The sequence below is a fragment of the Cryobacterium breve genome, from assembly GCF_027594785.1.
GTDB lineage: Bacteria > Actinomycetota > Actinomycetes > Actinomycetales > Microbacteriaceae > Cryobacterium > Cryobacterium breve_A.
The window spans coordinates 2,238,623-2,467,534 of sequence record NZ_CP075584.1 but is presented as its reverse complement, the minus strand read 5'-3'; the positions used below and the strand labels follow the sequence as shown (position 1 = coordinate 2,467,534).

Annotated in this window: 195 protein-coding genes, 3 tRNA genes and 45 pseudogenes (1 of these 243 running past the window's edge); 129 read left to right on the top strand and 114 right to left on the bottom strand. The window is 68.0% G+C overall.

Going from position 1 to position 228,912, the window contains the following annotated elements; genetic code table 11:
* Together KIV56_RS12145 and KIV56_RS12140 are read right to left on the bottom strand one after the other, a co-directional pair.
* Positions 1-16 carry the 5' end (the start) of a hypothetical protein gene (locus tag KIV56_RS12145; protein WP_281533636.1) on the bottom strand. The gene continues 227 nt to the left of window position 1, outside the view, so 16 of the gene's 243 nt are visible here — the first part of the coding sequence; its start codon is at positions 14-16; the stop codon falls past the left edge of the window.
* A gap of 280 nt (positions 17-296) precedes the next feature.
* The gene (locus KIV56_RS12140) at positions 297-938 is read right to left on the bottom strand and encodes a Helicase associated domain protein (protein ID WP_281533635.1); all 642 of its coding nucleotides are present in this window, start codon (positions 936-938) and stop codon (positions 297-299) included.
* A 364-nt stretch (positions 939-1,302) separates the two neighbouring features.
* On the opposite strand from KIV56_RS12140, the gene KIV56_RS12135 reads away from it, so the two are divergent.
* The 3 genes from KIV56_RS12135 (at position 1,303) to KIV56_RS12125 (ending at position 2,428) form a co-directional block, all read left to right on the top strand.
* Entirely contained in the window at positions 1,303-1,629 is a 327-nt protein-coding gene (locus KIV56_RS12135; RefSeq protein ID WP_281533634.1) for a hypothetical protein, read from the top strand.
* A 66-nt stretch (positions 1,630-1,695) separates the two neighbouring features.
* Positions 1,696-2,103, top strand: a complete 408-nt coding sequence (locus KIV56_RS12130; protein WP_281533633.1) for a hypothetical protein — start codon at positions 1,696-1,698, stop codon at positions 2,101-2,103.
* Positions 2,090-2,428, top strand: a complete 339-nt coding sequence (locus tag KIV56_RS12125; protein WP_281533632.1) for a hypothetical protein — start codon at positions 2,090-2,092, stop codon at positions 2,426-2,428. The genes KIV56_RS12130 and KIV56_RS12125 overlap by 14 nt, the downstream gene beginning before the upstream one ends.
* Positions 2,429-2,474: 46 nt before the next feature.
* Here KIV56_RS12125 and KIV56_RS12120 read toward each other — a convergent pair whose 3' ends face one another.
* Positions 2,475-2,927 carry a hypothetical protein gene (locus tag KIV56_RS12120; protein WP_281533631.1) on the bottom strand — a complete coding sequence of 151 codons (453 nt, stop codon included), beginning with the start codon at positions 2,925-2,927 and terminating at the stop codon, positions 2,475-2,477.
* A gap of 290 nt (positions 2,928-3,217) precedes the next feature.
* Here KIV56_RS12120 and KIV56_RS12115 point away from each other — a divergent pair, with 290 nt between their 5' ends.
* A complete protein-coding gene (locus KIV56_RS12115) occupies positions 3,218-3,976 on the top strand; it encodes a TnsA-like heteromeric transposase endonuclease subunit (protein WP_281533630.1) in 759 nt (252 codons plus the stop codon).
* On the opposite strand, the gene KIV56_RS12110 is transcribed toward KIV56_RS12115, so the two are convergent.
* Entirely contained in the window at positions 3,960-4,184 is a 225-nt protein-coding gene (locus KIV56_RS12110; protein WP_281533629.1) for a hypothetical protein, read from the bottom strand. The genes KIV56_RS12115 and KIV56_RS12110 overlap by 17 nt on opposite strands.
* Positions 4,185-4,227: 43 nt before the next feature.
* Between KIV56_RS12110 and KIV56_RS12105 the strand changes: the two genes are divergently transcribed.
* The 3 genes from KIV56_RS12105 (at position 4,228) to KIV56_RS12095 (ending at position 9,088) form a co-directional block, all read left to right on the top strand.
* Positions 4,228-6,018, top strand: a complete 1,791-nt coding sequence (locus KIV56_RS12105) for a Mu transposase C-terminal domain-containing protein (protein ID WP_281533628.1) — start codon at positions 4,228-4,230, stop codon at positions 6,016-6,018.
* Positions 6,018-7,106 (top strand): ATP-binding protein, encoded by a 1,089-nt coding sequence (locus KIV56_RS12100; RefSeq protein ID WP_281533627.1) that lies wholly within the window; start codon positions 6,018-6,020, stop codon positions 7,104-7,106. Before KIV56_RS12105 ends, KIV56_RS12100 begins: the two co-directional genes overlap by 1 nt.
* 62 nt (positions 7,107-7,168) lie before the next feature.
* Entirely contained in the window at positions 7,169-9,088 is a 1,920-nt protein-coding gene (locus KIV56_RS12095; protein ID WP_281533626.1) for a zinc-ribbon domain-containing protein, read from the top strand.
* Between the two features lie 801 nt (positions 9,089-9,889).
* Here the strand turns inward: KIV56_RS12095 and KIV56_RS12090 are convergent.
* Complete coding sequence (locus tag KIV56_RS12090) at positions 9,890-10,378, bottom strand: hypothetical protein (RefSeq protein ID WP_281533625.1); 489 nt, start codon at positions 10,376-10,378, stop codon at positions 9,890-9,892.
* A 192-nt stretch (positions 10,379-10,570) separates the two neighbouring features.
* Between KIV56_RS12090 and KIV56_RS12085 the strand changes: the two genes are divergently transcribed.
* Positions 10,571-11,332, top strand: coding sequence for a hypothetical protein (locus KIV56_RS12085; RefSeq protein ID WP_281533624.1), 762 nt, complete (start codon positions 10,571-10,573; stop codon positions 11,330-11,332).
* Between the two features lie 57 nt (positions 11,333-11,389).
* Here the strand turns inward: KIV56_RS12085 and eda are convergent, their stop codons facing one another.
* The 3 genes and pseudogenes from eda to edd all read right to left on the bottom strand — a co-directional run.
* Entirely contained in the window at positions 11,390-12,022 is a 633-nt protein-coding gene (gene eda / locus KIV56_RS12080) for a bifunctional 4-hydroxy-2-oxoglutarate aldolase/2-dehydro-3-deoxy-phosphogluconate aldolase (RefSeq protein WP_281533623.1), read from the bottom strand.
* A complete protein-coding gene (locus KIV56_RS20450) occupies positions 12,022-12,414 on the bottom strand; it encodes a dihydroxy-acid dehydratase (RefSeq protein WP_281533622.1) in 393 nt (130 codons plus the stop codon). Before KIV56_RS20450 ends, eda begins: the two co-directional genes overlap by 1 nt.
* Before the next feature lie 43 nt (positions 12,415-12,457).
* A pseudogene (edd, locus tag KIV56_RS12070) lies at positions 12,458-14,410 on the bottom strand (phosphogluconate dehydratase); the annotation flags it as partial.
* 426 nt (positions 14,411-14,836) lie between these two features.
* Between edd and KIV56_RS12060 the strand changes: the two are divergent.
* Both KIV56_RS12060 and KIV56_RS12055 read left to right on the top strand, forming a co-directional pair.
* Positions 14,837-15,541 (top strand): GNAT family N-acetyltransferase, encoded by a 705-nt coding sequence (locus KIV56_RS12060; RefSeq protein WP_281533621.1) that lies wholly within the window; start codon positions 14,837-14,839, stop codon positions 15,539-15,541.
* The gene (locus tag KIV56_RS12055) at positions 15,444-16,082 is read left to right on the top strand and encodes an SDR family oxidoreductase (RefSeq protein ID WP_281533620.1); all 639 of its coding nucleotides are present in this window, start codon (positions 15,444-15,446) and stop codon (positions 16,080-16,082) included. Before KIV56_RS12060 ends, KIV56_RS12055 begins: the two co-directional genes overlap by 98 nt.
* 118 nt (positions 16,083-16,200) lie before the next feature.
* Here KIV56_RS12055 and KIV56_RS12050 read toward each other — a convergent pair whose 3' ends face one another.
* The gene (locus KIV56_RS12050) at positions 16,201-17,064 is read right to left on the bottom strand and encodes a Sir2 family NAD-dependent protein deacetylase (RefSeq protein WP_281533619.1); all 864 of its coding nucleotides are present in this window, start codon (positions 17,062-17,064) and stop codon (positions 16,201-16,203) included.
* A 52-nt stretch (positions 17,065-17,116) separates the two neighbouring features.
* Positions 17,117-17,818: an SOS response-associated peptidase gene (locus KIV56_RS12045; RefSeq protein ID WP_281533618.1), complete on the bottom strand. Its 702-nt coding sequence runs from the start codon at positions 17,816-17,818 to the stop codon at positions 17,117-17,119.
* Between the two features lie 87 nt (positions 17,819-17,905).
* Between KIV56_RS12045 and KIV56_RS12040 the strand changes: the two genes are divergently transcribed.
* The 3 genes and pseudogenes from KIV56_RS12040 (at position 17,906) to KIV56_RS12030 (ending at position 19,297) form a co-directional block, all read left to right on the top strand.
* Complete coding sequence (locus KIV56_RS12040) at positions 17,906-18,499, top strand: sulfite oxidase-like oxidoreductase (protein ID WP_281533617.1); 594 nt, start codon at positions 17,906-17,908, stop codon at positions 18,497-18,499.
* Between the two features lie 107 nt (positions 18,500-18,606).
* Positions 18,607-18,987, top strand: a pseudogene (locus KIV56_RS12035) (FAD-binding oxidoreductase); the annotation flags it as partial.
* 91 nt (positions 18,988-19,078) lie between these two features.
* A complete protein-coding gene (locus KIV56_RS12030) occupies positions 19,079-19,297 on the top strand; it encodes a hypothetical protein (RefSeq protein ID WP_281536258.1) in 219 nt (72 codons plus the stop codon).
* Positions 19,298-19,408: 111 nt separating this feature from the next.
* Here KIV56_RS12030 and KIV56_RS12025 read toward each other — a convergent pair whose 3' ends face one another.
* From KIV56_RS12025 to KIV56_RS12005, 5 genes are all read right to left on the bottom strand, one after another.
* Entirely contained in the window at positions 19,409-20,251 is an 843-nt protein-coding gene (locus KIV56_RS12025; protein WP_281533616.1) for a fructose-bisphosphatase class II family protein, read from the bottom strand.
* A gap of 100 nt (positions 20,252-20,351) precedes the next feature.
* Positions 20,352-21,272 (bottom strand): NAD-dependent epimerase/dehydratase family protein, encoded by a 921-nt coding sequence (locus KIV56_RS12020; protein WP_281533615.1) that lies wholly within the window; start codon positions 21,270-21,272, stop codon positions 20,352-20,354.
* 55 nt (positions 21,273-21,327) lie between these two features.
* Entirely contained in the window at positions 21,328-21,777 is a 450-nt protein-coding gene (locus KIV56_RS19825) for a hypothetical protein (protein WP_348648389.1), read from the bottom strand.
* Positions 21,778-22,152: 375 nt separating this feature from the next.
* A complete protein-coding gene (locus KIV56_RS12010) occupies positions 22,153-23,226 on the bottom strand; it encodes an ABC transporter ATP-binding protein (protein ID WP_281533614.1) in 1,074 nt (357 codons plus the stop codon).
* On the bottom strand, positions 23,223-23,954 hold the full coding sequence (locus KIV56_RS12005) for a TetR family transcriptional regulator (protein ID WP_281536142.1): 732 nt from the start codon (positions 23,952-23,954) through the stop codon (positions 23,223-23,225). Before KIV56_RS12005 ends, KIV56_RS12010 begins: the two co-directional genes overlap by 4 nt.
* Between KIV56_RS12005 and KIV56_RS20445 the strand changes: the two are divergent.
* Positions 23,944-24,474, top strand: a pseudogene (locus KIV56_RS20445) (hypothetical protein); the annotation flags it as partial. The gene KIV56_RS12005 and the pseudogene KIV56_RS20445 sit on opposite strands and share 11 nt — an antisense overlap.
* A gap of 16 nt (positions 24,475-24,490) precedes the next feature.
* On the top strand, positions 24,491-24,940 hold the full coding sequence (locus KIV56_RS12000) for a hypothetical protein (RefSeq protein WP_281536141.1): 450 nt from the start codon (positions 24,491-24,493) through the stop codon (positions 24,938-24,940).
* 62 nt (positions 24,941-25,002) lie between these two features.
* Here the strand turns inward: KIV56_RS12000 and KIV56_RS11995 are convergent, their stop codons facing one another.
* Positions 25,003-26,463 (bottom strand): nitronate monooxygenase, encoded by a 1,461-nt coding sequence (locus tag KIV56_RS11995; protein WP_281533613.1) that lies wholly within the window; start codon positions 26,461-26,463, stop codon positions 25,003-25,005.
* Between the two features lie 287 nt (positions 26,464-26,750).
* On the opposite strand from KIV56_RS11995, the gene KIV56_RS11990 reads away from it, so the two are divergent.
* Complete coding sequence (locus KIV56_RS11990) at positions 26,751-27,017, top strand: GlsB/YeaQ/YmgE family stress response membrane protein (protein WP_134448476.1); 267 nt, start codon at positions 26,751-26,753, stop codon at positions 27,015-27,017.
* Positions 27,018-27,092: 75 nt separating this feature from the next.
* On the opposite strand, the gene KIV56_RS11985 is transcribed toward KIV56_RS11990, so the two are convergent.
* A complete protein-coding gene (locus KIV56_RS11985; protein ID WP_281533612.1) occupies positions 27,093-27,626 on the bottom strand; it encodes a DinB family protein in 534 nt (177 codons plus the stop codon).
* Positions 27,627-27,760: 134 nt separating this feature from the next.
* Here KIV56_RS11985 and KIV56_RS11980 point away from each other — a divergent pair, with 134 nt between their 5' ends.
* Together KIV56_RS11980 and KIV56_RS11975 are read left to right on the top strand one after the other, a co-directional pair.
* The gene (locus KIV56_RS11980) at positions 27,761-28,171 is read left to right on the top strand and encodes a DUF4383 domain-containing protein (protein ID WP_281533611.1); all 411 of its coding nucleotides are present in this window, start codon (positions 27,761-27,763) and stop codon (positions 28,169-28,171) included.
* Between the two features lie 56 nt (positions 28,172-28,227).
* Positions 28,228-28,809, top strand: coding sequence for a hypothetical protein (locus KIV56_RS11975; RefSeq protein ID WP_281533610.1), 582 nt, complete (start codon positions 28,228-28,230; stop codon positions 28,807-28,809).
* A 55-nt stretch (positions 28,810-28,864) separates the two neighbouring features.
* Here the strand turns inward: KIV56_RS11975 and KIV56_RS11970 are convergent.
* From KIV56_RS11970 to KIV56_RS11885, 18 genes and pseudogenes are all read right to left on the bottom strand, one after another.
* A pseudogene (locus KIV56_RS11970) lies at positions 28,865-30,158 on the bottom strand (ATP-dependent DNA helicase).
* Between the two features lie 295 nt (positions 30,159-30,453).
* Positions 30,454-30,675 (bottom strand): hypothetical protein, encoded by a 222-nt coding sequence (locus tag KIV56_RS11965; protein ID WP_281536257.1) that lies wholly within the window; start codon positions 30,673-30,675, stop codon positions 30,454-30,456.
* Positions 30,676-30,702: 27 nt separating this feature from the next.
* Complete coding sequence (locus KIV56_RS11960; protein WP_281536256.1) at positions 30,703-30,858, bottom strand: hypothetical protein; 156 nt, start codon at positions 30,856-30,858, stop codon at positions 30,703-30,705.
* 573 nt (positions 30,859-31,431) lie between these two features.
* Positions 31,432-33,425: pseudogene (locus KIV56_RS11955) on the bottom strand (cytochrome c oxidase assembly protein); the annotation flags it as partial.
* Between the two features lie 127 nt (positions 33,426-33,552).
* Complete coding sequence (locus tag KIV56_RS11950; protein ID WP_134534790.1) at positions 33,553-33,840, bottom strand: HU family DNA-binding protein; 288 nt, start codon at positions 33,838-33,840, stop codon at positions 33,553-33,555.
* 332 nt (positions 33,841-34,172) lie between these two features.
* Positions 34,173-34,479, bottom strand: a pseudogene (gene rpsN, locus KIV56_RS11945) (30S ribosomal protein S14).
* A gap of 3 nt (positions 34,480-34,482) precedes the next feature.
* Positions 34,483-34,650 carry a 50S ribosomal protein L33 gene (rpmG, locus tag KIV56_RS11940; RefSeq protein ID WP_092322741.1) on the bottom strand — a complete coding sequence of 56 codons (168 nt, stop codon included), beginning with the start codon at positions 34,648-34,650 and terminating at the stop codon, positions 34,483-34,485.
* Positions 34,650-34,886 (bottom strand): 50S ribosomal protein L28, encoded by a 237-nt coding sequence (gene rpmB / locus KIV56_RS11935; RefSeq protein WP_134448494.1) that lies wholly within the window; start codon positions 34,884-34,886, stop codon positions 34,650-34,652. Before rpmB ends, rpmG begins: the two co-directional genes overlap by 1 nt.
* A 175-nt stretch (positions 34,887-35,061) precedes the next feature.
* The gene (locus KIV56_RS11930) at positions 35,062-35,472 is read right to left on the bottom strand and encodes a Fur family transcriptional regulator (protein ID WP_281536140.1); all 411 of its coding nucleotides are present in this window, start codon (positions 35,470-35,472) and stop codon (positions 35,062-35,064) included.
* A 129-nt stretch (positions 35,473-35,601) separates the two neighbouring features.
* Positions 35,602-36,357: pseudogene (locus KIV56_RS11925) on the bottom strand (metal ABC transporter permease); the annotation flags it as partial.
* On the bottom strand, positions 36,357-37,238 hold the full coding sequence (locus KIV56_RS11920) for a metal ABC transporter permease (RefSeq protein WP_281533609.1): 882 nt from the start codon (positions 37,236-37,238) through the stop codon (positions 36,357-36,359). The gene KIV56_RS11920 and the pseudogene KIV56_RS11925, both read right to left, overlap by 1 nt.
* Entirely contained in the window at positions 37,239-38,030 is a 792-nt protein-coding gene (locus KIV56_RS11915) for a metal ABC transporter ATP-binding protein (RefSeq protein WP_281533608.1), read from the bottom strand. It lies immediately after the preceding gene.
* A gap of 4 nt (positions 38,031-38,034) precedes the next feature.
* On the bottom strand, positions 38,035-39,069 hold the full coding sequence (locus tag KIV56_RS11910; protein ID WP_281533607.1) for a metal ABC transporter substrate-binding protein: 1,035 nt from the start codon (positions 39,067-39,069) through the stop codon (positions 38,035-38,037).
* A gap of 151 nt (positions 39,070-39,220) precedes the next feature.
* Positions 39,221-39,979 (bottom strand): VIT1/CCC1 transporter family protein, encoded by a 759-nt coding sequence (locus tag KIV56_RS11905; protein WP_281533606.1) that lies wholly within the window; start codon positions 39,977-39,979, stop codon positions 39,221-39,223.
* A gap of 118 nt (positions 39,980-40,097) precedes the next feature.
* On the bottom strand, positions 40,098-41,507 hold the full coding sequence (locus KIV56_RS11900; protein WP_281533605.1) for a dihydrolipoamide acetyltransferase family protein: 1,410 nt from the start codon (positions 41,505-41,507) through the stop codon (positions 40,098-40,100).
* A 45-nt stretch (positions 41,508-41,552) separates the two neighbouring features.
* Positions 41,553-42,512 (bottom strand): alpha-ketoacid dehydrogenase subunit beta, encoded by a 960-nt coding sequence (locus KIV56_RS11895; protein ID WP_281536139.1) that lies wholly within the window; start codon positions 42,510-42,512, stop codon positions 41,553-41,555.
* Between the two features lie 98 nt (positions 42,513-42,610).
* Complete coding sequence (gene pdhA, locus KIV56_RS11890) at positions 42,611-43,738, bottom strand: pyruvate dehydrogenase (acetyl-transferring) E1 component subunit alpha (RefSeq protein ID WP_281533604.1); 1,128 nt, start codon at positions 43,736-43,738, stop codon at positions 42,611-42,613.
* Positions 43,739-43,742: 4 nt separating this feature from the next.
* On the bottom strand, positions 43,743-44,846 hold the full coding sequence (locus KIV56_RS11885) for a histidinol-phosphate transaminase (RefSeq protein ID WP_281533603.1): 1,104 nt from the start codon (positions 44,844-44,846) through the stop codon (positions 43,743-43,745).
* A gap of 103 nt (positions 44,847-44,949) precedes the next feature.
* On the opposite strand from KIV56_RS11885, the gene KIV56_RS11880 reads away from it, so the two are divergent.
* A complete protein-coding gene (locus KIV56_RS11880; protein ID WP_281533602.1) occupies positions 44,950-45,342 on the top strand; it encodes a phage holin family protein in 393 nt (130 codons plus the stop codon).
* 24 nt (positions 45,343-45,366) lie between these two features.
* Here KIV56_RS11880 and KIV56_RS11875 read toward each other — a convergent pair whose 3' ends face one another.
* Positions 45,367-47,148: a hypothetical protein gene (locus KIV56_RS11875; RefSeq protein WP_281533601.1), complete on the bottom strand. Its 1,782-nt coding sequence runs from the start codon at positions 47,146-47,148 to the stop codon at positions 45,367-45,369.
* 150 nt (positions 47,149-47,298) lie between these two features.
* Between KIV56_RS11875 and KIV56_RS11870 the strand changes: the two genes are divergently transcribed.
* Together KIV56_RS11870 and purB are read left to right on the top strand one after the other, a co-directional pair.
* Positions 47,299-47,826: a low molecular weight protein-tyrosine-phosphatase gene (locus KIV56_RS11870; RefSeq protein ID WP_281536138.1), complete on the top strand. Its 528-nt coding sequence runs from the start codon at positions 47,299-47,301 to the stop codon at positions 47,824-47,826.
* Between the two features lie 10 nt (positions 47,827-47,836).
* Positions 47,837-49,205: pseudogene (purB, locus tag KIV56_RS11865) on the top strand (adenylosuccinate lyase); the annotation flags it as partial.
* 93 nt (positions 49,206-49,298) lie between these two features.
* On the opposite strand, the gene KIV56_RS11860 reads toward purB, so the two are convergent.
* The 11 genes and pseudogenes from KIV56_RS11860 to KIV56_RS11810 form a co-directional block, all read right to left on the bottom strand.
* Complete coding sequence (locus tag KIV56_RS11860) at positions 49,299-49,559, bottom strand: hypothetical protein (protein WP_281533600.1); 261 nt, start codon at positions 49,557-49,559, stop codon at positions 49,299-49,301.
* Complete coding sequence (locus tag KIV56_RS11855; RefSeq protein WP_281533599.1) at positions 49,556-50,179, bottom strand: DUF308 domain-containing protein; 624 nt, start codon at positions 50,177-50,179, stop codon at positions 49,556-49,558. Before KIV56_RS11855 ends, KIV56_RS11860 begins: the two co-directional genes overlap by 4 nt.
* Positions 50,180-50,294: 115 nt before the next feature.
* Entirely contained in the window at positions 50,295-51,668 is a 1,374-nt protein-coding gene (locus KIV56_RS11850; RefSeq protein WP_281533598.1) for an NAD(P)(+) transhydrogenase (Re/Si-specific) subunit beta, read from the bottom strand.
* 25 nt (positions 51,669-51,693) lie between these two features.
* A pseudogene (locus KIV56_RS11845) lies at positions 51,694-51,975 on the bottom strand (NAD(P) transhydrogenase subunit alpha); the annotation flags it as partial.
* A pseudogene (locus tag KIV56_RS11840) lies at positions 51,975-53,139 on the bottom strand (Re/Si-specific NAD(P)(+) transhydrogenase subunit alpha). The pseudogenes KIV56_RS11840 and KIV56_RS11845, both read right to left, overlap by 1 nt.
* Before the next feature lie 118 nt (positions 53,140-53,257).
* Positions 53,258-54,650 (bottom strand): annotated as a pseudogene (gene dnaB, locus KIV56_RS11835) (replicative DNA helicase).
* A gap of 436 nt (positions 54,651-55,086) precedes the next feature.
* Complete coding sequence (rplI, locus tag KIV56_RS11830; RefSeq protein ID WP_281533597.1) at positions 55,087-55,536, bottom strand: 50S ribosomal protein L9; 450 nt, start codon at positions 55,534-55,536, stop codon at positions 55,087-55,089.
* Between the two features lie 8 nt (positions 55,537-55,544).
* Positions 55,545-55,809, bottom strand: a pseudogene (gene rpsR, locus KIV56_RS11825) (30S ribosomal protein S18).
* A 61-nt stretch (positions 55,810-55,870) separates the two neighbouring features.
* Positions 55,871-56,373, bottom strand: a pseudogene (locus KIV56_RS11820) (single-stranded DNA-binding protein).
* A 220-nt stretch (positions 56,374-56,593) separates the two neighbouring features.
* Positions 56,594-56,962: pseudogene (gene rpsF, locus KIV56_RS11815) on the bottom strand (30S ribosomal protein S6); the annotation flags it as partial.
* A 268-nt stretch (positions 56,963-57,230) separates the two neighbouring features.
* Entirely contained in the window at positions 57,231-58,664 is a 1,434-nt protein-coding gene (locus tag KIV56_RS11810) for a CCA tRNA nucleotidyltransferase (protein ID WP_281536137.1), read from the bottom strand.
* A 287-nt stretch (positions 58,665-58,951) separates the two neighbouring features.
* On the opposite strand from KIV56_RS11810, the pseudogene KIV56_RS11805 reads away from it, so the two are divergent.
* The 7 genes and pseudogenes from KIV56_RS11805 to KIV56_RS11775 form a co-directional block, all read left to right on the top strand.
* A pseudogene (locus KIV56_RS11805) lies at positions 58,952-59,671 on the top strand (DUF6049 family protein); the annotation flags it as partial.
* Positions 59,672-59,897: 226 nt separating this feature from the next.
* The gene (locus tag KIV56_RS11800) at positions 59,898-61,097 is read left to right on the top strand and encodes a DUF6049 family protein (protein WP_281533596.1); all 1,200 of its coding nucleotides are present in this window, start codon (positions 59,898-59,900) and stop codon (positions 61,095-61,097) included.
* On the top strand, positions 61,090-62,709 hold the full coding sequence (gene murJ, locus KIV56_RS11795) for a murein biosynthesis integral membrane protein MurJ (protein WP_281533595.1): 1,620 nt from the start codon (positions 61,090-61,092) through the stop codon (positions 62,707-62,709). Before KIV56_RS11800 ends, murJ begins: the two co-directional genes overlap by 8 nt.
* Positions 62,710-62,871: 162 nt before the next feature.
* Positions 62,872-63,846, top strand: coding sequence for a thioredoxin-disulfide reductase (gene trxB / locus KIV56_RS11790; RefSeq protein WP_281533594.1), 975 nt, complete (start codon positions 62,872-62,874; stop codon positions 63,844-63,846).
* A 9-nt stretch (positions 63,847-63,855) separates the two neighbouring features.
* Positions 63,856-64,179, top strand: coding sequence for a thioredoxin (gene trxA / locus KIV56_RS11785; RefSeq protein ID WP_134448545.1), 324 nt, complete (start codon positions 63,856-63,858; stop codon positions 64,177-64,179).
* 136 nt (positions 64,180-64,315) lie between these two features.
* Positions 64,316-65,637, top strand: a pseudogene (locus tag KIV56_RS11780) (PLP-dependent aminotransferase family protein).
* A 42-nt stretch (positions 65,638-65,679) separates the two neighbouring features.
* Complete coding sequence (locus tag KIV56_RS11775) at positions 65,680-66,639, top strand: D-alanine--D-alanine ligase family protein (protein WP_281533593.1); 960 nt, start codon at positions 65,680-65,682, stop codon at positions 66,637-66,639.
* A gap of 496 nt (positions 66,640-67,135) precedes the next feature.
* On the opposite strand, the pseudogene KIV56_RS11770 reads toward KIV56_RS11775, so the two are convergent.
* The 8 genes and pseudogenes from KIV56_RS11770 to rpmH all read right to left on the bottom strand — a co-directional run bounded on the left by KIV56_RS11770 (position 67,136) and on the right by rpmH (position 72,321).
* Positions 67,136-68,216 (bottom strand): annotated as a pseudogene (locus KIV56_RS11770) (ParB/RepB/Spo0J family partition protein).
* Positions 68,216-69,156, bottom strand: a pseudogene (locus tag KIV56_RS11765) (ParA family protein). The pseudogenes KIV56_RS11770 and KIV56_RS11765 overlap by 1 nt, the downstream one beginning before the upstream one ends.
* An 86-nt stretch (positions 69,157-69,242) precedes the next feature.
* Positions 69,243-69,881, bottom strand: coding sequence for a 16S rRNA (guanine(527)-N(7))-methyltransferase RsmG (gene rsmG, locus KIV56_RS11760; RefSeq protein ID WP_281533592.1), 639 nt, complete (start codon positions 69,879-69,881; stop codon positions 69,243-69,245).
* Between the two features lie 6 nt (positions 69,882-69,887).
* A complete protein-coding gene (locus KIV56_RS11755) occupies positions 69,888-70,343 on the bottom strand; it encodes a protein jag (RefSeq protein WP_281536136.1) in 456 nt (151 codons plus the stop codon).
* A gap of 140 nt (positions 70,344-70,483) precedes the next feature.
* Positions 70,484-71,463, bottom strand: a pseudogene (gene yidC, locus KIV56_RS11750) (membrane protein insertase YidC).
* 8 nt (positions 71,464-71,471) lie between these two features.
* Complete coding sequence (yidD, locus tag KIV56_RS11745) at positions 71,472-71,783, bottom strand: membrane protein insertion efficiency factor YidD (RefSeq protein ID WP_134448656.1); 312 nt, start codon at positions 71,781-71,783, stop codon at positions 71,472-71,474.
* Entirely contained in the window at positions 71,780-72,175 is a 396-nt protein-coding gene (gene rnpA, locus KIV56_RS11740) for a ribonuclease P protein component (RefSeq protein ID WP_281533591.1), read from the bottom strand. The genes yidD and rnpA overlap by 4 nt, the downstream gene beginning before the upstream one ends.
* A gap of 8 nt (positions 72,176-72,183) precedes the next feature.
* Positions 72,184-72,321 (bottom strand): 50S ribosomal protein L34, encoded by a 138-nt coding sequence (gene rpmH / locus KIV56_RS11735; protein WP_010204566.1) that lies wholly within the window; start codon positions 72,319-72,321, stop codon positions 72,184-72,186.
* 487 nt (positions 72,322-72,808) lie between these two features.
* On the opposite strand from rpmH, the gene dnaA reads away from it, so the two are divergent.
* The 4 genes and pseudogenes from dnaA to KIV56_RS11715 all read left to right on the top strand — a co-directional run bounded on the left by dnaA (position 72,809) and on the right by KIV56_RS11715 (position 77,448).
* Positions 72,809-74,374, top strand: a complete 1,566-nt coding sequence (gene dnaA, locus KIV56_RS11730) for a chromosomal replication initiator protein DnaA (protein WP_281533590.1) — start codon at positions 72,809-72,811, stop codon at positions 74,372-74,374.
* 229 nt (positions 74,375-74,603) lie between these two features.
* Entirely contained in the window at positions 74,604-75,752 is a 1,149-nt protein-coding gene (gene dnaN / locus KIV56_RS11725; protein ID WP_281533589.1) for a DNA polymerase III subunit beta, read from the top strand.
* A gap of 8 nt (positions 75,753-75,760) precedes the next feature.
* Positions 75,761-76,967: pseudogene (gene recF, locus KIV56_RS11720) on the top strand (DNA replication/repair protein RecF).
* Positions 76,960-77,448, top strand: a complete 489-nt coding sequence (locus tag KIV56_RS11715) for a DUF721 domain-containing protein (RefSeq protein ID WP_281533588.1) — start codon at positions 76,960-76,962, stop codon at positions 77,446-77,448. The pseudogene recF and the gene KIV56_RS11715 overlap by 8 nt, the downstream one beginning before the upstream one ends.
* 125 nt (positions 77,449-77,573) lie before the next feature.
* Here KIV56_RS11715 and KIV56_RS11710 read toward each other — a convergent pair whose 3' ends face one another.
* Positions 77,574-77,840 (bottom strand): hypothetical protein, encoded by a 267-nt coding sequence (locus tag KIV56_RS11710; protein WP_281536255.1) that lies wholly within the window; start codon positions 77,838-77,840, stop codon positions 77,574-77,576.
* Between KIV56_RS11710 and KIV56_RS11705 the strand changes: the two are divergent.
* The 5 genes and pseudogenes from KIV56_RS11705 to KIV56_RS11685 all read left to right on the top strand — a co-directional run bounded on the left by KIV56_RS11705 (position 77,721) and on the right by KIV56_RS11685 (position 82,885).
* A pseudogene (locus KIV56_RS11705) lies at positions 77,721-79,549 on the top strand (DNA topoisomerase subunit B). The gene KIV56_RS11710 and the pseudogene KIV56_RS11705 sit on opposite strands and share 120 nt — an antisense overlap.
* 82 nt (positions 79,550-79,631) lie before the next feature.
* Positions 79,632-82,128: pseudogene (gene gyrA, locus KIV56_RS11700) on the top strand (DNA gyrase subunit A).
* Positions 82,121-82,531, top strand: coding sequence for a DUF3566 domain-containing protein (locus tag KIV56_RS11695; RefSeq protein WP_134448568.1), 411 nt, complete (start codon positions 82,121-82,123; stop codon positions 82,529-82,531). The pseudogene gyrA and the gene KIV56_RS11695 overlap by 8 nt, the downstream one beginning before the upstream one ends.
* Positions 82,532-82,665: 134 nt before the next feature.
* A tRNA-Ile gene (locus KIV56_RS11690) sits at positions 82,666-82,739 on the top strand.
* 73 nt (positions 82,740-82,812) lie between these two features.
* Positions 82,813-82,885 (top strand) — tRNA-Ala (locus tag KIV56_RS11685).
* An 87-nt stretch (positions 82,886-82,972) separates the two neighbouring features.
* On the opposite strand, the gene KIV56_RS11680 is transcribed toward KIV56_RS11685, so the two are convergent.
* Positions 82,973-83,500, bottom strand: a complete 528-nt coding sequence (locus KIV56_RS11680; RefSeq protein ID WP_281533587.1) for a hypothetical protein — start codon at positions 83,498-83,500, stop codon at positions 82,973-82,975.
* A 122-nt stretch (positions 83,501-83,622) separates the two neighbouring features.
* On the opposite strand from KIV56_RS11680, the gene KIV56_RS11675 reads away from it, so the two are divergent.
* Positions 83,623-84,162 carry a peptidylprolyl isomerase gene (locus KIV56_RS11675; protein WP_134448572.1) on the top strand — a complete coding sequence of 180 codons (540 nt, stop codon included), beginning with the start codon at positions 83,623-83,625 and terminating at the stop codon, positions 84,160-84,162.
* Between the two features lie 300 nt (positions 84,163-84,462).
* Entirely contained in the window at positions 84,463-85,014 is a 552-nt protein-coding gene (locus KIV56_RS11670) for a rhomboid family intramembrane serine protease (protein ID WP_348648387.1), read from the top strand.
* Positions 85,015-85,093: 79 nt separating this feature from the next.
* Here the strand turns inward: KIV56_RS11670 and KIV56_RS11665 are convergent, their stop codons facing one another.
* Positions 85,094-85,339 (bottom strand): cell division protein CrgA, encoded by a 246-nt coding sequence (locus KIV56_RS11665; protein ID WP_134448576.1) that lies wholly within the window; start codon positions 85,337-85,339, stop codon positions 85,094-85,096.
* Between the two features lie 80 nt (positions 85,340-85,419).
* Between KIV56_RS11665 and KIV56_RS11660 the strand changes: the two genes are divergently transcribed.
* The 4 genes and pseudogenes from KIV56_RS11660 to KIV56_RS11645 all read left to right on the top strand — a co-directional run bounded on the left by KIV56_RS11660 (position 85,420) and on the right by KIV56_RS11645 (position 87,061).
* The gene (locus KIV56_RS11660) at positions 85,420-86,031 is read left to right on the top strand and encodes a sortase domain-containing protein (protein WP_281533586.1); all 612 of its coding nucleotides are present in this window, start codon (positions 85,420-85,422) and stop codon (positions 86,029-86,031) included.
* Complete coding sequence (locus tag KIV56_RS11655; RefSeq protein ID WP_281533585.1) at positions 85,991-86,254, top strand: sortase domain-containing protein; 264 nt, start codon at positions 85,991-85,993, stop codon at positions 86,252-86,254. The genes KIV56_RS11660 and KIV56_RS11655 overlap by 41 nt, the downstream gene beginning before the upstream one ends.
* A gap of 9 nt (positions 86,255-86,263) precedes the next feature.
* Positions 86,264-86,425 carry a hypothetical protein gene (locus tag KIV56_RS11650; RefSeq protein ID WP_281533584.1) on the top strand — a complete coding sequence of 54 codons (162 nt, stop codon included), beginning with the start codon at positions 86,264-86,266 and terminating at the stop codon, positions 86,423-86,425.
* Positions 86,422-87,061: pseudogene (locus tag KIV56_RS11645) on the top strand (anthranilate synthase component II). Before KIV56_RS11650 ends, KIV56_RS11645 begins: the two are co-directional and overlap by 4 nt.
* A 135-nt stretch (positions 87,062-87,196) precedes the next feature.
* On the opposite strand, the gene KIV56_RS11640 reads toward KIV56_RS11645, so the two are convergent.
* The 8 genes and pseudogenes from KIV56_RS11640 to KIV56_RS11605 form a co-directional block, all read right to left on the bottom strand.
* Positions 87,197-88,879: an HNH endonuclease signature motif containing protein gene (locus KIV56_RS11640; protein ID WP_281533583.1), complete on the bottom strand. Its 1,683-nt coding sequence runs from the start codon at positions 88,877-88,879 to the stop codon at positions 87,197-87,199.
* Between the two features lie 161 nt (positions 88,880-89,040).
* Positions 89,041-90,768, bottom strand: coding sequence for a Stk1 family PASTA domain-containing Ser/Thr kinase (pknB, locus tag KIV56_RS11635; RefSeq protein ID WP_281533582.1), 1,728 nt, complete (start codon positions 90,766-90,768; stop codon positions 89,041-89,043).
* 79 nt (positions 90,769-90,847) lie between these two features.
* Positions 90,848-92,581: a serine/threonine-protein kinase gene (locus KIV56_RS11630; RefSeq protein WP_281533581.1), complete on the bottom strand. Its 1,734-nt coding sequence runs from the start codon at positions 92,579-92,581 to the stop codon at positions 90,848-90,850.
* A pseudogene (locus KIV56_RS11625) lies at positions 92,578-94,030 on the bottom strand (peptidoglycan D,D-transpeptidase FtsI family protein). Before KIV56_RS11625 ends, KIV56_RS11630 begins: the two are co-directional and overlap by 4 nt.
* Positions 94,027-95,430: an FtsW/RodA/SpoVE family cell cycle protein gene (locus tag KIV56_RS11620; RefSeq protein WP_281533580.1), complete on the bottom strand. Its 1,404-nt coding sequence runs from the start codon at positions 95,428-95,430 to the stop codon at positions 94,027-94,029. The pseudogene KIV56_RS11625 and the gene KIV56_RS11620 overlap by 4 nt, the downstream one beginning before the upstream one ends.
* Positions 95,423-96,652: a PP2C family protein-serine/threonine phosphatase gene (locus KIV56_RS11615; protein WP_281533579.1), complete on the bottom strand. Its 1,230-nt coding sequence runs from the start codon at positions 96,650-96,652 to the stop codon at positions 95,423-95,425. Before KIV56_RS11615 ends, KIV56_RS11620 begins: the two co-directional genes overlap by 8 nt.
* Before the next feature lie 4 nt (positions 96,653-96,656).
* A pseudogene (locus KIV56_RS11610) lies at positions 96,657-97,279 on the bottom strand (FHA domain-containing protein FhaB/FipA).
* Positions 97,276-98,041, bottom strand: a pseudogene (locus tag KIV56_RS11605) (FhaA domain-containing protein). Before KIV56_RS11605 ends, KIV56_RS11610 begins: the two co-directional pseudogenes overlap by 4 nt.
* 281 nt (positions 98,042-98,322) lie before the next feature.
* Between KIV56_RS11605 and KIV56_RS11600 the strand changes: the two are divergent.
* Positions 98,323-98,406: transfer RNA gene (locus tag KIV56_RS11600), tRNA-Leu, on the top strand.
* Between the two features lie 104 nt (positions 98,407-98,510).
* On the opposite strand, the gene KIV56_RS11595 is transcribed toward KIV56_RS11600, so the two are convergent.
* Positions 98,511-100,052, bottom strand: a complete 1,542-nt coding sequence (locus tag KIV56_RS11595; RefSeq protein WP_281533578.1) for a ferredoxin reductase family protein — start codon at positions 100,050-100,052, stop codon at positions 98,511-98,513.
* A gap of 262 nt (positions 100,053-100,314) precedes the next feature.
* Between KIV56_RS11595 and KIV56_RS20440 the strand changes: the two are divergent.
* Both KIV56_RS20440 and KIV56_RS11590 read left to right on the top strand, forming a co-directional pair.
* Positions 100,315-100,671 (top strand): annotated as a pseudogene (locus KIV56_RS20440) (DUF6611 family protein); the annotation flags it as partial.
* Positions 100,672-100,687: 16 nt separating this feature from the next.
* The gene (locus KIV56_RS11590; protein WP_281533577.1) at positions 100,688-100,918 is read left to right on the top strand and encodes a DUF6611 family protein; all 231 of its coding nucleotides are present in this window, start codon (positions 100,688-100,690) and stop codon (positions 100,916-100,918) included.
* A gap of 26 nt (positions 100,919-100,944) precedes the next feature.
* On the opposite strand, the gene KIV56_RS11585 is transcribed toward KIV56_RS11590, so the two are convergent.
* Both KIV56_RS11585 and KIV56_RS11580 read right to left on the bottom strand, forming a co-directional pair.
* On the bottom strand, positions 100,945-102,660 hold the full coding sequence (locus tag KIV56_RS11585; protein ID WP_281533576.1) for an ABC1 kinase family protein: 1,716 nt from the start codon (positions 102,658-102,660) through the stop codon (positions 100,945-100,947).
* Positions 102,661-102,697: 37 nt separating this feature from the next.
* The gene (locus KIV56_RS11580; RefSeq protein WP_281533575.1) at positions 102,698-103,267 is read right to left on the bottom strand and encodes a PadR family transcriptional regulator; all 570 of its coding nucleotides are present in this window, start codon (positions 103,265-103,267) and stop codon (positions 102,698-102,700) included.
* Between the two features lie 223 nt (positions 103,268-103,490).
* Between KIV56_RS11580 and KIV56_RS11575 the strand changes: the two genes are divergently transcribed.
* The 5 genes and pseudogenes from KIV56_RS11575 to KIV56_RS11555 all read left to right on the top strand — a co-directional run bounded on the left by KIV56_RS11575 (position 103,491) and on the right by KIV56_RS11555 (position 110,114).
* Positions 103,491-104,795, top strand: a complete 1,305-nt coding sequence (locus KIV56_RS11575) for an MFS transporter (RefSeq protein WP_281533574.1) — start codon at positions 103,491-103,493, stop codon at positions 104,793-104,795.
* Positions 104,792-105,568 carry a sugar phosphate isomerase/epimerase family protein gene (locus KIV56_RS11570; RefSeq protein ID WP_281533573.1) on the top strand — a complete coding sequence of 259 codons (777 nt, stop codon included), beginning with the start codon at positions 104,792-104,794 and terminating at the stop codon, positions 105,566-105,568. Before KIV56_RS11575 ends, KIV56_RS11570 begins: the two co-directional genes overlap by 4 nt.
* Positions 105,569-105,578: 10 nt before the next feature.
* Positions 105,579-106,556, top strand: a complete 978-nt coding sequence (locus KIV56_RS11565; RefSeq protein WP_281533572.1) for a sugar kinase — start codon at positions 105,579-105,581, stop codon at positions 106,554-106,556.
* Between the two features lie 18 nt (positions 106,557-106,574).
* Entirely contained in the window at positions 106,575-107,645 is a 1,071-nt protein-coding gene (locus KIV56_RS11560) for a D-2-hydroxyacid dehydrogenase (protein ID WP_281533571.1), read from the top strand.
* A 66-nt stretch (positions 107,646-107,711) separates the two neighbouring features.
* Positions 107,712-110,114, top strand: a pseudogene (locus KIV56_RS11555) (ATP-binding cassette domain-containing protein).
* A 68-nt stretch (positions 110,115-110,182) separates the two neighbouring features.
* On the opposite strand, the gene KIV56_RS11550 reads toward KIV56_RS11555, so the two are convergent.
* Positions 110,183-110,593: a nitroreductase/quinone reductase family protein gene (locus tag KIV56_RS11550; RefSeq protein WP_281533570.1), complete on the bottom strand. Its 411-nt coding sequence runs from the start codon at positions 110,591-110,593 to the stop codon at positions 110,183-110,185.
* A gap of 60 nt (positions 110,594-110,653) precedes the next feature.
* On the opposite strand from KIV56_RS11550, the gene KIV56_RS11545 reads away from it, so the two are divergent.
* Positions 110,654-111,679, top strand: coding sequence for an SDR family oxidoreductase (locus tag KIV56_RS11545; protein ID WP_281533569.1), 1,026 nt, complete (start codon positions 110,654-110,656; stop codon positions 111,677-111,679).
* Between the two features lie 23 nt (positions 111,680-111,702).
* Here the strand turns inward: KIV56_RS11545 and KIV56_RS11540 are convergent, their stop codons facing one another.
* Both KIV56_RS11540 and KIV56_RS11535 read right to left on the bottom strand, forming a co-directional pair.
* Positions 111,703-114,222 carry a glycoside hydrolase family 65 protein gene (locus KIV56_RS11540; protein WP_281533568.1) on the bottom strand — a complete coding sequence of 840 codons (2,520 nt, stop codon included), beginning with the start codon at positions 114,220-114,222 and terminating at the stop codon, positions 111,703-111,705.
* Positions 114,219-115,028 (bottom strand): HAD family hydrolase, encoded by an 810-nt coding sequence (locus KIV56_RS11535; RefSeq protein ID WP_281533567.1) that lies wholly within the window; start codon positions 115,026-115,028, stop codon positions 114,219-114,221. Before KIV56_RS11535 ends, KIV56_RS11540 begins: the two co-directional genes overlap by 4 nt.
* A gap of 257 nt (positions 115,029-115,285) precedes the next feature.
* Between KIV56_RS11535 and fucO the strand changes: the two genes are divergently transcribed.
* Positions 115,286-116,425 (top strand): lactaldehyde reductase, encoded by a 1,140-nt coding sequence (gene fucO, locus KIV56_RS11530; RefSeq protein ID WP_281533566.1) that lies wholly within the window; start codon positions 115,286-115,288, stop codon positions 116,423-116,425.
* A 150-nt stretch (positions 116,426-116,575) separates the two neighbouring features.
* On the opposite strand, the pseudogene KIV56_RS11525 reads toward fucO, so the two are convergent.
* The 3 genes and pseudogenes from KIV56_RS11525 to KIV56_RS11515 form a co-directional block, all read right to left on the bottom strand.
* Positions 116,576-118,037 (bottom strand): annotated as a pseudogene (locus KIV56_RS11525) (rhamnulokinase).
* A gap of 137 nt (positions 118,038-118,174) precedes the next feature.
* A complete protein-coding gene (rhaI, locus tag KIV56_RS11520) occupies positions 118,175-119,341 on the bottom strand; it encodes an L-rhamnose isomerase (RefSeq protein ID WP_281533565.1) in 1,167 nt (388 codons plus the stop codon).
* Positions 119,342-119,438: 97 nt separating this feature from the next.
* Positions 119,439-120,080 (bottom strand): class II aldolase/adducin family protein, encoded by a 642-nt coding sequence (locus KIV56_RS11515; RefSeq protein ID WP_281533564.1) that lies wholly within the window; start codon positions 120,078-120,080, stop codon positions 119,439-119,441.
* 317 nt (positions 120,081-120,397) lie between these two features.
* Between KIV56_RS11515 and KIV56_RS11510 the strand changes: the two genes are divergently transcribed.
* Positions 120,398-121,702 (top strand): MFS transporter, encoded by a 1,305-nt coding sequence (locus KIV56_RS11510; protein WP_281533563.1) that lies wholly within the window; start codon positions 120,398-120,400, stop codon positions 121,700-121,702.
* Positions 121,703-121,856: 154 nt separating this feature from the next.
* On the opposite strand, the gene KIV56_RS11505 is transcribed toward KIV56_RS11510, so the two are convergent.
* Positions 121,857-122,867, bottom strand: coding sequence for a LacI family DNA-binding transcriptional regulator (locus KIV56_RS11505; RefSeq protein WP_281533562.1), 1,011 nt, complete (start codon positions 122,865-122,867; stop codon positions 121,857-121,859).
* Positions 122,868-123,094: 227 nt separating this feature from the next.
* Between KIV56_RS11505 and KIV56_RS11500 the strand changes: the two are divergent.
* The 10 genes and pseudogenes from KIV56_RS11500 (at position 123,095) to KIV56_RS11455 (ending at position 134,918) form a co-directional block, all read left to right on the top strand.
* A pseudogene (locus tag KIV56_RS11500) lies at positions 123,095-124,637 on the top strand (sugar ABC transporter ATP-binding protein).
* Entirely contained in the window at positions 124,634-125,680 is a 1,047-nt protein-coding gene (locus KIV56_RS11495; protein ID WP_281533561.1) for an ABC transporter permease, read from the top strand. Before KIV56_RS11500 ends, KIV56_RS11495 begins: the two are co-directional and overlap by 4 nt.
* On the top strand, positions 125,673-126,827 hold the full coding sequence (locus tag KIV56_RS11490; RefSeq protein WP_281533560.1) for an ABC transporter permease: 1,155 nt from the start codon (positions 125,673-125,675) through the stop codon (positions 126,825-126,827). The genes KIV56_RS11495 and KIV56_RS11490 overlap by 8 nt, the downstream gene beginning before the upstream one ends.
* 154 nt (positions 126,828-126,981) lie before the next feature.
* Positions 126,982-127,821 (top strand): substrate-binding domain-containing protein, encoded by an 840-nt coding sequence (locus KIV56_RS11485; protein WP_348648385.1) that lies wholly within the window; start codon positions 126,982-126,984, stop codon positions 127,819-127,821.
* A 235-nt stretch (positions 127,822-128,056) separates the two neighbouring features.
* A complete protein-coding gene (locus KIV56_RS11480; protein WP_281533559.1) occupies positions 128,057-129,223 on the top strand; it encodes a hypothetical protein in 1,167 nt (388 codons plus the stop codon).
* Positions 129,213-129,512 (top strand): hypothetical protein, encoded by a 300-nt coding sequence (locus tag KIV56_RS11475; protein WP_281533558.1) that lies wholly within the window; start codon positions 129,213-129,215, stop codon positions 129,510-129,512. The genes KIV56_RS11480 and KIV56_RS11475 overlap by 11 nt, the downstream gene beginning before the upstream one ends.
* 180 nt (positions 129,513-129,692) lie before the next feature.
* Positions 129,693-129,983: an L-rhamnose mutarotase gene (locus KIV56_RS11470; protein WP_281533557.1), complete on the top strand. Its 291-nt coding sequence runs from the start codon at positions 129,693-129,695 to the stop codon at positions 129,981-129,983.
* Positions 129,980-131,147 (top strand): annotated as a pseudogene (rhaI, locus tag KIV56_RS11465) (L-rhamnose isomerase). Before KIV56_RS11470 ends, rhaI (KIV56_RS11465) begins: the two are co-directional and overlap by 4 nt.
* A gap of 94 nt (positions 131,148-131,241) precedes the next feature.
* Positions 131,242-133,283: pseudogene (locus KIV56_RS11460) on the top strand (bifunctional aldolase/short-chain dehydrogenase).
* A gap of 229 nt (positions 133,284-133,512) precedes the next feature.
* A pseudogene (locus KIV56_RS11455) lies at positions 133,513-134,918 on the top strand (rhamnulokinase).
* 149 nt (positions 134,919-135,067) lie between these two features.
* Here the strand turns inward: KIV56_RS11455 and KIV56_RS11450 are convergent.
* Complete coding sequence (locus tag KIV56_RS11450) at positions 135,068-135,904, bottom strand: undecaprenyl-diphosphate phosphatase (RefSeq protein ID WP_281533556.1); 837 nt, start codon at positions 135,902-135,904, stop codon at positions 135,068-135,070.
* Between the two features lie 185 nt (positions 135,905-136,089).
* Here KIV56_RS11450 and KIV56_RS11445 point away from each other — a divergent pair, with 185 nt between their 5' ends.
* From KIV56_RS11445 to KIV56_RS11375, 16 genes and pseudogenes are all read left to right on the top strand, one after another.
* Positions 136,090-136,803: a response regulator transcription factor gene (locus KIV56_RS11445; protein ID WP_281533555.1), complete on the top strand. Its 714-nt coding sequence runs from the start codon at positions 136,090-136,092 to the stop codon at positions 136,801-136,803.
* Positions 136,804-137,272: 469 nt separating this feature from the next.
* On the top strand, positions 137,273-137,992 hold the full coding sequence (locus KIV56_RS11440; protein ID WP_281533554.1) for a histidine kinase dimerization/phospho-acceptor domain-containing protein: 720 nt from the start codon (positions 137,273-137,275) through the stop codon (positions 137,990-137,992).
* Between the two features lie 87 nt (positions 137,993-138,079).
* Positions 138,080-138,265 carry a hypothetical protein gene (locus KIV56_RS11435; RefSeq protein ID WP_281533553.1) on the top strand — a complete coding sequence of 62 codons (186 nt, stop codon included), beginning with the start codon at positions 138,080-138,082 and terminating at the stop codon, positions 138,263-138,265.
* A gap of 312 nt (positions 138,266-138,577) precedes the next feature.
* Positions 138,578-140,521 (top strand): Ig-like domain-containing protein, encoded by a 1,944-nt coding sequence (locus tag KIV56_RS11430; protein WP_281533552.1) that lies wholly within the window; start codon positions 138,578-138,580, stop codon positions 140,519-140,521.
* The gene (locus tag KIV56_RS11425) at positions 140,518-140,946 is read left to right on the top strand and encodes a hypothetical protein (RefSeq protein WP_281533551.1); all 429 of its coding nucleotides are present in this window, start codon (positions 140,518-140,520) and stop codon (positions 140,944-140,946) included. Before KIV56_RS11430 ends, KIV56_RS11425 begins: the two co-directional genes overlap by 4 nt.
* 682 nt (positions 140,947-141,628) lie before the next feature.
* Complete coding sequence (locus tag KIV56_RS11420) at positions 141,629-141,904, top strand: hypothetical protein (protein WP_281533550.1); 276 nt, start codon at positions 141,629-141,631, stop codon at positions 141,902-141,904.
* Entirely contained in the window at positions 141,898-143,373 is a 1,476-nt protein-coding gene (locus KIV56_RS11415; protein ID WP_281533549.1) for an aldehyde dehydrogenase family protein, read from the top strand. Before KIV56_RS11420 ends, KIV56_RS11415 begins: the two co-directional genes overlap by 7 nt.
* A gap of 104 nt (positions 143,374-143,477) precedes the next feature.
* Complete coding sequence (locus tag KIV56_RS19820) at positions 143,478-144,494, top strand: AMP-binding protein (protein WP_348648384.1); 1,017 nt, start codon at positions 143,478-143,480, stop codon at positions 144,492-144,494.
* Complete coding sequence (locus KIV56_RS20435; protein WP_432432548.1) at positions 144,427-145,158, top strand: AMP-binding protein; 732 nt, start codon at positions 144,427-144,429, stop codon at positions 145,156-145,158. Before KIV56_RS19820 ends, KIV56_RS20435 begins: the two co-directional genes overlap by 68 nt.
* Before the next feature lie 31 nt (positions 145,159-145,189).
* Positions 145,190-146,293 (top strand): LolA family protein, encoded by a 1,104-nt coding sequence (locus KIV56_RS11405; protein WP_281533548.1) that lies wholly within the window; start codon positions 145,190-145,192, stop codon positions 146,291-146,293.
* A pseudogene (locus KIV56_RS11400) lies at positions 146,290-147,263 on the top strand (ABC transporter ATP-binding protein). The gene KIV56_RS11405 and the pseudogene KIV56_RS11400 overlap by 4 nt, the downstream one beginning before the upstream one ends.
* Before the next feature lie 16 nt (positions 147,264-147,279).
* On the top strand, positions 147,280-148,185 hold the full coding sequence (locus tag KIV56_RS11395) for an ABC transporter permease (protein WP_281533547.1): 906 nt from the start codon (positions 147,280-147,282) through the stop codon (positions 148,183-148,185).
* A complete protein-coding gene (locus tag KIV56_RS11390; RefSeq protein ID WP_281533546.1) occupies positions 148,182-148,841 on the top strand; it encodes a hypothetical protein in 660 nt (219 codons plus the stop codon). The genes KIV56_RS11395 and KIV56_RS11390 overlap by 4 nt, the downstream gene beginning before the upstream one ends.
* A 4-nt stretch (positions 148,842-148,845) precedes the next feature.
* Complete coding sequence (locus KIV56_RS11385; protein ID WP_281533545.1) at positions 148,846-149,286, top strand: DUF2269 family protein; 441 nt, start codon at positions 148,846-148,848, stop codon at positions 149,284-149,286.
* A gap of 672 nt (positions 149,287-149,958) precedes the next feature.
* Positions 149,959-150,777 (top strand): Ltp family lipoprotein, encoded by an 819-nt coding sequence (locus KIV56_RS11380; protein ID WP_281533544.1) that lies wholly within the window; start codon positions 149,959-149,961, stop codon positions 150,775-150,777.
* A 104-nt stretch (positions 150,778-150,881) separates the two neighbouring features.
* Complete coding sequence (locus KIV56_RS11375) at positions 150,882-151,043, top strand: hypothetical protein (protein ID WP_281533543.1); 162 nt, start codon at positions 150,882-150,884, stop codon at positions 151,041-151,043.
* A gap of 15 nt (positions 151,044-151,058) precedes the next feature.
* On the opposite strand, the gene KIV56_RS11370 is transcribed toward KIV56_RS11375, so the two are convergent.
* The 6 genes from KIV56_RS11370 to KIV56_RS11345 form a co-directional block, all read right to left on the bottom strand.
* Positions 151,059-152,201 (bottom strand): hypothetical protein, encoded by a 1,143-nt coding sequence (locus tag KIV56_RS11370; RefSeq protein WP_281533542.1) that lies wholly within the window; start codon positions 152,199-152,201, stop codon positions 151,059-151,061.
* 14 nt (positions 152,202-152,215) lie between these two features.
* Positions 152,216-152,890 (bottom strand): aminotransferase class V-fold PLP-dependent enzyme, encoded by a 675-nt coding sequence (locus KIV56_RS11365; protein WP_281536135.1) that lies wholly within the window; start codon positions 152,888-152,890, stop codon positions 152,216-152,218.
* Positions 152,775-153,494 (bottom strand): aminotransferase class V-fold PLP-dependent enzyme, encoded by a 720-nt coding sequence (locus KIV56_RS11360; protein ID WP_281533541.1) that lies wholly within the window; start codon positions 153,492-153,494, stop codon positions 152,775-152,777. Before KIV56_RS11360 ends, KIV56_RS11365 begins: the two co-directional genes overlap by 116 nt.
* 115 nt (positions 153,495-153,609) lie before the next feature.
* Entirely contained in the window at positions 153,610-154,185 is a 576-nt protein-coding gene (locus tag KIV56_RS11355; RefSeq protein ID WP_281533540.1) for a hypothetical protein, read from the bottom strand.
* A 184-nt stretch (positions 154,186-154,369) separates the two neighbouring features.
* On the bottom strand, positions 154,370-154,987 hold the full coding sequence (locus tag KIV56_RS11350; protein WP_281533539.1) for a gluconokinase: 618 nt from the start codon (positions 154,985-154,987) through the stop codon (positions 154,370-154,372).
* 1 nt (position 154,988) lies between these two features.
* A complete protein-coding gene (locus tag KIV56_RS11345) occupies positions 154,989-156,419 on the bottom strand; it encodes a GntP family permease (protein WP_281533538.1) in 1,431 nt (476 codons plus the stop codon).
* Positions 156,420-156,616: 197 nt separating this feature from the next.
* Between KIV56_RS11345 and KIV56_RS11340 the strand changes: the two genes are divergently transcribed.
* From KIV56_RS11340 to KIV56_RS20425, 3 genes and pseudogenes are all read left to right on the top strand, one after another.
* The gene (locus KIV56_RS11340; protein WP_281533537.1) at positions 156,617-157,351 is read left to right on the top strand and encodes a FadR/GntR family transcriptional regulator; all 735 of its coding nucleotides are present in this window, start codon (positions 156,617-156,619) and stop codon (positions 157,349-157,351) included.
* 137 nt (positions 157,352-157,488) lie between these two features.
* A pseudogene (locus tag KIV56_RS20430) lies at positions 157,489-158,613 on the top strand (DUF222 domain-containing protein); the annotation flags it as partial.
* Positions 158,614-159,011: 398 nt separating this feature from the next.
* The gene (locus KIV56_RS20425) at positions 159,012-159,272 is read left to right on the top strand and encodes an HNH endonuclease signature motif containing protein (protein WP_432432637.1); all 261 of its coding nucleotides are present in this window, start codon (positions 159,012-159,014) and stop codon (positions 159,270-159,272) included.
* Between the two features lie 220 nt (positions 159,273-159,492).
* Here KIV56_RS20425 and KIV56_RS11330 read toward each other — a convergent pair whose 3' ends face one another.
* Positions 159,493-160,785: an ATP-binding protein gene (locus KIV56_RS11330; RefSeq protein ID WP_281533535.1), complete on the bottom strand. Its 1,293-nt coding sequence runs from the start codon at positions 160,783-160,785 to the stop codon at positions 159,493-159,495.
* Between the two features lie 193 nt (positions 160,786-160,978).
* The gene (locus KIV56_RS11325) at positions 160,979-161,122 is read right to left on the bottom strand and encodes a hypothetical protein (RefSeq protein ID WP_281533534.1); all 144 of its coding nucleotides are present in this window, start codon (positions 161,120-161,122) and stop codon (positions 160,979-160,981) included.
* 25 nt (positions 161,123-161,147) lie between these two features.
* On the opposite strand from KIV56_RS11325, the gene KIV56_RS11320 reads away from it, so the two are divergent.
* Positions 161,148-161,378, top strand: a complete 231-nt coding sequence (locus tag KIV56_RS11320) for a hypothetical protein (RefSeq protein ID WP_281533533.1) — start codon at positions 161,148-161,150, stop codon at positions 161,376-161,378.
* 45 nt (positions 161,379-161,423) lie between these two features.
* On the opposite strand, the gene KIV56_RS11315 is transcribed toward KIV56_RS11320, so the two are convergent.
* On the bottom strand, positions 161,424-161,849 hold the full coding sequence (locus tag KIV56_RS11315) for a hypothetical protein (RefSeq protein WP_281533532.1): 426 nt from the start codon (positions 161,847-161,849) through the stop codon (positions 161,424-161,426).
* 251 nt (positions 161,850-162,100) lie between these two features.
* Between KIV56_RS11315 and KIV56_RS11310 the strand changes: the two genes are divergently transcribed.
* The 4 genes from KIV56_RS11310 to KIV56_RS11295 all read left to right on the top strand — a co-directional run bounded on the left by KIV56_RS11310 (position 162,101) and on the right by KIV56_RS11295 (position 165,381).
* Positions 162,101-162,226 carry a hypothetical protein gene (locus KIV56_RS11310; RefSeq protein WP_281533531.1) on the top strand — a complete coding sequence of 42 codons (126 nt, stop codon included), beginning with the start codon at positions 162,101-162,103 and terminating at the stop codon, positions 162,224-162,226.
* 7 nt (positions 162,227-162,233) lie between these two features.
* Positions 162,234-162,407, top strand: coding sequence for a hypothetical protein (locus tag KIV56_RS11305; protein ID WP_281533530.1), 174 nt, complete (start codon positions 162,234-162,236; stop codon positions 162,405-162,407).
* 120 nt (positions 162,408-162,527) lie between these two features.
* On the top strand, positions 162,528-163,046 hold the full coding sequence (locus KIV56_RS11300; RefSeq protein WP_281533529.1) for a hypothetical protein: 519 nt from the start codon (positions 162,528-162,530) through the stop codon (positions 163,044-163,046).
* Complete coding sequence (locus KIV56_RS11295; RefSeq protein WP_281533528.1) at positions 163,009-165,381, top strand: putative bifunctional diguanylate cyclase/phosphodiesterase; 2,373 nt, start codon at positions 163,009-163,011, stop codon at positions 165,379-165,381. The genes KIV56_RS11300 and KIV56_RS11295 overlap by 38 nt, the downstream gene beginning before the upstream one ends.
* On the opposite strand, the gene KIV56_RS11290 is transcribed toward KIV56_RS11295, so the two are convergent.
* Complete coding sequence (locus tag KIV56_RS11290; RefSeq protein ID WP_281533527.1) at positions 165,368-165,859, bottom strand: heme-degrading domain-containing protein; 492 nt, start codon at positions 165,857-165,859, stop codon at positions 165,368-165,370. The genes KIV56_RS11295 and KIV56_RS11290 overlap by 14 nt on opposite strands.
* Before the next feature lie 148 nt (positions 165,860-166,007).
* Between KIV56_RS11290 and KIV56_RS11285 the strand changes: the two genes are divergently transcribed.
* Positions 166,008-166,226 (top strand): three-helix bundle dimerization domain-containing protein, encoded by a 219-nt coding sequence (locus tag KIV56_RS11285; protein ID WP_281533526.1) that lies wholly within the window; start codon positions 166,008-166,010, stop codon positions 166,224-166,226.
* A 6-nt stretch (positions 166,227-166,232) separates the two neighbouring features.
* On the opposite strand, the gene KIV56_RS11280 is transcribed toward KIV56_RS11285, so the two are convergent.
* Positions 166,233-166,943, bottom strand: a complete 711-nt coding sequence (locus KIV56_RS11280; protein ID WP_281533525.1) for an IclR family transcriptional regulator — start codon at positions 166,941-166,943, stop codon at positions 166,233-166,235.
* Positions 166,940-167,821, bottom strand: a complete 882-nt coding sequence (locus KIV56_RS11275) for an APC family permease (protein WP_281536134.1) — start codon at positions 167,819-167,821, stop codon at positions 166,940-166,942. Before KIV56_RS11275 ends, KIV56_RS11280 begins: the two co-directional genes overlap by 4 nt.
* 74 nt (positions 167,822-167,895) lie before the next feature.
* Here KIV56_RS11275 and KIV56_RS11270 point away from each other — a divergent pair, with 74 nt between their 5' ends.
* From KIV56_RS11270 to KIV56_RS11250, 5 genes are all read left to right on the top strand, one after another.
* Entirely contained in the window at positions 167,896-168,066 is a 171-nt protein-coding gene (locus KIV56_RS11270; protein ID WP_281533524.1) for a hypothetical protein, read from the top strand.
* 138 nt (positions 168,067-168,204) lie between these two features.
* Complete coding sequence (locus tag KIV56_RS11265) at positions 168,205-168,579, top strand: hypothetical protein (RefSeq protein WP_281533523.1); 375 nt, start codon at positions 168,205-168,207, stop codon at positions 168,577-168,579.
* Positions 168,580-168,738: 159 nt separating this feature from the next.
* Positions 168,739-170,223 carry an APC family permease gene (locus tag KIV56_RS11260; RefSeq protein ID WP_281533522.1) on the top strand — a complete coding sequence of 495 codons (1,485 nt, stop codon included), beginning with the start codon at positions 168,739-168,741 and terminating at the stop codon, positions 170,221-170,223.
* 58 nt (positions 170,224-170,281) lie between these two features.
* Positions 170,282-172,339 carry a primary-amine oxidase gene (locus KIV56_RS11255; RefSeq protein WP_281533521.1) on the top strand — a complete coding sequence of 686 codons (2,058 nt, stop codon included), beginning with the start codon at positions 170,282-170,284 and terminating at the stop codon, positions 172,337-172,339.
* Between the two features lie 18 nt (positions 172,340-172,357).
* Positions 172,358-172,960: a hypothetical protein gene (locus tag KIV56_RS11250; RefSeq protein ID WP_281533520.1), complete on the top strand. Its 603-nt coding sequence runs from the start codon at positions 172,358-172,360 to the stop codon at positions 172,958-172,960.
* Between the two features lie 42 nt (positions 172,961-173,002).
* On the opposite strand, the gene KIV56_RS11245 is transcribed toward KIV56_RS11250, so the two are convergent.
* On the bottom strand, positions 173,003-173,530 hold the full coding sequence (locus KIV56_RS11245) for a universal stress protein (RefSeq protein WP_281533519.1): 528 nt from the start codon (positions 173,528-173,530) through the stop codon (positions 173,003-173,005).
* 121 nt (positions 173,531-173,651) lie between these two features.
* Here KIV56_RS11245 and KIV56_RS11240 point away from each other — a divergent pair, with 121 nt between their 5' ends.
* Positions 173,652-174,944 (top strand): bifunctional glycosyltransferase family 2/GtrA family protein, encoded by a 1,293-nt coding sequence (locus KIV56_RS11240; protein WP_281533518.1) that lies wholly within the window; start codon positions 173,652-173,654, stop codon positions 174,942-174,944.
* Positions 174,941-177,139, top strand: coding sequence for a glycosyltransferase family 39 protein (locus KIV56_RS11235; RefSeq protein ID WP_281533517.1), 2,199 nt, complete (start codon positions 174,941-174,943; stop codon positions 177,137-177,139). Before KIV56_RS11240 ends, KIV56_RS11235 begins: the two co-directional genes overlap by 4 nt.
* Positions 177,140-177,179: 40 nt before the next feature.
* Here the strand turns inward: KIV56_RS11235 and KIV56_RS11230 are convergent, their stop codons facing one another.
* The 4 genes from KIV56_RS11230 to KIV56_RS11215 all read right to left on the bottom strand — a co-directional run bounded on the left by KIV56_RS11230 (position 177,180) and on the right by KIV56_RS11215 (position 180,560).
* Positions 177,180-177,539 carry a hypothetical protein gene (locus tag KIV56_RS11230; protein WP_281533516.1) on the bottom strand — a complete coding sequence of 120 codons (360 nt, stop codon included), beginning with the start codon at positions 177,537-177,539 and terminating at the stop codon, positions 177,180-177,182.
* 203 nt (positions 177,540-177,742) lie between these two features.
* Positions 177,743-178,411 (bottom strand): HAD hydrolase-like protein, encoded by a 669-nt coding sequence (locus KIV56_RS11225; RefSeq protein ID WP_281533515.1) that lies wholly within the window; start codon positions 178,409-178,411, stop codon positions 177,743-177,745.
* A 144-nt stretch (positions 178,412-178,555) separates the two neighbouring features.
* A complete protein-coding gene (nucS, locus tag KIV56_RS11220; protein WP_281533514.1) occupies positions 178,556-179,251 on the bottom strand; it encodes an endonuclease NucS in 696 nt (231 codons plus the stop codon).
* 40 nt (positions 179,252-179,291) lie between these two features.
* A complete protein-coding gene (locus KIV56_RS11215) occupies positions 179,292-180,560 on the bottom strand; it encodes an MFS transporter (RefSeq protein ID WP_281533513.1) in 1,269 nt (422 codons plus the stop codon).
* A gap of 108 nt (positions 180,561-180,668) precedes the next feature.
* On the opposite strand from KIV56_RS11215, the gene KIV56_RS11210 reads away from it, so the two are divergent.
* The 13 genes and pseudogenes from KIV56_RS11210 to KIV56_RS11150 all read left to right on the top strand — a co-directional run bounded on the left by KIV56_RS11210 (position 180,669) and on the right by KIV56_RS11150 (position 190,925).
* Positions 180,669-181,475 (top strand): IclR family transcriptional regulator, encoded by an 807-nt coding sequence (locus KIV56_RS11210; protein ID WP_281533512.1) that lies wholly within the window; start codon positions 180,669-180,671, stop codon positions 181,473-181,475.
* Positions 181,476-181,614: 139 nt separating this feature from the next.
* Entirely contained in the window at positions 181,615-182,991 is a 1,377-nt protein-coding gene (locus KIV56_RS11205) for a cytochrome P450 (RefSeq protein ID WP_281533511.1), read from the top strand.
* A pseudogene (locus tag KIV56_RS19805) lies at positions 182,991-183,254 on the top strand (PEP/pyruvate-binding domain-containing protein); the annotation flags it as partial. The gene KIV56_RS11205 and the pseudogene KIV56_RS19805, both read left to right, overlap by 1 nt.
* 13 nt (positions 183,255-183,267) lie before the next feature.
* Positions 183,268-184,107, top strand: coding sequence for a PEP/pyruvate-binding domain-containing protein (locus tag KIV56_RS11195; RefSeq protein ID WP_348648566.1), 840 nt, complete (start codon positions 183,268-183,270; stop codon positions 184,105-184,107).
* Between the two features lie 82 nt (positions 184,108-184,189).
* Complete coding sequence (locus KIV56_RS11190; protein WP_281533510.1) at positions 184,190-185,437, top strand: hypothetical protein; 1,248 nt, start codon at positions 184,190-184,192, stop codon at positions 185,435-185,437.
* Positions 185,337-186,107: a PEP-utilizing enzyme gene (locus tag KIV56_RS11185; RefSeq protein WP_281533509.1), complete on the top strand. Its 771-nt coding sequence runs from the start codon at positions 185,337-185,339 to the stop codon at positions 186,105-186,107. The genes KIV56_RS11190 and KIV56_RS11185 overlap by 101 nt, the downstream gene beginning before the upstream one ends.
* Positions 186,100-186,918, top strand: a complete 819-nt coding sequence (locus KIV56_RS11180) for an SDR family NAD(P)-dependent oxidoreductase (protein WP_281533508.1) — start codon at positions 186,100-186,102, stop codon at positions 186,916-186,918. The genes KIV56_RS11185 and KIV56_RS11180 overlap by 8 nt, the downstream gene beginning before the upstream one ends.
* A 42-nt stretch (positions 186,919-186,960) precedes the next feature.
* The gene (locus tag KIV56_RS11175; protein ID WP_281533507.1) at positions 186,961-187,281 is read left to right on the top strand and encodes a 2Fe-2S iron-sulfur cluster-binding protein; all 321 of its coding nucleotides are present in this window, start codon (positions 186,961-186,963) and stop codon (positions 187,279-187,281) included.
* 5 nt (positions 187,282-187,286) lie between these two features.
* Positions 187,287-188,366: an NAD(P)/FAD-dependent oxidoreductase gene (locus tag KIV56_RS11170; protein ID WP_281533506.1), complete on the top strand. Its 1,080-nt coding sequence runs from the start codon at positions 187,287-187,289 to the stop codon at positions 188,364-188,366.
* On the top strand, positions 188,254-188,664 hold the full coding sequence (locus KIV56_RS11165; protein WP_281533505.1) for an oxidoreductase C-terminal domain-containing protein: 411 nt from the start codon (positions 188,254-188,256) through the stop codon (positions 188,662-188,664). The genes KIV56_RS11170 and KIV56_RS11165 overlap by 113 nt, the downstream gene beginning before the upstream one ends.
* A 46-nt stretch (positions 188,665-188,710) precedes the next feature.
* Positions 188,711-189,355: an HD domain-containing protein gene (locus tag KIV56_RS11160; protein ID WP_281533504.1), complete on the top strand. Its 645-nt coding sequence runs from the start codon at positions 188,711-188,713 to the stop codon at positions 189,353-189,355.
* Positions 189,355-189,930: an aldehyde dehydrogenase family protein gene (locus KIV56_RS11155; protein ID WP_281533503.1), complete on the top strand. Its 576-nt coding sequence runs from the start codon at positions 189,355-189,357 to the stop codon at positions 189,928-189,930. The genes KIV56_RS11160 and KIV56_RS11155 overlap by 1 nt, the downstream gene beginning before the upstream one ends.
* Positions 189,861-190,925 carry an aldehyde dehydrogenase family protein gene (locus KIV56_RS11150; RefSeq protein ID WP_281533502.1) on the top strand — a complete coding sequence of 355 codons (1,065 nt, stop codon included), beginning with the start codon at positions 189,861-189,863 and terminating at the stop codon, positions 190,923-190,925. The genes KIV56_RS11155 and KIV56_RS11150 overlap by 70 nt, the downstream gene beginning before the upstream one ends.
* 141 nt (positions 190,926-191,066) lie before the next feature.
* On the opposite strand, the pseudogene KIV56_RS11145 reads toward KIV56_RS11150, so the two are convergent.
* A pseudogene (locus KIV56_RS11145) lies at positions 191,067-192,507 on the bottom strand (MATE family efflux transporter).
* Between KIV56_RS11145 and KIV56_RS11140 the strand changes: the two are divergent.
* The 3 genes and pseudogenes from KIV56_RS11140 to KIV56_RS11130 all read left to right on the top strand — a co-directional run bounded on the left by KIV56_RS11140 (position 192,506) and on the right by KIV56_RS11130 (position 197,049).
* Positions 192,506-194,471, top strand: a pseudogene (locus KIV56_RS11140) (M13 family metallopeptidase). The pseudogenes KIV56_RS11145 and KIV56_RS11140 sit on opposite strands and share 2 nt — an antisense overlap.
* A gap of 192 nt (positions 194,472-194,663) precedes the next feature.
* Positions 194,664-195,491, top strand: a complete 828-nt coding sequence (locus tag KIV56_RS11135; protein WP_281533501.1) for a serine hydrolase — start codon at positions 194,664-194,666, stop codon at positions 195,489-195,491.
* A gap of 67 nt (positions 195,492-195,558) precedes the next feature.
* Positions 195,559-197,049, top strand: a complete 1,491-nt coding sequence (locus tag KIV56_RS11130; protein WP_281533500.1) for a purine-cytosine permease family protein — start codon at positions 195,559-195,561, stop codon at positions 197,047-197,049.
* A gap of 16 nt (positions 197,050-197,065) precedes the next feature.
* Here the strand turns inward: KIV56_RS11130 and KIV56_RS11125 are convergent, their stop codons facing one another.
* The 5 genes from KIV56_RS11125 to KIV56_RS11105 form a co-directional block, all read right to left on the bottom strand.
* On the bottom strand, positions 197,066-197,698 hold the full coding sequence (locus KIV56_RS11125) for a YdeI/OmpD-associated family protein (protein ID WP_281533499.1): 633 nt from the start codon (positions 197,696-197,698) through the stop codon (positions 197,066-197,068).
* A 43-nt stretch (positions 197,699-197,741) separates the two neighbouring features.
* Entirely contained in the window at positions 197,742-199,067 is a 1,326-nt protein-coding gene (locus KIV56_RS11120; protein ID WP_281533498.1) for an alpha/beta hydrolase-fold protein, read from the bottom strand.
* Positions 199,064-200,122 (bottom strand): alpha/beta hydrolase, encoded by a 1,059-nt coding sequence (locus tag KIV56_RS11115; RefSeq protein WP_281533497.1) that lies wholly within the window; start codon positions 200,120-200,122, stop codon positions 199,064-199,066. Before KIV56_RS11115 ends, KIV56_RS11120 begins: the two co-directional genes overlap by 4 nt.
* Before the next feature lie 122 nt (positions 200,123-200,244).
* Positions 200,245-200,535 (bottom strand): YbdD/YjiX family protein, encoded by a 291-nt coding sequence (locus tag KIV56_RS11110; protein ID WP_348648383.1) that lies wholly within the window; start codon positions 200,533-200,535, stop codon positions 200,245-200,247.
* Positions 200,532-202,841 carry a carbon starvation CstA family protein gene (locus KIV56_RS11105; protein ID WP_281533496.1) on the bottom strand — a complete coding sequence of 770 codons (2,310 nt, stop codon included), beginning with the start codon at positions 202,839-202,841 and terminating at the stop codon, positions 200,532-200,534. The genes KIV56_RS11110 and KIV56_RS11105 overlap by 4 nt, the downstream gene beginning before the upstream one ends.
* A 209-nt stretch (positions 202,842-203,050) precedes the next feature.
* Between KIV56_RS11105 and KIV56_RS11100 the strand changes: the two are divergent.
* A pseudogene (locus tag KIV56_RS11100) lies at positions 203,051-204,437 on the top strand (glycine--tRNA ligase).
* Positions 204,438-204,540: 103 nt separating this feature from the next.
* Here KIV56_RS11100 and KIV56_RS11095 read toward each other — a convergent pair.
* From KIV56_RS11095 to KIV56_RS11085, 3 genes are read right to left on the bottom strand one after another with little or no spacing between them, the layout of a single operon-like run.
* Positions 204,541-204,900, bottom strand: coding sequence for a hypothetical protein (locus tag KIV56_RS11095; protein ID WP_281536131.1), 360 nt, complete (start codon positions 204,898-204,900; stop codon positions 204,541-204,543).
* A gap of 7 nt (positions 204,901-204,907) precedes the next feature.
* On the bottom strand, positions 204,908-205,693 hold the full coding sequence (locus KIV56_RS11090) for a hypothetical protein (protein ID WP_281533495.1): 786 nt from the start codon (positions 205,691-205,693) through the stop codon (positions 204,908-204,910).
* Positions 205,651-205,893 carry a hypothetical protein gene (locus KIV56_RS11085; RefSeq protein ID WP_281533494.1) on the bottom strand — a complete coding sequence of 81 codons (243 nt, stop codon included), beginning with the start codon at positions 205,891-205,893 and terminating at the stop codon, positions 205,651-205,653. Before KIV56_RS11085 ends, KIV56_RS11090 begins: the two co-directional genes overlap by 43 nt.
* Positions 205,894-205,976: 83 nt before the next feature.
* Here KIV56_RS11085 and hemE point away from each other — a divergent pair, with 83 nt between their 5' ends.
* The 13 genes and pseudogenes from hemE to KIV56_RS11020 all read left to right on the top strand — a co-directional run bounded on the left by hemE (position 205,977) and on the right by KIV56_RS11020 (position 216,686).
* On the top strand, positions 205,977-207,167 hold the full coding sequence (gene hemE, locus KIV56_RS11080; protein WP_281533493.1) for a uroporphyrinogen decarboxylase: 1,191 nt from the start codon (positions 205,977-205,979) through the stop codon (positions 207,165-207,167).
* Between the two features lie 11 nt (positions 207,168-207,178).
* Positions 207,179-208,108: a protoporphyrinogen/coproporphyrinogen oxidase gene (locus KIV56_RS11075; RefSeq protein ID WP_281533492.1), complete on the top strand. Its 930-nt coding sequence runs from the start codon at positions 207,179-207,181 to the stop codon at positions 208,106-208,108.
* 191 nt (positions 208,109-208,299) lie between these two features.
* The gene (locus KIV56_RS11070) at positions 208,300-208,788 is read left to right on the top strand and encodes a hypothetical protein (RefSeq protein ID WP_281533491.1); all 489 of its coding nucleotides are present in this window, start codon (positions 208,300-208,302) and stop codon (positions 208,786-208,788) included.
* A gap of 95 nt (positions 208,789-208,883) precedes the next feature.
* Positions 208,884-209,297: a YtxH domain-containing protein gene (locus KIV56_RS11065; RefSeq protein ID WP_281533490.1), complete on the top strand. Its 414-nt coding sequence runs from the start codon at positions 208,884-208,886 to the stop codon at positions 209,295-209,297.
* Positions 209,294-209,752 (top strand): phage holin family protein, encoded by a 459-nt coding sequence (locus KIV56_RS11060; protein WP_281533489.1) that lies wholly within the window; start codon positions 209,294-209,296, stop codon positions 209,750-209,752. Before KIV56_RS11065 ends, KIV56_RS11060 begins: the two co-directional genes overlap by 4 nt.
* Complete coding sequence (locus tag KIV56_RS11055) at positions 209,742-210,035, top strand: DUF3618 domain-containing protein (RefSeq protein WP_281533488.1); 294 nt, start codon at positions 209,742-209,744, stop codon at positions 210,033-210,035. The genes KIV56_RS11060 and KIV56_RS11055 overlap by 11 nt, the downstream gene beginning before the upstream one ends.
* Positions 210,036-210,275: 240 nt before the next feature.
* Positions 210,276-210,881: a hydrogen peroxide-dependent heme synthase gene (gene hemQ / locus KIV56_RS11050; RefSeq protein WP_348648382.1), complete on the top strand. Its 606-nt coding sequence runs from the start codon at positions 210,276-210,278 to the stop codon at positions 210,879-210,881.
* The gene (locus KIV56_RS11045) at positions 210,881-211,999 is read left to right on the top strand and encodes a ferrochelatase (protein WP_281533487.1); all 1,119 of its coding nucleotides are present in this window, start codon (positions 210,881-210,883) and stop codon (positions 211,997-211,999) included. Before hemQ ends, KIV56_RS11045 begins: the two co-directional genes overlap by 1 nt.
* A pseudogene (gene hemC / locus KIV56_RS11040) lies at positions 211,996-212,950 on the top strand (hydroxymethylbilane synthase). Before KIV56_RS11045 ends, hemC begins: the two are co-directional and overlap by 4 nt.
* A 3-nt stretch (positions 212,951-212,953) precedes the next feature.
* Positions 212,954-213,745: a uroporphyrinogen-III synthase gene (locus KIV56_RS11035; RefSeq protein WP_281533486.1), complete on the top strand. Its 792-nt coding sequence runs from the start codon at positions 212,954-212,956 to the stop codon at positions 213,743-213,745.
* A 200-nt stretch (positions 213,746-213,945) separates the two neighbouring features.
* Entirely contained in the window at positions 213,946-214,932 is a 987-nt protein-coding gene (gene hemB / locus KIV56_RS11030) for a porphobilinogen synthase (RefSeq protein ID WP_281533485.1), read from the top strand.
* A pseudogene (gene hemL, locus KIV56_RS11025) lies at positions 214,932-216,263 on the top strand (glutamate-1-semialdehyde 2,1-aminomutase). The gene hemB and the pseudogene hemL overlap by 1 nt, the downstream one beginning before the upstream one ends.
* A 78-nt stretch (positions 216,264-216,341) precedes the next feature.
* On the top strand, positions 216,342-216,686 hold the full coding sequence (locus KIV56_RS11020; RefSeq protein WP_281533484.1) for a hypothetical protein: 345 nt from the start codon (positions 216,342-216,344) through the stop codon (positions 216,684-216,686).
* A gap of 61 nt (positions 216,687-216,747) precedes the next feature.
* On the opposite strand, the gene KIV56_RS11015 is transcribed toward KIV56_RS11020, so the two are convergent.
* The 8 genes and pseudogenes from KIV56_RS11015 to KIV56_RS10980 form a co-directional block, all read right to left on the bottom strand.
* Positions 216,748-217,626, bottom strand: coding sequence for a hypothetical protein (locus KIV56_RS11015; protein WP_281533483.1), 879 nt, complete (start codon positions 217,624-217,626; stop codon positions 216,748-216,750).
* Between the two features lie 135 nt (positions 217,627-217,761).
* Complete coding sequence (locus tag KIV56_RS11010) at positions 217,762-220,080, bottom strand: cell wall-binding repeat-containing protein (protein WP_281533482.1); 2,319 nt, start codon at positions 220,078-220,080, stop codon at positions 217,762-217,764.
* 77 nt (positions 220,081-220,157) lie between these two features.
* Positions 220,158-221,558: an SIS domain-containing protein gene (locus KIV56_RS11005; RefSeq protein WP_281533481.1), complete on the bottom strand. Its 1,401-nt coding sequence runs from the start codon at positions 221,556-221,558 to the stop codon at positions 220,158-220,160.
* A 55-nt stretch (positions 221,559-221,613) separates the two neighbouring features.
* Positions 221,614-221,943 (bottom strand): annotated as a pseudogene (locus tag KIV56_RS11000) (glutamine--fructose-6-phosphate transaminase (isomerizing)); the annotation flags it as partial.
* Positions 221,943-223,001 carry an NAD-dependent epimerase/dehydratase family protein gene (locus KIV56_RS10995; protein ID WP_281533480.1) on the bottom strand — a complete coding sequence of 353 codons (1,059 nt, stop codon included), beginning with the start codon at positions 222,999-223,001 and terminating at the stop codon, positions 221,943-221,945. The pseudogene KIV56_RS11000 and the gene KIV56_RS10995, both read right to left, overlap by 1 nt.
* Positions 223,002-223,084: 83 nt before the next feature.
* Entirely contained in the window at positions 223,085-223,483 is a 399-nt protein-coding gene (locus KIV56_RS10990; RefSeq protein ID WP_281533479.1) for a UDP binding domain-containing protein, read from the bottom strand.
* 94 nt (positions 223,484-223,577) lie between these two features.
* Positions 223,578-223,733 (bottom strand): annotated as a pseudogene (locus tag KIV56_RS19800) (nucleotide sugar dehydrogenase); the annotation flags it as partial.
* A gap of 343 nt (positions 223,734-224,076) precedes the next feature.
* Positions 224,077-224,448 (bottom strand): annotated as a pseudogene (locus KIV56_RS10980) (hypothetical protein); the annotation flags it as partial.
* 277 nt (positions 224,449-224,725) lie between these two features.
* Here KIV56_RS10980 and KIV56_RS10975 point away from each other — a divergent pair.
* The 3 genes and pseudogenes from KIV56_RS10975 to KIV56_RS10965 all read left to right on the top strand — a co-directional run bounded on the left by KIV56_RS10975 (position 224,726) and on the right by KIV56_RS10965 (position 226,068).
* On the top strand, positions 224,726-225,193 hold the full coding sequence (locus tag KIV56_RS10975; protein ID WP_281533478.1) for a glycosyltransferase: 468 nt from the start codon (positions 224,726-224,728) through the stop codon (positions 225,191-225,193).
* Positions 225,159-225,674: pseudogene (locus tag KIV56_RS10970) on the top strand (glycosyltransferase family 2 protein); the annotation flags it as partial. The gene KIV56_RS10975 and the pseudogene KIV56_RS10970, both read left to right, overlap by 35 nt.
* Positions 225,675-225,819: 145 nt before the next feature.
* Entirely contained in the window at positions 225,820-226,068 is a 249-nt protein-coding gene (locus tag KIV56_RS10965; RefSeq protein ID WP_281536254.1) for a hypothetical protein, read from the top strand.
* A gap of 56 nt (positions 226,069-226,124) precedes the next feature.
* Here KIV56_RS10965 and KIV56_RS10960 read toward each other — a convergent pair whose 3' ends face one another.
* The 3 genes from KIV56_RS10960 to KIV56_RS10950 are packed head-to-tail and all read right to left on the bottom strand — an operon-like array spanning position 226,125 to position 228,818.
* Complete coding sequence (locus tag KIV56_RS10960; protein WP_281533477.1) at positions 226,125-228,065, bottom strand: helix-turn-helix transcriptional regulator; 1,941 nt, start codon at positions 228,063-228,065, stop codon at positions 226,125-226,127.
* Positions 228,044-228,367, bottom strand: a complete 324-nt coding sequence (locus KIV56_RS10955; protein WP_281533476.1) for a hypothetical protein — start codon at positions 228,365-228,367, stop codon at positions 228,044-228,046. Before KIV56_RS10955 ends, KIV56_RS10960 begins: the two co-directional genes overlap by 22 nt.
* Positions 228,357-228,818: a hypothetical protein gene (locus KIV56_RS10950; RefSeq protein WP_281533475.1), complete on the bottom strand. Its 462-nt coding sequence runs from the start codon at positions 228,816-228,818 to the stop codon at positions 228,357-228,359. The genes KIV56_RS10955 and KIV56_RS10950 overlap by 11 nt, the downstream gene beginning before the upstream one ends.
* Positions 228,819-228,912: the final 94 nt, after the last annotated feature.

Here is a 228,912-nt window from a genome sequence, read left to right as displayed (position 1 = left end):
CATGGTCAGTCGCCATTGTTACCTCCTCTCGTTCCTTCGAATTCCCATATCCCTGAGCGCCGCGGGTCATCGCGCGGCCGATAAGAGGTCGGCGGATCTGCGGGCGTAGTCAGCCGCGCCATCTCTCGGACAGTGTTCCCGCAGTTGTGTGCATTGCCCACGCCTGCGAGCGCTTTGAATTCCTGCACGGACCCGCTTGGGGAGTGGACGCGGCCGTCGTGCCCGAGTTCGACTTAGAGCCGAGGCGGCGGAGGGGATCGCTGAAGGCCGACCCTGCCTACGGTCGGTATAGGTCCTCACTGGTGGTCGAGCTCGCGCCGGGTCTTGGTCACCCTGCGCGATGTCGGGGCTCCCCAACTCCAGAATTCGACGTCGTTCAGCAGGGCGGTCCGCGCCGGCGTGAGCCGTCCGTCGTGGTACGCCATCCGGTTCTTTGCCGCCCACCCGGCGAGCGCGCGTTCTGCGGGATCGGCGCTTCTCAGTTTCGGGGCGTCCCGGTGTGTCCGTGTGAATTGAACGTAGGCCGTGTAGCTCGTGTGCCAGGCGTCGTCGAGGGGTTTGAAGGAGAATCCCGGAATGCACTGGAGCCGGCGCACCTGGTAGGTGCAGAGGCGTCCGGCAGTGAACGCCCGGCGTTGATTTCTGACGCGGTTGACGAGGCTCTTCTCGTCGGCGCTGATGGCGCTGTTGGGGAGTCTGCGATTTTCTCGGGGCATGCGGGATTCTCGTGCGACGAAGGTGCTGAGCGCTTCTGTGTTTCGGATCCAGGCGATGACATCTCGACCAGGGTTGGTAGCGGCAGCGGCGCCCTCTGAGGCGCGTTGTGCGTTGTAGAAGATCAGGGACCGCGCCTGGTCGGCGGTGAGGGTCGCCCTGCTGCGGAGTTCGAGTTGAGCGTAGTCGGCGTGAAGAAGCTCAAGTCGGGTTGGTTCGGACATGGGGTGCCTTTCCGACCCGCACGCGTGTGTGGGTCGGATAGGGCATGCGCGGGAGGTTCTCGGCGGCGGGTCGGAAGGTGTATTCCGGCACGGGTCCGCTGTCGTTTCAGACCGGGCTACCGTCCCTGCACCGGCGATCGCACCGACCGCCGAGAGGGATCGGAGGAATGGAAATGCCTGACTCAGCAGGAAATTCGGCATGCGGTTTAGGCCTCGCGCCGAGCAGCCAGGAGAGTGCATCAGGGCCGACCGCGCACGATGCGGCATCCGACGTCGCATGCGACGTGCTGTCGCGCGCCCAGAGTCGATGTCCGGTTCCGGGGAGGGCTGCCGGCAATACGGGGCCAGGGCGGAGGGCAGCCGGATGCAGGCGATGAGCTCGTTGATGGCGGAAAGCGCCGGACGATTCGCGATTGAGACAGAGTCGGGGTCGACCTACTGGCTCGACTTGGACCGCGGCGTGATGCGCCGTTTGCCGACCGTCGACGATCCCGATCACGATCACGATCTGCGGCGTGACGGGTCAGAAGTGCCCATCCTGCGCATCGTGGCCTGCTCCGTTGGTCAGCGAATGCACCTCATCGTCGATCTCGGAGTCGCCGGCGTGGCCGCGACCTCGCGCCGCACGACCACCGTGATGGCGATCACACAGCTGGATCCGCAAATTCACAACGAAAGGAGCGTGCCATGAACGATGGACCAGGCCCGGAACCTGCTAGTCAGGGTTGGCCGGGGATTACCCGACTGACCACCGAGCATGGGTCTGTCATTCTCGTGGACTGGGAGGCTCAGCGGCTACAAGCGAACGCCCGGCGCCCTCGCACGGCATCTCTACGCCGACGGGCAATGGCTCCGCTTCACCGACATCGGCCCGGTCAAAATCGGGAGACGCAGCACATTCCTGTCGCCGAGCCAGATTGCCGGGAGCTACATCAGCTCCCCGATCATCACCATCGAACGGATGGCGCCAGTCCGAGAACTCAGCGCGACCGAAATCGAAACCCTTCGGTTCGTCGGCGACTCCATCAACGGCCGGATTCTGCCGGAGTCATCCGACGCACATGACCGGCATAAGCCTGAGATGAGTCGTGCCGAAAACGACATTAACCTCCGCCCAGACGACACAACCAACCCAATGGAAGGGAACACCCATGAGCACCACTGAATCCAGTACAGTCACCGAACTCCGGGGCGACGAAGGCGGTCTCTGGCAGGTCATCACCCGAGACTCCAGCCACTTCTTCGATCTGGACGCGGGCACCGTCACCCGCGTTCCCGGGGCGACTGCGCGCCCGACCGTGAACGACCAGTCCCGTCCGATCCGCACTATCGATACGTTGAAGGTCGGCGCCCGAGGCCGGTGGACGATGAGTACCGACGGCTGGGATGATGTGGTCGATTTCTTCTGGCACGTGTCTTCGGTCGTCTCCGAGATCCGACGCGTCGATCACATCCCTAGCCCGGAGGCCGGCGGTGCTGTGCCCGACTAGAGGCGGCCGGACGCAACCCGGCCCCAGCGGCCGGGCTGCGTCACGCCTACCCTCTGAAGACCGAGGCCACGTGCTCTTTGCGCTCTTTTTCCTTCTCTACACGCTGACGGATGCGTTCGCTCTCCTCCTCAGCCCAGTAGGCCGCCGCATCCACGGCCTCCTCGTGTTCCCGCACGGCGTCGGCGGCCGCCTGGACGATCGCTTTCTCCTTCGCATCCTGCGCCAGCACAACCGCTTCGGCCCGGGAGACCTCGCTGACCTCCCCCAGGATCAGATCCGCCATGGCGATATCGTCCAGTCGGAGAACCGTTTCACCCCGGAGAATCGTCAGCACCCGGTCGTACTTGATCCCAGACGCTGCGGCATACGCCTTCAGCGACTGAGGACCCGAGTTCTCAGCAGAACGAATCCGTGCCCGGATACGCATCGCATAGAGATGCTGAAGCTTCGCGGCCGCCAAGAAGACGTCCCGCTCCGACCGGGGCTCCTTCCACACCATCGCGGGGTCTTTACCGAACTGTTGGGGGTTCGTGGAAAAGTCACGCGGACAGTACCGAGGATTGGTCACCCGCTTAGCCTACGACGCCCGCAAACGACCAGTTTCCGAGCTTTTAGCTACTCGATGCTCGCAGATGGGCCTTTTTCGGCGCCTCCAGCGTCGCCGGAAAATAGAACCGTTAATGCATTCAGCATGAACAACACATGCGCACCACCAAAACCCACCGCCGGCACCCCTAGCGGGGCCGAAATGCCCTCGCCTGTGACTGGACCTCGACGGGAGTTGCGACCATGAAGCGAAGCAACTCCGGCCAGACCGGCCCCGGCGCCCTCACCACGACGACTCGACGAGACCTAGTTGTCTGGGTGGACCACGCACGCCGCCAGCATGTTGAAAATGCGACACCCGCGCTCGTGCACCGGAACATCGTCGAAGCCCGCCGCATCCGCACCGGCTACCAGTACAAGGCCCAACGGAACTACCACGGCCTTTACGCCTTCGGGCAGACCGGCCAGCACATCTGGTACGAGTCCCTGTTCGAGATGACGGCACTGATGGCCCTGGACTTCACAGCCGGCATCACCGCCATCGCGTCCCAACCGATGATGATGCAATTCGCCGACGGCACAGTGCACTACCCCGACCTATTCGCCATCCACACCGACGGGCGCCAGGTCGTCTACGACGTGCGCCCCGAGAAACTCATCAAACCGAAAACTCAAGCGCAGTTCGCTGAGACCAAACGCCTCTGCGACAAGGTCGGCTGGGCCTACGAACTCTTCACCAGAATCGACCCCCTGGTCAAAGCAAACATGGAATGGCTCATCGGGTACCGCCACCCCCGCTACCAGCCCAACGAGGCCACCCAAGCGCTGGTTCTCGCCGCCGCCGACCCAGGGGCCCGATTCCGTGACCTCGTCCACGTCGCCGACCGGGATTCTCCGGCACGCGGCGCCATGACGGTCTACAACCTCCTCTGGCATCACCTACTCACGTTCGACATGACCGCCCAGCTCACCACCTACACAACCATCACCAAGGGACACTGACATGACCTCCATCGACCTCAACTCCGAACTCGAATTCCACGACGGCAACTACCTCGTCGTCGGCTTCCACGGCAGCCTGCTGAAACTCCGGCACTGCTCCACCGGCGAATACACCATCACCCACATCGCCGATATCGCCGCCCGACTCATCGAACCCACCGTCCGCAGGCTCCTCCGACCCGCGGAACCTCGACTCACGTTCGGCCAAAGAGAACGAGGCTCTCGACCTCTACGGGTCGCACATCACCGAGATGGTCTCCGGGCTCCGCCCGAACGACCCCGACCAGCCGCCGCGTCCGGAGTACGACCCGGCCACCACAACCCTCAACCAGCGCATCGCCTCCAAGGTCGAGGAACTTCAGCGGATGGGCCTGCCCGCCTCCCGCGCGACGCTCATCAGAAAGCGCCGGGCCTACGAACGAGGCGGACTCGCCGCGCTCATCGACGGACGCAGCCTCCGAAAGGAATCCCCTTTGGACCGCGCCGACCGGCGGGTCATCGACACCCTCACCACCCTCATCGGCGCGGAAACCTACGACTCGACGGGCACCGGCCGCCGTCTCCAGGACCGGCTCAAGGCCGAACTCCTCATCGCCTACCCCGGGCAGGCCGTCACGGTACCGTCCGAGGCCACGCTCTACCGGTACGTCGGCTACCTGACGAAGGGCAAGTACACGACCGGGTCCGCGCAGACCCGGCGCACCGCCGCCAACACACCCAAGCGCCCCTTCGGAACCGCACGCCGGATGCGGCCCGGCCAGGAGGTACAGATTGACAGCTCACCGTGGGACGTGCTCGTTCGCGATGAGGACGGCAACATGACCCGTGCGGTGCTGACCATCATGATTGACGTCGCCACCCGCAGCATCATCGCCTCCTCCGTGCGCTCCACCGCGGCCAAAGGAGTCGACCACGCCTTCCTGCTCGCCCAGTGCCTCGTGCCCCGGCCGCTCCGCCCCGGCAACGAAGAACTCTGGCGGCTCACCGCCCGGCGGATGCCCTGGGCAGACCGCACCCCGGAAGAAAAACGCGCCCGGCTGGACCTAACCCGCCCGTTCATCTACCCGGACCGCATCATGATGGACAACGGCCGCGACTTCCGCAGCAAGGTCTTCGAGTCCGCCTGCCGCAAATTCAACGTTTCCCTGACGTACTCGGCCCCGCACACCCCAACGGACAAGGCCGTCGTCGAGCGCACGTTCCATTCCATCAAGACCCTGTTCGCCCAGGACCTCCCCGGCTACAAGGGCGGTTCCGTGGCCGAGCGCGGCGACCGCGTCGAAAAGGGTGCCCTGCTAGACGTGGTCGCTCTTGCGGAACGATTCGACGAGTGGGTCACCCGGGTGTGGCAGAACACGCCGCACGGCAGCCTTCGGGACCCGATGTACCCGACCGTGAAACTGACCCCGAACGAGATGTACAACGCCTCCTACGACCTCGCCGGTCGCCTCCCCCTGCCGCTTTCGGCCGAGGACTACATCGAATTGATGCCCGTCCAGTGGCGCACCATCCAACCGGCTGGAGTCCAGTTCAACAACCTGTACTACGACTGCATCGAACTGCAGCCGTTCCGCAACCAGCCCTCCAATCACCCGAAACACGACAACAAGTGGGAGGTGCACTCCAACCCCTACGACCCTCGCGCCATCTGGGTGCGCCACCCCGACGGGCACTGGATGGAGTGCGTGTGCCGGGACGAGTCCACCAACCGGCAGCCGTTCGCGGACGAAATCCTGCAAGACGCCGTCGCACTCGCTGTCATCCGAACCGGTGCCGACGCCGACGCCCTCAAGGCAGTGAGCGCCGACATCAAGAAGCGCGCCGCCGCCTCAGCCATCACCATCACCAACGCCGAAGCGCGTAAGGCCCGAGCACTCGAACTCGCCGCCATCGAGCAGACACCCTTCCCCGCTACGACCCCTCCAAGCGCACCAACCATCCCCAGCACCGAACCACTCGGCACCGACCAGGACGACGAGGACGACGACTATTCGACGGACATCGACTTTGAAACTCTGAGCGAAATGCGAGGGAAGAACTGATGATTACATTTGCCTCAGACGTCGAAGACGAACGCCCGCTGTCCACACTCGAGGGACTCACCCGTTACCTCAAGTCAGACTCCGAGGCGCCGGCGAAACTCACCATCGACCAGTACACCGCTCTGGACCGAGCCGTGCGCAATCGGTACGACACAGGACGGCTCGACTATTTGGCCGGCAACGTCATCGTCGTCACCCCTCAAGTGAAGGAAGTCCGCACCTTGGTCGAAAACATGGTGGGCAACAACCGGCGCCGACCCGAGGACAAGCGACCCGGCCTCATCCTCAGCGGTGGCGGGACCGCTGGCAAGACGAGCAGCACGCAGCTCGCTATGAGGCGGGTTTACGATGACTATGCCGCCCAAGTACCCAATATGGCCGAACGCGGGCGGCATCCTGTCGTCTACGTTGAAGTGCCGTTCGGTTCCAACGGCAAGTCATTCCTCACCGCCTTCACCAGGTTCTTCGGGATGACCGTGACCAACCGCGAGACCCAGAGCTCACTCATGGACCGCGTCTGCGAGGCTCTACACCGGGCGAAAACCGAACTCATCGTCGTGGATGAGTTGCAGAATTTGAATAACCAGAACCGCGGCAACGGTGAGTCCATCCAAGTGCTGCGTCAACTGCACAGCCAGGTGCTGGGTATTTTCGTCCTCGCGGGCGTCAATCTCGGAGAAAGCCCACTATTCGAGGGCCCCACAGGCCAGCAACTGGCCAGTCGAATGACATTCCTCGAGCTCCATTCCTTCAGCCGCGCCAACAAGCAGTCCAATTCCGAATGGCGGGGCCTCATCCGAGCTTTCGAGAAAGAAATGCCTCTACTCGCTCATACTGTCGGGAGCCTGACCGAGCACAGCGACGTCATCCACAGTCACACCGGCGGCTCCATCTCAACCTTGGCCAAGATCTTCTATTCCAGCACCAACGCACTCATTCACGCCGACAACCCACACGCCGAATCCATCAGCCTCAAGCTGCTTCTGGCGCAGCCACGCGACAAGACCGCGATGGAAGCCGGCACGGAAGAACCCACCCCAAAAGCCCCGCCAAGAACCACGACTAAAGCGAAGGGAGCCAAGCGATGAATTGCTACCCTGAACTGCATAGCCCTTACTGGAATCCCATCAAGGCCCAGCACAGGGAGGCGTTGGAGAGCTACAGCGGCCGCCTCCTGCTGGCCAACCAGGAAACACCCCAACACCGCCAACACCTCACCCGCCTCGCGCTCCTCGAAGCCCCCGAGTACTCTCCGGAAGCGTCATGGGCCCGGGTCGTCTGCGAGAAAGCCGCCCTTGACCCCGGTCATTTCGACCGCGCCCGAGACTTCGGACTTGAACACCCCGATGGCTCCTCCTGCCCTACCTGCACCGCCGGCCTCGGCGAGCGCTGGCTGTGCACAAACTGCAGTCACGGGGTCCTGGCACTCCAGTATCCACACCTCGACAACATCATCTGTCGCCATCATTCCAAGTGGGTGGGGCCAGGTAGTGAGCCGGGCGACCAGGTGCGTGTCGGCGACGAGACGCAGGTGGCGGAGTCTCAGTTCCAGCGGCTCCGGCGCCGAGGGGTCCTGGACACCCATTTCTATGTCACCCTTCGTGACGCGTTCCGCGTGGTCAACGACGCGTCTACTGACTCGCGCCCGAGCACGGCCCCAACCGATATCCGTGTCTTCCCGCTGATGATGGTCCTCGCGACAGCGCTCACCCGGGCAGATTTCCTGGTCCGCTTGTTCGACCCACGGCAGAGCTACGCGACCGCGTACTTGCTCCTTGACCAGCTGATCCGAGACAGCGTCGGCGAAGGATTCAACATCGTCACGCGGAGGCTCTGGCTCTACCTTCGTCCCACGTTCCTGACCGTCCGCGTGCACACCCTTGGACGAAAACCGTACCTCCCAGCATGGGCACACGATTTCCCCATCCCCGACAGTGTCATCAGGAACCTCCCGGCGCGGCTCGCTGCCGCAGAACCTTTCCGTGCATACCTCGACGTAACGGGCGACTACGTCCTGACCGCGGAAAACCGGAGCGCGGTCCTCATGCATCACCTCAACGCGCCTAAATACCCGGGGACGAAACGACGAGCCGAAGATGACTTCGAATCCATCTGTCGGAGCGGCCACCGCATCACACTCACCGTTTCCGGTTACGACAAATTCATGGGGCCACTGACCGACGGGTGCCGAGTCTGCAGCAATCACCTCGTCGAACCTGGGTTCAATGACCTGGAGACTCGCCATCCGAACGTCGCGAAGGAACTCCATCCCCAAGACAACAACGGCGCCCTCCCTTCCGAAATCCTTCCCAGTTCACCGGAGCCCTACATCTGGCGTTGCTCCCGAGCGGGCCACGTCTTCCAGACGAGCCCCTACAACCGGGTTCACCGAGACTCCGGCTGCCAGATCTGCATCAACCGTGAGTTTCGGCCCGGATACAACGACATTCGCACCCTTCGCCCTAACCTTGCGAAGGAATGGCACCCCACGCTCAACAAGCTCCGGCCAGAAGAGGTCTCCGTCGGCAGTCCCGAAAGCGCATGGTGGCAATGCCGGCTCGGCGACGAGTGGGAAGCCCTCATCGAGAGCCGCGTGCACGGTCACGGGTGCCCCACCTGCGCTGCTAGGAAGGTGCACAACGGTGCCAGCCTCGCCGCCGTCCGACCCGACATCGCCGCCGAGTGGGACCCCGACGGAAATGGCCTGCGGACACCAGACGACATTGCGGCGAACTCCTCCATCGCGTACTGGTGGCGCTGCCCCAAGAACCATTCCTACGAGCAGCGCGTCGATCGGCGCACGGCCGGTAGCGGATGCCCGTATTGCGCACGGCGAAAGCCACTTCCCGGCGAGACCGATGTCGCCTCCGAATACCCGTTCCTCATCTCCGACTGGGATGCAGCCAAGAACGCCGGCATCGACCTCGGACGGATTCTTCCCGGCACAGCAAAGTACTGGTGGAAGTGCTCCCACGGCCATGAGGAATTACAGTCCATCCCGCACCGCGTGAAATCCAAGGGATGCATTCGCTGCTCACCCGACCTTCGACATGGCACCAAGCCGCGTTGAAACAGAGAATCTAGCTCTGACCATGCTTTTTGCCGCTACTCTTTGTCCATAATGTTTCCTTCCTCGAGCACAACCACAGCAACAGACCCACTAGTCGTTGCCGTGGTGAGCGTCTCGCTCACGCTCTTGGTAGGTCTTGTCTCCGCTCTCGTTGCGAGGAAGGGCGAGCACGCGAAGTGGGTACGCGATCGACGATACGACGCATACGTTGCATTCATGATCGACATGGCGCTGCTCACTTCCTTGATCGGAACGGAGCCTGAAACTTGCGAACTATCTAAAATTCAAAGCTCAACTCGAGGTCCTCAACGAAAGGGCGTCCGCAGCGTTCGAAGCGGTGTCGTTACTTGGACCAAAACAGGTAAACGCAGCCGGTCAGAAGTGGATTTGGTCAGCAATCGCATACGCAGAAAGCAAAGCGGAATCCGACAAAGTCGCACTCTCAGCGGCGCGTTGGCAGTTCCTGATCGTTACTGGCAAGATCCTAAATTCGAAAAACGTCACTACATTACCGACGGAACGGCCCGTCGAAGCACCGAGTAGCGCCGTTACACCGGTGTCCTAGCAGCGCTCTACACACCCGAAGCGGGCGGCTCGCCTTTCCATTCCGTGCCCGTGCACACGTACTCCGCCGGTGCGCGAAGCCGTCTTTCTGAGGAGTCTTCTTCGGAGCTCTGGTCAAGGGAGGCCATCCCGCCGATCCCCTAGCCGCTAAACCCGTGGGCGCGAGCGAGAATGTCCGCGACATGTCCTAACCCACGGCGGCGGAGCTCAGGGATGTAGACATGCATTGGAGGCGTATTACTGCGGTAGTGAGCGCCAGAACCTGTGTAGAGGCCGCCACCCGGCGACGTTGAGAGGCCTCCACCGGCAGACGTCGAAAGGCCGCCACCTGACGAAGTCGAGAGCCCACCCCCGGACGACGTTGACAGCCCGCCACCTGAAGATGTCGACAAACCTCCGCCGGAGGATGTCGACATCCCGCCGCCCGAGGAGGTCGATAATCCTCCTCCAGAAGAAGTCGATGCGCCGCCACCGGGAGATGTCGAGAGTCCACCCTCGGACGATGTGGACAATCCGCCGCCCGACGAAGTTGATTTGTCGCGAGGCCAGCTGTTTCGGTTCATGTCCGAACAGTAGTCCTTCCCTGTCGGCCAGAGCTGAAACGGTCGAGTGCCGACAGCCATTCTCGGACTCGCGCCGATGTGACCCCAACCGGCGGGCGCGGCCTACTCTGTTACCAGCCAATGCGTGGCGCCCGGCGAAATCCATCCGAGACAGGATCACCATTTCTGCGAGAACCTCGGCCCCTCGAATCTGGAGACTACGGACATCTCCTGGGATCAAGTTGTCGGCGCTGGATCAACTAGAGCCCGAAGTCACATTTTGCGATGTCTCGCGGCTGTCGGTGCCGGGATGACTGTCGACTCCGGTATTCTCGACGCGGACTGAGGAGTACCCGTGACTGACCCCACTTTGCGAATGCCGGACACTGTTTTCCGGGCGGTGCTGGACCTGGGCGACCTGCCGTTGGAGCTTCCTGCGCTCCCGACCCGGTTCCGGGACCCGGTGCTGAATGCCGATTGGTTCGTGGACGACGAGGGCGAGGGCGACGAGGAAGAAGTGGCCGTGTTCTCCGTCGAGCTCGAGGGAGGACAGCTGCACCTGGAAACGACCGCGGGCGGTGTCGATCACCACTTCCACGGCGCGGACGGGGAAGAGACGGACAACAGCCCGTGGCCCAAGCGGGAAACCCGGGACCTCCTGGCGTGGGCCCTGGCGCTGGTCGAGCACACCCTCCCGCTTCTCGAAGACCTCACCGAGGATGCCGAAGAGGCGGCCGATTGGCACCACGAGGGGCTGCGGGTCTACGCCCGTGACTTTGGACCGGTGCCCTTGGAGATCGTCGACGTTGCCATCCCCGGTGAGCAGATGATGCTGCCGTGGCTGGGGTCCGGGCGCACGGACCATCTGCACGCGGACGACGAGGCGCACAGCCTTCTCCTCACGTGGAACCCGGACGACGCGGATCCCGAGACGCCGATTGTTCGGGCGTGGCTCGATGCGGGCGCGGGAGAACCGGTGTCCGAGGCGGTCGCCGGTGTCGACTGGGTCGCAGTCGGGCTTCCCGAGGCGGAGGTGCGCGCGTGGTTCGAGGCGTTCTACCTCAACCACGAGGTCCTCGGTGACCCCGCCGAGCTCATCATGCGTGCCGCGCTGAACCGGATCGCCGGTCTCGGCTAGGCCCGGCTGGGTCTGGGCAGCCACCTCGTGCCCACGACGCAGGCTCGGTACCCGGGGTCAGTGCCGCAGGCTTGCGGCCTGACGAGCCAGCCCTTCGATGCGTGTCCAGTCGCCGAGTTCAATCGCATCCAGCGGAGTGATCCACGTGCCGCCGATGCATCCCACGTTGGGCAGCGCGAGGTAGATGGGCGCGCTCGCGAGCGTGATCCCGCCGGTCGGACAGAACCGCGCTTCCGGCAGGGGCGACGCGAGTGAGCGCAGCACGGCGTGGCCGCCGGAAGCCTCGGCGGGAAAGAACTTCATCGCCGGGTGTCCGCGCTCGATCAACCGCAGGACCTCGGACGCGGTGGCAGCGCCCGGCAGGTAGGGCAGACCGGATGCGTCCATCGCGTCGAGCAGGGCATCGGTCGACCCGGGCGAGATCAGGAACTGGGCACCAGCCTCGGCCGCACGGCGCACGAGGACCGGGTTGTTGACCGTTCCGGCGCCGATGACGGCGTCGGGTACCTGGTCGGCGATGGCACTGATCGCACGAAGAGCGGCCGGGGTGCGCAGCGTCACCTCGATGACCGGCAGGCCGCCGGCGACGAGCGCCCGAGCCAGAGCCACCGCGCGGTCGGCATCCTCGATGACGACGACGGGGATCACGGGTGCGAGCTCGAGCAGTTGGGCGGCGTTCAGGGTGGACATCAGAGGACTCCTTCAGGTGTGTTGGTGATGACGCTGGCTCCACGGTCGGCCGGGCCGACCTGCCGGCGGAAGACCGAGAAGAGCTCCCGCCCGGTGCCGGACCAGCTGGCGTCGTCGAGCGCGGCACCGGTGATTTCGCGGGCGGCGAAGACGTCGTCGTCGTCGATGAGGACGTCAAGGGTGCCCGCCGTCGCGTCGAGGCGTACGAGGTCGCCATCGCGGATGCGGCCGATCGGGCCGCCCGCTGCTGCTTCCGGGGTGAGGTGGATGGCGGCCGGGATCTTTCCCGAGGCGCCGGACATCCGCCCGTCGGTGACCAGCGCGACCTGGTACCCGCGATCCTGCAGGATGCCGAGCGCCGGGGTGAGCTTGTGCAGGCTCCGGCATTCCATTTGCGGACGGGCCCTGGTATCGGATCACGGCCACGAGATCCCGGTCGAGCTCACCGGCTTCGAACGCAGCGAGGAAGACGTGCTGATCGTCGAACACCACCGCGGGCGCCTGGATGACGTGGTGTTCGGTCGCCACCGCGGCGACCTTGATGACGGCGCTTCCGAGATTGCCGTCCAGGATCCGGAGCCCGCCGTTCGGCGCGAAGGGCGCTGAGGCGGGCCGCAGCACGTCCGTGTCGAGGCTCTCGGTCGGTCCGGGGCGGTAGCTCAGGGCGGTGCCGTCGAGCACCGGCTCCCGGCGATAGGCATCAAGCCCTGCTCCGGCGACGGTGCGGACGTCGGGGTGCAGCAGGCCGGCGTCGAGCAGCTGGCCGATCAGGAACGCCGTGCCCCCCGCGGCGTGGAAGTGGTTGATGTCGGCAGGGCCGTTGGGATAGATGCGGACCAGCAGGGGAACGACCTCGGACAGGTCCGCGAAGTCCTGCCAGGTGAGCTGGATCCCCGCGGCGGCCGCGATGGCCGGGAGGTGCAGCGTGTGATTGGTCGACCCTCCCGTGGCCAGCAGGGCAACGACGCCATTGATGATCGACCGCTCGTCGACAACGCGTCCGATCGGGGTGTACTGGTCTTTCAGCTCGGTCAGCGCGACCACCTGGCTGGCCGCCGCCGCGGTGAGCGCCTCGCGCAGCGGAGAGTCGGGGCTCACGAAGCTCGCTCCGGGGAGATGCAGTCCCATGACTTCCATCAGCATCTGGTTGGAGTTCGCTGTTCCGTAGAAGGTGCAGGTGCCTGCGGAGTGGTACGACGCCGTCTCGGCCTCGAGCAATTGCTCGCGGTCGGCCAGTCCCTCGGCATAGAGCTGGCGGATGCGGCTCTTCTCCTTGTTCGGGATCCCGGAGCTCATCGGCCCGGTCGGCACCAGGATGGCAGGGAGGTGACCGAAGGCGAGGGCGCCGATGACCAGGCCTGGCACGATCTTGTCGCAGACGCCGAGGAGCAGAGCGCCGTCGAACAGGTCGTGGGCCAGCGCGATGCCGGTCGCCATGGCGATCAGGTCACGGCTGAACAGCGACAGCTGCATGCCGTCCCTGCCCTGGGTGATGCCGTCGCACATCGCCGGAACGCCGCCCGCGACCTGGGCGATGCCTCCGGCCTTCCGGACGGCATCTTTGAGGATCGCCGGGTAGGCGGCGAACGGCTGGTGGGCGGAGAGCACGTCGTTGTAGGAGGACACGATCCCGATGTTCGGCTTCACGAACCTGCGCAGCGCGGCCTTGTCTTGCTGGCCGGTGGCAGCGAACCCGTGAGCGAGGTTCGCGCACCCCAGGCGACCGCGGGTCGGTCCCTGCTCCGCGGCGGCATCGATCCGGGCGAGGTACCTCGCCCGGGTCTGCGCGCTGCGTTCGATGATGCGGCGCGTGACCGCTTCGACGACCGGGTGGATCACCGCGGTGGTGACCGGCATCTGAGCGGCGGAACGCCCTGGTTTGCCCGCACTGAGCGCTGACGAGCCGGCGGCCGGTCGCAGGCCGAGCATCGTGACGATCCTGGCGGCCTCCTCGGCGGGCGGCCTGGCCGCGTCGATGAGGATGCCGCGCTCATCGGGATCCAGAGGCTCCAGGGTGTCCAGCTGCGAATCGAGAAGACTGGCCGGCATGTAGTGGTCGAGGCGTGCGGACATCCGTGCGCCGAGCAGTTCCTTCGAGCCGACGAGGTGCACGAAGATCACGTTCTGCTCGCGCAGCACGTCCCGGTACTTCTTTTTCAGCGCCGAGCAGGTGATGATGCCGGGAACGTCGGCCGTGGTGTGCCCGAGGATCCACGACGATACGGTGTCGAGCCAGGGCCAGCGGTCGTCGTCGGTGAGCGGAGTGCCCGACGACATCTTGTTGACGTTCGCCTCGGGGTGCAGATCGTCGCCCTCGACGAAGTCCCACCCGAGCTGGCCGGCGAGGAGAGCGGCCACCGTCGACTTGCCCGACCCGGAGACACCCATCACGACTAGGACGGGCTGCCGACCGGGCGCGACAAGCGGGGGCCGAGGTTCGCTCCCGACGGGGGTTGGTGTGGAGGCGTCCATCACCACGGGTGCTGTGAATGAGTACATCGTCGTCCTCTCGCGAGGGCGCATCGGCGCGACCTCATTGTCAGGCCAGGTCACCGCGCCCGCCTTCTGCGGGTACAGCGATGTTGACGCTGAATTTCATTAATCAGATTAATCTGATTAATGAGATGTGCCGAGTGTCGCACGACGGCAGACGGGCGTCAAGTCGACGCGTCTGCCGCACCGACCCGGCGAGCGCGGCGCTCCCGTCGACCCGGCATGCTTGCCTGCTATCGTGCGGGGATGATGACTGAGGGCTTCACGATTCGCAACACGACGGCGGCAGACTGGCATGAGGTCAGGGAACTTCGGCTGGAGATGCTCCGCGACACGCCTCTCGGGTTCGGGGAGACCTTTGACGCCGCACTCGCGCACGACGAAGCCGAATGGGCCATGCGCGGAGCACGCGGCACCAACGAACATTCGATCGTCGTCGTGGCAATCACGCCCTCTGGACGCTGGGTCGGGACGATGGGCGGCTACATCCCCGACGAGGCGACCGGGCCGTTGCTCGTCGGCGTCTACGTGGCGCCCGACTACCGGGGCGGGGTGGCCGGCGTGACGGACGCCCTCCTGTCGCGGATCGAGGACTGGGCGCGCACGGAAACGGGTCGGCTCACGCTGCACGTCCACGAGCACAACGACCGCGCCCGCGTCGCCTACGAGCGCCGCGGCTTCGCGGCAACCGGCGTGACCGAGCCGTACGTCCTCGACCCGACGTCCCGGGAGCTCGAAATGATCAAGCAGGCTCACACCGGCATAGCGACAAGTTCAGCGTGTCGAGCACGAGCATTCCCGGTGAGAAGGTGGTCTCATGAGAATCGTCGTAGCGGGCGCGACCGGCACCGTCGGCCGGCACGTCGTCATCGCGGCCGAGCACCGTGGTCACGAGGTCGTTCCGCTCTCCCGGTCCACCGGACAGGACGTGACCACCGGCGTCGGACTCGACGCGGCGCTCGAGGGAGCGGATACCGTCATCGACGTCACGAGCGTCGCGCGCACCTCGGCGGCGGCATCCGTTGAATTCTTCGCGGCAGCCACCAGGTCGCTGCAGGGCGCCGAGGTGCGCCGGTCGGTCGGTCACCACATCGCGCTGTCGATCATCGGCATCGACGCCGTACCGGTCGGGTACTACGCAGGGAAGCTCGAGCAGGAACGGCTCGTGACTGCGGGGCCGGTGCCGTTCAGCATCCTGCGGGCCACCCAATTCCACGAGTTCGCGCGGCAGGTGCTCGGACGCGCGTCGTTCGGCCCGATCGCGCTGGTCCCGACCGGGCTGCTGCGTCCGATCGCCGCCGCCGACGTCGCGGAGGCGCTCGTGTCGATCGCCGAGGGGACCGAGCGCGGGCGTCACCGCGACCTGCGCGGACCGCGTGACGAAACCCTCCTCGACATGGTGCGCAAGGTCATCCGCGCGGAGGGGCGACGGCTGCCGGCGCTCGGGGTCTCGTTGCCCGGCGCGTACTGGCGGGGCGTGCGCTCCGGGGTGCTGCGCGGTACCGCGGACGCCGCCGAGGCCCCCACGACATTCGACGACTGGCTGGCGGGCGAGCGGTCCCGCTAGGCCGTCTCGGCGAGCGGGCGGATGCGTAACGTCGGAGATTCTCGCGACTCGCCGCATCCGCTGCCCGGGGTGACGGCGTGTCTCGAAAATCTCCGACGTTGCGTTTGTGGAGCGCCGGCTACTCGAGGAGGCCGCGGAGGCCGACGAGCACGGTGAGCTGGTGCTCGTAGATCGGGGCGTTCCCCGCGGACACGTCATCGCCGCGGCCGACGTGGAACGGGTTGATCCGCACGATCGGGAGGTCGTAACGGGAGTGCAGGTCCCAGGTCAGGTTGCGCAGGTTCATCACGGTGAGGCCGACCCCGATCTCGAGGATGACCGTGCTGCCGGGGTCCTCTGCGGCGAGGTGTTGCTGGTAGTCGAGGAAATCGTCCTCCTGGAGTTCGTTCGCCGCGTTGTTGAACCAGTAGTCGTCGAAGAAGAGCACGTTCGGCCGGGCCAGGCTCCCGCAGGCGGGACAGAAGGTGGTGGCGAGCCCCGGGTCGACGGTCGGGAAGACGCCGTGCGCCTCCGGTTCGGCCAGGCACTGGGAGCGATCATAGGCGCCGTGGATCTCGAGGAGCTTCTCGGCCGGAAAACCGTGGTCGGTGAACGCGGTGTCGACGTTGGAGGTGAGCACGAAGAAGTCCTTCGCCGCGGCATCCAGCCAGTCCTGGAGCACGAAGTACGGGTCGGCGGGACGGGCGGGCTTCTCCGATTCGCGCATGTCCCGCCAGGTCTCGCGGAAGAATGCTGCCTGCTGGTCTGGTTCCTCGAGCCAGAGCGGCGCGCAGGAGTGCTCGAGGTTGGTGTGGCCGTAGTGCGAGACGGTGTCGCCGTATGCCGCGTTGTCCCCGGTCCAGTAGACGGGCGTTCCGATGTCGGCGCTCATCCCTGCCCCGGCGATCACGATGACGCGGGTCGCTCGCTGGAGCAGTGCGCGGCTCGGGGCAAGCGGGGTGTGCAGAACGGATGCTGCCGGTTGGGCGGACGGGACGGGCACGGCGTATCTCCAGCTGCGGCCCGAGTCGACGGCCGCCCTTCCATTGTGCACTTCAGGACAGCGGCTGGATGAGCGCCGGGTCCTGTCGTTCGGCGTCGGGCACCCGCACGCTGTTCACCCGCCGGGACACCGGGTAGCTCTCGATGTGGGCCGCAACGGCGATGGAGGTCCGGTCGAGGAGGTCGAGAAGATGATTCGGGTCGGTGAGCTTTCCCGGCCTGAGCCATTCGTCCCACACATTCCGTTCGAGGAATGCGGGCATCCGGTCGTGGATCTCGCCGGACGCGTCGCGGGCCTCCCTCGTGATGATCGTCATGCTGTGGGACCACGAATCGTCGCTCTCCTTGCGCGCCGCGTAGAGCCCGGCCGCGGCGAGGACCCCGCCGCCGTGGATGAAGTGCGGCTGCTTGCCGTCTGGGAGGTCCTCCCACTCGTAGTAGCCCGTCATCGGGACGATGCACCGTCGGGAATCGAAGGCCGTGCGGAACATGCCGTTGGTGGCGACGGTCTCGAGGCGGGCGTTGATCGGCGCGGGGCGCTTGCCGCCGTTCGACCAGGCCGGCGTGAGCCCCCAGGACGCCGCGTCCACCTCGCGGGTGACAGTGCCGTCGTGTTCCCACTCGCGCACCACGGGAACCCGGTCGGTCGGCGCGATGTTGTACGAGGGCCGCCAGTCCCGGAAATCACCGCCGGTCGCGACGAACTCCTGGATCAGATCGTCGGTGTCCTTGTCCATCGCGAAGCGTCCGCACATGTGCACAGGGTAATCCGGCAGGTGCGTCCTGACAATCGCGCCGCTAGGCTGTGCGAATCCGGCAATCGCATCTCTGGAGGAGTCGCCATGGGTCTCTTTTCGCCCGGTTTCATGGGCCGTCGCCGCGAACCCGTCCCCGGCCTGCCGCCGGGCCAGCACCTCGTCACGGACTTCCCGGTGCTCTCGATCGGACCCACCCCGCGGGTGTCCGCCGAGGAGTGGCGCTTCAGCATCACGAGCGAGTCGGGGTTGATGACGACCTGGACCTGGGACGAGTTCCAGGCGCTGCCCCAGGAGGACGTGACCGTCGACATCCACTGTGTGACGAGCTGGTCGAAGTTCGGCACCGGATGGCGCGGCGTCTCCCTCGACACGCTGCTCGAGGGTGTCGACACCGGGGCCGGGTTCGCGATGGCGCGCAGCTACGGCGGGTACACGACCAACGTGCCGCTCGACGAGTTGCGCGGCGGCAAGGCCTGGGTCGCGCACCAGTTCGACGGCGCCCCGCTCGCTCCGGAGCACGGCGGCCCTGCCCGGCTGCTCGTGCCCGCGCTCTATTTCTGGAAGAGCGCGAAGTGGGTGCGTAGCATCGAGCTGTCGACCCGCAACGATCCCGGATTCTGGGAGCAGAACGGGTACCACATGCACGGTGACCCCTGGCGTGAAGAACGGTACTGGTGAGCGACGTCCCGGCGAGCGCCGCCCGTTCCACGTGGAACGCATCGGACTGGCACGACGCCCTGGTGGTCGAGGCCCATGCCGAGACCCCGACGGCACGCACGATCCGGATGCGGCCGCCCGCGTCAGCCGCCCGGCCGCCGCTGCCGCCGCTGCCCCGGCTCGTCGCGGGCCAGCACATCGACGTTCGCCTGACCGCACCGGACGGCTACACCGCCGTGCGCTCGTACTCGCTCGCCTCGGCCGCACCGGGTGGGGTCCTCGAGATCACCGTCGAGGAACTCGACGACGGCGAAGTGTCGCCGTATCTCGTGCGCGGCCTCGATGTCGGCGACCGGCTCGAGATCCGCGGACCGATCGGCGGCTGGTTCGTCTGGCGCGAGGAGGAGCCCGCGCCGGTTCAGCTCATCGCCGGCGGTTCCGGCGTCGTTCCGCTGATGGCCATGATCCGCGCCCACGAGGCGGCCGCGCACCCGGCACGGTTCCGCCTGCTCTATTCGGTGCGCTCACCCGAGATGGCGTACTACCGCGCCGAACTCGAGGAGGCTCGACCGGGTCTCGCCCCTGTTCGACCTCGACTGGGTGTACACCCGGCGTGCCCCGAGCGGATGGCCGCACTCACCCGGCCGCCTCGACGTCACCCGCCTCGCGGCGAGCGTGCAGACCCTCGGCGACGACGCGCTCACGTTCGTGTGCGGCGCGACCCCCTTCGTGGAGTTCGTGGCGGACGCCCTCGTGCGGTCCGGCCGAGATCCCGCCCGGATCCGGACCGAGCGGTACGGCGGCGCGGACGGCGCCTGACGTTTCCGCGCCCCCGCGCCCCTGCGCACGCGCGAGTCGGAGATCTTCGCGACACGCCGCATCCGCCGACCGGCCCAGCGGCGTTTCGCGAGAATCTCCGACTTAGCCGGCTCAGCCGACGGCGCTCGAGACGAACAGGACCGCCTCGCTCGCGACGAGGTCGTCGAGCTCGAGCACCCGATCGAGGTCGTGCCCGGCCGCGAGCGCCGCGGCGTGCTGCTCGGGCGTCTGGGGCGCGAGGCGGCCCTGCATGAAGCCGCCGAGCGCCCGAACGGCGCAGGCCGCGATGATGCCCTCCGGGGTTCCGCCGATGCCGACGACGACGTCGACGTCGGTCCCCGAGGTTGCTGCCGCGACGGCCGCGACGATGTCGCCCTCGCCGACAAGACGGAGCTCGGCGCCCGTGGCCCGGATCTCGGCGATGAGCGACCCGTGGCGGGGCTTGTCGAGCACGACGACGACGAGGTCGGCCACGGCCACGCCGGTGACGGCGGCGAGCCGGGCGAGGTTCTCCGCGATCGGGCGGCGGATGTCGACGACCCCGTGTCCGGCCGCCCCGCAGATGAGCTTGTCCATGTAGAAGACGTCGACGGGATCGAACATCGTCCCCCGCGGGGCGAGGGCGATCACGCAGATCGAGCCGGGGAGGCCGGCGGCCACGAGGCGGGTGCCGTCGAGCGGGTCGACGGCGACGTCGCAGAGCGGCGCGCCGCCGTGGCCGAGCGCTTCACCGTTGGCCAACATGGGGGCCTTGTCCTTCTCACCCTCACCGATGACGACGGTGCCGTGGAACGGTGCGTCCGCGAGCACGGCCCGCATCGCGGCCACCGCGGCGGCGTCGATGGCGATCTCGTCGCCCCGGCCAAGCCACGGCAGGCAGGCCGCCGCCGCGGCATCCGTCGCCTCTCGCACGCGGTCGACGAGCCCTGCGGGATAGGAGTGCGCGCCGAGCACGACGGCACCGGAACCGGAGCCACGGGGGATGCCCGTCGGCTCGATTTCCGGCTCGGCGGAGGGACGGACGGGAACGGGTGTACCGGATACTGGAATGGCGTCAGCCTAACTCTTCCGTGTTACGAACGCGGGTCACGAGCGCACCAGCGCCGTGCCGTCGGCGGCGAGGTAGTCCCGCCAGGACCGCTTCGGAGCCCAGCCGAGCAGGCGCTTCGCCTTGGCGCTCGAGATGCCTGAGGCATCCGGGCGGGAGAGGGGCCGCAGCGGGATCGTGTCCCCATAGTGCGCGTGCAGCAGCGCGGCGAAGTCGCGACCGCCGGCAGTGTCCGGCGCGGCGATATAGAACACCTCGTGGCCGGGCAGGCTCCGATTCGGCGGCGAGCACGATCGCGTTCGCGAGGTCGTAGGCGTCTGTGTAGCTCCAGAGGTTTCCGCTTGACAGCGCAGCGTCGCGCACGAGAGGCCCGAGGTTCTGCTCGTAGTTGTCCTCGTTCTGCACCCAGCTGGGCCGCAGGGAGATGCAGCGGATGTCCGAACGTGCGACGGCGGCGTCCATCAGCTGCTCCCCGAAGAGTTTGGTGAGCGCGTACGGGTCCTGCGGGTGCGCCGGGTGGTCCTCGTCGACGGGCGCGTACTCAGGCAGGAAGCCGCGCTCGGCGAACAGGAATCCCGGCACGGTCTCGCTCGAGATGTTGACGAAGCGCGGCACGCCGAATCGCACGGCGGCCTCGAGCACGTTGAAGGTCGCCATCAGGTTGGTGCGGAACACCACGTGGGCGGGGTTCGCGGTCGGGTCGGGGATCGCGGCGGTGTGCACGACCGCGTCGGCGCCGCGGATCACGGCGAAGGCCTCACCGGCATCCGTCAGGTCAGCCATCTGGTAGCGCGCTGCGCCCTCCACGGCCCGTTCGAAAACCGGGCGGGCGAGGTCGACCCCGGTCACGTCGTGACCTGCATTGAGCAGGGCTTCGACGGCGGCCCGGCCGACTTTTCCGTTGGCACCGGTGACGACGACCTTCATGAGCGCTCCTTTGCTGAACGTGCGGAAGCCTTCACGCTACCCCGCCCGGCGCCGGTCAGACGCCGATGTCGCGCCGGCGGAGAACGAGCGCGGTCGCCGCGGCGACGAGCAGGGAGCCGCCGTAGAAGGCGAGGAGCGCGATGGGCTGGCCACCGTTCGTCAGCGGGAAGTTGCCGAAGGCCCAGTAGTAGGGCGAGAGCCCGTGCAGCCATTCGAGGTCGGCGCTCTGGTTGCCGAGCGCGTTGAACACGTAGCCGACGACCGCGACGAAGGCTCCGCCGCCGATGCCCCAGACCCTGCGGCCGGTGAGGGCGCCGCAGAGCATCGCGACAGTGCCGGAAAGCAGCACGAGACCGGCGAACAACAGGCACGTCTGCGCCAGATAGCCCAGGTCGATGCCGAGCTTGCTCGGGCCGTTCAGCGCGGCGACCAGCACGAACATCACCGCGGCGATGATCGCGACCTTGAGTACGAGCGCCGCGAAGCGCTCCACGACGACCTGCACCCGGGTGACGCCATGGGCGAGGGTCAGCTCGAGCCTGCCCGGACTCCTCGTCGCCGCCGAGCATGGCCGCGCCCCAACCGATCGTCGCGATGCTGATCAGCAGGAACCCCATCAGGCCGAAAAGGGTGGCCTGGGTGTAGCCGGCCCCCGTGCTGATCTGGTCGTAGTTGAGGGTGCGGATCAGGGCCTTCGGGAGCGAGTCGATGAGCTTCTGCATCTCGGACGTGCTCGCCATGCTCGGGTAGAGCGGCAGGTAGAGCATGCTCGCGGCCGCGATGCCGAGGCACCAGCCGAGGACCGCGCGCCAGCCGTCGGAGAGGGACTTACCGAAGAGGGGCAGGGGCGTGCGGCGGACATCCGTTGCCGTGGCGGCAGTCATTTCGATTCCTTCCGTGCGCGAGCGCGTCGGCCCCGGGCGTGACCGGTGGCGCCGTCTCCGGCGGTGACCTCGGGGGGTGCGGTGTAGAGCTTGAGCACGGATTCCTCGAGGTCGGGTTCTTCGAGCACGAGGTCGGTCAGTGCGAGCGTCGCGATCGCCTGGATGAACGGCGCGATCGCACCCTCGAGGGTCGCGATCGCCTCGGTCGCGACGGCCGCGCCGGCGGTGCCCGGTTCGCCGGCAGGCGGGGCAACGGTCGTGCAGACGAGCCCGGCCATGCCCTCGAGCCGGCCGAGCCGTTCGGTGAGTTCGGCGGGGCGGATGCCGGTGGCGGTCATCCGCAGGTGCCGCACGGCGGTCTGGCGCAGGGCCTCGACGCTCGCGACGGTGACGATGCGCCCGTCCCGGAGGATCGCGACCTCGTCTGCGGCCTGCTGGATCTCGCTGATCACATGCGAGGACAGGAAGACGGTCTGCCCCGCGTCGCGGGCCTCTTTCACCAGCAGCAGGAATTCCTGCTGCATGAGCGGGTCGAGGCCGCTCGTGGGCTCGTCGAGCACCAGGAGTTCCGGCTCGTGCATGAACGCCTGCACGATGCCGAGCTTCTGTTTGTTGCCGCGGGAGAGCTTGCGCACGGGCTGGCCAAGGTCGAGGTGGAAACGCTCGGCGAGTTCCTCGATGTGGCCGGTGCGCACGGGACCCGAGATGTCGACGTAGTGCTGCAGCAGCCGGTGGCCGGTGATGCGGCCCTCGAGGATCAGCTCGCCCGGCAGGAAGCCGATCCGGCGGCGGAGTTCCGGACCGGCGTTCCGGGAGTCGGTACCGAGCACGGTTGCATACCCGGAGCTCGGCCGGATGATGTCGAGCAGGGCGCGCATCGTCGTGGTCTTGCCCGCGCCGTTGGGGCCGATCACGCCGAAGACGCTGCCTCGCGGCACCGTGAACGTGACGCCGCGGAGGGCCTGGGTGCTGCCGAAGTGCTTGGTGACCTCGACCGCCTCGATCGCGGCATCCGTCGGCGGCGAGGAGGCGCCGGGGTTCGGTCGGCTCACTGTTTCGACGTGACTCATCGGGTGTCCTCTCGTCTGGAGTATTCCCGGGCAGGCATAGGCTCTGCTCCGGGAACCGAAGCGGGCTCCGGAGTAACCGCGAGCGCGTTCCGGGTGATGTTCAGCACGGTCTCGTCGGTGTAGAGCCCGTGGGTGTAGAGCTCGACCGACGGCAGCGCCAGCCGCCGCATCGTCTCCTGGCCGAGTCCCCGGCCCTCGAAGCCGAGTGCCCTGGCGAGGTGAGACGTCATCGTCATCATCGCGAGGCTCGTCATCGTGATGAGCACGGCCTCGGCGCGCGGGTCGGACGAGGGGTTCATGCTCCCGTCGGCGATGCCGGCCCGGATGATCGCCTCGGTCTCGTCGACGATGGTGTCCACGAAATTCTGGCCGGCCGCCGTCTCCTCGCTGATGGCCCGCGACAGGTAGGCGACGTCGACTTCGTATTCCGCAGGGTTCGCGAGGTAGCTCTGGATCACGGCCTGGAGCCCGGCCGGGCTCGCCTTGTCGTGGGCGGTGGCGAGCATATTCCCGATCACGAATTCGTCGCACTCGGCGCGGAGGCGTTCCTTGCTGCCGAAGTGGTGCACGACGAGGCTCGCGCTCACTCCCGCCGTGGTGGCGATCGCCCGCAGGCTCGTCTTACGGAAGCCGTCGCGCGCGAAGTGCACGATCGCGGCATCCCTGATCAGGGCCCGCGCCGTGAGGTCCTCCGGTGGAGAAGGACGAGCTGTACGCATGTTCAACATGCTAAACACTTGTTCAGTCGGGGTCAAGGCCCTGAGTCGCTGTCAGGCAGGTGTGGGAAAATCGAGTGAACCCTGGAGGTTTCCCATGTCAACTGTTCCCACCGCGCTTCCCGTTCTGCCGGCGTCCGTCCACCTCGCCCCCGGCATCGGCGGGCTCCCCATCGTCCGTGTCACCGGCCGCGCCGGGTCGGCCGAGGTGTACCTGCACGGCGCACACGTCGCCTCCTGGGTTCCGGCAGGCGGTGCCCCCGTTATCTGGATGAGCGCGGCGAGCCGCTTCACCCCGGGGACGGCCATCCGCGGCGGCATCCCGATCTGCTTCCCCTGGTTCGGTCCCAACGCGGCGGATGCAACGGCGCCGGCCCACGGTTTTGCCCGCGTGACCGAGTGGCAGCTGTCCGGCGCCGCCGAGGTCGGTGACGATGTGGTGCTGACCTTGCACCTCACGGACTCGCCCGCGACCCGCGCGTCGGCCTGGCCGCATCCGTTCGAGGCCCGCTACACCGTGACCGTCGGGGCGACGCTCCGCCTCGAGCCTGACCGTCACCAACCGGGACACGGTGCCCGTGACCGTCGAAGAGGCGCTGCACAGCTATTTCGCGATCGACGACATCCACCACACGACCGTGGCGGGGCTCGAGGGCGTTCCGTTCCTCGACAAGGTCGGGGGCGCAACACCCACACCCGGTTCCCCGGAACCCGTGTTGTTCACGGCCGAGACCGACCGGGTCTACGCCGGCACGACGGCGGCGACGGTCATCGACGACGGAACGCGCAGCATCGCGGTCACGAAGACCGGCTCCGAGAGCACCGTGGTCTGGAACCCCTGGATCGACAAGGCGGCAGCAATGGCGGACTTCGGCTCCCAGGAGTGGACCGGCATGGTCTGCGTCGAGACCTGCAACGTGGGCGCGGACGCGATCACGCTCGCGCCCGGCGCGAGCCACACGATGACGGCGGAGTTCACCGTCACCCCAGCCGCGTGAGAGTGACCTTTCCGGTCGAGAGTGACCCGCGCACCGGGCACTCGCCACCGGAAAGGTAGGGGTCAGAGGGCGGTCGGGGAAACCGGGGCGTCGCGAAGCAGCCAGCCGACGGCGTCCGCGGCGCTCCAGCCCTCTGGGTGCGCCGCGAGGAGCACGGCAGCGCCGTCGATGTCGTTTCCGAGCGTCAGCAAGGGAGCCTCGACGTAGCCGGTCTTGCGGGTCTGGCCGAGGCCGACCGTCGCGGTGAGCGCGTTGCAGAGGCAGGCGCGGCCGGCGGCGTCCTCGGCGGTGCCGCCCTTGCGCACGTACATGTGCACGGGTTCGCTCGGGCAGCGGAACCCGACCGTTCCGTCCTTCTTCGCATAGGGCTCGCGCAGGTAGCTCAGGTCGCAGAGGCGCACCCGTTCGGCATAGACCGCCGGGTCCGACAACGTGCCCGGCAGCTGGGCGACCTTGAACGGGAACCCGGTCGGCGAGGCGGCGGCGTCGGTGCGGATAGAGAGCTCTGTCGCGTCAAGGCGACCGAGCACCTGGTCGCGCAGGCCGGGGGCGAGACCGGACTCCTGGCTGAGCGCGAACAGGGTACCGACCTGCACGCCCTGTGCTCCCGCGGCGAGCGCGACGGCGAGGCGTTCCGGCTGGCCATAGCCGCCGGCGAGCCAGAACGGCAGGCCGAGTTCGGCGATTTTGACGATGTTCGCGTCGTCGCGCGGGCCGTAGATCGGCTGGTCGTCGTCGTCGAGGGTGAGCCGCCCGCGCGGGGGCGCATTGTGGCCGCCGGCCGTCGGACCCTCGATGATGAACCCGTCCGGGCGGATGTCCGCATCCCGCGCCAGGTAGAACGCGAGAACGTGCGCCGAGACGATGGCGACGAAGAAGGGACGGCGGAGGGGCGGGAGAGTCTCCGGGGTGACCCCGAGGACGTCGACCGGATCGACGCTCACGGTATGCACGGCATCCGCTGCGGCACCGTGCACGTCGATGTCGATCGTGCCGATCCGGCCCGCACTGAGCTCGTCGAGGAGGTGCGGGATCTGGCGCGGGATGCCGGCCCCCATCAGCACGAAGTCCACCCCGGCGAGCATGGCGCCGAGTGCGGCGGACGGGGTCGCCAGCTGCACCTTCTCCATGTAGTTGATCCCGACGATCCCGGTGTGGCCCTCCTTGGCCAGCCAGACTTCGGTGAAGTTGCCGAGCACGCTGAGCTCCTGCTGCTCCCGGGTCGGCGTGAGCGAGAGCTTGGGGATGGGCAGGTACGGTTCGCCTGCCGGGCGTCCCCCGGCCAGGAAGTAGCGGTCGAGCACGGGGGCGACCAGGGCGGGAAGCGGGAAAGCGGCAAGGGCGCGGCGGATATGGCCGCCGTCGTCGCCGTCCTGAAGGCGTCTCGTGAGCACGGAGTCGAGCGCTACGCCGGACACGACGCCGAGCTGACCGGTGCGGGCCACAGCGTTGGCGAGCCGCCAGGAGGAGACGGCCATGCCCATCCCGCCCTGGATGACCACGGGGAGTGAGCTGTCGGACAAGAGGGCCTCCGTCGATCTGCGCCGGGCGTCCGCCGTGAGAACGGGGTGCCGCTTGAGTCGCTGAGACCGGGGGATCAGTTGCAAGGCGCAGGCCAATCGTACCTCACGGCATATTCCGGAATCGGGTTGCATTCCGGCCGCCGCCCCGTGACCGGATCACCGGATGGTGGCACACTCAGTGATTAAGACGGAGATGGAGGCTGGCCTGCACCCGCGCCCGAGTCGGAGGGCAGGTTCGTGATGACACACCACGTGAAACAACGCTTGTAAGCGAAAGGACGCTTGACATGAGTTTCATCGGATTTCTACTTCTCGGCCTGATCGCCGGGGCGATCGCCAAGGCCATCCTGCCCGGCACCCAGGGCGGCGGGTGGTTCGTGACCCTCCTCCTCGGAGTGGTGGGCGCGATCCTCGGCGGCTGGCTCGGATCCCTGCTCTTCGGCGTCGGTATCGGCGACTTCTTCCAGCTGTCGAGCTGGTTGCTCGCCATCGCCGGGTCGATCATCGTGCTGCTGATCTACGGCGCCGTCGTCAACCGGAGGCACACCGCCTAGGCGGAGCGCACACTCCCGGTGCATCACCGCCGTCGTCACCCCGCGCTGCCCGCCTCAGAAACGGCAGCCGCGACCTCACTGGTGCTGTGACACCTCGGTGACATCGTGCAGGTGGTGCACCGGGTCATGCACGAAGTACTGGCCCATCGTGGTCACCGTGAACCGGGCGCCATCGCTGCGCCTGCCGACCCGGCCCCGTTCCTCGGCCGGAACGGCCGCGAAGGCAGCCGCCGCGGATGTCGCGGCCTCGGCCAGTTCGACGGCGACCCGCTCAGGGGCCTGCTCGCCATAGCGTTCCGCCACCGCGGTCGCGTCCTGGTCCCAGTTCGGGAACAGCGGATCGTCCTCCGTGCGCATCAGCGCGAGCCGGACGGTGAAAATGCGGAAGACATCCCGAACGTGGGCCGCGTACTCGAGGGCCGACCAGGTGTGGTCGTCGGGCCGCACCGCGACATCCGCCCGCTCGAGCACGGGACCCCAGGCCGCGGCGTTGGCCCGGATCAGCCGCGGGATGTCGTCGAAAGCCACGTCGGCGGCCACGAATCCGCACTCGGGGCAGGGGCGCTCGAGCACCCAGGTCCAGTCCTTGGTGTCCGGGGGAATATTCATGGCGCGAGCCTACCAATCCCCGCACATTCCACTGCAGGCCCCGACGAATCCGCGCACCTCCCAATCCGCTGTGAGGTTCACTCCGAACTACTGGCAACCGCACGCCGTGCGGTCCCTACCAGGAGGAACATCCCATGCGCACTTCACCGAATCGCCTCGTCGCCACCGTCTTCGGTGCCGTCTACCTACTCGTCGGCCTGCTCGGCTTCGCTGTCACGGGCGGCGTCAGCTTCATCGCCACCCAGGGCGGGCTCCTGCTCGGCCTCTTCGCCGTCAACCCGCTGCACAACGTCGCCCACCTGCTGATCGGCGCCGCGCTGCTCATCGCCGGACTCTCGGGCGTCACCGCGGCCAAGTCCGTCAACACCACCGTCGGCGCGGTCTACCTGCTCCTCGGAATCGTCGGGTTCTTCATCGCGAGCTCGGCCCTCAACATCCTGGCCCTCAACACCGCCGACCACTTCCTCCACCTCGCGAGCGCGATCGTGCTGCTCGGAGCGGGCCTCGCGACAGACAAGGTCGTCCGGCACTCCGCGGTCGCCTGACCCGTCCCACCCGGCACCGCACAACCGCAGCCCACACCCCCACGAACAGGAGCATCATGACCCCGATCAGCCGCCTTTGGTTGGCCTTCTCCGCCATCGGCGCGGGCACGATCCACCTTGCCGTGGGGGCGAGCGCCCCGGTGCTCCTCATGATCACCCTGGTCGGTCTCGGTGCCGCCGAGCTCGGCTGGGGCGCCGTAACGCTGGTCCGGGGGCGGGCACTCGCCCCCGGGGCAGCGCTCTTCGGAGCCCTCATCCCCGTTTTCATCTGGGGTGCCGTCGCGACCCTCGGCAGCGGCCTCGGTGTGCCAGCGGCCGCGACCGGACTCCCGCTGCAGCCGATGGCCACCGCCACGCTCTTCGACCTCTTTCTCGCCTGCTCCCTCGCACTCGTGCTGCGCCGCACCCGCCGCACCACCAGCACCAGCACCACAGAGGGAGTTCCACGTGCCTCCGCGGGTGAGACGGCGGGCGGGTGGCGCTTCCTCGCGGCCCTCACACTCGCGGCCCTCGTCGTCTCCGGGCTCACCACTCCGGCGCTGGCCGCGACGGATGCCGGCGCGCACGCCGTCCCGCACGGCTCGCACGGTCTTCCCCTCGCGCCGACCCCCGACGCCCCGGCCGGCCACCACCACTAGCCGGCTGTTCCCGGCGACCGGCCGCGGCATCCGCTGTCGAGGAGAGGCGGCCCGGTCAGGCCGCGGGCAGCGCGCCCTGGCTGCCCATGAAGCGCTGGACGTCCTCGTCGACGATGATGTCGCTCGGCCGCAGCGGCCGGGTGAGGTACAGGCCGTCGAGGTTGGTCAGCCGGCTGAGCGCCACGTAGGTCTGGCCGGGGCTGAAGACGCGGGTGCCGAGGTCGACGATCGCCCGTTCGTAGGTCGCGCCCTGGGACTTGTGGATGGTGACCGCCCAGGCCAGCCGCAGCGGGAACTGGGTGAACTCGGCGACGACGTCCCTGCTCAGCTTCTTCGTCGCCTGGTTGTAGCTGTACTTGTACTTCTCCCACACGGCCGGCTCGACCTCGTGCGTCGTGCCGTCGATCTCGACGAACACGGTCGAGTTCACCTTCGTGACCGTGCCGATGCTGCCGTTGACCCAGCGCGGGCCGCCGTCGAGCGGGGAGTCGTTCCGCAGGAACATCACCTGGGCGCCCACCTTGAGCTCGAGCACCGCGTCCGCCGGATACGTGCGGCCGCCGAAATCGCCGGTGACCTCGGCCTTCGCGGTGAGCGCCTTGCCCGGCAGTCGCTTGAGCGCCGCCGCGTTGATCCGGTTGACCGCGTCGTTGCGGGTCGCGAGGGTGATCACGCCCTCCGTCGGCGGCGTGCGGGCGCCCGCCGCGTTGAGCGCGCCGCCGATCTCCGCGGTGACCTGCCCGTACCGCACGGCGTTCAGCATGTGCCGGAAGTCGGCGTCGCGCTGCCGGTGCACCTCGGTCAGCTCGAAGATGCGCAGGCTCGGCGCCCTTCCAGACCTTCGCGTCGAAGAACCACATCGACCGATAGGTGTCGGTGAAGTACGCCCGCTCGTCGGAATCGCCGGGCACCGGCGCGAGCTGGTACGGGTCGCCGAACAGCACGATCTGCACGCCGCCGAAGCTGTCGTTCGGGCGCTGCCTGGCCTGGCGGAGGCTGCGGTCGATCGCGTCCATCAGGTCGGCGTTGACCATCGAGACCTCGTCGATCACGACGGTGTCGATCGTGTTGAGCAGCTTCTTGACCTGGTCGTTCTGGTCGATCGCGTGGTCGGCGATGACCCCGATCGGCAGCCGGAAGAGCGAATGGATCGTCTGCCCGCCCACGTTGAGCGCCGCGACACCGGTCGGGGCGGCGATCACGATCTGCTTGCTGGTGTTCCACGACAGGTGGTTCAGCAGCGTCGACTTGCCGGTGCCGGCGCGCCCGGTCACGAAGACATTCTGGCGCGTGTTCTCGATGGCCTGGTAGACCTCGGCCTGCTCACGCGACAACGAAATCGGGGACACGGGTCGCTTTCAGTAGGAATGATGGGAACATTCCACTTTATCCGCCCTGGCCGGTGCCGGGGTGGATGCCGGGCATTCGTGGACAACGTCACTGACGGCCCGCGCCCACGCCCGTGATCGCCCGCCACCGCCCACCGGCCGCACCCTCAGAGTCGCGCCCGTAGAATGTGCACGTGAGCAACCGCGACCGCACGGCCCTGCGCGAACGGGGTCGAACCCTCGTCACCGTCGTCGTGGTTGCCGTCCTCCTCGTCGCTGCGCTGTTCGCGGCGATCGGTTCGCTCAACCGCGAGGTCTACAGCGCGGGCGGTTTCGTGCGCCAGTACCTCGACGCTCTGGCCAGGCACGACACCGCGAGCGCGCTGAGCCTGCCGGGGGTGACCCCGACCGCGGCAGAGCAGACGGCGGCAGGCCTGCCGACGGATCTTCCCGACACCCTGCTGCGGGCATCCGTGCTCAGTTCGATCACCGCGATCAGCCTCGTGAGCGACACCGCGACACCGGGTTCCGCGGGCACCGGCGCCGCCGAGGTGCACACCGTCGTCTACGCCTTCGACCTCGACGGCGCGCCGGCGACGATGGAATTCCGGGTGGCGAGGGCCGGCACGTACGCGGCCGTCTTCGACTCCTGGCGCTTCGACACCAGCCCGCTCGCGGTGCTCGGGGTCACGGTGCTGCACGAGGCGAGCTTCTCGGTCAACGGCCTCACCCTCGACACCCGCGCGCACGCTGCCCCCGACGCCCCTGTGACCTTCTCGAACCAGGCCGCCTACCTCGCCTTCGCCCCGGCCCGGTACACGATCGCGCACGAGTCAGCCCTGCTGAGCGCGGCGCCGCAGTCGGTTCCCGTGACGCAGTCCGGGGCGACGGATGTCTCGGTCGACGCCGAACCGAACGCCTCCTTCGTCGGCCAGGTCCAGTCCGAGCTCAACAGCTTCCTCGACACCTGCGCGACGCAGAAGGTGTTGCAGCCCTCTGACTGCCCGTTCGGGATCGAAATCAACGACCGGGTCAAGTCGGTGCCGACCTGGTCGATCGCCGAATACCCCGCCGTGACGCTCGCCGCCGGGGACACTGCCTTCGACATGCCGTCGACGGCCGGGCGGGCGCACATCAAGGTGGCCGTGCAGTCGCTCTTCGACGGGGACCTCAGCACCCGGGACGAGGACGTGCCGTTCGCGGTCGCGATCCAGGTCGTCGTGGGGGCAGACGGGTCGCTCGCGATCCAGCTCCGCTGACCCGTTCCGCCCGGGACTAGGGCTGCCGGGTGTCGCGCGAGGCGAGCCGCCTCGAGCTGGGCGTTGTAGCGGATGAGCTCGGCCTCGCCGGTCCGGTCTGCGTTGCGGTCCTTGCGCCGGGTTTCCTTCTCGTCGCTGCGGGACCACTGGATCGCAACGGCGATCGCGAGCGCGATCGTCGGGATCTCGCCGACGCTCCAGGCGATACCGCCGCCCAGCTGCTGGTCGGCGATCGCGCTGACCCCCCAGGTGCGGCCCATCGCGCCGTACCAGTCGGCGAGGAGGAGGCCCGTCCCGGTCATCAGGGCGACCCCGAAGAAGGCGTGGAACGCCATCGTTCCGAGGAGGAGCAGCAGCCGGAAGGCGTACGGCAGCCGGTACGGCACCGGGTCGATGCCGATCAGGGACTGCACGAACAGGTACCCGGTGATCAGGAAGTGCACGACCATCCACTCGTGCCCGATGTGGTCGGTCGTCGCCCAGCTGAACAGGTTCGAGTAGTAGAACACCCAGAGCGACCCGGCCCACAGCACGGCGGCGACGATCGGGTTGGTCAGGACGCCGGCGTAGCGGGAGTGCACCGCGAGGAGGATCCATTCGCGGGCTCCGCGGCTCTCGTCGGTGCGCTTGTGGATGGCCCGGGCGGCGAGGGTGATCGGGGCCCCGGGCACGAGGAACACCGGCACGAGCATGGTCAGCGCCATGTGCATCAGCATGTGCGAGGAGAACAGGTACTTCGCGTACAGGTTGGCGCCGCCGTTGGTGATGTAGAAGAGGATGAGCATCCCGACGACCCAGGACACGGTCCGGTAGAGCGGCCAGGCGTCGCCGCGCTTGTGCAGCCGGTACACCCCGGCCAGGTAGAAGAAGATCCCGAACGCGCAGAACAGCACCCAGGCCAGGTCGAAGTCCCATTCGGTGAAGTAGCGGGCGAAGGTCAGCTCGGGCGGCAGGAGCTCGCCGGTGAGGATCTGCGCGGGGGTCGAGGTGGCGACCTGGGTCGCGACGACCTGGGCGACCGGGGTCGCGGTGCGGGCGAGTGCCGCCGCGACGCCAGAGGCGAGTCCCATGAACGCGAGCTCGGCGACCACGAGCCACCAGAACCAGGTGCCCGCGCTGCGACCGGCGGCGCCCGGTCCCGCGAGCGTGGCCCGGTGCATCCGCTCGACGAGGAACCTGCGCTGCAGCACGCCGAAGCCGCCGAGCGTGATGAGGGCCACGACCTTCACGAGCACGAGGATGCCGTACGGGGTCAGGAGCCGGTCGATGCTGCCGATGCGCAGGCTCGGCGCTGACGTAGCCGGAGGCCGCGACGACGATGAAACTCACCAGGGCGAGCGTTGAATACCGACCGATGACGGCGTTGATGCGGGTGCCGTCGAGCCTGCCGGTGGAGCACGATGATCGTCAGGAGCCCACCGAGCCAGATCGCCGCGAACACGAGGTGCAGCCCGAGTGCGGTGATCGCGACGTCGTGGCCCGCGCTGCCCGCCGCGTGGCCCTGGAGCGCCATCGGAACCAGGGCGCCGACCGCGAGCGCCGTGACGAAGACGAGCCCGGTCTGGCTGCGCACGGCGAAGCACAGCACCGTGACACCCGCGGCGATGAGTGTGGTCGCGAGCCAGGCCTGGCCGAGTTCGATGTCGCTGAAGAACTGGCCGGCCGTCGCACTGAAGCGGTCGTCGAAGGCGAGCGGGACATCCGTCACCTGCAGGAAGGTCAGGAACCCGGTGAGCGCCGATGCGGCGGTGAAGAGGGCTGCGGCCCCGGCCGCGAAGTCGAGCGAGGTGCCGTATGCGCTCTCGCGGGGGCTGAGCGCGAAGCAGGCGAGCACGAGGGCGCCGATCGTCCCTGCCGCACCGAGGTTGACCAGGAGCTTGGCGACCGGGAGTCCCCAGCGCACGAGCGGCCCCGGGTCGGCGAGCAGTTGCGCGGCAGCGCCGCCGCCGTAGGCGAGGGCGAGCAGGGTCGAGAGCACGGCCACCAGGAGGAGGGCTGCAGGACCGGAAATCCGCACGAAACGAGGCACCGCTCCAGCTTAACCGGCCCGCCGGTGGGCAGCCCGCGAGCCGATGCCGCCGGCCGACACACAGAGGAGGGCGCCGGCCGAAGCCGACGCCCTCCTCGGGGTGAATCTGGTGAATCTGGTGCGAATGCTACTTGGCGGCGGCCTTCAGCTTGCTGCCGGCGGTCAGCTTGACGCGGTGACCGGCGGCGATGGCGATTTCCTCGCCCGTCTGCGGGTTGCGGCCGGTGCGCGCCGCGGTGGCGGTGCGCTCGACGCCGAGCCAGCCCGGGATGGTGACCTTGCCGTCGTTGGCGACGGTTTCGGCGAGCGCGGCAAAGAATGCGTTGAGCACGCTGTCGACGGCGACCTGGCTCTGGCCAGAGTCTGCGGCAACCTTGGCAACGAGCTCGGTCTTGTTCAGCGACTTGTCAGCCATTGAGTGTCCTCCTCGGACCTTCATCTGTAAAAAAACAGGTATGCGGGTGATGCGGGCGACGCCAGAAGACGCCTCCGTTGGTCGGTTGGACCGCGTTGAATCTAACAGAGTTCCGGGAACTTCCGCGTATTTCCGGCTTTTTCGGCATCTTGGGGTGCTTTTTGCCCCTCCTGGATGCCCATTTCCGCTGTGCGCGGAATCCGGGCGGAGTCGGAACGGAATCCGGGATGCCTCGCCGGCGCATCCGCCCGGGTACGCAAAAGGGGATGTCGACCGGAGTCGACATCCCCTCATTCGCGGAACCGGAGTTCAGCGGAGCGATTCAGCGGGTGTTACCAGCTGGACTTGGTGATGCCGGGCAGCTCGCCGCGGTGCGCCATGTCGCGGAAACGCACGCGCGAGATGCCGAACTTGGAGAGGTGGCCACGGGGGCGACCGTCGACGGCGTCGCGGTTGCGCACGCGCACCGGCGAAGCGTTGCGGGGAAGCTTCTGGAGGCCGAGGCGGGCTGCCTCGCGCGACTCGTCCGTACCGGACTCGTCGACGAGGGCCTTCTTCAGGCTCCAGGCGCTTGACGGCGTAACGGGCAACAACGATCTTGCGCTGTTCGTTACGGGCGATCTTGCTCTTCTTGGCCATGTGTTAGCGCTCCTCTCGGAAGTCAACGTGCTTGCGCACTACGGGGTCGTACTTCTTGAGTACGAGACGGTCGGGGTCGTTACGACGGTTCTTGCGGGTCACATACGTGTAACCGGTGCCAGCCGTCGAACGGAGCTTGATGATCGGGCGGACGTCATGCTGCTTGGCCATTAGATTTTCTCCCCACGGGCGAGCAGGTCCTTGACGACCGACTCAATGCCACGAGCATCGATAACCTTGATTCCCTTGACCGAGAGGGTCAGGGTGACGTTACGGCGCAACGAAGGCACGTAGTACTTTTTGGTCTGTACGTTCGGGTCGAAACGACGCTTGGTGCGTCGGTGCGAGTGCGAAACGTTGTGTCCAAAGCCGGGAACGGCTCCGGTCACCTGGCAGGTTGCTGCCATGGTTCTCCTCCAATACCGAAGGGCGAATGCCCTTCCCAAGATCTCTTGTCGGCCGGGCACAGCAGTTCCACTTCACTGGTTCAGGAAGCGAAGCCGATGTATTCCGGCAGTGCACGCAAAGATATGCGCAGCAACCGCCAACTCTACGGGTCGGCGGGTGTCCGCGCAACTCGGCTCAGGCGATGGCGGTGGTGGCGGCGGATGCCGCGGTGCACGCCGCGCAGAGGCCGAATACGTCGACGACGTGGGCGGCCTGGGTGAAGCCGTGCTCGGCGGCGACGTTCTTCGCCCAGGTTTCGACGGCATCCGCTTCGATTTCGACGGTGAGTCCGCAGTGCCGGCAGATCAGGTGATGGTGGTGGTCGGTCGTGCTGCAGGCCCGGTAGAGGCTTTCGCCGTCGGGCGACTGCAGGCAGTCTGCCTCGCCTTCCCCGGCAAGGTCGGCGAGGGCGCGGTAGACCGTCGCGAGTCCGATCGGGGAGCCGGTGGCGTGCAGGCGGCTGTGCAGGCCCTGCACGCTGACGAATCCGACCGTGTCGCTGAGGGCCGTGCGCACGGCCTCGCGCTGCCAGGTGTTGCGCTTCATGACTTCCACCCTAGGCTGGCCCGGGTTCCGGCACGACCGGTGGCCGGCCGGGCGGTCTGGGCGCGGGTCAGGAAACCACTGGTCCGGGGGCTGCCGGCCCGGGAGCGGAGCCTGACGCACCGCGAGTGCCAGCAGGAAGAAGGCTGCCGCGGTGAGCGCGATCGCCGGCCCGGCGGCGACGTCGAGGGCGCGGGAGAGCAGTACCCCGCTGATCCCGGCGGTCGCCCCGAGGACGGGTGCCGCGATGAGGATCTGGCCGACGGTGCGGGCGAGCAGGCGCGCGGCGGCCGCGGGAGCGGCGATCAGGGCGATCGCGAGGATCGCGCCGACGGCGGGCATCGCCGTGACGACGGTCGCGGTGATGAGGCCCAGGGTGAGCAGTTCCACGGGCCATTCCCGGTAGCCGGCCGCGCGGTAGCCGTTCGGGTCGAAGGTGGAGAGCAGGAGTTCCTTGCCGAAGAAGACGACGGCCAGCACGGCGAGCCCGAGCACGCCGGCGGCGAGCCCGATGTCGGAGCCGGTCGTGGTCAGGATGGATCCGACGAGGAACGAATCGACGTGCACGGGCAGGGACGGGTTGAGCGCCTGCAGGAGCACCCCGAGCGCGAAGCCCGCCGTGAGGACGATGCCCGAGGCCACCTGGCTGCCCTGGCGGCGCACCCGGCCGATCAGGGTCATGATGCCGACGATGGCGATGCTTGCGACGAAGGCCCCGAGCGGGATGCTCAGCCCGAGCATCGCGGCGCCGACCGCTCCGGGGAAGGTCGCGTGGGTGAGCGCCTGGGCGAAGAAGGTGCGCCTGCGGAGCACCACGAGGGAGCCGACGAGGCCGCAGAGCGCGCCGATCACGGCGGCGGCGAGGAGCGCGGTGCTGAAGTAGTCCATCAGCGCACCGCCGCGGGAAGGGGCCGCAGCGCGCGCACCCGGTCGAGCAGGAGCCGGCCGACGAGCGCGAGCGCATAACCGGAGACGAGCACGAGCACAACGGTCGCGCCGCTCGGCAGGTTGACGCCGGCCCCCACGGAGGCCAGATAGCCGAGGGAAAGTCCGAGCCACGCCGCGACGGCGGCGAACACCGCCGCGACCGGGAACAACAGCCAGAGGCGCACGGTCACGAGCCGTGCGACCGCGCCGGGAACGATCAGCACCGCGAGCACGAGCAGGGTTCCGACGGCGCTCGACGCGGCGACGACGACGAGGGCGATCGCCACGTTGAGCACGAGGTCGAGCACGAAGGGCCGGTAGCCGACGGCGGAGGACCCGGTGCGGTCGAAGGCGCGGAAGAGTTGCTCCTTGAGCGTGACGGCCACGAGGAGGAGGGCGATCGCGCAGATCACGACCGTCTGGACGACCTCGACCACGCTGATCGTGAGCAGCCGCCCGAACAGGAGTTGTTCGAGCTGGCCGACGTAGTTGGTCTCCCGGGAGACGACGATCACGCCGATGCTGAACATGGCCGTGAACACGATCGCGATCGCGGCGTCGACCGGAACCGCGCGGCGCATCAGCACGGCGAGCACCACGGCGGTGAGCACGGCCGCGACGATGGCCCCCGCGAAGAGGCCCTCGCGGCCGCCCCAGACGAAGCCGATCGCGATGCCCGGGAACACCGCGTGGGTGAGTCCGTCGCTGATGAATTCGAGCCCGCGCAGGTTGACGAGCACGCCGACGATGCCCGCGACCAGGCTGAGCACGAGCAGCACCATGAGGGCGCGGGCCATGAACGGCAGGGAGTATGCGTCGAGGAGCGCGCCCCAGGCATCCACTCAGTGCCCCGTGTGGCCGGGCACGACGACCGTGTGCTCGTCGAGTTCGACCCCGACGGAGCGGAAGGTGCGCTGGACGTTCTCAAGGCTGAGCACCTCGTCGAGGGGGCCGAACGCGACCTGTCCGCCGTTGAGGAGGAGGACCGATTCGCAGACGTCGCGGGCGAGTTCGAGGTCGTGCGTCGAGACGAGCACGGCAACGCCGTCGGCCTTGAGCCGCTTCACGGTGTCGACGAGCGCGTTGCGGTTCTCCTGGTCGAGGCCGTTGAACGGTTCGTCGAGCAGGAGCAGGCGGGGCCCGGATGCGAGGGCGCGGGCGAGAAGTCCGCGCTGCTGCTGACCCCCGGAGAGTTCGCCGAACCGGGTCCTGGCGCGTTCGGCGAGTCCGACGGCCTCGAGGGCCGCGGCGACGTGCGCGCGGTCGCGTTTGCCGGGCAGGCGCAGCCAGCCGAGGGAACGGTACCGTCCCATCATCACCACCTGCTCGAGGGTGACCGGGAATTCCGGGTCGAGCTCGTCGGCCTGGGGCACGTACCCGACCGCGCCTGCGGGGGCCGGGGATTCACCGAGCACCTCGACGGTGCCTTTCGTTCGATGGATCAGGCCGAGCACACCCTTGAGCAGGGTCGACTTTCCCGAGCCGTTCGGCCCGATCAGGGCGACGGCCTCGCCCGCGCGCAGGTCGAAGGTGACGTCTTCGAGCGCGGGCGTCTGGGCGTATGCGAAGGATGCCCCGGCCACGTGGAGGGCGAGCGGCGCGGTGCTCCTCGGTTGAGAATCGTTCTCGTTCACGTCTTCACTCTCGCAGGTCTGCCGGGACGGCGGTGGGGGTGACACCCCAGGACTCGAGGATCAGGCGCACATTGTGGACCTGGGAGGCGATGTAGGTGGCGCCGTCGCTGCCCGCCGGGCCGAGGGAGTCGCCGTAGAGGGCGTTCTCGCCGGAGTAGACGGTCACCCCGGCCTGCCGGGCGATCGTGTCCGCGGCCTTGGGGCTGATCGACGCCTCGGAGAAGACGGCCTTGACGCCGGTGGCCCTGATCTTCGTGACGAGCTGGTCGATGTCGCTCGCGCTCGGTTCGGCGTTGTCGTCGAAGCTGGGGATCACGCTGCCGACGTAGGTGATTCCGTACGCGGTCGTGAAATAGCCGAAGGCATCGTGGTTGCTGACGAGGAGCCGTTCCGCGACGGGGACGGGGTCGATGTTCGCGCGGATCCAGCTGTCGAGTGCGGTGAGCCGGGTGTCGTACGCCGCGGCGTTGGCCGCGAGAGCGGCGGCGCGTCCGGTGTCTGCTGTGCTCGCGGTCGCGAGGCCTGCGGCGATGGTCCGGATCATGGCCTCCGCGTTGGCGACGTCGGTCCAGATATGCGGGTTGCCGCCAGCGTGGTCGTGTGCGGCATCCGTGGATGCGTCGCCGGCCGCTGAATCGTTGCCCGCCGCATCCGCTGCGATCGTGATTCCGGCGTCGGAGTCGATCGTCACTCCGTGGAAGCCCGAAGCGTCGATCGCGTCGGTGAGCCATTCCTCGAGGCCGACGCCGTTGATCACGAGCACATCGGCACGGCCGAGGGCCGTCAGGTCGGCCGCGGAAGGGTCGTAGCTGTGTGCACTCTGGTTCGGCTGGATCAGCTGGGTGATCGTGACACCAGGGGTGTCGCCGATGATGTTCCGGGTGAGGTCGGCGACCTGGGTCGTCGTCGCGACGACCTTGAGATCGCCCGCGGAGCCCCCGAAACCGCCCGCTGACCCGGCATTCGAGGCCGAGCATCCGCTGAGGGCGAGCGCGGCCGCGGCCAGGAGCGCGGGGAGGACGAATCGGGAAGCGGTCACACAGTGACGGTATCCCTATTGATAATGATTGTCAAAACCATTAGGTCGCAGCGGCGCTGACTGCGGCCGCCAGTTTCCGGTGCGGACAACTGTTGCCCGCGTACGAGCCACAGTTGTCCGCACCGGCAACAGTTGTTCCGCGGTGCGGCGGCTAGACGATGCCGGAGGTACCGAGGAGCGACCCGATCAGGAAGGTCACGACGAGTGCTGCGGCGCCGCCGAGCACGACGCGGATGATGGCGCGGAGCTTGGGGCTGCCGCCGAGGTGGGCGCCGGTCGCGCCGAGCGCGGCCAGGGCGACGAGCACCGCGCCGAAGGTGATCGGGATGCGGACGCTGGCGGGCAGGAGCAGGATGGCCAGGAACGGGAGCAGGGCCCCGAGCGTGAACGCCGCGGCCGAGACCCAGGCGGCGTGCCAGGCGCTTACGACATCGTCCTCGGTGATGCTGTGCTCGGCGAGCAGGTGGGCGCGCACCGGGTCGATCGCCGTGAACTCCACGGCGACCTGCCGGGCCGTCGCGGGCGCGAGGCCCTGCTTTTCGTAGAGTTGCGCGAGTTCCTCGAGTTCGCCCTCCGGGTCGACGCTCAGTTCGCGCTTCTCGCGCGCGATCAGGGTGCGCTGGCTGTCGCTCTGGCTGCTGACGGAGACGTATTCGCCGAGGGCCATCGAGATCGCGCCGCCGACGAGGCCGGCGGTGCCCGCTGCGGCGATGACTGCTGTCGAGCCGCTCGCGCCGGCGACGCCGACGACGAGGGCAGCGACGGAGACGATGCCGTCGTTGGCGCCGAGCACCCCGGCGCGGAGCCAGTTCAGGCGGCCGGCGTGGCTCTCGCTGCGCTTCTGGTCGTCGGCTGCTGCCTCGACCGCTGGGACGACGGGGGCGATTCTGGCGGGGGCGATGGAGGTCATGAAGAACATCAGACCACAGGGAATCCGCGCCCGCCAGCGTGGAAAGCCTTACCTCACCAGCGCGTTAAAGGGCTGGTGAGGTAAGGCTTCCCAAAGTTTGTGCGCTGTTCGGGACGCGCTATTCGAGGAGGAGGGCCGGTTCCTCGATGATGCTCGCGACATCCGCAAGGAAGCGGCTCGCCACGTCACCGTCGACGACCCGGTGGTCGAAGCTCGCGCCGATGGTCGTGACCTGGCGCACCCGCACCTCGCCGTCGACGACCCAGGGCTTGGGCTTGATCGTGCCGAGGGCGACGATCCCGGCTTCGCCCGAGTTCAGGATCGGGGTGCCGGTGTCCATGCCGAAGACGCCGATATTGGTGATCGTGATCGTGCCCCCTGCCTGGTCTGCCGGGGTGGTCTTGCCGTCACGGGCGGTCAGGGTGAGCGTCTCGAGGGCGCGGGCGAGCTCGAGCAGGCTCATGTCCTGGGCCTCTTTGACGTTCGGCACGATCAGCCCGCGCGGGGTGGCCGCGGCGATGCCGAGGTTCACGTAATGCTTGATGATGATCTCCTGGTCCGTGAAGACCGAGTTGACGGTGGGGTTGCGGCGCACCGCCCAGATCATCGCCTTCGCCATGATCAGCATCGGTGAGACGCGCACCCCGGCGAAGTCGGTCGAGGCCTTGAGGCGCTTGACGAACTCCATCGTGCGCGTGGCGTCGACGTCGACGAACAGGCTGACGTGCGGCGCGGTGAAGGCGCTGCCGACCATGGCCTGCGCGATCGCCTTGCGCACGCCCTTGACCGGGATGTGCTCCTCGCGGTCACTCGGCCATTCCGGTGTCTGGATGTTGCGGAACACGCTCGCCTGGGTCGCCCCGCGCAGCACGTCCTCGCGGGTGACGTCGCCGACCGGCCCGGTCGCTTCGACGAGGGCGAGGTCGACCCCGAGATCCTTCGCGAGCTTGCGGATCGGCGGCTTGGCGATGACCGGCCCGGCGGATGCCGCGCGCGGCGCCCGGGCCTGGGCTGCGGCAGGCGGCCGGGGCGTTTCGATCGCGGGAGGAGCGATCGAGGCGTGCGGCGCGGCGCCGTCGGACCCGCGCCGACGACGGGTCGGCACGCTCGGGGCGGCTCCCCGGCCCACGAGCACCTTCGGTTCCTCAGCGGTGATGGTCGACCCGGTGTCGAGGGCCGCGCCGGCCAGCTCGGTGACGCTCGCGGCGGGGACCTGCCCTGCTTCGGCATCCGCCGCCACGGCAGCGGGGGCAGCGGCCGGAGCCGAACCAACGGGGGCGGGCTCCCCGGCCGGGACGATGGTGATGATGACCGTTCCGACGTCCACGGTCGTTCCGACCTCGACGAGGATGGCGCCGACGACACCGACGAACGGGGACGGCAGTTCGACGAGCGACTTGGCCGTCTCGATCTCGACGAGCACCTGGTTGATCGACACGGTGTCGCCGGGGGCGACCCGCCACTCGACGATTTCAGCCTCGGTGAGGCCCTCACCGACATCGGGAAGGGTGAAATTCAGGACGCTCATCTGGGTTCCTTGCTGTGGGTCATGCGAGGTGCGGGGCGGTGCATGTCAGTACGCGAGGGAACGATCGACCGCTTCGAGGACACGGTCGGGGGACGGCAGGAAGTGGGTCTCGACCGCGGCGGGCGGGAAGGGGGTGTCGAAGCCGGAGACGCGCAGCACGGGAGCCTCGAGGTGATAGAACGATCGCTCCGTCACGGTCGCGGCGATCTCGGAGCCGACGCTCACAAAGCCGTATGCCTCCTGGGCGACGACCAGGTGGCCGGTCTTCTCCACGGAGGTGAGGATGGGACCGTAGTCGATCGGCGAGATCGAGCGCAGGTCGACGACCTCGATGCTGATGCCTTCGACCGCGGCGAGTTCAGCGGCCTGCACAAGCACCGTGACCATGGCGCCGTGCCCGACGATCGTGACGTCGGTGCCGGCGCGGACGACCCGGCTCGCGTGCAGGGGAATCCCGCTCGCGCCGAAACGCACCTCGCCCTTGGGCCAGTAGCGGCTCTTCGGCTCGAAGAAGATGATCGGATCGTCTGAGGCGATCGCCTCCTGCATCATCCAATAGGCGTCATGCGGGTTCGACGGGCTGACCACGCGCAATCCGGGGGTGTGCGCGAAGTACGCCTCCGGGCTCTCCTGGTGGTGCTCGATCGATCCGATGTGTCCGCCGTATGGAATCCGGATCACGACGGGCATCGTGACCTGGCCCTCGTGCCGGTTGCGCATCCGGGAGAGCTGGCTGGTGATCTGGTCGAAGCCGGGGAAGACGAAGCCGTCGAACTGGATCTCGCAGACCGGACGGTAGCCGCGGAGGGCGAGGCCGATCGCGGTGCCTACGATGCCGGACTCGGCGAGCGGGGTGTCGAGCACGCGCTTGTCGCCGAATTCGGCGTGCAGGCCCTCGGTGACGCGGAACACGCCGCCGAGCGGCCCGATGTCCTCGCCCATCATCAGGACCTTCGGGTTGTCGAGCATCGCCTGGCGGAGGCCGGCGTTCAGGGCCTTCGCCATCGGGAGGTTCGCCGAGGTGGCGGGCGCAGCGGATGCCGCGGCGGGAGCGGCCGGTGCGGCCGACTTCAGGACCGGGGTCTCGGTCACGATCGTGTCGCTCACGCGTCGCCTCCTTCGAAGGATGCTTCGTATCGGTCGAGCCAGGCCTTCTGCTCCTGGATCAGCGGGTGGGGTTCGGCGTAGACGTTGTCGAAGATGACCGAGCGCTCGGGCGACCGGATCTCGAGGGCCCGGCGGCGGACATCCGCTGCGTGGTCCTCTGCCTCTTCGTCGACGGAGTCGAGGAAGTCCTGCTCGACTCCGAGGCCCTGCAGGTAGGCGCGGAACCGGACGATCGGGTCCTTCGCGACCCAGGCGGCGAGTTCCTCCGGGTCACGGTACTTGGTGGGGTCGTCTGCGGTGGTGTGCGCGCCGACCCGGTAGGTCATCGCCTCGATCAGGGCGGGGCCCTTGCCTGCGCGGGCGTCGTCGAGGTGCTTGGCGGTGACGGCGTAGCTTGCGAGCACGTCGTTGCCGTCGACCTGGGTGCCGGGCATGCCGAAGCCGCCCGCGCGGAGGTAGAGCGGGGTGCGTGACTGCCGGGTGACCGGGACCGAGATTGCCCAGTGGTTGTTCTGCAGGAAGAAGACCTGCGGGGTCTGGTAGCTCGCCGCGAAGACGAGGGCCTCGTTCGCGTCGCCCTGGGAGGAGGCTCCGTCGCCGTAGTAGACGATCACCGCCTCGTCGGTCTCCGGGTTGCCGGTCGCGGTCGTGCCGTCGAGCTGCATGCCCATCGCGTAGCCGGTCGCGTGCAGGGTCTGCGAGGCGAGCACGAGGGTGTACAGGTGGAAGTTGCCGTGCTCCTCCGGGGTCCAGCCGCCGAGGGTGACGCCGCGCAGCATCCGCAGGATGTCGACGAGGTCGAGCCCGCGGATCATGCCGACGACGTGCTCCCGGTAGGAGGGGAAGACGTGGTCCTGTGGGCGGGTGGCGTACGCACTGCCGACCTGGGCGGCCTCCTGGCCATGGCTCGGCACCCAGAGGGCGAGCTGGCCCTGGCGTTGCAGGTTCGCCGCCTCCTTGTCGAAGCGGCGGACGACGACCATGTCGCGGTAGAACCTGCGGAGGTCGTCTTCGGTCAGGCGGTCGAGGTACGGCATGAACTCCGCCGCCGCCTCGCTCGGCTCGACGAGGCCACTCGTGGAGAGCACCTGGACCAGGGGTGAGTCGTTCTCGAGCGCTGCCATCGTACTAACCTAGCCGCCGGGCCGAATGCCCCATTGGTAGATTGTGTACAAGGTCCGCGCAGGTTCGCAGTAGTTCTTCCACAGATTCTTCCTCGCCGATCGAGATCCGGATGCCCTCGGGGAACGGCCTCACCACGAGCCCGGCCGCACCGAGCGCCGCCGCCGCGGCACCGGTTTCCGCGCCCGTCGGCAGCCAGATGAAGTTGCCCTGAGGTGCGGGGGTGTTCCAGCCCTGCTCGGTGAGCGCGCGCCAGATCGTGTCACGACGGATGCCGATGGTGCGCACCCGGTCCATGAGCTCGTCATCGACATCGAGCGATGCGATCGCGGCAGCGCTGGCGACACCCGTGACCGACAACGGAATCGCCGTCGCACGGGCCGCGTCGAGGATCGCGACCGGCCCGAGGCCGTAGCCGACGCGGAGCCCGGCGAGGCCGTAGGCCTTGGAGAAGGTGCGCAGCACGACGAGGTTCGGGTAGCGGCCCAGCAGGGAGACGCCCCTGACCGCGTCGGGGTCGGTCACGAACTCGGCGTACGCCTCGTCGAGGATGACGAGCAGCGTCGAGGGGATGGCATCCATGAATGCCTCGAACTCCGCAGCGCGCACGATCGTGCCGGTGGGGTTGTTCGGGCTGCAGACGATCAGCACGCGGGTTCTGTCGGTGATCGCGGCGGCCATCGCGGCGAGGTCGTGGCCGTGATCCGGTCGATTGGGCACCTGCACGCTCGTCGCGCCGGCGACGGTGACGAGACTCGGGTATGCCTCGAAGGAGCGCCAGGAGTAGACGACCTCGTCTCCCGGGCCCGCGGCGGCGAGGATGAGCTGGGAGAGCAGGGCGACGGAGCCGCTGCCCACGTGCACCTCGTCGGCCGAACGTCCGTAGCGGGCGGCGAGGCGTTCCCGCAGCTCGGACGCCGAGGCATCCGGATAGCGATTGTAAGCGGTCTCGGCGCCGACAGCGGCGATCACGCCGGGCAGCGGCCCGAATGGGTTCTCGTTGCTCGAGAGCTTGAAGGCACTCGCGGCTGCCGCCTTTCCCTGCCTGTAGGCCGGGAGGGCGATGATTTCGGGGCGCAGTCGCACCGCTGACTGGTCTGTGGGGCTCACTCGGCGATTCTACGCCGGGGCGTATTCGCGGGGCCGCATGAGCCACGCGGAAACCGGCCGTGCCTCGAGTGCGCAGCGCCCGGTCAGGTGCCATAGTGGTCGCGTGGCCCGATTCCTGATCAAGCTGATCCTCAATGCCGTCGCCCTGTGGCTCACCACCCTCCTCGTGTCGGGAGTGAGCGTCGAACCCTATGCCCCGGACACCGGCGCCATCGTCGTGACCTATCTGCTCATCGCCCTCATCTTCGGTCTGGTCAACGGCGTGATCGGCGGCTTTGTGCGCGTCATCGCCTTCCCGCTCTACGTGCTGACCCTCGGCCTCCTCGCGCTCATCGTCAACGGACTCCTCCTGTTGCTCGTTGCCCTGATCTCCGACGGCCTGGGTTTCGGACTGCAGGTCGACGGGTTCTGGACCGGGGTGCTCGGGGCGCTCGTGCTCGGCATCATCAGCTGGCTGCTCGGCGTGCTCGCGCGTCCGGCCACCGGCCGCCAGTAGCCGGCCAGGTCTTCCGCCGCCCGGTCACGGCCCGGCCGTCCGGATGCCGCGCCACCGGGTGACCTCCGCCGGTCCCGATGCGCCGACCCCGGCCAGGGTGTCCCGGAAGCGCAGCAGGTTCGGCTCCGCTGAGTCGTCCATCAGGTGGGCGGTGGCCTGGTAACTCGTGAGGGAATGGGCCGGCAGCGCCTGCCCGGCCGGCGCCTCGCCGGCGGCGAACGCCCTGCTGCGCACGAGGACACGGTCGTCGACCCCGGCCGCAGTGCCGCCGAACGCCGGAACGATGTCGTCCGTGTGCTCGACGGTGACGGCCTCCACCCCGGCCGGAATGGAGAGCTCCGCCGTCGGGCTGCCGAAGGACGCGACGCCGACGGCGTTGAACTCTCCGGACTCGGCGAGCTGGACCGCGATCTGGCCGCCGAGGGAGTGCCCCACCGGGAGCACCGGGTCCTGCGGCTGGACACCGGCCGCGTGCATCGCCTCGACCACGGCACGGTACGCGCCGGAGGGGCCGAGCGGCGCCGCCGCGCCGGAGACGTCGCTGGCCAGGTCGAACGGCTGCCCGGTCCCCGTCGGGTCCCACTCCGCGGTGCCCCCGATGTAGACGATCCAGGACGGTGGGGAGCCTGCGGCACCGGCGTAGCGCTCGATCCGGATCTGCGGGCCCTCGGCCCGCGCGTCGGGGATTCGCCGCGCGAGCTCCCCGAACCCGGCGGGAGGCAGGGCCGCGAGGACGGCCGGGTGCACCGGGCTGCCCGTCTCGGTCACCCGGTGCACGCTCACCGGCGTCTCCCTGAGGAGGCCGAACGGGCGGACCAGGAGGAGCGCCGTCCCGGCGGCGGACGAGAGTCCGAGCATGCCGAGCCCCTCGTCGCCGAGCTCGAGCCCTGCGGGGAACGGCAATCCGAGCGCACCGACGGCCGTGTCGTCGGCGGAGGACACGAGTACGCGCACCGCGGCGACGACGGCCGGGTCGCTCAACAGGCCCGGGTTCGCCTGGAACCACGCAGCGACGTCCGCCAGGCTCCCCTCTGCGAACACCCCGCCGAACAGCGCCCGACCCGCGAGCCCGCCGAGCGCGATCGCCGCGAGGTTCGGCAGCGCGCCGAGAATCATCAGCGGGGCTGCGCGCCCCACGAGGTAGCCGAGCCAGGCTCCCGCAACCCCGCTCGCGCGCTCGACCGCGCGCTCGACGCGCCCATAGTCTTCCGCGGCCGTCAGGAGCGCATCGGCGAGGGTCCTGCTGCGCTCGACGATGTCGGCGAACACGGTGTCTGTCCGCAGGATGCCGAGGCCCGGATCGGCGTCTGTCCACCGCACGGCGGGCGTCTGCGCGGAGTCGAGCGCGCGGATCCGGGCGAGCCGGGCCCGCCAGGACTCGGCTTCCGTCTGGAGCGTGCGGAGCACGGCCGCCTCGGCAAGAACGGCATCCGTCGCGACGAGGGTTCCGCCGCCGCCGGAGACCAGCAGGCCTTCGCCGGACTCCGGCCCGCTCACTCCGACCATCCACCCGGGTTCGCCCGGGCAACGGCTGCGAGCCTGCGCCTTCTCAGCCTCGATGCGCACGAGTACCGCGGTGAGCGTCTCCTCGATGCTCCGCTCCGCCCCGGCCAGGAGCGCGGCGAGCTCCCAGCGGCGTTCGAGGTAGGCGCGCTGCGCCTCCGAGCGCCACTCGGCGGGCGCGCCGGCCGGGAGAAGCCGGCGCGCGGCGAGGGCGACGTCGTCGGCCAGGGTGCGCAGCAGCATCCGCTGATGCCGTAGCTCGGTCAACCGGTCGGTCTCCGGCGGATATTGCGACCACTGCATCGGCCTTCCCTTCCTCGGGGCCGACCCGGCGGCCCCGACGGATCGATCCTGCGCGACTGGGCCTGCCGGAGAGGCCGTCGCCAGGAACCTGGGGAAAGCGAAGTCCCTCGGCCAGGTGTGGAGGAGGCGAAAGTGACGGACAATGGAGCCATGACCTTCTCGGCGATCCGCCCCGACGAGGCGACGCCCTTTCGGATCATCTTCGTCTGCACCGGCAATATCTGCCGCTCACCGATGGCGGAGATCACCCTGCGCGATCTGGTCACCCGGTCCGGGTTGGGGCGGCTGATCTTCACGAGTTCTGCGTGCACCGGTGACTGGCACGTCGGCGAGCAGGCGGATGCCCGCACGGTCGCCGCCCTCAAGCGGCAGGGCTACGACGGCAGCCACCATCGCGCCCGCCAGTTCGACCCGGACTGGTTCACCGACTACGACCTCGTCGTCGTGCTCGACCGCACCCAGGAGCGCATCCTGCGGAACTGGGCGGTGAGCGACCGGGACAGGAGCAAAGTACGCCTGCTGCTCAGCTTCGACCACGAACAGGCGTCCCTGCACGACGTGCCGGACCCGTACTACTCCGACGATGCGATGTTTGACTCGGTATTGGGCATGATTGAGAAGGCAAACCTCGCGCTCTTCGCGCAACTAGAGCCCGCAATCCGACAGGGAGTCCGATGAGTCCACTACCCCCCAGGTCCTCAGCCCGCTAGACGGCCGCTACCGGGCCGCCGTCACCGAACTCGGGGAGTACCTGTCGGAGGCCGGCCTCAACCGTGCTCGGGTGCACGTCGAGGTCGAGTGGCTGATCACCCTCACGGATCGCAGCCTGTTCGGCTCGACGCCCCTCGACGCCGAGCACAAGGCGTCCCTGCGCGCCCTCGCCACCGACTTCGGCCAGGCCGAGATCGACGAACTCGCCGTTCTCGAGGCCACCACCCGCCACGACGTCAAGGCCGTCGAGTACCTCGTCCGCCGGCGCCTGACCACGCTCGGCCTCGACCGGATCAGCGAGCTCACCCACTTCGCCGCGACGAGCGAGGACATCAACAACCTTGCGTACGCCCTCACCGTGAGCGCCGCCGTGCGCGAGGTGTGGCTGCCCAAACTCCGTGCGACCATCGGCCTGCTCCGCCTGCGCGCCCTGGACTACCGGTCGGATGCGATGCTCGCCCGCACCCACGGCCAGCCGGCGACGCCGACGACGGTCGGCAAGGAGATCGCGGTCTTCGTGTACCGGCTCGAACGCCTCGCGTCGCAGGTCGAGGCCAACGAGTATCTCGGCAAGTTCAGCGGCGCGACCGGAACGTTCGCTGCGCACGTCGCAGCGGATCCCGCGATCGACTGGCCGGCCGTGTCCCGCGCCTTCGTCGAGGGCCTCGGGCTCACCTGGAATCCGCTCACGACCCAGATCGAGTCGCACGACTGGCAGGCCGAGCTCTACTCCAAGGTGTCCCACGTCAACCGGGTGCTGCACAACCTGGCGACGGACGTCTGGACCTACATCTCCCTCGGCTACTTCCGGCAGATCCCGCAGGCCGGCGCGACCGGGTCATCGACGATGCCGCACAAGATCAACCCGATCAGGTTCGAGAACGCCGAGGCGAACCTCGAACTGTCCTCCGCGATCCTCGACTCGCTCGCCGCTACCCTCGTCACCTCGCGGATGCAGCGGGACCTGACCGATTCGACGACCCAGCGCAATATCGGCGTCGGCTTCGGCCACTCCCTGCTCGCCCTCGACAACATCGTCCGCGGCCTCGGGGAGATCGACATCGACAGGGTCCTGCTCGCGCACGATCTCGACGTCAACTGGGAGATCCTCGGCGAAGCGATCCAGACCGTCATCCGGGCGGAGGTCTCGGCCGGCCGGTCCACCATCGCAGACCCGTACGCGCTGCTCAAGGAGGCTCACCCGCGGCAAGCGGATCAACCAGGCCGACCTCGTCGCCTTCGTCTCCGGCCTCGAGATCGGCGAGGATGCCCGGGCGCGCCTGCTCGCACTGACTCCCGCGGCATACGTCGGACTCGCCGACAGCCTCGTCGACTACCTCGGCTGACCCCGCACCTCACTAATTCGACGGAGATTTTGGTTTTTCACCACCTGAGAGCGCGATCTAAGCGCTTTCCGGGCAAAAACTCCGTCGAATTGGTTAGGGCTGCTGGCCCTTGTCCTGCTCGTCGATGTCGGTCTTCTCGGCGTCGTTGGGCTTCATGTTGAGCACGAGCATGGCGATCACGACGAGCACGACGATGAACGTGATGCCGAACCCGATCAGCGCAAGCAGTGGCTCCCGGGTGCTCATCAGCACGACGAGCCCGAGGAACACGGCCATCACGCCGGCGAGGCCGACCAGTTCGAGCGGCTTCAGCACTTCGGAGCGGCTGGGCTTGCGCGGCGTGTTCTGGGTCACTGGGTGTCCGAATCGTTGGGTGCTGCGGAGTGAATCGAGTCGACGGATGTCTCTGCGGCGGCGGCCACGGCCCACTTGAGCGAGAACGCGGCGATGCCGAGGTAGACCGCGAGCATCACGAGGTAGGCGCCGAGCAACCCGACGGAGACGACGACGTTCGGCGGCAGCACCAGCACGACGATCGCGAACAGCACGGTTGCAGCGCCCATCACGAGCCAGTCGCGGTCCGCCGGGTCCCTGCGCCGGGCACGGATGCCGCTCGACAGTTCCAGAGAACCGGTCACGATGCCCCACACCGTGACGAGGTAGAGGAAGAAGCCGAGCCCGCCGCCGTGGAAGGCGAGGGCGAGCGCTCCGGCGACGACACCGGCAATACCCTGCACGAGGAAGGCGCTGCGTTCCCGGGAGTCAGCGAGCGTGCGCCGACTCAGCACGGCGACGATGACGCCGCTCATGAGGGCGAAGGCGCCGAACACCAGGAGCCCGAATTCCGGGGAGTGGTTCGCGGTGAAGGTGATCAGGACGGCCGGGACGACGGCGACGCCTGCGCGCACGAGGGGCACGGTCCAGTAGCCGGCGGCGCGGTGGTCCGTGCCGGCAGCGGCGGGTGCGTCGGCCATGCGGAGACCCCTTTCGTGCCTGCGGCTTCCTGCCTGCGAGCGGATGCTCGTCATCGGGTGGCGAGACTGCCCAAGTCTACGCGGGCCGGGTCGGAGCATCCGCTCTCAAAGGGATCTAGAGCGCGTTGACCGCGCCGAGGATCTTGGTGAGGGAATCCTTGGCGTCGCCGAACAGCAGCGTCGTCTTCGGGTCGTAGAGCAGCTCGTTCTCGATGCCAGCGAAGCCGGGGCGCATCGAGCGCTTGAGGAAGACGACCTGGCGGGCGTCGCCGACGTCGAGGATCGGCATGCCGTAGATCGGGGAACCGGGCGAGGTCTTGGCCGCGGGGTTGACCACGTCGTTCGCGCCGACGACGAGGGCGACGTCGGTGTTCTTGAACTCGGGGTTGACCTCGGCCATTTCCTTGAGCGATTCGTACGGCACGTTGGCCTCGGCGAGGAGCACGTTCATGTGCCCGGGCATCCGGCCGGCCACGGGGTGGATCGCGAAGACGACCTCGACGCCCCTGGCCTGCAGGGTCGTGGCGAGTTCGGCGATCGTGTGCTGGCCCTGGGCCACGGCCAGGCCGTAGCCGGGAACGATGACGACCCGCTGGGCGTAGTTGAGCAGCACGGCGACGTCTTCGGGGCTCGAGGAGCGGACCGGGCGGTCGCTCTGCGTGGTCGAGCCTGCGGTCGAGCCGCCTTTGAAGGCGCCGAACATGATGCCGCTGACGCCGCGGCCCATGGCGGCGGCCATCGCGCGGGTCAGGATCGTGCCGCTCGCACCGACGAGGGTGCCGGCGACGACGAGCAGCAGGTTGCCGATCACGATGCCGGAGGCCGCGACGGCGAGTCCGGTGAATGCGTTCAGGAGGGAGATGACGATGGGCACGTCCGCGCCGCCGACCGGCAGCACGAGCAGGGCGCCGACGACGAGGCCCAGCACGAGCAGCACGACCGCCCAGCCCGCGGCACCGGTGCCGACGACGAAGCCGCCGGTGACGAGCGCCAGGAGGACGATGCCGCCCATGACCCAGGCGAGCCCGGGGAACACGAGCGGGCGGGAGCTGATCAGGCCCTGGAGCTTGCCCACGGTGACAGCGGAACCGGCGAAGGACACGGCGCCGACGAGCATCGTGAAGACGACGGCGACCCTGGTCCAGCCGTTGGCGCTTTCACCGAGTTCGAGCATTGCCACGAGAGCCGCTGCGCCGCCGCCGACGCCATTGAACAGGGCGACGAGTTGGGGCATCTGCGTCATCTGCACGCGGCGTGAGATCGGGGCTGCGATGGCCGAACCGACCGCGATGGCCACGATGATGGCGGGGATGTTTTCCATCCGGACCGAGAGGAACACCGTGATGACGGCGAGGAGCGCTCCGGCGGCGCCGATCAGGTTGCCGCGGCGGGCGGTTTTGGGCGAGGACAGGCCGCGGAGGGCGAGGATGAAGCAGACGGCGGAGACCAGATAGAGAAGCCCGGTCCACTCGGGGCTGAGCAGGCTCATTTGGCGGTGTCCTTCGAGTCGGCGCCGGCCGGTTTGCGGGGGCGAACATTTTGAGCATCCGGTCGGTGACGACGAAGCCGCCGACGAGGTTCGCCGTCGCGAGAAGCACGGCGAGGAGGGCCACGATGAGCAGCCAGATGTTGGTCGTCTGGCCGGCGACGGTGATCGCGCCGATCAGGATGATGCCGTGAATGGCGTTCGCGCCGCTCATCAGCGGGGTGTGCAGGGTGCTCGAGACCTTCGAGACCACTTCAAAGCCGACGAAGACCGCCAGCACCACCACGGTCAACAGGGTGATCGGATCCATCAGTCTTCTCCTTGCAGCGCGGCCTGGGCCGCGAGGGCGGCCTTGGTCGGTTCGTGCGTCACTTCGCCCGAGTGGGTGAGGCATGCGCCGGCGATGACCTCGTCGGTGAAATCGGGGGCGACCTGGCCCTCGCTCGTCATGAGAGCGAGCAGGTTCGCGACGTTCTTGGCGTACAGGCGTGAGGCGTCTGCGGGCATCGTGGATGCCGCGTCCTTCATCCCGACGAGGGTGACGGTTCCGTCCCCGCTCGCGACCGGAACGAGGGTGTCGACGCCGGCGACGACGCCCTCGACGTTTCCGCCGGTTTCGGCGGCGAGGTCGACGACGACGGAGCCGGGCCGCATGCCGGTGACCATGTCGTGCGTCACGAGCAGGGGTGCGGGGCGGCCGGGGATCGCGGCCGTGGTGATGAGGACATCCGCTGCGGCGACGTGGGGGGCGAGGAGCTCACGCTGGCGGACGGCGCGGTCTTCGCTGAGGTTCGCGGGCGTACCCGCCTGCGCCCTCGACGGCATCCAGGTCGAGCGTCACGAAGGTTCCGCCCATCGAGGTGACCTCGTTGGCGGATGCCGGGCGCACGTCGTACGCCGAGACGCGCGCGCCGAGGCGCTTGGCCGTCGCGATCGCCTGCAGGCCGGCCACACCGGCGCCGAGGACGAGGACGCGCGCGGGCGGGATGGTGCCGGCAGCGGTCATGTACATCGGGAAGAACCGCGGGAAGCGGATGGCCGCCTCGAGGACGACCCGGTAGCCGGCGACGAGGGCCTGCGAGGTCAGGGCGTCCATCGACTGGGCGCGGCTGATGCGCGGCACGAGTTCGAGGGCGAAGGCCGTGACGCCGGCCGCGGCGAGGGCCGTGACGGTCGGGAGTTCGTTGGCGGGGGCGGCGAGTCCGACGGTGACGAGGCCGGAGTGGAGCCGGGCGGCCACCTGGGGGGTCAGCGGGCGCACGTGGCAGTAGACGTCGAGGTCATCGAGGGTGAGCTGCGGCACGACGGTGGCACCGGCATCCGCGTATGAACGATCGGAGAAACCTGCAGCGATGCCGGCGCCGGCCTCGATCAGGACCTCGACACCGAGGCCTCGTAGTTGCTGCACAGTCTCCGGTGTGGCGGCGACTCGCCGCTCTCCCTCGATGCGCTCTCGCCCAATGCCAACCTTCACGCGGGTATCTCCTTCGCGGCGGCCAGCCACGAGCAAATCCGGACAATCCGAAAGCTTGCGCGGTTTTACCGCCCTCCCGCTAGCGTACCGGGGATGGGGGGTCGCTTTAACGCGGAATCTACGAACCGGGCGCGAGATCCGCGAAGCGCGAATAGTGGCCGTGGAAGGCGACGGTCACGGTTCGCGTGGGTCCGTTGCGGTGCTTGGCCACGATCAGGTCGGCCTCGCCTGCCCGGGGGTTGTCCTTCTCATACGCGCTCTCGCGGTGCAGCAGGATGACCATGTCGGCGTCCTGCTCGAGCGAACCCGACTCACGGAGGTCGGAGATCGCGGGCATCTTGTCCGCGCGCTGCTCCGGTCCACGGTTGAGCCTGGGAGAGGGCGATCACGGGCACCTGGAGTTCCTTGGCCATGAGCTTGAGCGCCCGGGAGAACTCGCTGACTTCCTGCTGGCGCGATTCGACTTTTTTGCCTGAGGTCATCAGCTGCAGGTAGTCGATGATGACCATCTTGAGACCGACGCGCTGCTTGAGGCGACGGCACTTGGCCCTGATCTCGACGAGGGTCATGTTGGGGCTGTCGTCGATGTAGAGCGGGGCGTCATTGATGCGTCCGCGGGTCGCCGCGATGGTGGTCCAGTCGCGGGCATCGACGGTGCCCTTGCGCATGCTCTGCAGGGGCACGGATGCCTCGGCCGAGAGCAGGCGCATCGCAATTTCGCTGCGGCCCATTTCGAGGGAGAAGAAGATACTCGGCATGTCGTGCTTGATCGAGGCTGAGCGCGCGAAGTCGAGCGCCAGGGTGGACTTACCGAGGGCGGGTCGGGCGGCGACGATGATGAGCTGGCCCGGGTGGAAACCGTTGGTGAGCTCGTCCATGTCCGCGAAGCCGGTCGGCACGCCGGTCATCTGGCCGTCTTTGCCCTTGGCGGCCTCGATCTCGTCGATCGCCGCGGTCACGGCGTCGGTGAGGGGCACGTAGTCTTCGGTCTCGGTGCTCCCGGTGACGGCGTAGATCTCGGCCTGGGCGTTATTGACGAGGTCGAGGACTTCGCCTTCTCCTGAATAGCCCATCTGGGCGATGCGGGTGCCTGCCTCGACGAGGCGGCGCAGCAGGGCACGTTCGGCGACGATGGAGGAGTAGAAACCCGCGTTTGCCGCGGTCGGAACGAGGCTCGTGAGGGTGTGCAGGTAGTCTGCGCCGCCTGCACGGGACAGTTCGCCGAGTTTGGTGAGTTCGTCGGTGACGGCGATGACGTCGGTCGGCTCACCCTGCGCGTAGAGCGACAGGATCGCGTCGAAGATCAGCTCGTGCTTGGGGATGTAGAAGTCCGCGGCCCGAACGGTCTCCACGACGTCCGCGACGGCGTCCTTGCTGAGCATCATGCCGCCGAGGGCGCTCTGCTCGGCGAGTAGGTCGTGGGGGAGCGTTCGCTCGGTGTGCCGCGTTTCTGTGCCACTGCGCAGATCGGTACCGCGTTTATCCGCCAGACCCAGGTGAGCGATCGACAACCGTGCCTCCTTTGTCCGTGGTGATGTTCTATCAGGGACCGCCGACACCATCGGACGATCCCGGCACACCTCGAAATCCGGCCGCGTGCCCACCATACGGACCGGCTTCAGGAGGCAACAAACCACCCTGTGGATAACACTGTGCAGAATACGGGCGAAACGCCGCGAGTCGTGTGCACAACCTGTGGACTCGGCTGTGGAAAACTATTCTTCTTTTAAAATTTTATACGATCTGATCAGGTAAAAATTCTATTCACACCTGTGGGTAAAAAGCTGGTTCAAGTACACCTTGAAGGTTCGTGCCGGTAAGAAATCCTGTGTACAAATGTGGGGATTCATCAACTGAAAACACCCTCAAAAGGGGTGATTGGGGCCTTAAACGAGCCTAGCGGCGGACTCCGGTGGGAGTCCGCCGCTAGGCCGGCAGTGAGACTGCTTACTTGGCAGCAACCACCACGAGGGTGATGGTGGCGCTCAGCTCGTCGCGAAGACGAACCGTTGCCTGGTGCTCGCCGACGGACTTGATCGGGCTGAGCTCGATCTTGCGCTTGTCGATGGCACCGAGGCCTGCAGCGGCGACGGCTTCGGCAACATCCGTGGTCTTGATGGAGCCGAAGAGGCGTCCACCGGTTCCGGCCTTGACGACCAGACGGACCTTGGTGTTCTCGATGGTTGCCTTCAGGGCCTGGGCCTCTTCGAGCGTGGCGTGCTCACGGGCGACACGAGCAGCCTTGATCTGTTCGATCTGCTTCTCGCCTCCGCGGGTCCAGGAAACGGCCCAACCCTGCGGGAAGAGGTAGTTACGGGCGAACCCGTTCTTGACCTCGACGATGTCGCCGGGTGCGCCGAGGCCGGAGACCTCGTGCGTCAGAATGATTTTCGACATTTGGCTACCTACCTGCCTGAGCCGGCGTAGGGCAACAACGCCATTTCGCGGGCGTTCTTGACGGCACGGGCGATGAGGCGCTGTTCCTGGACGGAGACACCGGTGATACGACGGGCGCGGATCTTTCCACGCTCGGAGATGAACTTGCGCAGGGTGGGGACATCTTTGTAATCGATGACACCAACCCGGATCGACTTCGCGGGAGCGGCGTTCTTGCCACCCTTAGCTCCGCGGAGCGGCTTTGCGGCGGTCGCCGCTCGACTTTCCAGCCATGATTTCCTTACTTTCTTAAGAAGTGCGTTTCAGCCAGGCGACGCCGGGGCGCCGCGGGTGGCTAGAAGGGTGTCTCGTCGCTGAAGTTGCCCGGGGTGTTCCACACGTCGCCACCGCTGTTGACGGCGGCGGGAGGAGTGGCTGCCCAGGGCTCGTCGTTCCCGGCCGCGGCGTTGTTACCGCCGCGGGGGAAGACGACGATGCAGCGCGAGTGAGCGAAGCAGTGGCGTACTTGAGCGAAGGACCGATATCGTCGATTTCGAGCTCGAAGCTTGTGCGCTTCTCGCCTTCCTTCGTTTCATAGGAACGCTGCTTGAGCCGCCCAGTAGCGACGACACGAGAACCCTTGGTCAGTGAACCGGCGACGTGCTCGGCGAATTCACGCCAAACGCTCGCGCGCAGGAACAATGCGTCGCCATCTTTCCACTCGTTTGATGCGCGATCGAAATTGCGCGGAGTGGATGCGATGGTGAAGTTGGCAACCGCCAACCCGCCCTGCGTGTAACGCAGTTCCGGGTCGCTGGTCAGGTTGCCCACCACGGTGATTACGGTCTCGCCGGCCATGGGCTACTTGTCGCTTGCCTTGTCGGCGGTGTCGACGGCTGCTGCGGGTGCCGGTGTGGCGACCGCTGCGGGCTTGGCGACTGCTGCCGGGGTGGCGACTGCTGCCGGGGCTGCAGGAGCCTGCCGGGGCTGCGGCCTTGACGGCTGCGGCGGCGGGAGCCGATGCGGGCTTGACAGACGCGGCGACCTTGGCGGTCGGGGCGGCTGCGGCTTCGGCCTTCGCGGCAATGACCTTCGGGTTGGCTGCCTTGCGGGCGGCCTTCTCGGCGGCGAGCTTGCTCGCGACGGCAACCTGGGCGATGCCTTCTTCTGCGCGGAGAACCTTGGTGCGCATGACGGCTTCCGACAGCTTCAGCTGGCGGTCGAGCTCGGCCGTGGCAGAAGCGTTCGCGGTGAAGTCGACGACGGCGTAGATGCCTTCGGACTTCTTGTTGATCTCGTATGCGAGACGGCGGCGACCCCAAACGTCAACCTTGTCAATCGTTCCGCCATCGTTGCGAACAACGTTGAGGAACTTGTCAAGGCTGGGAGCTACGGTGCGCTCATCGATCTCGGGATCGAGGATAACCATCAACTCGTACTGATGCATGACTAACCCACCTCCTTCGGACTAAACGGCTGCAGAATCTCTGCAACAGGAGGGTTGTGCATGTGCTGAAAGCGGAGGCCGGGAATCCGGCGCGCAGACAACCTGCCCAGACTACTCGATGAGGAGGCCAAAAGCCACCACAGCGCCGCGGCGCCCTCCGCGCCGCACGTGCTTGCGTCCGTCCGAGCATGCCGCGACGCCCGAGGACAGGGCAGCCGGACGTCGCGTTTGTGGAGAAGTACGCGCATCCGCCCCTGTTGAGGAGTGGCTACTGGCCGTGGCCCGCCCACCACGCCTGGAGACGGCGCGTTGCCTCCTCGACACCGAGGGGCCCGTCGTCCAGGCGCTGCTCGAGCAGGAACCGGTAGGCCTCTCCGACCTCCCGTCCCGGCTTCACGCCGAGGATCTCCATGATCTGCTCTCCATCGAGGTCAGGCCGCACCGCGGCCATCTCCTCCTGTTCGGCCAGTTCGCGGATGCGCTGTTCGAGGTCGTCGTATGCGAAGCCGAGCCGGTCGGCCTTGCGCCGGTTGCGGGTGGTCACGTCGGCCCTGGTCAGGATGTGCAGCCGTTCGAGCTGGTCGCCGGCGTCGCGCACATAGCGGCGGACGGCCGAATCCGTCCAGGCGCCCTCGGTGTACCCGAAGAAGCGCAGGTGGAGCTCGATCAGCCGGGAGACGGCCGCGATCGTGTCGTTGTCGAAGCGCAGCGCACGCAGGCGCTTCTTCGCGAGCTTGGCGCCCACCACGTCGTGGTGGTAGAAACTCACGATTCCACCGGGCTCGAGCTTCCGGGTCGCCGGCTTCCCGATGTCGTGGAAGAGTGCGGCGAGCCGCACGATCAGGTCCGGTCCGCCCGGGAAGCTCTCCCGGGACTTCTCGTAACCGATCGCCTGGTCGAGCACGGTGAGGGTGTGCTGGTAGACGTCCTTGTGGTGGTGGTGCTCGTCGACCTCGAGGCGCAGCGCCGGAATCTCCGGCAGGACGATGTCGAGCAGGCCGGAGTCCACCAGGAGTTCGAGGCCGCCGTGCGGGTTGTCGGAGATGAGCAGCTTGCAGAGCTCCTCGCAGACCCGTTCCGCGGAGATGTTGCGGATGCTCGACGCCATCGCGTCCATCGCGATCGCGGTGTCGAGGTCGAGGGTGAAACCGAGTTGGGCGGTGAACCTGGCGGCACGCATCATGCGCAGCGGGTCGTCGCCGAAGGAGATCTCGGGCGAGATCGGCGTCCGCAGGACCCCGGCCATGAGGTCGCCGATGCCGTTCGCCGGGTCGACCAGGGTCAGCCCGGGGAGGCGCAACGCCATCGCGTTGACCGTGAAGTCCCTGCGGAGAAGGTCGTCCTCCAGGCTCAGCCCGAACACGACCTCCGGCTTCCGGGTGACCCCGTCGTAGCTGTCCGCCCGGTAGGTGGTGATCTCCACGGTCTCGCCGGCGACCTTCGCCCCGATGGTTCCGAAGGCCCGGCCGATGTCCCACTGCGCCTCGGAGATCGGGGTGACGATCGTGAGGATCTGCTCCGGGGTCGCGTCCGTCGTGAAATCGAGGTCGTGCAGGGTCCGGCCCAGGAACGCGTCGCGCACCGGACCGCCGACGAGGGCAAGCTCGTGGCCCGCGGCCTCGAAGGCAACGGCGAGGCGGGATACGGAAGGAGTGGCAGCCAGGTCGCCCAGCCGCGTGAGGGCTGTCGCGACGCTCTGCATGCCCCCCATGTTAGTTCCTGGTCGACGGCGCGGCGGCCGCAGACCGGTTACTCAGGGCGTACGCCGTAGAATCCCCTATATGGTGGCCGAGTCAAGTACTGCGCGTCGGCCCGCGCTCCCCACAGCGGCGAGCAGCCGCTGGTCGCACCTCAGGGTCCCCGTCTCCGCGCTCCTGATCGGCATCCTCGCCGGACTCATTACCCTGGCTTCGTCCGGCGTCATCCCCGGCGCACCGACTCAGGCTGCCTCCGCCGCCACGGCCACTCCCACGCCGGCACCGACAGCGGATGGCGCGACGACGGACCCCGTCACGGTCACGGTGGCCCCCGTCTCCCTGGCGCCTCTGCGGTCAGGTCAGGACCTCGCGGTCACGGTGCGGATCACCAACGACAGCTCAGACACCATCACCCCCGGTACGATCGAGGCTCTACCTCGCCGAACGAGCCCTGACCACTCGCAGCGGACTCAGCGCCTGGCTGCATCCCACCAAGACGGGCAAGCCCGGCGACCTGATGCTGCGCTCGGCCCTTCCGGCAGCCATCCCGCCGGCGGGAACTGCAACCGTCGCCATCTCGGTGCCCTCCGCAAAGATCGGCCTCACCTCGGGCAACGCCTGGGGCGCCCGAGGAATCTCGGCCACGATCACCGAGGACGGGTCCGTCCTCGCGCAGGGGCGCGGCACCTTCGTCTGGTACTCCAACGAAGTCGTCACCCCGGTCGGGCTCGCCGTCGTGATGCCGATCACGGTGCCGGAGCAGACGACGGGACTCATCCCGGCGAAGTCGCTCGAAACGTACACAGCGCCAGGGGGCAGGCTCTCCCGGCAGCTCGATGGTGTGATCAATCGCGACGTGACGCTCGCGATCGACCCGATGATCATCGCGTCGATCCGTATCCTCGGCAATACGGCGCCGGCGAGTGCCGTGGCCTGGCTCAGTCGCCTCGGCCAGGCGAAAAACGATATATTCCCGCTCGGCTATGCGGATGCCGACCTCACGCTCCAGACCCAGGCCGCTGCCGGAACTCTGCTGGTTCCCATCTCATTCGACCAGTCGATCAGCGCCTCGAACTTCACCTCCCCGACAACGTCAACGCCGACTCAGACGCCGACGCCGACGCCGACGGCAACCGGCAGCGCCCCCGCAGGCTTGACCAACACGGCCACTGGAACAGCGACTCCGACTCCGCCCCCGACCTCAGCACCCGTGATCACTCCGGGCACGGTCCCCACGAGTGAGCAGGCTCCTGGCCTGGAACTACACGGCCACCGACGTCGGCTGGCCGATGACGGGAACGGTCGCGGCCGCCGACCTCGACGTCTTCACGGCCGGCGGCCTCTCGAGCCTCATCCTCGGCGGAGCCAACACCGCCCAGTCGGACCTCACCGAAACCCCCAACGCGAACGTCGTCCTGGCCGGCGGGCACGGGAACGCCCTGGTCACTGACGAACCGATCTCCGCAGCGCTCCGCGCGGCCGCCACCGCCACGACGGACACCGACTGGCAGGTCGCGATGGCCGAACTGAGTTCCCAGATCGCGGTCGTCTCGGCCGAGCGCCCTGCGACCGTGCGCACCCTCCTCGCCACGTTCGATCGTGGCACCACGCCGGGAGGTGTCCGGCTGAGCGAGACCCTGGCCGCCCTCGCAGGCCTGGGTTGGCGGGCACCGGCGACCCTGGCCGCGGCACGCGCTGCCTCGCCGGCCACTGACGTCAGCTTCCAGTCCCAAGCCGTCTCCGACATCCGTCTCGGCCCGGCGCGCAGCCTGCTGCAGCGCGAACACGACATCAGCGCGTTCTCGACAGCACTCTCCAAACCGATCGCCATCACAGCGACGCAGCGGCTGACGAGCCTCGCACTGTTCTCCTCGAGCTGGGCGCAGGACACGGATGCCTGGCGCGAAGCCGTCAATTCAAGCCTCGTGGACTCCTCTGTGTTGCTCTCCTCGATCAGCGTGTCCACGAAGGGTCCGATCAACGTCGTCGGCAGCCAGGTCGACATCCCGATCACCCTCGACAACGCCCTCGGGCAGTCCGTGACGGTGAAGGTGCAGGTCGTCCCGTCCAACGGCCGGCTCATCGTCGGCGGCGATGTCATCGAGGCGACGATCGAGGCCTCCTCGGCCAGGACGGTCAAGGTGCCCGTGACGGCCGCCGTCGGGAACGGTGCCGTCACGCTGAGGATCACCCTCTTCGCACCGGACGGTTCCGTCGTCGGCCAGCCCAGTCAGATTCCGATCAACGTGCGTGCGGACTGGGAGGGCCTCGGTTCGCTCATCTTCGCCGCCCTGCTCGTGCTCTTCTTCGGATTCGGGATCTGGCGGAACGTGCAGCGACGCCGCCGCGAACGCACTGCGATCGAGCCGACGCCCGACGCCGCTGTGGAGGCCCCCGTGAACGCGCCTGTCGATCCCCCGGTCGTGCCGCGTGGCTAGCATCGGGCGCGCAAGCGCATTCCTCGCCTCCGGCACGATCGTCTCCCGCATCCTGGGATTCGTGAAGGTCATCGTCCTCGCAGGCGTGATCGGCCTGTACGGAACGAGCGCCGATGCGTTCGCGCTCGCCAATCAACTGCCGAACACCGTCTACACGATCGTCGCAGGAGGAGTCCTCACCGCGGTTCTCGTTCCTCAGATAGTGAGGGCGGGCCTGCACCTCGACGGCGGCACCGCGTACATCAACAAGCTGCTGACCCTCGCGCTCACCGTCCTCGCGGTCACCACCCTCGCTGCGACTCTCCTTGTCCCGGTCATCACGCCCCTCATCGGCTTACACCTGCCTCCAGCGCAGTTGGACCTCGCGATCGCCTTCGCCTATTGGTGCATGCCCCAGATCTTCTTCTACGGCCTGTACACGGTTCTGGGTGAGGTCCTGAATGCGCGAAAGTCGTTCGGGCCGTTCACCTGGGTTCCGGTGCTCAACAACGTGGTGGCCCTCACCGGAATCTTCGTTTTCGCACTCGTGGCCGGGACCGACCCCAACGGTGATCGCACGGCGAGTGAATTCACTCCGGGGATGGTCGCACTCCTGGGCGGCACCGCCACGCTCGGCGTCGTCGCCCAGGCCGTCGTGCTGTTCTACTTCTGGCGTCGGATCGGACTGCGCTTCCGCCCCGATTTTCAGTTCCGTGGTGTCGGTCTCGGCGCTGCAGGGAAGACCGCGAGCTGGACCTTCGGCATGCTCCTGCTGAGCACGGCCGCCGGGATCGTCGAGACCCAGGTCGTCACCCTGGCCACGGGCAAGGCATCCGTCGCCGTGCTCGCGACGGCCTGGCTCATCTTCATGCTCCCGCATTCGGTCATCACCGTTTCGGTGGCCACCGCCTACTTCACCGGCATGAGCGAGCATGCCTCCCGCGGTGACGTCGCGAAGCTCAGAACGGATGCCTCGTCGGCTATCCGAGGGACATCGCTCCTGATCGTGCTCGCCTCGACGGTGATCCTCGTCTGCGCCTATCCGTTCTCCGCCGTCTTCACCCAGGGGAAGTTCGAGCAGGTGCAGGGCACCGGCAACGTCATCATCGCCTACATTCTCGGCCTCGTCGCCTTCTGCGTGCTGTTCGTCCTGCAACGCACCTTCTATGCGCTCGGCGACACCCGCACCCCGTTCTTCTTCACCCTCTTCCAGGTCATCCTGGTCGTCGCCGGAGTGCTCGCGTGCTCGCTGCTTCCCCCGGCCTGGATCGCCGTCGGCATCGCGCTCGTCGTGACGGTGTCCGGAATCCTGCAAACGGTTCTGGCCGGCCACCTGCTGCGGCGACGCCTGGGCGGGATCGACGGCCGGCGCATCCTGCGAAGCCTGGTCCGGTACGTCGTCGCCGCGATCCCTCCCCTCATCCTCGGCCTCGGAATACTCCTGCTCCTGGGCGGCACACACGAAGGTGGTTTTGCCGTCTCCGGTCGCCTGGAAGCGATCGTCTCGATGCTCGTCATCGGGGCTGTAATGACGCTCGCCTACTTCGGGATGCTGCTGCTCATGCGCAGCGAGGAACTCCGGGTCTTCCTGGTGCCGCTGATCAACCGGTTCCGCCCGCGCGGCTCCAACTAATCCATCCCACCGGTTGTCGTCCACCGCCCCGGCACGCTGGCAACCGGCCGTGAACGCGGACCCCCGGCCGGGAGGCGCGGAATAGCATCCGATTAGGATGTGTTGTACCCGGCAGCGAGGCGAGACCACCTGCCCCGCCCCCCACTGCGAAGGAGTCTACGCGTGCGTCAGATCATCATCATCGGCTCCGGCCCTGCCGGATTCACGGCCGCCATTTACGCCGCGCGCGCCAACCTGAAGCCGCTCCTCATCGCGAGCTCGGTCGAGGCCGGCGGCGAGCTGATGAATACCACAGAGGTCGAGAACTTCCCCGGCTTCCCCGAGGGCGTCCAGGGGCCCGACCTCATGCAGAAGATGCAGGAGCAGGCCGAGCGTTTCGGCACCGAGGTCGTCTACGACGACGTCACCGAACTCGACCTGACGGGGTCCGTCAAGACCGTCACGCTCGGCTCCGGTGAAACCCACGAGGCCCTCACCGTGATTTTCGCGACCGGTTCCGCCTACCGCAAGCTCGGTCTCGAAGACGAGGAGCGCCTCTCCGGGCGCGGCGTCTCCTGGTGTGCGACCTGCGACGGTTTCTTCTTCAAGGAGAAGGAGATCGCCGTGATCGGCGGCGGCGACTCCGCCATGGAGGAAGCGACTTTCCTGACCAGGTTCGCGAGCAAGGTCTACGTTGTGCACCGCAAGGACACCCTGCGCGCCTCCAAGATCATGCAGGAACGCGCGTTCGCCAACCCGAAGATCGAGTTCGTCTGGAATTCGACCGTTGAGGGCATCACCGGCACGGATGCCGTCGACGGCCTCGTGCTGCGCGACACGGTTTCCCGCGCCGAGCGCGTCCTTCCCGTCGGAGGCGTCTTCATCGCCATCGGCAACGACCCGCGCACCCACCTCGTGCACCAGCAGCTCGATCTCACGACGGACGGCACAATCGCCGTCGCGGGACGATCCTCCCTGACCAGCCAGGCGGGCGTCTTCGCCGCCGGCGACGTCATCGACCCGCACTACCGCCAGGCCGTGACCGCGGCCGCCTCCGGCACCGTGGCTGCGCTCGACGCGGAGCACTACCTCGCTTCCCTCCCCGCGGAACTGCTGGCCAGCGCCGGCGACTCCGCATTCGCAACAGCCACCAACTAAGGAGCACACATGTCCGCACGCGCCGTTACCGACGCGACTTTCGACCAGGAAGTCATCAACAACGAGAAGACCGTCCTCGTGGACTTCTGGGCGGAATGGTGTGGCCCCTGCCGCGCCGTCAGCCCGATCCTGGACCAGATCGCCGCAGAGCACGCCGACAAGCTCGACATCGTCAAGCTCAACGTCGACGACTTCCCCGCCCTCGCCGCGAAGTACCAGATCACGTCGATCCCCGCCATGAAGGTGTTCCAGAAGGGCGAGGTCGTGAAGACCGTCATCGGCGCCAAGCCGAAGGTCGTCCTCGTGTCCGACCTGGCCGCCTACCTGGCCTAAGGTCCGGCCCCGCTCCGGCAGGTTTCACGTGAAACCCCGAGCGAAGAAAGTCACGAAGCCCGCCCGGCACCCGCCGGGCGGGCTTCGTCATATCCGGGTGGGCCTACGATTGAAGCCTCACCAGAACGGATGTGACGTGACTGCACAAGCCTCTTCCCAGGCCGGTAACAACCTCGACCCGTGGTACCACCACTACGCCGAGCGAGCCGCGGGCCTCCGGGCCTCCGAGGTGCGCGCCCTCTTCGCCGTCGCCTCCCGCCCCGAAGTCGTCTCCCTGGCCGGAGGAATGCCGTTCGTGGCTGCCCTGCCGCCGGACCTCGTCGTCAACGCCATGGAACGGGTCATGCGCGAGCAGGGTCCCGTTGCCCTGCAATACGGCTCCGGCCAGGGTGTCCCCGCGCTGCGAGAACAGATCCTCGAGGTCATGGCCCTCGAAGGCATCCGTGCCCACGCCGACGATGTCGTCGTGACGACCGGCTCGCAGCACGCCCTCGAACTCGTCAGCAAACTCTTCCTCGACCCCGGTGACGTCGTGATCTCCGAGGGACCGAGCTACGTGACGGCTATGGTCATCTTCAAGTCGTACCAGGCCGAGGTCGACCACGTCCCCATGGACGAGCACGGTCTCATCCCTGAGGCCCTGCGCGAGCACATCACTCAACTGCGCACCGCCGGCAAGACCATCAAGTTCCTCTACACGATCCCGAACTTCCCACAATCCGGCCGGGGTCACGCTGAGCTGGCAACGACGTGTCGAGATCCTCGAAATCTGTCGGGCCAACAACATCCTTGTCCTCGAGGACAACCCGTACGGCCTGCTGTACTTCGACAAGCCGGCACCGGATGCGATGCGCTCGCTCGAAGACGACGGCGTCGTCTACCTCGGTACCTTCTCCAAGACTCTCGCCCCCGGATTCCGCGTCGGCTGGGCCCTCGCCCCGCACGCGATCCGGGAAAAACTCGTCCTCGCCAACGAAGCGGCCGTGCTCTCACCCAGCTCGTTCAGTCAACTCGTGATCTCCGAGTACCTCGCCACTGCCGACTGGAAGGCCCAGATCAACACCTTTCGCGGCGTGTACCACGAGCGCAAGGACGCCCTGCTGAACGCGCTCGACGAGTACCTGCCCGAACTCACCTGGACGAATCCCAATGGCGGTTTCTACGTCTGGGTCACCCTGCCCCAGCTGCTCAATTCCAAGGCGATGCTTCCCCGCGCGGTCAAGGAGCTTGTCGCGTACACGCCGGGGACCGCATTCTTCGCCAACGGCGACGGCCAGCAGAACATCCGGTTGTCGTTCTGCTACCCCACCCCCGCAGAAATCCGGGTCGGCGTTCGTCGCCTCGCCACCGTGGTCCGCGATGAGACTCGACCTCCTCGAAACATTCGCCGGCACCGGCTCGCTCGATCCGGTGCGCACACCCGGTCGCTTCAACCCGCTGCCGACCGACGTCTCCTAGCCCACGAACCACTCGCACGCGATTAGCAAGGAATCCCTGATCATGACCGATATTTCTACCCTTGCGATTGTCGTTCTCGCCGGCGGAATCTCGCATGAGCGCGATATCTCCCTCCGTTCGGGGCGACGGGTGGCGGATGCCCTGACCACCCTCGGGCACAAGGTCACCCTCCTGGACCCGCAGGCGGGACTCCTTCTCGACCTCAGCACCCGGGCGCCCGACGTCATCTTCCCGGTCGTGCACGGGGCGACGGGCGAAGACGGCGCGCTCCTCGCCCTCCTGGAAACCACGGGTATCCCCCACGTCGGCTCCCTCGGCGGGCCCGCAAGCCTGGCCTGGTCGAAGCCCACGGCCAAGGAACTCGTCCGTCGCGCCGGATTCTCGACGCCGAACTGGATCGCTCTGTCCAAGGAGACCTTCCGCGACCTGGGAGCGGCGAGCGTGCTCGAGCACCTCCTGACGGCCCTGCCCACTCCCCTGGTGGTGAAGCCCGCGCAAGGCGGATCCGCCCAGGGCGTCACGATAGTCGACACCGCCGCCGAGCTTCCGCGAGCCATGGTCGAGGCGTACACCTACAACTCAGTGGCCCTCGTCGAGGAGAAGGTGCGCGGCACCGAACTCGCCGTCACAGTGATCGACTCAGGCGCCGGTCCCGGCGCCCTCCCGGCCGTCGAGATCGTTCCCGTCAACGGCGTCTACAGTTTTGAAGCCCGCTACAACGCCGGCGAGACTCTCTTCTACGCACCCGCGCGCATCTCCGCCGACATCGCCGTCCTCGTCGCCGAGACGGCGGTCGCCATCCACACGCTGCTCGGACTCAGGCACATCTCCCGGATCGACCTGATCGTCGACGAGGACGGCGTGGTTTGGTTCCTCGAAGCCAACGTCCTCCCCGGGCTCACCGAGACCTCCTTGGTCCCCCAGTCCATCGAAGCCTCCGGTGCAACGCTCGGCGAGGTCTACGAGTCTCTCGCGCGTGCCGCCATCGCGACCGTCGACTGACCCTGATCCGACCACATCGCCCAAGTCACCCGGAATTCGCCCCATTTAGGTCGCGATTCGGAAATTCTCGCAAGCCCTGAGTCCGCTTAGAACGCGTTCTGGAGACCTGAAACCTCCCGGAATGGGCCTTCAGGCGCGATGTCCGACACAACGTTTCACGTGAAACTCTCGCTCGGTGATCGTCTCGTCGTCGGCGGTCCGTGAAATTTCGAGTTTCACGTGAAACATGCGTCGCGAACGTGACGCACGCAGGGCCGACCATCCACACGACACGGTGGTCGCCTGCGAATAATGGGCGTCGAGTCACGAACGACCGGACACCCGCCGGGTGAGTCTGCCGCCATGTTTCACGTGAAACATGCCCCGGCTACGCTTCGTGGAATACGTTTCACGTGAAACATGCGGCAGCGAGTCAGCGCGGCTGAGCCTACTGGAGCGCGTGCGTGATGTTTCACGTGAAACACCCGAGCGGGACAGGTCCGTTCGACCGCGGGATCTAGTTCGATCCGAAGCCAGGCTCACCCAGCACGGCAAGAATCCGGTTCAGGTCGCCGATGGTCGCAAAATCGATATTGATCTGGCCCTTGCGAGCACCCAGGTTGATCTTCACCCGGGTGTCCAGACGATCACCGAGGTGCGATGCGATTTCGTCGAGGTGACCCTGCCGCTTGCCTGCGGACGGGCGCGGTGCCTGTACCTTAGGCCCCGCCGTCGCAGCGGCCTCCGCGGCGCGGACGGACAGGTCCTCGTTCACGATCTTGTCCGCGAGCCGCAGCATCCCTTCCGGGTCGCCGACGGAGAGGATGGCGCGGGCGTGTCCAGCAGAGAGAACCCCGGCCGCGACACGCAATTGCACCGCCTCCGGGAGCTTCAGCAGACGGATCGTGTTGGTAATTTGTGGCCTTGACCGGCCAATTCGCTGTGCGAGCTCGTCCTGGGTGATTCCAAAGTCTGCAAGGAGCCTGCTGGTAAGCGGACGCCTCTTCGAGCGGGTTCAGCTGGGCGCGGTGCAGGTTCTCCAGCAGGGCGTCCCGGAGCATATCGACGTCGGCGGTGTCCCGGACCACGGCGGGGATTGAGTCAAGGCCGGCTTCCTTGGTCGCCCGCAGCCGTCGCTCACCCATGACGAGTTCGTACTTTCCCGGCTGATCCGGGAGCGGACGCACCACGATCGGCTGCAGCACACCGACCTCGCGGATGCTGTGAACCAGTTCCGCGAGATCGGATTCGTCGAACACGCTGCGGGGCTGTTGGGCATTCGGGACGATGTCGAACGGATTCAAGTGCGCGAGCCGGGCACCGGGAACGGGGACCAGGACGGGCGCGTCAGCATCCGCCTGCTCGACCACGTCAGAACCGGCCTCGTCAGAACCATCGACATCCGCGTCTGCCACGACCGCGAGGTCAACGGCGACGATCCCGGCCTCGGCGTTGGCCACGGCGAGTGCTGCGGCGGCACTCGCCTTCGCCGCGGGGGAGTACGGGAAGAAGACATCGACGGGACGGGCGAGGGTCGGGTCGTCCTGGATCGGAATCAGGGCGCCAATGCCACGGCCGAGGCCTGTTCTTTTCGCCATTACTGTCGTTCTCCTGTCTGGGGGGCACCGCGTCTGGCGATTTCCGCTGCTGCTTCAAGGTAGGAGAGCGATCCTGCCGAGTTCAGGTCGTAACTGATCACGCTCTGCCCGTAGCTCGGGGCCTCAGAAACGCGCACAGAGCGCGGAATGAGGGTGCTCAGCACCTGGTTGGGGAAGTGATCGCGCACGTCCTGCGCCACCTGGTTGGCGAGGTTGGTGCGACTGTCGTACATCGTCAGGAGAATGGTCGACACGGTGAGGCTCAGGGTTGAGATGCTTCTCGATCAGTTCGATGTTCTTGAGCAACTGGCTCAGGCCTTCGAGTGCGTAGTACTCGCACTGAATCGGGATCAGGACCTCTCTCGCTGCCACAAAGGCGTTGATCGTGAGGAGTCCGAGCGACGGGGGACAGTCAATGAAGACGTAGTCGTAGGGATCCATCATCGCGGCCAGGTGCACGTTGAGGGCCCGGCTCAGTCGCTGTTCCCGTGCGACAAGGGAAACCAGCTCGATCTCGGCTCCGGCGAGGTGAATGGTCGCCGGAACACAGAAGAGCGAACCGAATTCCGGGCTACTCTGCACCACCGAGGCGAGTTCCACATCATTGATGATCACGTCATAGACGCTCGGGGTGTCCGCGCGGTGTTCGACGCCGAGCGCGGTCGAGGCGTTCCCCCTGCGGGTCGAGGTCGATCACGAGCACCCGGGCGCCCTGTCGTGCGAGTGCCGCGGCCAGGTTCACGGCGGTCGTGGTCTTACCCACCCCGCCCTTCTGGTTGGACACTGTGATGACCCGGGTCCGCTCGGGCTTGGGCAGCTTCTCCGCCGCGATCACCTGGCGCCTGCGCGTCAGCTCGCTGATCTCCCGGGCGAGGGGAGTGCTGCTATCAAAACCGGGTGCGGCCGTGGTGTCGTGCTGGTCCTGGCCGGGTTGTTTCACGTGAAACCTTTACGTTCGACGGTTGAAGAGCCATCCGAGGGTGATGCACGATCCGTGTTCGCGGGTTGCGAAACGCCGATCGGGGACTAATCAACTGTAGCCCTTATGACCCGGGTCACGTCCTGCAGCACGCCCTCGCCGAGGGTGATCACTTCGACATTGCTGAGGTGAAAACGTCGAATCTCCTTGGACGCAGCCGCGATCTCGCCCTGAGCTCCGGCGCCCTTCATCAGCACGAGCTCACCCCCCCCCCTGAGCAGCGGGGCTGTCAGGGGGATGAGTGTTCGGAAAGCGCTTACTGCCCGAGCGGTGACCTGATCGAGCGGATGCGGGAGGTGCAGGTCTTCGGCGCGCGCGCGAATGACGGTCGTGTTGATCAAACCGAGTTCCGAAACCTGCTCGGTCAGCCAGGCCACGCGGCGTTCCATCGGTTCGATCAGGACGAAGTCCACGTCGGGACGGATGATCGCCAGCACGAGGCCGGGTAGCCCGGCACCCGAGCCGACGTCGCCGACGAGTCCCGGGCGGAGCAAAGGGGCCATGATCGCACAGTTCAGGATGTGCCGGCTCCAGAGCCGGGGCAACTCGAGCGGGCCGATCAGGCCGCGCTCCTCACCCTGGCTCGCGAGATTGGCCGCGAAGGCGCGTGCGACGTCGATGCGGTCCCCGAAGAGTCCGGAGGTGACGAGGGGTTCGGTCTCGAGCGTATCGTTCACGGGTTCCACGTGAAACTAAGCCGCGGTGATGACCGTGTGACGGTCGCGGCCCTCACCGGTGGACTCAGACACGTAACCGTGCTCGGAGACGAGGTCGTGAACAAGCTTGCGCTCATAGGACGACATGGGCGGGAGGGATGCCTCCGTCGCCCCTGCGGCGATGCGCTCGATCGCGCGCGTCACGAGGACGCCGAGTTCGGCCTGGCGGGCCTCACGGGAGCCGCCGATGTCGAGGATCAACCGGGAGAACGAGCCGGTTTTGTTCTGCACCGCGAGGCGGGTCAGCTCCTGGAGGGCGTTCACAGTGTCCGGGCGGGAGAGCAGGCGCAGGCTTCCGGCATCCGTCGAGTTGACAGACACGTAGGCGCGGCCGTTGCGGGCATCGATGTCGATGTCACCGTCGAGGTCGCAGATGTCGAGGAATTCCTCGATGTAGTCCGCAGCGACGTCGCCCTCCTTCTCGAGCCTGATCGAGGGTGGGGGGAGTCATCTTCCGCGGGGGAAGCCGCGGCGATCACGTCGGTGTTCTCAGTCACGATGTCCGTCTCTTTTGTCTACTGTTCAGTCGTTCTGTTCAGTCGCCTGGGCCTGTTCAGCCGCTTCGGACCAGTCTATTTCTTCGGGCCGGTCTGCTTCTTGGCGCGGGCCTTGCCGACGGGCTGCTGGCGCTGCGGCAGCTGCTTCTTCGGTTCCTCGACCACGATGATGTCGCCGTCCTTCGCAATAAGCTTCCCCTTGCGCGCGAGACGCTCCTCGCGAGCCTTGGCTGCTTCGCTGCCCGGTGTCGGCATGTTGCGGATGACCAGGAACTGCTGGGCCATGGTCCAGATGTTCGAGGTCAGCCAGTAGAACATGACGCCGAGCGGGAAGGCGATACCGGAGAAGGCGAAGACGAGCGGGAGTAGGTACAACATCATCCGCTGCTGCTTGAACATCGGGCTCGCCTTGGTCTCAGGCGACATGTTCTTGGAGACGATCTGGAGCCTGCGTGATGAACTGCGAAGCGGTCATCAGCACGACCATCGTGGCCGCGATGATCATCACGGCCAGGTTGTACGGGCTGCCGGCCACGAGAAGGGCCCACTGAGTGGAGAACGATTCGTGCAGCGGTGCGACCCCGAACAGGGTGGCACTGCCGAAGCTCTCGGCAAGCTGGGAGTTGAGCGGGCCGACGCCGGCCTTGGCGTGCTGGGCATCGTTGAGTACGGAGAAGAGCGCGAAGAAGATCGGCATCTGCAGCAGGAGCGGAAGGCACGAGGCTCAGCGGGTTTGTGCCCGTGCGCTTGTAGAGTTCCATAGTCTCGCGGGACATGGCCTCGCGGGAGAACTGGTCCTTCTTGCCCTTGTACTTGTCCTGGATCTTCTTGAGCTGAGGGGCCACCTCGAGCATCTTGCGCTGGCTGCGAATCTGCCGTACAAAGATGGGGATGAGCGCGGCGCGCACGACGAGCACGAGTCCCACGATGGCCAGCACCCAGGTGATGCCGTCGTTGTAGCCGAGTCCGACGGTCGTGAACAACCAGTGGAAGGCGACGAGCAGGAGCTCGACAGCCCATTTCAAAGGCCAGAGAATCGTACCTAGGAGGTCCATACTTTGGGTCAGCCCTTTCCGTGGCTCACTGGGACTACAAATCCAAACGACGTCACGGCGTAGCGACGCTTGCGCTTCAGCGGAACGTCATCGACTCCGCCTTCGGCCCACGGATGACACCGGGCCAGTCGGCGTGCAGCCAGACCGGACCCGATAACCAGGCCATGTTCCTGGACGGCGCCGAGTGCGTACGCCGAACAAGAGGGATAGTACCTGCAAACGTCGCCATATAGCGGTGAGATCACCGCACGGTACACGCGCAGGAGCACAACCCCCAGATTGCGTGGGAGCAAAAGCACCCAGGCGAGCACGGTCTTCATCGGGAGGGCAGTCGTTCCGGCCGGCGATGGCCGGATCCGGTCGTGCCCGCGGCATGTCGGCGCTGGAAACTCAGGAGGGCCTGGCTGACTTCGGCCTGCAAAACGGGCCATTCCACTTCGTGCGCAGCGGGAAGTGCACGGATGACGACATCCGTGCCGGGGTGCACCGTGGGGAGCAGGCCGAAGCAGGCCGCCTTCAGGCGACGCCGCATCCGGTTGCGCCGAACGGCATTCCCCACGTTTTTCGCGACGATGAAACCGAACCGAGGGGGTAGGCCTTCGGCATTGTCACGCAGGTAGGTCACGAAATGCGGACCAACCACACGCACGCCGCGGCGAACGACCATCTTGTAGTCGTTGCCGCTCGTGATGCGATTGGTCCCCGCGAGCACGGGAGTGCTTACGCGGAAAGCTCGGTGCGACCCTTGCGACGGCGGGCACCGAGGATCGCGCGGCCGGCACGGGTGCGCATGCGAAGACGGAAGCCGTGCACCTTGGCGCGACGACGGTTGTTCGGCTGGAAAGTTCTCTTGCTCATTGTGTGGTCTCCACGTATTGAATCTCCGCAGGCCAAAAAATGTAGAACGGCCGGGAAAGAGTGAGGTAGCCCGCGGGCTGGGGTCAACTGATTAAAACTACGGCCTCAATCGGTGCTGGTCAAACCGGACGGCGACAAACGGCGGATTCTGCAGATCTTTTCTCGGTTTCCGGTCAACGACACGTACCGAATCCACAACAGAGTTGGCCACCGCGGCAGACAGTGACTACCGTGAGGACAAGTTATCCACAGGCAGCCCCCATTGCCTGTGAAACAAAGCCCGAATTGCACACAGGCGGTGGATAACCTTGTGGATGCTTTTGCTGGGGCCGTCTATTCGGCTCACACTGGTGTCGACTGTTCCGGCGTTTCCAGGTGCATTCAACAAATTATCGACAATACCGACGCGCAGTTTCAACACACAGTCTTTCAATAGACAGCGCTTCAACAGACAGCGTTTCAACAGACAGTATCGACAGAGGGAACAATGGCAGCCGAAGAACAACCGATCGCGGACACCTGGCGGGCAGTGCTCACCAGCCTCGAATCGGATGACACCATCACCCCGATGCTCTACGGCTTCCTGAACCTGGTCGAACCGAAGGGCATCGCGGCCGGCACGTTCTATCTCGAGGTACCGAACGAGTTCACCGCGAGCATGCTGAACCAGCGGATGCGGGTTCCCCTGCTCGCCGCGATGGGCCACCTCTCTGAGGCGAGCGCGGTGTCGACCTTCTACGTCGTCGTCAACCCTGAACTCGAGCAGGAGTCGGTCCGTCCGGTTCAGGAGTCCGCACTGCCCAGGGATGTCGAGACTCCCGCGACGCCCCAGTCGGTTTTCGAAAGCGCACCGCCCGTCGAAAGCCCGCACGACACCCGGCTGAATTCGAAGTACAGCTTCGACAACTTCGTGATCGGGCAGTCCAACCGGTTCGCACACGCCGCCGCCGTCGCCGTCGCCGAAGCGCCGGCCAAGGCGTACAACCCCCTCTTCGTCTACGGCTCGTCCGGATTGGGCAAGACCCACCTGCTCCATGCCATCGGCCACTACGCCATGAGCCTCTATCCGGGCATTCGAGTTCGTTATGTCAGTTCCGAAGAGTTCACCAACGACTTCATCAATTCGATCGCCAACAACCGCGGCTCGGCATTCCAGTCGCGGTATCGCAACATCGACATCCTGATGATCGACGACATCCAGTTCCTGCAGGGCAAGGCGGAGACGCAGGAGGCGTTCTTCCACACCTTCAACACCCTGCACGACCACAACAAGCAGGTCGTCATCACGAGCGACCTGCCGCCGAAGGCCCTGACCGGCTTCGAAGACAGGATGCGCTCCCGCTTCGAGTGGGGCCTCATCACGGATGTCCAGGCCCCCGACCTCGAGACCCGCATCGCGATCCTGCGTAAGAAGGCCCAGAGCGAGAAGCTCCAGGTTCCCCACGACATCCTCGAATTCATGGCCTCGAAGGTCTCGTCCAACATCCGCGAGCTCGAGGGAACCCTGATCCGAGTCACGGCCTTCGCGAGCCTGAACCGAACGCCCGTCGACATGGACCTCGTCCAGACGGTGCTCAAGGACCTGATCACGCTCGACGAGGACAACGTCATCGCGCCGGTCGACATCATCACCAATACCGCGGACTACTTCAAGCTCACCGTCGAAGACCTCTATGGCTCGTCCCGGTCCCAGGCCGTCGCCACGGCCCGCCAGATCGCCATGTACCTCTGCCGTGAGGCTCACCAACCTTTCGCTCCCGAAGATCGGTCAGCTTTTCGGCAATCGGGACCACACGACGGTCATGTACGCGAACAAGAAGATCAGCGAACTCATGAAGGAACGCCGCTCGATCTACAACCAGGTCACGGAACTGACCAACCGCATCAAGCAGGACCACCGCTACAAATAATCCGCAGAATCCCTCAGTTTTCACAGTTGTGGATAACCCTGTGGAAACTCGTCGAACAACTTGTACGAATTTGTGGAAACTGCCGTCCGACTTGTGCAAACTCCGCTCCTGGCAAGGCTCGTCCTGAACCGGGGGCCGATTAACGCCCACAGGCTGCCCACAAGTTACATGTTTGTAGTTCCCAGTGAACGAGCCGCATCCACAGAGTTATCCACAGTTTCCACAACGGTTAAGAAGATTAACAAAAACTTAAACTTCTCTCTGGCCGACAACCTTTCCTCCGAAGCCGGAGGAGATCCAGCGACGCAGAGGCTGCTGTGAGAACGACTACCATTGAGCCCAAACAGGTCTCCGACCGACAGGAGTGACTTCGTGAGATTTCAGGCCAACCGGGACGTTTTCAGCGAAGCCGTTTCTTTTGCTGTCAAACTCCTTCCCCAGCGCACCACGCTGCCCATTTTGAGCGGTGTGCTGATCGAAGCAACAGCGACCGGCTTGATCCTCTCGTCATTCGACTACGAGGTCTCCGCCCAAACCGAGATCGCCGCAGAGGTCGAAGAAACCGGGAGAGTCCTCGTCTCCGGTCGCCTCCTCGCCGAAATCGCCAGCCGGATGCCCAACGCTCCCGTCAGCTTCGTGACGAAGGACTCCCGCATCACGGTCAGCTGTGGAACAGCAAGCTTCACGCTTCTGTCCATGCCTGTCGAGGAATATCCGAGCATCCCGGTCGTCAGCGGCCAGGCCGGCCTCGTTCCGGCGGAAGACTTCGCCGCTGCCGTCGCCCAGGTCGCCGTCGCCGCATCGCGCGACGACGTCACCCCGGTCATCACGGGTGTCCAGCTCCAGATCTCCGAAAACAGCCTGAGCCTCGTCGCCACCGACCGTTATCGTGTCGCCGTCCGAGAAATCGACTGGGACCCCGGAACAATGGTCGGGGCAGACAGCATCACCGCGCTCGTACCGGCCCGCACCCTCCAGGAAGTCGGCAAGACGTTCGGACACAGCGGCACGATCTCGGTGGCGATCACCAACACCGATGATCGCGAACTGATCGCGTTCACCGCCGACAAAAAGACCGTCACGAGCCTGCTGATCAAGGGCAACTACCCGCCCGTTCGCCGGCTGTTCCCTGACCAGGTCGACAACTACGCCGTGATGAACACCGCGGAACTGATCGAGGCCACCCGCCGCGTCGCACTCGTGCTCGAACGCGAGGCGGCCCTGCGGTTCTCGTTCACGACCGAGGGACTCACCCTGGAAGCGGTCGGCTCAGAGCAGGCGCAGGCGAAGGAATCCGTGGACGCAATCCTGTCCGGCGTTGAGACCGTCGTCTCCCTCAAACCGCAATTCCTGCTGGACGGCCTCACGGCGGTGCACTCGGAATTCGTGCGGATCTCCTTCACGAAGACGGAAAACCCGAACAAGCCCGGACCCGTCCTGATCACGAGCCAAAGTTCGCGCGACCAGCCAGGAGCGGACAGCTACAAGTACCTGCTCCAGCCGAACCTGCTCCTGCGCTAAGAACTCCGGTGCGGGTAACTCACCTGTCCCTGACCGACTTCCGCAACTATGCGCAGGTCGAGGTGCCGTTCCAGCCGGGACCGAACCTCATCGTGGGAAGCAACGGCCAGGGTAAGACCAACCTGGTCGAGGCCCTCGGATTCCTGAGCACACTGGGTTCGCACCGGGTGTCGACAACGGCGGCGATGATCAGGTCCGGTGAGGAATCCGCGATCATCCGGGCGAAACTCGAGTACAACGGCAGGGACCTCCTCGCCGAAGTGCAGATCAACCGTTCCGGGCTGAACCGGGCGCAGATCAACCGCTCCGTCATCAAGACGAGGGAGCTGCCGAGGTACTTCTCGAGCGTGTTGTTCGCTCCGGAAGACCTCGCGCTCGTGCGGGGCGACCCCTCGGGGCGGCGCCGGTTCCTCGACCAGGCTCCTCGTGCTCCGCTCGCCTCGGCTCACCGGGGTGCTGGCCGATTACGACCGGGTGCTCAAGCAGCGCAATTCCCTGTTGAAATCGGCCAGGGCGTCCGGATTGCGCACAACCCAGCTCGGAACCCTCGAGGTATGGGACGACCGCCTCGTGGAATTCGGTTCGGAGATCATCGACGAACGCGCGAAACTCGTCGATGAACTCGGCGGTCCCCTGCGTACCGCGTATGAAGCCGTCGTCGGGGCCGATCACGGGCCGGCCCTGCTCGGCGCCCTGAGCGTCCTGGGCCTGGATGACAGCAGCGGCAGCGAGGAGGGCTCTCCTTCTCACGCTTCTTCTCCCTCTCTTTCCAGCACACCGGCTGTCGCGACAGAGGACGGGGCTAAGGCTGCCGGGACGACAGCCGACCTGTTCCGGGCGGCCCTCGCCGGAGTGCGTCGCAAGGAACTCGACAGAGGGATGACCCTGGTCGGCCCCCATCGCGACGATGTCGTCTTCATGCTCAACGCCCTGCCGGCGCGAGGCTATGCGAGCCACGGCGAATCCTGGTCATTCGCCCTCGCGCTCAAACTCGCGGCCGCGGAACTCCTGCGCAGGGATTCTTCGAGCGGGGATCCGGTCCTCATCCTCGACGATGTCTTCGCGGAACTCGACCTGTCCCGCCGAAGCCGCCTCGCAACGGCGGTCCTGGCATTCGACCAGGTGCTCATCACGGCGGCCGTGTTCGAAGACGTCCCCGATCAGCTGGCCGCGCACACCATCCGCATCCATGCCGGGGAGGTCGTCGATGGCTGAGCAGAGCGAGGCGGCACGGGTGTACCTGCGTTTCAAGGATGTGTTCGGTGATCCGAATGCCAAGCGCGTCAAGGCCAGGCGCAAGGTAAGGGACGACACCGGTTCGAGTGTGCCGTTCGGCATCGGCCGCGATCCGCGCGGCCTCGGGGACACCATCGACTCCCTGACCCTGCAACTGGGCTGGAACTCACCGCTCGCGCAGTCGGAACTGCTCGCATCCTGGATCGAACTCGCCGGTGAGGAAACTTCGAAGCACTCCACTCCCGCCGGTATCGACGAGGGCGTCCTGACGGTCCATTGCGAGTCGACGGCGTGGGCGACCCAGCTGCGGATGATGCGTGTCGAAATCATGACGCACATCTCCGTCCGGTACCCCGACGCGGGCATCGTGTCAATCCGTTTTCAGGGACCCAACGCTCCCTCCTGGAAAAAGGGCCCCAGATCAATTCCAGGGCGCGGTCCACGCGATACCTACGGCTAGGGAGCCAAAACAGGTCAACCGACTAGGCAAAACGCGTCAGATCCCCGTTTATGGCCGGGAGGCCATGCCCTGTTTGGTAGACTCAAGGGTCGCCCGCGCGACGGTCAGGAGCTCCATAACAGATGTCAGTCGAACCATTGATCGAGCCGGAGCATGGATACGGCGCCGACGATATCCAGGTCCTCGAGGGACTTGAAGCCGTTCGGAAGCGTCCCGGTATGTACATCGGGTCGACCGGTCCCCGAGGTCTGCACCACCTGGTCTACGAGATTGTGGACAACTCGGTGGACGAGGCCCTCGCCGGACACTGCGACACGATCGGCATCGAGATCCTCGCCGACGGAGCCGTGCGCGTCGCCGACAACGGACGAGGCATCCCCGTCGACATCCACAAGGCGGAGGGCCGTTCAACGGTCGAGGTCGTCCTGACCGTGCTCCACGCCGGCGGAAAGTTCGGCGGCGGCGGTTATTCCGTCTCCGGTGGCCTCCACGGCGTCGGCAGGCTCCGTGGTCAACGCGCTGTCCTCGCGGCTCGACGTCGCGGTTCGTCGCCAGGGCCACGTGTGGCGACAGAGCTTCCACGACGGCGTCCCCTTCGCTCCGCTGAGCCAGGACGAAGCCTCGGACGAGACCGGAACAACGATCACGTTCTGGCCGAGCGCGGAAACCTTCGAGACCACGGACTTCGACTTCGAGACCCTGCGGGCCCGTTTCCAGCAGATGGCGTTCCTTAATAAGGGACTCACCATCACGCTCACCGATGAACGACCGGATCACCTCGACGCCGAGGGCGCGCCGATTCACAAGACCTTCATGTACGAGAAGGGACTCGTCGACTACGTCGAGTATCTCAACCGTGCCAAGAAGGCCGAACTCGTCAACGAAGAGATCATCTCCTTCGAGTTCGAAGACCACGAACGCAAGATGGCCCTCGAAGTGGCCATGCAGTGGACCACCGCGTACACGGAGAGCGTCCACACCTACGCGAACACGATCAACACCCACGAGGGCGGCACCCACGAAGAGGGTTTCCGCGCGGCACTCACAACCCTCGTCAACAAGTACGCCAGGGAGAAGGGCATCCTCAAGGAAAAGGATGACAACCTCACCGGCGACGATGTGCGCGAGGGCCTGACCGCCGTCGTGTCGATCAAACTCGCCGAACCTCAGTTCGAAGGCCAGACCAAGACGAAGCTCGGCAACACCGAGGCGAAGTCCTTCGTGCAGAAGGTCGCCAACGATCAGCTCTCCGACTGGTTCAACCGCAACCCGATCTCGGCCAAGGAGATCATCCGCAAGGCACTCCAGGCCTCGAACGCCCGGATGGCGGCCCGTAAGGCGCGCGAAACCGCCAGGCGCAAGGGCCTCCTCGAGGGTGGTGGCATGCCGGGCAAGCTCAAGGACTGCCAGAGCAAGGACCCGTCGCTCTCCGAGATCTTCATCGTCGAGGGTGACTCGGCCGGCGGTTCCGCCGTGCAGGGCCGTAACCCGGAGTACCAGGCGATTCTGCCCCTCCGCGGAAAGATCCTGAACGTCGAGAAGGCCCGGCTCGACCGAGCCCTCGGCAACGCCGAGGTCCAGGCCATGATCACGGCCTTCGGCGCCGGCATGGGCGAGGAATTCAACCCCGACAAGGTGCGGTACCACAAGATCGTCCTGATGGCCGATGCGGATGTCGACGGCCAGCACATTACGACCCTCCTGCTCACCCTGTTGTTCCGCTACATGCGACCGCTCATCGATCTCGGTTACGTGTACCTCGCGCAGCCGCCGTTGTACCGGCTCAAATGGACGAACGCCCCGCACGAATACGTCTACTCCGACAAGGAGCGCGACGCGCTGCTCGCCGACGGTGCCGCAGCGGGCAAACGGATCCCCAAGGACAACGGTATCCAGCGCTACAAGGGCCTCGGCGAAATGGACTACAAGGAGCCTGTGGGAAACCACGATGGCGCCCGAGACCCGCACGCTGCTCCAGGTCACGCTCGACGACGCAGCGGCAGCGGACGAGATTTTCTCCACACTGATGGGCGAGGACGTCGAGTCCCGCCGAAACTTCATCCAGAAGAACGCGAAGGACGTGCGTTTCCTTGACATCTGACGACACCACCAACAACACGACCAACGAGGAAACCGCGGCGGAAGCGGCCGCGAAGGCGGCCCATCTCGAGCAGCACGGCAAGATCGACCAGGTCGACCTGCAGGCTCGAGATGCAGCGTTCCTACCTCGACTACGCGATGAGCGTCATCGTCGGGCGGGCGCTTCCCGACGTGCGCGACGGCATGAAGCCCGTGCACCGCCGCGTGATCTACGCCATGTTCGACGGCGGCTACCGCCCGGACAAGGCGTTCAGTAAGTGCGCGCGCGTCGTCGGCGACGTGATGGGCCAGTTCCACCCGCACGGTGACTCCTCCATCTACGACGCCCTCGTCCGGCTGGTCCAGCCCTGGAGCCTGCGCTACCCGCTCGCCCTCGGGCAGGGAAACTTCGGCTCCCCGGAAACGACGGCGCCGCCGCCCCGCGGTACACCGAGACGAAGATGGCCCCGCTCGCCCTCGAGATGGTGCGCGACATCGACGAGGACACCGTCGACTTCCAGGACAACTACGACGGCCGCACACTCGAACCGACCGTGCTCCCCTCGCGCTTCCCGAACCTGCTCGTCAACGGTTCGGTCGGCATCGCGGTCGGCATGGCCACCAACATCCCGCCGCACAACCTGCGCGAGGTGTCCGCCGGCGCCCTCTGGTACCTGCAGAACCCCGACGCGACCCGCGAAGAGCTCCTCGAAGCCCTCATCCAGCGGATCAAGGGACCCGACTTCCCCACCGGCGCCCAGATCCTCGGCATCAAGGGCATCCAGGATGCCTATCGCACCGGGCGCGGCTCGATCACGATGCGGGCCGTCGTCAGCATCGAAGAGCTCCAGGGTCGCACCTGCCTCGTGATCACCGAGCTGCCGTACCAGGTCAACCCGGACAACCTCGCGATCAAGATCGCCGACCTCGTCAAGGACGGCAAGATCGGCGGCATCGCCGACATCCGCGACGAAACCTCCGGTCGTACCGGCCAGCGCCTCGTGATCGTGCTCAAGCGCGACGCCGTCGCGAAGGTCGTCCTCAACAACCTCTACAAGCACACACCGCTGCAGGAGAACTTCGGCGCGAACATGCTCGCGATCGTCGACGGCGTGCCGCGCACGCTGCCCCTGGACGGTTTCGTCTCCGCCTGGGTCGACCACCAGGTCGACGTCATCGTGCGGCGCACCCAGTTCCGGCTCAACAAGGCCGAAGCGGATGCGCATATCCTGCGCGGGTACCTGAAGGCCCTTGACGCCCTCGACGAGGTGATCGCGCTCATCCGCCGGTCACCGACCGTCGACGACGCCCGCACCGGCCTCATGGAACTCCTGGACGTGGACAAGCTCCAGGCCGACGCCATCCTGACCATGCAGCCTGCGCCGCCTCGCAGCCCTGGAACGTCAGAAGATCATCGACCAGGCCGCCGAACTCGAGCTGCTGCAGATCGTCGAGTTCCAGTCGATCCTCGCGAGCCCCGAGCGCCAGCGCACGATCATCAGTGACGAGCTCACCGAGATCACCACGAAGTTCGGCGACGACCGGCGGACCGAGATCATGTTCGGCTTCGACGGCGACATGTCCGTCGAGGACCTCATCCCCGAAGAGGAGATGGTGGTCACCGTCACGCGTGGCGGCTACATCAAGCGCACCCGCAGCGACAACTACCGCAACCAGCACCGCGGCGGCAAGGGCGTCAAGGGCGCCCAGCTGCGCGCTGACGACGTCGTGGAGCACTTCTTCGTCACGACCACGCATCACTGGCTGCTGTTCTTCACGAACACGGGCCGGGTCTATCGCGCCAAGGCGTACGAGGCCCAGGAATCCGGGCGCGACGCCAAGGGTCAGCATGTCGCCAACCTGCTCGCACTGCAGCCGGGCGAGGAGATCGCGCAGATCCTCGACATCCGCGACTACGGGGCCGCCCAGTACCTGACGCTCGCCACCCGCGACGGCCTGATCAAGAAGACGGCCCTGAGCGAGTACGACACGAACCGCACCGGCGGCATCATCGCGATCAAACTGCGCGAGGGCGACGAGCTCGTCTCCGCGCTGCTCGTCGAGGAAGACTCCGATCTGCTGCTCGTCTCCCGGAAGGGAATGTCGATCCGCTTCACCGCGAGCGACGAAGCCCTCCGTCCGATGGGCCGCAGCACCTCCGGCGTGATCGGGATGCACTTCCGCGGCGATGACCGGTTGCTCGACGCATCCGTTGTCTCAGACGACGGCTATGTTTTCGTCGTGACCGAGGGCGGCTATGCGAAGCGCACAGCGGCCGACCAGTACCGCCTGCAGAACCGTGGCGGGCTCGGGATCAAGGTCGCCAAACTCAACGATGATCGCGGGGACCTCGTCGGGTCCCTTATCGTGGATGACGAGGACGAAGTACTCGTGGTCCTTGCCAGTGGCAAGGTGGTACGTTCTGACGTCGCCGAAGTCCCTGCCAAGGGACGGGACACGATGGGCGTCGTCTTCGCTAAGTTTGCGGAAGAAGACCGGATCATCGCCATTGCGAAGAACTCCGAACGTAACCTGATCGTCGAGGAAACTGCGGACGAGCTGGAGAGCGATTCGGGAGAGGAAGAACCGTTAGATGAGTAGTGTTGCTGAGAAACTTGCCAAAAAGTCTGGCCGGAGGCCCACTGTGACAACCAAGCAGGTGCGTCTCAAGCTGGTCTACATCGACTTCTGGTCGGCGGTGAAGCTGTCGTTCCTGATCGCCCTGTGCCTCGGCATCGTGACCATCGTCGCGACCTTCCTGATTTTCACCGTGCTCAACGGCACCGGGATCTTCGGCAAGATCGACGCCCTGTACGCCGATATCGCGGGGTCGTCATCCGACCTGGCAAGCATCCTGTCGATCGGCAACGTCATGGGCTTCGCCGTCGTCGTGGCGGTGCTGAACACGGTCGTCATCACGGCCCTGGGGGCCGTCTACGCCGTGCTGTACAACCTGAGCGTGAAGATCACCGGCGGCCTGCTCGTCGGCTTCACGAACAACTAGCTACACCCGCTCCGCCAGTTCCACCTGCTCCACCCGCGTCACCGCCGCTCCCAATCGGGCAGCATCCGAAACGAATCGGCTGCTCGATTGGGAGAAACCGGAGGTTTCCGGTAGTCTCAAATCTGCCCAATAAGGGGGATATAGCTCAGTTGGTTAGAGCGCTTCACTGATAATGAAGAGGTCCCAGGTTCAAATCCCGGTATCCCCACGCAGTTACATTTGCACGCAGTAGAAGCTTCAAGACGTACAGGCCTTTCCGGCCATCACGCCCGTGAATGTGCGGGGCCATAGCTCAATTGGTAGAGCGCCTGCTTTGCAAGCAGGAGGTCCGGGGTTCGATTCCCCGTGGCTCCACAGTCCAGCACAGAATGATCCAGCAGAAGAATGACAGAAGGCCCGCATCCGGTGGATGCGGGCCTTCTGTCATTCAGTCTGTGGCTGCTACGACTCGACGGACGTTGCGGTCTTAGGCTCGTCGTCGGCGACCCAGAGCTCGTCGTCGGCGCGGAACGTCTGCCAGACGGCGTATGCGACGCCTGCGGCGGCGGCCAGGGCGACACCGAGCGCGATGTACGCGCCGGCCCCCGGGCCCTTCTTCTCGATCACAACGGGCTGCTGGAAGTGCAGGCGGCTCAGTGCCGCACGAACGCGAGCGTCCCGCGCGACGTCTCCGACGCTCATCACGGTGCCGATCGCACTGCCGAGGCCTGGAAGGACCTTGGTGACGACCTGGTTGCGGACACCGTCAGCGAGGTCCTGCGTGGCCTGCACCTTCGGGCGCACTAACTGGTCGTAGCTGTCGCGGACACGGGGAACGACTTCTTCGCGGGTGAGCACCCCCGCCTGGTGTGCGGCATCACGTGCGAGCACGTTTGCCCGATCGAGAACCTCCTGCTGGTGGTTCCACAACTCGTCTGCGCTCTTGCGCAGCTTCGTAAGTTCCTTGCGGCGCTTGCGTGACAGGCTCATCTGGACCCTCCATCGATGTCATGTGGCGAACATCACCCATCTTGCCACGCAATACTCCAAGAGGGCTTCGGATGCCCCGGACGGTCAGAATCCGTCTGCGCGCCTGTGCAAGAATTGACCCCATGTCAAAGCACACCGCCGTCGCAACGCTCAATACATCGCTCGGACCGATCAAGGTCAACCTCTTCGGCAACCACGCGCCGAAGACGGTGAAGAACTTCGTGGGCCTCGCCACCGGCGAGATCGAATGGAAGCACCCCGGCACCGGCAAGGTCTCGAAGACCCCCCTCTATGACGGCACCGTCTTCCACCGCATCATCAAGGACTTCATGATCCAGGCCGGCGACCCGCTCGGCCAGGGCACCGGCGGCCCCGGCTTCCAGTTCGACGACGAGATCAGCCCCGACCTCGACTTCACTCAGCCGTATGTCTTCGCGATGGCCAACGCCGGCATCCAGGGCGGCCGCGGCACCAACGGGTCGCAGTTCTTCATCACCGTCGTGCCGACCACGTGGCTGCAGGGCAAGCACACCATCTTCGGCGCCGTCGAGGACGAAGCTTCCCGCGCAATCGTCGCGAAGCTCGCCACCGTGCCGACCGATGGCCGTGACCGTCCCCTCACCGAGGTCGTCATCGAGTCCGTCACCGTCGAGCAGGTCTAGGCCCGCTTCGAATGACTGACCTGCCCGGATCCGCAGCCAATTTCTGCTATCGGCATCCGGGCAGGCAAAGTTTCATCCTGTGTCAGCGCTGTGGCCGCACCATCTGCCCGGAGTGCCAGACCCAGGCCGCCGTCGGCGTGATCTGCCCCGAGTGCATGAAGGAACAGCGGCAGAACGCCCCGCGCACTCGCCCGGCCCTGCTGACCCGTATCTCCTCGAGCCGCGGTCCCGTCGTCACCTACGGCATCATCGGGGTCACCTTCGCGGTGTTCCTGTTGCAGGCTCGTTCCCGGATTCGACGTGACGAGCGCACTGCTCTATGCCGGCATCTACTCGTACCCCGGCAGTTTCGAGCCCTGGCGGATGCTCACGAGCGTCTTCGTCCACTCGACGAGCTTCATCTTCCACGTGCTTCTCAACATGTACACCCTGTGGATCTTCGGCCAGATCCTCGAAGGCATGCTGGGCCGCGGTCGATTCCTCGCCCTGTACCTGCTGAGCGGTCTCGCCGGTTCGCTCGGGGTCTTACTCCTGGCCGGTCCACTCACACCCGTCGTAGGGGCATCCGGTGCCATCTTCGGGCTGATGGGCGCATTCCTGGTGATCCAGAGGCGCCTCGGAGGCAATTCGACACAATTGCTGATCCTGGTTGGAATCAACCTCGTGATCGGTTTCCTGCCCGGCCTCAATGTCGCGTGGCAGGCGCATGTCGGCGGTCTTGTCGGCGGGGCTATCCTGGGCCTGATCTACGTGCAGACCCGGCGCAGCAAGCACCACTCGCTGCAGAACTGGCTGGTTGCGGCCTTCGCGCTCGTGCTCGTGGCCCTGAGTTTCGTCAAGTTCCTGGGCTGAAAGTTATCCACAGGTCTGTCCACAACTGGGGATAATTACACCGGTGTAATTGACCCCCAAACGGGGGGTAGCCGAGAGGTTAACGCCAGCGGGTCGTCATCAGGAAGCCAACGAAGGCGATCCCGAATCCGACGAGGATGTTCCAGGAGCCGAGGCCTGCGATCGGCAGGGTGCCCTGGCTCACGTAGAAGACGATGATCCATGCCAGTCCGATGAGCATGAAGCCGAACATGACTGGTTTGAACCAGACGGCGTTCGGGGCGTCCTCGCCAGAGCGAACGACCTCGGTGCGGGCGGGCTTGGTGCGGGGATTCGTTCGTGCCATGCCTGCGATTCTAGCGCCATTGCCCATCAGCCCACCTCGTCAGGGTCTTCCGGCCGTGTGTGCCGATTAGAATCGGAACCATGTCCGACGCCACCCCGCCCGCCGCGCCAGCGGAGAGTCGTCGTGAGTGGCGAGCTTCCCGGCGTCGCAGGCCGGTGGGTGTGATCGGTGTCATCGGTGAAGTGCTGATCACGGGCGGCGTACTCGTCTTCCTGTTCATCGCGTGGCAACTGTGGTGGAACGACCTCGTCGTTGCCGGGGAGCAGTCCAGCGCGGCCAACCAGATCAGCCAGCAGTGGATCGGCGACGCACAGGCGTCCAGCGCGACGCCCACACCGATCCCCACGAACACGCCGACGGCCGTTCCCGTCCAGACGCCGGGGTTCGGGACTCCCGTCGTCGGCGTCGCCCCGGCTGAGGCACAGCCGTTCGCCGTGCTGTACGTGCCCCGCTATGGCGCCGCGTACTCGCGCACCATCGCGGAGGGTGTGGGCCACAACGTGCTCAACAGCCCGCGCCTCGGCATCGGGCACTACCCGGGTACCCAGATGCCCGGAGAAGTGGGAAATTTCGTCGTGGCGGCCCACCGCAGCGCCAACGGCGGCGGGATGCACCTGATCAACGAGTTGCAGGCTCGGCGATGCCATTTTCGTGCAGACGGCCGACGGCTACTACACGTACCGGTTCCGTGACCTGGAGTACGTGCAACCGACCGACGTCGGCGTGCTCGCCGCAGTCCCGCACGCACCCGGGGCGACCGCGACCGATCGCATCATCACCCTCACGAGTTGCAACCCGCTCTATTCGACGGCGGAGCGCATCATCGCCTACGGCGTCTTCGATTCCTGGCAACCGATCTCGGCCGGCCCGCCCGCGGAACTCGCCGCCATCATCGCCGCCCAGGCCGCGGGCTAGGAGTCTGATATGTACGCATCACTGTGGCGGGTCCTCCCCGGCCCGCTCTGGCTCCGCATCCTCCAGGTGCTGGTGCTTATCGCTCTCGTCCTCTTCGTCCTCGCCACGTGGGTCTTCCCGTGGGTGGACACCATCGTCAACAGCCAGGAATCGACGGTCGGCACCCCATGACCCGCATACTCGTCATCGACAACTACGACAGCTTCGTCTACACGCTCAACGGCTACCTGATGGAGGCTCGGAGCCGAGACCGAGGTCGTGCGGAACGACGCGTTCGCGCCGGAGGAAGCCGCGGCGCGGATCGCCGAGTTCGACGGTGTGCTGCTGTCGCCCGGGCCGGGGAAGCCGGCGGATGCCGGTGTGTCCATCGCGATCGTCCTGGCCGCATTCGAGGCCGGCTCACCACTGTTCGGCGTGTGCCTGGGGCACCAGGCAATCGCTGAGGCCTTCGGTGCCACGGTGACGAACGCCGAGGAACTCATGCACGGCAAGACGAGTCAGGTCACCCACGACGGCAGTGCCTTCTACGACGGCGTTCCGCAGCCCTTCACGGCGACGCGATACCACTCCCTCGCGGTCGTTGATTCGACGGTGCCGAGTGACCTCGTCGTCACCTCGCGCACGGCCGGCGGCGTGATCATGGGGCTGAGGCACGCGACCGCTCCGATTCTCGGCGTGCAGTTCCACCCGGAATCGGTCCTGACCGAGGGCGGCTACCTCATGCTGGCCAACTGGCTGGCCCTCACTGGCCTGCCAGAGGCCCAGGAGACCGCACGGGGACTCCACCCCATCCTCAAGCTGTCCTAGGGTCACCGACTGGCCGCTGTGGTCCGACGCGAGTGCCCGGTCGCTCCGTTGTGGTGTTCGCCGTGACGCCGTGACGCCTTGACCGTGACGTGGTGAGCCGGTGAGCCGGTGAGCCGGTCGGCCCGGTCGGCCCGGTCAGTCGCGGTTGGGTGGTCCGGTGAGGACCTGGTGGGCGCGGTGCCGGTTCGGCGGCCGCCACAACCGTTGCGGGTCGATCAGTCCGGGTGCCCGCACCTGGGGTGAGCCTTTCACCATGCGGATCTCCCACCCGGAGGTGTCGATCGTGTGGTGATGGAACCAACACAGAAGGACCCCGTTGTCCACTGTCGTCGGGCCGTCCTTCGCCCACGGCTTCACGTGGTGCACTTCGGCCCAGTGTGCCGGGGCTTTACAGCCGGGGATGATGCAGCCGCCGTCGCGGGCGGTGATCGCCCGGCGTTGCGCCCGATTGAAGTACCGTCGCTCCGGACCCAGCTTCAGCACCTGGTTGTTCGCCCCGAACAGGACCCCTTGGAAGCCGCCGTCACAGATCCGCTGGTGCACCGTCTTGAGCGATACCGGGGCTTCGACGCCGTCGATCCACCCAACGCCAATGCCGGAGGCGAGGTCTGCGGCGTTCACGTGCACCATCACCGTGGGGGCCGACCCGCCCATCGACGGGGTGTCTTCGTCCCGGGCGGCGTGCTCGAACAAGGCCCGCAGGATGTCGGCGCGTTTCTCCCCGCCCGTGCGGGTATCCGCGCGCCGCTCCCGCAGCTCGGCCTCGATCACATCCAGCTCCGGGCCCGTACCGGCGTCAGTGCCCGCTCCGGCGCCGTCAGTGGTGCCCGCGGTCTCGGCGCCGGGGATCATCTGCCCGGAATCCATCCGGGCCTGCTCTTCCTCGGTGGGGAACGCGGGCCGGGCGTGGAAGCTGAGGAAGGCGTCGAAGAGGGTGTTCATCATCCCGTAGAGCTCCGGTGTGACTCCGCCCTTCACCGGGTACAGGCCGTTCTTCAACTGTCCGAAGCCGATGTTCGACTTCGCCTCGAACAGGTCTTCCTGGGGCAGCATCCCGTCGGGGTCGAGGATGGCCTGCCATTGGAGCACCATGCCGCGGATCAGGTCTGCGGCCGCGGAGACTCCGGCGCCGGCGAGGATCTCCGTTTCCGGGGTGATCCACCCGGCCGCCGTGGCGACCAGGGCCCGTTCGGCGACCTCGACCTCGGCCGGGACCGCCCGGTGACTGACCGCCCCGAGCCCCGTGGTGATCAGCTCGGCCGCCTCCACACCGATATCCCCCGCCGCCAGCGCGGCCCCGACGACCGGGAACAACGGCGGCAACATCGCAAGGCCCGCCCGGCGGGGCAACACCGCGTCCCCGAGCTTGATGCGGCGCTTCACTTCCCGGGCCGAGACCCGCGTCACCCGGGTGAGTACATCCCAGGGGCCCCGGCAGCCCATGCGCCACGCCAAACCCTCCCGGCCGAGCACCCGGGCCCGCCGGTCCACATCCGTGGCGGTGTTCACCCGGGCCGCATCAACGTTGCGTCCGATCGCCTCCACAGTGCTGAGCGCCTTCACCGCTTCGGTGTCACTGAGCAGTCCGACCGGGATCGCGGCCAGGGCTTCTGCGAGAGCCGCCTGCGCCTCGACGAGCCGGGCGACAGCATCCGCATGCACCGACGGCACCGACCCGGCCAGCCCTTCCGCACCCTCGAAACCCTCGGCAACGGCGACCGGATGGGCCGACTCGACATCAACGGTGGACTGATCTCCCGCGGCCCCGGAATCGGGCGTCTGCGGGGTGTGTGACTGGGGATCCGAAGCTCCTGCCATACCCCGATTCTACCTCGAATCGAACACGAATACGAGACTTACTCACCTAATTTCGTGCTGATCTCACCGAGTTTCACACCTGAAAACGAGTTGCTCGCGATGTGTGCACCGATGGCGCGAAAGCGGGTGAGCCGTCGGTCAGCTCCGCTGATACCGACGGCTCACCCGCTTCCGCGGGCCGGGGCGGGGACTACTTGGCGCAGTAGGTGAGTGCGACTTCGGACTTCTGTTGCACGTCGCCGGGGGCCTGGGATTGCTTGGTGATGGGTGAACCCGGCTGGCTCGCACAGGTGGTGTCCGGAGTCGGCATCGGTACGAGCTGGACGCTCGGGCTCTGCAGGAGGCTCACTCGCTGCCGTCAGAGACTGGCCGACGAGGTTCGGCAGGGTGACGAGGCCGCTGGAGATGAAGAGATTGATGGTGTCGCCGGTCTGGGCACTCGCTTGCAAAGCCGGGTCAGTGCGCAGCACGAGGTTGGGTGCGATCGTCGCCGAGTTCTCCTTGGTGATCGACCCTGGCAGGAGCCCGAGAGCACTGATCGCGGACTGGGCGTCGGCGGTCGGCAGGTTCGTGACATCCGGCACGGTCACGGGCTGCGGACCTGTTGAGACGTAGACCTTGATCACATCGGTCGGTTGGGCGATCGTTCCGGCAGGTGGATCTGTACGGGTGACCTTGTCCTTGGGCACCGTGGCGCTGGCCTCCTGGGCCATGGTGGCCGCGAGGTCCGATTCGATCAGAGTGTTCTGAGCGGTCTCGTAGCTCTGGCCGACCAGCGAGGGCACCTTCCGGGAGCTGTCCGGAAGGTCGCTGCTCGGAGTAAGGCTGAAGGCCCAGATCATCACAGAGAGCACGATCACGATCACACTGAGGATGCCGGCCCAGATCCAGATGATCGGAGGGCGTCGCTGGGTGCGCACCATCGTTGCGTCCTCGGCGAGCTGTTTGAGGGCGAGCTCGGACCCGGAGGTTGCCGTCGGCGGCGTGCCGAAGAGGCTCGCGGTGGCTTCGTCGACGGGGCGGTGCAACGGAATCACGCCCGACCCGGCGATCTCGACATCCGTTCGGAATTCGACAGCACTCTGATAGCGGGCGAAACGGTCCTTTTCGAGGGCGCGCATCACGACGACGTCGAGGGCCGGGGACACCTTGGGGTTGATCGAGCTCGGTACTACCGGGGTCTCGCTGACGTGCTGGTAGGCGACAGCGACCGGGGTGTCGCCGCGGAAGGGCGCACGGCCGGCGAGCATCTCGAAGAGGACGACGCCCGTGGAGTACAGGTCGGTGCGGGCGTCGACGGATTCGCCCTTGGCCTGTTCCGGGGAGAAGTAGGAGGCGGTACCGAGGATCGCGGTCGTCTGTGCGACCGTCGTGGAGGAATCGGAGATAGCTCTGGCGATGCCGAAGTCCATCACCTTGACCTGGCCGGTCTTGGTGATCATGATGTTGCCGGGCTTGATGTCGCGGTGCACGACGCCCGCGCGATGCGAGTACTCGAGCGCCGTCAGTACACCGTCGATGATGCGCACGGCCTCGGTGGCCTGGACAGGGCCTTCGCGGATGATGTCCTTGAGCAGGCGTCCGTCGACGAATTCCATGACGATGAACGGAATCTGCGACTCGAGACCGCCGGGTTCTCCGACGGTCTCCTCGCCCGCATCGAAGACGCGCACGATCGTGGGGTGCGCCATCCGTGCTGCAGCCTGCGCCTCCTGGCGGAAGCGGGTGCGGAAAGCGGGATCGGCCGCGAGGGAGGACTTCAGGAGTTTGATAGCCACCGTGCGGCCGAGCCGCGCGTCGGTGCCGATATGGACGTCGGACATGCCGCCGCGACCAATGAGTGCCCCCACTCGATAGCGGCCTGCGAGCAGGCGGCCTTCATCACTCACAGACTCACTCCCACTCTTGTCGACCAGCGTCCCCGGTCACCCAGATCTTGGCTATTTTACCTGAAGTACCCAAGCTCGCTTACGGGGCGACCGTGACCGGCGTTGAGGACGGTGACCAGCCGGAAGCAACCTGGCCGCAGTAGTACAAGAACTTGACCGTCACCGGCCCCGGCGCCGCGCCCGCGGTGACCGTTGCGGTAGTGACATCGGCAGGCGTCGGGTTCGCTGACGCTACGGCGCCGCCGGTGGCCTCGAGCTTGTACCCGGCCAGCGTCTGCCCGGCAGGGCAGGACTGGGCCGCCCAGGTGTACGTGACCGTGCCACCGGGGGCGACGGTGACCTTGTCCGCCTTCGGGGCTGCGGTCGGGGTGTCCGGCACGAGGGCCGGTGCGTAGACCGTGACGGTGATCTTCTCACCCTTCTTGACCGGGCCGGTCGGGTTGACCTTGTAGACCGTGTCGACAACCTGAGTGGCCGGGTCGACTGAGGCGTTACCCGTGACGACGTCGGCGACGAAGCCCAGCTGCTGGAGCATTGTGCGGGCCTCCCCGCTCGTCTTCCCGAGGAAGTCGGCCTCGGTCACCTCCGCCGTTGTGGGCGTCGGTGTCGGTGTCGGCGTCGGCGTGTTCGTCGGTGTCGGAGAGGGTGTCGGCGTCTTCGATGGCGTGGGCGCCGGGGTGCTCGACGTGCTCGACGTCGTGACCGGGGTGTTTCCGCTGTTCTGCTGGGAAACGAACGCGATGATGCCGCCGATGAGCACGAGGGCGAGGAGCGCGATCAGTGCGATGAGAGGCCAGGTCCACGGGCTGCGCTTCTTCTTCGCTGCCTCCTCGGCCTCCGCCGCTGCCGCCGACGCGCGCGTGACGGGCGGCAGGCCGGAGGGAAGCAGCGTGGTGGCCTGGGCGTTCGCGCCAGCACCGGGCATCAGCATGGTCGCCATGGTGGGGGTGACCCCGTTCATGACGGCAGGAACGGAAGCGGCCGCGAGTGCGACATCACCGCGGCGCAGGGCCGTTGCAGCCCGCGCGAGGTGGGCCGCAGAAGCCGGGCGATCCGCCGGGTTCTTGGCGAGACACGAGATGACAAGGTTGCGGACCGGCTCCGAGACCGTGTCCGGCAGGTCGGGCGCGATTTCGTTGATCTGCGCCATCGCGATGGCGACCTGAGACTCTCCCGTGAACGGGCGGCGTCCGGCGAGGCACTCGTATGCGACGATGCCGAGTGAGTAGATGTCGGTCGTCGGTGACGCCGAGCGACCGCTCGCCTGCTCGGGCGAGAGGTACTGCACGGTGCCCATGACCTGGCCGGTTGCGGTCAGGGGAACCTGGTCCGCGATGCGGGCGATACCGAAGTCGGTGATCTTGACGCGGCCGTCCGGGGTGATCAGCAGGTTTCCGGGCTTGATGTCCCGGTGTACGAGTCCGGCGGCGTGGGCCGCGTGCAGGGCGGATGCCGTCTGCGCGACGATGTCGAGGACCTTATCGGTCGGCAGGACATGCTCGCGTTCGAGGATCGTCGACAGGGCTTCGCCGGGAACGAGTTCCATGACGAGGAACGCGCTGCCGTCTTCTTCTCCGTAGTCGAAGACATTGGCGATGCCTTCGTGGTTGACGAGAGCGGCGTGACGGGCTTCGGCGCGGAAGCGCTCGAGGAAGCCCGGGTCACCGAGGTACTCGTCTTTCAAGATCTTGATGGCGACGGTACGACCGATTACGAGGTCGACGGACTGCCAGACCTCGCCCATTCCGCCGATGGCGATCCGGGACTTCAGTTCGTAACGTCCCCCGAAGGTGAGCCCTGCTGTGGGTCTCATTTGTTCAGCACCGCCTCTAGTACCTGCTTTGCAACGGGTGCGGCGAGCAAATTGCCGTACCCCTTCTGGCCAAGACCTCCGCCATCCTCGACGAGGACGGTGATCGCGTATTTTGGATCTTCTGCGGGAGCAAAACCGGTGAACCAGAGTGTGTATGGCTCGTTAGTTCCGTTCTCGGCCGTGCCCGTCTTTCCCGCCACGTTGACCCCGTCTATTCTTGCATTGCTCGCCGCGCCATCCGCGACGTTATTGACCATCATCTGGGTCATCGTGGCCGCGGTTGCAGCGCTGATCACCTGTTTCACTGTCTTCGGCGTAAAGCTTTCGAGCGGGCTGAGATTGGGGGCGATGATTTCCTCCACGAGGTTCGGCGCCATCTGCACTCCGCCGTTCGCGATTGTCGCCGACACCATCGCCATCTGCATGGGCGTTGCGCGCACTTCGTACTGCCCGAACGCCGACAGTGCGGTCTGCGCGTCGTCGAGGACCGTGGGGTACACGCTCGTCGCGACATCGAGGGGTACCGAGTAGCTCGTGTTGAACCCGTACTTCTCGGCCATCTCCCGGATGGCCGTCGACCCGAGCTGCAGCCCGAGCTCGGCCATGGGAATGTTGCAGGACAGGCGCAGGGCGGTGGCGATCGTGACCGTGTCACCGCCGCCGCAGGTGCCACCGCCGGAGTTGATCACGATCGACGAGCCTGCCCGGCAGCGTGAAGGTCGCCAGGTTCGGGAAGGCACTGTCGGGGGTGAACTTGCCCGATTCGATCGCAGCGGATGCGACGACGAGCTTGAAGACGGACCCCGGAGGGTTGAGCGCATCGATGGAACGGTTGATCAGTGGGTTACCCGGGTCGCTCACGAGGCTCTGGTAGGTGTCGGTGACGGCCTGGTTGTCGTGCACGGCGAGCAGATTCGGGTCATAGCTCGGCTTGGACACCATGGCCAGGATCCGGCCGGTCTTCGGCTCGGTGACGATGACCGAGCCGGTGAGGTTTCCGAGGGCATCCCAGGCGGCCTGCTGGGCGACGGGGTCGATCGTGACCTCGACCGATGCGCCCTTGGACGCCTGCCCTGTGACGAGGGAGTTCATCTGGTCGAAGAACTGGGAGTCCGAGGTTCCGCTGAGTTCACCGTTGAGCGCGCGCTCGAGCCCCGTCGCGGCACCGTTGATGGGCAGGAAGCCCGTGACGGGGGCGTAGAGCGCGGCGTTGCTGTACGTGCGCAGGTACTTGTAGTTGTCGTCTGTCGGGACCGACTGTGCGATCGGGGTGCCGGCGACCAGGATGGCGCCGCGCTCGACCATGTAGCTGTCGTAGAGTGTGCGGGTATTGCGGGAGTCCGCGGACAGGCTTTCGGCCTGGAAGACCTGGATGATCGTCGTCGAGGTGAGCAGGGCGACGAACATCAGCATGACGACGATGCTGACGCGCTTGAGTTCGCGATTCAACAGACCACCAGCCGGGGTTGGTTACGAATGGTGTCGGACAGGCGCAGCAGGAGCGCGACGATGATCCAGTTGGCGACGAGCGATGACCCGCCGGCCGCAAGGAACGGCGTTGTGAGCCCCGTGAGCGGAATGACCCTGGTGACACCGCCGATCACGATGAAGCACTGCAGGGCGACGACGAAGGAGAGCCCGACGCCGAGGAGCTTGCCGAAGTCGTCGTGCCCGGCGAAGCCGATGCGGATGCCGCGGGCGACGAAGAGCAGGTACAGGGCCAGGATCGCGAACAGCCCGGCGAGGCCGAGTTCCTCGCCGAGGCTCGCGATGATGTAGTCGCTCTGCGGAACCGGGGTGATTTCGGGGCGACCCTGGCCGAGGCCGGTGCCGAGAAGCCCGCCCTTGGCGAGCCCGAACAGGCCCTGGACGAGCTGGTAGCTGCCGCCGTCCGCGTTGTACACGTCGGGGTTGAGCGCATCGAGCCAGTTCTGGAACCGGCCGTGCACGTAGTCGAGGGTCTGGCTGGCGATGATCGCGCCGCCGATGAAGAGGGTCATCCCGAGCAGCACCCAGCTGAGGCGGCCGGTCGCGATGTAGAGCATGACGAGGAACAGCCCGAAGTAGAGCAACGCCGTTCCGAGGTCACGCTGGAAGATGATGACCGACATCGACAGGGCCCAGAGCACCAGGATCGGACCGAGGTCGCGCAGCCGCGGGAACTTCATCCAGAGCACCCGGCGGCCGACCATCGACAGGCTGTCCCGGTTGCGGACCAGATACCCGGCGAAGAAGATCGCAAGGGCGATCTTCGCGATCTCACCGGGTTGGAAGGTTGCGAAGGAGCCGATGCCGATCCAGACCCTGGCACCGCTGACCTCGCGGCCGAGGCCGGGGACGAGAGGGAGGAGGAGCAGGACGACCGCGACGAACCCGGACACGTAGGTGTAGCGGAAGAGCACCCGGTGGTTGCGGATGACGAGCATCACCGTGATGGCGCAGGCGATCGCAAGGCCACTCCACACGGTCTGGCGCACAGCGGCGCTGTTCCAGCCGGCGTCTCCGTTGGCGATGTCAATGCGGTAGATCATCGCAATCCCGATGCCGTTCAGGAGCGTCGCGATCGGCAGGATGAACGGGTCGGCGTCGCGCGCGACGAAGCGCAACACGATGTGCAGGCAGAGCACGAGCCCGGACAGCCCGGCGCCGAGCACGACGAGGGTCGTGTCGATGTGCCCGAGCGCTCCGAGCTGGACGAGCACGACGGCCGAGGCGTTGATCCCGCACGCGACGATCAGCAGGAACAGTTCGACGTTCCGCATCTTCTGCGGCAGGTGCAGTCGCCTCGCGCTGCCGGGCTTGGACCTCGGCGCGCGCGCGGGAGCATCCGCTGCCCGGGAGTTACTCATTCTTGGCCTTCGTCAGGCGATCGATCACGAGGCGGGCCTCATCGAGCGAAGCGGCGCTGATGGTCTGCTCGACCTGCTGCCGGTCGTAGACCCGCAGGTCTGTGACCTGGAGCGGGGTCTCTTCGTAGACGGAGTGGAGGGAGATGGGCCCGAGGTCCTGTTGCACGCCGCGGAAGATGGCGACGGTGCTGCCCTCGACGCCGACGTAGTAGCGGGTCTGGGTCCACTGGTAGCCGAGGATGCCGCCGCCGACAAGCGCGACGATCAGCAGGATGACGCCGGCGAGCCACGTGGCCTTGCGACGGCGGGCGCGGCGGGCGTCCTCCTCGATGAGTTCGGTGAGGTAGTCCTGAGAGTCGGGTTCGAAATGGGTTTCGCGAACGGGGTGCAGGCGCAGGCTCGACATCCGCAGGGCGCGGCTGCGTCCGGGCTCCTCCCCGAAGGCCAGCGGGGCGGATGCCGACCCGACGACGACGGGGGTGTCGACGCGTTCGTCCGGCGCACCGATGTCGACGACGACGATCGTGACATTGTCCGGGGCTCCGCCGTCGAGGCTCTCCTTGACGAGACGATCGGCGACGCCCTGCGGATCGAGTTCGCTCGAGAGTGCGGCGGCGATGCTCGTGTTGGAGACGACGCCGCTCAGTCCGTCAGAGCAGATCAGCCAGCGGTCGCCTGCAAAGGTCGCGAGGATCGAGGTATCGATCTCGGGGGCGGCCTCGACGTCGCCGAGTACGCGCATCAGGACCGAGCGGCGAGGGTGCACCATCGCCTCCTGCTCGGTGATGCGGCCGCTATCGACGAGACGCTGCACGAAGGTGTGGTCGATCGTGATCTGGGAGAGCTCGCCCTCGCGCAGCAGGTAGATCCGTGAGTCGCCGATGTGGGCGATCGCGACCTCGTCGTTCAGCACGATGAGGGCGCTGACGGTCGTGCCCATTCCGGTCAGCTCGGTGTGCTCGTAGACCGTCTCTGCGAGGAGCGAGTTTGCCGCGATCAGGGCGGCCTGGAGGGCGAATTCTGCGTCCTGCGGGCTCTGGAAGTCCCGGTCGGCCTCGATGATGCGCTTGGTGGCGATCGCGGAGGCGACGTCGCCGCCGGCGTGCCCGCCCATGCCATCGGCAACGAGGAACAGGTGCTGGCCAGAGTAGCCGGAGTCCTGGTTGTTGGACCGGATCCTTCCAACGTGGGACGCGGCCGCGCTGTGACTGACTGTCGCCATGGACCTACCGCCGAAGCTCGAAGCTGGTCGCGCCGATCTTGACGGTGGTGTTCAAGGGGACAGGAGTCGGAACCGCGAGGCGAACGCCCGCGAGGAAGGTGCCATTTGTCGAATCAAGATCCTGGATCATCCACTTGTCATTCCACAGCATCAGCCGGGCATGGTGGGTCGACGTGTAGTCGTCGCGAATGACAAGACTCGAATCGGCGGACCGCCCGATCGTCACAGAATCGACGGTCAGGGGAATTCGGTGCCGGCCTTCGGGCCGGAGGTGATCACGAGCCGGGTCGCGTTCTGGGCGGTGGCCTTATCGCCGGGGCCGAGGTCACTCTTCGCGGCCTGCGCCGAGAACTGTTCCGTCGGTGCCGCAGCGGATGCCGGCGGCGGCTGGACGAAGGCGAGGGCGGGGCCGGCCTGCATCACCGGCGCCGCGGCCGGAACGGCAGAGGGGAAAGCTGCGGCGAGTCCCGCGGACGCCACGGCGGGGGCGCCATCCTTGGGCTGCTTGCGCACGCGCTGGCCGAAGAGGTCGCTGCGGAGGGCATAGACGATGCCGAAGATGAAAAGCCAGAGCACTAGCAGGAAACCGAGCCTCAGGACGAGCAGGGTCAGCTCGCTGACATTCATGCGGAGGGCCCCCAGAATCCGCCCATGTCGTGGCGCTCGTGCGGTGCGGCGGGAAGGTCGGTGCGTTGCCCTGCGGAGGCGGCGGGGGCATCCGCGTGCGCCTGGGCGAGCACCCGGAAGACGATGCGGGTGCGGCCGATCGTGATGACCGAATCCGGTTCGAGGATCGCCTGCTTGACGGGGACACCGTTGAGCCTGGGAACCGTTCGTGGAGCCAAGGTCGCGCACCTGCGCACGGGCGCCGTCCCAGGTGATCTCGACGTGGCGGCGGGAGGTGCCGGTGTCGTCGATCGTGATGTCGGCATCCGTGCCGCGACCGATGACCGTTGTCGACTTGCGGAGCGGGTACCGCTTGCCGCCGACGTCGACGACGGGCGTCCAGGTCACGCTGCCCTTGACGGTGGACGAGTCGATCTGGACCATGCCCTCGCTGAGGCCGCGGTCATCCGAAAGGCTGATCGAGATGCCGCCGGCGAACTGGTAGCGCTGCTCGTTGCCGTGCTGCTGGACCAGGTCGGTGAGCTCGTCGATGAGCGCCGGTCCGAGGTTGGTCATGCGCTGGAAGTCGGTGTGGCTCATGCGGACGGTGAAGCGATTGGGCGCGAGGATGCGGTCGCGGGACACCACAGCTGCCTTGGTGTCGAGTTCGCGACGCAGCGCGGAGGTGATCTCCACCGGCTGAAGTCCCGACTTGAACGTCTTGGCAAACGCACCGTTTACGGCGCGCTCAAGACCTTTTTCAAAGTTATCCAGAATGCCCACAGGTCTCCCGATCCGATCCTTTCGGCTATCAGCATGTTACTTGCCTCGCATGTCAACTTGCCCGCCGGGCACATGGGACGGGGAATTGTCATCCTACGGGAGGCAGCTATGCGTACGGGTTTGGCCGGATTTCCGTCCGGCCAGGAGGCAGTCTTGCACGACTCGAGTTCCCGAGGGTCACGAGACCGTAAACGAGTGGATGCTGCGCGCCCCTTCCCGCCTCGCCCGGCGACCGGACGAATGGCATTCGCACCCCGAATAGTGCTAGCCTCTCTAAGTTCGCGCGAGTGGCGGAATTGGCAGACGCGCTGGCTTCAGGTGCCAGTGTTCGAAAGGACGTGGGGGTTCAAGTCCCCCCTCGCGCACAGTGGGTTGATTGCAGAAATGCACAACCCGGTCGGACAAGAAAGGCCCCCGAGAAATCGGGGGCCTTTCGTCATTCCCGGGCGCACACTAGTCGTCGCGGATGTCAGAAGGCGAAGACCTCCTCGTGCAGGCGGGCAGGCGGATGTCCGGCGTCCTTCAGCGCGGACCGGACGGCCCGGGACAGGCCGCGCGACGCGCACACGTAGACGTCACGAGCAGCCACGTCGGGCACGAGCCGGGTCAGGTTCGCGCCGGTCATGCCGTTCCCGGGATCGGACGAAGGCCCGATCATCCAGACGATCGAGGCACCGCGCAACCGGGCGATTTCCTCGAGTTCGTCGCGGAAGATCACGTCATCCGCCCGTGAGGCCCGGTAGAGGAGGGTCAGCGAGCCGTCACCGACCTCGAGCTCTTCGAAGAGGGCGCGCATGGGAGTGATTCCCACGCCGCCAGCGATGAGCAGAACGGATTCACGCGTGCGTTTGCGTTGCGTCATGGCCCCGTACGGCCCCTCGGCGAGCACGCGCGTGCCCGGACGGAGGGAGTGAAGCGAATGGCTGCCGTTCCCGAGAGCCTTCACAGTGATCCGAAGCAGGTCATCGCCGGGAGGCGCAGACAGGGAGAAGGGGTGCGCGGAACGCCAGACCCCCGGCGCCAGAAATCGCCAGCGGAAGAACTGGCCGGCTTCGACGCGCAGCTCGTCGATATGCCGCCCGCGCAGAATGACACTCACGACGCCGTTCGCTTCGGGCACCAGACGTTCGATCCGCAGCCGGTGGCGCCACGCGTGCTCGAGCGGCTTGAGAACGCGATAGCGCAGCACAAGCCCCAGGGCGAACACGAACAGCAGGGTCCAGGCGATCTGGAACCCGGGCCTGCCTGCGAGGTCGGGACCGGCCAGTTCATGCGCGAACGACAGCGCCAGGGCGAGATAGCTGAGCAGGTGGATGCCGTGCCACGTCTCGTAGGAGACCGAGCGGCGGGCTGCCCGGACCGACATGACGGCGATCACGCCGAACAGGACCGTCCCGATGGTCGCCGCCACCAGCCCCGGCATGCCCAGGACGGCGAGGGTCGCCGTGAAGGCATCCGCCCAGTGACTGAGCATCCAGGAATGCACGGCTGCGACCGCATGAATCGCCAGGACGACGATGAAGACGCGACCGCCGACGCCGTGCCAGCGAGCGAGCCGGTCCGCGCCGATCGAGCGTTCGAGAAACGGCGCGCGCGACATCAGCACGACCATCACTGTCACGACATATCCGGCCAGGAATCCCGCGGTGTGAGCGAGGATGGCCGAGCCGAACTGGAGGGGCGGTCGGAGGTCGACGAAGGCGAGTGCCGCCGACAGGACGGCGCCGATCACGATCAGTGCCTTGATGAGCGCGGCCGAAATGAGTGGCCGCTGCGATTGTCGATGACCCGTCACGGCTGGCTGTCCGGCACGATCGCAGGCGCGGCCGGTGAAACCTCCGGAGCCTGCTGCGACCATTGCCGCCGCTGACGCGGTCATCACGACAACGACGGCCAGGGATGTGAGCCAGTTCAGGGCGGTCCACGCGCTCCGGGAGACGCGGGAGGCGTTCACTCTGTGGTGGGGTGCAGCCGGTCCGCGGGTGCGCCGGTGGGCCGGAACTGAGGTCATGGTCCTTCCTCCAGGGTGAGATCAGACGAGCGGAACTTTCCTCATCGTGCGACCGAAGGTGATGACGGTGCTGCGATGCGTCTTGGAACAAAACTGGGTTCAATTGTGGTTCACATCCCGAAATTCCGGCAGTCACCGGGTAGATCCACACGAGATTTACAGGTTCGTGAGAATCCCTCATGTTGGCACATCCTGCGCACCTCGAGCGCAGAGCGCCGTATTTCCGGCGTAGTGAATCCGTAGGTAAACACCGTTTCGCCGCATGGATTCCGTAAGGACGGAGTGGCTCGCGTCGCCACGGGATGACGCTGGATGGGTGAACAGCGCTCGAACGGACCCCTCGGAACTCACGCTCAGTCGGTGGCTCTCGCCACTCCTCGACGGACGCTGCCGGTGGGGCAGCTACACGGTGTCGGCCGGTCGTTACGGCAGTACGAGTCAGCGGCTCGTGTTGTATCCAGCGGGGATCTCCGCGCGGCAGCGCCGGCGGGTTCGGGTGTGGCGCGGCTGGATGGTGCTCGGCCTGGTGGCCGTGTTCGGAGTGTTCGCGACGCTCGTTGAGGCGGGTGCACCGAGACTCCTGGTGATCACGGCCTGCATCGGGTTTTACGTCGCGAGCACGGTCGCCGTCGCCCGTGCCGCCGGATCGATTCGTCGAGGCGTCCTCGAGCCTGACGGTCGTGAGCTCGAGCCTCACCCCCGACACGCGGCTCTCCGCCGAGTCCCGTTATCTGGCGGGGCTCGCCTCGACGCTGCTGATCGCCGAGGAGTCACTAGCCTGCGGAGCGTCGTCTCCCGCGGATCACGAACTGGTGTGGTCGTCCGCGTATGCCGACGCCCAGCGCCACCTCGGCGCCGGGCGATGATATTGGCCGGGACTTCCACAGGCTCCTTAGGGCAGGGGGCCTCGGCGGGCGACGGCGCCGGCGAGTGTGGCGTGCAGCAGCGGAAGCACGGACACGGCCATGAGCACCGTTCCGAAGACGACATCGTCCGCACGGAGCAGGATGCCGCCGATCAGCAGGGCGGTGAAGAGCACCGCAGAGATGATCCGTCGCCCCGTTCGCTCGAGGCTGCCGAGGCGGCGCTCGATCCGAGGCGTCTGCACCGTGAGATTGCCTTCTTCGACCCGCGTGATCAGGGTGTCGAGCCGCCGGGGCAGCCGCCCGATGATGCCGGCCGCCGACACGGTGCGCTTCACGAGATCCTGGACCAGGTTTCCGCCCTCTGCCCGGATCAGCTGGGCCGAGTACGGCTCGACGGCGTTCCAGATATTGAAGGCCGGGTCGAGCGAACTGCACATGCCGCTGGTCAACGACATCGCGCGCACGATGAGCAGGAAGTTCTCCGGCAGCTGGACCGGCAGCGTGCGCACCACATCGCCGAATTCGTTCGCGAACGCGCGGAACTCACGCGGATCGACTTCCTGCAGTTCTGCGAAGCCCATTCCCCCGAAACGGGCGAACAGGGCCGTCAGCGCCCGTTCGAGTTCCGCGGTGTCCGCAGACGGCAGGAGGACTCCCACCTCGCGGATGCCGTCCACCATGCCCTTGCCGTTGCGGGACGCGGCGGCGATGAGCAGGTTCCGGAGACCCCGGCGCAGGGCATCGGGTACCTCGCCCATCATGCCGAAGTCGATGAACGTGAATTTCCAGGCCCTGCCGGGGGCATCCGCTGTTGTGGCGGAATCCTCGCGCGCCAGCGGGGTGACGAAGATGTTGCCCGGGTGGGGGTCGGCGTGGAAGTAACCGTTGACGAAGAGTTGGTCGAACATGACCGCCGCGAACTCATTGGCGACTTCGGCCGGATCAATGCCCGCGGCCCTGAGCCCATCGACGTCGTTGACCTTGATGGCGGTGACGTCCTGCAGGGTCAGCACGCGCCGCGTGGTGCGTTCCCAGACGAGTTCGGGCACGCTGACGCGGGCGTCGTCCGCGAAGTCCCCCGCGAATCGTTCTGCGCTCGCGGCTTCGTGCAGGTAGTCGATCTCCTCGAGGCTGGTCACCGCGAACTCCTCGACGAGGACGGGCATGTCGACCCGATCCGAGACGAGGGGAATGTGGCTGAGCCAGCCGGCGACGCGGCGCAGGGCCCGGAGGTCCACGTCGACGATCTCGCCGATACCCGGACGCTGAATCTTCACGACGACGTCGAGCAGACCCGTCTCGGCAGCATCCATTTCCGAGAGCCGCGCACGGTGAACCTGGCCGAGGGATGCCGCTGCGAGCGGAGTCGGATCGACGAACGAGAACGCGCGCTCGAGTGTCACACCCAATTCGGCCTCGGCGAGGGCCCGGATGGCCGGGAACGGTACGGCAGGGACCTCGTCCTGCAGTCCCTCGAGTTCCTTGGTGATCTCGGGCGGCAGCACGTCGAGCCTGGACGACATGAACTGCCCGACCTTGATCATGAGGCCGCCCAGGTCGACCGCGAGCACGTGGAAGCGTTTCGCGATGTGCTGGAGCCGTGCGGAACGATTGCGCGCCGAGAGCCGCGCGAGCCCGATCCGCGGGAGGAACAGTTCGTACCACCACGTCTGGGCCAGGTAACGAGCGGCAAAGCGCAGGATCCTGCGATAGCGGGCGCGCATGACCCGATCGTCGGTCATCTGATTTTCTGGACGCCGGCGTTCTTCGGGCACCCGCTCAGTCCTGGGCGAGGATGGTGTACAACTGGCGACGTGCCTCGTCGAGGACGGCGACCGCTTTGTCCACTTGCTCCGGACTGCCGGAGCGCCCGACCTGCGCGGCCGCCTGGGCCAGGCCGATTCCCGCCTTCGGCAGTGCGGTCGCCCGGCCGCTGTCGCGGGCACTCGGGGCCTCCCACGGGGCGGAGGTGTCGGCAGCGGCATCCGCTACCGCGCGGCCCTCGTCGGTGAGCGCATAGGTCTTGCGCCCGTTGGCTTCTTCGGCCGTGATGAAACCCTCGTCTGCGAGGAGCTGGAGCGCCGGATACACGGAGCCGGGACTCGGCTTCCAGGCGCCCTTGCTGCGCTCCTCGATTTCGTGGATGATCTGGTAGCCGTGCATCGGCTGCTCCAGAAGGAGCGCGAGCACCGCGGCACGGACGTCTCCGCGTCCGACCCTCGTGCCGACCTTCTGTTCGAACTGGCCGCGCAATTGCTCCATCGCTTCCCAGATGGCGTTGCCGGCCCATCCTTCGCCCGGTCCGCCCTTGCGTCCCGGAAATCCGTCTCCCATAAATGAACCACTCATGATGACCTCCTCAGCGCCGTACCAGAGCTCGACGATACCTAACGATATAACGTTCAGCGCTGCGATTGAGCTGGACGTCAGAGCGGCGCGCCCACCCGCACCGCGGGTTCTCGGCTCGGTATTCCGGAGCGTAGGCTGAATTCCGTCAGGGCAAACAATGTTCCACCCAACGGAACAGGCGCTGTTGTGCCCTGCGGTACGTCTCAAGGAAGAGATTCAGTTCATGAGCGAGAAACTCGCATCATCCCGGTGGTCACGGCTCATGCCGGTCATCTTCATCACGTACAGCCTGGCCTACCTGGACCGGTCCAACTACAGCCTGGGCGCCGCAGCGGGCATGGCAAAAGACCTCAACATCACGGCCAGCGCTTCGGCATTCCTGGCGGCGCTGTTCTTCCTCGGCTACTTCTTCTTCCAGGTGCCGAGCGCGAGTTACGCCCAGCGTCGGAGTGCGAAGAAGCTGATCTTTTACGCGCTGATCCTGTGGGGCATCCTGGCCAGTTGCATCGGCATCGTCACGAACATCTGGGTGCTGTTCGTCATCCGGTTCGCGATCGGTATCGTCGAGGCGGCCATCATGCCCGCGATGCTCATCCTGCTCAGTAACTGGTTCACCAGCGGCGAACGTTCCAAGGCCAACACCTTCCTGATCCTCGGCAACCCGGTCACGGTGCTGTGGATGTCCGTCGTCTCGGCCTACCTCGTCAGCAGCGTGGGCTGGCGCTGGATGTTCATCATCGAGGGCCTCCCCTCGATCATCTGGGCGTTCGTCTGGCTGCGCATGATCGACAACTCCCCGAACGACGCGAAGTGGCTGTCCGCAGGCCAGAAGAAGGACATCAACGACGAATTCGCCAGGGAACAGGTCGGACTGCACGCCGTGCCCAACTATCGCGAGGCATTCAAGCAGAAGGCCGTCATCCAGCTGTGCATCCAGTACTTCTTCTGGAGCATCGGCGTCTACGGCTTCGTCATGTGGCTCCCGTCGATCATCAAGACCGCCTCCTCATTCGACATCGTGATCATCGGCTGGCTCACCGCCATCCCCTACCTGCTCGCGACCGTGCTGATGGTGGTCGCCTCGTTCTTCTCCGACCGCCTCCTGAAGCGGAAGCTCTTCATCTGGCCGTTCCTCCTGGTGGCGGCGGTCGCGTTCTACGCGTCCTACCTCGTCGGAACGTCCAACTTCTGGCTGTCGTTCATCCTGCTCGTGATCGCCGGCGGCGCGATGTACGCCCCATACGGGCCCTTCTTCGCGATCGTCCCCGAGATCCTGCCGAAGAACGTCGCGGGCGGCGCGATGGCCCTCGTCAACAGCTTCGGCGCACTCGGATCCTTCGCAGGCGCCTACTTCGTCGGCTTCCTCAACAACGTGACCGGGTCGAACGACGCGTCCTATATCTTCATGGCGCTGTCGCTGATCATTGCTGTCGTCTTCACGATCGTCGTGAAGGCCGTCTCGACGCCGGACTTCAAGCTGCAGGGCACGATCCCCGCCGCATCGACCAGCGCACCGGCCCTCCAGTGAGCGGCTCACGGCGGGTGTTCGTCAACACCATGGTCTACAAAGAGGCCCTCGACGCATCCACCACGGTCCAGGCCGACCTGGTCGCCGAGGTTCGGGAACTCGGGGCCGACGGAATCGAGATCCGCCGAGAGTACCTCTCGCCCGAGCCTGCGGCCCGGAACGAGGAACTTCGCTCGATCGCCGGCTTGGCGACCGAGGCCGGACTCGATGTTTATTACTCCGTTCCCGAGTCGCTCTTCGTCAACGGGGAGACGTCGTCTTTCCTGCCCGGCTACCTCGAAGAAGCGGCGATGCTGGGGGCTCTCAGCGTCAAACTGAACATCGGCGATCCCGGCGACGAGCTGACAGACACCGGGACCCTCTCCGAGATTCTGCGGGCGGCCTCCGCCCGGGTCACGATCGAGAATGACCAGACTGCCCGGAACGGGCGACTGGATGTCGTATCGGCGCTCCTCCGCGACCTCCGGGCCCAGGACGTTCCGATCGGGTACACGTTCGATGTCGGGAACTGGCTCTGGGCGGGGGTCGACCCGGTCTCCGCGGCGCGGGAACTCGGACGCCACGCGACGGTCTTCCACCTCAAGGACATCGACCGCCTCGGTGGTCTGCACTCCGTGCTGCTCGACGAGGGCGACGTCGACTGGCGTTCCGTGCTCGGCGAGATCGGCACCCACGTGCCCGTCGTGCTCGAATACCCGATCCCCGATCGGGCCACCGCGGCGAGCGAACTGGCGAAGGTCCGCCGGGTCCTCGCCGAACCGACAATCGACTGAACGGAACCAGATGCCCAGCACGGTCCAGCGGGACTTCGACGTCGTCACCTTCGGCGAGATCATGGCGATGTTCGTCGCCGACGAGAGCGGTCCGCTCGCGCGGGTCGAACGATTCACCCGGAGGCTGGCCGGCGCCGAATTCAACGTCGCCGTCGGTCTGCGGCGGCTCGGCCACAGCGTCGGGTTCATCACCCGTCTCGGTGCGGACCCGTTCGGTGAATTCGCCCTGCAGCAACTCGAGGCGAACGGCATCGACGTCGGCGAAGTCGACCTGCACGCGAACGAACCGACAGGGTTCCAGCTCAAGAACCGGCCGGGAGAGGACGAGGACCCGCTCGTCGTCTACTTCCGGTCGCATTCGGCGGCGCGCACGCTCGAGCCGACCGCGGCGACAGCGGCCTACGTGCGCCGCGCCGGGCACGTGCACCTGACCGGGATCCCGCTCGCGCTCGGCTCCGGGCCGCGGAACCTCGCCGCCCAGGCCGTCGATGTTGCACGTGAAACCGGTGCGACCGTGAGCTTCGACCCGAACCTCCGCCCCAGCCTCTGGGCAGACACCGCCGAAATGGTGCGCACGATCAACGAGATCGCCGTGCGGGCAGACTGGGTGCTGCCCGGTACGGGCGAAGGGCGCATCCTCACCGGGGAGACCACCCCGGCCGGGATCGCCCGCTGGTACCTGGATCGCGGCGTGAAGGTCGTCGCGGTCAAGGCAGGCTCCCACGGCGCCGAACTCTTCGCCGCGGACGGGACGCACGCGAGCTGCCCGCCGTTCGCGATTTCGGTCGTCGACACAGTCGGTGCGGGCGACGGCTTCTCAGCCGGGTTGCTCAGCGCGGCCCTCGACGGGCTCCCGCTCGCCGACTGGGTCTACCGCGCCGGCGCGGTCGGCGCCCTCGCCACGACGTCGCGCGGTGACCAGGAGGGCCTGCCGGACCGGGCCGGACTCGCTACATTCCTCGAGGCGCATGCGCCCGCTTCCGTATGACCCAAGGAGACTGACACCATGAGCACCGCCCCACTCGTCCCACCCGAAACGCTCCGCGTCGTCGTCGCAACACCGCTCACCGAGGAGCTCTGCCTTCTGATCGAGCGGGCGGAACCCCGCATCGAGCTCGTGCGCGACCAGGCTCTGCTGCCGCCGATGCGCCGCCCTGCCGACTACCGTGGCGACCCCGCCTTCCGGCGCACGGTCGAACAGCAGGCCGACTTCGAGCGGATGCTCGACTCGGCCGACGTACTCTTCGGCATCCCCGACGTGAACCCGGTCGCACTCCGACGAACCGTGGAGGCGAATCCGGGACTCCGCTGGGTGCAGGTGATGGCGGCGGGCGGCGGCTCCCAGGTGAAGTCGGCAGGCCTCGGCCAGGCCGATCTCGACCGGGTCGTCTTCACGACCTCGGCCGGGGTGCACGGCGGCCCACTCGCAGAGTTCGCGATCTTCGGCATCATGGCCGGCGCCAAGCAGCTGCCCGTGCTCCAACGCGACCAGCGCACACACGCGTGGCCGGAACGAAGGGCGCTCGGCCAGGTGCGCGACCAGACGGTGCTCGTCATCGGTCTCGGCGGGGTGGGGCGCGAGGTCGCCCGTCTCGCCAAGGGGCTCGGGATGCGTGTGATCGGGACAAGCCGGGATGACCGGCCCGTTCCCTTCGTCGACGAGCTGATCAGCACCGATGACCTCGCTGCCGGGGCCGCCCGCGCCGACGCTATCGTCGTCGCCCTGCCCGGAACGGCCGCGACCCTGAAGCTCGTCGGCGAGAACGTCTTCGGCGCGGTCCGACCGGGAACGACCTTCGTCAGCATCGGGCGCGGCACCGTCGTGGACGAGGACGCTCTCATTCGCGCCCTCGAGTCCGGCCGGATCGGCTTCGCTGCCCTGGACGTGTTCGCCAAGGAACCGCTCGACACCGCAAGCCCGCTCTGGGACTTCCCGAACGTGGTGATCAGCCCGCACACCGCCGCCCTCGACGCCGACGAGGAACGCCGCATCGCCGAACTCTTCGCCGACAACGCGACCCGCTTCCTCGACGGCCTCCCCCTCCGCAACGTTGTGAACACCGTCGAGTTCTATTGAGTGGATTCTTCCCGGACCTGACCGCCGTTCGGATCGCAGTCAGGTGCGGAGACTAGGGTCGAACGGATGCGTACTCCGACCTCGTCCTTGCAGCCCGTTTCGCCAGCCTCTGGATTCGTGCGTGTGCGTGGAGCCAGGGAGAACAACCTGAGGGACGTCGACGTCGACGTGCCCCGCGACGCAATCGTCGCCTTCACGGGCGTCTCCGGTTCCGGCAAGTCGTCGCTCGCCTTCGGCACGATCTTCGCCGAGGCCCAGCGCCGCTTCCTTGAATCGGTGGCCCCATACGCCCGCCGGCTGATCCAGCAGGGCCACACCCCGCAGGTCGACGAGATCACGGGCCTCCCTCCCGCCGTCGCCCTGCAGCAGCGGCGCGGCACGCCGAGTTCGCGGTCCACGGTCGGCACCCTAACCACCCTGTCGAATTCCGTGCGCATGATGTATTCCCGTGCGGGTACATACCCGGCGGATGCGCCCAGGCTCGAATCGGACTCCTTCTCGCCGAACACAGTGGCCGGGGCGTGCCCGCGCTGCCACGGTCTCGGAATCGCGCACCTCCCGACGCGCGCGAGCCTCGTGCCGGACGGGACCCTGAGCATCCGCGAGGGCGCTGTCGCGGCCTGGCCGGGCGCGTGGCAGGGCAAGAACCTCCGAGACATCCTGATCACCCTCGGCTACGACGTCGACGTGCCGTGGAACGACCTGCCGGAAGAGGCCAGGGACTGGATCCTCTTCACCGAGGAGCAGCCCGTCGTTGAGATCACCCCGCAACGCGACCGGATCGCCAAGCCGTACCAGGGCCGGTTCTGGAGTGCGCGCAGCTACATCCTGCACACCCTCGCCGACTCGCAGAGCCAGAGCCAGCGCGAGCGCGCGCTCCGGTTCGTGGAGTCCGGTCCGTGCCCGGTCTGCGACGGAACCGGACTCACCCCGGCCGCCCTCGCCGTGACGGTGGCCGGGCTCTCGATCTCCCGGCTGGCCGGACTGCCGCTCACGGCCCTTGCCGAGACCCTCCGCCCGCTCACGCAGGCCGGGTCCACCGGACGCGGTGAGGCATCCGCAGGGGTCGAAGCCACGATCAGCCGCGACCTGCTCGCGCGGATCGAGGTCCTGGTCGACCTCGGCCTCGGCTACCTCAGCCTCGCGCGCTCCACCCCGACGCTCTCGCCCGGTGAGATGCAGCGCCTCCGGATCGCGACCCAGCTGCGGTCGGGCCTCTTCGGCGTGGTCTACGTGCTCGACGAACCCTCAGCGGGACTCCACCCCGCCGACGCCGAGCCCCTCCTCGTCGTGCTCGAGCAGGCTCAAGTCCTCCGGCAACTCCGTCTTCGTCGTCGAACACAACATGGACGTCGTGCGCGCCGCCGACTGGGTCGTCGACGTCGGTCCCCACGCCGGAACCGGCGGTGGCGAGGTGCTGTACAGCGGTCCCGTCGCCGGGCTCGCCGAGGTCCCGGAGTCGGTGACCAGGCGGTTCCTGTTTCCCGGTTCCGACACAGCAGATGCCGTGCGCGCGGTGCCCGCGCGGAGGGAACCACACTCGTGGCTCGACCTGCGGGGGGTCAGCGTGCACAACCTGCAGAATCTCGACGCCGCGTTCCCGCTCGGACTCCTCACCGCGGTCACGGGCGTGTCCGGCTCCGGAAAATCCACCTTGATCAGGCAGATCGGCGTCGATGGCCCCGTTGACCGGCTCGTAACCGTCGACCAGAAGCCGATCGGACGCACCCCCGGTCGAACCTCGCCACCTACACCGGCCTGTTCGACGCGGTCCGCACGGCGTTCGCGGCCACACCCTCCGCCCGCAGTCGCGGCTTCGGCGCCGGGCGCTTCTCCTTCAATGTCGCCGGCGGCCGCTGCGAGACCTGCCTCGGTGAGGGCTCCGTCACCGTGGAACTGCTCTTCCTCCCCGGCAGCTACGCCGTGTGCCCGGCATGCCACGGTTCCCGCTACAACCCGGAGACGCTCGAGGTCGACTACCGTGGCAAGACCATCGCCGACGTCCTCGGCCTCAGCGTCGACGACGCCGCCCGATTCCTCGCGGACGTGCCCGCGGCCGCCCGCAGCCTCGAGACCCTCCGCGAGGTCGGCCTCGGCTACCTTCGCCTCGGCCAGCCGGCGACGGAACTCTCCGGTGGAGAGGCCCAGCGCATCAAGCTCGCCTCAGAGCTCCAGCGCGCCCGCCGCGGCCACACCCTGTACCTGCTGGACGAACCGACAACGGGCCTGCACCCGTCGGATGTCCAGCTCCTGCTCGCCCAGCTGAACCGGCTGGTCGACGCGGGCAACACCGTCATCGTGGTCGAACACAACCTCGACGTCATCGCTGCGGCCGACTGGGTGATCGACCTCGGCCCGTCCGGAGGGGACGCCGGCGGGCGCATCCTCGTGGCCGGTCCGCCTGAGGTCGTCGCCGCCTACCCCGAAAGTCGGACGGCGCCGTACCTCGCCCGCCGCCTGAGCAGCTGAACGGAGTTCGAGCCCACGAGAGTCCGCCGTACGTCAGGAGTCCGCCGTACGTCAGGAGCCCGCCGGTTTCAGGCGCGCCGGGTCAGCCGGAGAACGGGGATCCGCCGCCCGATGGCCCGTTCCTGGTAGTCGGCGAATCCCGGCGCCCTCGCGACGATCTTCGCCCAGGCTCGCGCGTGTTCGTCGCCGTCCAGATCGGTCGCCGTGACTCCGACGGTTCCCTCGGCGGTCTCGATCATCGTGTCCGGTTGCTTGAGCAGGTTGAAATACCAGGCGGGGTGCTGGGGCCGGCCGCCGGCAGAGGCGACCACGAGCCAGGCGTCCCCGTCGCGGATGGACATCACCGGGCTGACGCGCTCTGCGCCCGTGCGCGCCCCGGTCGTGTGCAGGAGCACGAGATTGGACCCGAAGCCGGCCGTGGTGACATGACCGTTGTTCTCCCGGAACTCCGAGATGATCTGTTCATTGAAGTCGCTCATTAGACTGCCTCTCGTCGATGAGTCGCCGGTGCAGGGATTTTATAACGGGATGAGGATCTGATGAATGGCGAACTGGTTCTGGTGACCGGAGGGTCTGGCTTCGTCGGTGCGCACTGCATCGTGCGGCTCCTCGCCGCGGGCTACCGGGTGCGCACGACGGTGCGCTCCCTCACCAGGGAGCCGGAGGTCCGTGCGCTGGTCACCGCCGGCGGGGCGGATGCCGGCAGCGCCCTCTCATTCACCGTCGCCGACCTGCTCTCCGACGCCGGGTGGGCGGAAGCGGTCAAGGGCTGCGCCTTCGTCCTGCACGTCGCCTCCCCCTTCCCCGGACGCCAGCCTGCCGACGAGGATGAGCTCATCGTGCCCGCCCGCGACGGCGCACTCCGGGTGCTCCGGGCGGCGCGGGATGCCGGCGTGCAGCGGGTCGTGCTGACCTCCTCGTTCGCCGCCGTCGGATATGGCGCCCAGCATCCGGACCGCCCGTTCACCGAAGACGACTGGACGGACCCGACCGCAGCGGTGAGCGCATACGTCAGGTCGAAGACCATCGCCGAACGTGCGGCCTGGGACTTCGTCGCCCGTGAAGGTGGCGACCTCGAGCTCACGGTGATCAACCCGGTCGGGATCTTCGGCCCCGTACTCGGGACGGACCTCTCCAGTTTCGTCGAGCTCCTCCGCGGACTCCTGACGGGTGCTGTGCCGGCCGTGCCCCGGATCGAGACCAACATCGTCGACGTGCGCGACGTCGCCGAGCTGCACGTGCGCGCGATGACGAGCCCGCTTGCGGCCGGCGAACGGTTCCTCGCCGTCGCCGGACCCCCGATGACCTTTCCCGGGATCGCCGCACTGCTGAGGTCGAACCTCGGCGATGTCGCACGGCGGGTTCCCCGCCGGGTGCTGCCGACCTGGCTCGTCCGGGTCCTCGCGCCGTTCAGCGCCCCGCTCCGGCAGGTCGCCCCGCAACTCGGCACGACGAGGAGCGCCTCGAACGACAAGGCCAGGCGGATGCTCGGCTGGGAGCCCCGATCCAACGAAGAGGCCATCCTCGCCACCGCGGAGAGCCTTGTGCGCCTTCGGCTCCTCTGACCGGCGGCGCACGAGAGGTGGGGTCAGTCGACCTGGTCCATGAAGTCGGTCAGGTGCGCGATCGTCGGGATCGACGAGGTGATCACGGTGCCGTCGTCGCGACGTCCGCCCTCGATCGCGGCCGGCGACGGTGCCCCGGGAGTGCGGGCGCCCTGGTGCTCGAGCGGGACGATGACGGGCTGGCCGAGACGGACGGTGAACGCCGGCGCCCCACGCACGGCGAGCTTCGCCTCGACGCCGGCCTCGACGGTCACCTCGACCTCGTCCTGCCTGAGGTCGATCCGGAGCCGGGTGCCCTTGAGCGTGATCCGGAAGGTGAGACCCTCCCAGCCTTCGGGTAGCCGAGGGTCGAGGGTGACCCGGCCGTTGTGGTCGCGCAGGCCGCCGAATCCGTAGACGAGGGCGCTCCAGACTCCGCCGGCGGATGCGACGTGAACGCCGTCCGCCGCGTTGTGGTGCAGGTCCGCGAGGTCGACGAACAGCCCGGAGGTGAAGTACCGGAGCGCGAGCTCGTGGTACCCGACCTCGGCAGCGATGATCGACTGGACCACGTCGGACAGGGTCGAGTCGCCGGTCGTGAGCGGGTCGTAGTAGTCGAAGTCGGCGAGCTTCTCCTCCGGCGTGAACTGGTCCCCCTGCAGGAGCAGCGCGAGGACGACATCCGCTTGCTTGAGCACCTGGAAGCGGTAGATCACGAGCGGGTGGTAGTGCAGCAGCAACGGCCGGTTCTGCGGAGGCGTCTGGGACAGGTCCCAGCGTTCCTTTTCGAGGAACTGCGCGTCCTGCGGGTGGATGGCGAGGCCCTTGTCGAAGGGAATGTGCATCGCCTCGGCGGCGAAGGCCCACTCGGCGACCTCGGTGTCCTCGAGGTTCAGCCGGGCGACCATGGCGTCGTAGGCCTCGCGGTCGATGTACCGCAGCCGGCGGACGGCGGTCACTGCGTTCCGCAGGTTCGAGCGCGCCATGATGTTCGTGTACAGGTTGTCGTTGACGACCGTCGTGTACTCGTCCGGCCCGGTGACGCCGTGGATGTGGAACACGTCGTTGCCGTGCCCGTTGCCGCGCCAGAAGCCCAGGTCCGCCCACATTCGGCTCGTCTCGACGAGGATGTCGATGGCCTCGCGGGCGAGGAAGTCCTCGTCGCCGGTCGCGGCGACGTACTGGCTGAGCGCATAGGCGATGTCGGCGTCGATGTGGTACTGCGCCGTGCCCGCCGCGTAATAGGCGGACGACTCGAGTCCGTTGATCGTGCGCCACGGGAACAGGGCGCCGAGCTGGTTGAGCTCCGTCGCGCGGTCCCTGGCCTTGTCGAGCATCCCGTGCCGGAAGCGCAGCGCATTGCGGGCGGCGTTCGGTGACGTGTAAGTGAGGAACGGCAGCACATACACTTCCGTGTCCCAGAAATAGTGGCCGCCGTAGCCGGACCCGGACACACCCTTCGCGGAGACGCCCTGGCCGTCGGCGCGCATCGAGGCCTGGGCGAGCTGGAACAGGTTCCAGCGCACGGCCTGCTGCAGCACGGGCTGCCCGGGAAGCTGCACGTCGGTGCGCGCCCAGAAATCGGTGAGCCATTCCTGCTGGCGGGCGATGAAGGATTCGACGCCCTCGTCCCGCGCCCGGTCGAGGGTGCGGTCGCAGCGGTCGGCGAGCTCGTGAGTGGGCACGCCCGCGGAGGTGTGGTAGCTGAGCGTCTTCGTGATGTGGATCGAATTGCCCTGCTTGGCCTTGATCGTGTACACGTGCTTGGCGAGGTCGTCGCCGATCGCCGAGGACTCGACGTACTCGTTGACGGTCTCGATCGCGTGGTCGGCGGCGCAGGCGATCGTCATGGCCGAGTTCGTGCAGCGGAACCCGAGGATGTACCGGCCGCCGGAGGCGCGCTTGAAGCGCGGCTGCAGCACCCGATCGGTGAAGGATTCCGCCTTGCGCGGGTCCCAATCGGTCGTCATCGAGCCCTTGGGCCGGTCGTACTCGCTGATGCCGTCCTGGCGGTTCAGGATCTGGCTCGAGATCACGACGGACGCATCCGCGTCAAGCATGGTGACCTCGTAGTCGATGATCGCGAGGTGCCGGTCGGTGAACGACACCATGCGACGGGAGCGGATCAGGACGCGCTTGCCCGATGGCGTGCGCCAGACGAGGGAGCGCGAGAGGATGCCGGTGGTGAAGTCGAGCCGGCGCTCGTAGCTGAGCAGCTCGGCGAGGGTCAGCACGAGCGGTTCGTCGTCGACGTAGACGCGGATCATCTTGGCGTCTGGCGCGTTGACGATCGTCTGGCCCACGCGGGCGAAGCCGAAGGCCTCTTCCGCGTGACGGATCGGCCAGGTCTCGTGGAAACCGTTGATGTAGGTGCCGTGGACGTGGCCGTCCCTGCCCTCGTCGACGTTGCCGCGGAGGCCGAGGTAGCCGTTGCCGACCGCGAAGAGCGTCTCGGTGCGACCGATGTCGGCTCCGGAGAATGCCGTCTCGACGAGCGCCCATTCGTCGACCGGGAAACGATTGCGGTCGAGAGGGTCCAGGGTGACCTCTTCCGTCAGGTTCATGCGGTGGCCTCTCGAGTTGCGGTTTCGGGTGACGTGCTGAGCTCGGACGGGCGGGGCACCAGTTGATCGAGGTCTGAGACGACGATATCGGCTCCGGCGTCCAGAAGGGTCTGCGGGCCGACACCGCGGTCGACTCCGAGAACCAGCCCGAAATCACCGGCCCGGCCGGCCTGCACCCCCGACTCGGCGTCTTCGACGACGACGCACTCCGCGGGCGTGAGACCGAGCAGCTCGGCGCCGAGTTCGTAGGTGTCCGGCGCGGGCTTCCCGGCGAGCTTGCGTTTGGCGGCGAGGTTGCCGTCGACGAGGATGCCGAAGCGGTCACGGATGCCCGCTGCCCCGAGGGTGAGCTCGCCGTTGCGGGAACTCGTGACGACCGCGACCTGCAGCCCGGCCTTGACCACGTAGTCGAGGAAGGCGAGCGAGCCGGGGTACGGCGTCACGCCGTCTTCCGCGAGGGTCTCGTTGAAGGCCGCGTTCTTCCGGTTGCCGAGGCCGCACACGGTGTCCTGCGTCGCGGCATCCGTGGGGTCACCGTCTGGCAGGCTGATGCCGCGGGAGGCGAGGAGACTGCGCACGCCGTCGTAGCGGGGCTTGCCGTCGATGTACTTGAAGTAGTCGGCATCGCTGTACGAGGGGCTCACCCCCTGGTCCTCGAGATAGGGGGTGAAGAGCCGTGACCAGGCGACCATGTGCACGTCGGCGGTGGGAGTCAGCACGCCGTCGAGGTCGAAGAGCACGCCACGCAAACCGAGGAGTCGGTCGCGGGCCTGGGCGGGCGAAAGTGGAAACGTCGGAGAAGTCATAGACGGGAGGCTCTTCTCGATAGATGCCTGGAACTGGAGGCGCCGGGGAACGGTTATGGACTGTATTCGCCCGGGTGTCGACATCTCGGCGGCGGTGGCGAGGATCGCGAGCGACGCCTTCCCACCGGGTCCGGGGTGGGCCAGCGCCTGAGTACAAAACAAGCCTATGCCCTGTGCCTCCGGCGAGTAGACTTTCTCTAAGTGAAACGATTCAACATTGAACGCACACAGAGAGAAGTCAGACAATGATCACTCGCATGATCTGGAACCAAACGGCGCATTTCGGCGCAGGGGCCATTAGCGTCATTCCCGGTGAAATAGCCTCCCGTGGCTTCACCAAGGCCTTTGTGGTCTCAGACAAAGTGCTCGTCGCGACCGGCGTCACCGGCAAGGTCACGACCCTCCTCGAGGATGCCGGAATCCCGTATGAGGTTTATTCGGACGTCACCCCGAACCCGCCGATCGAAGCGGTCAAGCGCGGCGTCGCGGCCTTCGCGGCTTCGGGCGCCGACGTGTTGATCGGTATCGGCGGTGGCTCGCCCCAGGACACCTGCAAGGCCATCGGCATTATCACGAACAACCCGGAGTTCGCGGACGTGCGTTCCCTCGAGGGCGTCGCGGCCACGAAGCGGGCCGCCGTTCCGATCATCGCGGTGCCGACCACGGCGGGTACCGCATCGGAGACCACGATCAACTACGTGATCACCGATGTCGAACGCTCGCGCAAGTTCGTCTGCGTCGACCCGCACGCGATCCCGATCGTCGCCGTCGTCGACTCCGAGATGATGTCCTCCGCGCCGCGCTCGCTCAAGGTCGCCACCGGCCTGGACGCGCTCACCCACGCGATCGAGGGCTACACGACCAAGGGCGCCTGGGAACTCTCCGACCTCTTCCACCTCAAGGCGATCACGATGATCGCCGAGTCGCTCACCGCGGCCGCCGACGGCGACCCGGTCGCCGCGGACCGCATGGCCCTCGCCCAGTACATCGCGGGCATGGGCTACTCCAACGTCGGCCTCGGCCTCGTGCACGGGATGGCCCACCCGCTCGGCGCCTTCTACAACGCCCCGCACGGCGTGGCCAACGGCATCCTGCTCGCCCCCGTGATGGCGTTCAACGCCGACGCGACCGGCGAGCGCTTCCGCGACATCGCTGTGGCCTTCAAGGTTCCCGGCGCCGCAGAGCTCTCGCTCGAGGATGCCCGCACCGCGGCCGTCACTGCCGTCACGGCGTTCGCCCGCGGCCTCGGAAACCCGACGACCCTGCGCGAAATCGGTGCCAAGCAGGAGGACCTCCCCGCGCTCGCCCAGGCCGCCTTCGACGATGTCTGCACCGGCGGCAACCCGCGCGACGTGACCGTCGAGCAGATCCTCGCGCTGTACACCTCGATCTACTAGCCCGGCGAGTCACCTTTCCGGTCGAGAGTTACCCGTATACCGGGCACTCTCGACCGGAAAGGTACGCCTCGGGTTGGTGGATTCAAAACAGGAGCGGCCGGCGCGTGTGCGCCGGCCGCTCCTTTCTGTTTCCCCTGTTTCCCGTGCCGGCTAACGGCTGACGAGAGTCCGGGCCGGCGTGTACCGATCGGGCGCGAAGCTGCGGGCGACGAGCGCCCGCAGCCTCCTCGAGCGAACCGGTGACGAGGCCCTGGGCCCTGGCCTGCACGAGTACGTTGCCGATCGCGGTCGCCTCGACGGGGCCGGCGAGCACGGGCAGCCCGATCCGGTCGGCCGTGAGCTGGCAGAGCAGACGGTTCTGCGAGCCGCCGCCGACGATGTGCACCACACGGACGTTCTTGCCCGAGAGCACGCCGGCCTGTTCGACCCCGCGCGCGAAGGCATCCGCCAGGCTTTCGAGGATCGAGCGCACGAGCTCGGCGTTCGACCTCGGCACGCGCAGGTCGTGTTCGACGCAGTAATCACGGATGCGCGCGGGCATGTCCCCGGGCGCCAGGAAGCGCTGGTCATCGGCGTCGAACACGGCGACGGGCCCGGTCACCTCGCCAGCCGCACGGAGCAGGTCGGCGAGGACGATCGTCTCGCCGGCGTGCTCCCAGGTGCGGATCGACTCGCTCAGCAGCCAGAGGCCCATCACGTTGTGCAGGTAGCGCACCTGGCCGTCGACGCCGCCCTCGTTCGTGAAGTTGGCCGCGCGGCCGGCCGTGCTCAGCACCGGGGCCTCGAGACTCGACGCCGACAAGCCCCCAGGTGCCGCAGGAGATGTAGGCGAAGTCCTCGCCCTGCGCGGGCACGGCCACGACGGCGGATGCCGTGTCGTGCGACCCGATGGCCGTCACGTCGATGGGGCCGCCGGCCCGGATCTCGCCAGCGACGTCGGGCAGCAGGGAGCCGATCCGGGTGCCCGCGTCGACGAGCGGGGGAACATCCGCCTGTCGAAGCCGAGGCGGTCGATGAGGGGGTCGTCCCATTCGCGGGTGCGCACGTTCAGGAGGCCGGTGGTCGAGGCGTTCGAGCGCTCGGCGACGGCGGTCCCGGTGAGCCAGTAGTTCAGGAGGTCCGGCACGAGAAGCACCTGGTCGGCCTGGTCGAGCGAGCCGGCGGTCAGGTCTGCGGTGAGCTGGTAGAGCGTGTTAAACGGCAGGAACTGCAGTCCGTTGGCCACGTAGAGTTCTGCGGGGGTGGCGACCCGGTGGACGAGATCGACGGCGGGCTGGGTGCGCGCGTCACGGTAGTGGTACGGGAGCTACAGCATCCGACCCTGGCGCAGCAGCGCGTAGTCGACCGCCCAGGAGTCGACGCCGATGCTGACGAGGCCGGGTTCTTCGGCGACCGCGGTCGTGAGGCCGGCGAGCACGCTCCGGTAGAGCTCGACGATGTTCCAGTGCAGCGATGGATGCCCGTCCTCATTGAGGCGGATCGGCCCGTTCGGGAACCGGGCCACGGAGCGGAGGCTGATGCCCTCGCGCCCGACGTGGCCGAGCATGACCCGGCCGCTCGTGGCGCCGAGGTCGACGGCCGCGACGACTGCGGCATCCGTGCTGGTGGTCATCTTCGTACTCTCTGTTGTCGACGTGCATATGGGGTGGTGCAGCGAGAGTCGCCGTTGTCGCCGAGATCGCCCGGTGTAACGGGTGATCTCGGCGTTAACGGCGACTCTCGGAGGTGGTGCGCGGTGGGCGGGTGGGGTCAGGCGCCCCAGCCGGCCTGGGTGCCGCCGACGCGTTCTGCGCAGATCTTCTCCTGGTAACCGGATGCCTTGAATGCGGCGATCGGGTCGGCCGGAAGTCCGCGGGACTCACGCCACGCGGCGAGGTCGGTGCGGACGTCGCTGTAGAAGGCGTCCATCATGATGCCGTTGGCACCGAGGACGTCGCCGGCCTCCTGCGCCGCCGCGAGGGCGACGGTGTCGACGCTGAGGGCGCGGGCGGTCATTTCCTGCACGTTGAGCACGGAGCGGATCTGGCCGGGGATCTTCTCTTCGACGTTGTTGCACTGGTCGAGCATGAACGCGACGGTGGAGTCGGGTCCGTAGCCGCCACCGCGGATGACTTCGTAGAGGATCCGGAACAGCTGGAACGGGTCTGCCGCTCCGACGATGAGGTCGTCGTCGGCATAGAAGCGGGAGTTGAAGTCGAAGGAACCGAGCTTGCCGAGGCGGAGCAGCTGGGCGACGATGAACTCGATGTTCGTGCCGGGCGCGTGGTGGCCGGTGTCGAGGCACACCATGGCGCGGTCGCCGAGGGCGGACACCTGGGCGTAGCTGGTCCCCCAGTCGGGCACGTCGGTGTGATAGAACGCCGGCTCGAAGAACTTGTACTCCAGGACCAGGCGCTGGTGCTCGCCGAGACGGGCGTAGATCTTGCCGAGGGAGTCGGCGAGGCGGTCCTGGCGGCCGCGGATATCGCCCTGGCCGGGGTAGTTCGTGCCGTCGGCTAGCCAGATCTTCAGGTCGGCGGAACCGGTGGCGTGCATGATGTCGATGCAGTCGAAGTGGTGGTCGATCGCCATCTGGCGCACCTTCGGATCGAGGTGGGTCAGGCTGCCGAACTTGTAGGCGTCATCCTGGAAGGTGTTCGAGTTGACCGTGCCGAGCGTGACGCCGAGGTCTTCGGCGTATTTTCCGAGCGCCGCATAGTCGTCGACCTTGTCCCACGGAATGTGGATCGCGACGCTCGGGGAAAGCGCGGTGAACTTGTTGACCGTTGCGGCATCGGCGATCTTCTCCTGGGGGGTGCGCGGCGTGCCGGGGGTCGAGAAGACCTTGAAGCGGGTGCCCGAGTTGCCGAACGCCCACGACGGGAGCTCGATGGCCTGGCTTTCCAGGAGGCGAAGGGTTTCTGCGGATACCGTCATGGGGTCACTTCTCTGTGGGTATGTCTGTGGATACTGCTGGGGTTGAGCGCGGCGGCGGCCCGCTCGGGGCCGCCGCACACCGGGTGCCGAATGCCGTTTAGGGCAGGCGGGCACCCTCGGGGATGACGATCTTCTCGAGCTCGAGGATGTTCGGGGTGCCGAGCTGCAGGGACCCGTAGAGCACCTGCGCGTTGGCCTCGACCGCGACGGCGACCTTGAATGCGCCGGCGACGTCTTCGCCGACCGAGATCATGCCGTGGTTGCCCCAGACGACGGCGTTCGTGTCGTCGCCCATGAGCGCGGCGCTGAGCTCGCCGAAGTCCTTGTTGGTGGAGAACTCGAACGGCATGATGCGCACGGCACCCTTGGCGTAGAGCACCATGTTCAGCAGCACGGGGTCGATGGTCTTGCCGACGGCGCCGAACATATTCGCGTACGGCGACTCGGTGTGCACGATCGCGTTGATGTCGGGGCGGCGGCGGTAATGGGCGAGGTGGACATCCGTCTCGGTCGACGGGAACAGGTCCCCCTCGATGACGACGCCGTCATAGCCGACGACGACCATCTCGTCGACCGTCAGCACGTCGTAGCGGATGCCGGATGGCGTAATGACGATCGCGTCATGCTCGGGCAGGCGAATCGAGATGTTGCCCTGGGTGTTGAAGTTGAGTCCGGTACGCACCGACTCCTTGCACCAGTACAGGATTTCTTCGCGGAGTTCGCGACTGGCAAAGCTCATGGGATGTCCTCGTCTTCGTGGTAATTGAATCGTTTCAACTATCTCGACTATAACTCCGGAAACGGCAGCGCGTCAACTTGCCCGCTCTCCTGGATCCCGTCCCCCTCGCGAGGCGCACCCGAAAAGGTTAGGCAAGCACACGATTTTGACGTAGTCTGCTCCCGTGCCTCGTTGAATCGTTTCATTCAGCGCGGGCCGCGGCGCCACCGGCGCCACCGCATCGCGTCCTCGAAGCCGAGGCCACGAGCCTCTGCATCAATGACGAGAGCAAGGGAGGGCCATTCGTGGTCCGAATTGGAAACAAAAGCACAACCGGAATGAAAGCCACCATCTCGGTGGCGATGTCGAATTACATCGAAGCGGGATCGATCATCGCGATCGCCACCAGCCTGTCGCTCTGGCAGAAGGAATTCGGCATCGACGACTTCGCGGTCGGATTACTCGCGGCCCTGAGTGCGAATGCGTTCGGCGCTGCGGCGGGTCCGCTCATCGGCGGCCCCTTGTGCGACAAGTACGGGCGTAAATTCATCTACACCTACGACCTCATCGTGTACATGATCGGCGTCGCCCTCGCGGTCTTCGCGATGAGCTACGGGATGCTCTTGCTCGCTTTCATCATCACCGGCATCGCCGTCGGGGCCGGCGTTCCGGCCTCGTGGACCTACCTCTCCGAGCAGGCGCCGGCCGGCCAGCGCGCCAAGCACGTCGGCGCCGCCCAGCTGGCGTGGTCCTGCGGCCCGCTGATCGGATTCCTGCTCGCCGTCGCCGTCGAGCCCCTCGGCCTCCTCGGCAGTCGGCTCATCTTCGCCGAGCTCTTCGTCGTGGCCTTCATCACCTGGTACATGCGGCAGGGGCTGCCGGAGACGGCCATCTGGAAGGAATCCAACGCGAAGGCCACCTCCAGCAACGTCTTCCATGGCGTCAAGGCTCTCTTCAGCAAGAAGGCGAACATCACCGCGATCTTCTTCCTGATCGGCGTGTACTCGTTCTGGAATATAGTCGCCGGACAGGCCGGGATCTTCATGCCGCGGGTGTATGCCGCGGCCGGTGTCGAGAGCGCGACCGAGCAGTACCTGCTGCAGGCGCTCGTCTGGGGCCTCACCGTTGCCACGACCTACTTCGGCTTCATGCGCCTCGCCGACAGGTTCAACCGCCGCGTCCTCTACATCGTCGGTTCGCTGCTCGGCATCGCGGCCTGGGCCGTGCTCGTGTTCGCCGAACCGACCATGCCGGCCCTGCTCTCCTTCGCCGTGCTCTGGGGCGTCGCAGCCGGCATCGGCGCACAGGCCTTCTACGGCCTCTGGGCCAGTGAGCTCTTCGCGACCGAGTACCGGGCCAGCGCGCAGGGCATCCTGTTCTTCGTCGCCCGGATCATGGTCGGCCTGCTCAGCATGGTCTTCCCGATCCTGCTGACCTCGATCGGGCTGTCCTGGCTCGGACTCATCCTGATCGGCTTTCTCGCCGTCTCGCTCGTGGTCGGAGCCGTCTGGGCGCCGCACACCCAGGGCAAGAGCCTCCAGCAGATCGAAGCCGAACGCTACCCGGAAGACGTCGTGGCTAAGGAGTCCGTCCTCGCAACGGCTGTCCTCGCGGAACCGGTCGCGATGAACATGCACTTCTAGCCGAATCGAGCGCCCGCCCGGCAGCATCCGCCGAGTGTCGCCGTAGCCGCCCAGAGTCGCCGATATGCGGGCGATCCTCGGCAGGGACGGCGACACTCGGCGATTTCGTGCGTGCGGGTGTGCGGGCGGGCGCGGGCGGGCGGATGTCCCGCGGTCAGCCGGCGGTCGACGCGCGCACGATGAGTTCGGGCTGGAACTGGATCTGCTCGTGCTCGAAGTCCTCGCCGCCCTCCGCCTCGCGCAGCAGCAGGTCGACGGCCGTGTACCCGATCAGGGCGCTCGGCTGGCGGATCGACGACAGCGGGACAACGGCCGCGGACGCGAAGGCGATGTCGTCGTAGCCGATCAGGGCGATGTCGCGGGGGACGCGTACGTCACCGAGCATATTCAACGCCTGGAGCACGCCCATCGCGAGCAGGTCGTTGGCCGCGAACACCGCGTCCGGGCGTTCGCCTGCCGGGCGGGCGAGCAACTTCTCGCCGACGGAGCGCCCCTGTAGAACCGAGAGCGAGTCCGTGTCGATCGTCTCGAGGACGACGCCCGGGTGCTCGGCAACGGCCTTGCGTGCTCCCTCGAGCCGGTCGACGACCTGGCGGATGCTGTGGGGGCCGCCGACGAAGGCGATCCGGGTGCGTCCGATGGCCGCGAGGTGGCTCACCGCGAGGTATCCGCCGGCCACGTCGTCGACGGCGACGGACGAGAAGCTCCGATCGGCGATCTCACGGTCCACGAGCACGGTCGGTGTCCCGCGGGCGCGAAGCCGCGAGAGGCGGTCGCCCACGTCCCCGAGGGGCGAGATGAGCACGCCATGCACCCTCTGTTCCTCGAAGAGGTCGAGGTAGGCGCTCTGGCGCCCCGGGTTCTCGTCGCTGTTGCCCAGGAGGACCGTGAGGCCGTCCTCGGCGGCGCGGTCTTCGGCGCCGCGCGCGACATCCGTGAAGAAGGGGTTGGCGACGTCGAGGACGACGAGGCCGATGCTCCGGCTGCGTCCGGCGCGGAGTTGGCGGGCTGCGTCGTTGCGCACGAAACCGAGCTGGCTGATCGCCGCCTGGACGCGTTCGACGGTGCTCGGGGATACCTTGTCCGGACGATTGAGCACGTTCGACACCGTGCCGACGGACACGCCGGCACTGGCCGCTACGTCTCGTACGCTGATCGCTGCCACGTGCACTCTTTCGCTCAAATAGGTTGCGCACCCTTGCGCTTGACAGAAGTCTAGAACACCCGGTCCGCGGGGTTGAAACGAATCATCGGGTCGACGGCTGCGAGTGTCTCGTTTCAATCACGTTCCGGCACTGCCGCATTTTGGATATTGACGGATGCTCGGAACTGGTTCTATATTCAACTCTGCACGGTCCTGAAACGATTCACCCTCAATGTGGAGGCACGAACATCGCCAGCCCAAGTGAAACCAGAACACCACCCGGTGAGGCGCTCGAACCGAGGCTCGCCCTGCGCGGCGCGGTCAAGGCCTTCGGCCCGGTCGTCGCTCTCGCCGAAGGAACCATTGAAATCCTTCCCGGTGAGATCCACGCCCTGGTCGGCGAAAACGGGGCAGGCAAGTCCACCCTCGTGAAGATTCTCGCGGGGTTGTACCACCTCGACGCCGGCGAGTTTCGGGTCGACGGGCGGCCGGTCGTGTTCCGCAACGTCGCCGACAGCAAGGCGGTCGGCATCTCCGTCATCTACCAGGAGCCCACCCTTTTCCCCGATATCACCGTCGCCGAGAACATCTTCATCGGGCGACAGCCGAAAGGTCGCCTCGGGCTGATCAGCCGGGCCGCGATGCGGTCGGCCGCGCGCAAGCTCTTCGAACAGGCTCCGCGTGCGGATCGACCCCGATCGGGTCGCAGAGGGCCTGTCGATCGCCGACCAGCAGATCATCGAGATCGCCAAGGCAATCTCCCTCGACGCCAAGATACTCATCATGGACGAGCCGACTGCAGCGCTTTCCGGTGTTGAGGTCGAGCGGCTGTTCCAGGTCGCACGCAATCTGCGCGCCAATGGCGCGGGCATCCTCTTCATCTCACACCGCTTCGATGAGGTCTTCGACCTCTGCGACCGGATCACGGTGATGCGCGACGGCCGCTACATCGCCACCCACGTCACGAAGGATGTGACGGTCGACGCCATCGTTCGCGAGATGGTCGGCCGCGACGTCGGGGCGCTCTTTCCCAAGACGGCGGCTCCGGTCGGCGATACCGTCCTGAGCGTCAGGGGGCTCGGTCGCGCCGGTGTGTTTTCGGACATCAGCTTCGAGGTGAAGGCCGGCGAAGTCGTCGGCCTCGCCGGCCTCGTCGGCGCCGGCCGCACCGAAGTGGCGCGAGCGGTCTTCGGGATCGATCCGTATGACCGTGGCTCCGTCGAGTTCCTGGGGACACGCCTCAAGCCGCACAACCCCAAGGCCTCGATCGACGCCGGCATGGGGTTCGTCCCGGAGGATCGGCGTAAGCAGGGACTCGTGATGGATCTCTCGGTCGCCCGCAACACGGCGCTCACACTGCGCGACCGGCTCGCCCGCTTCGGAATCATCGACGTCCGGGCCGAACGCAAGGCCGCCGCCGAGTGGAGTGCGCGCCTGCACGTGAAGACGACCTCCCAGGAGTACGCCGTCTCCACTCTCTCCGGTGGAAACCAGCAGAAGGTCGTGCTCGCCAAGTGGCTCGCCACCGACCCGAAGTTCCTGATCGTCGACGAGCCGACCCGAGGCATCGACGTGGGAACCAAGAGCGAGGTCCATCGGCTCATCTCCGACCTCGCCGGTCGCGGCATCGCGATCCTGATGATCTCGAGCGAACTGCCCGAGGTGCTCGGCATGGCCGATCGTGTTCTCGTCATGCACGAGGGCCGGATCACGGCCGAGTTGAGCCGTGCGGAAGCCACCCCCGAATCGATCATGCACGCGGCCACCGCGTCACTGGAGCGCACTCAATGACCATTGCCCCGACCGTGCCCCACGGCAAGAGCGAGCGCACCGACGGCGCGAGGTCCGGCCGTCTCGGCGCACTCCTCCGCCTGCGTGAACTGCCCGTCACGCTCGCCCTGATCGCCCTCGTCGTCATCACGACGATCGCGAACCCGTTGTTCCTGAGCCCCCAGGGCGTGAAGGACCTGCTCCTGAACGCCACCATCGTGATGATCCTCGCGGTCGGCCAGGCCCTCGTCATCATCACCCGAAACGTCGACCTCTCTGTCGGTTCCATCCTCGGCCTCGTTGCCTTTGGGACCGGCACCCTGTTCGCGAATGTGCCGGGGATCCCGATCGTCGTGGTTTTCGTCGCGGGCATGCTGCTCGGCGCCATTCTCGGCGCGATCAACGGCATCCTGGTCACGGTCGCCAAGGTGCCAGCGCTCGTGATCACGCTCGGCACCCTCTATATCTACCGGGGCATCAACAACTCCTGGGCCGGTGGCACGCAGTACTTCGCCGGTGACCGGCCAGAAGCCTTCGGATCGCTGTCCGTGGACACCGTGTTCGGGTTTCCGCTGATCACCCTCATCGCGGTCGTCGTCATTGCCATCGTCGCGATCTACCTGAACGGGGTCCGCGCGGGCCGCGACCTCTACGCGATCGGCTCAGACCCGGACGCAGCGTTACTCTTCGGTATCCCCGTGAGCCGGCGCGTGTTGCTGGCCTTCCTTTTCAACGGCGTTCTGGCCGGTCTCGCCGGAGTGCTCTACGCGAGTCGCTTCAACTCGGTCGGCGCGACGACAGGAACCGGGCTCGAGCTTGCGGTCGTCGCGGCCGCCGTCGTCGGCGGGGTCGCGATCTCGGGCGGCAGCGGCTCGGTCGTGGGGGCGGCAATCGGCGCCCTGCTCCTCACGACGATCACGAGCGCACTCACGGCCGTGCGGGTCGACAAGTTCTGGCAACAGGCCATTGTCGGCATGCTCATCCTCAGTGCCGTCATCATCGACCGGATCGCCAGCGTGCGGACGGCCCGAAAGCTCCGAATCAGTGAGGCCCGCGATGTCTAACCACACCAAGCAGTCCCCGGCACCGGCCGGCCCCGACCGGATCACCGCCCTCGACACCCGGCTGATCTCCACCGACAAGACACTGGCTTCCGTCCCGAAGGGACGAACCGGTGCCGCCCGGGTGTTCCTGGGCCGCGACGCGATCATGATCTACGCGCTCATCGTCTTCGTGCTCTACGCGAGCATTGCCATTCCGCGTTTCGCGACGCCGGTGACGGTCGGCTTCCTCTTGCTCGATGTGATCCCGGTGCTCCTGATCGCGATGCCGATGACCCTCGTCATCATCACCGGCGAAATCGACCTCTCCGTCGCGAGCGTCGCGGGACTGACGAGCGCGCTGATGGGCGTGCTGTGGGCTGCCGGCATCCCGATCGAGGTGGTCCTGGTCGTCTGCGTGCTCGCCGGCGTGCTTGCGGGTGCGTTCAACGGTTTTCTGATCGCGGTGGTCGGACTGCCCTCGCTCGCGGTGACGATCGGTACCCTCGCGCTCTACCGCGGCCTCGCACTCGTCGTGATCGGCGACAATGCCATTGCGAACTTCCCGCCGGAACTCACCGCGTTCTTCACCTCGAAGCTCGGCGGCACGGGCATTCCCACCATGATGATCCCTGTCGCCGTGGTCGCCCTGTTCTTCGGCGTGCTCCTTCACCTGACCCCCTTCGGTCGCGGACTGTACGCCCTCGGCTTCAGCACAGAGGCCGCGACGTTCGTCGGCATCCGGGTGGCCAGGGCCAAGTTCTGGCTCTACGTCGGCACCGGCACGGTCTCCGCGCTCGCCGGCATCTTCTGGACACTCCGCTACTCGAGCGCCCGCAGTGACAACGCGACCGGCCTCGAACTCACGGTCATCGCGGCCGTGCTGCTCGGCGGGGTGTCGATCTTCGGCGGCAAGGGCTCGATACCGGGCGTGATCGCCGGCGTGCTCCTCATCGGCACCATCAACTTCTCCCTGCGCCTCGAGCGAATCTCCGACGTGGTCCTGATCATCGTCACGGGAACACTGCTCATCGCATCCGTCGTCACACCGAATGTCTACGCCGCCATCAAAGCGTGGCGGCAGTCGAGACGGCTGCACAACACACTTCCCCAGGTACCCGCCTCGGGAGCAACCAACGCCACAGCATCCGGCGTTCCGGAAAGGAAATGACAATGGAGTTCATTCGCAATCACGGTAGGAAAGGCACGGCGGCCCGTCGCCTTGTCTCGGTCGCAGCGGTTGCCGCGACCGTCGCACTCCTCGCGACGGGCTGCGCCTCCGGTAGCAGGCTCGACGAGCACGGGCACCGCGGGCGCGGCCGCCGGTGATCTCAGCATCACGTTCATCCCCAAGCAGGCTCAACAACCCGTACACCGACGTCGTCCTCGGCGGCGGCAAGAAGGGCGCGACGGAGGCGGGATTCGGCGCCACCCAGGTCGTCGGCCCGCTCGAGGCCAGCGCGTCCAGCCAGGTCTCCTTCATCAACGCGGAGACCCAGGCCGGCACGAAGGTCATCGTCATCGCCGCGAACGACCCCGACGCCGTCGGCCCGGCACTCACCGAGGCTCGCGCGGGCGGAGCGAAGATCGTCGCATTCGACTCGGACACGAACCCCAAGTATCGCGACGTGTTCATCAGCCAGGTCGTGGCCAAGGATGTCGCGCTCATCCAGACCAAGCTGATCTCCGATCAGATCGGCGGCTCGGGTGAGATCGCGATCCTCTCCGCGACCGCGAACGCGACCAACCAGAACGGGTGGATCAAGTTCATGGAGGAGGAGCTCGCCTCCAACCCCGCGTACAAGGACATCAAGCTCGTCGCCAAGGTCTACGGCGATGACGACGACACCAAGTCGTTCCAGGAAGCCCAGGGCCTGCTGCAGGCGCACCCGAACTTGAAGGGCATCATCTCGCCCACGACGGTCGGCATCGCCGCCACGGCCCGCTACCTCTCCACGTCGGAGTACAAGGGCAAGGTCGCGCTGACCGGACTCGGCCTGCCGAACGAAATGCGCCCCTTCGTCAAGGACGGCACCGTCACCGCGTTCGCCCTCTGGGACCCGGCGCAGGCTGGGCTACGTCGCCGCGTTCGCCGGGAAGGCACTCGTCGACGGCACGATCACCGGCAAGGAAGGCGACACCTTCACCGCCGGCGCGCTGGGTGAGAAAAAGGTCGGCGCAGACGGCCTTGTTGTCGTCGGCCCGCCGACCACGTTCACGAAGGACAACATCGACCAGTACGACTTCTAGGTCGACGGTCGGCCCTGACGGGCGGCAGTACCAGCAGCACCAGCAGGACAAGCACTACACACGTGGGGCGGATGCCCGGCATCCGCCCCACCCCACCTTTCGGCCGGCCCACCTTTCGGCCAGCCCGGCCAGACGCAGGAGTCTTCACCCATGATCCAGAATCTCGGTCCTTCGGCCGGCGCGCTGCTCGAGCCGAAGCAGCGCAAGCCCACGCGCATCGGTCTGGTGTCGGGCGGTCTGGGCGCGTACTGGCCTCAGTTCCCCGACCTGCTCCCGCAATTGCAGGCATCCGCCCGATACGTGACCGAGCGGTTCAACCGGCTCGATGCCGAGGTCATCGATGCCGGATTCGTGTCCGATGCGCAGGACGCCGGCATCGCGGCGGAGAAGCTGCGCCAGGCGGATTGCGACCTGATCGTCGTCTTCCTCGCGACCTACCTGACCTCGTCGATGGTGCTGCCGATCGCGCAGAAGGCCAAGACCCCCGTGCTCGTGATCGACCTGCAACCGACCGAAGCCATGGACCATTCCACGTTCGACACCGGGAAATGGCTCGCGTATTGCGGGCAGTGTCCGGTGCCGGAGGTCGCCAACGTCTTCCGTCGGGCGGGCATCCCGTTCCGGTCGGTCTCCGGCTACCTCAGACAAGAATCGGCCTGGGCGCGCATCGACCAATGGGTGCACGCCGCGGGGGTGCGTTCCCTGCTGCGGAACGCACGGCACGGCCTGATGGGGCACCTCTATCCGGGGATGCTGGACGTGTCGACCGACCTGACCCGGGTGGCGACCACGTTCGGATCCCACGTCGAGGTGCTCGAGTTCGACGACCTGCGCGAGCGGGTGAATCAGGTGACCGACACCCAGGTCGCCGACCGGATGGACCTGGCCAGGAAGCTGTTCGACATCGACGAGTCCGTGCAGGACGAGGACTTCGCGTGGGGTGCCCGGGTTTCCGTCGGGCTGGATCGGCTCGTGGACGATTTCGACCTCGACACCATCGCCTACTATCACCGCGGTCTGGCCGGCGAGCCTGCACGAGCGGCTCGGCGCTGGCATGATCCTGGGCTCCTCGATTCTGACGGCGCGGGGCGTTCCGATGGCGGGAGAGTACGAGCTCCGCACGTCGATCGCGCAACTGGCTGCTCACGCAATCGGGGCCGGGGGCTCATTCACCGAGATCCAGGCGCTCAATTTCTTCGACAATGTCGTGGAGATGGGGCACGACGGTCCGGCGCACCTCGCGGTGAGCTCGGCTGTGCCCCTCCTGAGAGGGCTGGGCGTCTATCACGGCAAACGCGGATGGGGCGTGTCTGTTGAATTCGATGTGAAGGCGGGCCCGGTCACGACCTTCGGTCTTGGCCAGGACCCGGACGGGAGCTTCGTCTTCATCACGAGTGAGGGGGAGGTGAAGCCCGGCCCGCTCCTCGCCATCGGGAACACGACCTCCCGCGTCGACTTCGGCGAGGACCCCGGCCGGTGGGTCGACGAGTGGTCCCAGACCGGGATCGGCCATCACTGGGCACTGTGCATCGGACACCGCGCGGCTGATATCGGGGCCGCCGCGAACCTGCTCGGCATCGAGCATCGGCACGTGACGTTGTCCTGATCGCCTTGCGCCGGGCGACCCGCACCGGGTAGATTGAATCGATTCATTCGTGAATACCGAACCAGCAAGGAACCTCAATGTCGAGCAGCGACACCCAGCACCGCGTGTGCTTCCAGCTCCAGGTCAAGCCGGAGCCTGATCCCCGAATATCGACGTCGCCACGCCGCCGTCTGGCCGGACATGCTGCTGGCCCTCAAGAGCACCGGCTGGAACAACTACTCCATTTTCTTGCGTGACGACGGCCTCCTGATCGGCTACTTCGAGACCGCGAGTCTCGCCGCGGCTCAGGCCGGCATGGCCGCGACCGAGGTCAACGCGCGCTGGCAGGCCGAGATGGGCGACTTCTTCGTCGCCCTCGACGGTGCCCCGGACACCGGTTTCCTCCAACTGACCGAGATCTTCAATCTGGAAGACCAACTCGACGCCCTCGCCGCGGCATCCGCTGCCCCGACCGAAAGAAGCACAACGTGAGCATCAGCCCTTCCGTCCTGACCCAGCTCGAGGGGCAGGTCATCGAACTGCCGTCCTGGGCCTTCGGCAACTCGGGCACACGGTTCAAGGTCTTCGGCACGCCCGGCACGCCGCGCACCATCCAGGAGAAGATCTCCGACGCCGCGCAGGTGCACAGGGTCACGGGCCTTTCGCCGAAGGTGGCCCTGCACATCCCGTGGGACAAGGTCGACGACTACACCGAGCCTGCGCGAGTTCGCCGGCGACAAGGGCCTCGCGCTCGGCACGGTCAACTCGAACACCTTCCAGGACGACGCCTACAAGTTCGGCAGCCTGACCCACCTCGACCCGAAGGTGCGCCAGATGGCGATCGACCACCACTTCGACTGCATCGACATCATGCACGCCACCGGTTCCGCCGACCTGAAGATCTGGCTAGCCGACGGCACGAACTACCCCGGCCAGGGCGATATCCGCGGCCGCCAGGACCGCCTCGCCGACTCCCTCGGCAAGATCTACGCCCGTCTCGGCGAGCACCAGCGCCTGGTCCTGGAGTACAAGTTCTTCGAGCCGGCGTTCTATCACACCGACGTGCCCGACTGGGGGACCAGCTACGCCCAGGTGTCCGCCCTCGGCGACCGCGCCATGGTGTGCCTCGACACCGGCCACCACGCGCCCGGCACGAACATCGAGTTCATCGTCGCCCAGCTGCTCCGCCTCGGCAAGCTCGGTTCCTTCGACTTCAACTCCCGCTTCTATGCCGACGACGACCTCATCGTCGGAGCGGCAGACCCGTTCCAGCTGTTCCGGATCCTCTACGAAGTCATCCGCGGTGGCGGCTACGGACCCGACTCCACCGTCGCGTTCATGCTCGACCAGTGCCACAACGTCGAAGAGAAGATCCCCGGCCAGATCCGCTCCGTGCTCAACGTGCAGGAAATGACCGCCCGCGCCCTCAGCGTCGACACCGTCGCCCTCGCGGCGGCGCAGGAGGCCGGCGACGTCCTCGGTGCCAACGGCATCATGATGGACGCCTTCTACAGCGACGTCCGCACCGACCTCGCCGCGTGGCGTGAGTCCCGCGGACTTCCGGCCGACCCGATGAAGGCGTTCGCGGCATCCGGTTACCAGGCGAAGATCGCGGCAGACCGCGTCGGCGGCACCCAGGCCGGCTGGGGCGCCTAGACCACGGCTCACCTCCGCAACCCTCACCGCCCGTGCTTGCCCTCCGCTCGTCCTGTGCCCTCTAGCTCCTCTCCCAGCCCCTGGAAAGCAGATCATGACCACCAACCCCACGGCCGCGGCGCTCATCGCCCGCTCGAACCGCCTCGGCGCGAATCCCAAGAACACGAACTACGCCGGCGGTAACACCTCCGCCAAGGGCACCGAGATCGACCCCGTCACCGGCACCACCGTCGAGCCTGCTCTGGGTGAAGGGCTCGGGCGGAGACCTCGGCACCCTCACCGAGTCCGGCCTCGCCGTGCTCCGGCTCGACCGCCTGCGCGCGATGGTGGATGTCTACCCCGGCCTTGACCGCGAAGACGAGATGGTCGGCGCCCTCGACTTCGCCCTGCACGGGCGGGGTGGCGCCGTCCCGTCGATCGACACGGCGATGCACGGCCTCGTCGACGCGGCCCATGTCGACCACCTGCACCCGGACGCCGGCATCGCGATCGCGACGGCCGTCGACGGGGAAGAACTCACCGCTTCGATCTTCGGCCACCGGGTGATCTGGGTGCCGTGGCGCCGCCCCGGCTTCCAGCTCGGCCTCGATATCGCCGCCATCAAGGACGCCCACCCCGGCGCGATCGGCGCGATTCTCGGCGGCCACGGCATCACCGCCTGGGGCGACACGAGCCAGGAGGCCGAGGCTAACTCGCTCTGGATCATCGAGACCGCGACCGCCTACATCGACGAACACTCCAAGCCCGAACCCTTCGGAGCCCCGCTCGAGGGCTTCGGTGCGCTGTCTGCGGCCGAGCGCCGCGCCAAGGCCGCCGCACTCGCACCGACCCTTCGCGGCCTCGTCTCCACCGACAGCGCCAAGGTCGGCCACTTCACCGACGCGCCCGAGGTGCTCGACTTCCTCGCCCACGCCGAACACCCGCGCCTCGCCGCCCTCGGCACGAGCCTGCCCCGACCACTTCCTCCGCACCAAGGTGACGCCGCTCCTGCTCGACCTCCCGGCGGATGCCTCGGTCGAGGAGTCCCTCGACCGCCTGCACGAGCTCCACGAGCAGTACCGCCTCGACTACCAGGCCTACTACGACCGGCATGCGACCCAAGATTCGCCCGCCATTCGCGGCGCCGACCCGCTCATCGTGCTGATTCCGGGCGTCGGCATGTTCAGTTACGGCGCGAACAAGCAGACCGCCCGCGTCGCCGGCGAGTTCTACATCAACGCCATCCAGGTGATGCGCGGCGCGGAGGGGCTCTCGAGCTATGCCCCGATCGACGAGGCCGAGAAGTTCAACATCGAATACTGGGCCCTCGAAGAGGCCAAGCTCCAGCGGATGCCGAAGCCCAAGCCGCTCGCCGGACGCATCGCACTCGTGACCGGCGCGGCGAGCGGCATCGGCAAGGCGATCGCCACCCGGCTCGCGGCCGAGGGCGCCTGCGTCGTGATCGCGGACCTCGACCTCGCCAAGGCGCAGGAGGCCGCGGCCGCGATCGGCGGCACCGACGTCGCGATCGGCGTGCAGGCGAACGTCACCGACGAGAACCAGGTGCAGGCCGGCGTCGACGCCGCCGTGCTCGCCTTCGGCGGCCTCGACCTCGTCGTGAACAACGCCGGCCTGTCACTCTCCAAGTCCCTGCTCGAGACCACGGTCGCCGACTGGGACCTGCAGCACAACGTGATGGCGAAGGGTTCCTTCCTCGTCTCCCGGGCCGCGGCCCGGGTGTTGATCGACCAGAAGCTCGGCGGCGACATCATCTACATCTCGAGCAAGAACTCGGTCTTCGCCGGCCCGAACAACATCGCATACTCGGCGACGAAGGCCGACCAGGCCCACCAGGTGCGCCTGCTGGCCGCCGAGCTCGGCGAGTACGGCGTCAAGGTCAACGGCATCAACCCCGACGGTGTCGTGCGCGGCTCCGGCATCTTCGCCGGCGGCTGGGGAGCCAAGCGCGCCGCGGTCTACGGCGTCGACGAGCAGGACCTCGGCAAGTACTACGCGCAGCGCACCCTGCTCAAGCGCGAGGTCCTGCCCGAGAACGTCGCAAACGCGGTCTTCGTGCTCTGCACGAGCGACCTCAGCCACACCACCGGGCTGCACATCCCGGTCGACGCCGGCGTCGCGGCCGCCTTCCTGCGATGAGCCGCGGCATCCGCTCGCGCACGGCAGGGATCCCGGCGTCGCACGCGCGAGCGGATGCCGCAGCTCGCCCAGGCGCCGAGAGTCGCCGTTCCGGTCGAGAGTCACCGCTCTGCCGGGCACTCTCGACCGGAAAGGTGACTCTCGCGGGGGCTGCGGCGGGGGTGTTCCCGTGGTGAGCAGCGCCGGGACGGTCGCGGCGATCGACCTCGGCGCGTCGAGCGGGCGGGTCATGCTCGGGCACGTCGGCCACAACGAGCTGCGGCTGCGCCCGGTCGCACGGTTCCCGAACCTGCCGGTGCGCACGATCGACGGGTTGCACTGGGACATCCTCGACCTCTACCGCAACGTCCTCGCCGGGCTGCACTCAGCCGTGCGGGAGGAACCGGGACTGCGGAGCGCCGCCGTCGACTCCTGGGCCGTCGACTACGCGCTCCTCTCCGGGCAGCGGATGCTCGGCAACCCGTTCCACTACCGGGACGAGCGCACCGCTCAAGGAGTTGAGTCGACCCACGCCCTGGTGCCGCACTCCGAGCTCTACTCCGGGAACGGGCTGCAGTTCCTGCCGTTCAACACGCTGTACCAGCTGGCCGCCGAACGGCAGTCGGGCGGCCTCGACCGCGCCGAGACGATGCTGCTGATCCCCGACCTGCTCGGCTTCTGGCTGACCGGGGAGCGCGTCGCCGAGCGCACCAATGCGTCGACGACCGGGCTGTTGACCGTGTCGACCGGGCACGGCCACGGTTCCGGTCATGGTTCCGGTCACGGGGAGTGGGATGATGCGCTCATCGCACGGCTCGGCCTGCCGCGCGCGATCTTCCCGCGGCTGGTCGATCCGGGATCCCGGATCGGGTCCCTGCTGCCCGTGGTGGCCCATGAAATCGGGGCCGTGTCGCGGCTGGATCTCGTCGCCGTCGGGTCGCACGACACGGCATCCGCCGTCGTCGCCGTACCGATGCGGGACGAGGATGCCGCATACATCTCGTCGGGGACCTGGTCGCTCGTCGGCGTCGAGCCTGAACTCTCCCGTGCTCACCGAGGAGAGCCGGGCCGCGAACTTCACCAACGAGGGCGGCGTCGACGGGCGGGTGCGCTACCTGCGCAACGTGATGGGGCTCTGGCTGCTGAGCGAGTCGATGCGCAGCTGGGATCTCGAGGGCGTGGCGTTCGAGCCTGCCGTTCCTGCTCGCCCAGGCCGCACAGGTGACGGGGCCGGTCACGGTCTTCGACGTCGACGACCCGGCTTTCCTTGCGCCGGGGGACATGCCCGCGCGGATCCGTGAGCACTGTGCCGCACACGGGCTCGCCGTACCCGCGACCCCCGTCGAGCTCGTGCGCAGCATCATCGAGAGCCTCGCAACGAAGTACGCGAGCACCCTGCGCGCGGCGAGCGAACTGTCGGGTACGAGCATCCGCACGGTGCACATCGTCGGCGGCGGCTCCCAGAACGAACTGCTCTGCCAGCTGACCGCGAACCTCACCGGCCTGCCGGTGCTCGCGGGACCCGTCGAGGCGACCGCGATCGGGAACGTGCTGATCCAGGCGCGGGCGCAGGGCCTCGCCCACGGCAGCCTCGAGGCCCTCCGCACGCTCGTCGCCCAGGCATACTCGCCCCGCCACTACGAACCCCACGCCTGACGGCGCCTCGCCCGTCGCCGCCCCGCAGACCCCGCAGACCCCGCAGACCCCGCTCGCCCCTGCCGCGAGAGTACGAATTGGGCCCGTAAACGAGTGGTTTTAAGGGCCCAATTCGTACTCTCGCGGAGAGAGGGACGGTCGAGGTGAGGTCAGGTCGCGGCGACGACCCCAGTGGCCAGCAGGCCGGCGATCACGAGGCCGAGCGCGACCCGGTACCCGATGAACACGGTGATGCTGTGCTTTGCGACGAGTCGAAGCAACCACGCGATCGTGGCATAGGCGACGAGGAAACTGACGACGGTCGCGACGATCGTCGGTACCCAGCCGACGGAGGCCGAGATGTCGCTCGCCGAGGAGAGGCCCTCGTAGGCGCCCGCCGCGGTGAGCGCTGGGATGGCGAGGAAGAAAGACAGCCGGGTCGCGGCAACACGGTCGAGATTGCGGAACAGGCCGGCGCTGATGGTCGCACCGGACCGGGACACCCCGGGGATCAGCGCGACACACTGCATGACGCCGATGACGAGAGCGTCCTTGAGGGTCGTCGATTCCTCCGGGCGGTTGCGCTTGCCGACGCGCTCGGCGATGAACATCACGACGCTCCAGCCGATCAGCCCTGCCACGACGACCCACAGGTTCCGCAGCGGACCCCCGATCAGGCCCTTGCCGAGAAAGCCGACGATGCCGATCGGCACCGAACCGGCGATGACGTACCAGGCGAAGCGGTAGTCGTGCGCGAGTCGCGCCTCGCGGTGGAAGAGGCCCTGCCACCACGCAACGGCCAGGCGGATGATGTCGGTCCGGAAATACAGGATCACCGCGACGATCGCCCCGAACTGGATGATCGCGGTGAACGCGGTCACCCCCGGGTCATCGAGCCGGAGCCCGAGGAGCTTCTCGGTGAGGGTGAGGTGTCCCGTGCTCGAGACCGGGAGGAATTCGGTGATTCCCTCGACGATGCCGAGGATCAGGGCTTGGATCAGGTTCATGCTGGTGCCTTTGCGTGGAGTGCGAACAGGAAGTCGGCGCCGGGCGGCGGTGGACGGGCCGAAGACCTCGTGCAGCTGAAGGTTAGGCCGCCGAACCTGCCCGCCGCCTGACCGGCTCGCCTGTCTCCCCGGTTGACACGCACTATTTACACGGGCCGCCCGCGGGCACTGCGTACGATTGCCCCATGCCCACGGTCGGAGTTTGCGAAGACGACCCCCTCATTCGCCGGGTGCTCGCCGAGGCGCTCGGCGGCGCCGGCTACACCCTGCTGCTCGCGCACACCGGCGCGGAAGCGGTCGCCTTGTTCGGCCCCGGCCGGCCCGTCGACGTGATCGTGCTCGACATCGGCCTGCCAGACTCCGACGGCCGGGACGTCTGCCAGGCACTCAGGGCCGCCGGGCAGCTCGCGCCCGTGCTGTTCCTCACCGCGCGGACGGGGGTGCAGGACATCGTCACCGGCTTCCACGCCGGAGGAGACGACTACCTCGGCAAGCCCTTCGCGCTCGCCGAGGTGCTCGTGAGGGTCGGCGCCCTGGCCCGCCGGGGAAGGCCGGAGCCGTATCGGCAGCCGGCGGGCCTCCGCCTCGACCCGCAGCGGTTCACGGTGGCCAGGGCCGACCTCGAGATCGCCGTCACTCCGACCGAGTTCCGGATGCTCGCCGCCCTGCTCGCCCGCCCCGGCGAGGTCGTCCGCCGGCGCGACCTTGTGGCAGCCGCGTGGCCGCACGGCGCGATCGTCGCCGAAAACACCGTCGACTCCTACGTGCGGAGACTGCGCCGCAAGCTCGAACGCCTCGACGCCGAGCCGACCGCCGAGCCCGGGGCGGATGCCGTCCCCGAGACTCCATCCGGCGTCCGCATCGAGACGGTGCGCGGAGTCGGGTACGCGCTTCGATGACTGGAGCCAGGGACCGTCCCGCCGGGGGTGCGCGCCGCTTGCGGGTGCCGGCCCTGCCCCGGGTGCGCTCGCTCCGTCGCCGGCTGGTGCTCGCGACGGCGCTGCTGACGACTCTCGGAATGGCGGCGCTGCTTTCCCTCACCGTGATCGTGCTCAGCCACGTCGTGAGCGAGGACATCGACAGCCTCCTGAATCAGCGGACGGCATCCGCAGCCTCGACGGTCATCCGGGCGGGCGAAGGCATCGGCGTCACCAGGGACATCACGGGCAACCTCGGCGACGTGACCTGGATCTACGACGCCTCAGGGAGACTCGTTTCCGGTGTGCCGCCCGGCCCGACCGATGCCGCGGACCCGAATGCCGGGCGGGTACCGGGAACGCCCGAACTCGCGACGGAACTCGCCGCGTTGAGCTCCGTCAGCGAGCCGACCGAACGGGAGACCGGCGACTGGCGGCTCCGGGGGTTCCCGTGGTGCTCCCCGGCGAAACCGAGCAGGTCGCCGTCGCCGTCGTCGGAGTCTCGCTGGCTCCCTATCAGCGCACAGAAACCCGAACCCTGCTGGTCGGCATCGGTCTTGCCGTTCTCGTCGTGCTCGGGGTCAGCGGGATGGCGGCCTGGACCGTCCGCCGTGCGCTGCGGCCCGTTGAAGTCATGGCCCGGAGGGCATCCGAGTGGAGCGCGGCCGATCTCGACCGTCGGTTCGACCTCGGCGAGCCCCATGATGAACTCACTCGCCTCGGCCAGGTCCTCGACGGCCTCCTGGCCCGCGTCTCCCGCACGATCCTCGCGGAGCAGCGCCTGACGGCCGAACTCGCCCACGAACTGCGCACGCCCCTGACGGTGATCCGGGCCGAGGCCGAGCTCGCGGGGCTGGACCCTGCGCTCTCGCTGGCGCAGGCCGAACGGCTCGGCCGGATCACGGCATCCGTCGATGAGCTCACCGAGGTGATCGGCACCCTGCTCGCGGTATCGCGGGGCCAGGTGAACCGGGACGAGCGAGCGCCGGTCGGCGCTGTCCTGGACGCCGCCGTCGCCGCCGTGACCGGAGCGGCGGCGTCGGCCGACGGCGCGCCGGAGATCGTTGTCGCTGCATCGGCCGGCCTCGAGCCGGGGTGCCGCAGGCCGTCGCGCTGCGTGCCCTCGCGCCGCTGCTCGAGAACGCCGTGCGGTACGGCCGGACGCGGGTGACCGTCACGGCGGTGGCGCAGGGCGGTTCGATCCGCATCAGCGTGACCGACGACGGGCCGGGAATCGGCGACCTCGACCCGGAGCCTGTTGTTCACGCCCGGCTACCGGGCGGCAGAGAGCCCCGGCGCCGGCCTCGGCCTGGCGCTCGCCCGCCGGGTCGCGGTCGCGGCGGGCGGCACGGTGGAAGCCGTCCCCGGCGATCGTCACGGCCGGTTCGTGCTCGTCCTCCCCGGTGTTCCCGCAGAAGTGACGGGCCCCGCACCGCTCCGCTGACCTGCGTTCCGGTCGTCACGGAGCCCGGTTCGGGCCACATTTTGCCCCGGCACTTCACGCATGTTTCGCGCAGGTTTCGCGCAACGAGCCGGCAGGATGCGCCCCAGACGAGTCACGCAGTCCCGGACGAGCCAGCGAGAACAGCCCGTCGACCGGCATTTCCTGACGAGACCGGCGGAATCTTGCGCTGCCACCGTGCACCGTCGACGCCCTCGCTGCCCGTGGGGGCGCCGGTTGCGCGGGGATTCCGCAGCCCATACCTTTTCGGCAGACCTGCACAGAGAGGCAGGCACGCAACGTAGGAGATGCACTGTGCACAGCCCCCTGAACAACCGAAACCGCGGCGTGGCCCGCGGCGCCCTTTCGCGGCGCCTGCTCGCGCTCCTCGTGGCCCCCGGGGTCCTCGCGGCCGGCATCGTCGCCACGGCAGCCGCTCCCGCATCCGCTGCTCCCACGGCCCAGGTCCCCGTCGCCGGCACGACGGTACTCACCGAGTCGTTCTCCGGCTCGACGACGAGCGACGCCGCCTGGCGCGCCTTCGGCGGTTCGTGCCTCACCCATTCGACCGCGGTCTCCGCGGCCGACGGCACCGCGCTCGGCGGCTGCGCAACGCACCTCAACGCGCCCGACGCGACCGCAGACTCCGGCTACCTCCAGCTCACCGACAGCACGTACTGGGCGCGCGCCGGCGTCGTGAACAACACGACCCTCGCGTCGAAGAACGGCCTCGACGTCACGTTCGACCAGTACCAGTTCGGCAGCGGATACGGCGGTGACGGCCTGAGCTTCTTCCTCGCAAACGGTGCCGCCGACGTGACGACCATCGGCGGCCTGGGAAGCTCGCTCGGCTATGCGCAGAACAAGAACCAGCCGGCTGCCCCGAACGGTATCAACGGCGGGTACCTCGGTCTCGGACTCGATGCCTTCGGCGCCTTCACGACCGGCAACGACGGCCACGGTACGGGCTGTGCCGCCGCAGAACCCACGAATACCAAGGCGAACTCGATCGTGCTGCGCGGGCCGGGCCAGGCCAAGATCGGCTACTGCTTCCTCAGCAGTGTCAACCTCGACCCAACCACCCAATCCCTTCGCACGAAGACCTCGGTCTCGACGCCGACCGCCGCCATGGCCCGGCGCATCCGCGTCGTCGTATCTGCCGACGTCCGCCCGACCGTCACCGTCTACGCGGCCTTCCCCGCGAGCGGCCCACTCGCCCGGGTGCTGCAGTACACGATGACGGATGCCGCCCCGGCGACCTACAAGCTCGGTTTCGCGGCCGGCACCGGCTCCACGACCGACACCCACCTGATCAGTAACCTCACGGTCGCCACCGTCGTGCCGCTCGACACCACCGCCCCGGTCGTCACGATCACCGGCGGCGCAGCGGTCGTCACGAAGGCCACCGCCGCAACGATCTCCGGCAGCACCGATGAGGCAGCGGGCACCGCCGTCACAGTCACGATCGCCGGCCAAACCTTGAAGACCACCGTCGCCGCGGGCGGCACCTGGTCGGTCACCCCTGTCACCCTCGCCGAGGGCTCATACCCGGTCGTCGTGAGCATCACCGACACGGCCGGTAACACCGGCACCGCCACCCAGACCCTCACGGTCGACAAGACCGCCCCGGTCGTCACGATCACCGGCGGCTCCGGCACGGTCACGACCTCGAACGCCACCCCGGTCATCTCCGGGACGACGACCGAGTCCGCCGGATCGACAGTGACAGTCACCGTCTCGGGCCAGACCCTCACCACGAAGGTCCTCACCGGCGGCACCTGGTCGGTCACCCCGGCCACGCTCGCCGTCGGTTGCCGCACCGTGACCGCCTCGATCACGGACGCCGCCGGAAACACCGGAAAGGCCACCCAGACTCTGAAGACCACCGCACCGGTCGTGGTGCCCCCGGTCGTCGTGCAGCCCGTCGTCGTCCCGCCCGTCGTGCCGGCCGCGCTCTGGACCACGAACTACAACGCGCCGGTCATCCAGGGCACCACGGATGCCGCGGTCGGCACGCAGGTGCAGGTCACGATCTCCGGCCAGGTCTTCACGACGCAGGTGCTGTCCGGCGGGCTCTGGGGCGTGCGCCTGAACCAGCTCAACAACGGCACCTACACCGTCGTCGTCTCGGCCAGGAACGCGGCGGGCGCCACCGGGTCGGCCACGCAGCAGCTCATCATCGACACCAACGCCCTCGCCCCGGCCGCCTCGGCCGGGAGCGCCTGTGCCCCCTCTCGACCAACGGCGAGGTCACGGTGAACCTCGCCTCGACCTCGCTCACCGCGAGCGTGCACCAGTACGGCGTCTGGGCGATGGCTCCGGCCAAGTCCGCCGACTGCGCATACGCGGTCGTCCCCTCGGTCGCCGACCAGTCCGGCAACACCGGCACCTTCAGCCGCGTGCTCGTCGCGGGAGGCACGGCTCCCGCCGTCACGATCACCGGGGGCGCGACCGCGGTCGCAGACCCGGCCGCCCCGACCATCGCCGGCACCACGACGGCCCCCGCCGGCTCCAGCGTGCTGATCCGGATCGATGGCCAGATGCTGAGCACCCAGGTCACGAACGCCGGCACCTGGAGCGTGTACCGGAACTCCCTCAACCCCGGCAGCCACCAGCTCGTCGTCTCGGTCGCGACCGCGACCGGCAGCACCGGTTACGCCGCCCAGACCCTCACCGTGAAGTGAGACCGTGACCGGGTCGAGTCACTCGACCCGGTCACCCCCAGGGGAGCACCGTCATCGCCCGAGGGTGACGGTGCTCCCCGTACGGCTTTCACCGTCTGATCGGCACCTGACCCCACTGGCTTCCCTCGGATTTCCCTCTTTTTTCCCTCGGATTTGCGCCGGATCAGCGCAAGGTCACCCCATCCGGCGGACCCCGGCGCAGGAAGCCGTCGAGCGCCGCGCCAGCGCCTCCACAGTAAATGCCTGATCAAGTTTTGTTTTACTGGCATTTTCGAGCACGGAGGCACTCGCCTCGAAGGGCGGATGCCGTTGAGCGGCCGTGTCGGGCATCGGTTGCGAACCCTGGGCGTACGTCATACGTTTTTAGGAGATCAACGTGCGGTCAGGTGAGACGCAGACGCTGGTCAGCACCAGAAACGAACCGGTCTCCGGCCGCCCGAGGCCGCCAGGGTTCGATGCCCTCCGTGGTCCGGATCACTGATCGTCCCGAAAGCTCGGTGATCCGAACCCGCGGTCTTCTCCCGGTAACGCCCGCACGCCCGCGCGATCGCGCGGTGACTCCCGCGCACTGGGGTGGGGACCCGTCGAGGGCCGTGCGGTACTCTGCTGGTTCAGCAGGCGCGACCGCACCCGCGGTCCGGTTCCTGCTGGCAGAGCCATCGGCAGCAATCAAGGGAGATTGATGACCTCGACAGAACCGACAGCAGTCAACCCCGCCGCCGGACTCTCCGCTGCAGAAAGCGCGTCCCTCGACACGGTCGTCTCCGGTCTCGCCGCGGGTGAGACCCGGTGGGCGGCCATGAGTCTCGCGGCGCGCTCCGCGCTCCTCTCGTCCGTCGCCGCAGGCGTCGCGGCCCAGGCCGAACGCTGGGTGGGGGTCGCCGCCCAGGCCAAGGGGCTCGACCCCGGCTCCCCCTCGTTGGCGAGGAGTGGATCTCCGGCCCCTACGTCGTGCTGACGAACCTCGCGATCCTGCAGAACTCGATCACGGCCCTCGCCCGCGGCGAGAGCCCACTCCGGACCACCCGCTTCGGGCGCGCCCCCGGCGGGCGGATCACTGTCCCCGTGCTCCCGGGCACCCCCTACGAGGCGCTCCTGCTGCACGGGTTCTCCGCTGAGGCCTGGCTCCGGCCGGGCGTGACGGAGGAGGAGGCGCGGTCGCGCGCCGGGCTCGGCCAGCGGCATCCGTCGCGTACCGGGGGAGTCGGTCTCGTGCTGGGAGCCGGCAACATCACGTCGATTCCGCCGCTCGACGTGCTCTACGAACTGATCGCGCACAACCGGGTCTCGGTGCTCAAACTCAATCCCGTGCTCGATGCCCTGTCGCCCGTTTACACGGATGCCTTCGCCCCCCTCATCGAGGCGGGCCTGCTCTCCATCGTCTCCGGCGGCGCGGCGGTCGGAGGGTACCTCGCGCACCACGAGGGCGTGAGTCATGTGCACATCACTGGAAGTGCGGCGACCCACGACGTTGTCGTCTTCGGCCCGGGCGCCGAGGGACGCGCCCGCCACGCCGCGGGAACCCCGCTGCTGCAGAAGCCCATCACGAGCGAACTCGGCGGGGTCGCGCCGATCATCGTCCTCCCTGGGAAATGGAGTCGCCGGGACTTGATCTTCCAGGCCGAGCACGTGGCCACCCAGCGCCTGCACAACGGCGGCTACAACTGCATCGCCGGGCAGGTGGTCGTTCTCAGCCGCGACTGGCCGCAGAAGGCGGACTTCCTCGCGGCTCTCCGGGCGGCCCTGGCCGCAGCACCCGCACGGCCGCCGTGGTACCCGGGCAGCAACTCCCGGGTACGCGACGCGCTCGCCGCATACCCCTCGGCCGCCCGGCTCGGCCCGGACGGCGGTCGCCTCCTGATCGAGGCCGGAACGGAAGACCCCGCCGCGCTCACCGGCGTCGAGGCCTTCGCTCCCGTGCTCGGCGTCATCGAACTCGGAGGCACCGGACAGGCCTTCCTCGATGCCGCCGTCACCGCGGCCAACGAGGACTTCCTCGGCACCCTCGGCGCGAACATCCTCGGCACCCCTGCCACGATCCGCCGGCTCGGAACGGGGTTCACCGCGGCGCTCGAGCGCCTGCGCTACGGCACGATCGCCGTCAACGCCTGGACCGGCGTGGGGTTCCTCACCGCGGCAGCGCCGTGGGGGGCCTTCCCCGGCCACTCGCTCACCGACGTGCAAAGCGGTATCGGCGTCGTGCACAATGCGTTCCTGCTCGACGACACCGAGCGCACCATCGTCCGCGGGCCGTTCCGGCCCTTCCCGCGCTCGGCGTGGCACGGCGAATTCGCGCTCTTCCCGAAGCCGCCGTGGTTCGTCAGCGCGCGGAGCGCGGCGACGACCACCCGGCTCCTCACCGAATTCGTCAGCCGGCCGTCGTGGTGGAAGACACCGGCGATCTTTCTCGCGGCCTTCCGGGCGTGACCCGGCCATATGCCCTGGCGTCGATCGAGCCAGTCCATGCCGGCCCCGTTACCCACCTGCCCAGTGCCCTGCCCCGCTCGCACACCGTATCGAAGGAGATACCGATGATCATCGCCAGCACGCACCCCGATGTCGAGATTCCCGACCTGAGCGTCTACGACTACCTGTTCGGCTCGATCACGGAAGAGGACCGGGAGCACACCGCCATGATCGACGCGGCCACCGGCCTGTCGACGAGCTACCGCGAGCTCGTGGCCGGCATCGACGCCGTTGCCGGTGCCCTCTCCGCCCGGGGGATCGGCATCGGCGACGTCGTCGCAGTGCACGCCCCCAACTCGACCGCCTTCGCGATCATGTTCCACGGCATCCTCCGTGCCGGCGCGACCGCGACGACCATCAACTCGCTCTACGGGGCCGCCGAGATCGCCTCCCAGCTGCGCGACTCGCAGGCCCGGCTGCTCTTCACCGTCGCACCGTTCCTGCCCCAGGCGAGTGCGGCCGCCGAGCTCGCCGGCCTGGCAGCGGATGCCGTCGCCCTGCTCGACGGCGACGGCTCCCGACTGTCCCTCGCCGACCTCATCCTCGAGGGTCACCCCGCACCGGTCGTCGTCTTCGACCCGGCCACCCACGTCGCGGTGCTGCCCTATTCCTCCGGAACCACCGGCAGGCCGAAAGGGGTCATCCTCACCCACCGCAACCTCGTGGCCAACGTCGCCCAGGCAATGCCGGTGCTCGAGGGCACCGCAGACGACCGGGTTCTCGCCGTGCTGCCGTTCTTCCACATCTACGGGATGACCGTGCTGCTCAACATCGCCCTCGCGGCCAGGGCTACGGTCATCACGATGACCCGCTTCGACCTGCCGGAATTCCTCCGGCTGATCCAGGACTACCGGGCCACCTACGTCTTCATCGCGCCGCCGATCGCCGTGGCCCTCGCGAAGCATCCGCTCGTCGACGACTACGACCTGTCGAGCCTGCGCACCCTGTTCTCGGGTGCAGGCTCCGCTCGACGCCTCGCTCGCCCACGCCGTCGCCGACCGTCTCGGCTGCCAGGTGCGCCAGGGCTACGGCATGAGCGAGCTGAGCCCGATCTCGCACGCGATGCCCCGGGGCCGCGATGACATCCCGCACGGCGTCGTCGGCCTCGCCCTCCCGAACATCGAGTGCAAGCTCGTCGACCCGGAGACCGGCCGCGACATCGTCATTCCCGACGTCGGGGTGAGCGAGCCCGGCGAACTGCTCGTGCGGGGTCCGAACGTGATGCTCGGCTACCTCGGCAACGAGCAGGCGACCCGCGAGATCCTCGAGGCGGACGGCTTCCTGCACACCGGCGACGTGGCGACCGTCAGCGCGGAGGGCTACGTCACGATCATCGACCGCCTCAAGGAGCCTGATCAAGTACAAGGGCTACCAGGTCGCGCCCGCCGAACTCGAGGCACTGTTGCTCAGCCACCCGGCGATCGCCGACGCCGCGGTCGTCGGCGCACCGGATGCCGACGGCCAGGAGGTGCCGAAGGCTTTCGTCGTCGTGCTTCCCGGCCAGGTGCTCCTGCCGGGGGACGTGATGGCCTTCATCGCCGAGCGGGTGGCGCCGCACAAGAAGGTGCGGCAGGTGGCGTTCATCGACGTCATTCCCAAGTCCACCTCCGGCAAGATCCTGCGCAAGGACCTGCGCGCGCTCGCCCCCACGCCGTGAGCGTGTGCGGCGTGCTGGGAGTTCGCCCAGCACGCCGGGATTGCCCGCCGGCGGCCGTGCGCAGGCCCCCGGTCGGACGTAGGATCTGACTATGAATCGCGACACTCTGGGGTCGTTCTCATGACTCCCCGAACCTTCACGAAGTGGCTTCCGGCCATCGTCATCCCCGCCGTCATCGCCGTCGGCGCGCTCGCCGTGCCCCTCACGGCGGGGGCGGCCGTCGACCTTCCGGACAAGACGCCAGAGCAGGTGCTCGCCCTCGTCGGCACGAGCACCGTCGACGCGCTCTCCGGAACCATCGAGCAGACCTCGGAGCTCGGCCTGCCTGAGCTCCCGACGACCGGGCCGGGCGCGAGCGCGAACACCGGCGCCGCCTCCGCCCTCGAACTCCTGACCGGGTCGCACACCGGGAGGGTCTACCTGAACGGGCCGGACAACATCCGCCTGCAGGTGCTCGACAACCTCGCCGAACGCGACCTCGTCCGCAACGGCAGTGATGTCTGGCTCTACAACTCGAAGGACAACTCCGCGGCGCACGTGACCCTGCCGGCGAAGGACGCCGCGGGCGAGGACTCGGCCCGCAAGGGCGGCATGGCCACGCCAGAGCAGCTCGCCGCGAAGTTCCTCTCCGCCGTCGGTCCGAGCACGACGGTCTCCGTCGGCACGGACGGCAGCGTCGCCGGGCGCAGCGTCTACGACCTCGTGCTCACCCCGAAGACAACTGGGACCCTCGTCGGAACCGTATCGATCTCGGTCGATTCCCAGACCGGGCTGCCGCTCGCCGTCGAGGTCACCGCCCGTGGGCAGGAGAAGCCGGCGTTCCGGCTCGCCTTCACCGAGCTCAGCCTGGGTGCACCGGATGCCTCCCTCTTCACGTTCTCCCCGCCCGCCGGTGCGAGCGTGACCGAGCAGGCCCTTCCGGACGCCGCGGCCCTCGGCCAGAAGAATGCCGCCGACCACGCGACCATGAAGGCCGATGCGGAGAAGTTCTTCGCCGGCGTAACGATCTCCGGGACCGGCTGGGACGCCGTCGTGGAGCTCCCGGCCGGCTCCGTGCCCGCCGAACTGTCCTCCTCGCCGCTGCTCGGCGAGCTCACGACCGCAGTCTCCGGCGGGCGCGTGATCTCGACCGCCCTCGTGAGCGTGCTGCTCACCGACGACGGGCGGGTCTTCGCCGGCTCCGTTCCGAGTGAGCGGCTCCAGGCCGCCGCCGTGGGAGGGTGAGCCCCGCCATCGCATCCGTCGAACTGGCCATCGAAACCCACGGTCTCACCAAACAGTTCGGCCGCCAGGCCGCCGTCGCCGGCATCGACCTCGCCGTGCCCACCGGCTCCGTTTTCGGCTTCCTCGGGCCCAACGGGTCTGGGAAGACGACGACCATCCGGATGCTGCTCGGCCTCGCGAGCGCGACGAGCGGAGACATCAGCCTTCTCGGCCGCTCGATGCCCGGGTCGCTGCGCGCGGTGCTCCCGCGCGTGGGCGCCCTTGTCGAGGGCCCCGCGTTCTACCCGTTCCTCTCCGGGACCGCCAACCTGCGGCGACTCGACACCGCGGACCCCGGCGCCCCGTCGGCCAGCAGGGGCGCACGGGTGCAGCAGGCCCTCGAGCGCGTGGGCCTGACCCATGCGGCGGGCAAGAAGGTGCACGCATACTCGCTCGGTATGAAGCAGCGGCTCGGCATCGCCAACGCGCTCCTGATGCCTCGCGAGCCTGCTCGTGCTCGACGAACCCACCAACGGCCTCGACCCCCAGGGCACCCGCGAGGTGCGCAGTCTTGTGCGCTCGCTCGCCGCTGAGGGCACGACCGTGTTCGTGTCCAGCCATCTGCTCGCCGAGGTCGAGCAGATGTGCAGCCACGTCGCGGTGATGCGCGCCGGCACCCTTGTGGCCCAGGGCACCCTCGACGAGCCTGCGCGGCGCCGGCGAGGCGCACGCGCGCCTCGACACTCCGGACACCGCGGCGGCCAGGCAGGTTCTCGAACGGCTGGGGCTCACTCCCGTGACCGTGGTATCGGCCGCGGGAGCACCCGGCCACCTGAGCGCCGCACTGACCGGCGCCGCACCGGAGCCGGAAGTCATCGTCGCGGCGCTCGTCACCGCCGGGGTTCGCGTGCGCGGCTTCACCGTCGCGGCTGCGACCCTCGAAGAACGTTTCGTGGCACTCACCGGGGAGGGTTTCGATGTCGCCCAGTGATCCCAGGGAACCGGTCGTGACCGGGACCGGCCCGACCGGGCACGCACCGAGGGAGCCGGACCAGACCGGGCCCGCCGCTACCGCCGTCTCGAGGCCGCGCGGGGCATCCGCAGCCGCCCTCCTCGGCTCCGAACTCACCGTGCTCTTCCGTCGCCGCCGCACCTGGGCGATGCTCGCGGCGCTCGCCGCGATCCCGGTGCTCATCGCCATCGCCGTCCGGTTGACCAGCAGCCCCGTCACGCCGGGACGCGGCCCGGCCTTCCTCGACCGGATCACCCAGAACGGCCTCTTCGTCGCGATCACCGCCCTGATCGTGTCGATTCCGCTGTTCCTGCCGCTGACCGTCGGGGTCGTCGCCGGAGACACCGTCGCGGGCGAGGCCAACCTCGGCACACTGCGCTACCTGCTCGTCGCCCCGGCAGGGCGGGTGCGCCTGCTGCTGGTCAAGTACGCGGGAGCCGCGGCCTTCTGCGTCGCAGCGACCCTGACCGTCGCGGTCTCCGGCGCCCTGATCGGCGCCGCCCTGTTCCCGGTCGGCCCGGTCACCCTGCTCTCCGGCGACACCATCGGGGTCGGCGAGTCCGTGCTGCGCTCGCTGCTCATCGCGGCGTACGTCACGGTGTCCCTGCTCGGGCTTTCGGCGATCGGGCTGTTCATCTCGACCCTGACCGAGGTGCCCGTCGGCGCGATGGCTGCGACGATCGTGCTCTCGGTGACCGCCCAGGTGCTCGACGCACTCCCGCAACTGGACTGGCTGCATCCGTGGCTCTTCAGCCACTACTGGCTCGACTTCGCCGACCTGCTGCGCCAGCCGATCGACTGGACGTCGTTCGGGGCAAACGCGCTCCTGCAGGGCGGCTACATCCTCGTGTTCGGGGCACTCGCCTACGGCCGATTCGTGACCAAGGACATCCTCTCGTGACCCACTCGTATCCCCTGTACGTGCCCGTGCTCGCCCAGTGCTTCTGCTGCCGGTCCCTGCAGCCGTTCACCTTCGGTTCGGCGAGCGACCAGGTGGTCTGCGGACTGTGCCTGCACCACCTCGGTGCGGAGAAGGCCGAGCGACGCGACGCGGAGCACGTCGAGCTCTGGCTCGGCCAGTTCGCCGAGCAGCAGGACAAGCACCGGCGCTTCGCCGAGAAGGCGCAGGCGAGCGACACCGAGAAGGACGCCGCCGTCGCCCGGCTGACCGGCCAGGTCGACGACCTCCGCCGCCTCGCGGCCCGAGACTTCGAGCACGCGCCCGGCACGGAACTCCGCGGCATCCTCGAGACCGACCTCGTCAAGCGCGCCGAGAGGAAGGCCGAGCTCGCCCAGCACCAGATCGACTGGGCGATGGCCGTGCTCTGGCGCCTCGGCACGCTGCACCACGCAGACGGGACGACGCCGCGGCTCTGCTCCTGCGGGCGTCAGGTCACGGCGTGCGCCGAGCCTGCGCGCACTCGAGCCGCAGCACCAGGCCGTGCAGGACTGGCAGACGAAGAACCTGCGGATGCTGCACGCCGGAAAGCGCCACGGCCTGCCCGCAGACCACCCCGGTGTCGTGCACCCGGCCTGACCCGAACGGCTCTAGCCTGAAGGCATGCATATTCTGATCAACATCCTGCACATCGTCGCCGCCGTCTTCATCGTCGGGCCGATGGCCATCCTCCCGATGACCGCCATGCGCTCCATCCGGGCCGGGCAGGCGGGTCCCGTCGCGACCCTCGCGAAGTCGGTGAACATCTTCACCCTGCTCTCGATCGTGGTGGCGTTCTTCGGGTTCGGGGCGCTCGGCCTCAAGGAGGCCGACGACGCCTGGACCTTCGGATCGACCTGGGTGTGGCTCTCGCTCGTGCTCTACGTGATCGCGCTCGCGATCAACCTCTTCCTCGTCGTGCCGGCGCTCAAGGCCGCCGCAGAGTCCCTCGCGACGGATGCAGCCGGCGCCAAGGCCGCCGGCTACCCGCGGATCGCCGCCGGCTCCGGTGTCGCGAGCCTGATGCTCGTCGCGGTCGTCGTGCTGATGGTCTGGAAGCCCTGACCCCGGCATCCGCAGTCTGAATTACGGAAAAAGCACCCTCCCGCGCGCGGCCACCTCGGTAAGAGTTCACGGCTCAACTCGTCGACGTGTTTGATCAAGGACCGTTCTTCGACCTGTGAATTCGTGGATGTGCCAGCTCACCGTCTGAACCACCCGCGCGCTTTCACCGGACGCTAATTTCTCTACGTCCCGTGGGCTGCGGCAGAGCTGATCGTCAGACGCAGCGCCCAGCAGCACTACGCAGTCGTCGCAGCCTTGGCTCTCAAAGCGCAAGCTGACGCCAAAAGACACAGGAGCGACAGCCTCCGGTCGTGGGCGGCGCTGCAGTCAACAACAGAAGCCAGGCAGTACGGGACCTAGTCAGAGACTGCCGCCATCACTCCGGCCTAGGAGAACATCACCCTGAAAGAGGAGCCTGGACGTGGCCCGAAGCAGGCTCTTGACCGCGAAAGGCGTGGCACGGGAGGCGATCGAACTCGTGAGGCGTGCGGTGGGCGGGAAGCTGGTTCGACAGACGGTGAAGGGGCAAGAGGCTCAGTCGGCGGCATCTGACTTGGATGCGCACGTACGCATGGTCTCTTCCCGTTAGGCTGACGATAAACCGGGGGGTGCTGCCGCGTGTCTGACCTTTAGACGGGCGTCAGCATGGCGCCGCATCTTGAGGGGAAATCGATGTCCAGTCCATACAACAACCCGGGGTCAATAGCGCCGCAGCAGCTGCCCACGAACGCAGGGGGTGGGCTGGCCGTCGCCGCCCTCATTGTTGGAATCGTAGGATTCCTCATTGGGCTTCTCCCATTCCTCGGCGCTGTTGTTGGGGCGATCGCCGTCGTGCTCGGTGCCCTGGCACTCAGCAAGCATCAGGCAAAGGGAAAGGCCCTGACCGGTCTCATTCTTGGCAGTGTCGCAGCCTTGACTTCCATACTCATGACGTTCGCGTTCCTTGGGTCCGTACAGCACGCTTCATCTGTCAGCCCGGCGACGCCTGTCGCCGCGGCGGCGAGCCCGACGGGGCCCTCGGACGCTGATGTGGCGGCTGCCGCGGCACAAGCCGCGGACAAGGCCGCAAAAGCGGCTACGGACGCAGCAGCAAAAGCGGTGTCAGATGCCGCCGCAAAGGCAGCTACGGACGCGGCTGCAAAAGCAGCCTCAGACGCTGCCGCGGCAGCCGCGGCAGCCGCGGCAGTCCCCGCAGAGTACAAATCGGCCCTTAACCAGGCGGACACCTACGCGAACAAGATGCACCTCAGCAAGGCTGGCGTCTATGACCAGCTCACGTCTGAGTACGGCGGCAAGTTTAGTGCGGCCGCCGGCCAGTACGCCATAGACAACGTGCAGACCGACTGGAATGCCAACGCCGTAGCGAGTGGAAAGACCTACCAAGAGATGTCCTTGTCGCCGAGCGCGATCCGGGATCAGCTGGCCAGCGAGTTCGGCGGAAAGTTCACCGCCGCGGAAGCTGACTACGCAGTCCTTCATCTCAACGACTGAGCACGACCAAGAACGCAAAGGTGGGGAGCTCATTCGATCTGAGCTCCCCCCACCTTGCATTCTGGGATCGCCAGTACGGCGGTCAGAATTCAGTGCGATCACGGATGGCCAGGGTCGTCATCGTCCGCCACGGAACCGTCCTCGCACGCCGCCCACTCGACTGCATTAACGCCAAGGCCGCCGGCTACCCGCGGATCGCCGCCGGCTCCGGTGTCGCGAGCCTGATGCTCGTCGCGGTCGTCGTGCTGATGGTCTGGAAGCCCTGACCCCGGCATCCGCTCTCAACACCCGTGAAGTGTCGCATATCGATGTTCGCGATGCGATTTAACGTCGATATGCGACACCTCAGCGCACGAACGGGCTAGCCCAGGTCGCCGACCGAGACGAGGCCGTCGTGGCGACGGCCGTCGAAGATGATCGTCGGGATCTTCACGGTGTGAATGCTCTCCTCGACTGTCTTCTTGTTGGCTGCGATGATCTGCGTGACCTGGTCGGATGCCGCTACCTGGTCCACGTGGTCGACCTGCGCCTGGCTGAGCCCGAATTCGAGCTCCCAGCCCTGCAGCAGCGCGCTCGCGTCCGCGGAGTCCATGCTGTTGATCGAGACCTGCCAGGACACGCCGGCGTCGTTCTTCTCTGTGTAGATGCGCTTCAGGATCGCCCAGTCGACCGGAGTGGTCGCGCCCTCGAGCGGGTTGAGGCGCAGGGCCTCGAGCCTGCTCGGTGACGAGGAGGGAATTCTTGAACTTGTAGCCGGTCGCCGACTGGATCGGGTATGAGATGTAGCTGAGGTTCTGCTTCTCGCCGAAGCCCGCCTTCTCGATGTTGTTGAAGAGCTGCAGGCAGTAGGTGCAGCCGGGGTCGATGACCTCGAGCGCGGTCTTCTTGCTCGCGTCATAGGGGTTCAGGTAGGTCGCGTCCGCGGGCAGGTACGCCGTGGCATCCCAGTTCTGCATCCGGCTCGGGATGGCGGAGAAGGTCTCGCCGAGGCTCGCAAACTCATTGCCGAAGGCGCCGACAACGTCCCACGCGGCGAGGGAATCGCCGAAGCCCGGAGTCTGGTCCGGAATGGAACATGCCTCGGCGCCGAGGCTGCAGGACGCCGAGTCCTGCTTGTTGCAGGTTCCGTAGACGTAGAGGTTGACGCCGCTCTTGACGACCTCGTACCCGCTCCAGATGGTCGTCAGGATGATCAGGACCGCGACGACCTCGAGGCCGATGCTCGCCGGCTTGACCAGGCCGGGCCTGCGCGCGGCGATCGGGGCGAGCATGTGGTCCTTCATGTCCTGCTTGAAGGTGGTGTCGCAGGGGCGGAAGGTGATTCGCCGGAACGTACAGTTCCACGCCTTCGCAAGGTACTTGCGATATCGGGCCGAGATGGCCGCCATGAACAGGAGAACGATGAATGCTGCGATGCAGAACACTTAGGAAAGGCCTTTCAGGAGGCGGGCGAGGGCGTCGTGCGCCCGGTCGATGTCCGCCGAAGTGGAGTGGAGTCCGAGGGAGAAGCGCAGGAGCGGGGGAGCCCCAGCCGTTCCTTGAGCTCGTGGTGGGCGCAGAAATGGCCGCTGCGCACCATGATCTGCTGCTGGGAGAGGAAGACCGCGAGCCGGTGCGAATCCTGCTTCGGGGCGTAGACGCTGATCACCGGGCTCGCGGCGTGGTTGAGCACGACGAGGCCGGGGATGGCGCTGAGACCGTCGAACAGCCGGCCGGAGAGGCTCTCGATGTGTTCGCGCGGTGCCAGGCCGCCTGGACGGACGTGCCCGAGCCAGTCGAGCGCGCGGCCGAGCGCGATGATCTCGCCCCAGGCCTGCAGGCCCGGTTCGAGGAGTGCGCCGGGGTCATCCGTGACGAGGTCGAAGGAGTCTTCGCGGACATCCGTCACCATGCCGCCGCCGACGAAACCGATCTCGAGGGAGCGCAGCAGATCGATCCGGGTCACGATGACCCCGAGGCTGGCCCCGTACATCTTGTGCGCCGAGAAGCAGATGGCGTCAGCGTCGGTGCCCCGGAGCAGCGCGTGCTCGTGGGCCATGGCCTGGGCGGCGTCGAGGATGACGATGCCGCCGCGGGCGTGGGCGTCCCGGACGAGGTCCGCGAGGTTCGCCAGGGTGCTGCCGTCGATGTTCGAGGCGGCGTTCACGACGACGACGGCGCGTTCGAGCCTGCGCCGGGTCGTAGACGAGGGCGCCATCGGGGGCACGGTCGAGCACGAGCCTCGGCAGGCCGAGCCGTTTGGCCGCGGTCATCGTGGGCAGGAAGACCGAGTTGTGTTCTGCGTGGCTCGTCACGACCCGGCCGAAGCGACCCTGGGGAGGCTGCTGCAGCAGCAGGTTGATTCCGTAGGTCGTGTTGAGTGTGAACGAGACCGCGTGGCTGCGCGCGGAGAGGCCGAGCCGGTCGAGGACCGCGGCCCGTGTCGCAGCGACCTCCTCGTCGACCCGCTTGCCCCAGGCGTACTTGACCCGGCCGCCGCAGGCGTTGTAGCTCGTGTAGTACTCGTTCACGGCGTCGATCACCGGCTGCGGGCGCAAGCTCTGGCAGGCGGCGTCGAGGTAGACCTCTCGGGGCTCGAGGTAGTCGAAGTCTGCGAGGCGGTTCGTCGCGTCGACGGGAGCCGCCGCCTCACGGGCCGCGCCCCGGCCGAACAGTCCGGCGCGTTTCACGACGCCGTCCCCATCCGGTCCAGGAGCGTCGGGCAGGAAGATGTGCACATGTTCAGCAGTCCATTCAGGTCATAGGGTCGAAATCCGCGGGTGCCGGTGAAAACGGCAGGGGAGCGCATCCGTTCGGCGGGAGGGCCGGAGAAGCGCGGGAGCGGGATTCGGCCTAAATGCGGCTGACGGAAAGCAGCGTGAGGCTCGGGCGGTGCAGGTGCAGCGCGATGGTGCGGAAGGAGCCGACCACGAAACCGCCGACGGCGAACAGGAGTCCGAGGGCGGACGGGCCGCCCGCGATCAGCAGGAGGCTGCCGAGGACGAGGAGGAAAGAGCAGGACATCGCGGCCATCGCGCCGCCGCCGAGGGAGTTGCCCTCGAAGCACAGCACGCGCTGACCGACGGATGCCGCGATCGTGCGGGCCATGCCGGTGGCCGCGGCCGTTGCGGTCACGGCGACGGAGGCGGAAAGCGCCACGGCTTGCGCGACGGTGCCGGAGAGGACCATGCCGGCGGGGCCGGTGGAAGCTGACGCGGTTGTAGAAGCGGACATCGTCATCGGGCTGATCGCCGCTGGGACGTTCACGTCCTGGCCATCGGCGCCGGCATGGGCGAAGAGCACGCAGGCGAGAACAGCGATGAGGGCGAGGGCCGCGAGGAGCGCGGTGCGGAGATTGCCAGTACGGAGACCAGCGGTGCGGAGACCAGGGTGCGGGTGCAACGAGGCGGAGAAGCCTGCCAGCCTCATCTCGTCTCCCACTGCCGGCATCCGGTCGAAGCGGATGCGATGAATCGCTCCGTCCGAAGCGACACACGCATACCGTACCGGAATCCGGGGTGAATAACCTGACAAACGTGGCCCGCACGCACGAACGACCCCCGCTGAGCGGGGGTCGTTCGCGTGGAGACGTCGCGCGTTCGGCGCAAGCCCGTTAGGGCCTGGCCTTCTGGGCCACCGCGGCGACCGGGTGCACGGACGACTGTCCTGGGGCGGGAGCTCCGAGGCTCGACGATCCGGGACGCGGGGTCAGGCCGAGGCGTCGCACGATCTCCGCGGCTTCCGCGGCGGGCGCACGTCCCGCGTCGATCGTGATGGCGCGTTCGTCGGCGCCGGGCGCCTCGAGGGTCGCGACCTGGGAGTCGAGCAGCGAGACCGGCATGTAGTGGTCCTGCCGGGTGGCGAGGCGGCGCAGGATCAGGTCCGTCGGCAGGGTCAGGTGCACGAAGATCACGTTGTGCTCGCGGAGCACGTCGCGGTACTTGCGCTTGAGTGCGGAGCACGTGATGATCCCGGGCACGCCGGCCATGGTGTGCTCGATGATCCAGGAGGAGATCGTCTCGAGCCAGGGTGCACGGTCGTCGTCGTCGAGCGGATGCCCGGCCGACATCTTGTCGATGTTCTCCTGCGGGTGCAGGTCGTCACCCTCCTCCAGGTCCCAGCCGAGCTGGCCGGCGAGGAGGCCGGCGACGGTGGACTTGCCGGAGCCGGAGACGCCCATGATGACGAGAACGGGCTGCTGGTTCTCGAAGAGCTGTTCGGTGTCGGTCATGCTAGATCACGATATTCAGCAGGAGTACGCCGGCGAGGCCCGTGACGGAGATGAGGCACTCCATGATGGTCCAGGTTTTCAGGGTCTGCCCGACGGTGGTGCCGAGGTATTCCTTCACGAGCCAGAAGCCCGCGTCGTTGACGTGCGAGAGGAACAGCGAACCGGCGCCGATGGCGAGAACCATGAGCGAGACATCCGTCGCGCCGAGCGTTGCGGCGACCGGGGCGAGGATGCCGGCTGCTGTCACGGTTGCGACCGTTGCCGAACCCGTCGCGACGCGGATGAGTGCGGCGACGAACCAGGCCAGGAGCAGGATCGAGACGCTGCTGCCCGCGACGGCGTTCGCGATGACGGTTCCGATCCCGGTGTCGATCAGGACCTGCTTGAAACCGCCGCCCGCGCCGACGATGAGCAGGATGCCGGCGATCGGGGGCAGGGAGTTCGAGAGCGATGTGGAGACTGCCGCACGGGTCATGCCGCCGCCACGGGCGAAGAAGATCATGGCGTAGATCACGGCGAGGCCGAGGGCGATCATGGGGGTGCCGAGGAAGTCGAGCGCGGCGTTCAGCGGCGCGGTCGACCCCGGCGCGAGGGCATCGGCGATCGAGCGGGCGAGCATCAGCACGACGGGCAGCAGGATGCCGCACAGGGTCACGAAGAAGCTCGGGCGCTTGGTGTGGGTCACTTCACCGGTGTCGGCTGTGGTGAGGAACAGTGCGGGTACGGGCACGTCGACCCAGCGGGCCGCGAACTTGCTGAAGACCGGGCCGGCGATGATGACGGTCGGGATGGCGATGAGCACGCCGATCGCGAGGGTCAGGCCGAGGTTGGCGCCCAGAGTCGTCACGGCGACGAGGGGTCCGGGGTGCGGCGGCACGAGGCCGTGCATGACCGAAAGGCCGGCGAGGGCCGGGATCGCGATCCGGATCAGGGAGAGTCCGCTGCGGCGGGCGACGAGGATGATCACGGGGATCAGGAGCACGAGGCCGACCTCGAAGAACATCGGCAGGCCGATCAGGCCGCCGATGAGCGCCATCACCCAGGGCAGGGTGCGGGTCGTCGACCGGCTCACGAGGGAGTCGACGATCCGGTCGGCTCCGCCGGAGTCGGCGAGCAGCTTTCCGAACATGGCGCCGAAGCCGACGAGGATGCCGACGCTCGCCATCGTCGCGCCGAAGCCGGTGCTGAAGCTCGTCACGGCCGCGCTCGGGGCGAGTCCCGCGCCGACGCCGACGCCGACGGCGCCGATCGCGAGGGCGAGGAACGGGTGCACGCGCAGCCAGGTGATGAGGGTGATGATGACGGCGATGCCGACGACGGCCGCGATGATCAGCTGGGCGTCGCTGCTGGCCGGCTTGATCGGGTCGGCTGCGTGCACGACCAACTGGGCCGCCGACTGGGTGGCCGTCTGAACCGCAAGGGCGAGATTCATCTCAGATTCCATTCCGAGGCCGCGTCCCTGCGACCCCATCGTCAAAAAATTAGCAATAGTCTGATAAATCAGATAATTGAGTGTCGCACAAGATGTGCGAGGGCGCCACCCCCGAATCGCGGCAGTGCCTGCGGGGTGGGTACGATCTCGGTGGGGGCTTCGAGGCCCCACGGCTTCGCCTAGGGAAAGAAGTGCAGATGCAGAGCGGCACCGTCACGGATTCCCTGCGCGTGGGCGGCCTGCACGCGCGGGTGGTCAATGCCGTCGGCCAGTCGATCGTCGATGCGCGCTACGCACCCGGCGACATTCTGAACCTCGACGAGCTCAGCGCGACCTTTGCCGTCTCCCGGTCGGTGCTGCGGGAGGCGATGCGCGTGCTGCAGTCGCTGGGAATGATCGAGCCGCGGCAGCGGGTCGGAACCCAGGTGCTGCCCCGCACCTCCTGGGAACTGATGAATCCGCAGATCATCGTCTGGCGCGGCCGTGGACCCGAATACTTCACCCAGATGCGCGAGATGCTCGAAATGCGCCTCGGGATCGAGCCCGTCGCCGCCCGACTGAGCGCGCAAGCCATGACGGACGAGCAACTCGCGGCGGTCTCGGCTGCCGCGGACGCGATGGTCGTCGCCGACCGTGACGGCGACGGTCGCGGCTTCCTCGAGGCCGACGTCGACTTCCACGCCCAGATCCTGCGCGGCTCCGGGAATGCCGTGATGGGTCACTTCGCGAGCACCGTTGAGGCACTGCTCCGTACCCGCGAAGAGGAGAAGCGGTTCACGATCACCTCGTACACGCCACCCTCGGCACATCGCCATCACGAGCTCGCGCACGCGCTCGCCGTGCGCGACGGGGAGGCTGCCTATCGGTGGTCGTTCGCCACGATCGAGGCGACCCTCGCCGAGTTCATGGCGGAGTCTCCCCGTCAGGCCTGACGCGGCATACCCCTTCCCGCGGGTCACGGACGCTTCTGATCCTGTGGATTCTCCTCACCAGGTGCCTGATCAGGAGGGGTTTCCACAGACCTGAGTCTTGCTCAGAGAGTGTCGGTGGTCGGTCGTAACGTGGGGGCATGACCACCCTCCCGGAGTCGCCCGCTTCACCCGATCAGCCGCACGCCGACCGGGTGTTCCGTGAGCCGGTGCAGGGCGGCGTGCTCGCCGGGTTGCGGTCGCTGGCGGATGTCGTCACCGGGCTTGGCGGCTCGTCGGCCGTTGTGGACGCACTCACCGACGAGGCCGTGTTGGAGGGGCAGGTGTTGATCGCCGGTGCCCGGCGGGCGCTCGACACTCAGGCGGCATGGTCCGCGGCGACCCTGGCCCGCCGGTCGCGGCCTGAACTCGGCGGGAAGGGCCTCGCGGCCCGGAAAGGTTATCGCTCCCCGGAAGACCTGCTGCAGGCCATCTCCGGGTCGAGCAAGGGCGACGCGGCCAAGCTGCTCGCGGTCGGCCGCCTCCTCGCGGAGGCCGACGCCGCCGAGAAGGCCGCCCGGGAAGCCGCCGAGGCGCAGACGCTGTTCGACGAGACTCCGCCCCTCGACGGGAACGACGGACCGCCGCCCCTCGACGGGACGGCCCCGCACCTTCCGCCGGTTCCGCCGGCAGCAGTGCCGCCGTGGCACGCCCCGATCGGCCGGGCCCTCGCCGAGGGCTGGCTGAGCGTGGAGAAGGCGGACTCGCTCCGTAAGGGTCTCGGTGACCTGGACCGGGCGATCACCCCGGAGAAACTCGCGTCCGCCCTTGCCCGGCTCCTCGCGGAGTCACGGACCCTGAACGCGGACCAGTTGTTCAAACGGGCCCGCCGGGTGCGGGACGTGCTCGATGAGGCCGGCATCGCCGCCCGCGAGAAAGCCGCCTACGACGACCGGTCATTGCGGTTCTACCGGCTCCACACGGGGCAGGTGAGCATGGTCGGCCTGTTCGCCCCGGAAGACGGCGAATACCTGATGCAGACCTACGACGCCATCACGAGCCCAAGGCGTGGCGGGGTGAGGTTCGTCGACAAGGAGCAGGCCGCCTGGGCGAAGCGGGTGCAGGATGACCCGCGCACGACCGAACAACTCACTGCGGACGCGTTCCTCGCCCTGATCAAACTCGGCGTGAAGGCCGACCCCAAGCGCATCGCCGGCGGTCGCAGCCCCGCCGTGCGCATGGTCACCATCCGCCCGACCGGCACCGCCCCGACCGGCACCGCCCCGACCGGGTCATCGCCCGTCGGGCCAGCGTCAAGCGCCGCCGGACCGACCGGGACCGCACCCGCCGGCGCCTCACAGTCCGAGACCGCAGCCACAGGGATCGCGTCGACCGGGGCCGAATCCACGAGCACTGCACCGACCGGGACGAGTCCCGACGCCGCGGCCGAACCCGCGGTTGATGCCGGGGCGGGTAGCGAGACTGACGCGCCCGCGCTCCAGCCGGGCGTGATCGAGGGAACTGCGGTCACGGTCTCGGCCGAGACCTTGAGCGAAACCGGTGCGACAGCGGTCTCCTCGACGTCACCTTCGACGACCACGGGAGCGGCGTCGACCTCGGCCGGGAACAACGCACCTTCAGCCGCGCCCAACGCGCCGCCCTCGCCCTTCGCGACGGCGGCTGCGTGTGGCCCGGCTGCGACCGACCACCCTCCTGGACCGAGACCCACCACATCCACCACTGGAAAGACGACACCGGGCAGACCAACCTCGACGAGGGCATCCTGCTCTGTCGGGCCGACCACCTCAGACTCCACAACGAACACTGGCGAATCACCCGCGACGACACCGGCCGATACTGGCTCACCCCGCCACCCGGACTCGACCCCCAGCAGCAACCCATCCTCCTCACCAGCAAGAACCCGATCCTCCGCGACACCGACTGAATGAGGACGGAACTCACTGAGGTCAGGTGGAGCCGGCCCGGTGGCGGGGTCAACGTCCGGCGGAGACTCAGCCGTCAGCCGTCAGCCGTCAGCCGTCAGCCGTCAGCCGAAGCTCGCGATACGCGGGGCGTTGACGGCCGGGAGCCACCAGCATTCCTGGGCTCTGCGGCAGGCGCCGACCGAGAAGCAGGAGGGTCGGCTGCTGTCGTTGCTCGCACGGTCAGAGGCGGGCGAGCCGCTCGATGTCCTCGAGGAACTCCGCTGCGACCTGCGGCGAGACCGTGGTGCGGGTGGCGCGGATCGCCTCGAGGTAGTCCTCGGTTCGGGGACCGCTCGGCGCATCCGCTGGCACCTTGTCCGCGGTGAAGAGTGCCCGTTCGAGTGCCTCCTGCGAGGCCCGGCGGGCCGCATACTCGATGTCCGCGGGAGAGAAGCCCGCGCTCGCCTCGACGAGCGCGGCGAAGTCGACCGTGCCGGCGACGGGCGCCGGCACATAACCGGCCCAGATGGCCGCACGCGCAGCGGCATCCGGGAGCCCGATCGGGATGACATAGTCGAACCGACCGTGCCGAAGCAGTGCGGAATCGAGGGCGCGGATGAAGTTGGTCGCGCAGACGAGGAGGCGTCCCGGACGCTCACGGAACGCCGGGATGATCTTGAGCAGTTCATTAGTCACCCCCTGCAGCGGCGATGGCGGTTCGCCGCCGCGCTGGGCCGCGATCTCCTCGACCTCGTCGATGAAAACCACGGCGTGCTCGAGTTCTGAGATCTTGAGGAAGGTTTCCCGCAGGGCGCCGGCGAGACCCTTCGGGTCGCCGGCCAGCCGGGAAGGGAACACCTCGACGAACGGCCACTCGAGCCGTGAGGCGATCGCCTTGGCGAAGGTGGTCTTGCCCGTCCCGGGAGGGCCGAAGAGCACGACGGCCTTGGGCGGGATGACCCCGTACTGTTCGGCGAGATCGGGTTCGGCGAGGGGCATCACGAGCCGGCGCTCGAGGAGTTCCTTCTCGGCGCGCATGCCGCCGACGGCAGCCCAGAGATCGCGCGGCAGAATCCGCCCGCCGAGCTCGCCAAGCGCCTTGAGTCCCTCGCGCTGCACCGGGATCTCGCGCTCGAAGTAGCTCAACTGCTTCTTGACCACGAAGCCGCGGTTGAGAAAGGCGTCGACGCGGCTTTCGGTTTCCGGCATCAGCGCGGAGAGCTTGGTCAGGCCGTGCGGTGCCATCTTCGACTCGAGCGCGGCGAGCATGGCCGTGCCGATGCCCTGGCCCTGCCAGACGTGTGCGGTCGCGAGGAACACGATCCAACCCTGGGCATGCGCCGCGCGGCCGACGGCGGCCCCGACGACCTCGTCGCCGTGCATCGCGACGACGGCGTGGTCTTTCTGGCAGGAGGCGAGCACCTCGGACAGCCCATAGACCGGTTCCGTGTTCGTCGCGGTGATCTCCTGCCAGAGCCGGAGGATCCCGTCGAGATCGTCAGCGTGGAAATCGCGAATCCGCCAGCCGGTCATAGTGCTCCTTCGCACGTTCGTGTCCTGCACTCTCTTCCCACAATCTAGGGCACGGACTCTTTCGACCGGCCGGGCGTGCGGCGTAACATTTCGTAACGTGGACGCCACGGTCATCAGCCGGCATGGACCGACGCCGGGCTTCCGGAGTGGGATGACTGAAATGATGAGCATGACAGCGCAGATGATGGACTCCTCAACGGCGATGAAGAGCATGAGCGGCCTCGACACGGCGGCCATGCAGGAGCCTGATCGAGTGTTGCAGCGCATGCGAGCAGGCCTGTACGGTCTGCGCGGACGACATGATGGCAATGGGCATGACCGGGATGTCGAAGTGCATGAGCATGTGCCTCGACTGCGCCGACATGACCCACACGATGATGCGAATGATGCTGCGCCCCTCCGGTTACGACATGACGGTCATGATGGCCCAGATGGACGCCTGCATGAAGATGTGCATGGCGTGCGCGGATGAGTGCATGATGCATGCCGAGATGAGCGAAGAGTGCAAGATGTGCGCTGAGGCCTGCCGTCAGTGCGCTGCCGCGTGCGAGCGGATGATGTCGGCGATGAAGTCCATGATGCCGATGGCATAGCTGGACCAGACCGGAGATCCCGGCCGGCGGCTGACGACGGGCGGCTTAGGAAAGATCCGCGAGGTCGGAGAAACCCGACAGCTCGACCGGGGCCAGGAGCACATTCACGCGCTCGGCTCCGATCGCGAGCACGTGATAGACGTCGTGCAGTGCGACCGGGTCGCCGACCGAGGCCACGGCGCCGAGGTCCGCGTGGTTCCACACCCAGACCCTGGTGTGGTCATCGAGCGTCGTGATGGCGATCCAACCAGTATGGGTGACCGCCGTGACGATCGCGTCGCGCCATTTGCTCGGCGTCGCGGCAGACACGCGCTGCTGGATGAGCGGCAGGGCGTGTCCCGGAGCGCTGCCGGCGCAGGTGTGACCCTGCGAGCACTCTGGGCGAGGGGCCTTCCGGAGAGCGGGGTGGTGCTGGGTCATCGCGGTCTCGGTCCCTTCGTGTCGCGGCGTGGCGGTCGGTGTTGAGAGCAAGCCTAGGTCGGCGACGGGCGGATGTCCCGGCATCCGTCACGTAAGGAAACAAAGCCGCCCGGCCGCGCGAGCCAGCCTCGATGACCGGATTCCGACCGTCGGATGTACCATGAAAGTGCGATCCCGTCCACCGATAGTGATGGGTCGGGTTTCCATCCACGGATGCGAAACCGTGTCAATCTCGATCGCTCACACATTGAACCAGGCCCAGCGGCGCGCCGTTCATCAACCGTTTGAGACTGAGAGAGCCCATGGCCGACGCGACGAAGAATTCCACCATCCACTACGTGTCCGCCGTGCGCTGGTCGGCGCTCAAGCGGGAGTTCGCTGCGCGACGCGGCGTGGTCTCGACGACGCGCGACGACGACCAGGACTGAGGCCGTCGTGTCCGAGGCGCCGTCGTCAGGCGAACCCACCACGGCCTCGTCGGCCAACCAGGTCTCGCTCCCGCGCTGGAACGAACTCAAGCGCGAATACAACCTGCGGCACAAGTCGCTGATGCGGTATTCCGCTCCCGCTGCGGATGCGGCCAAGAGTCCGGACGACACCGCCGTCTGACCAGATGTTCGTTGACCGACCGGTCGACGAACAACCGGAAGCCCTGCCCTCGGTCGCTGAGCCGCCGGCTTCAGGCCCCCTCGTAGGAGGGTGCAGTCGGTAGTATGCACTCAGGGGGCGATGATGACACAGGAGCCACGGGAGACGTCGAGCACGACGATTTCCCTTCTCCTCGGCCACGTGCGTGCACACGGCGGGGACGCTGCCGTTGCCGACGTCCTCGCCAGGGCGGGGATCACGGAGTCGCTCGACTGGCTCGAGGACACGGCCACCTGGGTGAGCTACGACACCAGGATCCGGCTCTTCACGGCCGCGACGACCGTGCTCGACGACCCGCACACGATGTACCAGGTGGGCGCGACGGTCGTCTCAGACGGGCTTCATCCGGTGCTTGTGCAGGCTCCTGAGCGCCTTCGCGTCGCCCGCAGCGGTGTATCGCCAGCTGCCGCGATTGATTCCGAAGTTCACGACCACATCGACGATGGAGTCCGTTTCCGTGGGGCGGACGTCGGCACGCCTCCGCTACCGGTTGCACGAGGGCTATCCACCGTCGCGCCTGGATTGCCAGTACGCCCAGGGCCTGTTCGCGGCGCTGCCGTCCATGTTCGGGCTCACGGCCGCGATCGTGGTTCACCCTGAGTGCCAGTGCGACGGATACGAGTGCTGCGTCTACGAAGTGACGTGGTCGACCCGGCGCCGCTGGTGGTCGCGGCGGTCACTGAACCATCCCACCAACCGGTCCCTCGCTCTCCTGCGCGAGAAGGTCAAAGAGGTCCAGCACGCCGCAGCGGACCTGGTCGGAAGCGACGACGTCGACGACGTGCTCGCCCGGATCGTCGCACGGGCCTCGTCTGCGGTGCTCGCGCCAGCGTACCTGCTCATCATGACGGCCGACCACGGTGAGCCCATGCTTCGCTTCCAGGGGCTTGATGCGCCCGGGGCGGTCAGGATCGCTGCCCGGATCCTCCACGGCGCAGATCTCGGCGAGCGGGCCGTGATCGTGGACGTCTCCTCGAGCCGGCGTACCTACGGGCGACTTGCCGCGCTGTATTCACTCGGCCATACCTCGATGGAGGGGGACAGGACCCTGCTCGAGGCCTACGCCGGCCACGCCGCGGCGGCGCTCGACCTGTTCACGGCCCTTGACGACAGCAGGCGCGAAGAGAGCAGGGCGGCCGCCATGCTGGTGCTCGCCCATGAGCTCGCGACGAGCACTGGCAGCGAGGCGGTCGCCGACGCCGTGGCCCTCGCAGTCCCCGCGATCGCCGGCTGCGATGCCGCTGCGGTGCTGCTCTGGGACGCCAGCCCCGGCGTGATGCGCGCGGTCGCGACCGCCGGCCTCGACGCGCCCCGGAGGGATCGGATACTCGCGTCGCCGATCCCCGCTGCGCAGACGCCCGAACTCGTCGAACTCCTCGCGCACCAGCGGCCGGTCCCGCTCTCGGCGACCACCGCGAGCCCGCAACTCGCGGGCCTCCTCGCGGAATGCGGGATGACCACGGCGATCATCGTTCCGCTGCTCGCCGGCGACGTGCTGATGGGGGTCGTAGCGGGCGGGTGGCGTCCCACCCTCGCGTCCGGCATCTCGCCGAGCACGCTCGCCCGCATCGAGGGCGTCAGCCATCAGGGCGCCATCGCCCTGCAGAACGCCCGGCTCCTCGCCACGGTTCGCCACCAGTCCCTTCATGACCCGCTGACCGGCCTCGCCAACCGGATGCTGTTCGCGAGTGAGCTCGATGCCGCCGTTTCGGCCTGCGCTCCGGGGTCCTGCACCGCCGTGATGTTCTGTGACCTGGACAACTTCAAACAGGTCAACGACGTGCTCGGTCACGGCGCCGGCGACGAACTCCTCCGCCAGATCGCCGTTCGGCTGCGCGGGTGCCTGGGTGTCGAGGCCACCATCGGACGTCTCGGGGGCGATGAGTTCGCGGTCCTCGCCCGCGAACTTCCGGGCCAGGAACAGGCGGTCGACCTCGCCCATCGGGTCGTCGACAGCCTCAACCGGCCCTTCCACGTCTCCGGCCATGACCTGCGCATCACCGCGAGCATCGGGGTCGCCGTACACAACGGCCCGGGGGATGGCGGAGAACGCCTGCTCGCCGCAGCGGACACTGCGATGTATGAGGCGAAACGCACCGGCCGGAACCAGGTCGCCCTCGCGGACGACAGCAACCGGACCGGCCCGGTGACCTCGCTGCACAGCGAGCTCGTCGAGGCGCTCGGGCGGGCCGAGATGCGGCTGCACTACCAGCCCGTCGTCGCGCTCTCCTCGCCCGACCGGGTCGTGGGGGCAGAAGCCCTGATCCGCTGGGACCACCCCCGCCTGGGCCTGCTGGCCCCCGCTGCTTTTCTGCCGCTCGCGGAGGAGACCGGCCTCGTTGCCGACCTGGACCTGTGGGTGCTCGGGAAGGCCCTCGCCGACCTCGCAGCCCTCGGCGACGCTGCGACCCTCACCGCTGCCGGTGGGGTGCCGCTGCACGTCGCGGTGAACCTTGCGAGTGCCACCCTGGTCGACCCGAGGCTGATACCGACCGTGCGCGCGGCCCTCAACCGCAACCGGCTCCGTCCGGAGCGGCTGGTGCTCGAGAACGTCGAGAGCAGGGCCCTCATCGATCTCCCTGGCGTCGTGGAACGCCTCATCGAACTCCGCCGGCTCGGCGTGAGCATTTCGCTCGACGATTTCGGGACCGGGTTCTCGACCCTGGCCTGGCTCAACACCCTCCCCGTCGACCAGATCAAGATCGACAGGACCTTCACCGCGAATCTGCCGGAGGCCGCATCCGTCGCCCTGGTCGAGGGGATCATCGCGCTCGCGCAGAAGCTCGACATCGACGTGGTTGCCGAAGGGGTCGAGACCGAGGACCAGCTGGCCGCGCTTCGGGAAGCCGGTTGCGCTTTCGCCCAGGGCTACCTGCTCGGCAGGCCGACTCCCGCGTTCGCGTCCGTGACGCAGGCGACGGTCAGCCGCGTGTGACCAGGTGTGCCCTGAGCGCCTCGACGACGAGGTCGTGATCGAGCTGCTGGGCGAGTCCGGATACTCCGACGACACCCATCAGCGCCCCGCGTACGCGCAGGGGAAATGCGCCGCCGTGGGCGGCGTGCGTGTGCGGGTCGAGCCGGGACGAGGTGTCGAAGTCGCGCCCCGCGGCCCGGAACCGGGTGCCGACAGCGAGCGATGAGCTCGCAAACCGGCGGACGACGCGGAACTTGTTCTCGAGCCAGCCGTCGTTGTCCGCGCAGGCTCCCGGCAGGGAGGCATGGAACACACGCTGGTCCCCGAACATGATCGCGATCGCAATGGGATGGTTCCGTTCGAGTCCGAGCTCCACGAGCAGGGAGCCCACCGCCCAGGCGTCCGCGAAACCGAAGGAATCGAACTGGATGCTGCGCTCCTGCTCGAGGAGGAATTCCAGCAGGCGTTCCTCTGCGGACAGTGTCGGTGCGTCGGTCATCTCGAGCCTTTCCCAGGGAATGCGGCATGCGCCGCCTCCGACAGTCTTCCACTGTCTGGTCGCCCTGCGGGGTGGATCCTGGAAGGCGATCCGTCCTGAGCCGTCATTCGCGTTTGACGCTGCGCCGCAGTAGGCAGAGACTGAAAGGGTGAATAGAAAAGAGGAAGACCGCGCGGTCGAGCAGATCATTGTGCGACTGGAAAAGAAGTTTCCCAACGAACCGCCGACGAGCATCGAGAAGACCGTGCACGCGCAGCAACTAGCGCTCGCCCGGAATCCGTTGCGGGACTACATTCCCGTTCTCATCGAGCATGCGGTCAAAGACCGGCTGCGCCGGGCCGCACTGCACCTGACCGCTGCGGCCTGATCCGCTTCAGGCGAGCAAGGGCGCGAGTTCCCGTGCGCCCATCCTGAGCAGGGCCAGGAATTCGGCGGGCTCGTCGATCCGCGCAGCGGGTGCCGAGAGACAGAGCCCAGCAACGAGGGATCCTTCCCGGTTCCGGATCGGGATCGCCAGACAGCCGGTCCCCGGTGCCCACGAGCTCGGGCAGTACGCATAGCCCTCGATCCGGATCGTGGCGAGCTGCCCGGCCAGCTCCGGGTCCTCCCCGAGCATCGCAGAGTCCCCTCGACGTTCGGCGAGCAGCAGCCGGCCCATCGCACTCGTCTCGAGCGCCCGGGCACTCCTGACGGACACGCTCGGCGGGTAGTCGGGGTCCGCATCGATCACCCGGACACCGTCGCTGTCGTAGCGGACGAGGTGAATGCCCCCACGGATGCGCGAGCGCAGCCGGTCGACGACCTCGCGCACCGCCTCCGGCGGCTGTGCCGGCGCCACCAGGCGGGCGAGTTCGACGACCTTGCGGCCGAGGGCGAACCCGCGCAGGTCCGGCATCCGCACCAGGTACTCGTCCTGGACCAGGAGATTGAGGAGCCGGTACGCCGTCGCCTTCGGCAGTCCGAGGCTGTCTGAGATCTCCCGCGCCGTGACCCCCGACCCGCAGCGGGCGACCTCTTCGAGCACCGTCAGGGCACTCTGGATCGCCTTCGGCTGGCGGGCACCGAGGTGCGCGGCGCCCGTCACGGGCCGGTCCGGCCCGATCCCCGCGCCGCGGCATCCGCCGGGGCCGGTCCGCCGAGAAGGTCGCCCGTCACGGGCACGTCGTAGACCCCGATCGTGTCCCGCAGCCAGGGTCGGCTCCGCAGTCGCAGGCCGCACCAGGCGAGACCGAGCGCCATCACGCCGAGGAACACCCAGACCCCGAGCGCCCTGGCCGAGCCGCTCTCGACGACGAGGTAGGTGACGAGCACGGCACCGAGCAGCACGGCCGCGAGCAGCGCGAACAGCACGGGCCAGAAGGTGGACTCGCCGATGCGCCGGAGGAACACCGGGGCGGCGACGCAGACGAGCAGGTAGGCGGTCATGTAGCCGCCCGCTGCCCCGACGATGAGCACCTCCATGGTCTGCCAGATGCTGCCGGAGAGCGCGATCGTCGTGAGCAGCACGGCCGTGATCACGCTCATCGCGACGAGTGCGGCGTCGAACGGCGTGCGATACCGCGGGTGGGTGCGTCCGAACCTGCTCGGCAGCAGGCCCTCGCGGCCCATGGAGAAGAGCACCCGCACGAGCGCGGTCGTCGACGCGATCGCACAGGCCAGGAAGGACGTCGCAATGCTGACGTCGAGGAGCAGGCCGACCGCGTCGATCCCGTACGCGGCGGCGAGATCGTTGACCGGGGACGCGCTCGCCGCGATCGTGCCGCCGAGGGCGGAGAAGCCGACGAGCTGGCTGAACGAGGCAAGCAGGTAGAGCACTCCCGACCCGAGCACGGTGAACACGATCGCGCGCGGGATGCTCGCGTACGGGCGTTTCGCCTCGACGCCGAGGGTCGATGCGCTCTCGAAACCGACGAAGGCCGTGAGGGCGAGGGCGGACCCGACTGCGAAGTTGGCGGGGTCGATGCCGCCGGGCGCGAGCCTGCGACCAGTCGAGCACCGGCCAGAGCCGCACGAGCAGCGCGACGACGAGCACGACGATGATGAGCACCGAAACGGCTTCGACGAGCAGGGTGATCCTGGTCGAGAGCCGGATGCCGCGGGCCAGCACGAGCAGGCACAGTGCCGCCATGACGACGATCAGCAGGCCCGCGACGAAGACGGACCCGGTGAGCGCCGGCCAGAACCTGCCGACCACGATCGTGAGGTAATACCCGGCGCCGCCGAGCGCGAACATCGAGATGAACCCGTAGCCGACGAGCAGGCCGACGCCGGCGACGAACGCCGCCGTGGTGCCGAGCCCGCGAGAGACGAAGGTGTAGATCGACCCGGCCGCGGCGATTCGCCTGGTGAACTGGTTGATCGTCGTCGCCACGAGGAACGCGAGCAGCATCGCGGTCGCGAGCGACCACACGGTCGCTCCACCGGCGACGACGGCGACGAGGAGCGGGATCGTGGTCGCAGCGGCCGAGGGAGCGACGGCGGACACCGACTGCGCGAGCACGTCGAAGAATCCCACGCTGCGCCGGTCGAGGCCGTCGACGGGCGAGCGGGTACCGATGCCGTCGACCGGCTGCGGATCGTTGATGGCCCTGGCCAGTGCGGTCATCGGTCCGGCCTCGTTCTCTCTCGTTCACAAGCTCACGGTCGGCGGCGGCGGTGCGGAGCCTCAGGCTAGCCAGTCATCGTTGCGGCCGCGCTTCGGGAGTGTTTCGGTCGCGTGACCTCCGAGTGAGACATCGGACGGCCGGTGTCTCATTCGGGCCGCCCGGACGTTTACCGCGGCGAGACCGGTCGGCAACAGCGGTCGGACAGGCTGGCCGCAGACCTTCCGATCCGCTTCCCCGACTTCCCCTGACGAACCCGCCCGAGCTGGAGATGACATGACCGTAACGAAAGAGCCCACGGCATCCGTGGGCACCGCCCCCGCCGAACGGTCCCTGACCGGGTCCCTCGGCGTCACCTCGATCGTGCTGATGGTCGTCGCCGCGGCGGCGCCGCTCACCGTGATCGGCGGCTCCGCTCCGCTCGGCATCCTGCTCGGCAACGGGGTCGGCTTCCCCTCCATGTTCGCCGTCGCGGCGATCGTGCTGCTGTTCTTCTCGGTCGGCCTCGCCGCGATGACCCGGCACGTGCCCAAGCCCGGCGCGTTCTTCACCTTCGTCAACTACGGGCTCGGCAAGCCGGCCGGCCTCGCGACGGCGTTCCTCGCCCTGCTCACTTATACGACCATCCAGGTCTCGGTCTACGGGTACGTCGGCTACATCCTGAGCGTCACGCTCACCGGCCTCGGCGCGCCGGACCTGCCCTGGTACCTGTATTCGCTCGTGGCCGTCGCCCTCGTCGGTTTCCTCGGCTACCGGCACATCGACCTGAGCTCGAAGGTGCTCGGGGTGTTGCTCCTCGGCGAGGTCGGCGTCGTGCTCGCGCTCGTCGTCGCTGTGGTCGTCAACGGCGGTCCTGAGGGCCTCTCGATGGCGCCCTTCGAGCCGAACAACGTGCTCACCGGCTCCCCGGCGATCGGCCTGATGTTCGCGATCGCCGCGTTCATCGGCTTCGAGTCGACGGCGATCTTCCGCGACGAGGCGAAGGACCCCGGCCGCACCATCCCGCGGGCCACCTACGTCGCCGTGATCGGCATCGGCGTCTTCTACACGCTCGCCTCCTGGGCGCTCGTGATGGCGTGGGGCCCGAGCGGCGTCGTCGCTCAGGCCGCGGAGAACCCCGGCGCGATGATCCTGATCACGACCCTCGCCTACCTTGGCCCGATCGGTCAGGTCGTGATGAACGTGCTGCTCATCACGAGCATGTTCGCGTGCGTGCTGTCGTTCCACAACGTGATCACCCGCTACCAGCACTCGATGTCCAACGCTCGGGTCCTTCCCGACTTCCTCGGCCGGGTGCACGCGAAGCACGCAGCACCGCACCTGTCCTCGATCGTGCAGACCGCGACGGCCGCGATCCTGACGATCCTGTTCGCAGTGCTCGGCCTCGACCCCGTGCTGCAGGTCTTCACCTGGTTCTCCGGCGTCGCGACCCTCGCGATCGCCATCCTGATGGCGGTCACGAGCATCGCCGTCGTCGTCTACTTCGCCCGCACCAGGAAGGACAAGCGGCTCTGGAACACCGTGATCGCCCCGGTGCTCGGTCTGCTCGGCCTGATCGGCGCCGCGGTGCTCATCGCCACGAACTTCCCGTTCCTCGTCGGCGACGTCGACGCGGACGGTGCGCCCGTCTTCGGCGTCGTGAGCGCGGTCCTGCTCGGACTCGTCGTGATCTTCCCCCTCGGCGGCCTCGTGCAGGCGCTCATCCTCAAGCGCACCAACCGGGTCGCATACGACCAGATCACGGATGCCATCGGCGGGTGACCCGCGTACCCCGCCCGCAGCATCCGCTCACCCCTCACGACCCTTCGACTGGAGAATCATGACCATCACCGATCTCGACACCCCGCACGGCCAGCACGAACACGGCGACCACGATCACGGCAACCCTGACTCCGGGACCGTGCCGAGCCACCCGGTCGGCAGCCTCACCGCCGCCGAGTTCGAGACCGTGCGCGACGTCGTCACAGCGGGCGCCGACTGGAACGCGACCACCCGCTTCGCCTATGTCGGGCTGTGGGAACCGCACAAGCGCGAGGTCCTCGCCTGGCAGGACGGCACGGGGCCGCTTCCCGACCGGCAGGCCCGGGTGATGCTGCTCGACATGGAAACCGGCCGGTCGACAGACAACATCGTCTCCATTCCCGGCCGCGCGGTGTTGTCGACGACCGTTCTCGACGGCTCGGCAGGCCAGCTGCCCGTTCTCCTCGCCGAGTTCGACGCGATCGCCGGCATCGTCGCGGAAGACCCGCGCTGGGTGGCCGCGCTCGCCGCGCGGGGCACCACGATCGACGAGGTCGTGGTCGTGCCGCTCTCGGCCGGGCACTACGACTACCCGGAGGAGGTCGGCCGCCGGATCGTGCGGGTGCTCGCCTTCCGTCAGGACTACCCGGAGGACCACCCCTGGGCACACCCCGTCGACGGACTCTCCGCCTATGTCGACACCGCCTCCCGCACCATCACCAGGCTCATCGACGTCGGCACCCTCGACATCCCGGCCGAGAGCGGCAACTTCGACGACCCGGCCGTGCAGGGCGCCCCGCTCACGACCCTCAAGCCGATCGTGATCTCCCAGCCCGAGGGGCCGAGCTTCACGGTCGATGGCGAATGGGTCAGCTGGGCGAACTGGAAGTTCCAGGTCGGCTTCGACACCCGCGAGGGCCTCGTGCTGCGCCAGCTGTCGTTCACGGATGCCGGAGAGGAACGACCGATCATCTACCGGGCCTCGATCAACGAAATGCTCGTGCCGTACGGTGACCCGTCGCCGGTGCGGTTCTGGCAGAACTACTTCGACACCGGAGAGTACCTGTTCGGCCGGTTCACCAACTCGCTCGCGCTCGGCTGCGACTGCGTGGGCGAGATCAAGTATTTCGACGCCGTGCTCGCCGACGAACTCGGCAACCCGTTCACGATCAAGAACGGCATCTGCATGCACGAGGAGGACGTCGGAACGCTCTGGAAGCACGGCGACATGTTCACCGGCTCCAACGAGGTGCGCAGGCAGCGACGCCTCGTGATCAGCTTCTTCACCACGGTCGGCAACTACGACTACGGCTTCTACTGGTATCTCTCCCTCGACGGCACCATCGAGTGCGAGGCCAAGCTCACCGGCATCCTCTTCACCTCGGCATACCCGGGGATCGGCGAGCCTATCGGAGAGACCGCGATCGAGGGAGACTACGCGTATGCCAGCGAGGTCGCTCCCGGGCTCGGCGCCCCGTACCACCAGCACCTCTTCAGCGCGCGGCTCGACATGATGGTCGACGGGCTGTCGAACGCGGTCGACGAGATCGACGGCGTGCGCTTGCCGATGGGGCCGGGCAACCCGCACGGCAACGCGTTCACCAAGAAGACGACCCGGCTCACCGGCGAGGCATCCTCCGGGCGGCTCGCCGACGCATCCATTGCGCGCGCCTGGCACATCGTCAACACCGAGAAGACCAACCGACTCGGGCGCCCGACCGGCTACGTGCTGCAGCCGGAGCAGTCGCCGACGCTGATGGCCGACCCGGGATCATCGATCGCGAAGCGCGCCGAGTTCGCCACGAAGCACCTGTTCGTGACCCAGTACGACCCGGCGGAGCAGTTCGCGGCAGGCGACTTCGTGCACCAGAACCCGGGCGGCGACGGCATCACGAAGTACATCGCGGGGGACCGGTCGATCGACGGAGAGGACATCGTGCTCTGGCACACCTTCGGCCCGACGCACTTCCCGCGGATCGAGGACTGGCCGGTAATGCCGGTCGACTACGCGAAGTTCACGCTCAAGCCTTACGGCTTCTTCGGTGCGAACCCCGCGATGAACGTGCCGGCCAACGAGCCGGTGTCGCACTGTTCGCACGGGCACGACGGTACGACGCACGAGCACGCGCACCACTAGGACGAGAGGAGAGCGCTGGTGACCTGGGCACTGCACGGAATCATGATCGGCGGCGCGTCGCTCAACCTCTGCTGTGTGCTCGGCAGCCGGCGCTCCCGGTCCGGCCTCGCGGTCGTCTCCACCCTCGTGATGCTCGCGGCCATGACAGACTCGGCCTTCGGAACGATCGGCCTCGGACCCTTGCCGTGGGCGGCGATCCTGATCGCCTGGGGGCTGACCTGTTCGGCGCTGCTCCGTCGCCGACTCGCCCCCGTCTCACCGGCTCCCCGTCTCGCCGCTGAGGTGTCGCAGATCGACGTTCGCACGTCCCGGGAACGTCGATCTGCGACACCTCACGGGACTATGGGGCCGACCATGCTGCTGCACCACCCGCTCGGCCTCGTGGTCACGGCCGGCCAGCTGATGGCGCACACGGTGATGTCCCCGGGCGGCGGCGCGGGTGCAGCGGGGCATTCGCACTCGGATTCGCTCCTGCTGCCCCTGGTCTGCGCGGCCGGTGCGGCGTTCGTGGTCTGGTCTCTCGTGCTGCTCGTGACGGAGAGCCGCACCCGGCTCGAACGCGGGAACCTCCTCGGGATGTCGGCCATGACGGCGGCGATGGCAGTGATGCCCTTCGCCTGAGCCCCTGCGACGGACTCCTGCCAGTACTCCTGCCAGGGGCGGTCAGGCGGGCTCCCAGGGGAGGCGTTGCTCGAAGGGGACCGGCGCGAGCGGGATCATCACGACCGGCCGGTGCTGGCGATGCGCGAGGCGCACCGCGATCGACCCGCTGAAGAAGGCCTGCAGGCCGGCGCGGACGCTCGACTCCCGGGTGCCGACCACGATCATGGCCGCGCCGAGGGTGTCTGCGAGCCTGCCGATCGCGAGGGCCGGGTCCCCGGCGAGTGCCCGGGTGCTCCACGCGACCTGGCGCCCGTCAAGCGCGGCCGTGAGCCGAGCGACGAGACGGGGAGGGAGTGCCTCGTCGGCGAGGTCCACGACATCGGGGTCGAAGGACAGCGAACTCACGCTGCCGTCGGGGTGTTCCTCGATCACGTAGCGTCCGGTGTCGACCCAGGCGCAGACCAGCTCTGCCCCGAAGTGCTCCGCGAAGACGGCGGCCTGCTGCACGACGGCATCCGGCTGGCCGGTGTCGACCCCGACGACGATCCGCGAGGTGTACCGGCGGTTATTCGGCTCTGCGGCGGTCACTGGGCCTCCTTCGACCCCACCCTAGTCCGGAAGGAGGGCACAGGCGCTTCACAGTTTCTCCTTGCCGCACTCATAACCGGGCCAGTGGTCCGGCATAGGCTCGCGGCAGAGAGTAACCATCATGACCCGATCAGCAGCTCTCGCCCTCGACGTCGTCGTGCCTGTGTACAACGAGCAGCAGACCCTCGCTCGCAGCATCCGTGTGCTGCACGCGTACCTGACCGATCAGTTCGACGAACCGTGGCGCATCACCATTGCGAACAACGCGAGCACCGACAACACGGCCGCGATCGCCGACGCGCTCACGACCGAACTGCCGGGCGTCAACGCCGTGCACCTCGTCGAGAAGGGCAGGGGCCGGGCGCTCAAGCGGGTCTGGCTGGACTCGCCCGCCGAGGTCGTCGCCTACGTCGATGTCGACCTTTCCACCGACCTGCGTGCTCTTCCACCCCTCGTGGCACCGCTGCTTTCCGGTCACTCCGATGTCGCCATCGGCAGCCGGTTGTCGCGTGGCTCCCGCGTCACCCGCGGCGGCAAGCGGGAGTTCATCTCCCGCAGCTACAACGCCCTCGTGCGCACGACGATGGGCGTCGAATTCAGCGACGCCCAGTGCGGCTTCAAGGCGATGCGCCGCGACGTCGCCCAGCGGGTTCTTCCGCTCGTGGAAGACAACGGCTGGTTCTTCGACACCGAGATGCTCATCATCGCCGAGCGTGCCGGGCTCCGGATCCATGAGGTGCCCGTCGACTGGATCGATGACCCCGACAGCCGCGTCGACGTGGTCGGCACCGCCGCCGATGACCTCAAGGGGCTCGTCCGGGTGGCGCACTCGCTCATCACCGGCAGGATCCCCGTCGACGAGATCTACGCCGAACTCGGCCGACCGCCGTTCGAGCCGCCGACTCCACCGACCTTCCTCGGCCAGGTGCTGCGCTTCGGTGTGATCGGCGTGCTGTCGACCATCGCGTTCGCGCTGCTCTACCTCGTTCTCCAGTACGTGATGCCGGCCCAGCTGGCCAATTTTCTCTCCCTGCTCATCACCGCGATCGCAAACACCTGGGCCAACCGGCGTCTCACCTTCGGCGTGCGTGGGCGGCGCGGCGCGGTCAAGCACCAGGCGCAGGGTCTCGTGATCTTCGGCCTGGCCTGGCTCGTGACGAGCGGCTCCCTCCTCGTGCTGCATCTGGTGCGAGCGGATGCCGGGGCCCAGGCCGAGATCATCGTGCTCACGGCGGCCAACCTCCTCGCGACCGTGATGCGGTTCGTGCTGCTGCGGCTCTGGGTCTTCCGGAGCCACCGGATGCCGGCCCCGAAACGGATCGAACCCCGCACCTCACGCGACGAAGTGACCTCCCGCAGCGACGCGCCCTCCCGTAGCGACGCTCCCGCCCGACAGGAAGTAACCAGCTCATGACGACCCAGGTTTCCCCGCGCCCTGCTGCATCCCCTCACCCCGGCGCCTCTCCGCTGGCCGCCCGCTTCGTGGCGCGTCTCGCCGCCCTGCCGCGCACCCTGGTGCGCGGCAGGGCCGACTCCGCACGCTGGGAACGGCCGGCGCTGCTCGGCCTCTTGCTCGCGACTGCGGTGCTCTATGTCTGGGACCTCGGCGCGAGCGGCTGGGCGAACTCGTTCTACTCCGCCGCCGCGCAGGCCGGATCGGTCGACTGGACAGCGTTCTTCTACGGGTCCTCCGACGCGGCCAACGCGATCACCGTCGACAAGCCGCCGGCGAGCCTGTGGCTGATGGCCCTCTCGGTGCGCCTCTTCGGGCTCAGTTCGTGGAGCATCCTCGTGCCAGAGGCGCTGATGGGGGTCGCCTCGGTCGGCGTGCTCTTCGCCACCGTGCGTCGCCGCTTCTCGGCGGGCACCGCGCTGCTCGCCGGCGCCGTGCTCGCCGTGACCCCGGTCGCCGCGCTGATGTTCCGGTTCAACAATCCGGATGCCCTGCTCGTCCTGCTCCTCAGCCTCGCCACCTACTTCACCCTGCGCGGCATCGAGACCGGGAAGCTGACATGGGTGCTCTGGGCCGGCGCGATGGTCGGCCTCGGCTTCCTGACGAAGCAGCTGCAGGCGTTCCTGATCCTGCCGCCGCTCGCGGGCGTGTACCTGTACGCCGCACCGCACCGGTTCCTCACCCGGCTCTGGCACTCGTTCGCGGCCCTCGGCGCCGTGATCGTCTCCGCCGGCTGGTGGGTCGCCGTCGTCGAACTCGTGCCGACGAGCTGGCGGCCGTACATCGGAGGCTCGCAGACGAACAGCTTCCTGGAACTGACCTTCGGGTACAACGGATTCGGCCGGCTCACCGGGAGCGAGACCGGGAGCGTCACGGGAGGCGCCGTCGGCGTGGGCGGCGCGGGGGCTGCGGCCACCGGCGGCATGTGGGGCGAGACCGGGGTCTTCCGGCTCTTCCTCGGCGAGTTCGGCGGCCAGATCACCTGGCTGCTGCCCGCCGCGCTGCTTCTGCTCGTCGCGGCGCTCGTCGTGCTCCGTCGAGCCCCGCGGATCTCGCTCCGACGGGCCACGCTGCTGCTCTTCGCTGGCTATCTGATCCTGACCGCGCTGGCCTTCAGCTTCATGGCCGGGATCTTCCACGCCTATTACACGGTGGCCCTCGCCCCCGCGCTCGCCGGAACCTTCGCGATCGGCGCGAGTCTCGTCTGGATGAAGCGCACGGCGCTCTGGGCCCGGATCACGGCGGCCGTCGCGATGCTCGCGACGAGCGCCTGGGCGTGGGTGCTGCTCGACCGCGCCGTCGACTGGTTGCCCTGGCTGAAATTCGTCGTCGCCGCGCTCGGCCTGATCGCGGCCGCGCTGCTGATGGTATCGCCGCGGGCGGCGTGGCTTAGGAGACTGCCGGGGCAGTGGTGGCGCCGGGCGACGGTCGCGATCGCCCTCACCGGCGCGCTGGTGGCACCCGTTGCCTACACGCTCGACACCGTGTCCACCGCTCACACCGGTTCGATCGTCACGGCCGGACCGGCCGTGTCCGGCGGTATGGGCGGTATGGGTGGCGGTGGAATGCCCGGCGGACGGGCCGGCTTCCCCGGAGGCGCCCCCGGCGGATTCGCCGGGGGCGGCACTCCGCCGGCAGGCCGGACCGGCGGGAACGGCACTCTGCCGAACGGCACTCTTCCTAACGGCACTCTTCCTAACGGCACTGTTCCGAACGGTGCTCTTCCGAACGGCGCGACCGGCACGCTGCCGACCGGCGGGCGTCCCGGCGGTGCCGGAGGATTCATGGGATCAGCGAGCGTCAGTGCGAGCCTCGCCGCGCTGCTCTCGGTGGATTCCGGCAGCTACACCTGGATCGCCGCGGCCGTCGGATCGGACACGGCCGCCGGCTACCAGCTCGCAACCCAGCTGCCGGTGATGGCGATCGGCGGCTTCAACGGCAGTGACCCCGCCCCCACCCTCGCCGAGTTCCAGGCCGACGTGGCCGCAGGGAAGATCCACTACTTCATCGGTGGACGGACCGGTCAGGCCAACGGCGGATCGAGTGCCTCGAGCGAGATCGCGGCCTGGGTCGCCGAGAGCTTCACCGCCCAGACCGTCGACAGTGTCACGCTCTACGACCTGTCGGCCGGTGCAACGGCTTCGGCGGCGTCGTGATCGTCATCGATCCACCAGCGATCGAGGCCTCCGACACTGTTCACAGTGGTTGGCTTCGGCGTTGGTAGATCATCTTCGTTCCTGTGATGGCCCTCTGAACAGTGAGCAACTGGAGGGCGTGACTGTACGGAGCGATGAGCTGGTTGGCAGCCAGGAACATCAGGATTGCACGTGACAGGCGGAGCTGGACACGCACGTCCTGGCGTTCCTGGCGATCGGTGTCGAGCCAGGGCTTTCGCACGAAACGGTCGATTGCGACACGCAGATCGTTGGCGTGCATGGTTCTGGCCACCGCGCCGACGGGCTGGAACTCGCGCTCGGCAGCGAGCAACACGCGGTCATCGTCGGTCAGGGTGCCTTCTGCTTCGGTTTCCAGGCACTCCAGCAGGCGCTGGTACACGCGCGTGATGCGCTGGCGCGTGACGGGACCGCGGCGCCCGGCGAGCTCATGCTCGAAGAATGCCCGGAGGATTTCGTCGATGTGGGGCTGAGTCGTATTCATGGCGACAGGGGCGCAGGGACCACCGACATTCGGCCGGAGAACACGGTCGCCGCGGATGCCGGAGCGGAGCGTCGGGCGCGCGCCGCGGCATCCGCTGCCGGTCAGCCGAGGAGGAGCTTGGCGAGCTGGTCGACGGAGTAGACGGTCGCGGTCGCGGCGGCGGCCTCTGCGGGAGAACCGTAACCCCACTCGACGAGGATCGTCGGCACGCCGTGGGCTGCGGCGCCCTCGGCGTCGTAGCTGCGGTCGCCGACCATGACGGGGGTGCTGAGGCTCGCGCCGAGGGCGGCGAGGCGGTTCAGGGCCTCTTCGACGATGTCGGCCTTGGCGCTGCGGGTCTCCGCGTCACTCGCTCCGACGATGACGGTGAAGAACCGGGCCAGGTCGAAGTGCTCGAGGATGGTGATCGCGGCGTGTTCCGGCTTGCTCGTGGCGAGTGCAAGGGGGATGCCGGCCTCGTGGACGCGCTGGAGAAGGCCGGCGACGCCCGGGTAGACGGCGGTGTCAAGCATGGCTTCGCCGTGATAGTCGGCGCGGTAGACCGCGACGGCCTCGGTGGCCTCCTCTGCCGTCATTCCGGCGTACTCACGGAAGGCGGCGAACAGCGGCGGTCCGACATAGGCGAGCAACTCGGTGTCGCTCGGAACCGGGCGACCGAGAAGGGCGAAGGTCCGGGCGAGGGAGTTGGTGATGGCCGGGGCGGAATCGGTGATGGTTCCGTCGAGGTCAAAAAGAATGGCACTCCAGGTGCGAGTCAAAGTCGAATTCACTCGCTAATCCTAGAGGCCACCGGCCCGATTTCCCACGAAATAGTTAATTTCCCACTGTATTCCGGAATCCCCGAGGCTGCTACCTCTGCTGTCATGAGAGCGCTCCCTCGACAGAAAACGCTCGTCAGGACCCTCCCGGGCGGCTCAGAACAGGCGGGATTGCGTGTCGTCGAGGCCGCGCATCGCGTCGTAGTCGAGCACAAGGCAGCGGATGCCGCGGTCCTCCGCGAGCATCCGGGCCTGCGGCTTGATGACCTGCGCGGCGAAGACCCCGGCCACCGGCGCCAGGTGCGGGTCGCGGTTCATCAGTTCGAGGTAGCGGGTGAGCTGCTCGACCCCGTCGATGTCGCCGCGACGCTTGAGCTCGACCGCGACCGAGTGGCCGGCGGCGTCCCTGGCCAGGATGTCGACAGGGCCGATCGCCGTCATGTACTCGCGGCGGACGAGCGTGTGGCCGTCTCCGAGAAGGTGGATGTGCTCGGCAAGCAGTTTCTGCAGGTGCGCTTCGACGCCGTCCTTGATCAGGCCGGGGTCGATGCCGAGATCGTGGGCGGAGTCGTGCAGGACCTCATGAATGCTGACGACGAGTTGGTCTTCCGTCTTCGCGTGGGTGACTGTCCAGACCTGGGTGATGCCGGCATCCGTCTGTTCATCGTCGGGGACCTGCTCGACGAGGGAGCACGGCGGGCTCATCCAGTTCAAAGGCTTATAGGACAGGGAATCGCTGTGAACGAGCACTGAGCCGTCGGCCTTGAGCATCAGGAGCCTGGTGGCCAGAGGCAGGTGAGCGTTCAGGCGTCCGGCGTAGTCCACTGAGCAGCGGGCGATAACAAGTCTCACCTGTCCAGAGTAGTAGCTGAGCCGGGCTCCGAGTGTGTGGTCAGCGGCGGTGGCGCTCGCGGGCGGCCGGCGCGGCGAGGCCGGCGAGGGCCATCAGCCCGAGGATCAGGTAGAGGGCGTTGAGGATGCCCCAGGCCTGGCCGAGGACGCCGAGGACCGGCGGCCCGACGAGGAACGCGAAGTAGCCGATCATGGCGACGGCGCTGACCCGGGCAGCGGCGTTCTCGGTGTCGTCCGCCGCCGCGGACATCCCGACCGGGAAGCCGAGGGAGGCGCCGATGCCCCAGAGTACGGCGCCGCCGTAGAGCATCCACGGGCCCGCCGCGAGGATGAACAGCAGCAGGCCGGCCACGCCGACGACCGCGCACGCGCGCAGGACGGGCACCCGGCCGAACCGGTCGATGACGGGTCCGCCGAGCACCCGGCCCACGGTCATCGCTGCGACGAAGACGCCGAAGACGATCGCGCCACCGGTGTTACTGAGGCCGTGGCCGTCGACGGAGGCGAGGGCGATCCAGTCATTCGCCGAGCCTTCCGCGAATGTCATGCCGAGCACGATCGCACCGATCAGCAGGATCTTGCCGTCGGTCCAGACCGAGAGGGATGCCGCCAGGCGTGTCCGCCACGTCGAACGCGGGGCGCCGCGGCCGCCGGAGGCGTCTGCCTTCCCCGCTGCGGGCGTGACCTCGGCCTCGGGCAACGAGCGAACGGCGACGACCACCGTCGCGACGGCGAGAAGCGCGATCACGAGCAGGTGCCAGAAGACCGACACCGACAGGGCGGATGCCGCGGCGCCGACGAGCGCGCCGACCACGGTGCCGAGGCTGAAGCACGCGTGCATGAGCGGCATCAGGGTCCTGCCGATGGTGCGTTCGACCGCGGCGCCCTCGACGTTCATCATCACGTCGAGTGAGCCCATCCCGAGCCCGACGAGGGCCAGCCCGGCGAACACGACCGGGGCCGAGAGCAGCAGAGTCGAGCCGACGCCGACCAGTGCGAGGCCGATCGCGGAGGTGCTGATGCTGATCGTCATTGCGCGACGGGAGCCGAAACGGTCGAGCAGGCGCACGGCCGCGACAAGGCCGAGCACCGAGCCGACAGAGAGGCCGAAGATCAGGACGCCGACGAGAGCGGTGTCGAGTCGGAGGCTGTCGCGGACCGCTGGAATCCTGGCGACCCAGCTCGCAAGCGTGAGCCCGCTGACGAAGAAGACCGCGAAGACCGCGTTCCGTGCGGCGAGGGCGCCCGAGCGGTCGGTCGCACCCGGCCGGGGACCGGCCGCGGCCATGGATTCGGAGGGCGCGGTCATGACGGTTCCTTCTCGGACTCGAACGGGGGTGGGTCCCGTCAACGCTAGTCGATCTTCGGCGACGTACGATGGGCTCGTCAGGAGCGCAGCGGGGCGCGAGGGGGAACTGTGGCAGGACGAACCACCTCACCGGGGCAGACGGTCACCTCGCGCGTGCTGAGCCTCCTCGCCGTCTTCGAGTCCAGCCCCTCCGCACGGACCCTCTCCGAGATCTGCGCCGAGAGCGGCCTTCCCCAGAGCACCGTGCACCGGCTGCTCGGCGAGCTCGAGGAGTGGGGCGCCGTGCAGCGGGATGCCCGGGGCCGGTACCAGATCGGCCTCCGGCTCTGGGAACTCGGCCAGCATGCCGGGCGGCAGCTGCGCGACGTCGTGCGCCCGTACCTGCAGGACCTGTTCGGCCTCACGCAGGAGACCGCCCACTTCGCCATCCGCGACGGCGCGGACGTGCTCTACATCGACCGGGTCTACGGGAGCAGGAGAGTCCCGCAGGCCTCCCGCGTGGGCGGGCGCCTTCCGATGCACGCAACCGCGGTCGGCCGGGCGATCCTCGCCTTCGAGGACGGATGGGTGCGTGACGCCGTGCTCGGCGCGGCACTCGTGCAGCGCACCCCGTTCACGAAGGCCGACCCGGAGCAGCTCCGCAAGGAACTCGACAAGGTACGCGGCCAGGGCTTCGCCGTCGCCTCCGAAGAGGTGCGGCTCGGATCGTGCTCCCTCGCCGTCCCGGTGTTCCAGGCCGACGGGCGCATCTTCGGCGGCCTCGGGATCGTGCTGCCGACCTCGCGGGCGCACCAGCTCGAACGCAACCTGCCCATCCTGCTCGGCACGGCCGAGCGCATCCAGGCGGGGATCGCGCACCTGCCGAAAGCCGCACTGCAACCGGCCGCGCGTGCCCGCAAGCCGCAGCAGACCTGAACCGGCCAGAACGGGCCCACCCAACCTCACTTCCGCCCAGTGGGACAAGCCCTGCGCTTCCCAGCCCCGGGAGCATTAGATGGAGCCAGATCCCCGCAGAAGTGGACAGTCCCCGCAGACGTGGACAGAAGGAGCACTCGTGAACGCTCAGCCCGTGACGGCACAGCCCGCCACCACGCAGCCGGCCGCAGCCCAGCCGGCCCCCGGCCAGCCCGTCGCAGGGCAGTGCCCGGTCGACCACCGCGCGCTCGCCGCGGCCGCCGCCGCGGAGAGCACCGCCGGCCACCACGGCTATTCCCCGTTCGACATGAACGACCCGTTCCCGGCATACGCCGAACTCCGCGAGGAGGAGCCGGTGATGTTCGACGAGCGCATCGGCTACTACGTCGTCTCCCGGTACGCGGACATCAAGGCCGTCTTCGACAACTGGGTCGTCTTCAGCAGTGAGAACGCCCAGGCCCCCGTGCGGCCGCGCGGCGCCGCCGCGACGAAGATCATGGCGGACGGCGGTTTCACCGCATACTCGGGCCTCTCTGCCCGCGTTCCCCCAGAACACACCCGGATGCGCACGATCGTGCAGCAGGAGTTCAGCCCACGACGGTACAAGGCCCTCGAGCCCACCATCCGGGAGAACACCGCCCGGCTGCTCGCGCAAATGCTCGCGCATCCGGATGCCCGGGGCGACTTCCTGAAGGACGTCGCCGTCGACATCCCCACCATCACGATCCTCGGCCTGCTCGGCGTCGGGCCCGACATGGTCCCGACCTACAAGAAGTGGTCGGACTCGCGGGCCGCGATGACCTGGGGCGACCTGAGCGACGAGGAGCAGATCCCGCACGCGCACAACCTCGTCGACTACTGGACGGAGTGCCGGCGCCTGGTCTCCGCCGCCCACGAGGCCATCGGTGCCGGAACGGCGGGCACCGACCTCGTCACCGACCTCGTGCGCGCCCAACTCGCCGGCGGCGAGATCTCCGACCATGAGATCGCGTCGGTCTGCTACAGCCTGCTCTTCGCCGGCCACGAGACCACGACGACGCTCATCTCCAACACGATCCGGATGCTGCTCAGCCACCCCGGCGAGTGGCAGAAGCTCGTCGAAGACCCCAGGCGCATCGCAGGGGCGATCGACGAGACGCTGCGCTACAGCCCCTCGATCGTCGGCTGGCGGCGCAAGGCCCTCGTCGACACCGAGATCGCCGGCACCGCTATCCCGAAGGGCGCGAACATCCTGCTGCTGATGGGAGCGGCCAACCGGGACCCGAGCGTCTTCGAGGATCCGGAGGTCTTCGACATCGAACGGGCCAACGCCCGCACCCACCTCTCCTTCGGCTTCGGCATCCACTACTGCCTCGGCAACATGCTCGCCAAGCTGCAGGACAAGATCGTCGTCGAAGAGACGATCCGGGCCGTCCCCGGCCTGCGAATCGTCGATCCCGAAGCGATCGTCTTCGGAGACAACCTGTCGTTCAGGGCGCCGACGTCGGTTCCCGTCACCTGGGAGGCCAACGCCTGATGGAAACCACAACCCCCGGAGTCACCGCAACACCCGCATCCCACGCCGCATACATCCAGTTCTTCGACGGCGGGCTTCCCCCGCTGCACGAGCAGCTCGGCGGCAAGTGCGCCTCCCTCGTCGCGCTCACCGCGGCCGGGATGCCCGTTCCCCCCGGCTTCGCCATCACGACGGCCGCATACGACGCGTTCATCCGCGAAGCCGGCATCGAGAAGGACATCCACGAGATGCTCGCGAAGCTCGACCCCGACGACGTGGCCGCCGTCGACCGGGTGTCTGCGCAGCTGCGCCTCGAGATCACCTCACGGCCGGTGCCCGCAGAGCCTGCACGCCACGACCATCGAGGCGTACGAGGCGCTTCAGTCGCGCTTCGAGTCCCCTGTCCCGGTCGCCGTGCGGTCCTCCGCGACGGCGGAGGACCTGCCGGATGCGAGCTTCGCCGGCCAGCAGGACACCTACCTCTGGCTCCTCGGCGTGAAAGACGTCACCGAACACATCCGCGCGTGCTGGGCCTCGCTCTACACCTCCCGGGCCATCATCTACCGGCTGAAGAACAAGATCCCGAACGAAGGCCTCTCGATGGCCGTCGCGGTACAGAAGATGGTGAACGCCCGGGCCGCGGGCGTCGCGATCACGATGGACCCGACCAACGGCGACCGCTCCAAGATCGTGATGGAAGCCTCCTACGGGCTCGGCGAGCTCGTCGTCTCCGGGCAGGTGACGCCGGACAACATCACCGTCGACAAGGTCATGCTCATGGTCGTGAAGCACTCGATCGGCGACAAGCACGCCGAACTCGTGCCGGACCCCGCGAGCAGGTCCCTCGTCGAACGCGAGGTCTCGGCAGAGCGCCGGGGGCGGCTCTGCATCAGCGACACCGAGATCACCGCGATCGCCGCGATCGCCAAGCGGGCAGAGAAGCACTTCCGGTGCCCCCAGGACATCGAATGGGCCCTCGACCGGGACCTGCCGGACGGGGAGAACCTGCTCCTCCTGCAGTCGCGCCCCGAGACGGTGTTCTCGTCGACGGCGTCGGGTTCGATCCCGACGCAGTCCGCCGGGTTCGGTATCGAGAGCATCACCCGCTCGCTCATGACGCAGGCCGGCAAGGCCTGATCTCCTGCAGCATCCGCTGCGCCTCATCTCTCCCCCCGCTCGTCCCCTCCACCCGCGTTTACCCACACAGAACGGTTGCCCCATGACAGAGAAGTCATTCCCCAGCCCGTACGACCAGCAGCCCGCGGCCGCCGCAGAGGGCTGGAAGGACCTCTACGCCTACAACCTGGTCTTCCAGGAGAACCGGCGCGAGGTCGAGGAGGCCAAATTCTGGTTCTGCGACAGCCAGCACTGGCCCACGGTGACCAAGCCCTTCGAGACCATCGGCTTCGAGTTCGCCGTCTCCTGCCTCGGCCAGTACAACTCCCGGCACCTGCTCATCCCGCCGGCCAACGGCATCGAGTTCCGCATCCACAACGGCTACGTGTTCATGTCACCGGTCGGGGTTCCCGAGACCGAGATCGCCGCCCGCGTTCCCGAGTTCATGGCCCGCGCCGGTCACTACTTCCAGAACTGGGACGGACTGCTCGAGAAGTGGCAGGGCAAGATCCGCGGCACGATCGACGAGCTGGGCGCGCTGTCCTTCGAAGCGCTGCCGGATGCTGTTCCGCTCGAGGACGTCACGAGCGGCAAGGGTCTCGGCCCGAACGATACGCTCCTCGGCAACTTCGACAAGCTCATCTCGCTCACCTACCGGGCCTGGCAGTACCACTTCGAGTTCCTCAACCTCGGTTACGTGGCCTACCTCGACTTCTTCAGCTTCTGCAAGGAGGTCTTCCCCGGCATCCCGGACCAGGCCGTCGCGAAGATGGTGCAGGGCGTCGACATGGAGCTCTTCCGACCGGATGACGAGCTCAAGAAGCTCGCCAAGCTCGCCGTCGAACTGGGCGTCGACGGTCACTTCGGCAACACCGAGGACCCGGAGGCGACCCTCGCCGCGATCGGCTCCTCCGCACGCGGGGCAGACTGGCTCACGGCCTGGGCCGAGGCGAAGGACCCCTGGTTCAACTTCACGGTCGGCAACGGCTTCTACGCCCACGACAAGTACTGGCTGGACCACCTCGAGCCTGCCGCTCGGCTACATCGCCGACTACATCGTGCGCGTGCAGAACGGTGTCGGCATCGACCGCCCCGTCGCAGAGCTCATCGCGGAACGGGACCGCATCACCGAGGAGTACTCCGAACTTCTCAGCCCCGAACAGCTCACCGCGTTCCAGGGCAAGCTCGGCCTCGCCCGACAGGTCTACCCCTACGTGGAGAACCACAACTTCTACATCGAGCACTGGACCATGGGCGTCTTCTGGCGCAAGGCCCGCCAGCTCTCGAAGATGCTCTCCGACGCCGGGTTCTGGCCGGAGGCGAACGACATGTTCTACCTCCGCCGCGATGAGGTGCGCGAGACGCTCTTCGACTACGTCACCGGCTGGGCCGTCGGCGCCCCCGCGATCGGCCCGGACTACTGGCCTGACGAGGTGGCCCGTCGCCGGGTCATCGTCGACGCACTCTCCGAGGAGCGCCCGCAGCCGGCGCTGAACACCCCGCCCGCCGTGATCACCGAGCCCTTCACCCTGATGCTCTGGGGCATCACGAGCGACCAGATCAAGAACTGGCTCGGCGACTCCGACGCGCCGGAGGGCGAGTTCCGCGGCATGGCCGCCTCGAGCGGCGTCGCCGAGGGCCCGGCCCGCGTCATCAGCAGCTCCGACCAGCTCTCCGAGGTGCAGGAAGGCGACATCCTCGTCGCTCCCGTCACCGCGCCGTCGTGGGGCCCGATCTTCGGGAAGATCCGCGCGACCGTCACCGACATCGGCGGCATGATGAGCCACGCGGCCATCGTCTGCCGTGAGTACGGGATGCCGGCGGTCACCGGAACCGGAACCGCCTCCGCCCAGATCAAGACGGGACAGTGGCTGCGGGTCGACGGCAACAACGGAACCGTGACGATCGTCGAAGACCACGACGACGCCGTCGCAGGCCTGGCCCACGAGCACGACCTCGCCCTGGCCCCCGCCGCGGCGGCCCAGCTCGACGCCGTCCTCGCCGAGAGCAGCCGTGCCTGAGCGCGGCACGGCCGGGGCCTCGCAGAGGACGGTGCTGATCACCGGCGCCGCCGGCGGCCTGGGCCGTGCCTTCGCCCTGGGCTTCGCGGCCCAGGGCGACCGGGTGGTCGTCGCAGACGTCAACCTCGAGGGGGCTCGGGAGACCGTCGCGCTCGTCGAGGAGGCCGGCGGCACCGCCATCGCCCTCCCGGTCGACGTCACCGACCTCGCCTCGGTCACCCGGCTGGCGGCGGATGCCGCCGGCTGGGCCCCCGAGGCCCGGCCCGGCGCATCCGCCCCCGGTCTGGCGCCCACGCCGCACGCCGGCGTGATCGACGTCGTCATCAACAACGCCGCGATCTACGCGACCGTGACCCGTGCCCCCTTCACCGACCTCGACCCGGACGAGTGGGACCGGGTGATGGCCGTCAACCTCAAGGGGCCGTGGCTCGTCACCCGGGCGTGCACGCCGTACCTGCCGGACGGAGGAAAGGTGATCAACCTCTCCTCCGCAACCGTGATGAGCGGTTCGGCGCACTGGGCCCACTACGTGGCCTCGAAGGGCGGCGTGATCGCCCTGACCCGGGTGCTCGCCAAGGAACTCGGCGACCGCAACGTGACCGTCAACGCGATCGCACCCGGCTTCACCCTGACCGAGGCCAGCTACGGACTCATCGCGGGCGCCGAGAGCTACGGCGTCGACAGGGGCTCGCTCAAGCGGGCCTGCGAACCGGAGGACATCGTCGGCGCGGCCCTGTTCCTCGCTGCACCGGGCAGCGACTACATCACCGGCCAGACCCTTGTGGTCGACGGCGGCCGACAGTTCCTCTGACCCATCCGTAACCCCCGAGAACCGAACCAGGAGACCCGAGAAATGCCAACCGTGAGCTACGTCGCCTTCGACGGCACAGAGACCATCGTCACCGGATTCGCGGGCGATTCCGTGATGGAGACCGCGGTGCGCAACGGCGTCCCCGGCATCGTCGCCGAGTGCGGCGGCAGCCTGTCCTGCGCCACCTGCCACGTCTTCCTCTGCGCCGACAGCGCAGGTCTCTTCCCGCCGAAACTCGACCTCGAGGACGACATGCTCGACGGAACCGCCGTCGACCGGGAAGACAACTCCCGGCTCTCCTGCCAGCTGAAGCTGACGGACGAGGTCTCCGTGCACGTGCAAACCCCCGAAACGCAGGTGTGACCGACATGGGCGACACGACCGCGTCCCCCCGGCTGGGCACTCTCATCATCGGCAACTGCCAGGCCGGGGTGCAGCTCGCCTCGACCCTGCGCGAACTCGGCGACACCGACCCGATCACCCTCGTCGGAGAGGAACCGCACGCACCGTACCAGCGGCCGCCGCTCTCCAAGGCGTTCCTCAAGGGCGAGGCGACCGCTGATTCCCTGGCCTTCCGCAGCCACGATTTCTACCGGGAGCATTCCATAGACCTCGTGCCGCGGGAGCGGATCTTCCGCATCATCCGGACCGCGGACGGTGGCGTCGCGACGGCAGAGTCCGGCCGCACCTTCGCGTTCGCCCGGCTCGCGCTCACCACGGGAGCCGTGCCGCGCACCATTCCGTTCGAGGGCTCCGAGCTCGAGGGCGTCAGCTACCTGCGCACCGCGACAGAGGCGACCGTGCTCGAGCAGCAGTTGCGTGAGGCGCGGAACGTCGTGGTCGTCGGCGGCGGCTTCATCGGCCTCGAGGTCGCAGCGGGGGCCAGGGCCGCAGGCAAGAACGTCACCGTGCTCGAGGCCGCTCCCCGGCTCGTCGGGAGGGCGGTCTCCGAGCAGACCAGCGAGTTCTACCTGCAGGCGCACCGGCGCCGCGGCATCCGTGTGGTGCTGAACGCGCAGGTCGTGCGGTTCGTCGGCGAGCACGACAGGGTCACCGGGGTCGAGCTCGGTGCTGGCGACGCCGACGGCTCCGGCGAGATCGTGGCGGCGGACGTCGTGCTGATCGGTGTCGGGGTCGTCCCGCGCACCGAGCTCGCCGTGCAGGCTCGGCCTCGAGGTCGAAAACGGCATCGTGGTGGACGCCAGGGCCCTCGCCTCCGACGGGCTCACCGTGGCCGCCGGGGACTGCGCGAACATGCCGAACCCGTCGATCGGGGACTTCGGCGTCGGCCGCATCCGCCTCGAAAGCGTGCAGAATGCCGTCGAGCAGGCCAAGGTGGCCGCGGCGACCCTGCTCGGGCTCCCGGCAGAGCACCGGACGGTGCCGTGGTTCTGGTCGGACCAGGCCGACCTCAAACTGCAGATCGCCGGGCTGAGTGGTGGGCATGACCGGGTGGTGCTTCGCGGCGACCCGGACTCCGAGAAGTTCTCGGTGCTCTACTACCGGGGCGGCCGGCTCATCGCCGCCGACTGCATCAACAGCCCGCTCGATTTCATGGCCGTGAAGAACGCCTTGCACAAGGGCCTCTCGGTGCCGGCGGATGTCGCGACGGACACCACCGTTCCGCTCAAGAAACTCTTTGCGGCCGTCGAGACGTCGGATGCCGGGCGTGCGGCGTCCACGCCGGTCGCCGTTGATCTCGCTCCCTCCGCAGTCCCCGTTCCCGCCGGCAGTCCGGCCGCTTAGCCCCAGCCTCCGCGCTCCGGCGCCCCGACCTCGAAGTGAGAACGCCATGACCCTGCAGACCGACCAGTCCATCGACACCTCGCCCATCGCCGTAGCGGCGGATGGCCCGGGCGACCTCGACCCGCTCTGGCGCGCCGTCGAGACCGAAATGCGCACGCGCAGCAACGACATCCACGTGCCGATCTCCTTCGCGTTCGCCGAACGGCTCTGCGAGGCATACCCGGAGGCCGACTCCCTCGTCGTGCGGGTCGCCATCCTGCTGCACGACAGCGGCTGGGCCAGGGTCGACGAGACCAAGATCATCTCCGAGGGCTTCGGCGCCAACTGGCGCCAGGCGCAGATCCGCTATGAGCACGAGCTCAAGGGCTGCCTCATCGCGAGGGAGGTGCTGCCTGGCCTCGGCTACGACGAGGCCTTCATCACCCGGGTCACGGACATCATCGACGGCCACGACACCCGCGTGGAGTCGTACTCGATCGAGGACTCGCTCGTGCGCGACGCGGACCGGCTCTGGCGCTTCACCCCCGCCGGCATCGCCCTGGCCTCGAGCTGGTTCGGCCAGACGCCGTCGTTCTACTGCAGGCGCCTGCGCACCGAGATCCTGCCGGAACTCATCACCGCCGCCGGCCTCGAGATGGCGACGATCGAACTCGACAGGGCAGAGGCACTGCTGAAGATCGCGGTGCTCTGATGACGGGGCCGACGACCGACGAGGCACCGGCAGCGGCAACCGCAACCGCACCGGCAGCGGGCGCCACGGCCGGCACACCGGTCCAGCCCGCGAGTTTCCCGGCCACCCTGCCGTACCGGCACGTCGACGATCTCTTCATCGACGGCGTCTGGCGTGCGGCGAGCGGCACCGGGCGAACCGCGGTGACCAACCCGGCGACCGAGGCGGCGTGGGGCAGCGTGCCGGTTGCGTCCATTGCCGACGTCGACCTCGCCGTCGCGGCCGCCCGTCGGGCGTTCGCGCGTGCCGGCGCCGGTGCCGACGGCTGGCGCGGGCTGGCCCCCTCGGTGCGCGCAGGCTACCTGGAACGCCTGGCCGAGGAGATCGAGAAACGGTCGACGGCGATCTCGCACACCAACACGGGGGAGAACGGCTCCCCGGTCGCCGAGACCGGGCGCGCGGCCTCCAACGCGGCCGCGATCTTCCGCTACTTCGCCGGCCTGGCCGGCTACCTGAGACCCCCGACGTGCGCCCGTACCCCGACGGCTCCGCCGAAACCGTCGTGCGGCAGGACCCGGTCGGCGTCTGCGCGCTGATCGCGCCGTGGAACTTCCCGATCAACCTCGTCGTGGCGAAGCTCGCACCCGCGCTGATGGCCGGGTGCACCGTCGTGATCAAGCCGGCGTCGCCGACGCCGCTCTCGATCCGCTTCATCGCGGATGCCGTCGCAGCGGCGGGCATCCCGGCCGGTGTCGTGAACATCATCACGGGGAACAGCGCCGTCGGCGACGCCCTCGTGCGGCACCCCGGCGTCGACAAGGTCGCCTTCACCGGCTCGACCCCGGTCGGCCGACGAATCGCCGCGGCGTGCGGCGAGCTGCTGCGGCCGGTCACCCTCGAGCTCGGCGGCAAGTCCTCCGCGCTCGTGCTGCCGGACGTCGACCTCACGGCGATGCAGCAGGTGCTGATCCGCAGCTGCATGCGCAACACCGGGCAGACCTGCTACATCTCCACACGCATCCTCGCGCCGGCCGGGCGCTACGACGAACTCGTCGACATGGTCACGGCCACGATCCAGGCCGCGCCGCAGGGCGACCCGATGGACCCGGACACCGTCTTCGGGCCCGCTGCGACCCGGGCCCAGCGCGACACGGTGCGCGCGTACATCCGCTCCGGCATCGCGGAGGGCGCCAGGGCGACCACCGGCGGCGATGTGCCGAGCGGTTTCGACCGCGGCTACTTCGTGCCGCCGACCGTGTTCGCCGACGTGACGCCGGGGATGCGGATCGCGCGCGAGGAGATCTTCGGGCCGGTGCTGTCGATCCTGCGCTACGACACGCTCGACGAGGCGATCGGCATCGCGAACAACACCGCGTTCGGCCTCGGCGGCACGGTGTTCTCCGCGGATGCCGACGCGGCGTTCGACGCGGCCGCCCGGATGGACACCGGTTCCGTCGGACTCGGCTTCTTCGCCTCGAACCACAACGCGCCCTTCGCCGGGCGGCACGACTCCGGACTCGGCGCCGAGTTCGGACGCGAGGGACTGCACGCGTACCTGAAGCCGCAGTCCGTGCACCGCCGCATCCGCTAGCCGCCATTCTGAACCCCGCCGTCCTGGACCCCGCCGTGCGGGCGCTCCACATGCGCCGTTTCGCGCCAGGCAAGCCTGGCGCGAAACGGCGCAAAGGGCGCGCACGGGTGAATCGGGAGCGGCGGCGCCGGTGCGGGCGGCTCAGCGGGCGCCGACGACCATCCAGCGCGCGGCGCGGGCGCGCAGGCCGAGAGTGACGCCGCGCGCGCCGAGGTAGCCGAAGGCGAACGCCGCCATCAGCCAGCAGAGCCCGACGGCGCCGGGCGGCGCCCAGGCGAGCACCGCCCAGGCCAGCGGCACGAAGACCAGCAGGTTGACCAGCCCGGTCACGGCCAGGTAGCGGGCGTCGCCCGCGCCGATCAGCACGCCGTCGAGCACGAAGACGATCCCACAGAGCGGCCCGGACAGGCCGAGGACCACGAGCGTCAGGGGGAGGAGCGAGCTCACCTCCGCCGCCGTCGTGAACAGCCCGCCGAGAACCGGGCTCGCCACGACGAGCAGCGCACCGACGGCCGCGCCGCCGAGCAGGCCCCACTCGAGGCACCGCCGCAGCACCGCACGTACCCCGGGGAGGTCGCCGGCACCGAGGCCGCGCCCGACGAGGGCCTGGGCGGCGATCGCGAGGGCGTCGAGGGCGAACGCCATCGCCGCGAACAGGGTCATCGCGATCTGGAACGCCGCGAGCTGGGGCGAGCCGAGGCTCGTGGCGACGAACACCGCGAGCAGCATCGCCGCACGCAGGCTCACCGTGCGCAGGAACAGCCAGCCGCCGCTCGACGCTCCGCGCAGCATCCCGCCGCGGTGCGGCCGCAGCCGTGCGCCCTCACGCCGGGCGTGCCGCGCGACCACGACGAGGTAGACGGCAACCATCGCCCACTGCGCGACGACCGTGCCGAGCGCCGAGCCGACCAGCCCGAGCCCGAGACCGTAGATGAACCACAGGTTGAGCACGATGTTGGCCGCGAAGCCGAGCCCGGCGACCCAGAGCGGCGTGCGGGTGTCCTGCAGGCCGCGGAGCAGCCCCGTCGCCGCGAACACGAGCAGCATCGCCGGAAGGCCGAGCATCGATACGGTGAGGTACCGGGCGGATGCCGCGGCGACCGCTGGCTCTGCGCCGAAGGCTCCCACGAGCCTGCGGGCTCAGCGCTGCGCCGAGCAGCGCGAGGACCAGGCCGAGGCCGAGCGCGAGCCAGAGGCCGTCGATCCCGACGGACACCGCCCTGCCTCTGTCCCCCGCGCCGAGCCAGCGGGCGACGGCAGGCGTCGTGCTGTACGCGAGGAACACCATCAGCCCGACGATGGTCTGCAGCACGGCGCTCGCGAGGCCGAGTCCGGCCAGGTCGACGGCGCCGAGGTGTCCGACCATCGCAGAGTCTGCGAGCAGGAACAACGGCTCGGCGACGAGGGCGCCGAAGGCCGGGAGGGCGAGGCGCAGGATCTCGCGGTCGATGGGCTGCTGGCGGGAAGATGGCGATGCTCCCGACTCTAGCGGCGCTCGCCGGCGCCTACGCCGGTCCCGGCCGCGGCTCGCGGCCCGCACCCCGGCTCGAATTCCCGGGCACAGCGAATAGCATGGACGCATGACTGAGCTGGGGACCGCATCCGGAATCGACCGCGACGAACTCGACCAGGGCATCCGCCCGCAGGACGATCTCTTCCGCCACGTGAACGGGAAATGGATCGGCCGCACCGAGATCCCCCGCGGACAAGGCGCGCTGGGGATCGTTCTACCTCCTCGCCGAGGAGTCCGAGAAGGCCGTGCGCGAGATCATCCTCGAGGCGCAGACCGCCGAACCGGGCACGGAGGCCCGCAAGTTCGGTGATCTCTACACGAGCTTCATGGACGAGGCGCGGGTGAATGCGCTCGGCGCCACCCCGCTCGAGGCGGACCTCGCGACCGTTGACCGGATCGACTCCGTCGCCTCCCTGCTCGGCACCCTCGGCCGCCTCGAGCGCGCAGGCGTCGCAGGCGCCTTCCAGCTCTACGTCGACAATGACCCGGGCAACCCCGAGCGCTACCTCGTCTTCATGGAGCAGGGCGGGCTGGGCCTGCCGGACGAGTCCTACTATCGCGAGGAGAAGTTCGCGGCGGTCCGCGAGGCCTACCGCGCCTTCCTCGAGCGGATGTTCGGCCTCGCCGGACAGGGCGACGCCGCGGCCAGGGCGCAGCGCGTCTTCGACCTCGAAACCGAACTCGCCGGGCACCACTGGGACAACGTGCGCTCGCGCGACAGCGAGAAGACCTACAACCTCAAGACCTGGGGCCAGGTCACGGCGCTCGCCGCCGGAGCGGACCTCCACCTCTGGCTCGCGGGCCTCGACGCCCCTGCGGGAGCCCTCGACGAGATCGTCGTCCGCCAGCCGAGCTTCGTGACCGGCCTGGCCGAGATGCTGACCGAGGACGGGATCGTCGGGTGGAAGGACTGGCTGCGCTGGCAGATCATCCGCTCGAGCGCGTCTTACCTCTCCGACGACTTCGTCGAGGCGAGCTTCGACTTCTACGGCCGCACCCTCACCGGCACGCCGCAGCTGCGCGACCGCTGGAAGCGCGGCGTCTCGCTCGTCGAGGGGTCCCTCGGCGAGGCGGTCGGCCGCATCTACGTCGAGCGGCACTTCAAGCCGAGCGCCAAGGCGAGCATGGACGTGCTCGTCGGCCACCTCGTCGAGGCGTACCGGCAGAGCATCGCCGAACTCGACTGGATGACCCCGGAGACCCGGGCGCGTGCCCAGGACAAGCTCGAGAAGTTCACGCCCAAGATCGGCTACCCGGCGAAGTGGCGCGACTACTCGAGCCTCGGCATCGACGCCGGAAGCCTGATCGGCAACGTGCGCGCCGCGAACGAGTTCGAGTTCCAGCGTGAGCTCGGCAAGATCGGCAAGCCGCTCGACCGCGACGAGTGGTTCATGACCCCGCAGACCATCAACGCCTACTACAACCCCGGCTTCAACGAGATCGTCTTCCCCGCGGCCATCCTGCAGGTCCCGTTCTTTTCCGACGAGCGGGATGCCGCGGCGAACTACGGCGCCATCGGTGCGGTCATCGGGCACGAGATCGGACACGGCTTCGACGACCAGGGCTCGAAGTACGACGGCGACGGACTCCTGACCGACTGGTGGACCGAGGAGGACCGCGCGGCCTTCGAGGAACGCACCGGTGCGCTCATCGAGCAGTTCAACGCCCTGGCGCCGAAGCAGATCCCTGACCACCACGTCAACGGCGCGCTCACGATCGGCGAGAACATCGGCGACCTCGGCGGCCTCTCGATCGCCTGGAAGGCGTACCTGATCTCCCTCGAGGGCACGGAGCCGCCGGTCATCGACGGCTTCACCGGTGCACAGCGCTTCTTCCTGTCCTGGGCCCAGGCCTGGCAGCTGAAGATGCGCGACGAGGAAGCGATCCGCCTCATCTCGATCGACCCGCACTCGCCGAACGAGTTCCGCTGCAACCAGATCGTGCGGAACCTCGACGAGTTCTACGAGGCCTTCGGCGTCGCGGCCGGCGACGAACTGTGGCTCGACCCGGACAAACGCGTCACCATCTGGTAGGCGGCGCCCGGGGGCGATTCTGGCACGCACACTGGGGTCGGCGGGTATCAGGGGTCTGGGCTATGGTGCTCAAGGAACACGGAGCCGTAAACGACGGAGGGACCCGACAGAGTGTCCACGCCAGCGCGGGAATCGGAACGACGGTCGCGTCGCGCTGCCCCGAGCCGGGGACGGCACGGCGTCTCGGAGTCGATGCCGAACTTCGGCCGCGGATTCCAGGCCCTCGGCACCCTTGCTGTCGACGGCGTGCAGGTCTCTGCCCGCGCCACCGACCTCGCGACCGGCAAGGTCCTCTTCTCCGTCGACGACCACGTCGTGATGCCGACGGCGGGGATCGGAACCGTCCTCCTCCTGATCGAGGTCGCGGCCCGGCTCCCGAACGCCGAATTCGGCGCGCTCACCATTCTCGACCGCACCCCGGCGGACTTCGTCGGAGGGTCCGGCGTCTGGCAGCACCTGCAGGCCCCGTCGCTTCCCGTCGCTGACCTCGCCGCCCTCGTCGGCGGTGTCGGCGACAACCTCGCCGCGAACGTGCTCCTGCGCGCAGTCGGCCTCGCGGCCGTCCAGTCCCGCACCGAACAGCTCGGCATCTCCCACACCGCGCTGCTCGACCTCGTCCGCGACGAACGCGGCCCCGACCACGCACCCCAGCTCTCCGTCGGCAGCGCCCAGGAACTCACGGGCCTCTTCACCTCCCTCGCCCGCGGCGAGGTGGTGGATGCCGCGACGAGCGAACGCGTGATCGGCTGGCTGTCCCTCGGCGCCGACCTCTCCCTCGTCGCGAGCGCGTTCGGGCTCGACCCCTTCGCGCACCGCGGCGGTGACCACGGGCTGCTCCTCGTCAACAAGACCGGAACCGGACCCGGCATCCGCAGCGAAGCCGGCGTGCTCCGCGGCCCGCGGGCCGGCGTCGCCTATGCCGTGTCGATGTCCTTCGCCGACACGCGCCTGCCCCTGCGACTCGCGGTCCTCGACGGGATGCGCGCGGTCGGCCTCGACCTGCTCGAATACGTGCACTGAGCCCCACCACCTGATCACCTGATCACCTGAACACCCGAACGAGACCCGCCGACGAGAGGGGACGCGGATGTCCGCGAACGAACGAAACCACACGGAAACGGACGCCGACCTGCCAGTGGCGGATCCCGGCATCCGCCCGGTCTTCGAGGTCGAACGCAACGGAATCAACGCCATCGACCGCACCGAGCACCGCGGCCGCCCGAGCGAGTTGTTCTGGCCGTGGTTCGCCGCGAACGTCTCGGTGCTCGGCATCAGCTACGGCTCGTTCCTGCTCGGGTTCGGCATCTCGTTCTGGCAGGCGACGATCGTCGGCCTCTCCGGGATCGTGCTCTCCTTCGCGTTGTGCGGGTTCGTGGCGCTCGCGGGCAAGCGCGGTCACGCGCCGACGATGACCCTGAGCCGGGCGGCGTTCGGCGTCGACGGCAACCGGGTGCCGTCGGCGCTGTCCTGGCTGCTCACGGTCGGCTGGGAGACGGTGCTCGCCTCGCTCGCCGTGCTCGCGACGGCGACGGTCTTCACCGAGCTCGGCTGGGACGGCGGGGTTCTCACCCAGGTGGTGGCCCTCGTCGTCGTGGCCGGCCTGATCGTGGTGGGCGGCGTCTTCGGCTTCGACCTGATCATGCGGCTGCAGAAGTGGATCACGATCGTCACGGGACTGCTCACGGTCGTCTACGTGTTCCTCGTGGTCGACCACATCGACTTCGGAGCCATCACGGCGATCCCCGCCGGGGACACCCCCCACGTGATCGGCGCGCTGGTCTTCATGATGACGGGCTTCGGCCTCGGCTGGGTGCAGGCCGCCGCCGACTACTCCCGGTACCTGCCCCGCTCGGCCTCCAGCCGCGGCGTCGTCGGCTGGACGACCGGGGGCGCCTCGCTCGCCCCCGCCGTGCTGCTCCTCTTCGGGCTCCTGCTCGCCGGTTCCTCGAGCGACCTCAGCGCCGCCATCGCCATCGACCCGATCGGGGCGCTCACGACGATCCTGCCGGTCTGGTTCCTCGTGCCGTTCGCCCTCGTCGCGGTGCTCGGCCTGATCGGCGGCGCCGTGCTCGACATCTACTCGTCCGGGCTGGCGCTTCTCACGACCGGGCTGCGGGTGCCGCGCTTCGTGGCCGCCGGGATCGACGGGGTGATCATGGTGCTCGGGGCGATCTACGTCGTCTTCTTCGCCGGAAGCTTCCTCGGTCCGTTCCAGGGCTTCCTGATCACCCTCGGCGTGCCCGTCGCGGCCTGGTGCGGCATCTTCCTCGCCGACTTCGCGCTCCGCCGCTCCGACTATGACGCCGCGGGTCTCCTCGACCCGCGTGGGCGCTATGGGAGCGTTCGGGTCGGCGCGATCGCACTCCTCGTGCTCGGCTCCGTCGTGGGCTGGGGCCTCGTCACCAACGGCTTCGCGGACTGGCTCGCCTGGCAGGGGTACCTGCTCGATCCCTTCGGCCTCGGCGGCCGGACCGGCGACTGGGCGTTCGCGAACCTCGGCGTGCTCGTCGCCCTCGCGATCGGCTTCTGCGGCACGCTCCTCTTCGGCCGCGGCGCCGTGCGCGCACAGGAGGCGTAGCCGGTTGGGGCAGCGCCTAGTGGGGCGCGGGCGCCGGGTCGGGCGGGGGTTTCGGCTTCCACTGGTTCGCGCGTTCGCCCCGACCGGCGAGCAGCGCGGTCTCGTCGACACGCTTCTGCCGGGTCGCCGGCGTCTTCGCCTGCACGATCCATTCGAGGATGCCGCGGCGGGCAGACGGCGGGAACGCGTCCCACTGCGCGCGCGCGCCGTCGATTCCGTCGAGCGCGGCCCCGAGGTCCATCGGAACCGTGAGGTTCTCGACGTCGTCGAGTCGGGTCCAGGAACCGTCCGCCTCTGCGGCCGCGACGACCGCCTCCCCGGCCGGCAGCATCCGCCCCTCGCGTCTGAGCAGTTCGATGCGCAGCTTGTTCGGCCTCGCCCAGGCGCTGCCGCGTTTCCGCGGTGAGAAATAGAGCATCGTCCGGTGCTCGTCGAGGCGGGCGGGCTTGCTGTCGATCCAGCCGACGGAGAGCGCCTCGAGCACGGCGTCCTCGTAGGCGAGGATCGGCCGGCCGGACGCCTTCCGCCAGAAGATAAGCCAGACCGCGGTCGTCACTGCGTGGTTGTCGACGAGCCAGGCCCGCCACTCCTCGACAGACTCCGGGTGGACGCGCGGCACCTGTTCCCTGCCCGCGTCCCGTTCGCTCATGCGACGACCATACCCGCGTCCCCTCTCGCGGGCACGGGAACGGTCAGGCGTGCGGGGGAGCGGCCAGGCCGAGGCGAGGGAAGAGGGCATCGAAACCGAAGTCGAGGCCCCCCGCGAGGGCACTGACCAGATGGTCCGCGTTGGGAATCTCGTGATAGATCGTTGTGATCCCGGCGTTCTCGGCCGCCGCGGCAACGGTGCGTTGTCCGGCCGCGATTCCGGGGTCGAGGGAGCCGACGGTGAAAATCGCGAAGTCGCCGGGGAGCCGGTGAGCGGAAAGCAGAGTGACGGGCTTCTCGGCATCATAGGCAGCCTGATTGCCGTTGAAGACGTCGCTCAACGATTGCGCCGTGATTTCGGATCCGGGGAAGGCCTCGCCCGAGATATCGAGCACGTTCGACCAGATATCCGGGTGTTTGGCAGCGAGGGAGATGGCGCACTGGCCGCCGTTCGAGTATCCCGCGATCGTCCAGTATCGGTGGTCCTGGATGACGTTGAGGTTGGCGGACGCCCAGTTGACGACATCCCGGGTCAGGAACGTCTCGGCATTGCCGAATTTTGCTGAGTCGAGGCAGAGTGGATCGATCGTCGGGTCTCCCAGCTGGTCGGCGACAACGACGATCGGGGCGAGCCCGCCGTGCCTGGCCGCCTCCTTGTCGAGGCTCGTGGCGACGTACTCCGGGTCGGGGTTGCCTGGCTGTCCCATCAGCAGGATCACGAGCGGCAGGGCAGGGGCATTCGGTACCAGCGCTGCCGGCGGCAGGTAGATGCCAGCCGGGCGTGAGGTGAATCCGGAGAGGGTATTGGGAATGACCTGGCTGCCGGTGCTCCCGGTCGCCGGGAGATCGGCAGGAGGAGTCCAGGTCTGCCAGAGCGGCCGGGCCGCGGGATTGGGGCGGAGGCCACCGGCCGAGGGCGTTTCTGGCGGTGTGAGGGCGATCTGCGGGAGGGTGTTAATGCCGAGGAGAGCTCCGAGCGTCCGGTCGAGTCCGAAACTCGCGTTGATGCCGAGTGCACCCGTCGCTGCGAACAGCAGGACGGATGCCGCTGCCAGGCTCCGACGCAGTGGTTTCGTCTTCCAGAGGTTCACGAGTGCGAGCCCTGAGGCGGCACAAGCCGCACCGAACCAGACATAGGTCACGGTCCCGAGGCCCACCCCGAACAGGTTGAACACGCGAACGGTCAGGAACCAGGTCAGCGCGGACATGAGGAGGCCTGCACTGATGCCGACGGTCGCCGTGATGAGCCAACGCGGACTCGGGCGCCTTGCGAGCAGGAAGATCACCGCGCCCAGGGACAGGACCCAGGCGATGGTCGTGACGGGCGGGTTCGCGATATCGAGCTTCAGCAGCGGGTCGAGCCAGTTCACTGGGGGCCGAGCCCGAGTCGGCTCGCGAGCACGCCGAATGCCTCGGTGAGCCCGCCGTCGAGCGCCTCAAGGGAATGGCCCTCTCCGGGCACCTCGTAGTACGTCACCGCTACCCCCGCAGCCCTCGCCGTTTGGCTCAGATCCTTCAGCCCCGGTTCCATCACCGAGTCCTCCGAGCCGACCGTGAACACGGCCATGGTGTCAGGGTAGCGGCTCTTCCCCAGCAGCGTGGCCGGTTTGGTGGCGTCGTAGGCCGCCTGGTCACCCCCGAACACGTCAGCCAGGACCTCGGGCTCGGTCTCGAGTCCGGCGTACACGGTGCCAGAGGCATCGACCACGCTGCCCCAGACCTCCGGGTATCGGAGCGCGAGCGACAGGGCGCACTGGCCGCCGTTCGAGAACCCCGCGACCGTCCACGCGTCGCGCCCGGCCTCAATGTTCAGGTTGTCGCGCGCCCAGCCGACAACGTCCTGTTCGAGGTACGTCTCGACCCGGCCGTATTCCGCCGTGTCGAGGCACAGGGAGTCGACGTCCGGGTCGCCCAGCTGGTCGGCGACGAGCACGATCGGGGCGAGGCCGTTGTGGGCGGCGGCGAAGGCATCGAGCACGGCTGCGATCGGGCCTGCGTCGGGGTCGCCCGGCTGACCCATCATCATCAGCACGAACGGCAGGGCGGGGGCGTCGGGGACGAGTGCGGCCGGCGGGAGGTAGACCTGGGCATCGCGAGCGCTGAAGCCCGACGCGGTCGCCGGGATCCGGACGCTGCCGATGGTGCCCCCGGCGGGCAGGTCGGCCGGCGGGCGCCAGGTCGCCGAGAGGGGGACGATGCATCCGTCGTGGGCGCGGCCGGTGCGGGGATGTCGGGGAGGGACAGCAAGGGGATGGTCCGGTCCGTCTGCGCCAGTCCTGTCGAGACGTTGACCGTGACGACGACGACGGCAACGAGGAACACCAGGCCGGCGGCGCCCGCCGCGATCCAGCGGCGCCGCGGGTCGGAACGGTTGTGCATTCGACCGCCCTCTCCTCAAACCCTGCCACTGCGTCATTTCCGACATTAAGAAGACAAGCTGGACATTAGGTGCGAGCGGCCGGTTCCGGGCGCGCGAAAGCGGGTGAGCCGTCGGTTTGCCCCAGTCATGACGACGACTCACCCGCTTTCGCGAGCCTCAGCAGCGGGTCAGCAGCACCGGCCCTGCGGGTTGGTGTCCTGGCGGTCGGTCTGGTCCCGCCAGAACTCGCGTTCGGTCATCATCCGCTCGGTGGGGCTGGCCGGATCGCCGTCCCGATGCGCGGCCTCATGGTGCGCCACGTACTTGTCCCAGGCATCCTCTCCCATCACCCCTTTGACGTACCAGGCCACGCTCCGCGCAGCCCGACGGATGCCCGAGAGGGCAGCAGTGACCGGGACGCGGCGCGCCGTGGGTATCCGCTGCCCTCGGCGGGTCACCGGCGCCGTCACCTCTGTCACCGGCCCGGAGTGCCTGCGCCAGCGGATTTCGCCGTTTTGGCGCTCTTGTCGAGGGCTGCCTGCGCCTCCCAGCGACCCTGCAGTTCCTTTTCGGCCGGGGTCGGCAGGAAGCCGGAGGGCGCGAACATCTGCGACGGGAGCGCCGGGTCCTCGTTGGTGCCCCAGGAGCGGCTCTTCCAGGACTTCCAGGTGGCCACGATCGAGGCGGCGATCACAATGATCGCGAGGACGACGAACAGGATAGACAGGAGCCCCTGCACCATCGTGTTGCGCACGACGGCCTCCATCGCCGCGACACTCGGCGCCGTTCCGAACTTCGTCTTGCCCGCGGCAAGGGCATCGGAGAATGCCTTGTTCTGGGCAAAGTATCCGACGGCCGGGACGGTTGAGAAGATCTTCAGCATCGAGGCGTAGATCGTGATGACGGCGGCGAACGCGAGCGGCAGGGCGACGATCCAGATGTACTTGAACTTGCCCTGCTTGGCGACGATGGCCATGCAGACCGCGAGTGCGATCGCGGCGAGCAGCTGGTTCGCGATGCCGAACAGCGGGAACAGCGTGTTGATCCCGCCGAGCGGGTCCGTGACACCCATGATCAGCACGGCGCCCCAGAGGAGCACCATGATGCCGGTTGTGAGCCAGGCCCCGGCGCGCCAGGACGTGTTCTTGAACTTCGGGAAGAAGTTGCCGATGCTGTCCTGAAGCATGAACCGGGCCACGCGGGTGCCGGCGTCGACGGCGGTGAGGATGAACAGCGCTTCGAACATGATCGCGAAGTGGTACCAGAAGGCCATCATCCCGGTTCCGCCGGCGACCTGCTGCATGATCTGCGCGAGCCCGACCGAGAGCGTCGGTGCACCGCCGGAACGCGACACGATCGACGTCTCGCCGACATTCTTGGCGGTCTCCGTCAGCATCTCGGGCGTGAGGTTGACCCCGGTCAGCCCGAGGCTGTTGACGAAAGCGACCGCGCCTTCGACGGTTCCTCCGGTCATGGCGCCCGAGGAGTTCATCGCGAAGTAGATACCGCGGTCGATCGAGACGGCGGCGACGAGGGCCATGATCGCGACGAAGCTCTCCATGAGCATTCCGCCGTAGCCGATGAACCGGGTCTGGCGTTCCTTCTCGATGAGCTTCGGGGTGGTACCGGAGGCGATCAGGGCGTGGAAGCCGGAGAGAGCGCCACAGGCGATCGTCACAAAGAGGAACGGGAAGAGCGCACCGCTCACGACGGGCCCGCCGCCGTTTGTGTACTCGCTGAATGCCGGCACCGTGATTTCCGGGCGCACGATGATGACGGCGATGGCGAGCATCCCGATCGTGCCGATCTTCATGAAGGTCGAGAGGTAGTCGCGCGGGGCGAGCAGCAGCCAGACCGGGAGGATCGCGGCGACGAAGCCGTAGATGATGATGCCGATCGCGAGCGGCACCGGGTCGACGTGGAAGAACGCCGCTCCCCAGGCCGTGTTCGAGATGGCGCCGCCGCCGATGATCGCGGCCAGGAGCAGCACGAACCCGATGATCGAGACCTCACTGACCTTGCCCGGCCGGAAGAAGCGCAGGTAGCAGCCCATGAAGAGCGCGATCGGGATGGTCATTCCCACCGAGAAGACGCCCCACGGGCTTGCCGCGAGGGCGTTGACCACGACGAGGGCGAGGATGGCGACGATGATGACCATGATCGCCATCGTGGCGATCAGGGCGGCGGTGCCGCCGATCTTGCCGAGTTCGTCGCGAGCCATCTGGCCGAGGGAGCGGCCGCCGCGGCGCATCGAGTAGAACAGCACGATGTAGTCCTGCACCGCGCCTGCGAGAACGACGCCGACGATGATCCAGATCGTACCGGGCAGGTAACCCATCTGTGCGGCGAGCACGGGGCCGACGAGCGGGCCCGCCCCGGCGATCGCGGCGAAGTGGTGGCCGAAGAGCACCCGGCGGTCGGTGGCCGCGAAGTCCCTGCCGTCCGCCTTGTACTCCGCGGGGGTCGCTCGGCGGTCGTCGGGCTTCAGCAGGTGCTTCTGGATGTAGTTGGAGTAGAAGCGGTAGCCGATCAGGTAGGTGCACACCGCGGCGAAGACGAACCAGATGGCGTTGACGGTCTCGCCGCGGACGACCGCGAGCATGACCCAGCTGAGTCCGCCGAGGAGGGAGATGCCGGCCCAGAGCGCGATCTTGGCCGGTGTCCAACGCCGTTCCTCGGCGTCGTGCTCTGTCTGGTCGAGTGCTACCGGCAGCAGGGACGGATCACGATCGAGCGGACCAGCCCCCGTGAAAGCGTCGTGCGGTGTGCGGGGCCTGGTGCCCATGATCTCTCCTTTGAGGTGGTGCAGATGGTGCTGAGTTTCGCTTCACATTCGTGCTGGATCCAGGCTGTGTGTCAGCTGAATTCGTGATGATTCCTTAGCAAGGCTAACAGCCTGAAGGGCGCAGCGGGGCAAGAGCCTAAAATGGGTACGCCTGACCGGGATTTTCCGGCAGCGCCGCCCCACATCCACCCTCGACCATTGGAGCCACCGTGGCCGCACCCTCCCGCCTCGATTCCGTCATCGCCCTCGCCCGCCACCGCGGCTTCGTCTTCCAGGCGGGTGAAATCTACGGCGGATCCCGGTCCGCGTGGGACTACGGGCCGCTCGGCGTCGAGCTCAAGGAGAACATCAAGAAGCAGTGGTGGCGCTTCATGGTCACGAGCCGCGACGACGTGGTCGGCCTCGACTCCTCGGTGATCCTGCCGAGGAAGGTGTGGGAGGCATCCGGTCACGTCGAGGTCTTCAGCGACCCGCTCGTCGAGTGCACGAGCCTGCCACAAGCGTTTCCGCGCCGACCACCTCGAGGAGGAGTTCGAGGAGAAGAAGGGGCGCCCCGCCGAGGGCGGCCTCGACGGCATCCCCTGCCCGAACTGCGGCAACCGGCACATCTGGACCGAGCCTCGCGCCTTCTCCGGCCTGCTCAAGACCTACCTCGGCCCCGTCGACGACGAGGCGGGCATGCACTACCTGCGTCCGGAGACCGCGCAGGGCATCTTCGTGAACTTCGCCAATGTGCTCCAGGCCGCCCGGATGAAGCCTCCGTTCGGCATCGGCCAGATCGGCAAGAGCTTCCGCAACGAGATCACACCGGGCAACTTCATCTTCCGCACCCGCGAGTTCGAGCAGATGGAGATGGAATTCTTCGTCGAGCCCGGCACAGACGAGACCTGGCACGAGTACTGGCTCGAGCAGCGGATGAGCTGGTACACCGGCCTCGGCATCGAACCGGAGAACCTGCGCTTCTTCGAGCACCCCGCGGAGAAGCTCTCGCACTACTCCAAGCGCACCGTCGACATCGAGTACCGCTTCGGATTCAGCGGGAGCGAGTTCGGCGAGCTCGAAGGCGTGGCGAACCGCACGGACTTCGACCTCAAGACGCACGCGGCGGCATCCGGCAAGGATCTCTCCTACTTCGACCAGACGAAGAACGAGCGTTGGGTGCCCTACGTGATCGAGCCCGCTGCCGGGCTGACCCGGTCGTTGATGGCGTTCCTCGTCGACGCCTACCACGAGGAGGAAGTGCCGAACGCGAAGGGCGGCGTCGACAAGCGCACCGTGCTCAAGCTCGACCCGCGTCTCGCGCCGATCAAGGCGGCCGTGCTGCCGCTCTCCCGCAACGAGGCGCTCTCGCCGATGGCGCGCTCCCTCGCCGCCCGTTTGCGCGAGTCGTGGAACGTCGACTTCGACGACGCCGGTGCGATCGGGCGGCGCTACCGTCGCCAGGACGAGATCGGCACCCCGTATTGCATCACGGTCGACTTCGACTCTCTCGAGGACCAGGCTGTCACCGTACGCGACCGCGACACGATGAAACAGGAGCGTGTGCCCCTGGACAAGCTCGACGCCTACCTCGCCGAGCGCCTCCGCGGAGCCTGACCCGGGAGCGGGTTCTGCGCCGCTGCGCGTGTGGTCCGCCACCCGCGCAGCGGCGCACCTCCCGCGTTCGCGGAAAAGATGCCGAGCTGTCGGGCCCGAGGGCTCAGGATGCCCGGTGCGCCGATCCGGGGAACGGATCCCGGGGAGCAGCGGACACGACCGCAGAACCGGCGCCGGACTCGACCTGGATTCCGAAGAGGGCGTCCAGCCCGCCGGTGAACGCGGCCTGCTCGCCGGCCCTGGCGAGTTCCCGAGAGCGCACCATGGGCGTGTGCAGCAGAACGCTCGCGAGGTGCCGCAGCGCCCGCTCGGTCTGTTCGGTGTCGTCGCCGTGCGCGCGTACCCGTTCGATCTCCGAATCGAGCAGGTCGAAGACGTGGCCGCGCAACGCGACGACCGCCGGCGTGAGGCTCTGCTCTTCCGCGACCGCCGAGAACTTGCGCGCGGCGCGGTCGACGAGCAGGCGGGCCTCACTCGTCGCATTGAGCTCTTCGAGCGGGGCGTGGATGCGGATGGTCTCGAGGTCGAGCAGCTCGACGCCGGGGACCTCGATGACGTCGGGGGCGACGTTGCGCGGCAGGCCGAGGTCGATGATGAGTCGTCGGGCGGCCGGAGCCTGCCGACTCTCCTCCGGCGTCGACATCCGTCATTGCTGCCGCGCCCGCTCGAAGCAGTGCGGCCGTGACCACGTGGTGTTCGACGGTCGTGCAGGTCAGGACCAGGTCGGCACGATCGGCCTCGGCGGCGAATGCCGACTCGGCGACCGGGGTGATGCCGTGCGAGCCGGCGAACTTGGCGGCGCGCCCGGTGGGCGAGTAGACCCGCACGTCCGTGACGCCGAGGTCGCGGAGCGCGGCGAGGGCGGCGCCGGCGTAACGGCCGGTGCCGACGAGCAGCACGCGGGTGGTCGCCCAGTCGACGATGCGGGTCTCGGCGAGCTGCAGGGCGAGGCGGACGAGTGACCGCCCGGCCGCGCCGATTCCGGTGCGGTTCTTGATGCCGCGGGAGGTCTGCGAGGCGCGCTGGAACAGTCGCTCGAGTTCGGGAGTGGTCGTGCCGCGCTCGCGGGCCTGCTCGAGGGACCGCCGCACCTGGCCGGCGATCTCGCCCTCGCCGACGACGACGGATTCGAGTCCGCTCGTCACGGCGAACAGGTGTTCGGCGACGCCATTGCCGTGCACGAAGTCGAGGGTCTCGCGGAGGACCTCCGCGGTCACACCGGTGCCCGCGCTGACGCCGGCGATCGCGGCCTGCACCGCGTCGAGGGGGAGGCGCCTTCCGGCGCGTCAAGGTCGAGGTAGGCCTCGAACCGGTTGCAGGTGGCCACGATCACCGCGCCAGACAGGTCGGGGTGGCGTTCGATGATTCCGCCCGCCGTTCCGGGCGCACCGACAGACAGCTTCTCGAGCACGTCGAAACTCGAGTTCTTGTGGTTCGCGGACAGGCAGATCAGCACTCGGTGAGTCTACTTTGTCTATCTGGGCATGCATCATCTCCGGGAAGCATCGGAGTCCTGAAAGTTTGACAGAATTGAGACAAATGAACCTCGACGCGCACCATCCCCTCGCCTCCGGTCTCACCGCCGATTCCCGCCTCATCCGCGCATATCAGGGCACCCGCCCGGACATCACCCCGGTGTGGTTCATGCGCCAGGCCGGGCGCTCGCTTCCCGAGTACCGGTCGCTGCGGGTCGGGACCCGGATGCTCGATGCGTGCCTCGACCCCGAGATGGCCAGTGAGATCACCCTCCAGCCTGTGCTCCGGCACCAGGTGGACGCGGGGATCCTCTTCAGCGACATCGTGATCCCGCTCAAGCTCGTCGGCGTCGACGTCGAGATCGTTGCGGGCATGGGACCGGTGCTCGGCAAGGCCGTGCGCACCGCCCGCGATGTCGCGGAACTCGTCGCCCTCGACCCCGCCGTGCTCGAGACCACCCTCGACCCGATCCGGAAGGCCGTTTCCCGCACGGTCGCCCAACTCGGCGGCACCCCGCTGATCGGGTTCGCCGGGGCGCCGTTCACCCTTGCGGCCTACCTCGTCGAGGGCGGCCCGTCCAAGGACCACATCCACGCGCGCACCCTGATGCACGCCGATCCGGTCGCCTGGGCCTCACTAATGGACTGGACGGCCGAGGTGACCGGCCGTTTCCTGCGCGCCCAGGTGCTCGCCGGCGCGAGCGCCGCCCAGCTCTTCGATTCCTGGGCCGGTGCGCTCTCCCTCGCCGACTACAGCAGGTTCGTCGCCCCGGCATCCGCTGCGGCAATCGCCCACGTGCGCGACCTCACCTATGCGGAGACGACGCCGGTCGCGGACGCGCCGGTCCGCCACGTCCCCGTCGTGCACTTCGGCGTCGGCACCGGCGAACTGCTCCAGGAGATGCACGCCGTCGGCGCGGACGTCGTCGGGGTCGACTACCGGGTACCGCTCGACGAGGCCAACCGCCGCCTCGGTGGCAACGTCCCCCTGCAGGGCAACCTTGACCCGGCGCTCCTCGCCGCGCCGTGGCCCGTTCTCGAGGCTCACGTCCTCGACGTGCTCGAGCGCGGGCGCACCGCTCCGGCCCACGTGCTCAACCTCGGCCACGGCGTCCCGCCGTTGACCGACCCGACGGTGCTCACCCGCCTCGTCGCCTTCGTGCACGAGGTCACGGCCGGAGCTCCGGCGGAGACCGGGCCGGGGGCATCCGCTGGCGTACCGAGCGAGCCGGCGACCACGCTGCCTGCGTCCTGAGCCGGCGAACGATGAGCGAAGCAATTCGGGGCGAACGGATGGGCGACGTGCGTGACGTCGTCGTCATCGGCGGCGGGGTGGCCGGCCTCGTTGCCGCTCGCGAGTGCGCGCGGGTCGGGCTGAGCGTCACCGTGCTCGAGGCGGGCAGCGTCCTCGGCGGGGCGCTCGCGAGCCACGAGGTCGCCGGGCTCACCCTGGACAGCGGGGCGGAGAGCTTCGCCGTTCGCCGCAACGCCGTCGCCGAATTCATCGAAGGCCTCGGTCTCGCGGACCGCGTCGTGCAACCGAACCCCGCCGGCGCCTGGCTCTACCTGCCGTCCGAGCGTCCGGGCGGCGCCGCCGTGAGCGCACCGATGCCCCGGGCCGGCGTGCTCGGCATCCCGGGCTCCCCGCTCGCCGAGGACGTGCGCCGCGTGATCGGCTGGTCGGGGGCCCTGCGTGCCTGGCTCGACCGGCTCATGCCCGTGCTCACGATCGGCAGGGAGCACAGCCTCGGGGAACTCGTGCGCAAGCGGATGGGCCGCCGCGTCCTGGAACGCCTCGTCGAACCGGTCACCGCCGGCGTCTACACCTCGTCCGCAGACGACCTCGAGGTCGACGTCGTTGCTCCCGGGCTCAACGCCGCCCTCACCGTGACCGGATCGCTGTCCGGCGCCGTGCTCTCGCTCCGCAGCGCCGCTCCAGCCGGCTCCGCCGTCTCCGGCCTGCGCGGCGGCATGGCCGGTCTCGTGACCGCTCTCCGTGCCGACCTCGACCGCTTCGAGGTCGAGGTGTTCACGGAGGCCGCCGTGACACGCATCCGCCCCACCCCGGCCGAACCCTGGCAGGTCACCATCGCGCCCCAGCCAGAAGCCGCAGAAGAATCCGGCCCCCCGGAACACCTCAAACGTTCGAAACGCCCGAAACGTCCGAAACGTCCGAAACGTCCGAAACGCCCGTAACGACCGAAGCCGCCGCCGCGCCCGGATGCCTCGAATCCGGCGACCTGCCGGAAACCCTCTCGGCGCGGTTCGTCATCCTCGCGACGCCCGGTGCCCAGACCCTCGCCCTCATCGCACCCCTCGGACCGCAGCAGAAGGCGCTCGGCGCCCTGCACTGGCCGAAGCCGACCCCGATCGAACTCGCCACCCTCGTGCTCGCCGCCCCCGAGCTCGACGCGCACCCGCGCGGCACCGGAGTGCTCGTCGCCGCGGACGCGCCGGGTGTGACCGCCAAGGCTCTGACCCACGTCACCGCGAAATGGGAATGGGTCGCCGCGGAAGCGGGCCCCGGCGTGCACGTGCTCCGGTTGTCCTACGGACGCGCGGGGCAGAAGAGCCCGAGCGCCCGCCTCACCGACGACGAATTCCTCGCCCTCGCCCTCGCGGATGCCTCGGCCATCCTCGGCACCACGCTCACCGCGGGGCAGGTGCTCGGCTTCGACCGCACCCGGTGGGGCGACGCGCTCGCGCCGGCGACCGTCGGCGCCCGCGACCGCGTCGACCAGGTGCGCCGGGCCGTCGCGGCCCTCGAAGGGCTCGAGGTCACCGGGGCCTGGCTCTCCGGAACCGGGCTCGCCTCCGTCATCCCCGATGCCCTCGCGACCGCCGGCCGAACGCGCCGCGACGCACTGGTCCTCTGAACCGTTCTCCCCACTAGTCCGGCAGTTTGCCCTTCACCGTTTCCGCAGGCGGGATACTCTGAGACGTACGTGAACGACGAAGAATGGAGTGGCACATGCGGGGAAAGCTTCTTTTTATCACCGGTGGACTCGTCGGTTACGTCCTGGGCGCCCGTGCCGGACGTAAGCGTTACGACCAGATCGTGGCCTCGGCGGAAAGCCTGTGGAACGCCGACCCCGTGCAGCGCCGCGTGACCGAGGCCCGCGACTTCGCACTCGAGCGTGTCGGCGACGTGCCGGCCACTCTGATCAACGCCGGTAAGAAGCTCGTCGGCGCCCTCGCGGACAAAACGGCGAAGGCCACGGATGCCGCGGGTTCAGGCCCCCGGTACGGAACGTCCTGGCCCACGAAACGCCCGGCAGCCACAACGCCGCCGGCCGCCTCAGCAGCGTCGGCCACCTCGGCGGCGACTCCCGCCCAGGGCACCCCCGACCCGGGCGCGCCCACATCGGAAGCATCCTCACTGTGACCGGATCGCCGGCCGCGACCGGGACTCCGACCGACAGCGCTCGCGCAGGCGGGTTCGGCCCGCGGCCGCGCAAGACGCTGATCACCCTCGTCTCCGAGCTTCCCGGGCAGATCGCCGCGCTCATCCACGCGGAGATCGAGGCCTTCAAGTCCGAGATGGCCGGCAAGGCGAAGAACATCGGCGTCGGCATCGGCCTCTTCGTCGTGGCCGGGGTGTTCGCATTCCTCGCCGTCATCGTCTTCGTCGCGCTCGCCGTGATCGCCCTCGCGCTCGTGCTGCCGCTCTGGCTTGCGACGCTCATCGTCGCGGTCGCCCTGCTCCTCATCGCCGCGATCCTCGTGCTGATCGGGGTCAACCGGGTGAAGGCCGGAACGCGCGCCGACCCGGACGGCCTCGCTGCGAGCATCCGCCGGGACGCGGACGCGATCAAGGGAGTCGGAGACTATGAGCACTGAACAGGACAAAACGACCGGTGCGGCGGCGACTTCGTCGAAGTCCACGCACGAGTTGCGCACCGAGGCGTCCGCCGCGCGTGCCCAGCTCGCGCTGACCCTCGACGCGATCGAGTACAAGCTCAACGTCCCGAAGCGGTTGCGCGACCAGGAGCGCCTCGCCCGGCGCCGCCTGCACAAGCTCGGCGAGGAGAACCCCACGGCACTGCTCGGAGTCGCCCTCGGCAGCGCACTCGCGGTGGGTGCCGTGGTCTGGTTCGCGCTCAAGGCCGTCCTCGACGACTGAGACCGACCGGACGAGCGTGCCCCCGCTGGGCGCCGGCCGAGTCTTTTGGCTCTCACCATAAAAAAGTAGAGACTGTACTCATGACTCAGCCGGCTGCCGGAGAGGCAGTAACCTCTCCCCATCCCGCCCCCGACGCCGACACCCTCACCGGTGACGCAACGAGTGCGGCGTCGCCCCAGGGCTTCACCCTTTTCGCAGTGCTTCGCAAGGACCCGACGAACCCGGACGACCTCGACGGCCGTGACGTTCCGCACGCCGTGCTCGAGACTCGACGACATCGTCGAACTCGTCGAGGCCGAGGGCGTCACCGTCCGCGGCTTCTACGACGTCTCGGGGCTCCGTGCCGACGCAGACCTGATGATCTGGACCCACGCGGCCGAGGCGGAGACACTGCAGTGGGCGAACCGGGAACTGCGCCGCAGCCGGCTCCTCAAGAGCCTGCTGCCGACCTGGAACGCGATGGGCGTGCACCGCGACGCCGAATTCAACAAGAGCCACGTCCCCGGCTTCCTGCGCGGCATCGAACCCAAGGCCTGGCTGACCGTGTACCCCTTCGTGCGCAGCTATGAGTGGTACCTCCTCCCCGAGGCCGAGCGCAGCGCCATGCTCGCTGACCACGGCCGCAAGGGCGCCGCCTTCCGCGGCGCGATCGCGAACACCGTCTCCGCTTTCGCCCTCGGCGACTACGAATGGCTCCTCCCGATCGAGAGCGACGAGCTCACCGAACTCGTCGACCTGATGCGTGAGCTCCGCAACACCGAGGCCCGCCGCCACGTGCGCGAAGAGGTCCCGTTCTACACCGGCCGCCGCATCTCCACCGCGGAACTCGTCGAGGTGCTCCAGTAATGAGCGCGTACGACGCCATCCTCCTGGCCGGCTTCGGGGGGCCGGAGGGCCAGGCCGACGTGATCCCCTTCCTCCGCAACGTCACGGGCGGCCGCGGCATCCCGGAAGAACGCCTTGAAGAAGTAGCGACGCACTACCGCCACTTCGGCGGAATCAGCCCGATCAACGCCCAGAACCGCGTGCTGCGCGCCGCACTCGAAGCCGAACTCGGCCGCCGCGGCATCGATATCCCCGTGCTCTGGGGCAACCGCAACTGGGACCCCTACCTCCGCGACGTCGTCGCCGAGGCGCACGCCAACGGCCAGGACCGCCTGCTCGCGATCGTCACGAGTGCGTACAGCTCGTACTCCGGCTGCCGTCAGTACCGGGAAGACCTCGCCGCCGCGCTCGAAACCACAGGCCTGACCGGCGTCGTGCACATCGACAAGGTGCGGCAGTTCTTCGACCACCCCGGCTTCGTCACCCCCTTCATAACCGGCGTCAGCACGGGCCTCGCGGATGTCGCGGCGCAGTTCCCCGGCATCGACCTCGCCACCGAGGTGGAGATCCTGTTCTCGACCCACTCGATCCCGTCCACGGACGCGGACAAGAGCGGACCGGCCGAACGCGGCTTCGGTGCGGGTGGCGCGTACCAGGCCCAGCACCTCGCCGTCGCGCACGCCGTCATGACGGGTGTCGGCGCAGCGGATGCCGCAGCGGGGGAGACCCCGTGGCAGCTCGTCTTCCAGTCCCGGAGCGGCCCGCCGAGCATGCCGTGGCTCGAGCCCGACATCAACGACGCGATCCGGCTGCTCCCGGCCAGGGGCATCCGTGCCGTCGTCATCGTGCCGCTCGGCTTCGTGAGCGACCACATGGAGGTCATGTGGGACCTCGACAACGAGGCGACGGAAACCGCGCACGAACAGGGGATCTTCTCGGTGCGGGTTCCGACGCCCGGCGTCGACCCGGCATACGTGAGCGGGTTGATCGACCTCGTGGTCGAACGCCTCGACGACACCCCGGCCGCCGAACGGCCCGCAGTGACCCCGCTCGGACCCTGGTACGACGTGTGCCGGCCCGGGTGCTGCGAGAACGTGCGTCTCGGCTTCAAGCCCGCGCTCGCCGGGATCGCGCCGTGAGCACCATCAGGATCGGCACCCGCGGGAGCGCGCTCGCGCTCGCCCAGACCCAGGCCGTCGCCAACCGGATCGCGGCGGCAGCGGGCACCGAGGTCGAGCTCGTCGTGATCACGACCCACGGCGACACCTCGAAGGAACCCCTGTCCGGCCTCGGCGGGACGGGCGTGTTCGCGAGCGCCCTGCGCGAGGCCCTGCTGAACGGCGACTGCGACGCGATCGTGCACTCCTTCAAGGACCTGCCGACCGCGCACTATCCCGGCCTTGTCGTCGGCGCCACGCCACGCCGGGCGGACGCCCGCGACGTGCTCTGCGCCCGCGACGGGCTGACGCTCGAGACCCTCCCCGATGGCGCACGGGTCGGCACAGGATCTCCGCGCCGGGTCGCCCAGGCTCCTGAAGGCGCGGCCAGACCTGAACGTCGTCGACATCCGTGGCAACGTGGACACCCGGCTCGGCAGGGTCACCGCTGGCGACCTCGACGCCGTCGTGCTCGCGGCCGCCGGCCTCAGCAGGCTCGGTCTCCTGAGTGCGGTCGAGGGCGAGTACCTCGAGCTCTCCGACTGGCCGACCGCGCCCGGTCAGGGTTCCCTCGCGATCGAGGTGCGCGAGGGCAGGCTCGATCGCCCACTCGGTCTCGCGCTCGCCGCGATCAACCACGCCACGAGCCAGGCCACCACGACGGCGGAGCGTCTCGTGCTCGCGCGGCTCGAGGCAGGCTGCGCCGCCCCGATCGGTGCGATGGCCGCGATCGACGACGGCCTGTTGTTCCTGACGGCCACGGTGTACAGTCCTGATGGTGCCCGAAGTATCGTGAGTTCGCACGCCGCGACGCCCGATTCACATTCCGTCACCCACCTGGCCGAGGCCGCCCAGGACGTCTCCGAGCGTGTGGCCCGTGATCTGATCCAAGGCGGGGCTGCCGATTTTGCCCCCATGAAGGTGACTTCTTAAGAAATGACCTGGCGCTACAAGACCCTCTCCAACCCAACCAAGCCGCTTGCCGGCTGGCGCGTCCTCGTGCCGCGCGGCGGCCCGTGGGGCGACCATGTCGCCGCGGACCTCCGCTCGCGCGGCGCGCAGCCGATCGTGGCCCCGATGATCAACTTTGCCGCGACAGACAACGCCCCTGCCCTCGAAGCCGCCCTCACCCGCCTGGCGGACGGTGACTTCGACTGGATGACCATCACGAGCGCGACGACCGTCGACGTGCTCTCCTCGCACCGCGCCATCGTCGCTCCCGGCACCCGGATCGCCGCCGTCGGCGAGACTACCGCCGCGGCCCTCGTCGCCGCGGGCTACCGCGTCGACCTCGTCCCCGCCGAGGACAACTCCGCCCGTGGCCTGCTCGCCGAGTGGGAAGCCGCCACCCAGGGTGTCGTGCCCCTGCGCATCCTGACCCTGCGTTCCGAGATCGCCAAGCCCCTCCTCACCGAGGGCCTGCGCCGGATCGGCCACGAGGTCGAATCCGTCGTCGCCTACCGAACGATCGGGGTGCCCGTCGACCCTCGGGTGGTCGCGGATGTCGCGGCGGGCAAGGTGCAGGCGCTCCTGGTCACCTCGGGGAGTGTCGCAGAACAGGTCCAGGCGCAGTTCGGGCCGGTCCCCGAGACGACCCTCGTCGCGTGCATCGGTCCGCGCACCGCCAAGGACGCGGCGGCCCTCGGCCTTCGTGTCGACCTCGTCGCCGAGGCCCCGAGCGCCGAGGCGCTCATCGAGGCCCTCTCCCACGTCGCCGAACTCCGCTAGCCCGGTTCCCCCTCCGCCACGCCTCGGGCGGCTCCGCCGCACCCCGCCGCACCCGCCGCACCCGCCGAGCCCCGCCCGTTCGCGCCCACCGCCTCCCGCGAGAGCGTAATTTTGGCCCTTTAAACCGCGGTCTTAAGGGCCAAAAGTGTGCTCTCGCGTGACTGCGGGGAACGTGGAGACGGCGTGGGTAGGGTGGATGGGTGATTAGTCCTGTTATTCGGCCGCGGCGGATGCGTTCCACGCCTGCCCTCCGCCGGCTCGCCAGTGAAACCCGTCTGCACCCCGCCGAACTCGTGTTGCCGATGTTCGTCCGCGAAGGCCGGGAGTCGGTGAAGATCACCTCCATGCCCGGCGTGGTGCAGCACTCGATCGACAGTGCCCGCAGGGCGGCAGCCGAGGCTGCCGCAGCAGGCGTCGGCGGCGTGATGCTCTTCGGAGTGCCGGATGTGCGCGACGCCATCGGCTCCGGCGCAACGGACCCGATGGGGATCCTCAATCTCGCGACGCGGGCCATCGCCGACGAGGTCGGAGACGCGCTCGTCGTGCAGACCGACCTGTGCCTCGACGAATTCACCGACCACGGTCACTGCGGCGTGCTCGCACTCGACGGCAGCGTCGACAACGACGCGACCCTCGAGCGGTACAACGAGATGGCACTCATCCAGGCCGCCTCCGGTTCCCGGCTGCTCGGACTCAGCGGGATGATGGACGGCCAGGTCGCCTCCGTGCGCGCAGCCCTCGACGGCTCCGGCTTCCAGGACACCGCCGTGCTCGCGTACTCCGCGAAGTACGCCTCCGCGTTCTACGGCCCGTTCCGCGAGGCCGTGCAGTCGACGCTCACGGGAGACCGGCGCAGCTACCAGCTCGACCCGGCCAACCGCAGGGAGGGCGTGCGCGAAGCCCTCCTCGACATCGAACAGGGCGCGGACGTCGTCATGGTGAAGCCGGCCGGCAGCTACCTCGACGTGCTCGCGGACGTCGCCGCCGTGAGCGCTGTCCCGGTCTGGGCGTACCAGGTGTCCGGCGAGTACGCGATGATCGAGGCGGCCGCGGCCCAGGGCTGGATCGACCGCCGCCGTTCGATCGAGGAATCGGTGCTCAGCATCCGCCGGGCGGGCGCAGACGCCGTGCTCACCTACTGGGCCGTCGAACTCGCCGCCTGGCTCACCGAAGGAAACCACAAGTGATGACCCGTAACGACGACCTGTTCGCCCGCGCCCAGCGCGCCATTCCCGGCGGCGTGAATTCTCCGGTCCGGGCCTTCCGCTCGGTCGGCGGCACCCCCTGTTCCTGGTGAAGGCCTCCGGCGCCCATGTCACCGACTCCGACGGCCGCGACTACGTCGACCTCGTCAGGCTCCTGGGGGCCCGCGATCCTCGGCCACGCCCACCCGGAGGTCGTCCGCGCCGTCCAGGCCGCTGCGGCACTCGGCCTGTCCTTCGGCGCGTCCACTCCGGGCGAGACCGAACTCGCCGAGTTGATCGAGGGCCGCGTCTCGGCCGTCGAGAAACTGCGCCTCGTCTCGACGGGCACGGAGGCGACCATGACCGCCATTCGCCTCGCCCGCGGCTTCACCGGACGTGACCTCCTGATCAAGTTCGCCGGCCACTACCACGGACACTCCGACGGTCTCCTCGCCCAGGCCGGCTCCGGGCTCGCGACCCTCGCTCTGCCCGGTTCCGCCGGCGTGACCGCTGCGACCGCGGCGCAGACCCTCGTGCTCCCGTACAACGACCTCGGAGCCGTGCGCGCCGCGTTCGAGGCGCACCCGGGGAAGATCGCCGCCGTCATCACCGAGGCAGCGGCCGCAAACATGGGCGTCGTCGCGCCGGACCCCGGCTTCAACGCAGCCCTCACCGAGCTCGCGCACTCTTACGGCGCGCTGCTCATCATCGACGAAGTGCTCACCGGGTTCCGGGTCGGACCGGCCGGCTACTGGGGCCTCGACAACGTGGGAGAGACCAACGCTGAGCCGTACCGTCCCGACCTCTTCACGTTCGGCAAGGTCATCGGGGGCGGCCTGCCCGTCGCTGCCCTCGGCGGTCGCGCCGATGTCATGGACTACCTCGCCCCCGTGGGCCCGGTCTACCAGGCCGGCACCCTGTCCGGGAACCCGGTCGCCGTCGCGGCGGGCATCGCCACCCTGCTTGCCCTCGACGACACCGTCTATCCTCGTCTCGATGCGACCGCGCTCCTGCTCTCCAACGCCGTCTCCGCCGCGTTTTCCGCAGAGGGTGTCGCGCACAGCGTGCAGCGTGCCGGCAACCTGTTCAGCTTCGCCTTCGGGGCGGATGCCGCCTCGCACCCCCCGCGGGACTACGCCGCCGTGCAGCGCCAGGAGGCCTTCCGGTACGGTCCGTTCTTCCACGCGATGCTCGATGGCGGGGTGTCGCTGCCGCCGTCGGTGTTCGAGGCCTGGTTCGTCTCGGCGGCCCATGATGAGCAGGCGATCGAGTGGATTCTCGACGCCCTGCCCGCGGCGGCGAAGGCGGCCGCGGCGGCCGTGGCCCCTGCCTGACGACGCGCACAGTTCCGCGTTACTGCATTGTGAGGTTTCGACAGCCGGATTACCGGCCGAACGGGGCAGACTAGGCCTATGGCTTCCTTGCGCGTTCATCCCGATCGGCTCGAGGTACACCTGACGAAGGCGGAAAAGACCCTGGCCTTCCGTCGCGAGGACATCGTCGTCGCGCGGGAGAACATCCGCTCGGTGACGATCACGGACGACCCGTGGATCTGGATCCGGGGGATCCGCGCCCCCGGTCTCGAGGTTCCCCTCGTGGTCGCGGTCGGCACGTGGAAGTTCCACGGGGGCAAGGACTTCCTCGCGATCAAGCGCCGCCGCCAGGCCGTCGTCATCGACCTCGTCGACGAGGACTTCTCGCGCGTGATCCTCACGACCAACCACGCCCCAGACCTGATCGCGTCGCTCAAGCTCTAGCTCCGGCGGCCTACTGTGTACGCCCGCGCCCGCGGTTCCTTCGCGTTACCGGGGTTCCGGCCTACGGGCGCACGCCGCTCGTCGTGACGATCTTCGTCCAGGGCCCTTGCGGCACATCCGCCGCCTCGACGAACTGCCAGTCGACAGTGTCGTTCTCGCCGTTGATGTCGCTGAAGCGCAGGCAGCCGTTCAGGGCCGGGGAGACGTCCATGCCCGCGCCGTTGAACTTCTTATTGGCCGGCCGGGCATCGTCCGCACCGAACACATAGGCGGCGTCGTGGTACTGGCCGGGCCCGGCATCCTCGATCTGGCCGTAACAGGTCTGTCCGTTCGAGCGGATGCGCACCCACCGGTTCTTCATGAGGCTGACGGTGTCATCGCCCGCCGAGCCCGCGTACGCGGACTGGCCCGCCCACGGCACGACCTGCTCGCGGGTCGCGAACGCCTGGGCGTCGTTGAGATCGTCGAACGGGAGGTCGAGGTAGAACGGGTTCTCCTTCGGTTTCAGCTGGGTCGGAAAGAAATCATTGGCCGCCGTCCGCACCTCGGTCTGGCAATCGTCGGCGGTCCGGACACCGTCGCAGCCGCCGTAGCTGTCCATCCACCCCGAGTCATACGTCGAATAGACCTGGCTGCCGTCCGCGGCGTTCGGGTCGAAGATCTCGCCGACCCAGAACGTCGTCGAGACGATCCCGGTGTGCCAGGGGTACCCGCCCGCGACCGGAGCCGTGGGGTTCGATGTGCCGGTGGGCGTCGGGCCGGCCGTCGCGGTCGGTGACGTGGGCGGCGCTACGGAAGGCGACGCGGACGGGCTCGGTCGCGGAGCGGTCGAGAAGACGATGGTCAGGACGGCGAGCACGGTCAGGCCGATCGCCAGCACGCTGATCAGGATCGCGCGACGACGGGGAGTCCAACTCCCGGTCTCATCAGGTGTCGACATTCACCCTCCCTCGTACTCGCACTCGTACTTTTGCTGGTGCTGGTGCTGGTGCTGGTGCTGGTGCGGTCGCAGTCGTGGCCGGCGCCTCCGGGAAACGGTGGCGCCGACCACGACTGCGGACAGCGGCGGCTGGTGTCAGACGCAGCCGACCAGATTGTAGACGTTGTCGCTGAGTACTGCGGTCCCGCCGAACAGCACGAGCGAGGTCGCGCCGAGTCGTTGCATCTCGGTGGACACCCCCGCTCCGAGGCAGGTCGTCGGACTCAGGTACAGCGGCGCATTCTTCAAGCCGGCCAGGGCTGCGCCGGCCATCGCGTCCGGGAAGCTCGTCCCGACCGCGAGGTATGCCGTCGAACTCGTGGCGAAGGCGTCGAAGTTGATCGCGACCGCCGTTGCATATCGGTCGGCGCCGGAATTGCGCTTGACGGTTGTGACTCCGGGTACGACCTTGACGGAGTTCTCGATTCCTGCGGTGACGGAGTTGGCGTCGCCCGCGATGCGAACCGTCGTGACCTTCAAGGTGGCCAAAAGGTTCGCGGTCGCCGTGTCCAGGGTCGCGCTCGCACCGGGGACCAGGATCGTGGGCCCACCGAAGTGCGCAGCTGCCGGACCGGCGGCGAGCGCATCCGGGAAGTTGGCCCCGGATGCGAGATAGGCCGAGGTCGCTCCTGATCCGAAAGCATCAAGTGCGATCGCCCGCGACGTCGCATAGCGGTCAGGTCCGGCGATCCGTATCACCGTGGCTGTCGGCCGTGCGGCCTGCGCTTGTGCGAGCACGGCGTCTGAGACGACATTTGTGCCGCCGACCGCGACGATCAGCGTCGGTGCGAGCCTGGTGATCTCTGCCGCCACGCCGGGGACCAATCGATCCGGCGGAGTGAGGAGGACCGGCGACTGGAAGTGAGCAGCAGCGGGAGCCGCACTCAGGGCGTCGGGGAAATTGTAGCCATTGGCCAGGTACACGCGTGCAACACCCGGCGCGTATGCCTGGGAGATTTGCACGGCAGTTGCCAGCCGGTCGGCGCCGGCGAGCCGGGTCGACACCGAAGGCGGCGGGGCGCCGACACTGTCGTAGAGGGCGTAGTCATCGGTCACGAGTGTTCCGTTCGTGGTGAGATTCAGCCCGAAACTGATCCCGGTCGAGCCGGCGGGCACGGGCGGCGTCGTCCAGGATGCTTGAGTGTATGCGGCCGAGGACGAGAACAACGGGCTCGAGGACCAGTAGATCCAGCCGCCGACCGCATTTCGGTAGTACACGTCGAACTGGGTGGTCACCGTCGATTTGTACCAGGTTCTCAGTGAGTACGTGTGGCCCGGGGTGGCCGTGGGCGCGCACGTGCCGAGGTCCTGCATCAGGGCGAGTTTCGCGTCGCCGCTCACGAGGCCGGTCACGACGAGTTGCTCGGCCTTGGTTCCGGTGTGCGCCTCTGCCGCCGTAGTCAGGGTCGTGAAGGTGGCGGTGCTGGCGCCGAAGCCGCCGGCCTGCCAGCATTGCGGAGGCTGCGCGGGCGTCGTCACGATGGAGCTCGCCGTCTCGAGGCTCGGGTTGAGCACGCCGTTCTCGCCCGCTGCCGGAGCGGCCCGGAAGGCGTTCGTGGAGGCGACGAGGGGCTTCACTGCCCCGCCGATGACCTGCTGCACCGTCTTGACGGTCGTGTTCGTGGTCGAGCCGGGGTCGGTCGCCTTGCGGACCTTGAGCCAGTCGACGAACTGCTGGAAGATCGCCGGGTCGTTCGTGAGGTTGAGCGGGTCACACACCAGCGCGGCGTTGGTGCAGATGTGGTGGAAGGTCAGCTGGACCCAGCCGCCGCCGCTCGTTTCGGCGTCCGTCACGGTCTTCTGCAGGTCGGCCAGGGTCCACGTCGCGTCGACCTCGTCGGGCGCCCGGGTCTGGAAGGCGTTTGCAGGTGGAATCGTCTCGGCGAACAGCCCGGCGGTTCCGCCGAACCGCGTGAAGGTGTCGCCGAGGTTGCGGGCGCTGTTGAAGCCGCAGGCACTGACCGCCGCCTCGAGGGCCGGGGTCACGCTCGCGAACGGGTAGGCGAAGTCCGTCGTCGGGAAGCCCCAGTCCGCGAGGGTGTTGCGGCCCTGGCAGATCTGCTTCGTGTACTCCGCCGCTGAGAGAGTCGCCAGGTCGGGGTGGCTCACCGTGTGCCCGGCGATCTCGTGGCCCGCGGCCTTCATCGCCGAGAGCTGGGCGCGCGTGAGATAGGTCGGCGAATCGATCCAGCCGGTCGTGATGAAGAATGTCCCCTTCAGGCCGGCAGCGTCGAGGATCGCCGTTGCCGCGCTCTGGTCGGCGTTTCCGTCGTCGAAGGTGAGGCTGACGATCGTCGGCGGGTCGGTGACCGCGGCATGGGCTGCTGTGGCGCCACCGCCGATGAACACCGCGCCTGCGGCCAGAATCGCCCCCCAGCGGAGAAATCCGCCGGTCGTCCGTCTACGTGATGACATGGTGCCACGCTCCTTCTCTGGTGCTCGGGTGTCTTGGGTGGAGCCCTGCCTGGGCCCGCGGGTCTTCGCCGCCCCGGTCAGTCCACGGTGACCGACTTGGCCAGGTTGCGGGGCTTGTCGGCGTCGAAGCCGAGCTCGACGGCGAGGCCGAGTGCGAGCATCTGCAGGGGCACGACGGCCGCGAGCGGTCCGCACGGCGCGGCGAGGGACAGCGGAACCTCGACGCTGCTGCCCGGCCGGCCGATCGTGATGATGCGTCCGCCCCGGGCGCGCACCTCGGCGATGTTTCCCGCGAGCCGGTGATCGTCGTCGTCGATCACGATGACCGGGGTGCCCTCTTCGACGAGGGCGAGCGGTCCGTGCTTGAGCTCGCCGGCCGGATAGGCCTCCGCCCAGCGGTACGTGATCTCCTTGAGTTTGAGAGCGCCCTCAGCCGCGTATGCGACGCCGGCGCCCCGCCCGAGGAACAGGAAGCCCTTCGCGCCGCGCACCTCCTCGACGAGAGGAGGGAGCAGGGCCCGCGCGGCCGCTGCGGCCTCCGCGAGTTGCTCCGGAATGAGGTACAGGTCGTTGACGAGGCGGTGGGCGCGGGCGACGTCCATCCTGCCGCTTGCGACGAGCGCGGAGATCACGAGCCCCGTGCCGACGATGACCTGGCAGACGAAGGTCTTCGTGGCCGCGACACCGATTTCCGGTCCGGCCGCGCAGCTCAGCACGGCGTCGACCTTGCGGCCGAGCGTCGAGTGCACGTTGTTGACGAGGGCCAGCACCGGAGAGCCCTGCGGTCCCTCCTCGAGGGCACGGAGCACGTCCGCGGTCTCGCCAGACTGGCTGATCATCACCGTGAGCGTTCCCGGCTCGACGACCGAGCCGGCCGCTTCGCTCGCGACGACGGAGGAATGACCGAGCCCACCGAGCCGGCTGAGGGCCGAACCGATGACCTCACCGGCGTTGAGGGAGGTCCCGCACGCGACCACCCGCATCCGGTCGAACCGGGGCAGGCCGAGGTCGTTCCAGAGTTCGCCGGTCGCGATCCGGCCGCCGACCTCCTCGAGCAGTCGGGCCGCGGCCTCCGGTTGCTCCCGGATCTCGGCCGCCATGTGGTCGTCGGCCTCGACGGTCAGCGAGAAGTGCGGCCGCGGTGGCCTCGGGATGGGCGCGGGAACCACGGCCGGGATCCCGGAGTTGGTCCAGACCAGGTCGTTGGTGACCTCGACGACGTCGCCGTCTGCGAGGATGTGGAATTCGTCGACCCAGTCGCCGATCGCCGAGATATCGCTCGCGAGGAAGATTCCGGCGGCGGAACGGGCGGCGAGCAGCGGTGAGCGGTGCGCGGCGGCGACCATGCGCCCTGTCCGCGCGTCGAGGACGACGAGGGCCCACGACCCGGTCAGCTGGGCGACCGCGTCGCTCACCGCCCCGAGCAGGTCGTCTGAGTCGAGCAGGCGGTCCTCGACGAGGTGGCAGATGACCCTCACTGTCGACCTCAGAGGAGAAGCGGTGGCCGGCGTGCACGAGCTCGGCCCGCAGCCGGTCCGCGTTGTCGAGGATGCCGTTGTGCACGACGCTCAGGCGGCCCTCGCAGTCCTGGTGAGGGTGCGCGTTCTGCACGCTCACCCCGCCGTGGGTGGCCCAGCGGGTGTGTCCGATGCCGGTGCCGGCAAGCAAGGGGCCGTCCCAATCCTCGACGAGCCCGGTCAGGGAGTCGACGCGGGAGATCGTGCGGAACACGGCCGTCGTGCCGTCTGCCGCGGATACGGCGATGCCCGCAGAGTCGTAGCCGCGGTACTCGAGGCGCTTGAGTCCCGCGACGAGATATCCGGGAGCGGGTTCGAAGGCGCGACAGGCGATGATCCCGCACATCAGAGCACACCGGGCGTCTGGCTGCCGGCGGCGACGAGGCCGGGGTCGTGCGGATGCAGCGGCGAACCCGCGAGGGCCATCGCCTCGTTGCCGTTTCCGCCGGCCACTGCGGCGCCGGCCACATTGCGGATCACGTCGTCGAGGGGGGTCCTGGGTTCGAAGTCGACGAGCTTGCGCGCGAGCCCGTTGTTGGGAACCCGACGGCGCATGTCCTCGTAGCCGGGGGCGTACGCCTGCTCGTAGGGAATCAGGCTGATGGTGCTCGTCGAGCCGAGCACGTCGATCACCCGCTCGGCGAGGCCGAGGATCGAGATCTCCTGGGCGCCGCCCATGTTGACGGCCAGGCCGTACGCGGCCGGAGTCTCGGCGAGGCGGACCAGGGCGGGCACGATGTCGCCGACGTAGGAGAAGCACCGGGTCTGCCTGCCGTCGCCGAAGACCGTGAGAGGTTCCCCGCGCTGCGCCTGGCCGACGAGGTTCGGGAAGACCATTCCGTAGCGCCCGGTCTGGCGGGGCCCGACGGTGTTGAACAGGCGCACGATGGCGACCGAGAGGCCCAGTTCACGCCAGTAGGCGTGGGCGAATGCCTCGTCGATCCCCTTCGCGGCCGCGTACGTCCAGCGAGACTTGAGAGCGGAGCCGAGGATGCGGTCGGAGTCCTCGTCGAGGCTGTCAGCGGTGTTCTTCCCGTAAATCTCGCTCGTCGACGCGAGCAGCAGGGTCGCGCCCGCGGCGACGCAGGCGTCGAGCACGTTCTCGGTGCCGTGGATGTTGGTGCGCAGGCTCGTCAGCGGTTCTTCGACGATGAGCTTGACGCCGACGGCCGCGGCGAGGTGGAAGACCCGGTCGCGCCCCGTGATGAGGCCGGTGACGAGCGCCTTGTCGAGGATGTTGCCCTCGACGAATCGCAACCGGGGGTTGTCGCTGACCCCGGCGAGGTTGCGGAGCGAGCCCGTCGACAGGTCGTCGAGCACGATGACGTCGTCGCCCTGCTGCAACAGGTATTCGGTGAGGTGGCTGCCGATGAAGCCGGCGCCGCCGGTGATCAATGATTTCACGGTGGTTCTCCGATCGAAGGGGTGGGCAGGGCAACGGATGCCGGGGGCCGAGCGGCCCCGGCATCCGCCCGGGAAGGGAGGGGTCAGAGCTGCACGCGGCGCGGCAGGTCGGTGCGACGGTAGGTCGTGTCGAGCACAAGGACCTCGGGGGAGAGCCATTCCCAGTCGACGTTGTCGTGGTCGGTGTGCAGGACCACGAGGTCGGCGCCGAACGCGTCAGGGTCGATCGTCGCGGTGAGCTCGCGGCCGTCCCTGAGCCGCACGGACCCGAAGAACGGGTCGTGGAACCCGACGTCCGCGCCCTGGTCGGCCAGCATGCTGAGGATCTCCAGGGCGGGCGACTCGCGCAGGTCGGCGACGTTGGGCTTGTAGGACACCCCGACCACGAGCACGCGTGAGCCGCGGAGCGGCTTGCCCTGGTCGGCGAGGGTCTCGCGCACCCGCTCGAGGACCCGCCGCGGACGGCCGGCGATCTCGCTCATCGCGTGTTCGATGACGGGTGCGTCGACGTGGGCCTTGCGGAGCCTGCCAGAGCAGGTAGTGCGGGTCGCACGGGATGCAGTGCCCGCCGACGCCGGCACCGGGGAAGAAGGGCATGAACCCGTACGGCTTGGTCGCCGCGGCGTTGATGACCTCGATGACCGAGAGCCCGAGGGCGAGGCACGCCTCGGCGAACTCGTTCGCCAGGGCGATGTTCACCGCCCGGAAGGTGTTCTCGAGGAGCTTGCTCATCTCGGCGACCTCGAGGGAGCTGACGCCGTGGATGTTGCGGGCGTAGCGGCCGAGGAGGGCGGCTCCCGCGGTCTGGCAGGCCGGTGTCGCCCCGCCGACGACCCGCGGCACGTCCTCGTGGGCGTAGCGGTCGTTGCCGGGGTCGATGCGTTCCGGGCTGAAGGACACGAAGATGTCCTTGCCGGCGGTCAGGCCGCGCACGAGCAGCGGGGTGACGAGGAGGTCCCTGGTGCAGCCGGGGTACGTCGTGGATGTGAGCATCAGGAGCCTGGCCGGGAACGGCGGCGTCGACGACCATCGTGCACGCGCTCGCGAGGATCTCGAGGTCCGGGGTGAGGTGCTCGTCGATCGGGGTGGGGACGCAGATGATGACCGCCGCCGCGTCACCGAGCAGGTAGGTGTCGCCGGTGATCTGGAAGTCGTCGCCCGTCATCGCCGTCTCGAGGCGATCGCGGTCGGACTCGAGGAGGTCGGCCTCACCGCTGCGGATCACGGCGAGCCGGCGTTCACTCACGTCGACGCCGAGCACCCGGAGACCGGCGGCGTGCAGGGACAGTGCCGTGGGCAGTCCGACGTAGCCGAGGCCGACGATGGCGACGTCGAAGTCGAACTGCGTGCGGGGGATGACCGGGATGAGCAGGGAGTCCGCGGCCGTGCGCTGACGGCCCTGGTGCGTGAGCGGAAGGGAAGAGTCGTCGACGATTTCGATTGACATTCCAGGTCCTTTGTTTGGGTAAGTCGGTGAGGCGGATGCGCCGCTGGCAAGGGAGGAGTTTCGGGACTCGACGGTGCGCGGCCTGTGGTGTTCCCGCGGCCAGTCTCTGCAGATGTCCCGGTCCGGGCAACCCGTGGAGGGGACTCTGCGGGATCGTGTGGGCATCCCGCAGTCGGATGTGGTTAACCGCAGTTGTCTGCTGTCGCGGGCTCCCGGCGCCGCGTGTACGGTCGGACCACCGGTGCGACCCCGCCGCCGGCGGCCGACGGAGAGTCACATGCTGAGTCTGATCGTGGTGCTGATCCTCGTGGTGGGGGTGAACACCGCCCTGTGGGGCACTGTCGGTCTGGGCCGGGTCGTCGCGCAGGCGTTCCGGAAGCGGCCGCGGAGCGCACGCCACCGGCTCGCGCAGACGACGGCGGGCCGGGCGGGTACGGCACCGGCAGGCCGTGTCACCCCGAACGACGTCGCCGTGCTGATCGCGGCCCACAACGAGGAACTCGTGATCCGGAACACGATCCGCTCCGCGGCCAGGCTCGTGCCCGTCGGCAACATCTTCATCGCCTCGGACGCGTCGAAGGACACGACGGCGGCGATCGCGGAGGAGAGCGGCGCGAACGTCGTCGAGCTCCTGCCCAACCGCGGCAAGGCGGGTGCGCTCGTCGCCGCGATCACGCACTTCCCGGCTTGCCGAACGCTTCGAGATCGTGATGCTTCTGGATGCCGACACCCAGCTCGCGGATGACTACATGGAGACGGGCCTCCCGTACTTCGACGATCCGGGGGTCGTCGCCGTCGCCGGCCGGGCAGCGACGGTCACGGACCCACCGTCACCGACCCGGCTCGGCCGTTTCCTCGTGGCGTACCGTGAGCGGTTCTATGTCGTCGTGCAGTACCTCCTCAAGTATGGCCAGGCAGCCCGCTTCGCGAACGTGGTGTCGATCGTCCCCGGCTTCGCGAGCATGTACCGCAGCCGGATCCTCGCCGACATCGACATCTCGGCCCCAGGTCTCGCGATCGAGGACTTCAACATGACATTCGAGGTGCATGCCAAGCGTCTCGGCCGCATCGCGTTCCACCCCCTCGCTGCGATCGCGTACACCCAGGACCCCGACACCTTCCGGGACTACACGAAACAGCTGCGCAGGTGGACGCTCGGCTTCTGGCAGACGGTCCGCAGGCACGGTTTCCGGTTCGGGACCTTCTGGGGAGCGCTCGCACTCTACGTCTTCGAACTCGTGACGAGCAGCATCATGATGCTGATCTTCCTTCCGCTTCTCCTGTTCTCACTCGGTGCGTCGGCCTGGGGGGAGGTCTCGGCCGATCCCGTGTGGATCGCGGTCGCCCAGGCGGTCCCCCCCGACGTCCATCGTGATCGGGGTGCTGGTGCCGGACTACCTGCTCACGATCCTGGTCGTGATCGTGACCGGGAGAGCGCAGTACCTGGTGCTCGGGATCGGTTTCCCGCTCGTGCGCATCGTCGACGCCTTCATCTGCCTCCGGACCATCCCGCAGGCCTTTTTCGGCCGGTCGAGCGGCACCTGGAAGAGCCCGGAACGACGGAGCAACACGGCCACGAACTCCGGGATCGCGGTCGGCGACGCCCTGCCCCGGGGGTAGCGCCCCCCGGTCGGGCCCCCGGCCGCGGGGCGCGGGGGCCCGACCGGCTCAGTGGATCAGACCATACCGCTCGCCGCGCCGTCCGCCAGCACCGCTCCGGAGCCGGAGAGCAGCGCGATCAGGTGCGACCGGGACTTGGCGCCGAGCTTGTTGTACGTGCGGGTGAGACGCACCTCCACGGTGCGCAGGGACACGAAGAGCTCTGCTGCGATTTCCTTGTTGCGCTTGCCCTGCTGCACGAGTTCGGCGACGAGCCGTTCGTCGGGGGCGAGGGTCGCGAGGAGGGGGTTGACGCTCGGGGCGTGGGTGCCGAGACGCACGGCATCCGCTTTCCTGGCCCACGGGATGGCGCCGAGCTGGGTGAAGATCATCCGTGCGGCCAGGTACTGGTCGGCGCCTTCCCTGCCGTGACCGAGGTTCACGAGCCGGTCGGCGAAGCTCAGAAGGGTACGGCCCTGCTCGAATTGTGAGTCATTGGGCTGCCAGAGGCCCGCAGCGTGTTCGAAGACGGCGACGGATGCCTCGCCGGGTGTCAGCAGGGCCTCGGCGCGAGCAGAGGCGAGCACGATCCACCGGGTGTGGAAGGGCCGGGCCCTGGCCCGGAACTCGCGGAACTGGATGACGGCCTCCCGCAGCCGGCCGGACAGCACGTATGCCTCGATCAGGTCGACCTGGTTCCGGAGCAGCGAGGGGTTGCGGAACGCGGAACCGATTGCCCCCGCCCGGTGCAGGAACGCGATCGCATCGTCGAACCGGCCCTCCATGAGGGCGAACCGACCTTGGTCGGCTACGAGCCGTGCGGCGAGCGCCGGATGGTCGCTCGTCGCGAAGCTGCGGTTGCAGAGCTCGATCGCCGCGTCCGCGCGGGCGCGGTCACCGCGGGCCTGCCAGTACCAGGCCGTCAAGAGCTGGAGCGGGCGACGATGCACCTGTTCCGTCCCTGAGGCCGTGAGTGATTCGATGATGGCCATGGCCTCGAATTGGTTGCCGGCGAGGATTTCGTTCTCGGCGAGGTAGTACCTGGCCGTCTGCAGGACGATCGGGTCAGGAGGGGGCTCGAGTCCGACGACGGTGCGCAGCACCCGCCTGGCGTCGCCGTAGCGATCGATGAACGTGAGGCTGCGGCCGAGGACGGACAGGGCGCGCGCGCTCGTCTCCTCTGTCCAGCCGTGCCGGGAGACCCTCTCGAACATCCGCGTCGACGGACCAGGGTCGCCCTCGAGGGCGGAGAGCAGCAGCGCGGACAGCTCGTGGAGTTCGACGGACTCCGGGGTTGCGCTCTCGAGAAGGTGGCGGCCCCTGGCCAGGGCGTCCCGCGCGGCGTCGACTTCCCAGCGCTCGGCGTGACTGAGGGCGCTCATGCCGAGCAGGCGCGCGAGGTCTTCTGCCCTGCTGCCCGCGCCGCGCAGACCGACCCAGTCGTCGAGGTCGGTCGTGAGCAACTGGTGGGTCGACATGAATTCGATTCCGGTGCGGAGGATCGCCAGCTTTGTGACCGTGGCGATCGAGCCGGGCCTGCGCTGGCCGAGCCTGGCGTAGCGGGCCGCATACGAGAGTTCGCCCTGCAGGTACAGCGCGTCCGCGACCTCGAGAAGGGCCTCGGGGCTGCCCGTCGCGTCGAGGGCGAGCGCGAGGGCGCGTTCGGCGAGTTCGACGGCCTGCCAGATCAGGCCCCTGCCGGCGAATTCGGCAGCGGAGGCGAGCAGTTCGTCCGAAGACAGGCTGCCGGCATCCGCCCAGCTGCGGTGCCAGGCCGCGAGGCCGGGGTCCCCGCCGGGCGCTGCCTCGCTTCGGGCGGCGCGGGCGTGGAATTCGGCACGGGTACCGGCGTCGATGGACCAGTAGAGGTGGGATCGCAGCGCAGAGTCGGAAATCCGTAGGTACCGGCCGTCGCGGACCACTGTGCCCGCGGACAGGAGCTCCTCCAGGGCCCCGCGAAGGGGGTCGCCGCTCTGCCGGAACGGATCCTGGCTGCTCAGGTAGGAGCAGGACAGCATCGCCAGCAGCAGATGCTGGTCGTCCGGTTCCTGTGAGGTCCGGGTCGAGGGGCGCGCGAGGCGCGGAACGGCAGCGCGACCGGGGCAGTGTTGCCGAGATGCCTGCTGGTCAGGAGCCGGGCGTTCCTGGCGAGTTCCGACGGGCTTCCCGACGAGGAGAAGGCGAGCATGCGACGGAGCGCCTCGTCGGCCTGGGGCCCCAGAAGCTCGGTCGCGAGGAGCATCGATTCGGCGAAGGTGAGCCGGTCGAGGGTGATGCGGGGGAGCGAGGCGAGCGGGCCGACGGGCGGCTCAGCAGACACGGTTCCCACGAGGCGCAGTCCCGTGCCGCCGAGGCGCGTCGCGACCATCGCGAAGACGGTCTGGCTCGCGAGGTCCATCAGGTCGAGGTCGTCGATCAGGAGGAGGGTTGCCGCCGGCGTGGAAGTCGCGGATCAGGGCAAGAAGTTCCGCCGCGCGGCCGGCGAGCTGGGCATCCGCTTCGCCGGGGATCAGGAGTTCGCTGGAGAGCGCGGCGGCGGCCGGGTTCTGGAAGGAGGCGACGAAGGCGGAGAGGCCGGAGAGCGGGAAACCGGCTTCGGCAGGATTGATCTTGACCCGAAAGATCTCGACCCCAGCGATCGGTTCGACGCAGGCGAGCAGGCGCGACTTACCGGATCCGGGTTCGCCGACGACCAGCAGGGCCGACTCATGGGCGGCCGTTGCGACATCGATGATCGCGCCCAGCATGTCGCGGTGGATGCTGGACTTCATGCGAAGGCCCCCGGGGTCTGTCCGTACCGTTCCGGGGGTCGGTGAAAGAGTTCATTCATGAGACGGCGCTTCGTTTCGGGTAACGAGTGCGTGC

Bases quoted from the DNA above. Each gene is read 5' to 3' on its own strand.
- KIV56_RS10950 (WP_281533475.1), bottom strand. From the start codon at position 228,818: ATGAAGTCCAGCATCCACCGCGACATGCTGGGCGCGATCATCGATGTC.
- KIV56_RS11325 (WP_281533534.1), bottom strand. From the start codon at position 161,122: ATGCACTTCGACATCCCGGTCATGCCCATTGCCATCATGTCGTCCGCG.
- KIV56_RS12100 (WP_281533627.1), top strand. From the start codon at position 6,018: ATGATTACATTTGCCTCAGACGTCGAAGACGAACGCCCGCTGTCCACA.
- KIV56_RS11035 (WP_281533486.1), top strand. From the start codon at position 212,954: ATGACCTGGCGCTACAAGACCCTCTCCAACCCAACCAAGCCGCTTGCC.
- rplI (WP_281533597.1), bottom strand. From the start codon at position 55,536: ATGTCGAAAATCATTCTGACGCACGAGGTCTCCGGCCTCGGCGCACCC.
- KIV56_RS10990 (WP_281533479.1), bottom strand. From the start codon at position 223,483: ATGAGCGAGATCGCCGGCCGTCCGCGGCGGGTCCTCGAGCGGGTGCGC.
- KIV56_RS11290 (WP_281533527.1), bottom strand. From the start codon at position 165,859: ATGACCGACGCACCGACACTGTCCGCAGAGGAACGCCTGCTGGAATTC.
- rhaI (WP_281533565.1), bottom strand. From the start codon at position 119,341: ATGACGGTATCCGCAGAAACCCTTCGCCTCCTGGAAAGCCAGGCCATC.
- KIV56_RS11055 (WP_281533488.1), top strand. From the start codon at position 209,742: ATGAGCACTGAACAGGACAAAACGACCGGTGCGGCGGCGACTTCGTCG.
- fucO (WP_281533566.1), top strand. From the start codon at position 115,286: ATGATCTGGAACCAAACGGCGCATTTCGGCGCAGGGGCCATTAGCGTC.
- KIV56_RS11480 (WP_281533559.1), top strand. From the start codon at position 128,057: ATGATCCAGAATCTCGGTCCTTCGGCCGGCGCGCTGCTCGAGCCGAAG.
- KIV56_RS11565 (WP_281533572.1), top strand. From the start codon at position 105,579: ATGCCCAGCACGGTCCAGCGGGACTTCGACGTCGTCACCTTCGGCGAG.
- KIV56_RS11930 (WP_281536140.1), bottom strand. From the start codon at position 35,472: ATGAAGCGCAACACCTGGCAGCGCGAGGCCGTGCGCACGGCCCTCAGC.
- KIV56_RS20450 (WP_281533622.1), bottom strand. From the start codon at position 12,414: ATGGAATGCCGGAGCCTGCACAAGCTCACCCCGGCGCTCGGCATCCTG.
- KIV56_RS11895 (WP_281536139.1), bottom strand. From the start codon at position 42,512: ATGGCGAAGGCCCTGAACGCCGGCCTCCGCCAGGCGATGCTCGACAAC.
- KIV56_RS11510 (WP_281533563.1), top strand. From the start codon at position 120,398: ATGAAAGCCACCATCTCGGTGGCGATGTCGAATTACATCGAAGCGGGA.
- KIV56_RS11350 (WP_281533539.1), bottom strand. From the start codon at position 154,987: ATGACCGACACCGAACAGCTCTTCGAGAACCAGCAGCCCGTTCTCGTC.
- KIV56_RS11775 (WP_281533593.1), top strand. From the start codon at position 65,680: ATGACCGATATTTCTACCCTTGCGATTGTCGTTCTCGCCGGCGGAATC.
- KIV56_RS11270 (WP_281533524.1), top strand. From the start codon at position 167,896: ATGATGAGCACCGAAACGGCTTCGACGAGCAGGGTGATCCTGGTCGAG.
- KIV56_RS11540 (WP_281533568.1), bottom strand. From the start codon at position 114,222: ATGAACCTGACGGAAGAGGTCACCCTGGACCCTCTCGACCGCAATCGT.
- KIV56_RS11240 (WP_281533518.1), top strand. From the start codon at position 173,652: ATGACCCGATCAGCAGCTCTCGCCCTCGACGTCGTCGTGCCTGTGTAC.
- KIV56_RS11985 (WP_281533612.1), bottom strand. From the start codon at position 27,626: ATGAATATTCCCCCGGACACCAAGGACTGGACCTGGGTGCTCGAGCGC.
- KIV56_RS11045 (WP_281533487.1), top strand. From the start codon at position 210,881: ATGAGCGCGTACGACGCCATCCTCCTGGCCGGCTTCGGGGGGCCGGAG.
- KIV56_RS11660 (WP_281533586.1), top strand. From the start codon at position 85,420: ATGTCCGACGCCACCCCGCCCGCCGCGCCAGCGGAGAGTCGTCGTGAG.
- KIV56_RS10975 (WP_281533478.1), top strand. From the start codon at position 224,726: ATGCTGAGTCTGATCGTGGTGCTGATCCTCGTGGTGGGGGTGAACACC.
- KIV56_RS11640 (WP_281533583.1), bottom strand. From the start codon at position 88,879: ATGGCAGGAGCTTCGGATCCCCAGTCACACACCCCGCAGACGCCCGAT.
- KIV56_RS12085 (WP_281533624.1), top strand. From the start codon at position 10,571: ATGCCGGACACTGTTTTCCGGGCGGTGCTGGACCTGGGCGACCTGCCG.
- KIV56_RS11420 (WP_281533550.1), top strand. From the start codon at position 141,629: ATGACCTCGACAGAACCGACAGCAGTCAACCCCGCCGCCGGACTCTCC.
- KIV56_RS12115 (WP_281533630.1), top strand. From the start codon at position 3,218: ATGAAGCGAAGCAACTCCGGCCAGACCGGCCCCGGCGCCCTCACCACG.
- KIV56_RS12045 (WP_281533618.1), bottom strand. From the start codon at position 17,818: ATGTGCGGACGCTTCGCGATGGACAAGGACACCGACGATCTGATCCAG.
- KIV56_RS10960 (WP_281533477.1), bottom strand. From the start codon at position 228,065: ATGCTGTCCTGCTCCTACCTGAGCAGCCAGGATCCGTTCCGGCAGAGC.
- KIV56_RS11585 (WP_281533576.1), bottom strand. From the start codon at position 102,660: ATGACCGACGATCGGGTCATGCGCGCCCGCTATCGCAGGATCCTGCGC.
- KIV56_RS11190 (WP_281533510.1), top strand. From the start codon at position 184,190: ATGACAGAGAAGTCATTCCCCAGCCCGTACGACCAGCAGCCCGCGGCC.
- KIV56_RS11900 (WP_281533605.1), bottom strand. From the start codon at position 41,507: ATGAGCGTCCTGAATTTCACCCTTCCCGATGTCGGTGAGGGCCTCACC.
- KIV56_RS11130 (WP_281533500.1), top strand. From the start codon at position 195,559: ATGTCCGCGAACGAACGAAACCACACGGAAACGGACGCCGACCTGCCA.
- KIV56_RS11115 (WP_281533497.1), bottom strand. From the start codon at position 200,122: ATGTCGGAAATGACGCAGTGGCAGGGTTTGAGGAGAGGGCGGTCGAAT.
- KIV56_RS11075 (WP_281533492.1), top strand. From the start codon at position 207,179: ATGAGCGAAGCAATTCGGGGCGAACGGATGGGCGACGTGCGTGACGTC.
- KIV56_RS11015 (WP_281533483.1), bottom strand. From the start codon at position 217,626: ATGTCGACACCTGATGAGACCGGGAGTTGGACTCCCCGTCGTCGCGCG.
- KIV56_RS11495 (WP_281533561.1), top strand. From the start codon at position 124,634: ATGACCATTGCCCCGACCGTGCCCCACGGCAAGAGCGAGCGCACCGAC.
- KIV56_RS12005 (WP_281536142.1), bottom strand. From the start codon at position 23,954: ATGTTGAACATGCGTACAGCTCGTCCTTCTCCACCGGAGGACCTCACG.
- KIV56_RS12120 (WP_281533631.1), bottom strand. From the start codon at position 2,927: ATGGTGTGGAAGGAGCCCCGGTCGGAGCGGGACGTCTTCTTGGCGGCC.
- yidD (WP_134448656.1), bottom strand. From the start codon at position 71,783: ATGAAGACCGTGCTCGCCTGGGTGCTTTTGCTCCCACGCAATCTGGGG.
- KIV56_RS11255 (WP_281533521.1), top strand. From the start codon at position 170,282: ATGACCATCACCGATCTCGACACCCCGCACGGCCAGCACGAACACGGC.
- KIV56_RS11665 (WP_134448576.1), bottom strand. From the start codon at position 85,339: ATGGCACGAACGAATCCCCGCACCAAGCCCGCCCGCACCGAGGTCGTT.
- KIV56_RS11950 (WP_134534790.1), bottom strand. From the start codon at position 33,840: ATGGCTGACAAGTCGCTGAACAAGACCGAGCTCGTTGCCAAGGTTGCC.
- KIV56_RS12060 (WP_281533621.1), top strand. From the start codon at position 14,837: ATGCTCCGCGACACGCCTCTCGGGTTCGGGGAGACCTTTGACGCCGCA.
- KIV56_RS11125 (WP_281533499.1), bottom strand. From the start codon at position 197,698: ATGAGCGAACGGGACGCGGGCAGGGAACAGGTGCCGCGCGTCCACCCG.
- KIV56_RS11020 (WP_281533484.1), top strand. From the start codon at position 216,342: ATGGCTTCCTTGCGCGTTCATCCCGATCGGCTCGAGGTACACCTGACG.
- KIV56_RS12140 (WP_281533635.1), bottom strand. From the start codon at position 938: ATGTCCGAACCAACCCGACTTGAGCTTCTTCACGCCGACTACGCTCAA.
- KIV56_RS11975 (WP_281533610.1), top strand. From the start codon at position 28,228: ATGACCCCGATCAGCCGCCTTTGGTTGGCCTTCTCCGCCATCGGCGCG.
- KIV56_RS11575 (WP_281533574.1), top strand. From the start codon at position 103,491: ATGAGCGAGAAACTCGCATCATCCCGGTGGTCACGGCTCATGCCGGTC.
- KIV56_RS11875 (WP_281533601.1), bottom strand. From the start codon at position 47,148: ATGCAGTGGTCGCAATATCCGCCGGAGACCGACCGGTTGACCGAGCTA.
- KIV56_RS11905 (WP_281533606.1), bottom strand. From the start codon at position 39,979: ATGACCTCCATCGCCCCCGCCAGAATCGCCCCCGTCGTCCCAGCGGTC.
- KIV56_RS11260 (WP_281533522.1), top strand. From the start codon at position 168,739: ATGACCGTAACGAAAGAGCCCACGGCATCCGTGGGCACCGCCCCCGCC.
- KIV56_RS11340 (WP_281533537.1), top strand. From the start codon at position 156,617: ATGCAGAGCGGCACCGTCACGGATTCCCTGCGCGTGGGCGGCCTGCAC.
- KIV56_RS11155 (WP_281533503.1), top strand. From the start codon at position 189,355: ATGACGGGGCCGACGACCGACGAGGCACCGGCAGCGGCAACCGCAACC.
- KIV56_RS11595 (WP_281533578.1), bottom strand. From the start codon at position 100,052: ATGACCTCAGTTCCGGCCCACCGGCGCACCCGCGGACCGGCTGCACCC.
- KIV56_RS11235 (WP_281533517.1), top strand. From the start codon at position 174,941: ATGACGACCCAGGTTTCCCCGCGCCCTGCTGCATCCCCTCACCCCGGC.
- KIV56_RS11980 (WP_281533611.1), top strand. From the start codon at position 27,761: ATGCGCACTTCACCGAATCGCCTCGTCGCCACCGTCTTCGGTGCCGTC.
- KIV56_RS11680 (WP_281533587.1), bottom strand. From the start codon at position 83,500: ATGAGCCTGTCACGCAAGCGCCGCAAGGAACTTACGAAGCTGCGCAAG.
- KIV56_RS11345 (WP_281533538.1), bottom strand. From the start codon at position 156,419: ATGAATCTCGCCCTTGCGGTTCAGACGGCCACCCAGTCGGCGGCCCAG.
- rpmB (WP_134448494.1), bottom strand. From the start codon at position 34,886: ATGGCAGCAACCTGCCAGGTGACCGGAGCCGTTCCCGGCTTTGGACAC.
- KIV56_RS11850 (WP_281533598.1), bottom strand. From the start codon at position 51,668: ATGAGCCTGCTCAGCCCCGAGTGGACCGGGCTTCTCTATCTGGTCTCC.
- KIV56_RS11620 (WP_281533580.1), bottom strand. From the start codon at position 95,430: ATGAGTAACTCCCGGGCAGCGGATGCTCCCGCGCGCGCGCCGAGGTCC.
- KIV56_RS12040 (WP_281533617.1), top strand. From the start codon at position 17,906: ATGGGTCTCTTTTCGCCCGGTTTCATGGGCCGTCGCCGCGAACCCGTC.
- KIV56_RS11630 (WP_281533581.1), bottom strand. From the start codon at position 92,581: ATGAGACCCACAGCAGGGCTCACCTTCGGGGGACGTTACGAACTGAAG.
- KIV56_RS11295 (WP_281533528.1), top strand. From the start codon at position 163,009: ATGTTCGGGCTCACGGCCGCGATCGTGGTTCACCCTGAGTGCCAGTGC.
- dnaA (WP_281533590.1), top strand. From the start codon at position 72,809: ATGGCAGCCGAAGAACAACCGATCGCGGACACCTGGCGGGCAGTGCTC.
- KIV56_RS11675 (WP_134448572.1), top strand. From the start codon at position 83,623: ATGTCAAAGCACACCGCCGTCGCAACGCTCAATACATCGCTCGGACCG.
- KIV56_RS11330 (WP_281533535.1), bottom strand. From the start codon at position 160,785: ATGACCGGCTGGCGGATTCGCGATTTCCACGCTGACGATCTCGACGGG.
- KIV56_RS11695 (WP_134448568.1), top strand. From the start codon at position 82,121: ATGAGTAGTGTTGCTGAGAAACTTGCCAAAAAGTCTGGCCGGAGGCCC.
- KIV56_RS11175 (WP_281533507.1), top strand. From the start codon at position 186,961: ATGCCAACCGTGAGCTACGTCGCCTTCGACGGCACAGAGACCATCGTC.
- hemE (WP_281533493.1), top strand. From the start codon at position 205,977: ATGAACCTCGACGCGCACCATCCCCTCGCCTCCGGTCTCACCGCCGAT.
- KIV56_RS12130 (WP_281533633.1), top strand. From the start codon at position 1,696: ATGGGTCTGTCATTCTCGTGGACTGGGAGGCTCAGCGGCTACAAGCGA.
- KIV56_RS11650 (WP_281533584.1), top strand. From the start codon at position 86,264: ATGTACGCATCACTGTGGCGGGTCCTCCCCGGCCCGCTCTGGCTCCGC.
- KIV56_RS11375 (WP_281533543.1), top strand. From the start codon at position 150,882: ATGGCCAGGGTCGTCATCGTCCGCCACGGAACCGTCCTCGCACGCCGC.
- KIV56_RS11535 (WP_281533567.1), bottom strand. From the start codon at position 115,028: ATGACTTCTCCGACGTTTCCACTTTCGCCCGCCCAGGCCCGCGACCGA.
- KIV56_RS12010 (WP_281533614.1), bottom strand. From the start codon at position 23,226: ATGAGTCACGTCGAAACAGTGAGCCGACCGAACCCCGGCGCCTCCTCG.
- KIV56_RS11065 (WP_281533490.1), top strand. From the start codon at position 208,884: ATGCGGGGAAAGCTTCTTTTTATCACCGGTGGACTCGTCGGTTACGTC.
- KIV56_RS12135 (WP_281533634.1), top strand. From the start codon at position 1,303: ATGCAGGCGATGAGCTCGTTGATGGCGGAAAGCGCCGGACGATTCGCG.
- KIV56_RS12020 (WP_281533615.1), bottom strand. From the start codon at position 21,272: ATGAAGGTCGTCGTCACCGGTGCCAACGGAAAAGTCGGCCGGGCCGCC.
- KIV56_RS11135 (WP_281533501.1), top strand. From the start codon at position 194,664: ATGCCGAACTTCGGCCGCGGATTCCAGGCCCTCGGCACCCTTGCTGTC.
- KIV56_RS11355 (WP_281533540.1), bottom strand. From the start codon at position 154,185: ATGAGGCTGGCAGGCTTCTCCGCCTCGTTGCACCCGCACCCTGGTCTC.
- KIV56_RS11105 (WP_281533496.1), bottom strand. From the start codon at position 202,841: ATGGGCACCAGGCCCCGCACACCGCACGACGCTTTCACGGGGGCTGGT.
- KIV56_RS11580 (WP_281533575.1), bottom strand. From the start codon at position 103,267: ATGAGTGGTTCATTTATGGGAGACGGATTTCCGGGACGCAAGGGCGGA.
- KIV56_RS11810 (WP_281536137.1), bottom strand. From the start codon at position 58,664: ATGCAGAGCGTCGCGACAGCCCTCACGCGGCTGGGCGACCTGGCTGCC.
- KIV56_RS11515 (WP_281533564.1), bottom strand. From the start codon at position 120,080: ATGAGCTTTGCCAGTCGCGAACTCCGCGAAGAAATCCTGTACTGGTGC.
- KIV56_RS11550 (WP_281533570.1), bottom strand. From the start codon at position 110,593: ATGAGCGACTTCAATGAACAGATCATCTCGGAGTTCCGGGAGAACAAC.
- KIV56_RS11445 (WP_281533555.1), top strand. From the start codon at position 136,090: ATGCCCACGGTCGGAGTTTGCGAAGACGACCCCCTCATTCGCCGGGTG.
- trxA (WP_134448545.1), top strand. From the start codon at position 63,856: ATGTCCGCACGCGCCGTTACCGACGCGACTTTCGACCAGGAAGTCATC.
- KIV56_RS11560 (WP_281533571.1), top strand. From the start codon at position 106,575: ATGAGCACCGCCCCACTCGTCCCACCCGAAACGCTCCGCGTCGTCGTC.
- KIV56_RS12105 (WP_281533628.1), top strand. From the start codon at position 4,228: ATGGTCTCCGGGCTCCGCCCGAACGACCCCGACCAGCCGCCGCGTCCG.
- KIV56_RS11615 (WP_281533579.1), bottom strand. From the start codon at position 96,652: ATGGCGACAGTCAGTCACAGCGCGGCCGCGTCCCACGTTGGAAGGATC.
- KIV56_RS12125 (WP_281533632.1), top strand. From the start codon at position 2,090: ATGAGCACCACTGAATCCAGTACAGTCACCGAACTCCGGGGCGACGAA.
- KIV56_RS11380 (WP_281533544.1), top strand. From the start codon at position 149,959: ATGTCCAGTCCATACAACAACCCGGGGTCAATAGCGCCGCAGCAGCTG.
- rpmG (WP_092322741.1), bottom strand. From the start codon at position 34,650: ATGGCCAAGCAGCATGACGTCCGCCCGATCATCAAGCTCCGTTCGACG.
- KIV56_RS11470 (WP_281533557.1), top strand. From the start codon at position 129,693: ATGCTGCTGGCCCTCAAGAGCACCGGCTGGAACAACTACTCCATTTTC.
- KIV56_RS11010 (WP_281533482.1), bottom strand. From the start codon at position 220,080: ATGTCATCACGTAGACGGACGACCGGCGGATTTCTCCGCTGGGGGGCG.
- KIV56_RS11545 (WP_281533569.1), top strand. From the start codon at position 110,654: ATGAATGGCGAACTGGTTCTGGTGACCGGAGGGTCTGGCTTCGTCGGT.
- KIV56_RS11215 (WP_281533513.1), bottom strand. From the start codon at position 180,560: ATGACCGCGCCCTCCGAATCCATGGCCGCGGCCGGTCCCCGGCCGGGT.
- KIV56_RS11990 (WP_134448476.1), top strand. From the start codon at position 26,751: ATGAGTTTCATCGGATTTCTACTTCTCGGCCTGATCGCCGGGGCGATC.
- KIV56_RS11870 (WP_281536138.1), top strand. From the start codon at position 47,299: ATGACCTTCTCGGCGATCCGCCCCGACGAGGCGACGCCCTTTCGGATC.
- KIV56_RS11170 (WP_281533506.1), top strand. From the start codon at position 187,287: ATGGGCGACACGACCGCGTCCCCCCGGCTGGGCACTCTCATCATCGGC.
- rpmH (WP_010204566.1), bottom strand. From the start codon at position 72,321: ATGAGCAAGAGAACTTTCCAGCCGAACAACCGTCGTCGCGCCAAGGTG.
- pdhA (WP_281533604.1), bottom strand. From the start codon at position 43,738: ATGGCAGCGCTCGAGAACGACTCACCCCTGGTCCAGGTGCTCTCCACG.
- KIV56_RS11855 (WP_281533599.1), bottom strand. From the start codon at position 50,179: ATGGCCGACGCACCCGCCGCTGCCGGCACGGACCACCGCGCCGCCGGC.
- KIV56_RS11300 (WP_281533529.1), top strand. From the start codon at position 162,528: ATGATGACACAGGAGCCACGGGAGACGTCGAGCACGACGATTTCCCTT.
- KIV56_RS11320 (WP_281533533.1), top strand. From the start codon at position 161,148: ATGACCCACACGATGATGCGAATGATGCTGCGCCCCTCCGGTTACGAC.
- KIV56_RS19820 (WP_348648384.1), top strand. From the start codon at position 143,478: ATGATCATCGCCAGCACGCACCCCGATGTCGAGATTCCCGACCTGAGC.
- eda (WP_281533623.1), bottom strand. From the start codon at position 12,022: ATGTCCACCCTGAACGCCGCCCAACTGCTCGAGCTCGCACCCGTGATC.
- KIV56_RS12090 (WP_281533625.1), bottom strand. From the start codon at position 10,378: ATGGTGATCCTGTCTCGGATGGATTTCGCCGGGCGCCACGCATTGGCT.
- KIV56_RS11405 (WP_281533548.1), top strand. From the start codon at position 145,190: ATGACTCCCCGAACCTTCACGAAGTGGCTTCCGGCCATCGTCATCCCC.
- KIV56_RS11310 (WP_281533531.1), top strand. From the start codon at position 162,101: ATGGCCGACGCGACGAAGAATTCCACCATCCACTACGTGTCCGCCGTG.
- KIV56_RS11160 (WP_281533504.1), top strand. From the start codon at position 188,711: ATGACCCTGCAGACCGACCAGTCCATCGACACCTCGCCCATCGCCGTA.
- KIV56_RS11715 (WP_281533588.1), top strand. From the start codon at position 76,960: ATGGCTGAGCAGAGCGAGGCGGCACGGGTGTACCTGCGTTTCAAGGAT.
- KIV56_RS11385 (WP_281533545.1), top strand. From the start codon at position 148,846: ATGCATATTCTGATCAACATCCTGCACATCGTCGCCGCCGTCTTCATC.
- KIV56_RS11185 (WP_281533509.1), top strand. From the start codon at position 185,337: ATGGGCGTCTTCTGGCGCAAGGCCCGCCAGCTCTCGAAGATGCTCTCC.
- KIV56_RS11490 (WP_281533560.1), top strand. From the start codon at position 125,673: ATGTCTAACCACACCAAGCAGTCCCCGGCACCGGCCGGCCCCGACCGG.
- KIV56_RS11450 (WP_281533556.1), bottom strand. From the start codon at position 135,904: ATGAACCTGATCCAAGCCCTGATCCTCGGCATCGTCGAGGGAATCACC.